General features: G+C 58.7%; 223 protein-coding genes and 3 pseudogenes (2 of these 226 only partly in view). 100 read left to right on the forward strand and 126 right to left on the reverse strand.

Annotated elements, in window-relative coordinates:
* On the reverse strand, positions 1-589 hold the 5' end (the start) of the coding sequence (gene katB, locus PspS49_RS25375) for a catalase KatB (RefSeq protein WP_127929853.1). It extends 953 nt beyond the left edge of the window; the window shows 589 of its 1,542 coding nt (coding positions 1-589); it begins with the start codon at positions 587-589; its stop codon lies off the left edge, out of view.
* A gap of 286 nt (positions 590-875) precedes the next feature.
* Here katB and mscL point away from each other — a divergent pair, with 286 nt between their 5' ends.
* Positions 876-1,289: a large-conductance mechanosensitive channel protein MscL gene (gene mscL / locus PspS49_RS25380; protein ID WP_007909770.1), complete on the forward strand. Its 414-nt coding sequence runs from the start codon at positions 876-878 to the stop codon at positions 1,287-1,289.
* Between the two features lie 45 nt (positions 1,290-1,334).
* Here mscL and PspS49_RS25385 read toward each other — a convergent pair whose 3' ends face one another.
* Positions 1,335-2,111: a ferredoxin--NADP reductase gene (locus PspS49_RS25385; protein ID WP_150751717.1), complete on the reverse strand. Its 777-nt coding sequence runs from the start codon at positions 2,109-2,111 to the stop codon at positions 1,335-1,337.
* A 322-nt stretch (positions 2,112-2,433) separates the two neighbouring features.
* On the opposite strand from PspS49_RS25385, the gene PspS49_RS29730 reads away from it, so the two are divergent.
* Both PspS49_RS29730 and PspS49_RS25400 read left to right on the forward strand, forming a co-directional pair.
* Positions 2,434-3,147 carry an autoinducer binding domain-containing protein gene (locus PspS49_RS29730; RefSeq protein WP_174245088.1) on the forward strand — a complete coding sequence of 238 codons (714 nt, stop codon included), beginning with the start codon at positions 2,434-2,436 and terminating at the stop codon, positions 3,145-3,147.
* A 176-nt stretch (positions 3,148-3,323) separates the two neighbouring features.
* A complete protein-coding gene (locus PspS49_RS25400) occupies positions 3,324-4,448 on the forward strand; it encodes a class I SAM-dependent methyltransferase (RefSeq protein ID WP_150775716.1) in 1,125 nt (374 codons plus the stop codon).
* Between the two features lie 73 nt (positions 4,449-4,521).
* On the opposite strand, the gene PspS49_RS25405 is transcribed toward PspS49_RS25400, so the two are convergent.
* The 3 genes from PspS49_RS25405 to PspS49_RS25415 form a co-directional block, all read right to left on the reverse strand.
* Positions 4,522-4,689, reverse strand: coding sequence for a DUF2474 domain-containing protein (locus PspS49_RS25405; protein ID WP_103303628.1), 168 nt, complete (start codon positions 4,687-4,689; stop codon positions 4,522-4,524).
* 76 nt (positions 4,690-4,765) lie between these two features.
* Complete coding sequence (gene cydB, locus PspS49_RS25410) at positions 4,766-5,773, reverse strand: cytochrome d ubiquinol oxidase subunit II (protein WP_007909749.1); 1,008 nt, start codon at positions 5,771-5,773, stop codon at positions 4,766-4,768.
* A gap of 3 nt (positions 5,774-5,776) precedes the next feature.
* On the reverse strand, positions 5,777-7,225 hold the full coding sequence (locus PspS49_RS25415; RefSeq protein WP_150775714.1) for a cytochrome ubiquinol oxidase subunit I: 1,449 nt from the start codon (positions 7,223-7,225) through the stop codon (positions 5,777-5,779).
* Between the two features lie 460 nt (positions 7,226-7,685).
* Here PspS49_RS25415 and PspS49_RS25420 point away from each other — a divergent pair, with 460 nt between their 5' ends.
* From PspS49_RS25420 to PspS49_RS25430, 3 genes are all read left to right on the forward strand, one after another.
* Positions 7,686-8,924 carry an MFS transporter gene (locus PspS49_RS25420; protein ID WP_150775713.1) on the forward strand — a complete coding sequence of 413 codons (1,239 nt, stop codon included), beginning with the start codon at positions 7,686-7,688 and terminating at the stop codon, positions 8,922-8,924.
* Between the two features lie 84 nt (positions 8,925-9,008).
* Positions 9,009-9,287, forward strand: coding sequence for a type II toxin-antitoxin system RelE/ParE family toxin (locus PspS49_RS25425; protein WP_127929858.1), 279 nt, complete (start codon positions 9,009-9,011; stop codon positions 9,285-9,287).
* Between the two features lie 14 nt (positions 9,288-9,301).
* Positions 9,302-9,589 (forward strand): HigA family addiction module antitoxin, encoded by a 288-nt coding sequence (locus PspS49_RS25430; RefSeq protein ID WP_095048728.1) that lies wholly within the window; start codon positions 9,302-9,304, stop codon positions 9,587-9,589.
* A 12-nt stretch (positions 9,590-9,601) separates the two neighbouring features.
* Here the strand turns inward: PspS49_RS25430 and PspS49_RS25435 are convergent, their stop codons facing one another.
* Positions 9,602-10,147: a DJ-1 family glyoxalase III gene (locus PspS49_RS25435; protein ID WP_034153820.1), complete on the reverse strand. Its 546-nt coding sequence runs from the start codon at positions 10,145-10,147 to the stop codon at positions 9,602-9,604.
* A 66-nt stretch (positions 10,148-10,213) separates the two neighbouring features.
* Entirely contained in the window at positions 10,214-10,663 is a 450-nt protein-coding gene (locus PspS49_RS25440; RefSeq protein ID WP_007909735.1) for a DUF4879 domain-containing protein, read from the reverse strand.
* Between the two features lie 222 nt (positions 10,664-10,885).
* On the opposite strand from PspS49_RS25440, the gene PspS49_RS25445 reads away from it, so the two are divergent.
* Both PspS49_RS25445 and trmA read left to right on the forward strand, forming a co-directional pair.
* A complete protein-coding gene (locus PspS49_RS25445) occupies positions 10,886-12,181 on the forward strand; it encodes an NCS2 family permease (protein ID WP_127929861.1) in 1,296 nt (431 codons plus the stop codon).
* Complete coding sequence (gene trmA / locus PspS49_RS25450; protein ID WP_160041902.1) at positions 12,178-13,257, forward strand: tRNA (uridine(54)-C5)-methyltransferase TrmA; 1,080 nt, start codon at positions 12,178-12,180, stop codon at positions 13,255-13,257. The genes PspS49_RS25445 and trmA overlap by 4 nt, the downstream gene beginning before the upstream one ends.
* A gap of 53 nt (positions 13,258-13,310) precedes the next feature.
* Here trmA and PspS49_RS25455 read toward each other — a convergent pair whose 3' ends face one another.
* Complete coding sequence (locus PspS49_RS25455) at positions 13,311-13,757, reverse strand: DUF2442 domain-containing protein (RefSeq protein WP_016986172.1); 447 nt, start codon at positions 13,755-13,757, stop codon at positions 13,311-13,313.
* Positions 13,754-14,182, reverse strand: a complete 429-nt coding sequence (locus PspS49_RS25460; protein WP_160041904.1) for a DUF4160 domain-containing protein — start codon at positions 14,180-14,182, stop codon at positions 13,754-13,756. The genes PspS49_RS25455 and PspS49_RS25460 overlap by 4 nt, the downstream gene beginning before the upstream one ends.
* Positions 14,183-14,512: 330 nt before the next feature.
* On the opposite strand from PspS49_RS25460, the gene aroQ reads away from it, so the two are divergent.
* Together aroQ and PspS49_RS25470 are read left to right on the forward strand one after the other, a co-directional pair.
* Complete coding sequence (aroQ, locus tag PspS49_RS25465) at positions 14,513-14,953, forward strand: type II 3-dehydroquinate dehydratase (RefSeq protein WP_007909727.1); 441 nt, start codon at positions 14,513-14,515, stop codon at positions 14,951-14,953.
* Between the two features lie 5 nt (positions 14,954-14,958).
* The gene (locus tag PspS49_RS25470; RefSeq protein WP_160041906.1) at positions 14,959-15,813 is read left to right on the forward strand and encodes a shikimate dehydrogenase; all 855 of its coding nucleotides are present in this window, start codon (positions 14,959-14,961) and stop codon (positions 15,811-15,813) included.
* A gap of 107 nt (positions 15,814-15,920) precedes the next feature.
* Here the strand turns inward: PspS49_RS25470 and PspS49_RS25475 are convergent, their stop codons facing one another.
* Together PspS49_RS25475 and quiC are read right to left on the reverse strand one after the other, a co-directional pair.
* The gene (locus tag PspS49_RS25475; protein ID WP_160041908.1) at positions 15,921-16,598 is read right to left on the reverse strand and encodes a TetR family transcriptional regulator; all 678 of its coding nucleotides are present in this window, start codon (positions 16,596-16,598) and stop codon (positions 15,921-15,923) included.
* Between the two features lie 101 nt (positions 16,599-16,699).
* The gene (quiC, locus tag PspS49_RS25480; RefSeq protein ID WP_160041910.1) at positions 16,700-18,601 is read right to left on the reverse strand and encodes a 3-dehydroshikimate dehydratase QuiC; all 1,902 of its coding nucleotides are present in this window, start codon (positions 18,599-18,601) and stop codon (positions 16,700-16,702) included.
* A 357-nt stretch (positions 18,602-18,958) separates the two neighbouring features.
* On the opposite strand from quiC, the gene PspS49_RS25485 reads away from it, so the two are divergent.
* Positions 18,959-20,296 carry an MFS transporter gene (locus tag PspS49_RS25485; protein WP_064118770.1) on the forward strand — a complete coding sequence of 446 codons (1,338 nt, stop codon included), beginning with the start codon at positions 18,959-18,961 and terminating at the stop codon, positions 20,294-20,296.
* 128 nt (positions 20,297-20,424) lie between these two features.
* Here the strand turns inward: PspS49_RS25485 and PspS49_RS25490 are convergent, their stop codons facing one another.
* The 4 genes from PspS49_RS25490 to PspS49_RS25505 form a co-directional block, all read right to left on the reverse strand.
* Complete coding sequence (locus tag PspS49_RS25490; RefSeq protein ID WP_034153813.1) at positions 20,425-21,303, reverse strand: DMT family transporter; 879 nt, start codon at positions 21,301-21,303, stop codon at positions 20,425-20,427.
* Between the two features lie 113 nt (positions 21,304-21,416).
* Positions 21,417-22,232: a sugar phosphate isomerase/epimerase gene (locus PspS49_RS25495; protein ID WP_160041912.1), complete on the reverse strand. Its 816-nt coding sequence runs from the start codon at positions 22,230-22,232 to the stop codon at positions 21,417-21,419.
* Between the two features lie 2 nt (positions 22,233-22,234).
* Entirely contained in the window at positions 22,235-23,296 is a 1,062-nt protein-coding gene (locus tag PspS49_RS25500; protein ID WP_160041914.1) for a Gfo/Idh/MocA family oxidoreductase, read from the reverse strand.
* A 251-nt stretch (positions 23,297-23,547) separates the two neighbouring features.
* Positions 23,548-24,324: an IclR family transcriptional regulator gene (locus PspS49_RS25505; RefSeq protein ID WP_127929868.1), complete on the reverse strand. Its 777-nt coding sequence runs from the start codon at positions 24,322-24,324 to the stop codon at positions 23,548-23,550.
* A gap of 178 nt (positions 24,325-24,502) precedes the next feature.
* Here PspS49_RS25505 and PspS49_RS25510 point away from each other — a divergent pair, with 178 nt between their 5' ends.
* From PspS49_RS25510 to PspS49_RS25525, 4 genes are all read left to right on the forward strand, one after another.
* Entirely contained in the window at positions 24,503-26,242 is a 1,740-nt protein-coding gene (locus PspS49_RS25510; protein ID WP_160041916.1) for an FAD-dependent oxidoreductase, read from the forward strand.
* Positions 26,226-27,059, forward strand: a complete 834-nt coding sequence (locus tag PspS49_RS25515; protein ID WP_150751726.1) for an aldo/keto reductase — start codon at positions 26,226-26,228, stop codon at positions 27,057-27,059. The genes PspS49_RS25510 and PspS49_RS25515 overlap by 17 nt, the downstream gene beginning before the upstream one ends.
* A 192-nt stretch (positions 27,060-27,251) precedes the next feature.
* Positions 27,252-28,139: a neutral zinc metallopeptidase gene (locus PspS49_RS25520; RefSeq protein ID WP_095121652.1), complete on the forward strand. Its 888-nt coding sequence runs from the start codon at positions 27,252-27,254 to the stop codon at positions 28,137-28,139.
* Positions 28,140-29,093, forward strand: a complete 954-nt coding sequence (locus PspS49_RS25525) for an alpha/beta hydrolase (RefSeq protein WP_127929871.1) — start codon at positions 28,140-28,142, stop codon at positions 29,091-29,093.
* Between the two features lie 143 nt (positions 29,094-29,236).
* Here the strand turns inward: PspS49_RS25525 and PspS49_RS25530 are convergent, their stop codons facing one another.
* The 3 genes from PspS49_RS25530 to PspS49_RS25540 form a co-directional block, all read right to left on the reverse strand.
* Positions 29,237-29,830: an HAD family hydrolase gene (locus PspS49_RS25530; RefSeq protein WP_127929872.1), complete on the reverse strand. Its 594-nt coding sequence runs from the start codon at positions 29,828-29,830 to the stop codon at positions 29,237-29,239.
* On the reverse strand, positions 29,827-30,696 hold the full coding sequence (tesB, locus tag PspS49_RS25535; RefSeq protein WP_122592730.1) for an acyl-CoA thioesterase II: 870 nt from the start codon (positions 30,694-30,696) through the stop codon (positions 29,827-29,829). Before tesB ends, PspS49_RS25530 begins: the two co-directional genes overlap by 4 nt.
* A 111-nt stretch (positions 30,697-30,807) precedes the next feature.
* A complete protein-coding gene (locus tag PspS49_RS25540; protein WP_127929873.1) occupies positions 30,808-31,377 on the reverse strand; it encodes a GNAT family N-acetyltransferase in 570 nt (189 codons plus the stop codon).
* Between the two features lie 82 nt (positions 31,378-31,459).
* Between PspS49_RS25540 and PspS49_RS25545 the strand changes: the two genes are divergently transcribed.
* Positions 31,460-32,380, forward strand: coding sequence for a histone deacetylase (locus PspS49_RS25545; RefSeq protein WP_150751729.1), 921 nt, complete (start codon positions 31,460-31,462; stop codon positions 32,378-32,380).
* 279 nt (positions 32,381-32,659) lie between these two features.
* Positions 32,660-33,907 (forward strand): TIGR03862 family flavoprotein, encoded by a 1,248-nt coding sequence (locus PspS49_RS25550; protein ID WP_160041918.1) that lies wholly within the window; start codon positions 32,660-32,662, stop codon positions 33,905-33,907.
* A 298-nt stretch (positions 33,908-34,205) separates the two neighbouring features.
* Here the strand turns inward: PspS49_RS25550 and PspS49_RS25555 are convergent, their stop codons facing one another.
* Together PspS49_RS25555 and yedA are read right to left on the reverse strand one after the other, a co-directional pair.
* Positions 34,206-35,543, reverse strand: a complete 1,338-nt coding sequence (locus tag PspS49_RS25555) for a DEAD/DEAH box helicase (RefSeq protein WP_160041920.1) — start codon at positions 35,541-35,543, stop codon at positions 34,206-34,208.
* A 52-nt stretch (positions 35,544-35,595) separates the two neighbouring features.
* A complete protein-coding gene (yedA, locus tag PspS49_RS25560; protein WP_160041922.1) occupies positions 35,596-36,531 on the reverse strand; it encodes a drug/metabolite exporter YedA in 936 nt (311 codons plus the stop codon).
* A 162-nt stretch (positions 36,532-36,693) separates the two neighbouring features.
* Between yedA and PspS49_RS25565 the strand changes: the two genes are divergently transcribed.
* Entirely contained in the window at positions 36,694-37,146 is a 453-nt protein-coding gene (locus PspS49_RS25565) for an Lrp/AsnC family transcriptional regulator (protein ID WP_127929878.1), read from the forward strand.
* A 139-nt stretch (positions 37,147-37,285) separates the two neighbouring features.
* Here PspS49_RS25565 and PspS49_RS25570 read toward each other — a convergent pair whose 3' ends face one another.
* The 3 genes from PspS49_RS25570 to PspS49_RS25580 all read right to left on the reverse strand — a co-directional run bounded on the left by PspS49_RS25570 (position 37,286) and on the right by PspS49_RS25580 (position 39,282).
* Entirely contained in the window at positions 37,286-37,891 is a 606-nt protein-coding gene (locus tag PspS49_RS25570; protein ID WP_150776461.1) for a 3'-5' exonuclease, read from the reverse strand.
* Positions 37,892-37,908: 17 nt separating this feature from the next.
* Entirely contained in the window at positions 37,909-38,388 is a 480-nt protein-coding gene (locus PspS49_RS25575) for an NYN domain-containing protein (RefSeq protein ID WP_007949802.1), read from the reverse strand.
* Between the two features lie 138 nt (positions 38,389-38,526).
* On the reverse strand, positions 38,527-39,282 hold the full coding sequence (locus PspS49_RS25580) for a DUF2076 domain-containing protein (RefSeq protein ID WP_150751791.1): 756 nt from the start codon (positions 39,280-39,282) through the stop codon (positions 38,527-38,529).
* A 178-nt stretch (positions 39,283-39,460) separates the two neighbouring features.
* Here PspS49_RS25580 and PspS49_RS25585 point away from each other — a divergent pair, with 178 nt between their 5' ends.
* The 3 genes from PspS49_RS25585 to PspS49_RS25595 all read left to right on the forward strand — a co-directional run bounded on the left by PspS49_RS25585 (position 39,461) and on the right by PspS49_RS25595 (position 42,262).
* Positions 39,461-40,135, forward strand: coding sequence for a YciC family protein (locus PspS49_RS25585; protein WP_127929880.1), 675 nt, complete (start codon positions 39,461-39,463; stop codon positions 40,133-40,135).
* Positions 40,136-40,210: 75 nt separating this feature from the next.
* The gene (locus tag PspS49_RS25590) at positions 40,211-41,290 is read left to right on the forward strand and encodes an endonuclease/exonuclease/phosphatase family protein (protein ID WP_127929881.1); all 1,080 of its coding nucleotides are present in this window, start codon (positions 40,211-40,213) and stop codon (positions 41,288-41,290) included.
* A gap of 51 nt (positions 41,291-41,341) precedes the next feature.
* A complete protein-coding gene (locus PspS49_RS25595; RefSeq protein ID WP_160041924.1) occupies positions 41,342-42,262 on the forward strand; it encodes a hypothetical protein in 921 nt (306 codons plus the stop codon).
* A 148-nt stretch (positions 42,263-42,410) separates the two neighbouring features.
* On the opposite strand, the gene PspS49_RS25600 is transcribed toward PspS49_RS25595, so the two are convergent.
* The 4 genes from PspS49_RS25600 to PspS49_RS25615 form a co-directional block, all read right to left on the reverse strand.
* A complete protein-coding gene (locus tag PspS49_RS25600) occupies positions 42,411-43,247 on the reverse strand; it encodes an ABC transporter ATP-binding protein (protein WP_160041926.1) in 837 nt (278 codons plus the stop codon).
* Positions 43,235-44,038 (reverse strand): ABC transporter permease, encoded by an 804-nt coding sequence (locus PspS49_RS25605; protein ID WP_127929884.1) that lies wholly within the window; start codon positions 44,036-44,038, stop codon positions 43,235-43,237. Before PspS49_RS25605 ends, PspS49_RS25600 begins: the two co-directional genes overlap by 13 nt.
* 10 nt (positions 44,039-44,048) lie before the next feature.
* A complete protein-coding gene (locus PspS49_RS25610) occupies positions 44,049-45,035 on the reverse strand; it encodes an ABC transporter substrate-binding protein (RefSeq protein ID WP_160041928.1) in 987 nt (328 codons plus the stop codon).
* A gap of 502 nt (positions 45,036-45,537) precedes the next feature.
* Positions 45,538-47,028, reverse strand: a complete 1,491-nt coding sequence (locus tag PspS49_RS25615) for an aldehyde dehydrogenase (RefSeq protein WP_160041930.1) — start codon at positions 47,026-47,028, stop codon at positions 45,538-45,540.
* 221 nt (positions 47,029-47,249) lie between these two features.
* On the opposite strand from PspS49_RS25615, the gene PspS49_RS25620 reads away from it, so the two are divergent.
* Positions 47,250-48,164: a LysR substrate-binding domain-containing protein gene (locus PspS49_RS25620; protein ID WP_160041932.1), complete on the forward strand. Its 915-nt coding sequence runs from the start codon at positions 47,250-47,252 to the stop codon at positions 48,162-48,164.
* A 76-nt stretch (positions 48,165-48,240) separates the two neighbouring features.
* Here the strand turns inward: PspS49_RS25620 and hrpB are convergent, their stop codons facing one another.
* A complete protein-coding gene (gene hrpB / locus PspS49_RS25625) occupies positions 48,241-50,760 on the reverse strand; it encodes an ATP-dependent helicase HrpB (RefSeq protein ID WP_160041934.1) in 2,520 nt (839 codons plus the stop codon).
* Between the two features lie 364 nt (positions 50,761-51,124).
* Here hrpB and PspS49_RS25630 point away from each other — a divergent pair, with 364 nt between their 5' ends.
* On the forward strand, positions 51,125-51,544 hold the full coding sequence (locus PspS49_RS25630; protein WP_160041936.1) for a polyribonucleotide nucleotidyltransferase: 420 nt from the start codon (positions 51,125-51,127) through the stop codon (positions 51,542-51,544).
* A 12-nt stretch (positions 51,545-51,556) separates the two neighbouring features.
* Entirely contained in the window at positions 51,557-52,465 is a 909-nt protein-coding gene (locus tag PspS49_RS25635) for a cation diffusion facilitator family transporter (protein ID WP_127929889.1), read from the forward strand.
* Here PspS49_RS25635 and PspS49_RS25640 read toward each other — a convergent pair.
* Complete coding sequence (locus PspS49_RS25640; RefSeq protein ID WP_127929890.1) at positions 52,459-53,523, reverse strand: DUF6515 family protein; 1,065 nt, start codon at positions 53,521-53,523, stop codon at positions 52,459-52,461. The genes PspS49_RS25635 and PspS49_RS25640 overlap by 7 nt on opposite strands.
* Positions 53,524-53,974: 451 nt before the next feature.
* On the opposite strand from PspS49_RS25640, the gene PspS49_RS25645 reads away from it, so the two are divergent.
* Complete coding sequence (locus PspS49_RS25645) at positions 53,975-54,454, forward strand: Lrp/AsnC family transcriptional regulator (protein ID WP_008081091.1); 480 nt, start codon at positions 53,975-53,977, stop codon at positions 54,452-54,454.
* An 11-nt stretch (positions 54,455-54,465) separates the two neighbouring features.
* Here the strand turns inward: PspS49_RS25645 and PspS49_RS25650 are convergent.
* Positions 54,466-55,678, reverse strand: a pseudogene (locus PspS49_RS25650) (IS481 family transposase).
* A gap of 346 nt (positions 55,679-56,024) precedes the next feature.
* Here PspS49_RS25650 and PspS49_RS25655 point away from each other — a divergent pair.
* Positions 56,025-56,234: a DUF2788 domain-containing protein gene (locus PspS49_RS25655; RefSeq protein ID WP_127929891.1), complete on the forward strand. Its 210-nt coding sequence runs from the start codon at positions 56,025-56,027 to the stop codon at positions 56,232-56,234.
* Here the strand turns inward: PspS49_RS25655 and PspS49_RS25660 are convergent.
* From PspS49_RS25660 to PspS49_RS25675, 4 genes are all read right to left on the reverse strand, one after another.
* On the reverse strand, positions 56,229-56,864 hold the full coding sequence (locus PspS49_RS25660) for a pseudouridine synthase (RefSeq protein ID WP_160041938.1): 636 nt from the start codon (positions 56,862-56,864) through the stop codon (positions 56,229-56,231). The genes PspS49_RS25655 and PspS49_RS25660 overlap by 6 nt on opposite strands.
* Before the next feature lie 70 nt (positions 56,865-56,934).
* On the reverse strand, positions 56,935-58,434 hold the full coding sequence (gene amn / locus PspS49_RS25665) for an AMP nucleosidase (protein ID WP_016986142.1): 1,500 nt from the start codon (positions 58,432-58,434) through the stop codon (positions 56,935-56,937).
* Positions 58,435-58,531: 97 nt separating this feature from the next.
* Positions 58,532-60,181: an acyl-CoA dehydrogenase family protein gene (locus tag PspS49_RS25670; protein WP_160041940.1), complete on the reverse strand. Its 1,650-nt coding sequence runs from the start codon at positions 60,179-60,181 to the stop codon at positions 58,532-58,534.
* A gap of 97 nt (positions 60,182-60,278) precedes the next feature.
* Positions 60,279-62,633 carry a hybrid sensor histidine kinase/response regulator gene (locus PspS49_RS25675; protein ID WP_160041942.1) on the reverse strand — a complete coding sequence of 785 codons (2,355 nt, stop codon included), beginning with the start codon at positions 62,631-62,633 and terminating at the stop codon, positions 60,279-60,281.
* 303 nt (positions 62,634-62,936) lie between these two features.
* Here PspS49_RS25675 and PspS49_RS25680 point away from each other — a divergent pair, with 303 nt between their 5' ends.
* The 4 genes from PspS49_RS25680 (at position 62,937) to PspS49_RS25695 (ending at position 66,457) form a co-directional block, all read left to right on the forward strand.
* Positions 62,937-63,734 (forward strand): hydroxymethylpyrimidine/phosphomethylpyrimidine kinase, encoded by a 798-nt coding sequence (locus tag PspS49_RS25680; protein ID WP_007909650.1) that lies wholly within the window; start codon positions 62,937-62,939, stop codon positions 63,732-63,734.
* An 18-nt stretch (positions 63,735-63,752) separates the two neighbouring features.
* Positions 63,753-64,376, forward strand: coding sequence for a thiamine phosphate synthase (gene thiE, locus PspS49_RS25685; protein ID WP_150775732.1), 624 nt, complete (start codon positions 63,753-63,755; stop codon positions 64,374-64,376).
* 17 nt (positions 64,377-64,393) lie between these two features.
* Complete coding sequence (hemL, locus tag PspS49_RS25690; RefSeq protein ID WP_127929896.1) at positions 64,394-65,677, forward strand: glutamate-1-semialdehyde 2,1-aminomutase; 1,284 nt, start codon at positions 64,394-64,396, stop codon at positions 65,675-65,677.
* A 225-nt stretch (positions 65,678-65,902) separates the two neighbouring features.
* Positions 65,903-66,457: a tetratricopeptide repeat protein gene (locus PspS49_RS25695; protein ID WP_003228518.1), complete on the forward strand. Its 555-nt coding sequence runs from the start codon at positions 65,903-65,905 to the stop codon at positions 66,455-66,457.
* A gap of 123 nt (positions 66,458-66,580) precedes the next feature.
* Here the strand turns inward: PspS49_RS25695 and PspS49_RS25700 are convergent, their stop codons facing one another.
* Positions 66,581-66,910, reverse strand: a complete 330-nt coding sequence (locus PspS49_RS25700) for a DUF1820 family protein (protein ID WP_077045543.1) — start codon at positions 66,908-66,910, stop codon at positions 66,581-66,583.
* A gap of 133 nt (positions 66,911-67,043) precedes the next feature.
* Here PspS49_RS25700 and miaB point away from each other — a divergent pair, with 133 nt between their 5' ends.
* The 5 genes from miaB (at position 67,044) to lnt (ending at position 72,459) form a co-directional block, all read left to right on the forward strand.
* Positions 67,044-68,372, forward strand: a complete 1,329-nt coding sequence (gene miaB, locus PspS49_RS25705; protein ID WP_095048763.1) for a tRNA (N6-isopentenyl adenosine(37)-C2)-methylthiotransferase MiaB — start codon at positions 67,044-67,046, stop codon at positions 68,370-68,372.
* A 215-nt stretch (positions 68,373-68,587) separates the two neighbouring features.
* Complete coding sequence (locus PspS49_RS25710) at positions 68,588-69,586, forward strand: PhoH family protein (protein ID WP_034153779.1); 999 nt, start codon at positions 68,588-68,590, stop codon at positions 69,584-69,586.
* Positions 69,579-70,073 (forward strand): rRNA maturation RNase YbeY, encoded by a 495-nt coding sequence (ybeY, locus tag PspS49_RS25715; protein ID WP_007909643.1) that lies wholly within the window; start codon positions 69,579-69,581, stop codon positions 70,071-70,073. The genes PspS49_RS25710 and ybeY overlap by 8 nt, the downstream gene beginning before the upstream one ends.
* Positions 70,074-70,078: 5 nt before the next feature.
* Positions 70,079-70,918, forward strand: a complete 840-nt coding sequence (locus tag PspS49_RS25720; RefSeq protein WP_007909641.1) for an HlyC/CorC family transporter — start codon at positions 70,079-70,081, stop codon at positions 70,916-70,918.
* 17 nt (positions 70,919-70,935) lie between these two features.
* Positions 70,936-72,459 (forward strand): apolipoprotein N-acyltransferase, encoded by a 1,524-nt coding sequence (lnt, locus tag PspS49_RS25725; RefSeq protein ID WP_160041944.1) that lies wholly within the window; start codon positions 70,936-70,938, stop codon positions 72,457-72,459.
* 87 nt (positions 72,460-72,546) lie between these two features.
* Here the strand turns inward: lnt and PspS49_RS25730 are convergent, their stop codons facing one another.
* Both PspS49_RS25730 and PspS49_RS25735 read right to left on the reverse strand, forming a co-directional pair.
* The gene (locus tag PspS49_RS25730; protein WP_160041946.1) at positions 72,547-73,308 is read right to left on the reverse strand and encodes a YdcF family protein; all 762 of its coding nucleotides are present in this window, start codon (positions 73,306-73,308) and stop codon (positions 72,547-72,549) included.
* Positions 73,309-73,412: 104 nt separating this feature from the next.
* Positions 73,413-73,736, reverse strand: a complete 324-nt coding sequence (locus tag PspS49_RS25735; protein ID WP_127929899.1) for a hypothetical protein — start codon at positions 73,734-73,736, stop codon at positions 73,413-73,415.
* A gap of 255 nt (positions 73,737-73,991) precedes the next feature.
* Between PspS49_RS25735 and leuS the strand changes: the two genes are divergently transcribed.
* The 5 genes from leuS to PspS49_RS25760 all read left to right on the forward strand — a co-directional run bounded on the left by leuS (position 73,992) and on the right by PspS49_RS25760 (position 80,099).
* Positions 73,992-76,598, forward strand: coding sequence for a leucine--tRNA ligase (gene leuS, locus PspS49_RS25740; protein WP_150751743.1), 2,607 nt, complete (start codon positions 73,992-73,994; stop codon positions 76,596-76,598).
* Between the two features lie 87 nt (positions 76,599-76,685).
* Positions 76,686-77,291: an LPS assembly lipoprotein LptE gene (gene lptE, locus PspS49_RS25745; RefSeq protein ID WP_127929901.1), complete on the forward strand. Its 606-nt coding sequence runs from the start codon at positions 76,686-76,688 to the stop codon at positions 77,289-77,291.
* Between the two features lie 39 nt (positions 77,292-77,330).
* Complete coding sequence (gene holA / locus PspS49_RS25750) at positions 77,331-78,368, forward strand: DNA polymerase III subunit delta (protein WP_127929902.1); 1,038 nt, start codon at positions 77,331-77,333, stop codon at positions 78,366-78,368.
* A gap of 183 nt (positions 78,369-78,551) precedes the next feature.
* A complete protein-coding gene (gene arfA / locus PspS49_RS25755; RefSeq protein ID WP_053124158.1) occupies positions 78,552-78,716 on the forward strand; it encodes an alternative ribosome rescue factor ArfA in 165 nt (54 codons plus the stop codon).
* 60 nt (positions 78,717-78,776) lie between these two features.
* The gene (locus PspS49_RS25760) at positions 78,777-80,099 is read left to right on the forward strand and encodes a lytic murein transglycosylase (RefSeq protein WP_127929903.1); all 1,323 of its coding nucleotides are present in this window, start codon (positions 78,777-78,779) and stop codon (positions 80,097-80,099) included.
* Positions 80,100-80,215: 116 nt separating this feature from the next.
* On the opposite strand, the gene PspS49_RS25765 is transcribed toward PspS49_RS25760, so the two are convergent.
* From PspS49_RS25765 to PspS49_RS25825, 13 genes are all read right to left on the reverse strand, one after another.
* Positions 80,216-81,166, reverse strand: coding sequence for an LD-carboxypeptidase (locus PspS49_RS25765; protein WP_150751744.1), 951 nt, complete (start codon positions 81,164-81,166; stop codon positions 80,216-80,218).
* Positions 81,167-81,337: 171 nt separating this feature from the next.
* Positions 81,338-82,336, reverse strand: a complete 999-nt coding sequence (gene lipA / locus PspS49_RS25770) for a lipoyl synthase (protein WP_161986515.1) — start codon at positions 82,334-82,336, stop codon at positions 81,338-81,340.
* Positions 82,337-82,361: 25 nt separating this feature from the next.
* Entirely contained in the window at positions 82,362-83,009 is a 648-nt protein-coding gene (gene lipB, locus PspS49_RS25775; RefSeq protein WP_127929905.1) for a lipoyl(octanoyl) transferase LipB, read from the reverse strand.
* A complete protein-coding gene (locus PspS49_RS25780) occupies positions 83,009-83,284 on the reverse strand; it encodes a DUF493 domain-containing protein (RefSeq protein WP_008087908.1) in 276 nt (91 codons plus the stop codon). The genes lipB and PspS49_RS25780 overlap by 1 nt, the downstream gene beginning before the upstream one ends.
* Before the next feature lie 85 nt (positions 83,285-83,369).
* Positions 83,370-84,527 (reverse strand): D-alanyl-D-alanine carboxypeptidase family protein, encoded by a 1,158-nt coding sequence (locus PspS49_RS25785; RefSeq protein WP_016986121.1) that lies wholly within the window; start codon positions 84,525-84,527, stop codon positions 83,370-83,372.
* A 185-nt stretch (positions 84,528-84,712) separates the two neighbouring features.
* Positions 84,713-85,723 carry a septal ring lytic transglycosylase RlpA family protein gene (locus PspS49_RS25790; protein WP_127929906.1) on the reverse strand — a complete coding sequence of 337 codons (1,011 nt, stop codon included), beginning with the start codon at positions 85,721-85,723 and terminating at the stop codon, positions 84,713-84,715.
* Entirely contained in the window at positions 85,723-86,733 is a 1,011-nt protein-coding gene (gene mltB / locus PspS49_RS25795; protein WP_093434581.1) for a lytic murein transglycosylase B, read from the reverse strand. Before mltB ends, PspS49_RS25790 begins: the two co-directional genes overlap by 1 nt.
* Before the next feature lie 17 nt (positions 86,734-86,750).
* Positions 86,751-87,854, reverse strand: a complete 1,104-nt coding sequence (rodA, locus tag PspS49_RS25800) for a rod shape-determining protein RodA (protein ID WP_049802149.1) — start codon at positions 87,852-87,854, stop codon at positions 86,751-86,753.
* A gap of 31 nt (positions 87,855-87,885) precedes the next feature.
* Positions 87,886-89,781 carry a penicillin-binding protein 2 gene (gene mrdA / locus PspS49_RS25805; protein WP_127929907.1) on the reverse strand — a complete coding sequence of 632 codons (1,896 nt, stop codon included), beginning with the start codon at positions 89,779-89,781 and terminating at the stop codon, positions 87,886-87,888.
* Between the two features lie 10 nt (positions 89,782-89,791).
* Positions 89,792-90,259 carry a 23S rRNA (pseudouridine(1915)-N(3))-methyltransferase RlmH gene (gene rlmH / locus PspS49_RS25810; protein ID WP_003185785.1) on the reverse strand — a complete coding sequence of 156 codons (468 nt, stop codon included), beginning with the start codon at positions 90,257-90,259 and terminating at the stop codon, positions 89,792-89,794.
* Positions 90,260-90,268: 9 nt separating this feature from the next.
* A complete protein-coding gene (gene rsfS, locus PspS49_RS25815; RefSeq protein ID WP_016986117.1) occupies positions 90,269-90,763 on the reverse strand; it encodes a ribosome silencing factor in 495 nt (164 codons plus the stop codon).
* Positions 90,764-90,835: 72 nt separating this feature from the next.
* Positions 90,836-91,525, reverse strand: a complete 690-nt coding sequence (nadD, locus tag PspS49_RS25820; protein WP_174245089.1) for a nicotinate-nucleotide adenylyltransferase — start codon at positions 91,523-91,525, stop codon at positions 90,836-90,838.
* Position 91,526: 1 nt separating this feature from the next.
* Positions 91,527-92,798: a glutamate-5-semialdehyde dehydrogenase gene (locus PspS49_RS25825; RefSeq protein ID WP_127929909.1), complete on the reverse strand. Its 1,272-nt coding sequence runs from the start codon at positions 92,796-92,798 to the stop codon at positions 91,527-91,529.
* Between the two features lie 177 nt (positions 92,799-92,975).
* On the opposite strand from PspS49_RS25825, the gene PspS49_RS25830 reads away from it, so the two are divergent.
* The 5 genes from PspS49_RS25830 to PspS49_RS25850 all read left to right on the forward strand — a co-directional run bounded on the left by PspS49_RS25830 (position 92,976) and on the right by PspS49_RS25850 (position 103,090).
* Positions 92,976-93,671 carry a DNA-3-methyladenine glycosylase gene (locus PspS49_RS25830; protein ID WP_127929910.1) on the forward strand — a complete coding sequence of 232 codons (696 nt, stop codon included), beginning with the start codon at positions 92,976-92,978 and terminating at the stop codon, positions 93,669-93,671.
* Between the two features lie 127 nt (positions 93,672-93,798).
* Complete coding sequence (locus tag PspS49_RS25835; protein WP_127929911.1) at positions 93,799-95,115, forward strand: bifunctional DedA family/phosphatase PAP2 family protein; 1,317 nt, start codon at positions 93,799-93,801, stop codon at positions 95,113-95,115.
* Between the two features lie 565 nt (positions 95,116-95,680).
* On the forward strand, positions 95,681-97,447 hold the full coding sequence (locus PspS49_RS25840) for a hypothetical protein (protein WP_238786301.1): 1,767 nt from the start codon (positions 95,681-95,683) through the stop codon (positions 97,445-97,447).
* Between the two features lie 88 nt (positions 97,448-97,535).
* Positions 97,536-101,018 (forward strand): calcium-binding protein, encoded by a 3,483-nt coding sequence (locus tag PspS49_RS25845; protein ID WP_238786302.1) that lies wholly within the window; start codon positions 97,536-97,538, stop codon positions 101,016-101,018.
* 38 nt (positions 101,019-101,056) lie between these two features.
* Positions 101,057-103,090: a hypothetical protein gene (locus PspS49_RS25850; RefSeq protein ID WP_238786303.1), complete on the forward strand. Its 2,034-nt coding sequence runs from the start codon at positions 101,057-101,059 to the stop codon at positions 103,088-103,090.
* 56 nt (positions 103,091-103,146) lie between these two features.
* Here the strand turns inward: PspS49_RS25850 and PspS49_RS25855 are convergent, their stop codons facing one another.
* The 5 genes from PspS49_RS25855 to PspS49_RS25875 form a co-directional block, all read right to left on the reverse strand.
* On the reverse strand, positions 103,147-103,722 hold the full coding sequence (locus tag PspS49_RS25855; protein ID WP_127929913.1) for a hypothetical protein: 576 nt from the start codon (positions 103,720-103,722) through the stop codon (positions 103,147-103,149).
* Positions 103,723-103,792: 70 nt separating this feature from the next.
* Positions 103,793-104,023 (reverse strand): hypothetical protein, encoded by a 231-nt coding sequence (locus PspS49_RS25860; RefSeq protein ID WP_127929914.1) that lies wholly within the window; start codon positions 104,021-104,023, stop codon positions 103,793-103,795.
* Positions 104,024-104,137: 114 nt separating this feature from the next.
* The gene (locus PspS49_RS25865) at positions 104,138-104,728 is read right to left on the reverse strand and encodes an LON peptidase substrate-binding domain-containing protein (protein ID WP_127929915.1); all 591 of its coding nucleotides are present in this window, start codon (positions 104,726-104,728) and stop codon (positions 104,138-104,140) included.
* Positions 104,729-104,738: 10 nt separating this feature from the next.
* Complete coding sequence (locus PspS49_RS25870) at positions 104,739-105,455, reverse strand: LrgB family protein (protein ID WP_160041952.1); 717 nt, start codon at positions 105,453-105,455, stop codon at positions 104,739-104,741.
* On the reverse strand, positions 105,455-105,817 hold the full coding sequence (locus PspS49_RS25875; protein WP_134177798.1) for a CidA/LrgA family protein: 363 nt from the start codon (positions 105,815-105,817) through the stop codon (positions 105,455-105,457). The genes PspS49_RS25870 and PspS49_RS25875 overlap by 1 nt, the downstream gene beginning before the upstream one ends.
* 194 nt (positions 105,818-106,011) lie before the next feature.
* Between PspS49_RS25875 and PspS49_RS25880 the strand changes: the two genes are divergently transcribed.
* From PspS49_RS25880 to PspS49_RS25890, 3 genes are all read left to right on the forward strand, one after another.
* Positions 106,012-106,467, forward strand: coding sequence for a MaoC family dehydratase (locus PspS49_RS25880; protein ID WP_007909575.1), 456 nt, complete (start codon positions 106,012-106,014; stop codon positions 106,465-106,467).
* A 102-nt stretch (positions 106,468-106,569) separates the two neighbouring features.
* Positions 106,570-108,297 (forward strand): C13 family peptidase, encoded by a 1,728-nt coding sequence (locus PspS49_RS25885; protein ID WP_160041954.1) that lies wholly within the window; start codon positions 106,570-106,572, stop codon positions 108,295-108,297.
* Between the two features lie 27 nt (positions 108,298-108,324).
* Positions 108,325-108,966 (forward strand): oxidoreductase, encoded by a 642-nt coding sequence (locus tag PspS49_RS25890; protein ID WP_160041956.1) that lies wholly within the window; start codon positions 108,325-108,327, stop codon positions 108,964-108,966.
* 107 nt (positions 108,967-109,073) lie between these two features.
* Here PspS49_RS25890 and PspS49_RS25895 read toward each other — a convergent pair whose 3' ends face one another.
* From PspS49_RS25895 to PspS49_RS25910, 4 genes are all read right to left on the reverse strand, one after another.
* Entirely contained in the window at positions 109,074-109,358 is a 285-nt protein-coding gene (locus PspS49_RS25895) for a YceK/YidQ family lipoprotein (protein ID WP_127929918.1), read from the reverse strand.
* A complete protein-coding gene (ubiX, locus tag PspS49_RS25900; protein WP_095122104.1) occupies positions 109,351-109,983 on the reverse strand; it encodes a flavin prenyltransferase UbiX in 633 nt (210 codons plus the stop codon). The genes PspS49_RS25895 and ubiX overlap by 8 nt, the downstream gene beginning before the upstream one ends.
* Positions 109,980-111,329 carry a UDP-N-acetylmuramate:L-alanyl-gamma-D-glutamyl-meso-diaminopimelate ligase gene (gene mpl, locus PspS49_RS25905; RefSeq protein WP_160041958.1) on the reverse strand — a complete coding sequence of 450 codons (1,350 nt, stop codon included), beginning with the start codon at positions 111,327-111,329 and terminating at the stop codon, positions 109,980-109,982. Before mpl ends, ubiX begins: the two co-directional genes overlap by 4 nt.
* Positions 111,330-111,697: 368 nt before the next feature.
* A complete protein-coding gene (locus PspS49_RS25910) occupies positions 111,698-113,611 on the reverse strand; it encodes a sigma-54-dependent Fis family transcriptional regulator (RefSeq protein ID WP_160041960.1) in 1,914 nt (637 codons plus the stop codon).
* A gap of 301 nt (positions 113,612-113,912) precedes the next feature.
* On the opposite strand from PspS49_RS25910, the gene PspS49_RS25915 reads away from it, so the two are divergent.
* From PspS49_RS25915 to PspS49_RS25970, 12 genes are all read left to right on the forward strand, one after another.
* Entirely contained in the window at positions 113,913-115,433 is a 1,521-nt protein-coding gene (locus PspS49_RS25915) for an aldehyde dehydrogenase family protein (protein WP_150751752.1), read from the forward strand.
* Between the two features lie 178 nt (positions 115,434-115,611).
* Complete coding sequence (gene eat, locus PspS49_RS25920) at positions 115,612-117,063, forward strand: ethanolamine permease (protein WP_160041962.1); 1,452 nt, start codon at positions 115,612-115,614, stop codon at positions 117,061-117,063.
* 52 nt (positions 117,064-117,115) lie between these two features.
* The gene (locus PspS49_RS25925; RefSeq protein WP_127929922.1) at positions 117,116-118,510 is read left to right on the forward strand and encodes an ethanolamine ammonia-lyase subunit EutB; all 1,395 of its coding nucleotides are present in this window, start codon (positions 117,116-117,118) and stop codon (positions 118,508-118,510) included.
* A gap of 5 nt (positions 118,511-118,515) precedes the next feature.
* Entirely contained in the window at positions 118,516-119,340 is an 825-nt protein-coding gene (eutC, locus tag PspS49_RS25930) for an ethanolamine ammonia-lyase subunit EutC (RefSeq protein ID WP_160041964.1), read from the forward strand.
* Positions 119,341-119,455: 115 nt separating this feature from the next.
* On the forward strand, positions 119,456-119,917 hold the full coding sequence (locus PspS49_RS25935; protein WP_003228592.1) for a GNAT family N-acetyltransferase: 462 nt from the start codon (positions 119,456-119,458) through the stop codon (positions 119,915-119,917).
* 229 nt (positions 119,918-120,146) lie between these two features.
* Complete coding sequence (locus tag PspS49_RS25940; protein ID WP_127929924.1) at positions 120,147-120,797, forward strand: DedA family protein; 651 nt, start codon at positions 120,147-120,149, stop codon at positions 120,795-120,797.
* A gap of 4 nt (positions 120,798-120,801) precedes the next feature.
* Entirely contained in the window at positions 120,802-121,614 is an 813-nt protein-coding gene (locus PspS49_RS25945; protein WP_160041966.1) for a M90 family metallopeptidase, read from the forward strand.
* Positions 121,615-121,726: 112 nt separating this feature from the next.
* The gene (gene ppa, locus PspS49_RS25950) at positions 121,727-122,254 is read left to right on the forward strand and encodes an inorganic diphosphatase (RefSeq protein ID WP_003205933.1); all 528 of its coding nucleotides are present in this window, start codon (positions 121,727-121,729) and stop codon (positions 122,252-122,254) included.
* Positions 122,255-122,477: 223 nt separating this feature from the next.
* On the forward strand, positions 122,478-123,224 hold the full coding sequence (locus PspS49_RS25955; RefSeq protein ID WP_127929926.1) for a helix-turn-helix transcriptional regulator: 747 nt from the start codon (positions 122,478-122,480) through the stop codon (positions 123,222-123,224).
* 495 nt (positions 123,225-123,719) lie between these two features.
* Complete coding sequence (locus PspS49_RS25960) at positions 123,720-124,895, forward strand: diguanylate cyclase (RefSeq protein WP_160041968.1); 1,176 nt, start codon at positions 123,720-123,722, stop codon at positions 124,893-124,895.
* A gap of 127 nt (positions 124,896-125,022) precedes the next feature.
* On the forward strand, positions 125,023-125,580 hold the full coding sequence (locus PspS49_RS25965; RefSeq protein ID WP_160041969.1) for a hypothetical protein: 558 nt from the start codon (positions 125,023-125,025) through the stop codon (positions 125,578-125,580).
* A gap of 62 nt (positions 125,581-125,642) precedes the next feature.
* On the forward strand, positions 125,643-126,077 hold the full coding sequence (locus PspS49_RS25970; RefSeq protein WP_150774610.1) for a hypothetical protein: 435 nt from the start codon (positions 125,643-125,645) through the stop codon (positions 126,075-126,077).
* A gap of 24 nt (positions 126,078-126,101) precedes the next feature.
* Here the strand turns inward: PspS49_RS25970 and PspS49_RS25975 are convergent, their stop codons facing one another.
* From PspS49_RS25975 to PspS49_RS26000, 6 genes are read right to left on the reverse strand one after another with little or no spacing between them, the layout of a single operon-like run.
* Positions 126,102-126,914, reverse strand: a complete 813-nt coding sequence (locus PspS49_RS25975; protein WP_160041970.1) for a DUF2135 domain-containing protein — start codon at positions 126,912-126,914, stop codon at positions 126,102-126,104.
* Between the two features lie 3 nt (positions 126,915-126,917).
* A complete protein-coding gene (locus PspS49_RS25980) occupies positions 126,918-128,537 on the reverse strand; it encodes a DUF2300 domain-containing protein (RefSeq protein ID WP_160041971.1) in 1,620 nt (539 codons plus the stop codon).
* 1 nt (position 128,538) lies between these two features.
* Complete coding sequence (locus PspS49_RS25985; protein ID WP_160041972.1) at positions 128,539-133,113, reverse strand: alpha-2-macroglobulin; 4,575 nt, start codon at positions 133,111-133,113, stop codon at positions 128,539-128,541.
* Positions 133,110-133,748, reverse strand: coding sequence for a DUF1175 family protein (locus PspS49_RS25990; protein WP_127929933.1), 639 nt, complete (start codon positions 133,746-133,748; stop codon positions 133,110-133,112). The genes PspS49_RS25985 and PspS49_RS25990 overlap by 4 nt, the downstream gene beginning before the upstream one ends.
* Positions 133,745-135,457 (reverse strand): DUF2138 domain-containing protein, encoded by a 1,713-nt coding sequence (locus PspS49_RS25995; protein ID WP_160041973.1) that lies wholly within the window; start codon positions 135,455-135,457, stop codon positions 133,745-133,747. The genes PspS49_RS25990 and PspS49_RS25995 overlap by 4 nt, the downstream gene beginning before the upstream one ends.
* Positions 135,458-135,497: 40 nt before the next feature.
* Complete coding sequence (locus PspS49_RS26000; RefSeq protein WP_150774605.1) at positions 135,498-136,289, reverse strand: DUF2135 domain-containing protein; 792 nt, start codon at positions 136,287-136,289, stop codon at positions 135,498-135,500.
* 278 nt (positions 136,290-136,567) lie between these two features.
* Between PspS49_RS26000 and PspS49_RS26005 the strand changes: the two genes are divergently transcribed.
* The 5 genes from PspS49_RS26005 (at position 136,568) to PspS49_RS26025 (ending at position 142,965) form a co-directional block, all read left to right on the forward strand.
* On the forward strand, positions 136,568-137,713 hold the full coding sequence (locus PspS49_RS26005) for a Fic family protein (protein WP_160041974.1): 1,146 nt from the start codon (positions 136,568-136,570) through the stop codon (positions 137,711-137,713).
* A gap of 112 nt (positions 137,714-137,825) precedes the next feature.
* On the forward strand, positions 137,826-138,068 hold the full coding sequence (locus PspS49_RS26010; RefSeq protein ID WP_003228627.1) for an exodeoxyribonuclease VII small subunit: 243 nt from the start codon (positions 137,826-137,828) through the stop codon (positions 138,066-138,068).
* Positions 138,065-138,952: a (2E,6E)-farnesyl diphosphate synthase gene (gene ispA, locus PspS49_RS26015; protein ID WP_160041975.1), complete on the forward strand. Its 888-nt coding sequence runs from the start codon at positions 138,065-138,067 to the stop codon at positions 138,950-138,952. Before PspS49_RS26010 ends, ispA begins: the two co-directional genes overlap by 4 nt.
* Before the next feature lie 91 nt (positions 138,953-139,043).
* Positions 139,044-140,942 carry a 1-deoxy-D-xylulose-5-phosphate synthase gene (gene dxs / locus PspS49_RS26020; protein WP_150751763.1) on the forward strand — a complete coding sequence of 633 codons (1,899 nt, stop codon included), beginning with the start codon at positions 139,044-139,046 and terminating at the stop codon, positions 140,940-140,942.
* Between the two features lie 139 nt (positions 140,943-141,081).
* On the forward strand, positions 141,082-142,965 hold the full coding sequence (locus tag PspS49_RS26025; protein WP_160041976.1) for a TonB-dependent receptor: 1,884 nt from the start codon (positions 141,082-141,084) through the stop codon (positions 142,963-142,965).
* 110 nt (positions 142,966-143,075) lie between these two features.
* On the opposite strand, the gene PspS49_RS26030 is transcribed toward PspS49_RS26025, so the two are convergent.
* The 12 genes from PspS49_RS26030 to nrdR all read right to left on the reverse strand — a co-directional run bounded on the left by PspS49_RS26030 (position 143,076) and on the right by nrdR (position 151,800).
* Complete coding sequence (locus PspS49_RS26030; protein WP_160041978.1) at positions 143,076-143,876, reverse strand: cobalamin-binding protein; 801 nt, start codon at positions 143,874-143,876, stop codon at positions 143,076-143,078.
* A complete protein-coding gene (locus tag PspS49_RS26035) occupies positions 143,876-144,295 on the reverse strand; it encodes an MFS transporter (protein ID WP_122661425.1) in 420 nt (139 codons plus the stop codon). The genes PspS49_RS26030 and PspS49_RS26035 overlap by 1 nt, the downstream gene beginning before the upstream one ends.
* On the reverse strand, positions 144,292-144,909 hold the full coding sequence (ribA, locus tag PspS49_RS26040; protein ID WP_016984117.1) for a GTP cyclohydrolase II: 618 nt from the start codon (positions 144,907-144,909) through the stop codon (positions 144,292-144,294). Before ribA ends, PspS49_RS26035 begins: the two co-directional genes overlap by 4 nt.
* 151 nt (positions 144,910-145,060) lie before the next feature.
* Positions 145,061-145,798, reverse strand: a complete 738-nt coding sequence (locus PspS49_RS26045) for a transporter substrate-binding domain-containing protein (protein WP_127929940.1) — start codon at positions 145,796-145,798, stop codon at positions 145,061-145,063.
* 37 nt (positions 145,799-145,835) lie between these two features.
* Positions 145,836-146,339: a phosphatidylglycerophosphatase A gene (locus PspS49_RS26050; RefSeq protein WP_011336134.1), complete on the reverse strand. Its 504-nt coding sequence runs from the start codon at positions 146,337-146,339 to the stop codon at positions 145,836-145,838.
* Complete coding sequence (thiL, locus tag PspS49_RS26055) at positions 146,336-147,301, reverse strand: thiamine-phosphate kinase (RefSeq protein WP_160041980.1); 966 nt, start codon at positions 147,299-147,301, stop codon at positions 146,336-146,338. Before thiL ends, PspS49_RS26050 begins: the two co-directional genes overlap by 4 nt.
* Before the next feature lie 18 nt (positions 147,302-147,319).
* Positions 147,320-147,820, reverse strand: a complete 501-nt coding sequence (nusB, locus tag PspS49_RS26060; protein ID WP_034153728.1) for a transcription antitermination factor NusB — start codon at positions 147,818-147,820, stop codon at positions 147,320-147,322.
* Positions 147,817-148,293, reverse strand: a complete 477-nt coding sequence (ribE, locus tag PspS49_RS26065; RefSeq protein WP_003228649.1) for a 6,7-dimethyl-8-ribityllumazine synthase — start codon at positions 148,291-148,293, stop codon at positions 147,817-147,819. Before ribE ends, nusB begins: the two co-directional genes overlap by 4 nt.
* A 91-nt stretch (positions 148,294-148,384) precedes the next feature.
* Positions 148,385-149,476: a bifunctional 3,4-dihydroxy-2-butanone-4-phosphate synthase/GTP cyclohydrolase II gene (ribBA, locus tag PspS49_RS26070; RefSeq protein WP_127929942.1), complete on the reverse strand. Its 1,092-nt coding sequence runs from the start codon at positions 149,474-149,476 to the stop codon at positions 148,385-148,387.
* A 16-nt stretch (positions 149,477-149,492) separates the two neighbouring features.
* Complete coding sequence (locus PspS49_RS26075) at positions 149,493-150,158, reverse strand: riboflavin synthase (RefSeq protein WP_127929943.1); 666 nt, start codon at positions 150,156-150,158, stop codon at positions 149,493-149,495.
* A gap of 47 nt (positions 150,159-150,205) precedes the next feature.
* Positions 150,206-151,339, reverse strand: coding sequence for a bifunctional diaminohydroxyphosphoribosylaminopyrimidine deaminase/5-amino-6-(5-phosphoribosylamino)uracil reductase RibD (gene ribD / locus PspS49_RS26080; protein WP_160041982.1), 1,134 nt, complete (start codon positions 151,337-151,339; stop codon positions 150,206-150,208).
* Positions 151,336-151,800 carry a transcriptional regulator NrdR gene (gene nrdR, locus PspS49_RS26085; protein WP_007910946.1) on the reverse strand — a complete coding sequence of 155 codons (465 nt, stop codon included), beginning with the start codon at positions 151,798-151,800 and terminating at the stop codon, positions 151,336-151,338. The genes ribD and nrdR overlap by 4 nt, the downstream gene beginning before the upstream one ends.
* 128 nt (positions 151,801-151,928) lie before the next feature.
* On the opposite strand from nrdR, the gene PspS49_RS26090 reads away from it, so the two are divergent.
* The 3 genes from PspS49_RS26090 to trxA all read left to right on the forward strand — a co-directional run bounded on the left by PspS49_RS26090 (position 151,929) and on the right by trxA (position 154,085).
* Entirely contained in the window at positions 151,929-152,393 is a 465-nt protein-coding gene (locus PspS49_RS26090) for a YbaY family lipoprotein (RefSeq protein ID WP_127929945.1), read from the forward strand.
* Positions 152,390-153,043 (forward strand): 50S ribosomal protein L11 methyltransferase, encoded by a 654-nt coding sequence (locus PspS49_RS26095; RefSeq protein ID WP_160041984.1) that lies wholly within the window; start codon positions 152,390-152,392, stop codon positions 153,041-153,043. The genes PspS49_RS26090 and PspS49_RS26095 overlap by 4 nt, the downstream gene beginning before the upstream one ends.
* 169 nt (positions 153,044-153,212) lie before the next feature.
* Complete coding sequence (trxA, locus tag PspS49_RS26100) at positions 153,213-154,085, forward strand: thioredoxin (RefSeq protein WP_160041986.1); 873 nt, start codon at positions 153,213-153,215, stop codon at positions 154,083-154,085.
* Between the two features lie 88 nt (positions 154,086-154,173).
* Here trxA and PspS49_RS26105 read toward each other — a convergent pair whose 3' ends face one another.
* Positions 154,174-154,533 carry a hypothetical protein gene (locus PspS49_RS26105; protein ID WP_160041988.1) on the reverse strand — a complete coding sequence of 120 codons (360 nt, stop codon included), beginning with the start codon at positions 154,531-154,533 and terminating at the stop codon, positions 154,174-154,176.
* 134 nt (positions 154,534-154,667) lie between these two features.
* Between PspS49_RS26105 and PspS49_RS29935 the strand changes: the two genes are divergently transcribed.
* From PspS49_RS29935 to PspS49_RS26150, 8 genes are all read left to right on the forward strand, one after another.
* A complete protein-coding gene (locus PspS49_RS29935; RefSeq protein WP_238786305.1) occupies positions 154,668-155,249 on the forward strand; it encodes a PAAR domain-containing protein in 582 nt (193 codons plus the stop codon).
* Entirely contained in the window at positions 155,246-156,196 is a 951-nt protein-coding gene (locus PspS49_RS26120) for a CHAP domain-containing protein (RefSeq protein WP_150751771.1), read from the forward strand. The genes PspS49_RS29935 and PspS49_RS26120 overlap by 4 nt, the downstream gene beginning before the upstream one ends.
* Positions 156,193-156,759 carry a hypothetical protein gene (locus tag PspS49_RS26125; RefSeq protein ID WP_150751772.1) on the forward strand — a complete coding sequence of 189 codons (567 nt, stop codon included), beginning with the start codon at positions 156,193-156,195 and terminating at the stop codon, positions 156,757-156,759. The genes PspS49_RS26120 and PspS49_RS26125 overlap by 4 nt, the downstream gene beginning before the upstream one ends.
* A gap of 158 nt (positions 156,760-156,917) precedes the next feature.
* Positions 156,918-157,517, forward strand: coding sequence for a DUF2796 domain-containing protein (locus PspS49_RS26130; RefSeq protein ID WP_127929949.1), 600 nt, complete (start codon positions 156,918-156,920; stop codon positions 157,515-157,517).
* Between the two features lie 139 nt (positions 157,518-157,656).
* Positions 157,657-158,367: an ABC transporter ATP-binding protein gene (locus tag PspS49_RS26135; protein ID WP_122599851.1), complete on the forward strand. Its 711-nt coding sequence runs from the start codon at positions 157,657-157,659 to the stop codon at positions 158,365-158,367.
* Between the two features lies 1 nt (position 158,368).
* Positions 158,369-159,634, forward strand: coding sequence for an ABC transporter permease (locus PspS49_RS26140; RefSeq protein ID WP_095122172.1), 1,266 nt, complete (start codon positions 158,369-158,371; stop codon positions 159,632-159,634).
* Between the two features lie 11 nt (positions 159,635-159,645).
* Positions 159,646-160,164 (forward strand): DUF3299 domain-containing protein, encoded by a 519-nt coding sequence (locus tag PspS49_RS26145; RefSeq protein ID WP_160041990.1) that lies wholly within the window; start codon positions 159,646-159,648, stop codon positions 160,162-160,164.
* Positions 160,165-160,385: 221 nt separating this feature from the next.
* A complete protein-coding gene (locus tag PspS49_RS26150) occupies positions 160,386-161,084 on the forward strand; it encodes an OmpW family outer membrane protein (protein WP_007910962.1) in 699 nt (232 codons plus the stop codon).
* Between the two features lie 465 nt (positions 161,085-161,549).
* Here PspS49_RS26150 and PspS49_RS26155 read toward each other — a convergent pair whose 3' ends face one another.
* On the reverse strand, positions 161,550-162,482 hold the full coding sequence (locus PspS49_RS26155; RefSeq protein ID WP_127929952.1) for an NAD-dependent epimerase/dehydratase family protein: 933 nt from the start codon (positions 162,480-162,482) through the stop codon (positions 161,550-161,552).
* Positions 162,475-163,359 carry a sugar nucleotide-binding protein gene (locus PspS49_RS26160; RefSeq protein ID WP_150650668.1) on the reverse strand — a complete coding sequence of 295 codons (885 nt, stop codon included), beginning with the start codon at positions 163,357-163,359 and terminating at the stop codon, positions 162,475-162,477. The genes PspS49_RS26155 and PspS49_RS26160 overlap by 8 nt, the downstream gene beginning before the upstream one ends.
* Positions 163,360-163,637: 278 nt before the next feature.
* Here PspS49_RS26160 and PspS49_RS26165 point away from each other — a divergent pair, with 278 nt between their 5' ends.
* Complete coding sequence (locus PspS49_RS26165) at positions 163,638-167,924, forward strand: DEAD/DEAH box helicase (protein ID WP_160041992.1); 4,287 nt, start codon at positions 163,638-163,640, stop codon at positions 167,922-167,924.
* Positions 167,925-168,039: 115 nt separating this feature from the next.
* On the opposite strand, the gene PspS49_RS26170 is transcribed toward PspS49_RS26165, so the two are convergent.
* A complete protein-coding gene (locus PspS49_RS26170; protein ID WP_160041994.1) occupies positions 168,040-170,133 on the reverse strand; it encodes a mechanosensitive ion channel family protein in 2,094 nt (697 codons plus the stop codon).
* A 348-nt stretch (positions 170,134-170,481) separates the two neighbouring features.
* Here PspS49_RS26170 and PspS49_RS26175 point away from each other — a divergent pair, with 348 nt between their 5' ends.
* From PspS49_RS26175 to PspS49_RS26190, 4 genes are read left to right on the forward strand one after another with little or no spacing between them, the layout of a single operon-like run.
* Complete coding sequence (locus tag PspS49_RS26175) at positions 170,482-171,408, forward strand: DUF72 domain-containing protein (protein ID WP_160041996.1); 927 nt, start codon at positions 170,482-170,484, stop codon at positions 171,406-171,408.
* Positions 171,405-172,202 (forward strand): endonuclease/exonuclease/phosphatase family protein, encoded by a 798-nt coding sequence (locus PspS49_RS26180; protein WP_038362074.1) that lies wholly within the window; start codon positions 171,405-171,407, stop codon positions 172,200-172,202. The genes PspS49_RS26175 and PspS49_RS26180 overlap by 4 nt, the downstream gene beginning before the upstream one ends.
* Complete coding sequence (gene clsB, locus PspS49_RS26185) at positions 172,199-173,473, forward strand: cardiolipin synthase ClsB (RefSeq protein WP_160041998.1); 1,275 nt, start codon at positions 172,199-172,201, stop codon at positions 173,471-173,473. The genes PspS49_RS26180 and clsB overlap by 4 nt, the downstream gene beginning before the upstream one ends.
* The gene (locus tag PspS49_RS26190) at positions 173,470-174,456 is read left to right on the forward strand and encodes a lysylphosphatidylglycerol synthase domain-containing protein (RefSeq protein WP_150650675.1); all 987 of its coding nucleotides are present in this window, start codon (positions 173,470-173,472) and stop codon (positions 174,454-174,456) included. The genes clsB and PspS49_RS26190 overlap by 4 nt, the downstream gene beginning before the upstream one ends.
* Before the next feature lie 115 nt (positions 174,457-174,571).
* On the opposite strand, the gene PspS49_RS26195 is transcribed toward PspS49_RS26190, so the two are convergent.
* From PspS49_RS26195 to PspS49_RS26205, 3 genes are all read right to left on the reverse strand, one after another.
* Positions 174,572-175,330 carry an alpha/beta fold hydrolase gene (locus PspS49_RS26195; protein WP_160042000.1) on the reverse strand — a complete coding sequence of 253 codons (759 nt, stop codon included), beginning with the start codon at positions 175,328-175,330 and terminating at the stop codon, positions 174,572-174,574.
* Positions 175,320-176,429, reverse strand: coding sequence for a DUF3182 family protein (locus PspS49_RS26200; RefSeq protein ID WP_160042002.1), 1,110 nt, complete (start codon positions 176,427-176,429; stop codon positions 175,320-175,322). The genes PspS49_RS26195 and PspS49_RS26200 overlap by 11 nt, the downstream gene beginning before the upstream one ends.
* A 280-nt stretch (positions 176,430-176,709) precedes the next feature.
* Positions 176,710-177,711, reverse strand: coding sequence for a GlxA family transcriptional regulator (locus tag PspS49_RS26205; RefSeq protein ID WP_127929960.1), 1,002 nt, complete (start codon positions 177,709-177,711; stop codon positions 176,710-176,712).
* Positions 177,712-177,812: 101 nt separating this feature from the next.
* Here PspS49_RS26205 and PspS49_RS26210 point away from each other — a divergent pair, with 101 nt between their 5' ends.
* The 8 genes and pseudogenes from PspS49_RS26210 (at position 177,813) to PspS49_RS26240 (ending at position 183,063) form a co-directional block, all read left to right on the forward strand.
* Positions 177,813-178,367 (forward strand): cysteine hydrolase family protein, encoded by a 555-nt coding sequence (locus PspS49_RS26210; RefSeq protein ID WP_160042004.1) that lies wholly within the window; start codon positions 177,813-177,815, stop codon positions 178,365-178,367.
* A gap of 145 nt (positions 178,368-178,512) precedes the next feature.
* A complete protein-coding gene (locus PspS49_RS26215; protein WP_095122196.1) occupies positions 178,513-179,181 on the forward strand; it encodes a YjfI family protein in 669 nt (222 codons plus the stop codon).
* A 17-nt stretch (positions 179,182-179,198) separates the two neighbouring features.
* Positions 179,199-179,897 carry a PspA/IM30 family protein gene (locus PspS49_RS26220; protein ID WP_160042006.1) on the forward strand — a complete coding sequence of 233 codons (699 nt, stop codon included), beginning with the start codon at positions 179,199-179,201 and terminating at the stop codon, positions 179,895-179,897.
* Positions 179,897-180,004 (forward strand): annotated as a pseudogene (locus tag PspS49_RS29940) (metal ABC transporter ATP-binding protein); the annotation flags it as partial. The gene PspS49_RS26220 and the pseudogene PspS49_RS29940, both read left to right, overlap by 1 nt.
* Before the next feature lie 94 nt (positions 180,005-180,098).
* Positions 180,099-180,749, forward strand: a complete 651-nt coding sequence (locus tag PspS49_RS26225; protein WP_127929962.1) for a DUF2491 family protein — start codon at positions 180,099-180,101, stop codon at positions 180,747-180,749.
* 15 nt (positions 180,750-180,764) lie between these two features.
* Complete coding sequence (locus tag PspS49_RS26230) at positions 180,765-181,190, forward strand: DUF350 domain-containing protein (protein ID WP_160042008.1); 426 nt, start codon at positions 180,765-180,767, stop codon at positions 181,188-181,190.
* 17 nt (positions 181,191-181,207) lie between these two features.
* The gene (locus PspS49_RS26235; RefSeq protein WP_127929964.1) at positions 181,208-181,903 is read left to right on the forward strand and encodes a DUF1190 domain-containing protein; all 696 of its coding nucleotides are present in this window, start codon (positions 181,208-181,210) and stop codon (positions 181,901-181,903) included.
* 2 nt (positions 181,904-181,905) lie between these two features.
* Entirely contained in the window at positions 181,906-183,063 is a 1,158-nt protein-coding gene (locus tag PspS49_RS26240) for a glutathionylspermidine synthase family protein (RefSeq protein ID WP_160042010.1), read from the forward strand.
* 75 nt (positions 183,064-183,138) lie between these two features.
* On the opposite strand, the gene PspS49_RS26245 is transcribed toward PspS49_RS26240, so the two are convergent.
* The 3 genes from PspS49_RS26245 to PspS49_RS26255 form a co-directional block, all read right to left on the reverse strand.
* Positions 183,139-184,344: an acyltransferase gene (locus PspS49_RS26245; protein WP_160042012.1), complete on the reverse strand. Its 1,206-nt coding sequence runs from the start codon at positions 184,342-184,344 to the stop codon at positions 183,139-183,141.
* Between the two features lie 508 nt (positions 184,345-184,852).
* Complete coding sequence (locus PspS49_RS26250; RefSeq protein WP_160042014.1) at positions 184,853-185,602, reverse strand: restriction endonuclease; 750 nt, start codon at positions 185,600-185,602, stop codon at positions 184,853-184,855.
* On the reverse strand, positions 185,602-186,408 hold the full coding sequence (locus PspS49_RS26255) for a hypothetical protein (protein WP_160042016.1): 807 nt from the start codon (positions 186,406-186,408) through the stop codon (positions 185,602-185,604). The genes PspS49_RS26250 and PspS49_RS26255 overlap by 1 nt, the downstream gene beginning before the upstream one ends.
* A gap of 442 nt (positions 186,409-186,850) precedes the next feature.
* On the opposite strand from PspS49_RS26255, the gene PspS49_RS26260 reads away from it, so the two are divergent.
* The 3 genes from PspS49_RS26260 to PspS49_RS26270 are packed head-to-tail and all read left to right on the forward strand — an operon-like array spanning position 186,851 to position 189,417.
* Positions 186,851-187,495: a hypothetical protein gene (locus PspS49_RS26260; RefSeq protein WP_160042018.1), complete on the forward strand. Its 645-nt coding sequence runs from the start codon at positions 186,851-186,853 to the stop codon at positions 187,493-187,495.
* Entirely contained in the window at positions 187,488-188,354 is an 867-nt protein-coding gene (locus PspS49_RS26265) for an ImmA/IrrE family metallo-endopeptidase (protein ID WP_160042020.1), read from the forward strand. The genes PspS49_RS26260 and PspS49_RS26265 overlap by 8 nt, the downstream gene beginning before the upstream one ends.
* On the forward strand, positions 188,347-189,417 hold the full coding sequence (locus tag PspS49_RS26270) for a hypothetical protein (protein WP_160042022.1): 1,071 nt from the start codon (positions 188,347-188,349) through the stop codon (positions 189,415-189,417). Before PspS49_RS26265 ends, PspS49_RS26270 begins: the two co-directional genes overlap by 8 nt.
* Here the strand turns inward: PspS49_RS26270 and PspS49_RS26275 are convergent.
* A complete protein-coding gene (locus PspS49_RS26275; protein ID WP_160042024.1) occupies positions 189,376-189,963 on the reverse strand; it encodes a sce7726 family protein in 588 nt (195 codons plus the stop codon). The two genes, PspS49_RS26270 and PspS49_RS26275, sit on opposite strands and share 42 nt — an antisense overlap.
* A gap of 425 nt (positions 189,964-190,388) precedes the next feature.
* On the reverse strand, positions 190,389-191,288 hold the full coding sequence (locus PspS49_RS26280; RefSeq protein WP_160042026.1) for a hypothetical protein: 900 nt from the start codon (positions 191,286-191,288) through the stop codon (positions 190,389-190,391).
* Positions 191,289-191,632: 344 nt separating this feature from the next.
* Between PspS49_RS26280 and PspS49_RS26285 the strand changes: the two genes are divergently transcribed.
* Positions 191,633-192,916, forward strand: coding sequence for a hypothetical protein (locus tag PspS49_RS26285; protein ID WP_202982096.1), 1,284 nt, complete (start codon positions 191,633-191,635; stop codon positions 192,914-192,916).
* 295 nt (positions 192,917-193,211) lie between these two features.
* Here the strand turns inward: PspS49_RS26285 and PspS49_RS29945 are convergent, their stop codons facing one another.
* From PspS49_RS29945 to PspS49_RS26295, 3 genes are read right to left on the reverse strand one after another with little or no spacing between them, the layout of a single operon-like run.
* Entirely contained in the window at positions 193,212-193,547 is a 336-nt protein-coding gene (locus PspS49_RS29945; protein ID WP_238786306.1) for a DUF6527 family protein, read from the reverse strand.
* Entirely contained in the window at positions 193,547-194,917 is a 1,371-nt protein-coding gene (locus PspS49_RS26290; protein WP_238786307.1) for a ThiF family adenylyltransferase, read from the reverse strand. The genes PspS49_RS29945 and PspS49_RS26290 overlap by 1 nt, the downstream gene beginning before the upstream one ends.
* A 20-nt stretch (positions 194,918-194,937) precedes the next feature.
* Positions 194,938-196,023: a multiubiquitin domain-containing protein gene (locus PspS49_RS26295; RefSeq protein ID WP_160042030.1), complete on the reverse strand. Its 1,086-nt coding sequence runs from the start codon at positions 196,021-196,023 to the stop codon at positions 194,938-194,940.
* Between the two features lie 505 nt (positions 196,024-196,528).
* On the opposite strand from PspS49_RS26295, the gene PspS49_RS26300 reads away from it, so the two are divergent.
* From PspS49_RS26300 to PspS49_RS26310, 3 genes are all read left to right on the forward strand, one after another.
* Positions 196,529-196,849 carry a helix-turn-helix transcriptional regulator gene (locus PspS49_RS26300; protein WP_160042032.1) on the forward strand — a complete coding sequence of 107 codons (321 nt, stop codon included), beginning with the start codon at positions 196,529-196,531 and terminating at the stop codon, positions 196,847-196,849.
* A gap of 2 nt (positions 196,850-196,851) precedes the next feature.
* On the forward strand, positions 196,852-197,736 hold the full coding sequence (locus PspS49_RS26305) for an ImmA/IrrE family metallo-endopeptidase (RefSeq protein WP_160042034.1): 885 nt from the start codon (positions 196,852-196,854) through the stop codon (positions 197,734-197,736).
* 176 nt (positions 197,737-197,912) lie between these two features.
* Positions 197,913-198,473 (forward strand): hypothetical protein, encoded by a 561-nt coding sequence (locus PspS49_RS26310; protein WP_160042036.1) that lies wholly within the window; start codon positions 197,913-197,915, stop codon positions 198,471-198,473.
* A gap of 481 nt (positions 198,474-198,954) precedes the next feature.
* Here the strand turns inward: PspS49_RS26310 and PspS49_RS30020 are convergent, their stop codons facing one another.
* Positions 198,955-199,089 carry a hypothetical protein gene (locus PspS49_RS30020; RefSeq protein ID WP_275113736.1) on the reverse strand — a complete coding sequence of 45 codons (135 nt, stop codon included), beginning with the start codon at positions 199,087-199,089 and terminating at the stop codon, positions 198,955-198,957.
* Positions 199,090-199,319: 230 nt separating this feature from the next.
* Between PspS49_RS30020 and PspS49_RS26320 the strand changes: the two genes are divergently transcribed.
* From PspS49_RS26320 to PspS49_RS26330, 3 genes are all read left to right on the forward strand, one after another.
* Positions 199,320-200,207 (forward strand): LysR family transcriptional regulator, encoded by an 888-nt coding sequence (locus PspS49_RS26320; RefSeq protein ID WP_160042038.1) that lies wholly within the window; start codon positions 199,320-199,322, stop codon positions 200,205-200,207.
* Positions 200,208-200,383: 176 nt separating this feature from the next.
* Positions 200,384-201,922 (forward strand): AAA family ATPase, encoded by a 1,539-nt coding sequence (locus PspS49_RS26325; protein ID WP_160042040.1) that lies wholly within the window; start codon positions 200,384-200,386, stop codon positions 201,920-201,922.
* Entirely contained in the window at positions 201,919-202,812 is an 894-nt protein-coding gene (locus tag PspS49_RS26330; RefSeq protein WP_160042042.1) for a hypothetical protein, read from the forward strand. Before PspS49_RS26325 ends, PspS49_RS26330 begins: the two co-directional genes overlap by 4 nt.
* Before the next feature lie 326 nt (positions 202,813-203,138).
* Here the strand turns inward: PspS49_RS26330 and PspS49_RS26335 are convergent.
* From PspS49_RS26335 to PspS49_RS26355, 4 genes and pseudogenes are all read right to left on the reverse strand, one after another.
* Positions 203,139-203,477, reverse strand: a pseudogene (locus PspS49_RS26335) (S24 family peptidase); the annotation flags it as partial.
* A gap of 10 nt (positions 203,478-203,487) precedes the next feature.
* Positions 203,488-204,210: a site-specific integrase gene (locus tag PspS49_RS26340; protein WP_160042046.1), complete on the reverse strand. Its 723-nt coding sequence runs from the start codon at positions 204,208-204,210 to the stop codon at positions 203,488-203,490.
* A gap of 551 nt (positions 204,211-204,761) precedes the next feature.
* A complete protein-coding gene (locus PspS49_RS26350; protein WP_127929967.1) occupies positions 204,762-205,289 on the reverse strand; it encodes a single-stranded DNA-binding protein in 528 nt (175 codons plus the stop codon).
* Positions 205,290-205,298: 9 nt separating this feature from the next.
* Positions 205,299-206,696 carry an MFS transporter gene (locus tag PspS49_RS26355; RefSeq protein WP_150751782.1) on the reverse strand — a complete coding sequence of 466 codons (1,398 nt, stop codon included), beginning with the start codon at positions 206,694-206,696 and terminating at the stop codon, positions 205,299-205,301.
* Between the two features lie 191 nt (positions 206,697-206,887).
* Between PspS49_RS26355 and uvrA the strand changes: the two genes are divergently transcribed.
* The gene (uvrA, locus tag PspS49_RS26360) at positions 206,888-209,722 is read left to right on the forward strand and encodes an excinuclease ABC subunit UvrA (protein WP_150751783.1); all 2,835 of its coding nucleotides are present in this window, start codon (positions 206,888-206,890) and stop codon (positions 209,720-209,722) included.
* Positions 209,723-209,785: 63 nt separating this feature from the next.
* Here uvrA and bfr read toward each other — a convergent pair whose 3' ends face one another.
* From bfr to rplC, 29 genes are all read right to left on the reverse strand, one after another.
* Positions 209,786-210,253, reverse strand: coding sequence for a bacterioferritin (bfr, locus tag PspS49_RS26365; protein WP_053124309.1), 468 nt, complete (start codon positions 210,251-210,253; stop codon positions 209,786-209,788).
* A 149-nt stretch (positions 210,254-210,402) separates the two neighbouring features.
* The gene (locus tag PspS49_RS26370; protein ID WP_160042050.1) at positions 210,403-211,857 is read right to left on the reverse strand and encodes a catalase; all 1,455 of its coding nucleotides are present in this window, start codon (positions 211,855-211,857) and stop codon (positions 210,403-210,405) included.
* Positions 211,858-212,097: 240 nt separating this feature from the next.
* On the reverse strand, positions 212,098-212,484 hold the full coding sequence (rplQ, locus tag PspS49_RS26375) for a 50S ribosomal protein L17 (RefSeq protein ID WP_003176402.1): 387 nt from the start codon (positions 212,482-212,484) through the stop codon (positions 212,098-212,100).
* Positions 212,485-212,526: 42 nt separating this feature from the next.
* A complete protein-coding gene (gene rpoA / locus PspS49_RS26380; protein ID WP_003186012.1) occupies positions 212,527-213,528 on the reverse strand; it encodes a DNA-directed RNA polymerase subunit alpha in 1,002 nt (333 codons plus the stop codon).
* 22 nt (positions 213,529-213,550) lie between these two features.
* Positions 213,551-214,171 carry a 30S ribosomal protein S4 gene (gene rpsD, locus PspS49_RS26385; RefSeq protein ID WP_003176404.1) on the reverse strand — a complete coding sequence of 207 codons (621 nt, stop codon included), beginning with the start codon at positions 214,169-214,171 and terminating at the stop codon, positions 213,551-213,553.
* Between the two features lie 18 nt (positions 214,172-214,189).
* A complete protein-coding gene (gene rpsK, locus PspS49_RS26390) occupies positions 214,190-214,579 on the reverse strand; it encodes a 30S ribosomal protein S11 (RefSeq protein ID WP_002555466.1) in 390 nt (129 codons plus the stop codon).
* A 30-nt stretch (positions 214,580-214,609) separates the two neighbouring features.
* Complete coding sequence (rpsM, locus tag PspS49_RS26395; RefSeq protein ID WP_003186020.1) at positions 214,610-214,966, reverse strand: 30S ribosomal protein S13; 357 nt, start codon at positions 214,964-214,966, stop codon at positions 214,610-214,612.
* Between the two features lie 130 nt (positions 214,967-215,096).
* Positions 215,097-215,213 carry a 50S ribosomal protein L36 gene (gene rpmJ / locus PspS49_RS26400; protein ID WP_002555468.1) on the reverse strand — a complete coding sequence of 39 codons (117 nt, stop codon included), beginning with the start codon at positions 215,211-215,213 and terminating at the stop codon, positions 215,097-215,099.
* A 27-nt stretch (positions 215,214-215,240) separates the two neighbouring features.
* Complete coding sequence (gene secY, locus PspS49_RS26405) at positions 215,241-216,569, reverse strand: preprotein translocase subunit SecY (RefSeq protein WP_003228718.1); 1,329 nt, start codon at positions 216,567-216,569, stop codon at positions 215,241-215,243.
* Positions 216,570-217,007: a 50S ribosomal protein L15 gene (gene rplO / locus PspS49_RS26410; RefSeq protein WP_003228720.1), complete on the reverse strand. Its 438-nt coding sequence runs from the start codon at positions 217,005-217,007 to the stop codon at positions 216,570-216,572.
* Positions 217,008-217,010: 3 nt separating this feature from the next.
* Positions 217,011-217,187 carry a 50S ribosomal protein L30 gene (gene rpmD / locus PspS49_RS26415; RefSeq protein ID WP_003176408.1) on the reverse strand — a complete coding sequence of 59 codons (177 nt, stop codon included), beginning with the start codon at positions 217,185-217,187 and terminating at the stop codon, positions 217,011-217,013.
* A gap of 2 nt (positions 217,188-217,189) precedes the next feature.
* The gene (gene rpsE, locus PspS49_RS26420) at positions 217,190-217,690 is read right to left on the reverse strand and encodes a 30S ribosomal protein S5 (protein WP_003186035.1); all 501 of its coding nucleotides are present in this window, start codon (positions 217,688-217,690) and stop codon (positions 217,190-217,192) included.
* Positions 217,691-217,693: 3 nt separating this feature from the next.
* Positions 217,694-218,044: a 50S ribosomal protein L18 gene (rplR, locus tag PspS49_RS26425; protein ID WP_003186037.1), complete on the reverse strand. Its 351-nt coding sequence runs from the start codon at positions 218,042-218,044 to the stop codon at positions 217,694-217,696.
* 10 nt (positions 218,045-218,054) lie between these two features.
* Positions 218,055-218,588: a 50S ribosomal protein L6 gene (gene rplF, locus PspS49_RS26430; RefSeq protein WP_003176412.1), complete on the reverse strand. Its 534-nt coding sequence runs from the start codon at positions 218,586-218,588 to the stop codon at positions 218,055-218,057.
* Positions 218,589-218,600: 12 nt separating this feature from the next.
* On the reverse strand, positions 218,601-218,993 hold the full coding sequence (gene rpsH, locus PspS49_RS26435) for a 30S ribosomal protein S8 (RefSeq protein ID WP_007918458.1): 393 nt from the start codon (positions 218,991-218,993) through the stop codon (positions 218,601-218,603).
* 209 nt (positions 218,994-219,202) lie between these two features.
* Positions 219,203-219,508 carry a 30S ribosomal protein S14 gene (gene rpsN / locus PspS49_RS26440; protein WP_003228726.1) on the reverse strand — a complete coding sequence of 102 codons (306 nt, stop codon included), beginning with the start codon at positions 219,506-219,508 and terminating at the stop codon, positions 219,203-219,205.
* Between the two features lie 13 nt (positions 219,509-219,521).
* Positions 219,522-220,061, reverse strand: a complete 540-nt coding sequence (gene rplE, locus PspS49_RS26445; RefSeq protein WP_003176415.1) for a 50S ribosomal protein L5 — start codon at positions 220,059-220,061, stop codon at positions 219,522-219,524.
* Between the two features lie 20 nt (positions 220,062-220,081).
* Positions 220,082-220,396, reverse strand: coding sequence for a 50S ribosomal protein L24 (gene rplX, locus PspS49_RS26450; protein ID WP_008081905.1), 315 nt, complete (start codon positions 220,394-220,396; stop codon positions 220,082-220,084).
* An 11-nt stretch (positions 220,397-220,407) separates the two neighbouring features.
* Positions 220,408-220,776: a 50S ribosomal protein L14 gene (rplN, locus tag PspS49_RS26455; RefSeq protein ID WP_002555479.1), complete on the reverse strand. Its 369-nt coding sequence runs from the start codon at positions 220,774-220,776 to the stop codon at positions 220,408-220,410.
* A 23-nt stretch (positions 220,777-220,799) separates the two neighbouring features.
* A complete protein-coding gene (gene rpsQ, locus PspS49_RS26460) occupies positions 220,800-221,066 on the reverse strand; it encodes a 30S ribosomal protein S17 (RefSeq protein ID WP_003194644.1) in 267 nt (88 codons plus the stop codon).
* A gap of 2 nt (positions 221,067-221,068) precedes the next feature.
* The gene (rpmC, locus tag PspS49_RS26465; protein ID WP_002555481.1) at positions 221,069-221,260 is read right to left on the reverse strand and encodes a 50S ribosomal protein L29; all 192 of its coding nucleotides are present in this window, start codon (positions 221,258-221,260) and stop codon (positions 221,069-221,071) included.
* A complete protein-coding gene (gene rplP / locus PspS49_RS26470; RefSeq protein WP_007896757.1) occupies positions 221,260-221,673 on the reverse strand; it encodes a 50S ribosomal protein L16 in 414 nt (137 codons plus the stop codon). The genes rpmC and rplP overlap by 1 nt, the downstream gene beginning before the upstream one ends.
* Positions 221,674-221,685: 12 nt before the next feature.
* Positions 221,686-222,372, reverse strand: a complete 687-nt coding sequence (gene rpsC, locus PspS49_RS26475) for a 30S ribosomal protein S3 (protein WP_003176422.1) — start codon at positions 222,370-222,372, stop codon at positions 221,686-221,688.
* 13 nt (positions 222,373-222,385) lie between these two features.
* The gene (gene rplV / locus PspS49_RS26480; RefSeq protein ID WP_003103908.1) at positions 222,386-222,718 is read right to left on the reverse strand and encodes a 50S ribosomal protein L22; all 333 of its coding nucleotides are present in this window, start codon (positions 222,716-222,718) and stop codon (positions 222,386-222,388) included.
* A gap of 11 nt (positions 222,719-222,729) precedes the next feature.
* Positions 222,730-223,005: a 30S ribosomal protein S19 gene (gene rpsS / locus PspS49_RS26485; RefSeq protein ID WP_011336172.1), complete on the reverse strand. Its 276-nt coding sequence runs from the start codon at positions 223,003-223,005 to the stop codon at positions 222,730-222,732.
* 16 nt (positions 223,006-223,021) lie between these two features.
* Positions 223,022-223,846 (reverse strand): 50S ribosomal protein L2, encoded by an 825-nt coding sequence (gene rplB, locus PspS49_RS26490; RefSeq protein ID WP_003228734.1) that lies wholly within the window; start codon positions 223,844-223,846, stop codon positions 223,022-223,024.
* A gap of 14 nt (positions 223,847-223,860) precedes the next feature.
* Entirely contained in the window at positions 223,861-224,160 is a 300-nt protein-coding gene (rplW, locus tag PspS49_RS26495; RefSeq protein WP_002555488.1) for a 50S ribosomal protein L23, read from the reverse strand.
* Positions 224,157-224,759 (reverse strand): 50S ribosomal protein L4, encoded by a 603-nt coding sequence (gene rplD / locus PspS49_RS26500; protein ID WP_007918468.1) that lies wholly within the window; start codon positions 224,757-224,759, stop codon positions 224,157-224,159. Before rplD ends, rplW begins: the two co-directional genes overlap by 4 nt.
* A gap of 12 nt (positions 224,760-224,771) precedes the next feature.
* On the reverse strand, positions 224,772-225,346 hold the 3' portion of the coding sequence (gene rplC, locus PspS49_RS26505) for a 50S ribosomal protein L3 (protein WP_003228738.1). It continues 61 nt past the right edge of the window; the window shows 575 of its 636 coding nt (coding positions 62-636); its start codon lies beyond the right edge, outside the window; it ends in the stop codon at positions 224,772-224,774.

A 225,346-nucleotide genomic window follows, 5' to 3' on the forward strand; every position in this document is an offset into this window, starting at 1 on the left:
CCTCCGGTACATGTGAGAAGAAGTCGAAACGGCGCGAGTCGTCGTCAAGGTTAGTACGCGGGTCGGGCTTGAACGCGTGAACCATGTCCGGGAACTTGATCGCGTCACGAATGAAAAAGGTCGGGAAATTGTTGCCTACCAGATCCCAGTTGCCGTCAGCCGTGTAGAACTTGGTGGCGAACCCCCGCGGATCACGCAGGGTTTCCGGCGAGTGATTACCGTGCACCACCGCAGAGAAGCGCACAAACACCGGTGTGCTCTGGCCGGCGGCGAATACCTTGGCCTTGCTCAGGTCGCTGAGATCGTTGGTGACAGTGAAGGTGCCATGGGCGCCGGTGCCGCGGGCGTGAACCACTCGCTCAGGAATGCGCTCGCGATCGAAGCGCTGCAGTTTCTGAATCAGTTGTACATCCTGCAGCAGCACCGGGCCGCTGGCGCCGGCGGTCTGCGAGTTCTGATTGTCGCCGACGGCGGCGCCGTTATCGCGGGTCAGGGGCGCGGCGTTAACCGAAAAGGTCAACAGGCTGGCGGTGAGTACACCGAGGGTGCGGCGACGGGGAAAAGCCCCCAGTCCAAGTGCGGAGTTCATATCAGGATCCTCTGGTTATTTTGGGGCGCATCCAGATGCGCCAAGCCAAGGCTAGAGGCCTGAGACGTCGAACATAAATAGAAAGAACGTAACGCCATGATTGAGAAAATTGGCTGTTCGATCAGCGAGTTACCGTATATTCCGCGCGCGATTGATGGCACTTTGCAAACTAATCGCCGATTGATGTGTCGATAAAAACGGGCATTGTAAGAAGGTGTTTCGCGCAGGACGCGTTTTGCTGATTTACACTGCGTACACCAAACTCATCTGTAACAAGGAAATAACTATGGGCGTGCTAAGTGAGTTCAAGGCCTTCGCGGTCAAAGGCAATGTGGTCGACATGGCCGTCGGTATCATCATCGGTGCCGCCTTCGGCAAGATTGTTTCGTCGTTTGTCGGTGACGTGATCATGCCGCCAATCGGCCTGCTGATCGGTGGGGTGGACTTCAGTGATCTGGCCATCACGCTCAAGGCCGCCGAGGGCAATGCTCCTGCGGTCATGCTGGCTTACGGCAAGTTCATCCAGAGCGTTCTGGACTTCGTGATCGTCGCTTTCGCGATCTTCATGGGGGTCAAAGCCATCAACCGTCTGAAACGCGAAGAAGCCGTGGCCCCTACCCTGCCACCGGTTCCGACCAAGGAAGAAGAGTTGCTGGGCGAGATCCGCGACTTGCTCAAGGCCCAGAACACCCGGCCTTGATCCTTTGCACGATAGAAACAACGGCGCCTTCGAGGCGCCGTTTGTTTACCAGTAGTTTTCCACGGCCACTTGGCCTGGCCGGCGGGTGAGGCTGAGGCTCATGTGGCGTTTTTTCAGCAACGCGCGCGTGTCATCGATCATCTGCGGATTGCCGCACAGCATGACCCGCGAGTGCTCCGCCGACAGCTCCACGCCCGCTGCGCGCTCCAATTCTCCGTTTTCGATCAGCGTAGTAATACGGCCGTGCAGTGCGCCGGGGTGCGCCTCACGCGTCACCGTCGCGATGAACTGCAATTTGTGGGCATGTTCGCTGAGGTACTCGCGCTGCTTGAGTCCGGCAATCAGATCGTGATAGGCCAACTCCCGCGCTTCGCGCACGCTGTACACCAGAATGATGCGCTCGAATTTTTCCCAGACTTCGAAGTCCTGCAAAATCGACAGGAATGGCGCCACCCCCGTACCCGTGGACAGCAGCCAGAGATCACGCCCGTCGACAAAGCGATCAAGGGTCAGATAGCCGAATGCCTGGCGCTCCACCAGCAAAGTGTCGCCAACCTGCAACCGGCTCAGCTCACTGGTGAACTCTCCCCCCGGCACCACGATGGAAAAGAACTCGAGAAACTCGTCAAACGGCGACGATACCATCGAATAAGCGCGCCACACGGTACTGCCATCGGCCTTGGTCACACCGAGCCGGGCGAACTGCCCCGCACGGAAACGAAACCCGGCATCCCGGCTGGTGCGCAAGGTAAACAGGCTCGGCGTCAAGGTTTGAACATCGAGCAAGGTCTGCGTGGTGTATTTCTCGGCACTGGCGGTCATGGGGCACTCCATTGATCGGTGACGGCCAGTGTCGCGCAAATCGAACCTGCGAAACACCGACAACTGATAATGGTATTCAACCGTTTCCGGACACCGTCAAAGCATTAAACTGTTAAAAAAGTCAGAATTAGAGCAACAACTTTACATGAAGACTCAAATGTAAAGTTTCTGAGCACTAAGAACTCTTTATAGACAGATCATCAATGTTCAATACCGAAAAAATTCAAAGCACTCCGTAAGAAACATCCTACACTTCGTTGCGTGCCGGATCCTTTGGATCCATTCCGCGCCCCCCCCCGCAACGTCAATGGAGTGTTCAGAAATGGAAACATGGAAGGAATCACAATTGAAACAACTGACGTTTGCCAAGGGAGTAGATGCTGCTTATCCGATTCTGCTGCGATTCGCCGAAAACCTCGGATTCAATTTTTGTGAAATTTCGGTTGTTTCACTCCATCGGGACCTGCCTCTTAAGACCTTGCAAATCAATAACTACCCTAAAGAATGGAACTTACAATATGAAGAAAACCGTTACAGTAAAGTCGACCCACTAATAGCACACTGCAATCACTCGATGACTCCCATTGTCTGGTGCGAATCAGTATTTGCCGACGCCCGGCCGATATGGGAGGGATTACAGCAACATGGACTGCAAAATGGCTGGTCGCAGTCGTTCCATCACGAGCAGAGTGGCTTGTGCAGTATTATCAGCCTTGCCCGAAAACATTACTCGATCAGCCCTCTGGAGCTGTATGAGCATTTCGGTTACATGTTCTATGCCGCCAGTCACTTGAGTGAAATGTTTGCCCGGACACTGCCGCCTCATTCTCTCAAACCCCGCCATCCACACCTTTCCCCAAGGGAACTGGAGGTTTTGCAGTTATCCGCAGGTGGCAAAACGGCCTATGAGATATCGAAGATCCTTAGCCTGAGCGAACGCACGGTGAACTATCACGTGCAGAACGTGATCGAGAAGCTCAACGTCTGCAACAAGATTTCCGCTGTCATCGCCGCCGTCAGAGCGCACATCATCTAGTCGATCAGCCTTGCCTCCTTTACAAAACATGCGGGTAATAACAGCAAAAAAACCGTACCATTTGTGACCCTCTTGAGTGATGACGTGAACATTCTGCGTTGCATTACACTCAGTCGGTTCCGCCGCACACTGTCAGGCTGCGGAACACCCCGTTGATTACCCTGAGTTCCCGCCCGATGCCTTTGCTTGAAACACCCTTCGCCCAACTCGACCTGATCCGCCAGCCCGAGCAGCAGAATGAACCGTTGCAGGCCTTCGATGCGGCCGACGAATACCTGCTCAACCATCTGGCCGCGCAGCAACCGACGGCTGACACGCGGGTATTGGTGCTCAACGACAGCTTCGGTGCGCTGGCGGCCAGCTTGCTGGGCAAGGTCAAGGTCAGCAGCAGCGGCGACTCGTTTCTGGGGTTTCAGGGGCTGGAAAAAAACCTGCTGCGCAATGGCCAGGCGTTCGACGCCATTCGCGCAATACCCGCCAGCGAGCCATTGGTCGGACCGTTCGATCGTGTGCTGATCCGCGTGCCGAAAACCCTCGCGCTACTGGAAGAACAACTGATCCGCTTGCAAGGGCAGCTCGCACCCGGTGCCGAAGTGGTCGCTGCAGCCATGGTCAAACACCTGCCACGCGCTGCCGGTGACTTGCTTGAGCGCTACATCGGCCCGGTACAGGCCTCTCTGGCGGTGAAGAAAGCGCGGCTGTTGATCGCCACACCTGAAGCGAAAGCCCCGGCCGTCTCGCCCTACCCTTCGCGGTATCGCCTCGACGAACCGTCGATCGAGTTGCTCAACCACGCCAACGTGTTCTGCCGCGAAGGCCTGGACATCGGCACGCGCGCCTTCCTCCCGCATCTGCCGAAAAACCTTGGTAGCGCCCGAGTTGCCGATCTGGGCTGTGGCAACGGAGTTCTGGCCATCGCGAGTGCGCTGCAAAACCCCGATGCGCATTACACGCTGATCGACGAATCGTTCATGGCCGTGCAATCGGCTGCCGAAAACTGGCGCGCAGCGCTGGGTGATCGCGAGGTGATCGTGCGGGCCGGCGATGGTCTGGCCGGGCAGGAACCACAATCGCTGGACGTGGTGCTGTGCAATCCGCCATTCCATCAGCAGCAGGTGGTTGGCGACTTCCTCGCCTGGCGTATGTTCCAGCAGGCGCGCGAAGCGTTGGTGGTGGGCGGCGCACTGTACATCGTCGGCAACCGTCACCTGGGTTACCACAGCAAACTGGCTCGGCTGTTTCGCGGCGTTGAGCAAGTGGCTGCCACGCCGAAATTCGTGATTCTCAAAGCCCGCAAGTAAACCGCCAGGCAAAAAAAACCCTCCGCAAGGAGGGTTGCAAAGCCGTACCCGAAGGCGCCGGGACGGGGATGATTCAGTGGGTGGTCAGGCCTGCGGCATTCATGAACATGCGCATCAGGCTGGCGGCGATAAACAGCACACCGACGCTACCGGCCCAGATCAGAGCCAACCAGCCGAGCCGCTGCCAAAGCGGCTTTTTTTCGGCTTCTTCAATGTCGTGCAGGGAATGTTTTCCAGTCATTTTCTTCAAACCTCTTCAAGATTGATGGCGCCATTGCCGACGCCATCGCGAGCAGGCTCGCTCCCACAGGTTTTGCTTAGTGATAGCCGTCTTCATGGGTAACCTTGCCGCGGAACACGTAGTAGCTCCAGAAGGTGTAACCCAGGATGAACGGGATGATGAACAGCGTTCCCACCAGCATGAAGCCCTGACTTTGCGGCGGTGCGGCCGCATCCCAGATCGAGATCGACGGCGGTACGATGTTCGGCCACAGGCTGATGCCCAGACCGCTGTAGCCGAGGAAGATCAGCACCAGGGTCAGCAGGAACGGCATGTAGTTGGCGTTGCGCGCCACGGCGCGGATCAGACCGTACATGGTCACCAGCACCAGAATCGGCACCGGCATGAACCAGAACAGGTTGGGCATGCTGAACCAGCGGGTGGCAATATCCGGATGAGCCAGCGGCGTCCAGATACTGACAATACCGATCACGGCCAGCAGTACGAAAGCCAATGGCCGTGCCAGGTCATGCATCTGTTCCTGGAGCTTGCCTTCGGTTTTCATGATCAACCAGGTGCAGCCGAGCAAGGCATAGGCCACCACCAGCGCGGCGCCGCAGAACATTGTGAACGGTGTCAGCCAGTCCAGTGATCCACCGGCGAACTGCCGATTGACCACCGGCAAGCCATCGATGAACGCGCCCAGCGCCACGCCCTGAAAGAACGTTGCCGCCACCGAGCCGCCGATGAATGCCTTGTCCCACAGGTGACGCTTGTCATCCTTGGCCTTGAAGCGGAACTCGAAGGCCACACCACGAAAGATCAGGCCGATCAGCATGAAGATCAGCGGCAGATACAGCGCCGACAACACCACCGAATAGGCCAGCGGGAACGCGCCAAACAACGCCGCGCCGCCCAGTACCAGCCAGGTTTCGTTGCCGTCCCAGACCGGGGCGACGGTGTTCATCATCACGTCACGGTCGACTTTACCGGGGATGAACGGGAAGAGAATCCCGATCCCCAGGTCGAAGCCGTCCATGACCACGTACATCATGATGCCGAAGATGATGATCACGGCCCAGATCAGCGGAAGATCAATACCCATGAGTCAAATCTCCTTGGTCACGCGAATATCGTCGTCGCCGTGATCGGCATCGGCCGAGTCGTCGGCAGCGGACAACGGACGGGCCGGTGTGCGTTTCTTGCCTGGACCACCGTCCGGCGTTTCCGCGCCTTCGCTGATCTTCGGCCCTTTGCGCACCAGACGCATCATGTAGCCCAAACCGGCACCGAACAGGGCGAAGTACACCACCACAAACATGATCAGGGTGATGCTCATCTGCATGAAGCTGTGGTTTGAAGACGCGTCCGCCGTGCGCATCAGCCCGTAGACCACCCACGGCTGACGGCCGATTTCAGTGGTGAACCAGCCAGCGAGAATCGCGATCAAACCGGACGGCCCCATCCACAACGCCAGATAGAGGAACGGCCGTGAGGTGTAGAGCGTGTCGCGCTTACGCAGCCACAGGCTCCACAATCCGGTGAAGATCATCAGGAAACCAAGGCCGACCATGATCCGGAACGACCAGAACACAATGGTCGAATTCGGCCGGTCTTCCGGCGGAAACTCCTTGAGCGCCGGCACCTGTTTGTCCAGCGAGTGGGTCAGGATCAGGCTGCCGAGGTATGGGATCTCCACGGCGAACTTGGTTTTCTCTTCTTTCATGTCCGGCCAGCCAAACAGGATCAGCGGCGTCGCTTCATCACCATGGTTTTCCCAGTGACCTTCGATCGCGGCGATTTTTGCCGGTTGGTGCTTGAGCGTATTGAGACCATGGAAGTCGCCGATGACCGCTTGGATCGGCGCGACAATCAGCGCCATCCACATTGCCATCGACAGCATCGTGCGGATCGCCGGATTGTCCTTGCCGCGCAGCAAGTGCCAGGCCGCCGAGGAGCCGACGAAGAATGCCGTGGCGACAAACGCAGCCGTTGCCATGTGCATCAAGCGATACGGGAACGATGGGTTGAAGATGATCGCCAGCCAGTCAGTAGGAATTACCTGACCGTTGATGATTTCAAAGCCCTGCGGGGTCTGCATCCAGCTGTTGGAGGCGAGAATCCAGAAGGTCGAAATCAGCGTGCCGATTGCCACCATGACGGTGGAAAAGAAGTGCAGGCCGCGCCCGACCTTGTTCCAGCCAAACAGCATCACCCCAAGGAAACCGGCCTCGAGGAAGAACGCCGTGAGCACTTCATAGGTCAGCAATGGCCCGGTGACGGCGCCGGCGAAGTCCGAGAAGCGGCTCCAGTTGGTGCCGAACTGGTAGGCCATGACCAACCCCGAGACCACGCCCATGCCGAAGTTGACGGCGAAGATCTTCGACCAGAAATGGTAGAGGTCACGGTAGGTGTCGTTATGGGTTTTCAGCCACAGGCCTTCGAGTACCGCGAGGTAACTCGCCAGGCCAATGGTGATGGCCGGGAACAGGATGTGGAACGAGATGGTGAACGCGAACTGAATTCGGGCGAGATCTAGTGCCTCTAAACCGAACATATGGCTTCCTCTGTCAGGTAATACCGGCTGCGGACCCGGAGGCCTGCACCCACTGCCCCCACGGATATGGAGTGCGGCGAATTCTGATTCGTTCTTTTTAAACAACCATCGCAACGCAGGGAGTCTGGCCAACTGGCCACCGGATCAATTCCGTTCGGGGTCTTGATCTGGATCAAGCAACGTTGAAAGAGTAGTCCCATTTTTGCCGATGAACTGCGTGGTCGTTTGCCGCGTGACAAGTTGCCTCACAACCTTTGGCAAAGCCCTGCAACAAATCCCTGGAGCGCTGGGGGCGAGGAAAACAGTACAGATCTCGAGAACAAAGCAAATCCCCGAACAGCAGAATCAATCTGCACCGCAAAAAATCGATGTCTTCCTAACTAAATTTTTTGTCATAGCAACTTCCTGTTACAGACTGGTGATAATCTCGCGATTCCCCTCGAGCCAGACCTGCCTTCAGATGCCCAGTCAAGCGCCCCTGCTGTTACGTCATCACCGCCCGTTTCTCGCTTTCTGGTTCGCGCGGATTTTCACCGCCAGCGGTTTTCAGATGCTCACCGTGGCCATTGGCTGGAACCTCTACCAATTGACCGGCAACGTCCTCGATCTGGGTCTGGTCGGGCTGGTCGAATTCGCCCCGCGCGTGCTGTTCATGCTGCACACCGGGCATGTCGCCGACCGCTACGACCGGCGCAAAGTCGCGGCGATCTGCCAGTCGTTACAGGCGTTGATCGCGCTGGCACTGGCCATCGGCAGCGCCACCGACCACGTGACCCGCGAGATGATCTTCATCCTCGCCTTCCTGCTCGGCGCCGCGCGCTCGTTCGAGATGCCGACCACACAGGCGTTGCTGCCAAGTATTGTGCCCAGCGCGCTATTTCCTCGGGCCGTAGCGGCGGCGCAATCGGCGCAGCAGTCGGCGACCATCGTCGCACCAGCGCTTGGCGGTTTGCTCTACGCGTTCGGAAGCGTCTGGGTGTACGGCCCGACAGTGCTGCTTTATGTGATTGCCTGCACGCTGATGCTCAACCTGCCCGCGCGGCAAACGCCGCTGAACAAAGGCAAAGCCACACTGGATTCGTTACTGGCGGGGATTCGTTTCATTCGCAGCCGCCCGGACATTCTCGGGGCGATTTCGCTGGATTTGTTTGCGGTACTGCTCGGCGGGGCCACGGCGCTGCTGCCGGTATTTGCCAAAGACATTCTGCTGACCGGGCCGTGGGGCCTCGGGTTGCTGCGTTCGGCACCGGCGGTCGGCGCACTGGGGATGTCGCTGTTCCTCGCGCGGTTTGCCGTGGAGCGCAATGTCGGTCGGGTGATGTTCACAGCGGTGGGCATCTTCGGCGTCGCCACCATCGCCTTCGGCCTGTCGACCTCGTTCTGGTTCTCCCTGGCAGTGCTGGTGGTACTCGGCGCGGCGGACATGATCAGCATGGTCATCCGCGCGTCCTTCGTACAACTGGAAACCCCGGACGAAATGCGCGGCCGGGTCAGCGCGGTGAACGGGTTGTTTATCGGTGCTTCGAATCAGCTGGGCGAATTCGAATCCGGCGTCACCGCCCACTGGTTCGGCACGGTGCCGGCGGTGGTGATGGGCGGGATCGGCACGCTGGTGGTGACCGGGACGTGGATCAAGTTGTTCCCGACGCTGGCGAACCGGGACCGGATGCATGTGCCGGTGGAAGAGGTGAAGGTCTGACAACCTCCAAAGCACAAGACAACTGAAAATGTGCGGTACATAGTTACCGCACTGAGTGTAATGTATCGCCTTACACTCGAGCCCATGATCAAATCCTTTCAGCACAAAGGCCTTCGCGGCTTCTATGAAACAGGTTCGACTCGCGGGATTCGTGCCGACCACGCAAAACGGCTGTCGCGCATGCTGCAGTTCATGGATCGCGCTACGATTCCCGCAGACTTGGATCTTCCGGGCTGGCGCCTGCATCCATTGAAAGGTGAGCTGACGGAGTACTGGTCGCTGAGCGTTTCAGGCAACTGGCGAGTGATCTTTCGTTTTGTCGGTTCGGACATCGAATTGGTCGATTATCTGGACTACCACTGACAGGAGGCAGGCTCATGCCCATGCACAACCCGCCACACCCCGGTGAAACACTGCTGATGGATGTCTTGCCCGAGCTTGGCATCAGCGTGACCGAATTGGCCCGACACTTGGGCTTCGCACGCCCGCATCTTTCACGTGTATTACACGGACATGCGCCAATCAGCCCGGATCTGGCTGTACGTCTTGAGCGTGCTGGCATTGGCAAGGCGCGCGTGTGGCTAGGCGTACAAACCGACTATGATCTGTGGCAAGCGGAGCATCGGGAGCAACCGGTTATCGAACTGATCGCTGTCCACGCCTGACACCTCCAGCCACTACAACTCCCCCGCCACTTTCACCCGCAAGGCCTTGCCGCCGAGTTGCTCGACCAGCGTCAAGGCAAACTCCAGCGCAGCGCTGGAGCCTTGTGCGGTGACGCAGTTGCCGTCGACCACCACCGGTTGATCAACAAACGTACAGCCCGAGAGTTGATGACTGGCGCTGGGCAGGCAGGTCATGCGCCGCTGGCGCAGCACGCCGAAGGTTTGCAGGGCGACGGCCGGGGATTCGGCGATGGCGGCGAACAGGCGTCCGGCGCTGGCCTGATCCTTGAGCAACTGTTGCAGAGGTTGGTGCGCGGCCAGATGTTGTGAACCGACAACACCGCCGGGCAGGACGATCAGGTCGAAGGTTTGCGCCAGCACATCGACCAGCATGCCGTCGGCGGTCAGGCGTGTGCCGCGCGCGCATGTGAGCATGCGCCGACCTTCGATGCTCGCCGCCACTACCTCAATACCGGCGCGGCGCAACACATCGATCAGGGTCACGCTTTGCAGATCATCGATGCCCTCGGCGAGGGTAATCAGGGCTCTAAAGGTCATGGGCGTTATCCGCTGGGTGATACGTGAAGCGTAGTCAGCTTCACCCGGATCGCGCTGCAACAGCCGTTACTTGATGTAAAGCTGGGTCGACATTGTATTGCGTGGCGCGTTGATCGAGGTGTTGCTGAAGGTGAAAGTGCCTTCCTGCTTGCCCGCCAGATCGAAGGTATAAAGAGAACCGACGGTTTTGTTGCCGGGAGTGCATTCGGTGAGGTTGCCGTTATCAAAAGCACACACCGGGGCACGTGTGCCGTTCACTTCGAAACCGTCCAGTGCGACCTGAGGCTGGCTCTTGCCGTAGCCGACTTCGAGCACGTAGACCTTGATATTCGGTCCGCTGTGATTGCATTGGGTCTGCGCCTGCCCATCGGCGATGTCTTCAAGGCCGCAGGCCGGCGATTGCACCTTGATGACTTTCACTTGTGTCAACGGCGGTGCCGATGCCGCCCAGGCTGTCGACATCCCGGCCATCAGTACGGCAATCAAACCCAAAACCTTCATCCAGCACTTGCTCATGCGCTTCCCACCCCGAAAAAATCAGCGCGCAGTATGGCGCAGTTGGCTTCAAGGCAAAACTTCGCCGACGATCGACACCAACAACCGCCATATTCCTCACGCTGCTGGTATGATGCGCGGCTTTTTCCGGCCCACCACAATTTTTCAGGCGCTTGCGACGGTCTGTGCTTTGCTGTTGAGGTCGATACATTCACGGCGCCACGCGCGCCACGGGGAGCAGACATGCTGGAAAGGCTGTTTCAACTCAAGGCACACAACACCAACGTGCGCACCGAGATTCTGGCGGGCATCACGACTTTCTTGGCCATGGCCTACATTCTGTTCGTCAACCCGAGCATCCTCGGTGAGACCGGTATGGACAAGGGTGCGGTGTTTGTCGCCACCTGTCTGGCGGCCGCCATCGGTTCGACCGTCATGGGTCTGATCGCCAACTACCCGATCGCCCTCGCCCCAGGCATGGGCCTGAACGCCTTCTTCACCTACACCGTCGTCTTGCACATGGGCCACACCTGGCAAGTGGCGTTGGGTGCGGTGTTCATTTCCGCCGTGCTGTTCTTCCTGCTGTCGATCTTCCGCATCCGTGAATGGATCATCAACAGCATCCCGCTGCCGCTGCGCTCGGCAATTGCCGCTGGTATCGGCCTGTTCCTCGCGCTGATCGCCCTGCACAACGCCGGTATCGTCGTCAGCAACCCGGCAACCATGGTCGGCCTCGGTGACCTGAAAGCGCCGGCACCGATTCTCGCCACCCTGGGTTTTGCCCTGATCGTTGCCCTCGAAGCGCTGAAAGTGCGCGGTGCGGTACTGATCGGCATTCTCGCGGTGACCATCACCTCCATCGTGATGGGCTTCACCCCGTTTGGTGGCGTTACCTCGATGCCACCTTCGCTGGCTCCGACTTTCCTGCAACTGGACATCAAAGGCGCACTGGACATCGGTCTGGTCAGCGTGATCTTCGCCTTCCTGTTCGTCGACCTGTTCGACAACTCCGGCACCCTGATCGGCGTCGCCAAGCGTGCCGGCCTGATGGGCAAGGACGGCCACATGCCGAAAATGGGCCGCGCCCTGATCGCCGACAGCACCGCGGCCATGGCCGGTTCGTTGCTGGGTACGTCGACCACCACCAGTTACATCGAATCCGCTGCCGGCGTGAGTGCGGGCGGCCGTACCGGTCTGACGGCCATCGTCGTGGCGATTCTGTTCCTGCTGGCGCTGTTCTTCTCGCCACTGGCGGCCAGCGTTCCGGCTTTCGCCACGGCACCGGCGTTGCTGTTCGTCGCCGTGTTGATGACTTCCGGCCTGGCAGAAATAGACTGGGACGACATCACCGTCGCCGCGCCAGTTGTCGTGACCGCGCTGGCCATGCCGTTCACTTACTCGATCGCCAACGGCATCGCGTTCGGTTTCATCTCCTGGACCGTGATCAAGCTGCTGTCGGGCCGCGCCCGTGAGCTGAACCCGGCGCTGGTGATTCTGTCGATTCTGTTTGTGATCAAGTTGGGTTGGTTCAACGCATGACTTTCGATTCCCAGGCTTACGCCGAGCAACTTGAAGCCAAGGTCACGCGCTTGCGTGATCTGCTGGCGCCGTTCGATGCCCCCGAGCCAACGGTGTTCGACTCGCCGCTGCAGAACTTCCGTCTGCGTGCCGAGTTCCGCCTGTGGCGCGAGGGCGGCGATCGTCATTACGCGATGTTCGCTCAGGACGACAAACGCACGCCGATCCTCATCGAAGAGTTCCCGATCGCCAGCCTGCGCATCAATCAGTTGATGCCGCAGTTGAAAGCGGCGTGGCAGGCCAGTTCGGCGCTGAGCCACAAGCTGTTTCAGGTGGAATTCCTGACCACGCTGGCCGGCGATGCGATGATCACCCTGTGCTATCACCGTCCGCTGGACGAACACTGGCACGCGGCAGCCACCAAGCTATCGGCGGATCTCGGCGTCAGCATCATCGGTCGCTCGAAGGGCAAACGCGAAGTGCTTGGCCTCGATTACGTGGTCGAGAAACTCGAAGTCGGCGGTCGCACCTTCAGCTATCGCCAGCCGGAAGGCGCGTTCACCCAGCCAAACGGCACCGTGAACCAGAAGATGCTGAACTGGGCGTACGAGGCATTGGGCGATCGCACAGACGATCTGCTGGAGCTGTACTGCGGCAACGGCAACTTCACCCTGCCGCTCGCCACTCGCGTGCGCAAAGTCCTGGCCACCGAAATCAGCAAGACCTCGGTCAACGCTGCATTGAGCAACCTCAGCGAAAACGCTGTGGATAACGTCACTCTGGTGCGTTTGTCTGCCGAAGAACTGACCGAAGCGCTCAACGAAGTGCGCCCGTTCCGCCGCCTGCAAGGCATCGACCTGAAGAGCTACGAGTTCGGCAGCGTCTTCGTCGACCCGCCGCGCGCCGGCATGGACCCGGACACCTGCGAGCTGACCCGCCGCTTCGACAACATCCTGTACATCTCCTGCAACCCGGAAACTTTGGCGGCGAACATCGCCCAGTTGCACGACACGCACCGTATTACCCAGTGCGCGTTGTTTGACCAGTTCCCGTGGACGCATCACATGGAATCGGGTGTGTTGCTGACCCGGCGTTGATTGCGGGGCGCTGATGCGAAAAAGCCGTCGTGATTGACGGCTTTTTTGTGGTTTTACAACGCGGGATCGGCCTTGCGTGGTCGCCCGCCCTTTTTGCCATTCGCTCGAGCAGCTTCGGACTTTGCAGCACTGCTTTGACGACCGTTACGCGATGCAACCACCGACGCAGCCATCTTCATGAGTGACTGGCTCGCTGAAATCATCCCGGCAATGGAAACGTCAAGGTCTTTGCCCTCATGGCAAAGCGCAGTGCCTGCGAATCCGACGGTTAGTCCCTCGTAATCGCCTGCATCAAACCCGTCAAACTCTGGATACTGGTTCACCGGAAGCAACACACCGCTGCCATCCTCAAAACGGATGACCAAAGATGATTTTTCAAAGCACACAGAAACAGCTTGGAAACTGCTGGCCTGTCGTACTTCACCAAGCTTTATGGCTGCATCGAGCATTTCTTCCGTCAGTGGTCGATGTACGGACGGCTTTGCCTTAATGACTTTCATAAATGGATTTCAACTCCTTCCGGTTTGCCAACCAATGTCAGAAGCAACTTGTCTTCTTCTGGTTCGTAGCGCGCCGCAGCGATTCTGTAAGTCGTATCGGTAACCAGTTTCATCACGGGTACCTCGTTTGATTCGCAGTCCCACACTTGATTGCCGAGACAGACGGTTTGCAAACCTGACCACCAGATCCCTCGTGCGCGACGCAGATGAACGGGATGCCCCAACGATCGACACAAACCCTCCAATACAGCCATCGTCGGTCGACGAGACAGCGGCACGACATCCCACGGATCAATGTCGTTGTGCCAAAAGCTGAAATGGAATCGCGCACTCCAGGCGCCCGCATTTACATGAGCGTGCGGTGGGCAATGCTCATTCCGCAACATTACGCGTATCGACAATCCCTTGTAGTTGCACACATTCATGCTAACCCATCCGTTAGGTTAATAAATTTCAGGATCCGATAATCCTTTCAAATCCGACGACCGGTGCCGTAAAACGCAAGCGGCTCCGCTCTTCTCTCAGGCTAGCGCCGGCATGGGCCAGGAGTCGGTAAATCTTCGAGGGAAAACGTAAGCAAAACTGTCGTTACGATTCGAACAACATCAAGTATGAAACAGCCTTGGTGCGATTACCGAACACAAAAATCCTGGGCTCAGGCACTTCAATTGACCATGGTAACCATCTAGTACATTTTATCTCCACAGGCTGAAACCCTCGGCCAAAGCCAAAAACAATAAGTGGAGTTACCCCTCATGCCCCCTATCGTTCTGGTGCTCAACGGCCCGAACCTGAACCTGCTCGGCACTCGCGAGCCGGCCACTTACGGTCACGAAACCCTGGCGGACATCTCGGCCTTGTGCGGTCGCGCTGGCGAAGAATTCGGCCTGGCCGTGGAGTTTCGCCAGACCAACCACGAAGGCGAACTGCTCGACTGGATTCACGCGGCCCGTGGCCGTTGCGCCGGGATCGTGATCAATCCGGCGGCTTGGACGCACACCTCGGTAGCGATTCGCGATGCGCTGGTGGCCAGCGAACTGCCGGTGATTGAAGTGCACCTGTCCAATGTCCACGCCCGCGAACCGTTCCGTCATCACTCGTTCGTCTCGGCGATTGCCACAGCGGTAATGGCCGGTTTTGGAAGTCACGGCTATCGACTGGCACTGGAACATTTCAGCCAACGGTTGAAGGGGTAACGCGCATGTCTCGCTCTAACGTAATACTCGCCGGGCTGATCGGCGCCGGCATTCAGGCCTCGCGCACGCCAGCGCTGCATGAGCACGAAGGTGATGCCCAAGGCCTGCGTTATCTGTACCGACTGATCGATCTCGATCAACTGAACATGGACAGCACTGCCCTGTCCGACCTGCTGCTGGCGGCCGAGCGGATGCACTACACCGGATTGAACATTACTTTCCCGTGCAAGCAGGCAATCATCCCGCTGCTCGATGAGTTGTCGCCGGAAGCCAAAGGCATCGGCGCGGTGAACACGGTAGTGCTGAAGGACGGCAAACGTGTGGGTCACAACACGGACTGCCTTGGTTTCGCCGAAGGTTTTCGCCGAGGTCTGAAAGACGCCGCCCGCGAGCGTGTAGTCCAGATGGGTGCCGGCGGCGCGGGTGCAGCAGTGGCCCACGCCCTGTTGAGCGAAGGCGTACAACAACTGAGTATTTTCGACGTCGACCGTGAGCGCGCCGAAAGCCTGGCGAACAATCTCAATGAGCATTTCGGCGTTGCTCGTGCGATCGCCGGGCATGATCTGCCGAGCTCGCTGAATCAGGCCGACGGTCTGGTGAACACCACGCCGATGGGCATGGCCAAACTGCCGGGCATGCCGGTGCCGGTCGAGCTGCTGCGCAAGGAATTGTGGGTGGCGGAGATCGTGTATTTCCCGCTGGAAACCGAACTGCTGCGCAACGCCCGCGCGCTGGGTTGCCGGACGCTGGATGGCGGCAACATGGCGGTGTTTCAGGCGGTGAAGGCGTTTGAATTGTTCAGCGGCGTGGTGCCGGATGCGCAGCGGATGCTCGCGCATTTTCAAAGCATGAATGGCTAAAAACCTGTGGGAGCGAGCCTGCTCGCGAAGGCGTACCTTCAGTCAACATATTTACTGACTGACACAGCGCTTTCGCGAGCAGGCTCGCTCCCACAAGGGGATATACGTCAGGCTTGCAGGTAGCGCAAAACGGACTCGCAAATCATCTCGCGATGCCGCTGTTTGATGCTTTCATCGGGCAGATCGATCTGGAAAATCTCGCCAAACGTGTGCCGGTTCGACACCCGGTAGAAGCAGAATGAGCTGATCAGCAAATGCACATCCAGCGCATCCAGACCCGCGCGGAACACACCCTCTTCGGCGCCACGACGCAAAATCTCGCCGAGTGAATCAAGAATGGTGTTGTTCATCGCCTTGATCGCATCGGAACGCTTCACGTATTCAGCGTTGTGGATATTTTCGATGCTGACGATGCGCACGAAATCGACGTTGCGGTCGTGGTGATCGAAAGTGAACTCGACCAATCGCCGAATCGCCTCAACCGGCGCCAGCTCGGCCAGATGCAGACGGTTTTCGGTGCTGCGGATATCGCCGTAAAGCTTTTCCAGCACCTCGACGTACAACTGCTCCTTACTGCCGAAGTAGTAATAGATCATGCGTTTGGAGGTGTGGATACGCTCGGCAATCGCATCGACGCGAGCCCCCGACAAACCTTGCTGGACGAACTCGACGATCGCCTCCTGCAGGATGTTCTCGCGGGTCTTTTCCGGGTTGTTCTTGCGACTCTTGCGCGGCTCTACAGTGGAAACTTCAGGAGCTGCGGAAAGTTCTGTATTCATCGTCATTGCGGGCTCACGGCCATCACTGCACAGGCGGCGATTATGGGCCGCGCAGCACAGTGAAGGAAGCCGCGCGGCCTGTGTTTAATCCCGCGTTTACGAATTTCCTACAACTTCGCCTGGCGCACGGCGCCACTGCGTGATTTGGCCATCGCCGCCAGACGCACCGCGACGTTCGCCGCGCCGTAACCGGCATAGCCGTTCTTGCGCTGGATGATCTCGAAGAAGAAGCGCCCTTCGAACGGTTCGGTGTAGACGTGGAACAACTCACCGCCCTGCGCATCACGGTCGTACAGAACGTTGTAATACGCCAGTTCACTGAGAAACTCGTCATCGAAATCGAAGCGCGCAGCAAGGTCGTCGTAATAATTGAGCGGGATGTCCAGCAACGGCACACCGGCCTCTTTGGCGCGACTGACTTCGGCGAAGATGTCGTCACAATCGAAGGCGATGTGATGCACACCGGAGCCACGATAACTCGACAGCGCGTGGGATATCGCGGTGTTGCGGTTCTCGGAAATGTTCAGCGGCAAGCGGATCGAACTGTCGCGGCTACGCAGCGCGCGACTTTTCACCAGACCGTACGGGTCGGGCAGTACCACTTCATCGTCCGCCTCGAAATCCAGCAGGCTCTTGTAGAACAGCACCCAACTGTCGAGGCTGTCGGCCGGCAGCGCCATGGCCATGTGATCGATACGCTTGAGACCACCGCGTGCCGGCGCATCTGCCAGCAGATTGAAATCGGTGCCGTAGACATCAGCCTGTTCATCGACCAGATAGATCAGGCTACCGTCCGGGGCGCGCACTGCCGCCAGCTCCAGTTCATTGGGGCCGACCAGTCCGCGATAGGGCTGACCTTTGTAGGCGACGGCGCGGGCTAGCGCACTGGCGCTGTCCTTGACCCGCACGGCGGTGGCGCACAACGACGGGCCGTGAGCCTCGAAAAAGCTGTGAGCAAACGAATACGGTTCGGAGTTGAGGATCAGATTGATGTCGCCCTGACGCAGCAGGCTCACACTCTTGGAGCGGTGCTGCCCGGCCTTGACGAACCCGAGGCGCTCCAGCCAGTTCGACAGCTTGGCGCCAAGGCTTTCATCCACGGCGAACTCAAGAAACTCGATGCCGTTGTACTCGCTGGCCTTCGGCGTTTCGAAGAGAATTTCGCGGTTGGCCACAGGTTTGGTTTCCTGCTCCAGACGCTGGCGGGTCTTCTCTTCCAGATACAGCAGCGAACGCAAACCGTCGGCGGCATTGGCCCGTGGCGGCGCGGCACGGAAGCCGTCATTGAAGATTTCCAGCGACAGCGGCCCGGTGTAACCGCTTTGAATAATCGGCGCGAGGAACCCCGGCAGATCGAACTCGCCCTGCCCAGGGAAGCAGCGGAAATGCCGGCTCCACTCCAACACATCCATCGCCAGGATCGGCGCATCGGCCATTTGCACGAAGAAAATCTTGTCGCCAGGAATGTCGGCGATGGCGCGAGGATCGCCCTTCAGCGACAACGTATGAAAGCTGTCGAGCAACACGCCCAGGCTCGGGTGATCGGCCTGACGCACGATGTCCCAGACCTGTTGATAAGTGTTGACGTGACGACCCCAGGCCAGCGCTTCGTAACCAATGCGCAAGCCGCGCGCGCCAGCGTGCTCGGCCAACAGGCGCAGATCATCGACTAGAATTTGCTGATCGCCGACGCTGTCGGCGGAGGCATTGCTGCAGACCAGCACCAGATCGGTGCCCAGTTCCTGCATCAGGTCGAACTTGCGCTCGGCCCGCTCCAGATTGCGCGCCAGGCGATCGCGGCGGCAGCCTTCGAAATCGCGGAACGGCTGAAACAGCGTGATGGCGATGCCGAGATCGGCGCACATCTGTTTAATTTCCCGCGGACTGCCGTCGTAGTACAGGAGGTCGTTTTCGAAAATCTCCACCCCGTCGAACCCGGCGGCGGCAATGGCTTCGAGTTTTTCCGGCAGGGTGCCGCTCAAGGAAACGGTGGCAATGGAACGCTGCATGTTTCAACTCCCGGACTGCGCCGCTTTATCTTTACTGTAGGAGCCGCCGAAGGCTGCGATCGTTTGATCTTTATTCGTGAAAACAGAATCAAAAGATCGCAAGCCTGCGGCAGCTCCTACATGGGATGGTTTTTATAGTAGGGAAATTATTGGCTGCATCGATCGCGGCAGCAATTTAAAGTGTACTACCCGGTTAGTTTTGCGTGCGATTATCGAACACAATGGCGGTTTGGCGAATTGACGATTTTTCGTCCACTGCCCAACATCGACTGCACATTGAGTCCGGATCTGAACCACCGGTCGCAGCGTGCAAGTAAAAAGCACACCAAATAACAAATCCAAAAACGGGTGGAACACATGATTCCTTCACAGACTTCCCGCATGGCTCCGGCCATGAGCACTGCCACGGGTGGCATCGGCGACAAGATCCGCGGCGCCATGGCCGTCGGCAAGACCCGTTGGGGCATGCTGGCGCTGGTGTTTTTCGCCACCACCCTGAACTACATCGACCGCGCCGCCCTCGGCGTCATGCAGCCGATCCTCGCCAAGGAAATGAGTTGGACGGCGATGGATTACGCCAACATCAACTTCTGGTTTCAGGTCGGCTACGCGATCGGTTTCGTCCTGCAGGGTCGCCTGATCGACCGGGTCGGCGTCAAACGCGTGTTCTTCTGCGCCGTGCTGCTCTGGAGCCTGGCCACTGGTGCCCACGGTCTGGCGACTTCGGCCGTTGGTTTCATGGTCTGCCGGTTCATCCTCGGTCTGACCGAAGCGGCGAACTACCCGGCCTGCGTGAAAACCACGCGCCTGTGGTTCCCGGCCGGCGAACGTGCAGTGGCCACCGGCATCTTCAACGCCGGCACCAACGTTGGCGCGATGTTCACGCCGATGCTGCTGCCATTGGTCCTGCACGTCTGGGGCTGGCAAGCGGCGTTCCTGTGCATGTCGGCACTCGGCGGGATCTGGCTGTTGTTCTGGGGCTTGAAGTACTTCAACCCGGAAGATCACCCGAGCGTTAAGCAGTCCGAGCTGGACTACATCCAGCAAGAAGTCGAACCGGAACAGGCCCGCGTGCCGTTCTCGAAAATCCTGCGCATGCGTGGCACCTGGGCCTTCGCCCTCGCCTACTCGCTGACTGCGCCGGTGTTCTGGTTCTACCTGTACTGGCTGCCGCCGTTTCTCAATCAGCAATACAATCTGGGCATCAACGTCACCCAGATGGGCATTCCGCTGATCATCATCTACGTCACGGCGGACTTCGGCAGCGTCGGCGGCGGGATTCTGTCTTCGTTCCTGATCGGTCGCGGGATGAACTCGATCAAGGCGCGGCTGCTGTCGATGTTCCTGTTTGCCTGCTGCATCATCGGCGTGGTCATGGCGGCTGGCTCTGCCAATCTGTGGGTGGCGGTGGCGGCGATTTCTCTGGCGATCGGCGCGCACCAAGCCTGGACGGCGAACATCTGGAGCCTGGTGATGGACTACACGCCCAAGCACATGATGAGCACGGTGTTCGGTTTCGGCGGCATGTGCGCGGCGATCGGCGGGATGTTCATGACCCAGATTGTCGGTCACATCCTCACCGTCACCAACAACAACTACACCGTGTTGTTCACCCTGATTCCGGCGATGTATTTCATTGCGCTGACGTGGATGTACTTCATGGCACCGCGCAAGATTCCGACCATCACCGAATAACCTGCCTACACGACGCTAACTGTAGGAGTGAGCCTGCTCGCGATGGCTTAGTGTCAGTCAAAACTTCCATCGACTGACACACCGCCATCGCGAGCAGGCTCACTCCTACAAGGTTTTGCGTAACCTACTCAACGGCGGCTCTGCTGCCACGCTGCCGCCAGTCCGCTGCAACAGATCACTGCGATGCCGATAATCGTCAACAGACTCGGCGTGTGATTGAACAGCAACCAGCCCAACAACCCCGCAAACACAATCTGGCAATAACCGAACGGCGCCAGCAGCGCCGGTGCCGCATGACGAAACGCCTGGGTCAGAAACAAATGCGCGGTCATCCCGCAACTGCCCAGCGCCAGCATCAGCCCGGCGTGGGTCAACGTCGGCACCTGCCAGAAGAACGGCACCAGTGCACTCATCACCAGCGTGTTGCACAGCCCGGCAAAAAAATTGCTGGTGGTCGGGCTATCGACTTCGGCGAGCTTGCGCGTCAGCAATTGATAAAAGCAGAAAAACAGCGCCGAACAGAACGGCAGCAACACCGCCGGTGTGAACAACTCACCGCCGGGATGGACGATGATCAGCACGCCGATAAAACCGCAAATCACTGCAATCCATTGGCCACGTGTTACCCGCTCTTTGAGCAGCGGCACGGACAATGCCGTCACCAAAACCGGCGCAAGAAAGTTGACCGCCGTGGCTTCCGCCAATGGGATGTACAACAGCGCCGTGGTGAAAAACAGGCTGGTGCCGAGCAGGCAAAGTGCCCGAACCAACTGCCACAACGGCTTCTTGGTGCGCAGGACGCGCAACCCGGACTGTGGCAGAAAAATCCCCGCCATGAGCAAGGTGTGCACCAGATAGCGCGCCCAGACCACCATCACGATCGGATAGAAACCGGACAGGTATTTCGACAGCGCGTCGTGACTGGAGAACAGGAAGGTTGCCACGACAATCAGCAAGATCCCCTTGAAGGGTTGGTTGACTCCGGAGAGCGGGGTGCTGACGGTCATTGGATTTCCTTGTGTGCCCCAAAAAACAAAAATCTTCGCAGGCAAGTCTCGCCCCCAGGAACGGCACGTTCCCTGTGGGAGCGGGCTTGCCCGCGAAAGGTGCGCAGCAGCGCTTACAACCGCGCCAACAATTCCCGGGTTCTGTCGATGGCCCTCTGCGCTCGCTCTAATCCGCTCACGCCCTGCTCCAATAGTTTCACCGTGGGAATTTCCAGACTCAGTGGAATATTAGTCGGCAGCGCTTTCAACAACCCGAGCAGATCGCAATCGCCCTCGCCGGGAAACCGCCGCTCGTTGCGCGCCTGACGCAAGATCTCGGCCATGTCTGACGGTCTCGGCCCCGCGACATCACATAATTGTGCATAGCGCAGGCGTGACGCCGGCACGTTTGCCAGATCGTCCAAGCGTGATGACGAACGATCAAAGTGAAAGGCATCGACCAGCACCGCAGCGTTTTCCCGATCAGCATGCTCGACAATGCGCAGCGCTTGCTGAAGATCGCGCGCATCCGTCCAGGGCATGAACTCCAGATGCGGGTGCAACCCGTAAGGCGCCGCCAAATCACACAGCGCCGCAAAGTTCTCGGTCATCCGCTGCTCGTCAGGATCATTACCGGCAACGAGTAACTCTGTGGCACCAAATTCCGCGCCGACCGTCAGAAGTTTCTCGAAGTCGGCGACGACGGTCTGTGGTTTCAATCGCAGGATTTCCACGTCGAGCACACGGATCCCGGTATCACGCAGCCGCTGCAACGTCTGACGCCGCAAATCACCGTCGGCTACCAACGGGAAGTGATATTCCTCAGGCGTCGCCGGTTCCAGGCGCAAGCCGACATGGCTGTAACCGGCGCGTGCGGCCACTTCAACCATTTGCGGCGGCGACAACTCCAGCACGGTAAGGCTGGCCAGGGACAGGATTCGTTCACTCATGTTCAAGCCTCGATCAATGCAGGGGAGCAGGTACGACCGGTGGCGGCGGCCTCGCGTATGGCTTCGATCAGCGACAAAGTGCGCGCCGCGTCGGCCGCACTCACCAGCGGCTCGACTTCACGCCGTGCCACGCGTACGAAATGCTGTAACTGCAAGCGCAAAGCATCGTCACCGCTGTAGGACTCTTCGACCATCAACAACGGTTCATGCCAACCGGCGTCGACCTGATCAGCGGCGTAATGCCAACGCTTGAGTTGCGGAATGCTCAAGGCACCAGCGGTCCCGGCCAGCAGATAACAGGGCTGACCGGCCTGACGCGGATAGACCGGGTTCTCACCGGAACCCAGCTCCCAACTCCACGGCGCAGCCACTGCGTCGGATCCGCTCAGGGTTGCCAATGTGCCACCTTCGAATTGCAGCAACACCGCCGCGCTGTCTTCATTGGCAAAACCGCGCACGGTGTTGTCGGTGATCGCTTGCACCGAGCGCACCTCACCGCACAGATGGCGTAGCAGGTCGAGGTCGTGAATCAGATTGGTCAGCAACATCCCTGCACCCGGTTCGCGGCGCCAGGGGATCTCGAAATAACTGTCCGGCTTGCGCAACTGGAACAGTGCGGTCACCGTGGTCAGCCGCCCGAGCGCCCCGCTCTGCACCAACTCATGAGCGCGCACGATCAGCGGATTGTGGCGTCGGTGGTGGCCGACCAGTACCGGAACGCCGCTGCTTTTGACCGCCGCGACCAGCTCGCGCGCTTCGTCCAGATGCACACCGACCGGTTTTTCCAGCAACACCGGCACACCCGCTGCCAGGCAATCGAGCGCTGTGCTGACATGTTGATTATTCGGATTGGCGACGATGACTGCGTCAGGCCGGATTTGCTCCAGCATCTGACGGTGATCGGCGAAATTCCTGACACCCCATTCAGCCGCGAGCGCTGCGACTTGCGGCCCGGGATCAGCCACTGCGCACAGCGTCGCTTCGCTGAGGGATTGCAGATGCCGGTAATGCTGCTGGCCCATGTTGCCGGCGCCGATCAGGGCGATTCGAAGGGGCGAATTCAAGGTGCGGTCCTCTTGTGATTGTTCTCGGAATAACACTCCGCAAACAATTTAGAACCGAGTTCCAGAATCAAACACCCATCAACCGCAAAACCGTGCGAACACCGCACAATTTTCCTGATCAACCCAAAATCAAATGTGGGAGCGAGCCTGCTCGCGAATGCGGTACGTCAATGAAATAAAAAGTGACTGACACACCGCTTTCGCGAGCAGGCTCGCTCCCACAGGGGGCCTATGTGAATTGTGAATTCGGATCAGATAAACAGTTCTGAGGCCAGGCTTGCTGCTGATAATTCTTCGGTGAATGTCAGCAACAGCGGCGCCAGTTCATGCAACCGCGCCCCCGGCATCCGCGCACTCGGCCCGGCGATACTCAGCACACCGATCACCCGCCCATCCGCAGGGTGTTTCACCACCGCCGCAATCGCCGAAGTGCCGACCGCCGAACTCTCCTCAACGCAGGCATAGCCTTGTTCCCGCGCCAGACGCAGCCGTTCCAGCAGTTCGATATTCGAGCGCGGCGCGTTTGGCCCCACGCCCACTGGAACTTCCGCCGCCTGACGCTCGACCATCGACAACGCCTCGGCATCGCTCATGCACGCCAGCCACGCATGCCCGGACGCGGTGTAGAACAGCGGCGCATCGCGGCCCATGTCCGGGTCGTAACGCAGACCGCTGCGCGCGCCTTGCGCCTTGGCGATCCAGGTCTGGCGCTCGCCGTCGATCACGCCCAGACGCACCAGTTCACCGGTTTCCTGCGCCAGTCGGTCGAGTACCGGCTGGACGATGTCGGCACCGCTGCTCGACAGGTATTGAAAGCCCATCGCCACCAGTTTGGTCGACAAGTGATAACGCAAGGTTTCCGGATTCTGCCGCACGTAGCCCAGACGGATCAGCTCGGCGAGCAGGCGGTGTGTCGCGCTTTTCGGAATATCCAGTTGCTCGGCCAAGGTCTGCATCGGCAGCCCGCGCGAATCACTGGTAAGGCTTTCCAGCACACTGAAAACCCGTTCGATTTGACTGCCGGCCATGGGGATATCCAAAGGAAATTTTGCCGATTCTAGAAGACATCGGCGGCAAAGCGAAATCTGGAACCGTGTGTTCGATAACCGCCCGTTTTGTTTGATCGAGGCTTGTCGATCGAGTTCATCACTGGTTATTTTCTGGAATCAAATTCCAAAAATAATTCACCGCTGGAGCGTTGCTTTCATGTCTGCCGAACTTCCCGATATCGACTGCGACGTATTGGTCGTCGGTTCTGGCGCCGCCGGGTTATCGGCCGCCGTCACCGCCGCGTGGCATGGCTTGAAAGTCATCGTTGTCGAGAAAGACCCGGTGTTCGGTGGCGCCACTGCGTGGTCGGGTGGCTGGGCTTGGGTGCCGTGCAATCCGCTGGCCCGTCGCGCTGGAGTCGTCGAAGACATCGAACAACCGCGCACCTATTTGCGCCATGAACTGGGTGAGCATTTTGATTCGGCGATGATCGACGCCTTCCTTGAAGCAGGGCCGCGCATGGTCGCGTTTTTCGAGCAGCACACCGCGCTGCAATTTGCCGATGGCAATGCCATTGCCGACATTCATGGCGACACGCCGGGGGCCGGCACTGGCGGTAGCTCGGTCATCGCGGCGCCTTACGACGGACGCAAGGTCGGACGTTTGCTCAGGCGCCTTCGTACCACCCTGCGCGAAACGTCCTTCATGGGCATGCCGATCATGGCCGGGGCGGATCTGTCGGCATTCCTCAATCTGACGCGCTCAATGAAAGCCGCATGGCATGTGACCCAACGTTTCACTCGGCACCTGTTTGACCTCGCAGTGCATGGCCGGGCGATGCAACTGGTCAACGGCGTGGCACTGGTGGCACGGCTGGCGAAGTCCGCCGAAGACCTCGGCGTGTTGCTGTGGGAATCGGCGCCTGTGACTGAATTGCTGCGTGATGGCTCGCGCGTCTCGGGGGCTGTGGTCAACATAGGCAAAGGCCCGGTCCGCATTCATGCCCGCAAAGCCGTGGTGCTCGCCGCCGGTGGTTTTGCCAATGACATCGAACGGCGTAAAGCCCTGTTCCCGCGCACACCGACCGGCCAGGAACATTGGGCACTGCCACCACTGGCCGTCAACGGCGATGGCCTGCGCCTGGGCGAAAGCGTCGGCGCACAGGTCAATCCCGATGTGGCTTCGCCCGTGGCGTGGGCGCCGGTATCGCAAGTGCCGCATGCCGACGGCAGCATTGGCCATTTCCCACACATCATCGAGCGCGGCAAACCCGGGATCATCGGCGTGCTGCGTAACGGTCAGCGCTTCGTCAACGAAGCCAACGGGTACTACGACTACGTCAGCGCCATGGTCGCCGCTGCGCCCGAAGGTGAAGAAGTTGCTTCCTGGCTAATTTGCACTCGCGCCTTTCAACGGCGTTATGGCTTGGGCATATCGCGGCCATTTCCGCTGCCCGTGTCAGCATTTATCCGCAGCGGCTATCTGAAAACCGGTAACACCGTTGAAGAATTGGCCCTCGCCTGCGGCATCGACCCGAGCGGCTTGCGCCAGACTGTGGATAACTACAACCGCCATGCCCGTCACGGCGAAGACCCGTTGTTCGGTCGCGGCGCAACTCCCTACAACCGCAAACAGGGTGATCCGGCGAACCTTCCCAACCCCTGCGTTGCCCCAATAGATACCGGCCCGTACTACGCCGTGAAAGTCCAGCCGGGCTGCTTTGGCACGTTTGCCGGCCTCAAGGTCAATCCACATGCGCAAGTGCTTGATGCCAACGAACAGCCCATCGCCGGCCTCTACGCGGCGGGTGGCGACATGGCCAGCATCATGGGCGGCCACTATCCGGCAGGCGGGATCAACCTCGGCCCGGCACTGACTTTCGGTTACATCGCCGCCCGGCATATTGCCGACATCACTGCTTTCGAACAGGAGATCGACCATGCAGCACATCGTTAACGCCCAGGGTTTGAACATGCCAAAACTTGGCCTCGGCACCTGGCCAATGCTCGGCGACGAATGCACCCACGCAGTAGAGCAGGCGCTGGAACTGGGTTATCGCCACATCGACACGGCAGCGGCCTACAACAACGAAGACGCCGTCGGACAAGCGTTGGCGAATACGCCGACACCGCGCGAACAGATTCATGTCACCACCAAGGTCTGGTGGGACCAGTTGCAACCCGACGCGATGCGCCACTCCATGGATCGCAGCCTCACAGCCCTGCGCAGTGATTACGTCGACCTGTTCATGATCCACTGGCCGACCACCGACTGGGATTTGCCAAGCACCCTCGCCACGTTGGCCTCGTTCAAGGAGCAAGGCCTGGCGCGCAACATCGGCGTGGCGAATTTTCCGCTGCCCCTGCTACGCAAAGTCGTCGAGGAATATGGGATTGGTCTGTCAGCGATTCAGGTCGAGTACCACGTCCTGCTCGGGCAAAACGCCCTGCTCGACTACGCTCGTCAACACGACATGGCACTGACGGCCTACACCCCACTGGCACGCAACAAGGTCTCGGACATCCCGCAGATTCAACAGATCGCCAAAAAGCACGGCGTACTGCCGACGCAGGTCGCACTGAAATGGTTGCTCGATCAGCCCAACGTCGCGGCCATTCCCAAGGCCAGCAGCCAGACCAATCAACTGGCCAACCTCGCCTCGCTGAAGGTCGAACTCGACGATGAGGATCGGGCGCTGATCGCCGCGCTATCGAAACGTGAACGTCAGGTCAGTCCGGATTTCGCCCCTGAGTGGGATGCGTTTGATCGCTGATTGATAATCCAGCGATAGAAATCCTGCGCGGGATTGAATTTGCCGCGCGCCAGACCGTCAATAACAGGCCCGACCTCGTCAGCACGAGGCCGGGCCTGTTTGCGTGTGGCCAATAGACGGACGACCGGACTGGCGCCACACTCACACAACAGCAACACTCATCACCACCCGATACACACAGAGGATTCCCACATGCTATGGAAAAAAGGCCGACGCAGTGACAACGTCGTCGATGCCCGTGGTGATGATGCCGGCGGCGGTGGCGGCATGCGTTTCGGCGGTGGCAAGGGCCTGAGCCTGGGCGCGATTCTGCTGATCGTCGGTATTGGCTGGATCACCGGGCAAGACCCGTTGCAGATTCTCGGCCAGCTCGCCGGGCAATCCACCCAACAATCGGCGCCGACCTCGCAAACCCGTCAGGCGCCGCCAGCCAACGATGAGCAAGCCGAATTCGTCCGCTCGATCCTTGGCGATACCGAAGACACCTGGGGCACGATTTTCCAACAGGCTGGCCGGCAATATAAAGACCCGACCCTGGTGCTGTTCAGTAATCGGGTCAATTCCGCCTGCGGTCTCGCGACCTCGGCGACCGGCCCGTTCTATTGCCCGGCGGACCAGAAGGTCTATCTGGACATGGCGTTCTTCCAGGAAATGTCACAACGCTTCAAAGCCGCCGGGGACTTTGCTCAGGCCTACGTAATCGCGCATGAAGTCGGACACCATGTGCAGACGCTTCTTGGCGTTTCGGCGAAAATTCAGACAGCCCGCCAGCAAGGCCGGCAGATGGAAGGCGATGGCGGCTTGCTGGTGCGCCAGGAACTGCAGGCCGACTGCCTCGCTGGTGTCTGGGCCTACAGCGCACAGAAGCGCTTGAACTGGCTGGAACCGGGCGACATCGAAGAAGCCTTGAATGCGGCCAACGCCATCGGTGATGATCGCCTGCAACAACAGGGTCAGGGCCGTGTGGTGCCGGACTCGTTTACTCACGGTACGTCGGCGCAAAGGGTGCGCTGGTTCAAAACCGGATTCGCGCAGGGCCAGGTCGGCCAGTGCGACACCTTCGCGGCGAAAAACCTGTAAATGCATAAATGGCTTTTGGCGTTACTGATTGTTGGCAGCACCGCGCACGCCGCTGGTGTCGATGCGATCAGCCCCGGTCGCTTGCAACTCAAGGCCGGGGAAATGGCGGTAGGCATCGGGCCTGCGCCGGAGAAGATCGAGCGAGTGCTGATCGTCATTCATGGCCGATTACGCAACGCCGAGACCTATCGAAAAAGCGCCGAGAGTGCGGCCGAGCTGGCGGGACAAACCACGCACACCTTGGTGATTGCCCCGCAGTTTCTCAATGAAAGCGACGTTGCCCTGTACTCGTTGCCCGCCACAGTCCTGCGCTGGCAGGGCAACGACTGGATGGGCGGCGGGTTATCCACAGGGCCGAATCCGTTGAGTTCCTATGCGGCGCTCGACGAAATCATCGGACGGATCAGCGATCGCAAACAGTTTCCGGACGTAAAGCAGATCGTAATCTTCGGTCATTCCGGCGGCGGCCAGGTTGTACAGCGCTATGCCCTGCTGGCCAAGGATCAACCGGCGCTGAAGGCCAACGGCATTGGTCTGCGCTATGTGGTGGCCAATCCGTCTTCTTATGCCTACTTCAATGAACAACGGCCGGTGGCGTTCGATCATGCGAAGTGTGCGGGCTTCAATCGCTGGAAGTACGGTCTGTCAGACATGCCGGTGTATGCCGGTGGGCAAACGCCGTTGCAGCTTGAAAGCAGTTACGTCAAACGCGAGGTGATTTATCTGCTTGGGCAGCAGGACGTCGATCCCAAGCATCCAGCATTGGACAAGCGTTGTGAAGCCGAGGCGCAAGGTGCGTATCGCCTGGAGCGGGGGAAGTTGTACTTCGGGTATTTGCTGCGCCGCCATCCGGAAGGGGTGAATCAGCGGTTGGTTGAAGTGCCCGGGGTCGGGCATAACGGCGATGGGATGTTGACCTCGCCGGAGGGGCAAAAGGCGTTGTTCGATCAGTAAGCTATGCAGTGGATGATCTGGCCTCTTCGCGAGCAGGCTCGCTCCCACATTGGATTGATGCATTACACAAAATCCCTGTGTACCGAAGATCTAATGTGGGAGCGATCCTGCTCGCGAAGGCGTCCCTTCTGACAACATAAATTTCAGGCCAGAAGCATCCGCCGCAACTCGACACAATCCTTCGCATGCCAATCGGTCAACTCCGGCCACGGGTTATCCGGCAAATTCACCAACACCGTCCGCGCCCCCGCCGCTCGGCCGCAATCCAGATCAAAGCGGTAATCACCGACCATCACCATCTCGCTGGCCGGCACGTCCCAAGCGTCTGCCAGTTTCAGCAAGCCACCCGGATGCGGCTTCGGCGGCGCTTCATCGCGGCCCAACACATCGTCCACCGCAAAGCAGTCAGCCAAACCAATGGCATCCAGCGTCACATGCGCCAATTCCCGCGCATTGCGAGTGAGGATGCCGAGGCGATAACCGCGCGCATGCAGATCACGCACCAGCTCCACCGCACCGGTCGCCGGGGTCGAACCCAGCGCCAGATCGCGTTCATGCTCCAACAGCCATGCGTGTTTCACTGCCGCCTCATCCGCCGGCAATGCGGCGAGATGAGTGAGGATGTCGTCTTCCGGCGGAATCGCCAGCGCCACGCGAATTGCCGCGAAATCATGCACGGCAACGGTCAGCGTGCCGTCCATGTCGAACACCCAGTGCTTCACCTCTTTCAGGCTCATGCCCAATCCTTGCGATGACGGATCAAGCCTTCCTGCGTCACCGACGCGACCAGTTGCCCGGCACGGTTGTACACGCTGCCACGGGAGAATCCACGGGAATTGCCGGCCCACGGGCTGTCCATCGCGTAGAGCAACCAGTCATCGGCGCGCAGATCGTTGTGGAACCACAGCGCGTGATCGAGGCTGGCGACCTGCATGTCTTTCTGCCAGACCGATTTGCCGTGAGGCAGCATCGAGGTGGTCAGCAGGCCAAAGTCCGAGGCGTAGGCCAGCAGGTATTTGTGCAGCGCCGGGATGTCGGCCAATGCGCCGTCGGCACGGAACCACACATACTTCACCGGATCGGCCGGCTGCGGGTTGTAGGGGTCTTTTTCGGTGACCGGGCGCACCTCAATCGGTTTCGGGCACAGCAGCTTTTCACGCATGTGCTCGGGAATCAGTTGCGCGCGTTGCTGGAACAACTCCAGCTCCGACGGCAGGTTTTCCGGGCCGACCACCTGGGGCATCTGGCTCTGGTGTTCGAACCCTGCCTCGTCGTATTGAAACGATGCGCTGCAGGTGAAGATCGGATGGCCCTTCTGGATCGCCGTGACGCGGCGGGTGCTGAAGCTGCCGCCATCACGCACGCGATCAACCGAATAGACCACCGGCAACTTGGCGTCGCCCGGGCGCAGGAAATAGCCGTGCATCGAGTGCACATGACGCGCCTCTTCAACCGTCTGACTGGCCGCCGACAGCGACTGGCCGAGCACCTGACCACCGAACAACTGGCGGAAACCCAGGTCCTGGCTTCGGCCACGGAACAGGTTTTCTTCGATCGGTTCCAGGGTCAGCAAGTCGACCAGATCTTCCAACACTTGGCTCATTCAGACTCTCCTCACACAAAGCTATATGCCGCGCAGTCTTGGCTGCGGCGGCCGATTCAGATTATGGCGCGGGCCAATGATATGGCGGCCATTGTAAACGTCCGTGTCGGCTTATCCATGCAAGGTTTGCAGCCATTGTTCCCGAGTGATGCGGTACAGCACATGCCGACGCAACGGATGATCGACGGCCAGTTTCGGATGATCGAAATCATCTTCCGGGGCGTGATGCATGCCGATCGCCTGCATGACTTTCTCTGAGGGCAGATTGGATTGCGCGGTGAAGGAAACTATTTCCTTGAGCGCCAACCGATCAAAGCCGCAACGCAGAGCGGTCCACGCCGCTTCGCTGGCATAGCCCAGGCCCCAATGTTCCTTGGCCAGACGCCAGCCGATCTCCACTGCCGGAGTGAACGGTGCATCAAAGCCAACCACGCCGAGCCCGGTGAAACCGATGAATTCACCGCTGTCCTTGCGCTCCAGCGCCCAAAGGCCAAAACCGTGCTCGGCAAAATGCCCACGCACGCGGCCGATCATCGAGGCGCTTTCCAGTCGGCTCAACGCTGCCGGGAAGTAGCGCATCACCTGAGGATCGGCGCACATCGCTGCAAATGCTGGCAAATCCTCGTCCTGCCACTGACGCATCAGCAAGCGTGCGCTTTGCAGTTCCAGTATCGGCTCCATCGTGCCCCTCCGTTTCCATGCCGCAAGTCTACATCGCTGGTAGGATCCTTCACTCATTCCTACGTTCCTACACGAAATCGCCATGCCATTGCCGCTGATCTACCACGAAGACTACAGCCCCGAGTTTCCGGCGGATCACCGCTTCCCGATGGACAAGTTTCGTTTGCTGCGCGATCACCTGGTCGACAGCGGCCTGACCCGCGATGGCGATCTGCTTCGACCCGAGATTTGCCCCAACGACATCCTCGCCCTCGCCCATGACCGTGCGTATATCGAACGCTACATGAGCGGCGAGTTGTCCCGCGAAGACCAGCGGCGTCTAGGCTTGCCATGGAATGAAGCACTGGCCCGGCGCACGGTGCGAGCGGTCGGCGGTTCGATTCTGGCCGCGGAGAAAGCCCTCGAACATGGCCTGGCCTGTCATCTGGCCGGTGGCACTCACCATGCGCATTACGACTATCCGGCAGGATTCTGCATCTTCAATGACCTGGCGATCATCAGCCAATACCTGCTGCAAAGCGGTCGAGTGAATCGCGTGCTGATCTTCGATTGCGATGTGCATCAGGGCGACGGCACCGCACGAATCCTGCATGACACGCCGGAGGCGATTACCGTTTCCCTGCACTGCGAGAAGAATTTTCCCGCACGCAAAGCGCAAAGTGACTGGGACATTCCGCTGCCCAAAGGCATGGGCGATGCCGATTATTTGAAGGTGGTCGATGACACGCTCAACTACCTGCTGCCGCTGTACCAACCGGATCTGGTGCTGTACGACGCCGGTGTCGATGTGCACAAGGACGACGCCCTCGGTTACCTGCAACTGACCGACGAAGGCGTCGCCGCCCGCGATGAAAGCGTTATGCGCCATTGCCTGGGCCGCGACATTCCGGTGATGGGCGTGATCGGCGGCGGCTACAGCAAGGACCGCCACGCCCTCGCCCGCCGCCACGGCATCCTCCATCACAGCGCACAGCGGGTCTGGCAGTCACACGGTTGTCATTGAGCTGTGCTGCGTTACCCACAATCGCTGTGGAACGGCCTGTGGATAACCTGAGTGAAAGGGACTACAGGCCATACCGGTTATGGCCTGCAGCGTGCTGATCATTTTTCAACCAACATTCTGAGCCAACACAAATCCTGTAGGAGTGAGCCTGCTCGCGATAGCGTCAACACCTTCAACATTACCTTGGCTGATACACCGCTATCGCGAGCAGGCTCACTCCTACAAGATATCTGCGCTGTTAGAATGCGCGCCTTATCCCGCCATACCGCAGCGCATGCCATGACCCAGACTTCCGCCTCCTCCCCCGCTCACGTCGCCATCATCGGCGGTGGCCCCGCCGGCCTGATGGCCGCTGAAGTGCTGAGCCAGGCCGGAGTTCGCGTCGATCTCTACGACGGCATGCCCTCGGTGGGGCGAAAATTCCTGCTCGCCGGCGTCGGCGGCATGAACATTACCCACTCCGAAGCCTACCCGGCATTCCTCTCGCGCTACTCCGAACGCGCACCGCAGATCGCACCGTTACTACGCAGCTTCGACGCCGATGCGTTGTGCCAATGGATTCATGATCTGGGCATCGAAACCTTCATCGGCAGCTCCGGCCGCGTGTTTCCCACCGACATGAAAGCCGCGCCACTGTTGCGTGCCTGGCTCAAACGCCTGCGCGACAGTGGCGTAGTTATCCACACCCGCCATCGCTGGCTCGGTTGGGATGAACACGGCGCGCTGCGCATCGACAGCCCGGAAGGTGAAATCACCGTGAAACCCGACGCCACCCTGCTCGCCCTCGGCGGTGGCAGTTGGTCGCGGCTCGGATCCGACGGTGCGTGGATGCTGGCTCTGGAGCAGCACGGTGTAGGACTTGCGCCATTGCAGCCGAGTAATTGCGGCTTCGAAGTGCAGGCCTGGAGCGAGCTGATGGTCAGCAAATTCGCCGGTGCGCCGCTGAAAAATATCGCCATCGGCTTGAACGACGACGTTCCGCGCCTGGGCGAATGCGTGATTACCGCGACCGGGATTGAAGGCAGTCTGATTTATGCGCTGTCGGCGCCGATTAGAGAGGCGATCAATCAGTATGGCGCGGCGGTTGTTCACATCGACCTGCTGCCCGGCCGGCCTGTGGATAAATTGCAGGCGGCATTGAGCAAGCCACGCGGATCGCGCTCGATGGCCAAGCATCTGCACAGTCAGGTCGGCATTGATGGGGTGAAAGCGGCGCTGTTGCGTGAACTGACTGATGCTGCGACGTTTGCTGATCCGGCGCTGTTGGCGCGGGCGATCAAAGCGTTGCCTCTGACATTGGTGAAAACGCGGCCATTGGACGAGGCGATCAGCAGTGCCGGGGGCGTGACGTTCGAGGCGATGGATGAGCGCTTGATGCTCAAGGCGTTGCCGGGGGTGTTCTGCGCGGGTGAGATGCTCGATTGGGAGGCGCCGACGGGCGGCTATTTGCTGACGGGGTGTTTTGCCAGCGGGCGGGCGGCGGGGTTGGGAATTGTGCAGTGGCTCAAGTCCGAGGCGTCTGCCTGAACCCTCACCCCAGCCCTCTCCCAGAGGAGAGGGAGCTGACCGAGGTGTCTGACGTCATCCGTCGACCTGAAACAACGAGTCGATTATGGCTTCGGCCAGCCGACCGAGGTATCTGGCGCCATACATCGACCTGAAACACCGAGTCGATCATGGATTTGGTCAGACGACCTAGGTGTCAGGCGAAAGCTTTGTCGATTATGGATTCACAGCCATAGGATCAGGTCGGCGTACTTCGGGAGCATCCCCCAATCAGTCCCCTCTCCCTCGGGGAGAGGGCTAGGGTGAGGGGCTTTTGACCTTAAGGTTTACGCTTGCGCGGTCCAGTGTTGAACACCGGCACTTTACGCACAGGCTTGATCGAAGGCTCCGGCGCCTGCGTCTCGCCGCTGTCGACCCACTTGCCCAGATTGCGCTTGCCGCCACCACCGGAAGCTTTCGGCTTCTTCGGTTTCTTCGGCTTCTTGATCACCTGACCACTGGCATCGGTATCCGGCACACGGTGCTCCGGTTCGAAATCCGGCTCGTTCTGACGCTTCAAGGTCTGACGCGTCAGCATCTCGATCGCCGACAACATGTTCACTTCATCCGCGCATACCAGCGAGATTGCCTCACCGGTTGCACCCGCACGGCCGGTACGACCAATGCGGTGAATATAGTCTTCAGCCACGATCGGCAGATCGAAGTTGATCACCAGCGGCAGATCTTCGATATCCAGACCTCGCGCAGCAACGTCGGTGGCCACGAGAATCTGCACTTCACTGAGTTTGAAACGGTCCAGCGCGCGCTGACGGGTGGCCTGTGGTTTGTCGCCGTGGATACCGTCGGCATTCACACCGAGGCCCTGAAGTTTTTCCACCAGCGCATCCACACCGTTGCGGGTCTTGGCGAACACCAGCACCTGCTTCCACTTGTTCTTGCGCATCAGGTGCACGAACAGTTCAGCCTTGCGCTTCTTGTCCACCGTGACGATCCACTGCTTGACGGTGTTGGCGGCGACGTTGCGCGGGCTGACTTCGATGCTCAGCGGATCGTTGAGCATTTGCCCGGCCAGCAGGCGGATGTCATCGGAAAAGGTCGCGGAGAACAGCAGGGTCTGGCGCTTTTTCGGCAGCATGCGGTAAATGTTCGCCAGTTCTTCGGAGAAGCCCAGGTCGAGCATACGATCGGCTTCATCCAGCACCAGAGTCTGCAGCTGATCGAGTTTCAGCGCGTTCTGGCGGAACAGGTCGATCAGGCGACCGGGTGTGGCGACCAGCACATCGACGCCGCCGCGCAGCTTCATCATTTGCGGGTTGATGCTGACGCCGCCGTACACCGCATAAGTGCGCAGCGGCAGGTTTTCGGCGTACTGGCGCACAGACTCATGAACCTGCTCGGCCAGCTCGCGGGTCGGCACCAGAATCAGCGCATGCGCCGAGTTGGCAGCGACTTTCGGCCCTTCCATGGCCAACAACTGCAGCAGCGGCAAGGCGAAACCGGCGGTCTTGCCGGTGCCGGTCTGGGCCGCTGCCATCAGGTCACGACCGGCCAGCACGGCCGGAATGGCTTGCGCCTGAACCGGCGTCGGGGTCTGGTAGCCGAGCGTCTCGAGGGAGCGCAGCAAGGGTTCGATCAGGCCAAGGGTGGCGAAAGTCATGGAAGTACCGTAGGAAAAAATGACGCGGGCATGCAATGCCGCGCAGTTTACCCTAATTCGTACGCTGTTCCGCGGGAACGGCTGTCGGCGCTGCGACTGACGGCTGTACCGGGCGGCGCCACTGCGGCAAACCAATCAACACCACGGCGCTGATGATCACCAGCATCGCCAGCGCTTCTTCGATCCCGATGGTCTCGCCGACAAACACAATCCCCAGCAACACCGCCACCGCCGGGTTGACGTAGGCATAACTGGTCGCCGCCGCCGGGCGTACGTGCTTGAGCAGGTACATATAAGAGTTGAAGGCGATGATCGAGCCGAAGAAGATCAGGTACGCCAGCGCCAGCCAACCTTCAACCGGAGGCATCGCTTGCAGATGCTCGCCACTGACAGCGCTGCCGATCAGCAGCACCACGCCGCCAACCAGCATTTCCACCGCGCTGGCCATCGCGCCCTGCGGCAACGGCAGATGTCTGCTCCATACCGAACCGAACGCCCAGGTCGCCGCCGCGAAAATCAGCAGCGCCGCGCCCATCGGACTCGATTGCAGGTTGGAACCCATGTTGAGCATGGCAATGCCGATAATCCCCAACGCCACCCCGGCCCATTCCAGGCGGGTGTTACGCGCCCCCCAGAAATAACCACAGAGCAAAGTAAACAGCGGCACCGTCGCCACCGCCAATGCCGCCACCCCCGAAGCCACGCCAGTATGCTCGGCCACACTCACCGCGCCGTTACCGAAACTGAGCAGCAAAATCCCGATGATCCCCGCCGCTTTCCACTGCGCCCAGGTCGGCGCCGGAGCCCCGCGCCAGCGCAGAAAGGCGTACATCAACGTACCGGCAATCACGAACCGCACACCGCCGAGCATCAGCGGCGGCCAGTACTCGACGCCGATGCGGATCACCAGATAGGTCGACCCCCAAATCACATACAGCGCAAAAAACGCGGCGATCAGCGGCAAGGAAAAACGGCGCACGGCAGACATGGGCAGCTCGACAGTCAGATTCGGGGACTGCTTATTCTAGAAAGGCCAGAGAGCAAAAATAAGTTACAAAACCTGTTTATCAGGGCAGTACACTTTTGAAATCACGGAGATCGACGGGATAAACCGAGATTTCGAAAGTCTGGCATTTTCAGGAGATTTCCCTTGGACAAATACGACCGCATGCTGCTCAGCGCCCTGCTGGAAAACGGTCGAGCGTCCTACGCCGACCTCGCGCGCAAAGTGAACCTCTCCGCCCCCGCCGTCGCCGAGCGCGTGGCCAAGCTTGAAGTCTCCGGGGTAATCACCGGATATGAGGCAAAAATCGACCTGTCGAAAATCGGCCTGCCGATCCAGTGCATGATCGAATTGCGCCTGCACCAGAACGGCAGTCAGAAGGTCTACGACGAACTGGTAAAAATCCCGCAGCTGACCGAATGCTTTCGGGTCACGGGCGATCCGTGCGTGATGATGAAAGCCGCAGTGGGATCAATGACGGAGCTGGAGGAGTTGATCAATCGCGTGGCGAAGTTTGGCTTCAGCAAGACATCCATCGTGCTGTCGAGCGCCATCGAAAAGCGCGTGCCGCTCGGCCAGATCGAAGGCAACGGCAAATAGTTCGGCTCCCCCCGAATGATCGTTCCCACGCTCTGCGTGGTAATGCAGCCCGGGACGCTCCGCGTCCCGTTCAAAGCCGAACGCGGAGCGTCCGTTGAGGCATTCCCACGCAGAGCGTGGGAACGATCGGTCTGTGGGATCAGCGATAGCGTTGGAGGTGTTCGGTGACTTTCGCGGCCGGGACTTTTTGCAGTTTGCACAGCAGGTCGTGCGATAGCTCGCTGACGCCGTGCTTGTGCCGCAACTCATCCGCCAGATGCGCCATCAGATTGGCCGCCATCTCGGCATCGGCCATGGCCCGGTGAGCCTGCCCCGTGTGCGGCAAACGCGCAAACGTGGTCAGCGTACCGAGCTTGTGATTCGGCGCCGCCGGCATCAGCCTCCGCGCCAGCAGCAACGAACAGGCAAAGTTCTGCAACCGCGTGCGCTTGATCCGACCCAGTTCAAAGTCCCAGAACTTCTGGTCGAACGATGCGTTATGCGCTACCAGCGGCGTGCAGCCGACGAACTCGTTGACCTCGTTCATCACCTGCTCGGCCGGCGGCGCGGTGCGCAGCATGGCGTTGCTGATGCCGGTCAGTTGTTCGATGAACGCGGGGACGCGTACGCCGGCGTTCATCAGGCTCTGGTAACGCTCGACGATGCGGCCGTTTTCCAGCATGACCACGGCGATTTCCGTGGCGCGGCAGCTGCTGTTCGGCGACAGGCCGGTGGTTTCAAAGTCGATGACTGCAATGCGTTCCAAACCGGGTTCAACTCCGTTCAATTCTTGAGTAACAACGCGCCTTCGATCGGCACGTAACGGCTGGCGGCGCGGATCAGCGAGTTGGCCGTCAGGCCGGGCACGCCATAGGCGACCGCTTGCACGCCGTGTTTGCTGATGATGCGTTCGAGCAGCATGTCGAAATCGCCGTCACCGGAGGCGAGGACAATTTCGTCGACGTGGTCGGCGGCGTCCATGATGTCGAGGGTGATGCCCACGTCCCAGTCGCCCTTGGCCGAGCCGTCGCTGCGCTGGATGTAGGGTTTGAGCTTCACGGTGAAGCCCAGATTGCGCAGGATCTGCTGGAACTGCTGCTGCTTGCTGTCGCCACGGTCGATCGCGTAGGCGTAGGCCTCGACGATCTGCCCGTCCTTGCTGATGTCTGCCCACAGCGCGGCGTAGTTGAAGTGACAACCATAGGCCTGACGCACGGTGTAGTAGAGGTTCTGCACGTCGGCGAACACTGCGATTTTTTTCACCGGAGTTCCTGTGGGCGCGCAAGCGCTCGAAGCGGGATCAGGCGCCAGGCCCGAAAAAGGCGCTCAGTATGCCAGCCCGAAGGAAGGTTCCGCGAATAATCGGCCCGGAGCCCTCAGGGGCTCCGGACGAATGGTGAATCAGACGAAGGAATCGTCGTCATCAAAGAAGGAAGAATTGTCGTTACCGTAGTCCGTGTCGGTGAATCCGCCCTGGTCGTTGCCAGAGAAGCCGTTATCGGCCACACGCTGATCTTCGCCCCAGCCATTGCTGCTCTGGTCAGCGACCTGCGCCGGCTCTTCCTTGATCACTTCAACGATTTCTTCCGGCTGCTGATTGTGATGGAACAGGCTGCTGATGCCCTGCGCCAGCATCACGCCACCAGCTACACCGGCCGCAGTTTTCAAGGCGCCGCCGAGGAAGCTGCTGCCGGCCGCCGGAACGGCTTGTTGCGCATAACCAGGCGGCGCTGCGCCGAAGTTCTGTTGTGGCGCCGGGGCCGCATAATTCTGCTGCGGTGCCGGTTCGCGCCAGCCGCCAGTCGAGGCTGGGGCACTCTGGGTTGGCGCCGGACGCGGGCTGCCACCAAAAATGCTCGACAGGAAACCACCGCCGCCGCTCGGCGCCGGTGCGGCACTCTGGGCCTTCGCCGACTGCAACTCAGCCTGCAAACGCTGGACTTGCTGAGTCAGTTGTTTGTTCTGCTCGTCGAGGCTTTTGAGCGCGGCCTCTTGCACCAGAATCGCCTGGGTCATGAAATAACCTGCCGCCGGCTGGCGGGTCAGGTGTTCCTTGATCCGCGTCTCGGCCTGGGCGTCGCGCGGGGCTGCCTCCGTTTCGGCCTGCTGCAGCCGGGAAAACAGTCCATCGATCAGGGTTTGCTCTTCGCTGTTCATGGCGACCTCGTAGATTGCCGGGGATAACATTGCCCTCGTCCACGTTGGCCGAGGTGCTCTCCTGTAATGGAGACGGTGACAAAACGTTTCAATGACCTTTACCGAATGTTTACGTTTGTGTCGCGCCGGCGATCATCGGTTAAAGTGAGCCACTGTTTTCCACCTGCGATACCGACTGATGAATGCCCTCGAAGTACTGCGCGACTCTCTGTATTTTTTCAAACGCCATTTGGGCAGCATCGTGCGGTTGTGCCTGCCGCTGGTGATTTTCGAAGCGTTCTTGCAACAAGTGGTCGATCACGCCAGCGGGCCGGAAAACATCTCGGCAATTAGCATCGTCGTCGGTCTGCTGGTGTATCCGCTGTACACCGCAGCGCTGATCCTGTTCCTTGATGCGCGCAGCCGTGGCGAGGCACCGCGCAATCGTGATCTGCTGGCGATGGCCGCCACTCTGTGGCCACGCTTCGCATTACTCACGGCGCTGAACACTTTGTTGATTCTTTTGGGCCTGTCGCTGTATTTCCTGCCGGGCCTGATGTTGATGGTCATGCTCGCGTTCGGCGAATACCTGCTGGTGCTGCGCGGCATGGGCCCCTTGCAGGCAATGAAAGAAAGCCTGCGCCTGACCCGTGGGCACTTCTGGCGAATCCTGCTGTGCATTCTCTGTGTGATGACGCCGCTGTGGTTGCTCAAAGGCGCGACACTGGCGGTGTACCCCGAGCCGCAGAATCCTGTGATCGCCATACTGATCGACAGCGCTCACAGCTTCCTGCAACTGTTCACCAGTGTGGTGTTGTTCCGCCTGTTCATGCTGATCAGCGAATTGCCTGACAAACGTGACAGAGCGGTCTGACAGCACTGCGCTTGGGCTTCGAGACGGCCGTCAGGTATGCTCGGGACCACTTTCTGTAACGCTATAAGCCGAGCCATGACCCGTCTACTGCGCTACACCCTGTTGCTTGTTGTGCTTGCCATCGCCCTGATCGGTGGGCTGCTGTTCAGCCTGACCTGGCGCCCCGACACTCGCGAAACCCTGCCGGTCAGTTGCACGGGGACGCCACCGACACTGGTGCCGGGCCAGGCGCTGAAAGTCATGACCTGGAACGTGCAGTACCTGGCCGGCAAGCGTTACGTGTTCTGGAATGATCTGGCCCAGGGCAACGATGAAGCGCCGACACCGGAAGACATGGCCTTCAGCCTCGACGAAGTGGCGCGAGTGATCCGCGATGAGCAGCCCGATGTGGTGCTGCTGCAGGAGCTCGATGACGGCGCCAAGGCCAGCGATTATCAGGACCAGCTCAAGCTCTTGCAGGAACGGGTCGCCGACCTGTACCCATGCAACGCCAGTGCGTTTGACTGGAAAGCCGAATTCGTCCCTGATCGACACATCTTTGGCAGCGTCGGCCGGCAACTGGCGACGTTGAGCCGCTATCGCATCGAGCACGCCGAGCGCCTGCAATTGCCAGTGGCTGCCGCCAACTTCATCAGCCGCCAGTTCCAGCCGAAAGACGCCATGCTCGCGACCAAACTGCCACTGAGCGATGGCGGGCAACTGACTGTGTTCAATACGCATCTGGAACGCTCCAGCCAAGCAAATGACACCGCGCTGGCACAAGTGAGTGCCGTGGCCAAAGTGCTCGACAAGTACGAAAGCCAGGGCCTGCCGTGGTTGATCGGTGGTGATTTCAATCTGTTGCCGCTCGGCCAGTACCGCCGCCTGCCTGCCGAACAACGCACGCCCTACTCCGCCGACAGCGAGCTGCATCTGCTGTGGGACAAATACCCGATGATCCCGACCAACAACGAAGCCAGCGGCATCGACCGGGCGCAATGGCTGACCCACTACCCCAACGATCCTGGCCTGAACGGCCCGGATCGCACGGTCGACTATCTGTTTTACAGCCCGAAGATCAAGCGGGTGGAAGCGATGGTGCGCCAGGACGATACCTTGCGCATCTCCGATCACTTGCCGGTGATTGCGCGCTTCCTGCTGCCGGCGGCGCTCTAGGCAGGGCCAAGGAATATCGACCCGTTGCCCGAATTGACGATATGGAATCCCATGAAAATCTTATTGGTGTGCAAGGACATTGGTGGTTACGCGCGCAAACTGGCGGACTATCTGATGATCGACAACGACGTGTGTTTTATCGATACGTCATCGATGCAGAACAGTTTTGAGCGGGCGCCGAAGATCCTGCGCCGCCCGCTGAAACGCTGGGCGCAGTTACGCCAGTTCAACAAAGCTATCGCTGCGCATGGACGTTTCGACGTCGCACTCATCATCAACCCGGCCCAGATCGATGCAAACCAGTTGGCCGCCGGACTCAAGGTCTCCGACCACAAGATCGCCTACCTCTACGACAGCTTCAGTCGCTGGCCGATGACCCGCGAAGCGCTTGCCGGTTATGACGAGGTGTTTTCCTTCGACCCGGAAAATGCCGAAAGCTACGGGCTGAAAAAACTCTACAACTTCATTTACGACGACTACATCGCGGACGGAGAGCCCGGTGAGTACTCGGCGTTTGTGGTGATGGCGGGCAAGGATCGGGTGCCGGCACTTGCCGGTCTGGCAGAGGAATTCGATCGCCTCGGGGTGACCGATTACAAGTTTCTGGTTCAGTCCAAACCGGTTCCGGGGGCGCATCCGGGTATCACCTTCTTCGAGCAGAGAATGTCACTGCAATCCGTCGGCGAGCTGGTCAAGCGCTCGCGGATCATTCTCGATATAGCCAAGCCCGGTCAGGCCGGGTTGAGCTTCCGTTTCTTCGAAGCCATGGCCTCACGGAAAAAAGTCATCACCACCAACCAGAGGGTGGTCGATTATGACTTTTACAACCCGGCGAACATTCTGGTGATCGATGAGGCCAATCCGGTGATTCCGGAACGGTTCATTACGGATCCGTATGTCGATGTGCCTGAGCACATCTATCAGAAGTACACCCTGCAGGGGTGGGTCAAAACCGTGTTTGCCCAGCAGTGAAATCACATCGCCGGCTGCCCCACCACGCAACCCTGTGGGAGCGAGCCTGCTCGCGAAAGCGGTGTGTCAGGCACCCTATTTATCGACTGACACTACGCCAGCGCGAGCAGGCTCGCTCCCACAATGGTCAGCTGATATGACCGTTGGATCAATGCACCTCTTCCAGGTCGTCATGCAGCAGCCCGAAGATCTGTCGTTTCATGTCGATGAACGAGCGGTCCATGACCATGTCCAGTGAGCGTGGACGTTCGATCGGTACGTCGAGAATCTGTTTGATCCGCCCCGGTTTGGCGCCCATCACATAGACCCGGTCGCCGAGCAGAATGGCTTCGTCGATGTCATGGGTGACGAACAACACGGTTTTCTTGCTGTTGCCCCAGACGCGCAGCAACAACTGCTGCATCTGCAAACGTGTCTGGCTGTCGAGGGCGCCGAACGGTTCGTCCATCAGCAGAATCTGCGGGTCATTGGCCAGCGCCCGGGCGATCGCCACACGCTGCATCATCCCGCCCGACAACTGCTTGGCGTAGTTGTTGGCGAACCCGGCGAGGCCGACTTCGTTGACGTAATAATCGACGATCTCCTTGCGCCGCGCCGCCGGCATGCCACGACGCTTGAGACCGAACTCGACGTTCTGGCGCACCGTCAGCCACGGGAACAGCGTGTAGCTCTGAAAGACCATGCCGCGATCCGCGCCGGGGCCCTGTACTTGCTGGCCGCCGACGTAGATATCACCGGAGGTCGGCTCAGCCAGTCCGGCGGTCAGATACAACAGACTCGACTTGCCGCAACCCGATGGCCCGACCAGCACGGCGAATTGCTGATCCGGCACCTCGAACGAGACCTCTTCCAGCGCAGTAAACGTCCCGCCGTCAGGCTTCTTGTAACGCAGGCTGACCTTGTCGACCTGCAAGCGTGACGCCGCTTGCGCCGGGGTCGCGACAGGTTCGATGAAACGATGATTGGCAGCAGTCACTGAGCCCATGCGGCAACCCTCAAACGAAGAAAACGGAACAGTTGATCGGTGACCAGACCGAGCAGGCCGATGATCGCGATGGCGAGAAAAATCACATCCACCTGAAAACCGCGCATGGCCTTCAGGCTCAGGTAACCCAAACCGCTGGAAGCGGCGACCAGTTCAGCCACCACCAGATACGTCCAGGCCCAGCCCATCGTTACCCTTAGGGTATCGAGCACGCCCGGTACCGAGGCCGGCGCGATCACATGCAACACCGCATCGCGGCGACTGGAACCCAAGGTGTAGGAGGCGTTGATCAAGTCCTTGGAAATGCCTTTGGATACATCGGCGATCATCACCAGTTGCTGAAAGAACACGCCGAAGATAATCACCGAAACCCGCTGCTCCAGACCGATGCCGATCCACAGGATGAACAGCGGCACGAATGAGGTCACCGGCAGATAGCGAATGAAATTCACCAGCGGCTCAAGGAATGCCTGGACGATGCGGAAACTGCCCATCAGCAACCCCAACGGCACCGCCACCAGCGACGACACAATGAAGCCGACCATCACCACTTCGACACTCGCCCACACATGTGTGCCGAGCGTGCCGTCGCGGCCCAGGCGCACGGCGGCTTCAACCACCGCGCCCGGCGTCGGCAAAAACATCCCCGGCACGACGCCGCCGTAAGACAATCCGGCCCACAGACCGACCAACAACACCCAGGCCAGAGCGCTGGCGCTCCACACCACTTGCACCGGCAAAGCGGTTTTTGGCGTAAGGCTGCGGCTCAGCCACGAATTGCGCTTGAACATGGCAAACCTCCTAGAGCGGGCTGACGAAACGGTTGTCGACCAGTTCGTCGTTGCTGACGTTGTAGGGTTTGCCCTGCAACTCGCTGGCGGTTTCGTTGGCCAGTTTGATCAGCGCTGCGCTGTCACCCGGCTTGCCCGGCGAGCCGAGAAGTTTCTCGCTCATCGCTTGATCGTAGAAACGCACGCCTTGTGCGGCGGCGGCCAGTTCCTTCGGATCGGACAGGTAGCCGCCGACGCCTTTGGCCATGATTTTGTACGCGTCTTCCGGGTGATCCTTGGTGTACTGCACGGCTTTGTACAAGCCGGCGACCAACGCCTTGACGTCTTCCGGCTGTTTTTCGATAACCGTGCAATTGAGCGCGACCACATCGACGATCACCCCGGGGGTGCTGCTGCTGTCGATCAATACTTTGCCCTGCTGCTTGTCGCGAACCATCGACAAGTGCGGCTCCCAAGTCACGGCGGCGGGTACGCGACCGGCGATGAACGCGGTGGCGGCGTCATCAGCGGTCATGTTCTGCACGGTGATGTCGCTCATCTTCATGCCGTTCTTTTTCAGCAGGTAGGAAAGCCAGAACTGCGACGTGGAGCCTTCGTTGACTGCCACGGATTTGCCCTTGAGTTCCTGCAGGCTCTTCACATCCTTGCCGACCAGCACGCCGTCGCCGCCATGGCTGTCATCCAGCGCCGCGACCGCTTTGAAGCAGAACTGCGGGCGATACTTGAGCACTTCATCGATGGTCGACGCCGAGCCGGACAATTGCCCGGAGGCCTGCGCGGCCATGTACATCGACGCCTCTTCGACCACTGGCAGTTCGACGGTCAAACCGTTTTCCTTGAAGTAGCCCAGATCCTGAGCCAGATAGAGCGTGCCGTAGCCGACCCACGTGGTGTGGCCGATAGACAGGGTGCCGGCCTGGGCGCTGGTCGCAACCGTGGCGGCCAGAGCGGTGGTTACCAGAGGATGAGTGAGGCGAATACACAAGGACTTGATCATGGAGCACTCCCGACGCTGTTGATTTAGTTTTGTCATGGGCAGTACGGTCGCCGGCCGTTGTGCAGTTGCTGCCGTTGGACTCTCGCGGACGCTTGGGCGGACAACATTCGGCTGGCGGGCAAGATCGATGGTGGCCCATGTGCGCGGTGAGGAAAATCAGGAAATTGTTGGCTGCAAATGATGAAAAAACTGGGTAGTGCGCACTGCTAAAGGGCGGGGATTGCGGGGGTGCGCGAGGTGGGTGCAGATCGGGGATTTTCGGCGAATGGGAGAATGTCATCGCTGGCAAGCCCGCTCCCACAGGGATCTCGAGCGAACCCCGGATTTTGTGAACACCGCTGAAACCTGTAGGAGTGAGCCTGCTCGCGATGGCGGTGTGTCAGACACAGATGTATTAACTGACAGACAGCTATCGCGAGCAGGCTCACTCCTACAGGGGATCTTCGGTGTGACATAGATCCAGTGTGGGAGCGAGCCTGCTCGCGAAGGGGGCGACTCGGTCTCAGCGCAACTGGAACCAGGTGGTTTTCAGTTGGGTGTATTTGTCGAACGAGTGCAACGACAGATCGCGTCCAAACCCTGACTGTTTACCACCGCCAAAAGGCACCGTCACATCCAGCGCATCCACCGTGTTGACCGACACCGTACCCGCGCGCAGCTGCCGCGCCACGCGGTGTGCGCGGTTGAGGTCATCGGTCCACAACGACGCCGCCAGTCCATACGCACTGTCGTTGGCCAGCCGTATAGCCTCGGCTTCATTATCGAACGGCATCACCGCCAGCACCGGTCCGAATACCTCTTCGCGAAACAGCGGCATGTCGGCGGTTACACCGGTAAAAATCGTCGGCTCAATAAAATTGTCCGACCCGTTAAACCTCCGCTGCTGCCCGCCACAAACCCGCGTCGCACCGGACTGCTCGGCACTGCGAATAAAACGCATGATGCCCGCCGTCTGCTTGTGATCAACAATGGCGCCAGCACTGCTTTGCGGATCCAGCGGATCCCCCGGCAACCAACGCTCAGCCTGCGCTTTCAAGCGCTCGACAAACTCATCGTGAATCGAACGCTCCACCAGCAACCGCGAATTGGCCGAGCAGACTTCGCCCTGATTGAAGAAGATCCCGAACGCGGCTTTTTCCGCTGCCAGATCGAGATCCTGACAATCGGCGAACACCAGATTGGCACTCTTGCCGCCGCACTCCAGCCAGACCTGTTTGAGGTTCGATTGCGCGGAATACTGCATGAAATATTTGCCGACTTGGGTCGAGCCAGTGAACACCAGACAATCGACATCCGCGTGCAAACCCAACGCCTTGCCAGCCTGTTCGCCAAGCCCCGGCAACACGTTCAGCACTCCCGCCGGCAGCCCTGCTTCCAGCGCCAGATCGGCCAGACGCAATGCCGAAAACGGTGACTGCTCGGCCGGTTTGAGGATCACCGAATTACCCGCCGCCAACGCCGGCGCGAGTTTCCACGCGGCCATGTCCAACGGGAAATTCCACGGCACCACAGCGGCCACCACACCCAGAGCTTCACGGGTAATCGTCGCCAACACATTCGGCGCACTGGGTGCGACCTGATCGTAAAGTTTGTCGATGGCTTCTGCGTACCAACGGAATACGCCAGCAGCGCCGGGCACGTCGATGTTGTAGGCATCCATCACCGGTTTGCCCATGTTCAGCGAGTCGAGCAGCGCCAGCTCTTCACGATGGCTCATCAGCAAATCAGCCAGACGCAGCAGCACTTGCTTGCGCTCGGCTGGCGAGCGCTGCGACCAGATGCCAGCTTCGAACACCTGACGCGCATTGCGCACCGCCGCGTCCACATCCTCTTCGCCACACGCAGCGACATTCGCCAGACACTGCCCGGTCGCCGGATTGATCGCGGCAAAAGTCTGCCCCGATATCGCGGCGCAATGCTTGCCGTCGATCACGGCCTGATCGGGAAACTTCAATGCAACGGCGCGGCGCTGCCACTCTGCAAGCTCGAACACGACGGATGCTCCTGAGACGTTATTGTGCCTCGATGGTCGCTCAGGCCCGCACGGGCTAAAAACAGTAAAAATGTCTTCGCAGGCAATAAAAACACTGGGCAATGACTTCCCCCAAACGCTGCGCAGGTGGCTATGGTTGAGGGATAACAACATCGTCGCGCAACGGACGTGGCGGCGCACAAATTGCTTGGAAGTCGAGTCCGCTCGTCCAGAGGTTTGCCGTGGCCGCCTACAATTTGCGTCAGCTGAAATACTTCATCACCACCGTCGAATGCGGCAGCGTTGCCGAGGCTTCGCGCAAGCTGTACATCGCGCAACCGGCGATCTCCACCGCGATCAAGGCGCTGGAAGACAGCTTCGCCGTGCAACTGCTGATCCGTCATCACGCGCAAGGGGTTTCCCTTACGCCAAGCGGTGCGCGTTTTTTGCGCAAGGCGCAGGAACTGTTGCGCATGGCCAAGGAGTTCGAGCAGAACGCCCTCGCCGACAATGATGTGGTCGCGGGGCAGATCGATATCGGTTGTTTCGAAACGGTTGCGCCGTTGTACCTGCCGCAGCTGATTGCCGGGTTCTCGGCGCTGTATCCGGGGGTGAAAATCCGCATCCGCGATGGCGAGCAGCAAGAGCTGGTGCAAGGCCTGACGTCAGGCGCGTTCGACCTGGTGATTCTTTATGAACATGAACTCGACGCGACCATCCAGACCGAACCGTTGATGCCGGCTCAACGGCCCTACGCGCTGTTGCCGGCGGATCATCGTTTTGCCCAGTACAAGCAAGTGTCACTGCGCGACTTGTGTCTGGATCCGATGATCCTGCTCGATGTGCAGCCGAGCCGGACCTACTTCGTCAGCCTGTTTGAAGAGCTCGGGCTGACCCCACGCATCGAGTTCAGCTCACCGTCGATTGAAATGGTGCGCGGGATGGTCGGCCAGGGTTTCGGCTTTTCGATTCTGGTGACCAAACCCCATTCGGAATGCACCTACGACGGCAAGAAAGTCGTGTGCGTGGACATCGTCGAGGACGTCACCGGTTCAGGTTTGGTGGCGGCGTGGCTCAAACGCGGGCAGTTGACCAAACCGGCGCGGTTGTTCGCCGATTATTGCCGCGAACAACTGACCGCGAAGACTCACTTTTAATCATAAATGATCGCTGCCTTCGGCAGGTCCTACGCAAAACCTGTGGGAGCTGCCGAAGACTGCGATCTCTTGCTCTTCAGGTGCCACGCGGTTTGGCCCGTGCGGTCGCCTCGGCCACCAACGGATCATCTGGCCAGTAATGCTTCGGATACCGCCCCTTCAAATCCTTCTTCACCTCGGCATAGGTACTGCGCCAGAAGTTGGCCAGATCCTGCGTCACCTGCACCGGGCGCCGCGCTGGCGATAGCAGATGCAATTTGACCACCTGCCGCCCACCGGCGATTCGCGGCGTATCGGCCAGCCCGAACAGCTCCTGCAAACGCACCGCGAGAATCGGTGGAAACTCGCTGTAGTCCAAGCGAATCGACGACCCCGACGGCACGCTCAGATGATGCGGCGCCAGCTCATCAAGCTTCTGCGGCAACGGCCACGGCAGCAGATTGCGCACGATGCTCGACAGATCGAGATTGGCAAAATGGCTGAGTCGCGAAACCTTGCCCAGATAGGGCATCAACCAATCTTCGAGGGTGTTGAGCAACGTCGCATCACTGACATCCGGCCACTGACTGTTTTCCTGAATGTTCAATTCCAACTGCCGCAACAACGCCACTCGCGCCTGCCACTGACGCAGTTCCGGCGTCCATGGCAGCAGCTCCAGCCCCTTGCGCCGCACCAGATTGACCAACGCCTGACTGCGCGCATTTTCATCGAGACCGGTCAACGGCTCACGGCTGAGAATCAGCTCGCCAACCTTGCGCTGACGCTCGGCGCGCAACACGCCTTCGCGCTCGTCCCAGTCCAGTTGATCGACGTTGCGTACCTGTTCAGCGAGTACGGAATCAAACAGCGCCGGATCGAAATCCGCCGCCAGATAAATCCGCTCTTCACGCTGGCCCTGACGACTGCCGAGATCGGCGATGACGATCCACGGCTCTTTCATCAGGCTGTCGGCTTCGGCGAACAACGCAGCGCGACCATTGGCCAGGCGATATTCGGCGCCACCGGCACGCCGCTGTTGCGCGACGCGATCCGGGTAGGCCAGCGCCAGCAACGCGCCGAGCCAACGCGGATGATCAGGATCGCTGACCGGTTCACTCGCCTTGCCGCGCAGGTAACCGCGATATTGCCGGGCGAGTTGCTTAGCCCGTTGTACGCCGCCCTGCGCACCTCGAGCCGCACGTTCCTCACCCGAGAGCAACACCAGACGACTGTGCAGATCCGCCCCGGCGCCACGCAAGATATCGCGTTCACCAAGCAATGCGGCGACGTCGCAGGCCATGTTGGCCAAACCCAATGCCTGACCGCGCAACAGCAAATGACCGATGCGCGGATGCGCCGGCAACTCAGCCATGGCCTGACCGTTCGTGGTCAGCGCTTCACCTTCCAGCGCGCCGAGACGCTCCAGCAAATCCTGCGCCTGTGCATAAGCCGCCGCTGGCGGAACGTCGAGCCAGACCAGTTCGCCCGGCGTGACACCCCAGCGCCCCAGTTGCAGGGCAAGGCTGGCGAGATCCGCCGAAAGAATTTCCGCACTGCCATAAGCGGCGAGCTGTTCGTGCTGATCCTGCGACCACAAGCGATAGCAAACGCCCGGCTCCAGTCGCCCTGCCCGCCCCGCCCGTTGGGTGGCGCTGGCCTTGGAAATCCGCTGGGTATCAAGGCGCGTCATGCCGCTGCCGGGATCGAAACGCGGCACCCGCGCCAGCCCGGCGTCGATCACCACGCGCACGCCGTTGATGGTCAGACTGGTCTCGGCGATGTTGGTCGCCAGCACCACTTTGCGCTGACCGGCCGGCGCAGGATCGATCGCCGCACGTTGCGCATTGAGGTCGAGTTCACCGTGCAGCGGGCACAGCAACACATCGCTGCGCTCACCGATTGCGTCGACCAGTTGTTGATGCACACGACGGATTTCCGCCTGCCCCGGCAGGAACACCAACAGGCTGCCGGTTTCATCGTGCAGCGCTTCGAGTACGGTTTGCGTGACGCGTTGATCGATGTATTCGCCGGGCTGAAACGGCCGGCCCCAGCGCATCGTCACCGGATACATGCGCCCTTCGCTGCGCAGGATCGGCGCGTCGTCCAGCAACCCGGCCAGACGCTCGCCTTCGAGCGTGGCCGACATCAGCAAAATCTTCAGCGGCTGTTCAGCTCGGAACAGCTCACGACCGTTCAGACTTAAGGCCAGCGCCAGATCGGCGTCGAGGCTGCGTTCGTGGAATTCGTCGAAGATCAGCAGGCCCACGCCTTCCAGCGCCGGATCATCCTGCAAGCGCCGGGTGAGAATGCCTTCGGTGACCACTTCGATGCGCGTATCGGGGCCGACCTTGCTGTCGAGACGAATGCGATAACCGACGGTTTCACCGACCTTCTCGCCCAGCTCACTGGCCAATCGTTCTGCGGCTGCACGCGCGGCGAGACGGCGCGGCTCAAGCATCAGAATGGTCTGCCCGGACAGCCACGCTTCATTGAGCAAAGCCAAGGGCACGCGGGTGGTTTTACCGGCGCCGGGCGGTGCTTCGAGCACGGCTTCGTGGCGCGTCGCCAAGGCTTCACGCAGGGCGGGTAAAACTTCATCGATTGGCAAAGAATTCATGCTGGCTCCTCAGGGCGTGCCCACAGTAAATTGCGAGTCGCGTTAAAGCTGTGAGCGTGCCAGGCAAGGCGCGGGACGCAGGTAAGGGTCGTTTCCTTGCCAAGTCCCGCAACGCAGCATGGCGCGCTCACAGCTTTAGCCCGGAGGGCCGAACCCCGACAGGATTCATCAGCCTTCACGCGGTGTCGATCTGGAGAAAACAACTTCAATCCTCAACATATTTCGGTAGGGGTGAGACGAGGCCGCAATTTACTGTGGGCATGCCCTGCCAGGCCCGAGTATAACGGCGAACTGGCGGGCGTTCGTCAGGGTCTTAACTTCACACGACGACGCTTCGTTCTTAGATCAATCAGGAGATTTTCCCATGCGCTTACCTTTTCGCCTGATCGGCGGTGTACTGGTCGCCACCCTGCTCACGCAAATCACCGCGTGCGGTTCGATTTTCTACCCGGACCGACGCGGTCAGATCGACGGCAAGATTGACCCGGCGATTGCCGTGCTCGACGCCGTGGGCCTGCTGTTCTACGTCATTCCCGGGCTGATCGCGTTTGCCGTCGACTTCGCCACCGGCGCGATCTATTTCGAACCGGGTCACGCCGCGCAGATCGATCCGGCCAAACTCAAACAAGCCATCGGTCCGGACGGTCAGGTCGATAATCACAAGCTGCAGGCTATTCTCGAAAGTGAACTTGGGCGGGACTTTCCTCTGGACGACCCGCGCCTGATTCAACACAAGGGCAGCACTCAGCAACTGGCGATGTTCGGCCTGCAACCCGCCGCTTAAAAAGGAAGTTAAATGACATCCAGCCCCGAACACGCCCGCCTGCTACGGCTGGCGACCCGCGCCTCGGTGGCGGTCGCGTGCACGCTGATCGTCGCCAAAGCCATCGCCTGGTGGCTCAGCGGTTCGGTGAGCATGCTCGCCGGCCTCACCGACTCGGCGCTGGATGGCGTCACCTCGATGCTCAATCTGCTGGCGGTGCATTACGCGCTGCGCCCCGCCGATGACGATCACCGTTATGGCCACGGCAAAGCGGAATCGCTGGCGGGCATGGCGCAGGCGCTGTTCATTGGTGGCAGTGCGGTGTTGATCGCGTTTCAGGCGTTCGAACGGTTGAAGACGCCAGAGCCGCTCGGCGCACCGTGGCTGAGCATCGGTGTGATCGTGTTTTCGCTGCTGCTGACGGCGGCGTTGCTGGTGTTGCAGCATCGGGTGATCAAGCAGACCGGCTCCAACGCGGTGCGCGCGGACTCGCTGCACTATCGCTCGGACATGTTGCTCAACGGCAGCATTCTGATTGCGTTGATCCTTGCCGGTTTTGGTTTTGAACAACTGGATGCCTGGTTCGGCCTGGGAATTGCCGCATACATTCTGTGGAGCGCGATACAAATCGCCCGGGAAAGTTTTTCGGTGTTGATGGATGAAGAACTGCCGACGGATGTCAGTCAGCACATGCTCGAACTGGCGTGCAGTGTGCCGGGCGTGTTGGGCGCGCATGACTTGCGCACGCGAATCTCCGGCAACCACTGGTTTGTGCAGTTGCACCTGGAATTGCCGGGGGAACTGACCCTGTCAGTGGCGCACGGCATCAGCGATCAAGCGGCCGATGCCATTCACAACGCCTACCCGCGAGCCGAAGTGCTGGTGCACGCCGACCCGCAGGAAGTGGTCAAATCTGAACGGGCGCAAACCCGGCTTCAGTAACTGACCTGATAACCGCGACTGCTCAGGCAATTGCCCTGAGCCTGCCGGTACGCCTGAACCACTTCTGGCGCCGGTTGATACGTCGCGGTGCGTGGGTCGAAACCGCTTTGCTGCACCGCGTACTGATAGCACTGGTAACCGTCCTGCTGTACCTGCTCCGGCGACTGGCCATTGGCCGGATACGCTTCGACGTCATAGCCTTGGGATTGCGGCTGCGGCTGTTGCTGCACCGGCGGTTCGACCACGATGTAATCCTGGGTCGCTTCCTGATAGGCATAGTAGGAACCAGCGGCGAGGAACAGCAGCGAACCACCGATCCACACTTCTCGGGCGTAATCCGGCAAATACTGAATGCGGATCCCGCGCGGCGGCTGCACGACGATGTAGCGCGGGCCTTGCGGGCGATACCAGTAGCCGCCCGAATAGAAGTAATCCTGACCACGATACGGCACGCGGTAATCGCGATCCGGGAAGCGGTCGATCACATGTCCCGGCCGGTATTGCGGGCCTGGGCCCCAACCGTTGCCGTGACCGTCCGGACGCCCCGGCCAGCGATTGTCGTTAGGTCGGTTGTTGGTCTGCCAATGCTGATTGTTGTAGCCGTTCTGCGGGCGCTCGTCACGGTAGTAACCCTGACGCGGCTCCTGGGTCTGGCGCACGGTGTCGGGCCGTGGCTGGATCGGCAGGCTGTTGGCCGGCAGTTGCGGCGGCGGTGGCGGTTGGCGCACCGGATTGGGATTGTAGGCCGGGCGATTCTGATCGCGGTTCTGCCACTGGCCATTGTTGTTGCCGTTGTGCTCGAACTGGCGGCTGTTGTCGCCACGAATGATCTCGTTGTTCTGCGGGCGCGGCTGATTCTGTTGCGGCTGATTCTGCGATGGATTGTTCTGCGGACGCGGCTGATTGTTGCCGCCACGGCCCTGATTGTTGCCCTGATGATCCGGACCGTGGCCGCCGCCATCCGGGCCGCGATTCTGTGGCTCATCGGCAAGCGCTTGCACACTGACACTCAAACACAGCAAACCAACACCAGCCAGACGCCAGATGCGCGAATTCATGCTTTTTCTCACTGCGGGGCCTGCAAATGTAAGAGGACTTGTCACTAAGACCGGGAATACACACGCCCGGTTCTGCAACAGGTTATCAGTCGCGCAACTTATTTATTGAGCGCCCGGCATGAAATCGCAGGCAAGAAAAAAGGGAGACCCGTCGGCCTCCCTTCTAGAGAACTTCGTCCTGGCTCGACGCTTTTGACGTCGGCTCACCTCACGCCGTCTTCTGGACAGTGTGCAGCTCGGGGGCCGGCACAACCCCGGTGGGGGTGGCGGCCGCGGCAGGCCGGATAGGGCGGGCCGCGTGGACTGTGTTACCGAGCAGTGATTCTGGTGATAAGAATAGGTCTGAGACCGCGACAGAGGATTGCGAAGATTGCTGAAATAAACACCACTTGCGCAATTTTTAACCCTGGATAGATAATCCGCCGCAATAGTTACAACCAAGGACAGATTGATGAGCAAACTCGACCGTTACGACCTGAGCATTTTGGCGGAATTGCAGCGCGACGCCCGCATCTCCAACCAGGAATTGGCCGAGCGCATCGGTCTGTCGCCCTCCCCTTGCTCGCGTCGGGTCAAGCAACTGGAAGACGATGGCTATATTTCGCGTCAGGTGGCGTTGCTTGATCGCAAGATGCTTGGGCTGAGCCTGACGGCGTATGTGCTGATCGGCATGGATCGGCATACGCCGGAGCGTTTCGAGAATTTCGAGGCGGCGATTCGGACGTTGCCGCAAGTGTTGGAGTGCAGCCTGGTGACGGGGGTGGATGCCGATTACCAGTTGAAGGTGGTGGTGCCGGATATGGATCACTATCAGAAGCTGTTGCTGGGGCATTTGACCCGGATCGAAGGGGTGACCAGCGTTCGGTCGAGTTTTGTGCTGAATCAGGTGCTCAACAGCACTGAACTGCCCTTGACCCACCTGCGCAACTGATCAAAAGCCCCTCACCCCAGCCCTCTCCCTGTATGTACCGGAGACATGGTGGACACATGTTCGGAGACATGGTGGACGGTTTTAGATCTTCTTACCTGCCGTAACGATCTGCAAGTTCAAGTCGATTCGGGCGATGCGATGTCTACTCCAGTAGACATCGTGGATGCCGTCCTCCGTCGTTTCCCTGATAGCCACTGACCTCCCGTGAAACGCCTTTCCGACGGTGTATTCACGGTTGCCCCAGTAGATCTCGCCCTTCACCTGAACCTTCCTGACCACATCCCCATCGTCGTACTCAGGCGCCGCCGGTTGCTCCTGATATTCCCGCGGGCTACTGCTGTAGCGAGTAGCAGGCACCTGCATCTCCAATGCTTGATGCGGGCGCTTCTGGTTGTAAATCTCACGCCAGATATCAAACGCACGTTGTGCATCGTCCAGATCGATGAAGAGCTGGCCTTGCAGGACTTCCCTTTTCAGGCTGCGGTGGAAGCGCTCCAGCTTTCCCTGGGTTTGCGGGTGATAAGGTCGGGAGTGGCCGACCTTGATGCCCTGGCTCATCAGCCAGACCTCCAGCGCGGTGTAAACGCCGGTCTGGTCACCCCATGGCGAACCGTTGTCCATCGTCATGCGCAGAGGCAGACCGTAGCGCCGAAAGGCCCGCATTAGTTGCTCCTGGACGGTTCGGCGCTGCTCATTGGCGCACGCGGCGATGCACAGCGAAAACCGTGAATGATCGTCCAATATCGTCAACGGATGACAACGCCCCTGAGCCAGGCTGATATGTCCCTTGAAGTCCATCTGCCAAAGATCATTGGGCGCTTCATGCTCGAACCGGATAAACGGTTTGATCTCAGCAGTCTTTGGATCAACGCGCGAATGACGCTGTAAAACCGCATGCACGGTACTGACCGAAGGCATCACTTTGCCGTCGTCTTCCAACACGCGCTTGAGCTTGCGAGCGCCCCAAGCGGCGTACTCCTGACTCACGGTCAGAATCTGCTGCTCAACCTCTTCAGCGCAGCGTTTGGGTGACGTCTTTGGTCGTCGAGACTGATCGATCAACCCTTGCGCACCGAGGTTTTCAAACCTGTTGAGCCATTTGTAGGCAGTGCTTGGGCTGATATTGAATCGACGGCAAAGCTGCCGAACATTGGCCCCTTCTTGCCGAGCCAACAGCACGAATTCTGAACGAAGCTGCACAGTGGACACCTCTTCCCAGGACACAGGCCATCTCCTTCGCGATGAGCAATGTGTCTATTAAAATGTGTCCACCATGTCTCCGAACACCTGTCCACCATGTCTCCGGTACATACACTCCCAAAGGGAGAGGGGGCCGACCGTGAGATGCTGAAGAAGTACGCCGACCTGAGCGTTCTGCTGTGAATCCATAATCGACTCGATCTTTCAGGTCGATGTATGACGCCAGACACCTCGGTCAGTCCCCTCTCCCTACGGGAGAGGGCTAGGGTGAGGGCAAAGGCTTCGGTTCAGACCCAGATCAATGCCACCCCACACACCTTGGCGTATACTCGCCGCGCCCTTTTAGCCCCATGCGCGCCGGAGAAACCCAATGGATCCAGCATTATTAGAAGAGTGGATGATGACCGGTCTGGTCAGCACCCTGATCATTTTCATGGGTTTCATCGTCTGGGATCTGGCGAAGAAGTCCAAGGCCGGGCGCTTTGGTTCGTTCATTCTGTTTTTCGTACTGGGCCTGGGCGTGGCCGCGTTCATCATCAAGAGTGTGGTGATCGGCCTGATCGAATCCGGCGCTCTATAAGCGCGCCGGCACTTCCTTCCACTGGCCCTGATCGAGGCCTTCAAGCGTCCAGTCGCCAATCCTGACCCGCACCAGCCGCAACGTCGGCAGACCGACCGCCGCGGTCATGCGCCGCACCTGACGGTTGCGCCCTTCGCGAATCACCAGTTCCAGCCACGAAGTCGGTATGGTCGCGCGAAAGCGCACCGGCGGATTGCGCGGCCACAACTCAGGCTCATCCAGTTGTCGCGCTTCGGCGGGCAAGGTCATGCCGTCATTAAGCTCAACGCCGTCACGCAAACGCTGCAGCTGTTCGGCCGTCGGCACACCTTCAACCTGCACCCAATAGGTCTTCGCCAATTTGTGTTTCGGATCGGCGATGCGCGCCTGCAACTGCCCGTCGTTGGTCAGCAGCAACAAGCCTTCACTGTCACGATCCAGGCGTCCGGCCGGATATATGCCGGGCACATCAATGTAATCCTTGAGCGTCGCCCGCCCTTCGCCGTCGCTGAACTGCGTCAGCACATCGAACGGCTTATTGAACAGGACCAGTTTCGGCTCGGCCGGGGGTGCCTTGGCAACACGGCGCGGGGAAGCAGACTGAGGCTTCGCGCCAGGGCGGCGGGAAGGTGAACGCGGGGGACGGGACATGGCGAAAAGAACATCTAACGGTCAGGGCTGCCAATGCTAGTAGCCTGACCGTTAAATGACCATCAACAAATCAGCGGAACGGCGGCTCGTCGAAGCTGCGCAGTTTGCGCGAGTGCAGCGAGTTGAGTTCGGTGCGCAGCAAGTCCACCGCCTCGATACCGATCTTCAAGTGCTGGCTGACCGCGCGCTCATAGAACGCGTTGGCCGACCCCGGCAGTTTGATTTCACTGTGCAGCGGTTTGTCCGAGACACACAGCAACGTGCCGTACGGCACCCGCAGGCGATAACCCTGCGCGGCAATCGTGCCGCTTTCCATGTCCACCGCGACCGCGCGGGACAGGTTGATCAACGGCCGTTCCTGGGCCCAACGCAATTCCCAGTTACGGTCGTCGTAGGTCAGCACGGTGCCGGTGCGCAGGCGTTTTTTCAGGTCGTCGCCCTTCTCGCCAGTGACATTCGCCGCTGCTTGCTGCAGCGCCATTTGCACTTCGGCCAGGGCCGGGATCGGAATGTTCGGCGGCACCACGCGGTCGAGAATGCCGTCGCGACGCATGTAAGCGTGAGCCAGCACGTAGTCGCCAATGGTCTGCGACTGACGCAAACCGCCGCAGTGACCGATCATCAGCCAGCAATGCGGACGCAACACCGCCAGGTGGTCGGTGATGTTCTTGGCGTTGGACGGACCAACACCGATGTTGACCAGCGTCACGCCGTGGCCATCGCTGGCGATCAGGTGATAGGCCGGCATCTGGTAACGGTGCCAGACCACACCGGCAGCAATCGCCGACGCCTCGCCGTGATCCATGCCTTTCTCGATGATCACGTTACCCGGCAAGACCATGCGCACGAAACGCGGGTCGCGGCGTAATTGTTCCAGACCATGAACGATGAACTGATCGACGTAGCGGTGATAGTTGGTCAGCAGAATCCACGGCTGCACATGACGCCAGTCGCTGCCGGTGTAGTGCACCAGACGGCGCAGCGAGAAATCCACGCGCGCGGCGTCGAACAGCGCCAGCGGCAGCGGATCAGTGTTTTCCCAGTCGTAGAGACCGTCGGCGATGCCATCGGTGGCGGCGGACAGGTCAGTACTTGGAAACACCCGCGCCAGCACAGCAGCGGTGACGCCGGAGCCGGCGAGTTCATCGCCCTGCTCGACCACGTACGGATACGGAATGTTCTGCTGGCTGACACCGACTTCCACGGTCACGGTGAAGTCGTGCATCAACGGCACAAGTTGTTCGAGCAGGTATTTGCGGAACGCCGCCGGGTGGGTAACGGTGACGCTGTAAGTGCCCGGCAGTTGCACCTTGGCGTAAGCGCGAGTGGTCTGCGGGACTTCGCCCTGGCAGTGATAGGTCAGACGCAGTTCGGGATAACGAAACAGAGCACGCTGCGCAGCGTCGGGTTCGACGCGATCCTTGAGGTAACGCTTGAGCGCCGAGTTCAGCGCAGTGGTGGCTCGCTCATGCAGCTCGGCCAGACGATCCACGGCTTGTTCGGCGGTTTGAACGACAATAAACGCTTCGGTCACGATCAGCTTCCTGTGTTCTGACTTGCAGAGCTTCATCTTGCCTGCATCGTGGCGTCACGGGAACAGTGGCGTTGTGGGTGTACCCAAATCTTTAAATCAATGAAGATCCCCTGTGGTGTTGGGGAGATTGAGATCAGAAACCTTGTGGGGTTGCGCGGGCGACGATGGCTTCGACGTCCAGCCCACGCGGCAAGGCGCCGTAAACCCGGCCACCACCGCTCAGGCGGCTGGCAATGAAGGCATCACTGACCGCCGAGTTACCGGCCTCAAGCAACAGTTTGGCCTGCAAACCAAGCGCGATATCTTCAGTCAACTGCCGTGCCCGATACTGAATGTCGCTCGTGTCCTTGAACTGCGCCTGCAATTGCTGAATATGCGCAGCCAGCCGTTTGTCACCATGCCCGTCACCCAACTCGCTGAACAACACATCCAGCACACCCGGCTCTTTCGACAAGGCTCGCAGCACGTCGAGGCACTGCACATTGCCCGAGCCTTCCCACGTCGAATTCACCGGCGCCTCGCGGTACAGACGCGGCAGAATGCTCTCTTCGACATACCCGGCACCGCCCATGCACTCCGCTGCTTCGTTGATCATCGCCGGCGCACGCTTGCAGATCCAGTACTTGCCCACCGCCGTCACCAGCCGCGCAAATTGCGCTTCGTGGCGATCGTCCAGATGATCCAGCGCCTTGCCCATGCGCAGGCTGAGCGCCAGCGCGGCTTCGCTTTCAAGGGCCAGATCGGCCAGCACGTTCTGCATCAATGGCTGCTCGCTGAGCAGTTTGCCGCCGACCTTGCGGTGCGCGCAGTGATGGCTGGCCTGGGTCAGCGCCTGGCGCATCAGCGAACTGGAACCGACCATGCAATCGAATCGGGTCATCGCCACCATCTCGATGATGGTTGGCACGCCGCGCCCTTCCTCACCGACCATCCACGCCAGCGCGCCACGAAACTCCACTTCACTGGAAGCGTTGGACTGGTTGCCGAGTTTGTTTTTCAGACGCTGGATATAGAACTGATTGCGCGTGTCGTCCGGACGATGACGAGGGAGCAGGAAGCAGCTCAAACCCTTGTCGGTTTGCGCCAGCGTCAGGAAGGCATCGCACATCGGCGCCGAGCAGAACCACTTGTGTCCGACCAGTTCATAGGCCTGACCCGGACCACTGGCGCCGACCGGATACGCCTTGGTGGTGTTGGCGCGCACGTCGGTGCCGCCCTGTTTCTCGGTCATGGCCATGCCGATGGTCACGCCGGCCTTGTGCGCCATGCCGACGTTGCGCGGATCGTATTCCGTGGCGAGGACTTTCGGCAGCCATTGCTCTGCCAGATTCGGTTGCAAACGCAGGGCCGGCACGCTGGCGAAGGTCATGGTCAACGGGCAACCGCTGCCGGCCTCGGCCTGGCTGTGCAGATAAGTCATCGAGGCGCGGGCGACATGGGCGCCATCCTGCGGGTGCGCCCATGGCAATGAGGTCAAACCGTGCTCGATCGCCGTGCGCATCAGCTCGTGATAGGCAGGATGAAATTCCACCAGATCGATGCGATGGCCGTAGCGGTCATGGCTGGCGAACACGGGTTTGTTCTGATTGGCAAGGAAACCGGCTTCCATCAACGGCCCGCCGGCGAGCGCGCCGTAAGCATCGATCCGCGACTCGGCCCAACCAGCACCAAAGCGCCGCGACCACTCCTGCAACGGCAGGTCGATGCGGTACAGATTGATGCCGTCCAACGACGGTGGCTGGTTGGTGACTTCGTGAGTTTCGGCGAACTGATGCAGGTTCATGACGGGGCTCCTTTGGGCAACCAAGGAACTCAGTTAAGCACCGCACCGCGACGGGTCAAAGTGTCATACCAGCCGAATTTGCGGCGCTTTTACCCTGTCAGCAGCACAGTACCCGACGCTCCAGAGCCGCCTGCAAATCTTCGAATTTGACCGGTTTGTTCAAGTAATCGACCGGCGCCCCCGTGGCGCAAAGCTCTCGGTCAGCGGTCAACGCCAACATGAACACCGGCAAATTCGTGCAGCCCGGCAAGGCGTGAATCTGGCAGCACAACGATGCGCCATCGTGAGCGGGTAGCTGACAATCGATCAGCACTGCGTCGAAAGTCTCACGTTGCAAGCAATCCAATGCCGCCGCGCCGTTGTCGGCGGTACGCACGCGAAAACCGAGCTTGAGCAACATGCCGCGCATCACCAGTTGATTGACACTGTTATCGTCCACCAGCAGCACCGTGCAATCCTGTGGTGCACGCACGCAATCGTGCGAAGGCGCGCAGATCGGCGCAGTTTCGACCACTGGCAGTTCAAACTCGACGTCCAGTTGGAAGCGACTGCCACGCCCGGGCTCCGAGCGATGTGTGAGCTTGCCACCGAGCAACTCGACCAACTGTCGGCAAATCGCCAGACCAACGCCCAGGCCGCCGTATTCGCGGGTCATCGAACCGTCGAGCTGGAAGAAGCGCTGGTACATCGTCGCTTCGCCCAGATCGGTAAAACCGATACCGGTGTCAATCACCGCAAAGGACAACGCCAAACGATTATCCGTCGACGGTTTACCAGTGACGCGCAATGCCAAACCACCGATGCGAGTGAACTTGATCGCGTTATCCAGCAGACACTCCAGGCATTGCGCGAGTTTGGCGCTGTCGCCGTGCAGGCGATCCGGCAGGGTCGGCAGCACCTCGACTTTGAAGTCCAGCGACTTGCTCGACGCATTGCCCTCGAACTGCACCCGCAACGCCTCGACCACACCACGCAGGCTGAAACTGCCTGGCGCGGCCTTGAGCTTGCCGGCCTGCAATTCGGTGAGGGTGAGAATGCCGTTGACCATGCGCATCATGTCTCGCGCCGAACCGGCAGCGGTCTGCTGGTATTGCTCAAGTTCCGGATCCAGCTCGACGGTCTGCATCAATTCCAGCGAACCGATGACACCATTCATCGGCGTGCGCAGTTCGTGGGTCAGGGTCGCCAAAAACTCATCTTTGAGCTTGTTGCTGTGGGCCAGTTGCTGGTTGAGCACTTCGAGTTTCTGCCCGGCGTCGTACAGCGTCTGCGCCTGTTGCTCGCGCATGGCGTTGATGCGATCGGCCAGCGCCAGCGACAACAGCGCCACTTCGATGGCCGAACCGATCTGGCTGGCGTACATGGTCAGGAACACGTTCGGCAGCAAGCCGAGCACCATCAGCGTGTTGACGATGCCGCCGAGCAGGAACGCCGACCAGGCGATGATGAAATAGCGCGCCACCCGCAAGCCGCGCCACCAGGCCAGAATCCCGGCGGCGAAAATCACTACGGTGAAGGTCAGCGCCAGCGTCGTTGCCAGGCGCAGGGCCAGGGCGTAACTGGTCATCAGCGACAGGCCGATGACCAACGCACCGAATGCAATCAGGCCGATCAACAAGCGGTCGAGCCAGCGGCTGTGGGTTTTGGTCTGCAGAAAGCTGCGGGCGAACTGGCTGCCGAACAGGCCGGCGCAGCCAATGAAGAATGGCGTCGCGGCGTTGGCCCACCACGGGTTGTCCGGCCAGAAGTACTCGACCGCCGCACCGTTCACTGACAGTTGATAGAGACCAAACGAGGCAATGTAGAAGATGTAATAGAGGTAACTGGTGTCGCGCACACTGAGGTAGATGAACAGGTTGTAGACCACCATCCCCAGCAGCACGCCATAAATGATGCCGAGCACATACAGGCGCACCGGTTGGTCTTCGAGGTACGCGGTGCTTGACCACAACGTCACCGGTGCCTGGATCGAGCCCTCGCTGGCCAGTCGCAGGTACACGGTTTGCTGTTGATCCGGTTTGAAGGAAAGGTCGAACAAATAGTTGTTCTGACGGATCTCGCGGCTGGCGAACGGCAAGGCATCACCGGTTTGCCGGACGAGGCGGTAGTCGCCACTGGCGTCCGGCATATAGAGGTCGAGATGATCGAGCGGTGGATACGCCAGCTCCAGCAGCCAGGTGCGCTGGGCGGCGGGATTGCTCGGGCGGTAATGCAGATCGATCTTCAGCCAGAACGCCGAGCGCGAATAACCGGCATTGAGCGTGGCTTTATCGTGAGGTTTGAAATTGCCGGCGGCAGCCTGCGCGCGAACATCGGCAATGCTCGCCTGACCGCTCGGGTCTTCGAACACTTGCAGCGACCGGCCCAGAGGCAGGCTCTGGGTAAATTCGTCGAATTCGACGGCGCTCGCCAGGAGGGGCAAGCAGAACAGCAACATCAGCAAATAGCGCATTGAAGCCCCAGCGTGGCTCGTCCGGTTGTGTCAGGAAGCCCCCCATTCCCTTTGAGTAGACGTAAAACCGGTATTACCTGTTATTGGTTTGGATCCAGACTAGCATAGCCGTTGATGGCCATTGAGCACCATCGAAATATTTCCTACAAAGGCTCTAGAACGGGCGTTTCAGAGCAAAGCAGCGAGCTAGAGCTGTTGAGTCGGTCAGGTTGTGACAGTACGGTCGGATTCTCTTGCCAGGTTATCGGCCATGCATAACGGCACTGAACCCGAAAATCAGCTTTGGTGGTAAGCTCGCGCACCATGAATATCTACAGCTCCCGCCCCGTTGTCCTCTGTCTCTCCGGCCACGACCCAAGTGGTGGCGCCGGCTTGCAGGCAGATATCGAAGCCCTGCTCGCGCAGGGTTGCCATGCGGCTCCGGCCGTCACCGCCCTGACCGTGCAAGACACCGTCAACGTCACTGACTTCCGCGTCCTCGACCGTGAGTGGGTGTTGGCTCAAGCCAATGCCGTACTCAACGACTCCGAAGTCGCCGCGGTCAAACTGGGCATGCTCGGTTCGCTGGAAATGGTCGACACCGTTGTCGAACTGCTCTCGGCGCACCCGCACTTGCCAGTGGTCTGCGACCCGGTGCTGCGCGCCGGTGGCGGCGGTCGCCTGGGCAAGGACGAGGTCGGCTATGCGATGCGCGAGCGTCTGCTGCCGCTGTCGATCATTGCCACCCCTAACCTTCCTGAAGCGCGAATCCTCGCCGAGCTGCCCGAAGGCACTGCGGACGAGTGCGCTGAAAAACTCCTGCCGTTCGTCAAAAACCTGCTGATCACCGGCGGCCATGGCGACGAAACTGAAATCCACAACCGCGTGTACAGCCGCGACGGCCTGCGTGAAACCTTTATCTGCCAGCGTCTGCCGGGCAGCTATCACGGTTCCGGTTGCACACTGGCCAGCGCCCTCGCCGGTCGTCTGGCCCAAGGCGAACACCTGGCCAGCGCTGTACGCAGTGCTCTGGATTACACTTGGCGCACCCTGCGCGACGCTGAACAACTGGGCAAAGGCCAGTTCGTCCCGCGTCGCCTGCCGCTGGATTTCTGCTCGTAACGTCGTGAGGTCTGCCCGATGAAACTACGTGGCCTGTATGCCATTACCGACAGCCAATTGCTGGCGGGCAAGTTTCTGTCTTACGTGGAGGCGGCGCTGGAAGGCGGCGTCACCCTGCTGCAATACCGCGACAAGAGCAGCGACGAGGCCCGCCGTTTGCGCGAGGCCGAAGCGCTGCGCGATTTGTGCGAGCGCTACAAGACGCAGCTGATCATCAACGATGATGCCGAACTGGCCGCGCGGCTTAACGTCGGCGTGCACCTTGGTCAGACCGACGGCCCACTGTCACCGACCCGCGCCCTGCTCGGTTCAAAAGCGATCATCGGTTCGACCTGCCACGCGCAAATCGCACTGGCCGAACAAGCCGCCAAAGAAGGCGCGAGTTACGTCGCCTTCGGCCGCTTCTTCAACTCCAACACCAAACCCGGCGCGCCGACCTGCAGCCTCGAACTGCTCGACGACGCCAAGCGCACGCTGCACCTGCCGATCTGCGCGATTGGCGGCATCAACCTCGACAACGCCGCGCCGCTCGTAACCCACGGGGTCGACCTGCTTGCCGTGGTTCACGGTTTGTTCGGTGCCGAGAGCACCGCCGAAGTGACACGCCGCGCCCGCGCGTTCAACGAATTGTTCAAATCCTGAAGATTGAGAGCCCGATCATGTCTCGTTCCGAAACCCTGTTTGCCAATGCTCAGAAACACATTCCCGGTGGCGTAAACTCGCCAGTCCGTGCATTCAAGAGCGTTGGCGGCACACCGTTGTTCTTCAAGCACGCTGAAGGTGCTTACGTTACCGACGAGGACGACAAGCGTTATGTCGATTACGTTGGTTCGTGGGGCCCGATGATCCTCGGCCACAGCCACCCGGACGTACTGGACGCCGTGCGCAATCAGCTGCAACACGGCTTGTCGTACGGCGCGCCGACCGCGATGGAAACCGAAATGGCCGATCTGGTCTGCTCGCTGGTGCCATCGATGGACATGGTGCGCATGGTCAGCTCCGGCACCGAAGCGACCATGAGCGCGATCCGTCTGGCCCGTGGTTACACCGGCCGCGACAGCATCATCAAGTTCGAAGGCTGCTATCACGGTCACTCCGACAGCCTGCTGGTCAAGGCTGGTTCTGGTGCACTGACCCAAGGCGTTCCAAGCTCGGCCGGTGTGCCGGCGGCATTCGCCAAACACACCCTGACCCTGCCGTTCAACGACATCGACGCGGTGGAAAAGATGCTCGCTGAAGTCGGCGAGGAAGTGGCGTGCATCATCGTTGAGCCGGTCGCCGGCAACATGAACTGCGTACCACCGGCACCGGGCTTCCTCGAAGGCCTGCGTTCGCTGTGCGACAAACATGGCGTGGTGCTGATTTTCGACGAAGTGATGACCGGTTTCCGCGTCGCTCTCGGCGGTGCTCAGGCGTACTACGGGGTCAATCCTGACCTGACCACCTTCGGCAAGATCATCGGTGGCGGCATGCCGGTCGGCTGCTTTGGCGGCAAGCGCGAAATCATGGAGCGCATCGCACCACTGGGCCCGGTGTATCAGGCCGGTACGCTATCGGGTAACCCACTGGCCATGGCCGCTGGTTTGACCACCCTGCGTCTGATCAGCCGTCCAGGCTTCCACGCTGAGCTGACCGACTACACCACGCGTCTGCTCGACGGTCTGCAACAACGCGCCGATGCTGCTGGCATTCCGTTCGTGACCACCCAGGCCGGCGGCATGTTCGGTCTGTACTTCAGCGGTGCCGACGATATCGTCACCTTTGAAGACGTGATGGCCAGCGACGCAGCACTGTTCGGGCGCTTCTTCCATCTGATGCTGGAAGGTGGTGTTTACCTGGCCCCGAGCGCTTTCGAAGCCGGTTTCACCTCGATCGCCCATGGTGAAGCCGAGTTGCAACTGACGCTGGACGCTGCCGAGCGTGCCTTCGCTGCACTGAAATAATTGTCGTACCGCTGACGTTGGCTATCGCCAGCGTCAGCATTCACCTACATCCGCGCTGTTTTTCCGATGCCCCTGCTAAAAATCTCCCCTAAAGTGGGCGATATATTCCCCACGCAGCAGAAAAACGAGTAAAGACTTTGTAAGGTTGGCCCTGCTTATTTCATAATGCGCGCTTATTGGATCCCTCGATGGGTCCGCGTGCCCTTCAGAGGTAAGTCGATTCCCATGAACCGCACCGGCCGCACCCTTGCCTTGGGCTGCCTGTTGCTCCTTCAGCCCCTGCTCGCGCATGCACAAGCAGGCGGCAACTCGTTGTTGATCCCGGCGATGGGTCGTTGCACCCTCAATACTCAGCCGCAAGACGTCACGCAGGCACTGGCCGCCTGCCAGAAAGCGGCGGATGAAGGGGATGCGCAAGCGCAATACGAGTTGGGTGAGTTCTACTACGACGGCAAGAATGCGCCGCGCGACCTCAATCAAGCCCTGAGCTACTTCGAAAAAGCCTCGCTGCAAGGCCACGCTCAGGCGCAATTCAAACTTGGCACCATGTTCTTCCACGGTGAAGGCGTGCAAGCCAACAATATTCAGGCGTACATCGTGCTGAAGATGGCCGCGGTCAACGGCGCTGAAGACGCGCTGGACACGGCCGACGAAGTCTCCGAAAAAATGTCCCGCGAAGACCTCGAAACCGCCACGCAGGTGCTCGGGCAAATTTTCCGTAAATACCTGATGGAACTGCAGAGCGCCGATGGGCGTACGCCTTTCTCGCCTCTCCCCTGATTTTTGCGCCGACCTTTCCGGCCCCTTCGCGAGCAAGCTCGCTCCCACAATAGATCTCCAGTGCTCAGAAGATCCCCTGTGGGAGCGAGCCTGCTCGCGAATGAGGCGACTCGGTTTTAAGGCTTACTTCTCAGGCATCGGCACCGGGAACGGCATTACATTGCCGACCGCGCCACGGGCTTCGCTGATTTTCGGGGTGCCCAGACGCTCCACTTCGTCGATGCGCACAATCGAGTGCATCGGCACAAAGCTGCGCACCACGCCTTCGAACTGCGCCTTGAGCTTTTCTTCGCTCGGATCGACGACCACTTGCGTGCGCTCGCCAAAGACGAACTCTTCCACTTCCAGAAAACCCCACAGATCACTTTGATAGATCTGCTTGGCGTACATTTCGAACACCTGGCCCTGGTTGAGGAAAATCACCTTATAGATTGGAGCTTCGCGTTTGGTCATGGCGGGGGGATAACATCGGGGATAAAAATGAGGGCGCAAACTATAGCATAGCCACCGGACGCGCAGCGGTAGGAACCTGAGGGCTTGTTCCCTATAATGCCGGGTTCTTTGAATCACGTGACGACCCTACTCCATGGCCAAGAAGCTTTACATCGAAACCCACGGTTGCCAGATGAACGAGTACGACAGCTCGCGCATGGTCGATCTGCTGGGCGAACATCAGGCCCTGGAAGTCACCGCGCGTGCGGAAGACGCCGACGTGATTCTGCTCAACACCTGCTCGATCCGCGAGCGCGCGCAAGATCGCGTGTACTCGCAGCTGGGCCGCTGGCGCGAACTGAAACTGGCCAACCCGGAAATGGTGATCGCTGTCGGCGGTTGCGTAGCCAGCCAGGAAGGCGCGGCGATTCGCGATCGCGCGCCGTACGTCGACGTGGTCTTCGGCCCGCAGACCCTGCACCGCCTGCCGGAAATGATCGACGCCGCGCGTATCACCAAACTGCCGCAAGTCGACGTTTCGTTCCCGGAAATCGAAAAATTCGACCACTTGCCCGAGCCGCGTATCGATGGCCCGAGCGCCTATGTGTCGGTGATGGAAGGCTGCAGCAAGTACTGCACGTTCTGCGTGGTGCCTTACACCCGTGGCGAAGAAGTCAGCCGACCGTTCGATGACGTGGTCGCCGAAGTCATTCACCTCGCCGAAAACGGCGTGCGTGAAGTGACGCTGCTGGGGCAGAACGTCAACGGCTATCGCGGTACGACCCATGACGGTCGTCTGGCTGATCTCGCCGAACTGATCCGCGTTGTCGCCGCCATCGACGGCATCGACCGCATTCGCTACACCACGTCGCACCCTCTGGAGTTCTCCGACAGCCTGATTCAGGCCCACGCCGATGTGCCGGAACTGGTCAAGCACCTGCACTTGCCGGTGCAATCGGGTTCCGACCGGATTCTAGCGGCAATGAAGCGCAACCACACGGCGCTGGAGTACAAATCCAAGCTGCGCAAATTGCGCGCTGCCGTGCCGGGCATTTGCATCAGCTCGGACTTCATCGTCGGTTTCCCCGGCGAGACCGAGAAAGACTTCGAACAGACCATGAAGCTGATTGCCGACGTCGGTTTCGACTTCTCTTATTCCTTCGTTTATAGCCAGCGCCCGGGCACCCCGGCTGCCGATCTGGCCGACGAGACCCCGGAAGAGTTGAAGAAGGAGCGCCTGAACGCGCTGCAACATCGCTTGAACCAGCAGGGCTTCGAGATCAGCCGACAAATGGTCGGCTCGATCCAGCGCATTCTGGTGACCGATTATTCGAAGAAAGACCCGGGCGAGTTGCAGGGGCGTACCGAGAATAATCGTATCGTCAACTTCCGCTGCGACAATCCGACCCTGATCGGCCAGTTTGCTGATGTGCACATCGATGCCGCACAACCGCACTCGCTGCGTGGCTCGCTGATCCAATAACACTGCATTTCCCTGTGGGAGCGAGCCTGCTCGCGAAAGCGGTCTGTCAGACACATCAATGTTGAATGTGTCGCCGCCTTCGCGAGCAGGCTCGCTCCCACAGGTACAGCGTCAGAGGCATGAATCGGGCGACCTCATATAAGAGCTTTCGCACCCAAGCCTCTGGCGTTATCCTTGATTTCATCTTAATTGCCCCAGGGCGGCTAAATACGACCTTGAACGCACCCATAGAACCACATCGTTTTATTCTTGAGCCCTTTGAGGCTCGCCGCTTCGCCAATCTGTGCGGGCAATTCGACGAGCATTTACGCTTGATCGAACAGCGCCTGACCATCGAGATCCGCAACCGCGGAAACCAGTTCGAGCTGATCGGCGACCCCAAACTCACCACGTCTGCGGAAAATCTGATTCGCCGCCTGTACCGGGAAACCAAAGGTTCAGAGCTGTCGCCAGATACGGTTCACCTGTTCCTGCAGGAATCGTCCGTCGTCGAGCTGGACAATCACGCCCCCGCCGAAGCCTCCGTTGCCCTGCGCACCAAGAAAGGCATGATTCGCCCTCGTGGCTTGAATCAGTTGCGCTACGTGAAGGAAATTCTCGGCAACGACATCAACTTCGGCATTGGCCCGGCCGGTACCGGCAAGACCTATCTGGCTGTCGCTTGCGCTGTCGATGCACTGGAGCGCGAGCAGATCCGTCGCATCCTGCTGGTACGCCCGGCGGTTGAGGCTGGCGAGAAACTCGGCTTCCTGCCCGGCGACCTGTCGCAGAAAATTGACCCATACCTGCGCCCGCTCTACGACGCGCTCTACGAAATGCTCGGCTTCGAATACGTCGCCAAGCTGATCGAACGTCAGGTGATCGAAGTTGCGCCGCTGGCCTACATGCGCGGTCGGACGCTGAACAACAGCTTCATCATCCTCGACGAAAGCCAGAACACCACCGTCGAACAGATGAAGATGTTCCTCACCCGAATTGGCTTCGGCTCTACAGCGGTCATTACCGGTGACATCACCCAGGTCGACCTGCCGAAAGGCACCAAGTCGGGTCTGCACCATGTGATCGAAGTGCTCAAAGACGTGCCGGGCATCAGCTTCACGCACTTCCAGCCCAAAGACGTCGTGCGCCATCCTTTGGTACAGCGGATCGTCGAAGCCTACGAGCGCTTCGAAAACCGTGACGAAGCGCCCAAGGACACCTCGCGAAATGCTTGAGCTAGACCTGCAAATCGCGACTGAAGCGAGCGCGCCGAGTGAAGCCGACTTCCGCCTGTGGTGCGAACTGGCCCTGCGCCAGCGCACCGCCGACTCGGAAATGACCATTCGTCTGGTCGACGAGGAAGAGGGCCGCGAGCTCAACCACACCTGGCGCCACAAGGATTACGCAACCAACGTCCTGTCCTTCCCGGCTGAAGTGCCTGACGAGTTTCTCGACATCCCGTTGCTTGGCGATCTGGTGATCTGCGTGGCCGTGGTCGAACGAGAAGCCGCTGAACAAGGCAAGGAACTAAAGGCCCACTGGGCACATCTGGTCATTCACGGCTGCTTGCATCTGCTCGGTTACGACCATATAGATGACGAAGAAGCCGAAGAAATGGAAGCACTGGAACGCGAGTTGCTTGCTGAACTGGGCTATCCCGATCCGTACGCGGACGACGAACCCGAAACATCCCCTATCGTTACAACAAAGGATTCAGAGTAATCGCTATGAGCGAAGATCGATCGAGCAACGGGCAGAAGTCATGGCTGGGTAAACTGACCCAGGCTTTTGCCCACGAGCCGAAGAACCGTCAGGAGCTCCTCGAGCTGCTGCGTGATGCACATCAGAACAAACTGCTGGACAGCGAAGCGCTGGCCATCGTCGAAGGCGCCATTCAGGTGGCTGACCTGCAAGTTCGCGACATCATGGTGCCGCGTTCGCAGATGATCAGCATCAAGGCGACCCAGACACCGCGTGAATTCCTCCCCGCCGTGGTCGACTCGGCCCACTCGCGCTATCCGGTGATCGGCGAAAGCCATGACGACGTGATGGGCGTGCTGCTGGCCAAGGATCTGTTGCCGCTGATCCTCAAGGAGAACGGCGACAGCTTCAACATCAAGGATCTGCTGCGCCCGGCCACGTTCGTGCCGGAGTCCAAGCGTCTGAACGTATTGCTCCGTGAATTTCGCGCCAACCACAACCACATGGCCATCGTCATCGACGAATACGGCGGTGTGGCCGGTCTGGTAACGATTGAAGACGTACTGGAGCAGATCGTCGGCGACATCGAAGACGAGCACGACGTCGAGGAAGACAGCTACATCAAGCCGCTGCCCAGTGGCGACTTCCTGATCAAGGCCCTGACGCCGATCGAGAACTTCAACGAGTTTTTCGACAGCGAGTTCTCCGACGACGAGTTCGACACCGTCGGCGGTCTGGTGATGAGCGCGTTCGGGCACTTGCCAAAACGCAACGAAATCACTGAAATCGGCGCCTATCGTTTCCGCATTCTGAACGCCGACAGCCGTCGGATTCATTTGCTGCGACTGACCCCTATCGCCCGGTAAGAAATCTAAGGACTGAAATGCGCTGGACAACCCGCCCCGGCTGGCCCGGTAACCTGCTGGCCGTGGCGGCCGGTGCTATCACCACCCTCGCTCTGGCACCTTTCAACATCTGGCCGCTGGCTTTGCTCGCGGTCGGCTTGTTCTATGCGGGCCTGCGCGAGCTGAGCCCGCGTCAGGCGCTGGGCCGTGGCTGGTGTTTTGGTTTCGGCCTGTTCGGCGCCGGCACCAGCTGGATTTACTACAGCATTCACCACTTCGGCGGCGCTTCGGTGCTGCTGGCCGGTTTCCTGATGCTGCTGTTTACCGCAGCGATTGCCTGGTTCTTCGCCCTGCCCGCCTGGATTTGGGCGCGCTGGTTGCGCCGTAACGAAGCGCCCGTGGCGGATGCTTTGGCGTTTGCTGCGTTGTGGGTCGGACAGGAAGCCTTTCGTGGCTGGTTCCTGACCGGTTTCCCTTGGTTGTACTCCGGTTACAGTCAGCTGGATGGGCCATTGGCCGGGCTCGCACCGGTGGGGGGCATGTGGCTGGTGTCGTTCGTGCTGGCATTAACCGCCGCGCTGATCTACAACGCGCGGCGCCTGCTGCAAAGCGGCCGCAAGGCCTTTGTCGTTGCCGGCCTGGTGTTGTTGGCTGGGCCATGGGTGGCCGGCATTGCGCTCAAGGGCCACGCCTGGACCAGCCCGTCCGGCGCACCATTGAGCGTCGCAGCTATTCAGGGCAACGTCGCACAGAGCATGAAATGGGATCCGGCCGAGCTCAACGCGCAGTTGGCGCTTTACCGCGATCTGAGTTTCCGCTCGAAACCGGTCGATCTGCTGATCTGGCCGGAAACCGCCGTGCCGGTACTCAAGGAGTCCGCCGAAGGTTACCTGAGCATGATGGGCACCTTCGCCGCCGAACGTAAATCGGCGCTGATAACGGGTGTGCCGATCCGCCAGACGGTGCACGGCGAAAGACGCTTCTTCAATGGCATCACCGTAGTAGGCGAAGGCGATGGCACTTACCTGAAGCAAAAACTGGTGCCATTCGGCGAATACGTGCCGCTGCAGGATGTGCTGCGCGGGCTGATCGCCTTCTTCGATCTACCGATGTCGGACTTTGCCCGCGGCCCCGCCGATCAGGCACTGCTGCAAGCCAAGGGTTATCAGATTGCGCCGTTCATCTGCTACGAAGTGGTCTATCCGGAATTTGCCGCCAGCCTGTCGGCGCGCAGTGATCTGCTGCTGACAATCAGCAATGACACGTGGTTCGGCACCTCGATTGGCCCGCTGCAACATTTGCAGATGGCGCAGATGCGGGCACTTGAAGCGGGACGCTGGATGATCCGCGCAACCAACAACGGCGTGACCGGGCTGATCAACCCGTTCGGGCAGATCACCGAGCAGATTCCGCAGTTTGAACAGGGCATTCTGTACGGCGAAGTGGTGCCGATGCACAACCTGACGCCGTATCTGCAATGGCGCTCGTGGCCGTTGATCATCGTGTGCGTGCTGCTGTTTGGCTGGGCACTGATGGCGAGCCGGATGTCGAAAACCCTCTAAAGCAAAAGATCGCAGCCTGCGGCAGCTCCTACAGGGAAAACGCAAATCCCAATGTAGGAACTGCCGCAGGCTGCGATCTTTTGATCTTCAGCGGTAGAACAACGAATACCCCACCTGCCCCACCGCTTCATTGAGCAACTGCCCGCTCTGCCAGATCGATTTGAACTCCGGCAGCCAGCCACCAAAGGGTCTTGCGTTATCAGTGCCCAAAAAGCCCACCGGCGCCGGCACCACTTCAAATCCTGCCTGTTCAAAACTCCAGACTGATCGCGGCATGTGCCAAGCCTGCGTCACCACAACCACGCGCTTGATCCCCTGCGGCAATAAAATGTCAGCGCTGAACTTGGCGTTTTCCCACGTCGTACGACTCTCACCTTCCTGCCAACGCACCATCACGCCAAAATCGTCGCGCAATGAATCCGCCATCAGTTTCGCCTCGGTCGGCGGTGTACCGTAATGCAAGCCACCCGTGGTCAGAATCGGCAGGCCGGACGCTTTAGCCAGCCGCGCCGCGTAACGCTGACGTTCAAGACCCACGCCGGTCGGCTGATCCTCGCCCCAGGCCAGATCGCCGCGCTCGCGTCCGGAACCCAGCACCACGATCGCATCGGCCCGTTGCGCCAGCGTCGCCCATTCTTCACGGGCCAACGGTGACTCACGCTCCAGCGCTTTTGCGCCCCACTGCACGACCACTGGCAAGCTCATCAGCCACAATCCGCCAAAGCCAAGCGCAAAGCACACACCAGCCAGGCGCGGCCGAGAGCGGCGCAGCCACCACGCAGCCAGCAATAGCAGCAAGAGAATGCCGGGCGGCAATAAAAGTTGTTTGATCAAATAACGAAAAGGCATCGAGCATCTCCAGAGATGCCCGAAGCCTAAGAGTGTTAATAAAGCGTTACAACCAATAGGTGGGATCCTGTTGAAAAAGATCCGGTTCTTGACCTGCCATGCGCTTACTTGGCCTGCAAAGAGCGAACCTTGACGGTGTCTCTGCCGGGTGCCTTGTCCTTGAGCCAGATGACCTTGGCCGAATGTGCTGCATCGAGCTGCTTCACTGCCTGTGACAAGCATCCGTGCGATTCACGTTCACTGCGATCCAGATAGGCCTTGACCAGTTTGAACTCAGCGGGGCTCAAGCCACGCAATTCCAGTTCCAGGGGGCGCTCGTCGCGCAGCCGGTCAGCGGTTTTTACAGCGTCCAGGGCCATACCCAGACGGTCGATCAACCTTTCGTACAACTCGGGTTTAGTCACTTTTTTCTGCCGTTGCTCCACCATCCCTCACCTCATTGAAGATAAGACTCACTCCCCAGTTAGAGCTTAGCTTCGCTGCACAAACCGGCTGCACGCCGCGACCAACGGCCCTCGCCACGGATTGCCCGGGGAAAACAGCTGTAATCAGGGTTTCCCTAGGCCAAGCGCGGTCATGTATGCTACGGCGCTTCCTGTAATTCCACTTCCAGCTCGTCCGGGCCAACCCCGGAACCTGCGTTGAAGAGGATTAGGCCACCCCTATCCAGTACAAAAGTAGCCATGCACGAACAATATCAGCCCCGTGAAATCGAAGCCGCCGCCCAGTCGTTCTGGGACGAGCAAAAGTCCTTTGAAGTCAGTGAACAGCCAGGCAAGGAAACCTACTACTGCCTGTCGATGTTCCCTTACCCCAGCGGCAAGCTACACATGGGGCACGTGCGCAACTACACCATCGGCGACGTGATCTCCCGCTACCAGCGCATGCTCGGCAAGAACGTTCTGCAACCGATGGGTTGGGACGCTTTCGGCATGCCGGCGGAAAACGCCGCGATGAAGAACAATGTCGCCCCTGCCAAGTGGACCTACGAAAACATCGCCTACATGAAAACCCAGCTGCGCAGCCTGGGTCTGGCGGTCGACTGGTCGCGCGAAGTCACCACCTGCAAGCCGGATTACTACCGCTGGGAACAATGGCTGTTCACTCGCCTGTTCGAAAAAGGCGTGATCTACCGTAAAAACGGCACCGTGAACTGGGACCCGATCGACCAGACCGTTCTCGCTAACGAGCAGGTGATCGACGGTCGCGGCTGGCGTTCCGGCGCGCTGATCGAAAAGCGCGAAATCCCGATGTACTACTTCAAGATCACCGCCTACGCGGATGAGTTGCTGGAGAGCCTCGACGAGCTGACGGGCTGGCCTGAACAGGTCAAGACCATGCAGCGCAACTGGATCGGCAAATCCCGCGGCATGGAAGTACAGTTCCCGTACAACGTCGACTCGATCGGCGAAGCCGGCACGCTCAAAGTCTTCACTACCCGTCCGGACACCCTGATGGGCGCGACCTATGTCGCCGTGGCTGCCGAGCACCCACTGGCCACACTGGCGGCAAAAAACAACACCGAGCTGCAAGCGTTCATCGCTGAATGCAAGGGCGGCAGCGTTGCCGAAGCCGACGTCGCCACTCAAGAGAAAAAAGGCCTGCCAACCGGCCTGTTCGTCGAGCACCCGCTGACCGGTGAGAAACTCCCGGTGTGGGTCGCCAACTACGTACTGATGCATTACGGCGACGGCGCTGTAATGGCAGTACCGGCGCACGACGAGCGCGATTTCGAATTCGCTCACAAGTACAACCTGCCGGTGAAATCGGTCGTGCGTACCAGCTCTGGCGACAGCAACCCGGCCCCGTGGCAAGACGCCTACGGCGAGCATGGCACGCTGATCAACTCCGGTGAGTTCGACGGTCTCGACTTCGCTGGCGCGTTCGACGCCATGGAAGTCGCCCTGATCAAGAAAGAACTGGGCGCCTCGCGTACTCAGTTCCGCCTGCGCGACTGGGGCATCAGCCGCCAGCGCTACTGGGGCTGCCCGATCCCGATCATCCACTGCGATGCGTGCGGTGACGTGCCCGTACCGGAAGATCAACTGCCTGTCGTCCTGCCGGAAGACGTGGTGCCGGACGGCGCCGGTTCGCCGCTGGCACGCATGCCTGAGTTCTACGAGTGCAGCTGCCCGAAATGCGGCCAGCCTGCCAAGCGTGAAACCGACACCATGGACACCTTCGTCGAGTCGTCGTGGTACTACGCCCGTTACGCCTCGCCGCACTTTGAAGGTGGCCTGGTAGAAAAATCCGCAGCCGACCACTGGTTGCCGGTGGATCAGTACATCGGCGGTATCGAACACGCGATTCTGCACCTGCTCTACGCGCGCTTCTTCCACAAACTGATGCGTGACGAAGGTCTGGTCAGCTCCAACGAGCCGTTCAAGAACCTGCTGACCCAAGGCATGGTGATCGCTGAAACCTACTATCGTCGCGAAGCCAACGGTGCCTACACCTGGTTCAACCCGGCGGACGTGGAACTCGAGCGCGACAGCAAAGCCAAGGTCATCAGCGCCAAGCTGAAATCCGACGGCCTGCCGGTGGAAATCGGTGGCACCGAGAAGATGGCCAAGTCGAAGAACAACGGCGTCGACCCTCAGTCGATGATCGATCAGTTCGGCGCTGACACCTGCCGCCTGTTCATGATGTTCGCCTCACCACCTGACATGAGCGCTGAGTGGTCCGACTCCGGCGTTGAAGGCTCGCACCGCTTCCTCAAGCGCGTCTGGCGTCTGGCGCAGGCCCACGTCACTCAGGGCCTGCCGGGCAAACTGGACATCGCCGGCCTGAACGACGAGCAGAAAGCCGTTCGCCGTTCGATCCACGTGGCCATCAAGCAAGCCAGCCACGACGTCGGCCAGAACCACAAATTCAACACCGCCATCGCTCAGGTGATGACGCTGATGAACGTGCTGGAAAAAGCCGCACAAGCTACCGAGCAGGATCGCGCGCTGATTCACGAAGGTCTGGAAGCCGTGACGCTGTTGCTGGCGCCAATCACGCCGCACATCAGCCACGAACTGTGGAACAAGCTGGGTCACGCTGACGCCGTCATCGACGCTGGCTGGCCGGCTGTCGACGAAAGCGCTCTGGTGCAGGACAGCCTGACCCTGGTGATCCAGGTCAACGGCAAGCTGCGCGGCCAGATCGACATGCCTGCCAGTGCGACGCGTGAAGAAGTGGAAGCGGCAGCCCGCGCCAACGAAAACGTATTGCGTTTCGTCGATGGTCTGACTATTCGTAAAGTGATCGTAGTGCCCGGGAAACTGGTCAATATCGTCGCCAGCTAATTGGATCGGGCGTCAGGTTCGCCTGACGCCAAGTAAAACCTTTCGGGCCGTACAGTCGGCCCACGTGGTTTCAAGGGGAGCAACACAATGATCAAACGCAATCTGCTGGTGATGGGCCTCGCCGTTCTGTTGAGCGCCTGCGGTTTCCAGCTGCGCGGTACCGGCACCAACGAACTGTCGATCAAGGAACTCGACCTGAGCGCCCGTAACGCCTATGGCGAGACGGTCACGCAACTGCGTCAGGTACTGGAGTCGAGCGGCGTCAAGGTTTACAGCGGTGCTCCGTACAAGCTGTACCTGGCTGACCAGCAGGAGAGCCAGCGCATCCTCAGCTACGCCGGTGCCGGTCGTACGGGCGAGTATCAGGTCAACACTGTTCTGAAATATGAGATCAGTGGCGAAAAGAACCTGCAGCTGCTCAGCGACAAACTTGAAGTTCAGAAAGTGTTTATCCACGACGGTAACAACCTCGTGGGCTCCGATCAGGAAGCCAACGACGCCCGTCGCGAAACCACTCGCGAACTGGTTCAGCGCATGATGCTGCGTCTGCAGCAACTGACGCCGGGCCAGCTGCAACAACTGCAGCAAGCCGCCAATGACCGCGCCAAGGCAGAAGCCGATGCGCTGCAAGCGGCGCAAAAGGCTGAAGCGGAAACCCCGCGTCAGTCGCCGCTCGAAATACCGCAGCAGTAAGACGTTCGGGGCGCTCAGGCGCCCCGTTCGACATTTATTATGAAGCTCGCTCCCGCCCAACTCGGCAAACACCTGCAAGGCGCTCTCGGCCCGGTCTACATCATCAGTGGCGATGACCCGCTGCTGTGCCAGGAAGCCGCCGACGCCATCCGCAGTGCTGCGCGCCAGCAAGGTTTTGACGAACGCCAGGTCTTTGCCGCCGACGCCAATTTCGATTGGGGCACGCTGTTGCAGGCCGGCGCCAGCATGTCGTTGTTCTCGGAAAAACGCCTGCTGGAACTGCGCCTGCCTTCGGGTAAGCCCGGTGACAAAGGTGCCGCGGCACTTATCGAATACTGCTCGCGCCCCGCTGAAGACACAGTGCTTCTGGTCAGCCTGCCCAAGCTCGATGGCAGTGCGCAGAAAACCAAGTGGGGCAAGGCGCTGGTTGAAGGCCAGCAAACCCAGTTCATCCAGATCTGGCCGGTGGACGCCAATCAATTGCCGAGCTGGATTCGTCAGCGCCTGTCGCAGGCCGGTTTGTCGGCCAGCCAGGACGCGGTCGAGTTGATTGCTGCACGCGTCGAGGGCAATTTGCTCGCCGCCGCGCAGGAAATCGAAAAGCTCAAGTTGATGGCCGAAGGTGGCCAGATCACCGTCGAAACCGTGCAGGCCGCTGTGGCAGACAGTGCGCGGTTCGACGTGTTCGGCCTCACCGATGCCGTGCTCAATGGCGAGCCGGCCCACGCCTTGCGCATGCTTGAAGGGCTGCGCGGCGAAGGTGTCGAACCGCCGGTGATTCTCTGGGCGCTGGCGCGGGAGTTGCGCCTGCTGGCTAATATTTCGTTGCAATACAGCCAGGGCACGCCGCTGGACAAGTGTTTCAGCCAGGCGAAACCACCGGTCTGGGACAAGCGCAAACCGTTGATGAGTAAAGCCCTGCAGCGCTACTCGGCGCAACGCTGGGGGCAGCTGTTGCTCGAAGCGCAGCGTATCGATGCGCAAATCAAAGGTCAGGCGGCCGGTTCGCCGTGGATGAGCCTGAGCCGCTTGGCATTGTTGATGTCCGGCCAGCGTCTGACACTCCCCGCCGAATAACCTGTTCTACCGCATAACGGCCATTCGCGAGCAGGCTCACTCCCACATTGAAATGCATTCCAAATGTGGGAGCGAGCCTGCTCGCGAAAGCGTCAGAACATTCCTACACAACAGGCACTGGACAGACGCCCGACATCGGCAGATTATTTCCCGCGCAAAACCCACTCACTCGAGAGAACCCTAATGAGCAAAAAGCCAGCAAAGCATGGCCCCAACAAGGCCAAATCCATCGTCGCCCAGCCCCTGTTCCGCAGTCGTCAGGAACGACCAACCAAGGGTAAAGGCAGCTACCGCCGCGAAGCCTTCCAGTCTGACAGCTGGGAGGCTTCTTACTTTCTGGCCGCTTAAAGCGCAGTACCCCCCGGTCATGTTAAGGTCTGCACCTGATTCGTTTTCCTGGAACTGTGCATGCCCCTAAGTCTTTCCCGTCGTTGGCCTGTTCGCCAACTGATCGCTGCCTCCAGCTTCATTCTGCTTGTCGCCTGCGCGGAAAAACCGACCGCCGCCGATGCACAACCCCTTCAAGCCGCGCCTGTCGCCACGGCCCCAGCGATCATCCCGCCGGTAGTGCCGTCCGCCGACCCTCTCGATCTGCAACCGACTCAAACCTTCGCTGAATGGCAGGCCGGTTTCCGCAAGGATGCCCTGGCCGCCGGGATTCGCGCCGATCTGTTCGATCGCGCATTCACCAATGTCAGCTTCGACGCCAGCGTGATTCGCGCTGACCGCAGTCAACCGGAGTTCTCCCGGCCGGTATGGGAATACCTCGATGGCGCCCTCTCGCCGCTGCGGGTACGCAAAGGTCAGGCACTGATCAGCCAGTACGCCGATATTCTGCAAAGCATCGAGCAGCGTTATGGCGTTGACCGTCAGGCGCTGGTGTCGGTGTGGGGCATGGAAAGTAATTTCGGTCAGTTTCAGGGCAGCAAGTCGGTGATCAACTCGCTGGCCACCCTCGCCTACGAAGGCCGTCGCCCGGGCTTTGCCCATGCACAGCTGATCGCCGCGCTGCAGATCCTGCAACAAGGTGATATCACGCCGGACAAGATGCTCGGCTCGTGGGCCGGCGCCATGGGGCAGACCCAGTTCATTCCGACCACCTACAACACCCATGCTGTGGACTTTGACGGCGATGGCCGCCGCGATATCTGGGGCAGCCCTGCTGACGCACTGGCCTCGACCGCGCACTACCTGCAAAGCTCAGGCTGGCAGCGTGGCCAGCCGTGGGGTTTTGAAGTACAGCTGCCGAGCAGCTTCAACTACACCCTGGCTGATGGCGCGATTCGCAAGAGCGTCGCCGAATGGCGTCAATTAGGTGTGATCCTGCCAAATGGCGCTCAGGTGCCTGCCGGTTCGGAACAATTGTCAGCCGCCCTGCTGCTGCCGGCTGGTTATCGTGGGCCGGCGTTTCTGATCCTCGATAATTTCCGCGCGATCCTCAAGTACAACAACTCGTCGTCGTATGCATTGGCGGTGAGCCTGCTGTCCGAGCGTTTCAACGGCGGCGGCCTGATCAACGGCACTTGGCCGAAAGACGATCTGCCACTGAGCCGTACCGAGCGTATGGAATTGCAGACCCTGTTGAGCGCGCGCAATTACGATGCCGGCACCGCGGACGGGATTATCGGCGCCAATACGCGTAAAGCGATTCGCAGTGCCCAGCAGTCATTTGGCTGGCCGGCGGACGGGTATCCGACGCACAAATTGCTGGAAAGCCTGCGTAGTCAATAGAACGAATACCGTATGGCTGATATCGCTTTCGCGAGCAGGCTCGCTCCCACATTGAAATGCACGCCAAATGTGGGAGCGAGCCTGCTCGCGAAGACTAACTATCAGGCGACTAACCTTTAAGCCTTGATCACCACATCCTGCTCCAGCATCAATTCCTGCTTCCCCGCATCCAGCCGCACCAGCGCGCCCATCGGCAGCGTCAGGTTCGGATCGCAATGGCCGCTGCGCCAGCCAGACAAAACCGGAATTCGTAAAGGCTCGAAGGTCTGTTTGAGCAAGCGGTTCAGCGCTTCGACATCCACGCCTGCAATATCCCCGACCAACACCCCGCGCAACTTGGCCAACTTGCCGGCCAGGCGCATCTGGGTGAGCAGCCGGTCAATGCGATACAGCGGCTCGTTGATGTCTTCGATCAGCAGAATCACCCCTTCAACATCAATTTCATAAGGCGTGCCCAAGGTTGCAGCAATCATCGCCAGATTGCCGCCAAGCAAGCGCCCATGCGCGACACCAGGCTCTACTGTGATCAACGGATAAGCCACCGGATGGCTCAGCACACTCCCCGCCTTCAATTGCCCGCGCAGCATGGCGAAGAACGAAGTCACCGTCGGCGGCTCCTTGTCGCCCAGCAGGTCGGCGTTGAGTAGCGGCCCGTGGAAGGTCACGAATCCGGCATAACGGCTGATGGCCAGGTGCAGCGCGGTGATATCGCTGTAGCCGACGAATGGCTTGGCGTTGCGACTGAGCAGGTCGTAGTCGATCCGGTCCAGCAGGCGCGGCGTACCATAGCCGCCGCGCAGGCAAATGATCGCGTCGACCTCGGGGTCAGCGAACGCCGCGTGCAGGTCACGCAGGCGTACATCGTCACTGCCGGCCAGATAGCCATCCTTTTCATAGACACCCGGAAACACCTTCAGCCCATAGCCACGGGCGCGCATCCATTGCACCGCTTTATCGGTGTCCAGGGTTCCTGGACCAGCAGGCGCAATGACGCCGATCAGCCCTTCTGAGGGCAGTGCGGGCACGGCTCTGTGCGGACAAAGTGTGTGGGTCGGTCGAACGGTCATCCTTGGATCTCCCTGTGAGTCATGCACACACAGTAGTCAGGAACGGCGGCAAACAGAAGAGGGTCGGCCACGCCGCAGGTTGCAGGAAAAATCAGCATCGAATGTAAGACGGGCAAAAAAATGCCCGCCGGGCGTTAAAACCTCGGCGGGCATTTTTTATTCAGCGCCGGATCAGGAACCCAGCAGCTCAGCCTTGACCAGCTTGGCTTGCTCGTCGGCGTGGTACGAAGAACGCACCAGCGGGCCCGACGCGACGTTCTTGAAGCCCATCTTGTAACCTTCTTCGGCGAACCAGGCGAAGGTGTCCGGGTGCACGAAACGCTGCACCGGCAAGTGGCTGCGCGACGGCTGCAGATACTGGCCAAGGGTCAGCATGTCGATGTCATGCTCGCGCATGCGCTTCATGACTTCGATGACTTCCTCGTCGGTCTCGCCCAGACCCAGCATCAGGCCGGACTTGGTCGGAATGTGCGGCATCATCTGCTTGAAGCGTTGCAGCAGAGTCAGCGACCACTGGTAATCCGAACCCGGACGCGCAGCCTTGTAAAGACGCGGCACGGTTTCCAGGTTGTGGTTGAACACATCCGGCGGCTCGGCGGCGGTGATTTCCAGCGCGACGTCCATACGTCCACGGTAATCCGGAACCAGAGTCTCGAGCTGCACGTTCGGCGACAGTTTGCGGATTTCGCGGATGCAGTCGGCAAAGTGCTGGGCACCGCCGTCACGCAGGTCGTCGCGGTCAACCGAGGTGATCACCACGTACTTGAGCTTGAGGTCGGCGATGGCGATGGCCAGGCTTTCCGGCTCATTGACGTCCAGTGGCTTCGGACGGCCGTGGCCAACGTCGCAGAACGGGCAGCGACGGGTGCAGATGTCACCCATGATCATGAAGGTCGCGGTGCCACCGGAGAAGCACTCGCCGAGGTTCGGGCAGGACGCTTCTTCGCAGACGCTGTGCAGTTTGTGTTTGCGCAGCAGGCTCTTGATCCGGTCGACTTCCGGCGAAACCGGGATACGTACACGAATCCAGTCAGGTTTCTTCGGCAGCTCGGTGGTCGGAATGATCTTTACCGGGATGCGTGCAACCTTCTCGGCACCGCGCAGCTTGACGCCGGCTTCTACCTTGGGACGCGGGGCCGGGCGCTCGGTCACGTCGAGCGTCGGGATCATGGTTTGCACTGCATCAGTAGTCATATCAGTCGATTCCGCCCGTCAGGGTCGTCTGCTCAGCATAGTCGAGGTGTTTGACGAGCTGCGCGCGCAGCCGGGCACTTACCTCGGCAAATTCAATCGATCCTGCGTGATCGCTCAGCTGGGTCATCGCCAGCCCGGCATAGCCGCAGGGATTAATCCGTCGAAACGGTTCCAGGTTCATATCCACGTTCAGGGCCAGGCCATGAAAGGAACAACCGTGGCGAATCCGCAAACCCAGAGAAGCGATTTTCGCTCCGTCGACGTAGACGCCGGGAGCATCTGGCTTGGCCGCTGCGGTTACCCCGTAGCTGGCCAGCAGTTCGATCAGGCACTGTTCCATGCGACTGACCAGATCTCGTACGCCGAAACCCAGTTTGCGCACATCCAGCAGCAGGTAAGCCACCAACTGGCCGGGACCATGATAAGTCACCTGCCCGCCGCGATCGACCTGCACCACCGGGATATCGCCCGGCAGCAGCAAGTGTTCGGCCTTGCCGGCCTGGCCCTGAGTGAACACCGGCGGGTGCTCGACGAGCCAGATTTCGTCAGCGGCATCGCTGCCGCGTTCGTTGGTAAAACGTTGCATGGCATGCCAGACCGGCTCGTAGGCCATCTGGCCGAGCTCGCGAAAGCCCAGCGTGCCCGGCATCACAACACCATGTGCACGAAGCCGGTCGCCCGCAGTTCGCTGTTGATGTTGTACAGCTGATCCTGATCGGTCGCGACGATGTGCAACTGAATCGTGGTGTATTTGCCGTTGCTGCTCGAACGCTCGTCGACACGCTCATCATTGATCTTCGCGAATTTCTTCACGATTTCGATGATCTTGTCTTTGTGGCCAACCCCCGTGTCGCTGATCACCTTAACCGGATAATCAACCTGGGGAAATTCGATCTTTGGCGCCTTTACTTCGGTATCGGTCATGGCGTAACGGCCTCTAGAGCGCAAGCCGTGGTAACGCACATGGCCCCGCTCCGGATCGGGGCGGGGCCATGCAGGTCAACACAAATCAGTTGAACAAGCCGTAGAAGAATAGACGGATGCTATCCCACATGCGGCGGAAGATACCACCCTCCTCGACGCCATCCAGAGCGATCAGGTCGGCGCTGTGCACCACCTTGTCTTCCAGTTTGACTTCGACTTTACCGATCACGTCGCCCTTGGCGATTGGCGCGGTCAGTTGCGGGTTCATGGTCATGCTCGCAGCGAGCTTCTTCAGCTGGCCTTTTGGCAGGGTCATGGTCAGGTCTTCAGCCAGGCCGGCCTTGACTTGATTGGTGGTGCCTTTCCACACCGGGGCCTGAGCCAGTTCGGTGCCCTTCTGGTAGAAGGTCTGGGTTTCGAAGAAGCGGAAACCGTAGGTCAGCAGCTTCTGGGTTTCAGCGGCGCGAGCCACTTCGCTGTTGGTGCCAAACACGACGGCGATCAGGCGCTGGCCATCACGTACAGCCGAGGACACCATGCAGTAGCCGGCTTCGTCGGTGTGACCGGTTTTCAGACCGTCAACGGTCTTGTCGCGCCACAGCAGCAGGTTGCGGTTAGGCTGCTTGATGCCGTTCCAGAAGAACTCTTTCTGCGAGTAGATCGCGTAGTGAGCCGGGTCTTCGTGGATGATCGCACGGGCCAGGATCGCCATGTCGTGGGCCGACGAGTAGTGCTCAGGATTTGGCAGACCGGTCGGGTTCATGAAGTGGGTATTGGTCATGCCCAGATCGGTGACAGTCTTGTTCATCAGATCGGCGAACGCATCTTCGCTGCCGGCGATGTGCTCGGACAGCGCCACGCTGGCGTCGTTGCCGGACTGGATGATGATGCCGTGCAGCAGGTCGCTGACAGTCACCTGCGAGCCGACTTTGATGAACATCCGCGAACCGCCGGTGCGCCAGGCGTTTTCGCTGACGGTCACCGGATCGTTTTCACCGATCTGGCCACGACGGATTTCCAGCGTAGCAATGTACGCGGTCATCAGTTTGGTCAGGCTGGCCGGCGGCAGACGCTGGTCACCGTTGTTCTCTACCAGCACGTTGCCGCTGGCGGCATCCATGAGTACGTAGGCTTTGGCGGCCAGTTGTGGTGGCGACGGCATCATCTCGGCCGCGAAGGCGGCTGGCGAGAGGAGCAGCGGGACTAGCAGACACAGGCGTTTGGCAAAGGTGGTGATGTTCATCCGTCTCTCGAAATCGCTAATGGAAACTGTCCTTGCGGACAAAATTTAATCAGATGACTTTCTAACGAGCCATCGCGTGTTCAGTTGCTCACTCCAGTCACCCTTGCCGGGCTTTTGTTCTTCGACGAGCCAACAACCTGATTCACCCCCCAATCGCTGGCGAATCGTCAATCAAGTTCTACGTATTACTCGGTGACCACACTTGGCGAACCAAGGTTGGCCAGGCGCACGCTGTTCTGCACCTGGGCAATTTCACCCGGCGAACCGATCGGCCCCAGACGTACCCGATGCAGGGTCTGCTGATTGCGCACGATCGAACTGATGAACACCGGAGCGCTCACCATCCCGCTGAGCTTCGACCTCAGCAGTTCTGCAGCGTCCGGGTTGGCGAACGCGCCCACCTGCAGATACTGGCCAGACGCTGTTGCAGAAGCGTTTTTTTTTGCGCTCATCGGCACCGGGACGGTGTCAGAGGCATGTTGCTGCGGCGGTGGCGTCCATTGCTCGACAGTGCCGGCCGAGGCCGTGATCACCGGTGCGCTATTCTGCGCGACTTGCGGCTCGTTGAGCATCAAAGGCGCCGGACGGCCCTTGGCGGCCCACCATTGCTGAGGATCGATGCCTTCAACCTTGACCCGCGCAGTGCCGGTTTCGGCGTAACCGAGTTTTTTCGCCGCCGCGTAGGACAAGTCGATGATGCGGTCGGAATAGAACGGCCCACGGTCGTTGACCCGTAGGATCACCGTGCGGTTGTTGTCCAGGTTGGTCACCCGAACGTAACTTGGCAATGGCAGAGTCTTGTGGGCAGCACTCATGCCGTACAGGTCATAGACCTCGCCGTTGGCGGTGTTCTGACCGTGAAACTTGGTGCCGTACCAGGACGCCGTACCGGACGCGACGTAAGTCTTGGATTCCTGCAACGGGAAGTAAGTCTTGCCCAGCACGGTGTACGGGTTGGCCTTGTACGGGCCAGTGTGCAGGGTCGGGGTGGCATCGGGGATGCGCGACACGTCGACGTCCCACCACGGCGCGCCATCTTTGTGCGCACGGTTGATGTCCAGGCCCGGCTGCGCCCGCACGGCGGTATTCGTGGTTTTCTGGGTCGGCGAACGGCTGGTCGAACAACTGGCGACCAGCACTGCCAACGCAGCGAATGCCACCAGCTTCAGGGGTTTACTGTTAGGCAATGCCTGCATTACTTGACGCCCCGTGCTTGTACCAGCTGTTCAGACAGTTGATGTACGGCCATGGCGTACATCACGCTGCGGTTATAACGCGTGATCGCGTAGAAATTCTTCAGGCCCATCCAGTATTCGGGGCCATTGTCGCCTTCGAGGCGAAATGCAGTCACCGGCATATCATCGCGCAGCGCATCATGACTTGACCAGCCCAGCGCCCGCAACTCTCCGACCGTCTTCGTCGGCTCGATGCCGGTGGTCAGGCCTTCGTCGACCTGCTCGCCCCGCACATCGGCGCGGCTGACCACCGGCTCGCCGGCCACCCAGCCATGTCGTTTGAAGTAACTGGCGACGCTGCCAATCGCATCATCCGGGTTGTTCCAGATATTGATGTGGCCGTCACCGTCGAAATCCACCGCATACGCGCGAAAGCTGCTCGGCATGAACTGCGGCAGGCCCATGGCCCCGGCGTACGAGCCTTTGAGGGTCAATGGATCGACTTGTTCTTCACGGGCCAGCAGCAGGAACTCACGCAGCTCCTTGCGGAAAAATTCGGCACGGGGAGGATAGTCGAAACCGAGCGTCGACAAGGCATCGATCACCCGGTAATTGCCGGTATTACGTCCGAAAAAGGTTTCAACACCGATGATCGACACGATGACTTGTGCCGGTACGCCGTATTCCTGCTCGGCACGGGCCAGTGTGGCCTCGTGCTGACGCCAGAAATCCACACCACGGGCGATACGCGCGTCGGTGATGAACATCGGGCGGTATTCTTTCCACTGCTTGACGCGCTCGGCAGGTCTGGAAATGGCGTCGAGAATCGCCTGTTTGCGCTGAGCCTCGCGGAACACCGCCATCAATTGCTCACCGGCGAAACCGTAGTCGCGGGTCATTTCACCGACGAATTCGGCCACCTGCGGCGAGCCTTCGTATTCGCCGGCCAGCGCTTCCTGCACGCTGCCCAGCAGGCCCATCAGGCCAACCAGCGGCGCGCATCGAGTCGCCCAGCCACGCATTACTTGCATTGAACTCTTCACCTTATTCAAACCTGTGCGATCCACTTGCGATGGGTATGGATCGACATCAAAACCCCAAACGCTGACAGCAGCGTCACCAGCGAAGTTCCTCCGTAGCTAATGAACGGCAACGGCACCCCTACAACCGGCAACAGGCCACTGACCATACCGATGTTGACGAAAACGTAAACAAAAAACGTCATGGTCAACGCACCGGCGAGCAATTTGCCGAACAGCGTTTGTGCCTGGGCGGTGATCACCAGCCCCCGGCCAATCAGCAACAGATAGATCAGCAGCAGCGCGCAGATGCCCACCAGGCCGAACTCTTCACCGAGTACGGCAATGATGAAGTCGGTGTGGCTTTCCGGCAGGAAGTCCAGGTGCGACTGGGTGCCAAGCAGCCAGCCCTTGCCGAACACGCCGCCGGAACCGATCGCGGCTTTCGACTGAATGATGTTCCAGCCGGTGCCCAGAGGATCGCTTTCCGGGTCGAGGAAGGTCAGGATTCGCTGCTTCTGGTAGTCGTGCATGATGAAGAACCACATGGCCACCGACACTGGAATCGCCGCCGCCAGCACGCTGAGAATCCAGCGCCAGCGCAGCCCGCCCATGAACAGCACAAACGCGCCGCCCGCCAGAATCAGCAGCGAAGTACCGAGGTCAGGCTGGCGCACGATCAGCGCGAACGGCACGCCGATCAGCATCAGGCTGATGCCGACATGCTTGAGTTGTGGCGGTAACGTGCGCTTGGACAGGTACCAGGCGATGGTCGCCGGCATCAGGATCTTCATGAACTCCGAGGGCTGGAAGCGGATCACCCCGGGGATGTTGATCCAGCGCGTCGCGCCCATCGCGTTGTGGCCCATGATGTCCACCACCAACAGCAGCACCACGCCAATCACATAACCAAGCGGCACCCAGCGCGCCATGAAACGCGGCTCGAACTGGGCGATGATGATCATCGACACCAGACCGATACCGAACGAAGTGGCCTGTTTAGCCAACAGATCCCAGCTCTTGCCGCTCGCCGAATACAGCACGAACAAACTGCCGGCGGCGAGAATCAGCAGCAGGATCAGTAACGGGCCATCGATATGCAGTCTTTGCAGCAACGTCGCGCGGCGACGCATCACATCCTCACTGGAGAGCATGCGATCAAAGTTATTCATCACGGGCCGTAGCCTCCGCACTGATTGGGCTGGCGTATTCGGCCTTCAAACGTCCGTCCTGATCGAGCAGCCAGGCGTCCATGACCTGACGCACCACCGGCGCCGCAACGCCGGAGCCGGACTCACCGTTCTCGACCATCACCGATACGACGATTTTCGGGTCATCGGCCGGGGCGAAACCGACGAACAAGGCATGGTCGCGGTGGCGTTCCTGAACCTTGGAGCGGTCGTACTTCTCACCCTGCTTGATCGCCACGACCTGCGCCGTACCCGATTTGCCGGCGATGCGATATTGCGCACCGATCGCCGCTTTGCGCGCGGTACCGCGCGCGCCGTGCATAACCTGCTGCATGCCGTGGTTGACCTTGGTCCAGTCCGACGGATCACGCAGGACAATGTCCGGCATCGGGTTTTCGTCTACCGGCTTCACCCCTTCGAGGGATTTAGCCAGGTGCGGACGATTCCAGATGCCTTTGTTGGCCACCAGCGCGGTGGCCTGAGCCAACTGCAGCGGGGTTGATTGCATGTAGCCCTGGCCGATCCCGAGAATCAGGGTTTCGCCCGGGAACCACGCCTGTTTACGCGTCGCCCGCTTCCATTCGCGGGACGGCATCAGGCCGGGGGATTCTTCGAACATGTCCAGCGAGACCTTCTGGCCTATGCCGAACTTGTTCATATAAGCCGACAACCGATCAATGCCGAGCTTGTGCGCCAGGTCATAGAAGTAGGTGTCGTTGGAACGCATGATCGCGGTATCGAGATCGACGAAGCCGTCGCCCGTGCGGTTCCAGTTACGGTATTTGTGATCGTAGTTGGGCAGCATGTAGTAGCCGGGGTCGAACACTCGGCTCGAAGCCGTCACCACACCGGAATCGAGACCGGCAATCGCCACCGCTGGCTTGATCGTCGAGCCCGGCGGGTACAGACCGCGCAGCACGCGGTTGAACAATGGCCGGTCGATCGAATCGCGCAACTCGGCGTAGGCTTTGAAGCTGATGCCGGTGACGAACAGGTTCGGGTCAAAACTCGGCTGGCTGACCATTGCCAGAACTTCGCCGGTCTTCGGATCGAGCGCCACGACCGCGCCGCGACGTCCGCCCAATGCCGCCTCGGCCGCTTCCTGCAATTTGATGTCCAGACTGAGGACGATGTCCTTGCCGGGAATCGGATCGGTGCGCTTGAGCACACGCAAAACGCGACCACGGGCGTTGGTCTCGACTTCTTCGTAACCGACCTGACCGTGCAATTCCGGCTCGTAGAAACGCTCGATGCCGGTTTTACCGATGTGATGGGTGCCACTGTAGTTGACCGGATCGAGGGTCTTCAGCTCTTTCTCGTTGATCCGCCCCATGTAGCCGACCGAGTGCGCAAAATGCGCGCCCTGCGGGTAGTGACGAACCAGTTGCGCAACCACCTCCACGCCGGGCAGGCGGAACTGGTTCACGGCGATCCGGGCAATCTGCTCTTCGCTCAGCTCGAACAGGATCGGCACCGGTTCAAACGGCCGGCGCCCCTGACGCATGCGCTTCTCGAAGATCACCCGATCCTCGGGCGTCAGCTCCAGCACTTCGACAATCACGTCGAGCACTTGCTGCCAGTCGCCGGAGCGCTCGCGGGTCATGCTCAGGCTGAAGCTTGGGCGGTTGTCCGCCACCACCACGCCGTTGCGGTCGAAAATCAACCCACGGGTCGGTGGAATCGGCTGCACATGGACGCGGTTGTTTTCCGAGAGCGTCGAGTGGTACTCGTACTGGATCACCTGCAAGTAATACAGCCGCGCGATCAACACGCCGATCAACAGCATGATCGCAATGGCCCCGAACACGACGCGGCTACGCACCAGGCGTGCGTCCTTTTCGTGGTCCTTGATGCGGATCGGCTGAGACATGAGGGCTGGATTACTTGTGGTAAGGGTGACCGGACAGCACGGTCCAGGCACGATACAACTGTTCGCCGATCAGGATCCGCACCAGCGGGTGCGGTAACGTCAGCGGCGACAACGACCAGCGCTGATCGGCACGGGCACAGACTTCCGGCGCCAGCCCTTCCGGGCCACCGACCATGAAATTGACCGTGCGCGAATCCAGCCGCCAACGGTCGAGTTCGACCGCAAGCTGCTCGGTGCTCCAGGGCTTGCCGTGGACTTCCAGCGTGACGATCCGCTCGTTCGGCCCGACCTTGGCCAGCATGGCTTCGCCTTCCTGGCGGATGAAACGGGCCACGTCGGCATTCTTGCCACGGGTATTGAGCGGTATTTCCACCAGTTCCAGCGCCAGCTCGGACGGAAGACGCTTGGCATATTCATGCCAGCCTTCTTCCACCCACTTGGGCATGCGTGAACCGACGGCGATCAGGCGCAGTCGCACAGCAATCCCTTACAGCTGGTCTTTGTTGAGCTTGGTGAAATGCTCGTGGGTGTTTTCCGGGCTGTGGTGTTTGGCGTCGGCCGCACGGCTCTGCTCGGCACCGGCCCACAGGCGCTCCAGGTCGTAGAACTGACGTGCCGAGGCAGTCATCATGTGCACGATCACCAGGTCCAGGTCGAGCAGCACCCAGTCGCTGTCGCCCTTGCCTTCTTCGCCCAGCGGCTTGGCGCCCTGCTTTTTGACTTCTTCGCGAACCTTGTCGAGCATCGCGTTGATCTGGCGGTTGGACGTACCGGTGGCGATGATCATGTAGTCAGTGATGCTCTGCTTGTCGCGAACATCGATGATCTGGATGTCTTGCGCCTTGACGTCTTCCAGAGCGGCTACGGCCAGTTTGACCAGCTCGTCGCCCTTCAGCGGCTCGTTGGTGTTGACCGGTTCAGGCAGCGGGGCGCTCTTGAATGTGCCTTTGCGCTTTACTTTGGTTTGGTCTTTGTCAGTCATATAAAACTCGTTTTGCTCATATATTCGGCGGCTTGGCGATACGTGTATTCGTATCAGTGAAGCACGCCTTGCTCAGTTCGACGCACGGTAAAGTCCGTGCGCATCGATGTAGGCCAGGACCGCGTCGGGCACCAGGAAACGTACCGACTTACCGCTGGCCAGCAGTTGACGGATCTGGGTGGCGGAAACCGCGAGCGGTGTCTGCCAGACGAATGCAATCTGTCCGCTCGGCCCTTTCAGGGCCAGCGGGTCGCTCACCGAACGCGCTGCCAGCAGGTTGCGCAAGGCATCCGGCGGTTCGCTGTCGGCGTCCGGGCGCTGTAGCACCAGGATGTGGCAATGCTGGAGCAACTCTTCCCAGCGATGCCAACTGGGCAGGCCGCAAAATGCGTCCCAGCCCAAAAGCAGAAAAACCTGGGTCTCGGCGGGCATTTCGGCACGCATCGACTCCAGGGTATCAATGGTCCAGGACGGCTTGTCCCGCTGCAATTCGCGGGCGTCCACCACCAGCGACGGCAATCCGGCCACCGCACACTCGACCATCGCCAAGCGATCCTGCGCCGACACCTGCGGCGTACCGCGATGTGGCGGCCGCGCATTCGGCATCAGGCGCAACTCGTCGAGCGCCAGCGCTTCGGCAACTTCCAGCCCACCACGCAAATGGCCGATGTGCACCGGGTCGAACGTGCCGCCCAATACGCCGATGCGTCGGGGGCGGGACTCGCTGCCGGTCTGCGGCGCTGTCAGGTCGAGGTCGGTCAAGTCAGACCGTCGCCTGGCCGCGCAACTGGCCATCACCGACCACGATGTACTTCTCGCAGGTCAGTCCTTCGAGACCCACCGGGCCGCGGGCGTGCAGCTTATCAGTAGAAATGCCGATCTCGGCACCCAATCCGTATTCAAATCCATCGGCGAAGCAGGTCGGGGTGTTGATCATCACCGACGCCGAGTCGACTTCCGCCACAAAGCGCCGGGTATCGGCGAGATTTTCGCTGACAATCGAGTCGGTGTGATGGGAGCCGTAATGGTTGATGTGTTCAATCGCCTGATCCAGACCCTCGACCACACGGATCGACAGGATCGGCGCCAGGTACTCGGTGCTCCAGTCGTCTTCGCTGGCCGCAACGGCGTCAATAATCGCCAGGGTGCGCTCGCAGCCGCGCAATTCGACGCCTTTTTCGCGGAACTGGGCGGCCATCGACGGCAGGAAATCCTTGGCAACCGTCTGATCAACCAGCAGCGTCTCCATCGCACCGCAGATGCCATAACGATAAGTCTTGGCATTGAAGGCGATGCGCTGGGCTTTCGGCAGATCGGCGTTTGCACTGACGTAAACGTGGCAGATGCCGTCGAGATGCTTGATCACCGGCACCCGGGCATCACGGCTGATGCGTTCGATCAGGCCACGGCCACCACGCGGCACGATCACGTCGACGTACTCGGGCATGGTGATCATCGCGCCGACGGCGGCACGGTCAGTGGTTTCGACCACTTGCACCACAGCAGCGGGCAGTTCGGCTTCGGCCAGACCACGCTGAATGCACGCGGCAATCGCCCGGTTGGAATGAATCGCTTCGGAGCCACCGCGCAGGATGGTCGCGTTGCCAGACTTGAGGCACAGGCTGGCGGCATCGATGGTCACGTTCGGACGGGATTCGTAGATGATCCCGATCACACCCAGCGGCACGCGCATCTTGCCGACCTGAATCCCCGACGGACGGAAGCTCATGTCGCGGATCGCACCGACCGGATCCGGCAGCGCGGCGACCTGACGCAAACCGACGATCATGCCGTCGATGCGCGCCGGGGTCAGTTCCAGACGTTCCAGCAAAGCGGGTTCCAGACCGTTGGCGCGACCGGCGGCCAGATCCTGTTCATTGGCTGCGGCAAGCTCGGCGCGCGCGGCGTCGAGGGCATTGGCAGCAGCCTGCAAGGCGCGGTTTTTCTGCGCGGTGCTGGCACGGCCGATGACCCGGGAGGCTTCGCGGGCGGCGCGACCCAATCGGGTCATGTAGTCAAGAACGGACTCAGTCATGGTCTGCTGGGGTCTTGGCAAAGAGGAAAGCGGCAGATTATAGCTGTCGCGTCCCGGGACTAACAGCGGTGACGGGCGGATGGTCGAAATGAACGCGGATTCGCCGGCGTTCAGGCCCAATTAAGCCGTGCGTTGTTATCATCACGACCTCCTGAGCCTGGATAAACGTTACCTGCCATGTCCAACCTGACCGTTCGCAACCGCGCCGAACGCCTGCCGCTGGGGCTCCCGGACGCCTTTTTCGACCGAGATGCACAAGTGCTGGCGCAGGACCTGCTCGGCAAAGTCATTCGCCACCGGGTCGGCGACCTGTGGCTAAGCGCGCGAATCATCGAAACCGAAGCCTATTACTGCGCCGAAAAAGGCAGCCACGCTTCGTTGGGCTACACAGAAAAGCGTAAGGCTTTGTTTCTGGATGGCGGCCACATCTATATGTATTACGCCCGTGGCGGTGACTCATTGAATTTCAGCGCGCAAGGGCCGGGCAATGCGGTATTGATCAAATCCGCTTATCCGTGGGTCGATGAAGTCAGCGGGCCGGCGAGTCTGGCGCAAATGCTGTTGAATAACCCCGATGCTCAGGGACGTGCGCGTCCTTCGCAAAAACTCTGCGCCGGGCAAACCCTGCTGTGCAAAGCGCTGGAGCTGAAAGTGCCAGTGTGGGACGCCAAGCGTTTCGATCATGACGTCCTTTTGGTAGAGGACACCGGACCGGCACCTTCGCGCATCATTCAAACCACACGCCTGGGCATTCCCCATGGCCGCGATGAGCATCTGATGTATCGCTTTGTCGACGCTGCCTACGCGCAATGGTGCACGCGGAACCCGCTGCGCCGCGGTCAGGTCGAAGGCCGGGATTATTTTCTGCTGTAAACACAAACTCATGTAGGAGCTGCCGAAGGCTGCGATCTTTTGACTTTGTTTTAAGGATCAAGATCAAAAGATCGCCGCCTGCGGCAGCTCCTGCATAGGGATCATCAATGGTTTGGAGTTTTTCTGTATGGGCCCATGGCTCGATAGCGTGACCGGGTGGCTGGCGGCCAACCCACAATGGCTGGCTGCGGCGGTATTCATTGTTGCCTTTGTGGAATGCCTGGCGATTGCCGGTCTGATCGTGCCCGGCACCGTGCTGCTGTTTGCCGTCGCCGTTCTGGCCGGCAGCGGCGCACTGTCGCTGAGCGAAACCCTGCTGCTGGGTTTTCTCGGCGGGATTCTCGGCGACGCTGTTTCGTATCTGCTCGGCCGCCATTTCCACCAAAACATTCGGCGCCTGCCGGGGTTACGCCATCATCCGGAATGGATGGCCGGCGCCGAGTCGTATTTCCAGCGCTACGGCATTGCCAGCCTGTTGGTCGGCCGCTTCATCGGGCCGCTGCGGCCGATGCTGCCAATGGTCGCCGGCATGTGCGACATGCCCTTCCCGCGTTTCGCCGCTGTCAGCCTGCTGGCCGCCGCCGGCTGGAGTCTGGCCTATCTGCTGCCAGGCTGGGCCACCGGCGCGGCCTTCCGCCTGCCCTTGCCTGAAGGGTTCTGGCTGCAAGCCGGCATTGTCGCCGGGAGCATCGCCGCAATGGTTGGTCTCAGCGTGAACAGCAGCTTGCGCCGTCACCGTCGCGCGACGATCTGGATCAGCAGCATGAGCCTGTTGATTCTGACGGGCCTGTTCGTCGGCTATCCGTATCTGACAGCACTCGATCAGGGCGTGATGACACTGGTGCAGGAGCATCGCCAGCCAATGCTGGATGAAATTGCAGTCACGCTGACGCTGATCGGCGAGTTCCGCAACATGCTCATGTTCAGCGCTTTGCTCGTCGTCCTGCTGCTGATCTGCCGGCAATGGCGTCACGCGCTTTTTACCGCAGGCACGTTGCTGGTTACCGCACTGGCCAACACCGCAACCAAATACTTCTTCGCCCGCGTGCGCCCGGAAGTCCTGACCGACCCGCTGACCACCTACAGCATGCCCAGTGGCCATGCCTCGGGCGCGTTCGCGCTGTTTCTCAGCCTCGCTGTGCTGGCCGGTCGCGGGCAACCGCCGCGCATGCGTCTGACCTGGCTGCTGATCGGTTGCATGCCCGCACTGGCCATCGCCCTGTCGCGGGTTTATCTCGGTGCGCACTGGCCAACTGACGTGCTCGCCGGCGCCATGCTGGCCAGTTGCGTGTGTGCGGCGAGCCTGTGGCTGAGCCAGCGTTCGACATCGCTCAATGCCATGCCCTTCAAAGTCTGGTGGCTGATCCTGCCGGCGATGCTGGCAATGTTCGGTTTCTTCGTACTGCGGCATCTTCCGCATACGTTGTTGCGTTACGCTTATTGATTGAAACTTCACAAGGGTTATTTTCTTGCGCGGCTCTTTTCGGAAACTTCCGACGAGAGCAGCGCTCTTGCCCTATTCAAACTTACTTGTCATGGGAAAGTTTTCAGGCAACCAACTATCAACTTTCGTACATATAAACCCGGCATAAACCGAGTTACATAATTGCCCGCACAACACCGAGATAAAGCATTCCACCCCGCGGAAAAACCATTAGATTGACTCAGCCAATTCAATAACTTTCGATCATCAAAACACTTCAACCAACGCAACGTTAACTACGGCGCGTGTTTTGGTTATCTATTGATTCGAGTCATTCATGAGTCCGAAGATACCGCGCAAACCAACATCGACCCTTCGACAACCCGACCCGCAGACACCTGCTCCATTCCCAGGGGGCCCTGCGGCCTGGCGGCTGCCCGGTTTTGCCGACTCCGTCGGCCCGCCGCGCAGCATCGAGGCACCGGGCGCGACTGACCCGGTCCTTCCTCCCGCCATTACGATCAGCGCCCTGCCCTCGCAACCCCCTGGGACATCCCGTCACGACGGGACGGGAAATCGATACTGGTTGAAACAAGACTTTCTGCACGGCATGCAGCCGGCGGACGAAGACGGCTTTCGCTGGATTGTCGGCCGCCGTTTTGTCGACGTCGAATACGAGGGCCGTCTCGAAACGACCCATGTCGGCACCGACGATTACGGTGTCTGGCGGAGCAAACTGCTGACCGAGCGTCATCCCTCTGGCCCCAGGCTTTATAAAAACCAGGACCGTGCGACCTGGCGTCTGAGCGAACAGGTCAGCGAGATCCCGCCAGTCAGTGCTGAGCGGCTGACACCCGAAGCAGCTTCGCAGAAGCGCCCCGGGATGCCTGGCGTCAGGCCGATTGCTCCGAAGCAGCCTCGAACGACCGATACACCCAGCGAGATCGATCAGGCTCGCTACAGGCCTACCTATCGTTCACCGGATGCTCAAGGCTATTACGAGTTCACGCCCTTCCTGAGCACGAATCCAGGCGACATCCAGTTTGCCTTCAGGAACAAATACGGCAACCCGGTCCGGGTCGATGCGCCTGCGGCAGGGTTTGGCGCAGAACCCGCCCACCTGAAACACTGGACCGATCACGAAATTTGGCAGGTGTACAGCCTCGTGGGCCAGGACATCTTGAGGTTTCGTGCCGAAGCGGGGTCCAGCGGCAGACCACCACAATGGGCCGAAGCCCGAGAGACCGGCAACCCGCACAGTGACTTGCTGAGCGACGCCCTGCGCTGGCTGCAGCCGACCATGACTCGCCAGCAAAGCGAAACTTTCCTGCAAGCCTACAATCTGCTGCCGAGCCAGTTGACGCGCTTGCGCCAGGAACTCAAAAACACCTTGGCAATCCCCGAGTGGGCCGAGGCGCACAAGCGCTTGACCGAGGACACCGGCAATCCTCAGCGCCTCGAACAATTGAGCCGCGATGCCGTCAGCCAACTCAATCTCAAACGCGATGCCCGACACGATTGGTACGACCCCGAAAGCAGCCTGACCCCTGAAGTGCGCGAAGCGCTCCTGACGAAGCTCGGTTACCTGCGCAACAAGAATAACTGTCTGTACCGCACCGACATTCCGGCCCTGTTTCGCGGCGATGAGCGCACACCGTTCGAACTGGCCAATGACGGCGCCATGCTGCCGCGCTACCACCACGAACCGGGGGCGACTACGCACAAGCCGATCAGTGCCACGTTCAGCCTCAATGAGGGGCAGACGTATGCCAGCAAACCTGATCCCGAATATCTGCGTTACAACAGCCAGACCAACAAGTACCCGGGACGCAGGGCCGATGAGTCGTCTTCGGACAGTGATGCCAGTGATACGGAAAGTACGGCGTCGTCCGACTGGTCCAATCCGGACAGCCCGATTGCCTGGGATCACGACCGGCATTACCGCAGCACCCGCGAAAAACAAAAAGAGATGTTTGTGTATGTCCTCGACACCCGCCACCTGGAAGTGGTCCCGCATGAAGAGAACATGCTGTTCAACTCCGCAGCCCGCGATACCCGCCCTACCTGGTTCCCCTCCGACGACTTCGAAGGGCTGATTTCGGTTACCCGCAGCGGATTGGCGGCAGAACGCATCTGGCTGCTGAACTCATCCCAGACCAAAGGCGCCAAGGTCGACGACATCAGAACTCAGGCCGGCGACCGCGCCGAGCGCATCGAGGCGGCCACCCATGCCGGACATGCCAACGCCTTCGAATATGACCGCTTGATCGACAGCGTCGAAGCGGCGGGTCAACCGATCATCAGACTCTCGGGCAACCGCAACGAATTCGCCTACGACATCGCCTGGCCGTAAGTGCCGGCAGTCATCTGCGCAACGTGCCTTACAGAAACGCACCGGCTCGGATGCCGGTTCATAGCGCAACTCATTAAAGGACTAATACGTGTCAACACTCATAGTACCCAGCATCGCAGCCCTTGAGGCCCGGGCACTGGGAATGGAGCAGATCGAAGCCTCGGCCAATCCCCATGGACGCCAGCCGCGTCCTGTCGTGCGCAAAAGCATCGCCACCCAGACGGATCCGGATGCCCCCTTCATGCGCACACTGGAATCCCTCGACAAACATTTTGGCCCCTTACGCATTGGCGAAGTCACGACCACTCGCGTCGAACTGCAGGCCTTCGGCGCGACAGTGCATGGTCAGCCCATCAGCCCGGCGAATGCCGGCATGCAAAAGGTCGATCAGGCTTTTCTGGACGCTCTCAACTTCGATGCGAACAAGGCCCACGCACGACTGAAGGCCATCGATACCGCCGACATCGATGGCCCCGGGCTGTTGTTCTTTGAAATTTCCAGCCAGCGCTCGTTCAATGCCGGAAAACTCTTCGTCGGCACCGCCGGCCTTGAGCCGGGCAGTGTGATGGAACGCCTCAATCGTTTGTGTCACGCCGCGCAGAAACTGGACATCCAGAAAGTCGACTCATTTGAAAACTCGCCAGGTTGGGTCAACAGAGGCAAAAGCTATCTGATGAGCGGCGCCGGTGTCGGCATGCAGGCGTTCGGTATCTACAGCGGCTACCGGGCCATGCTCGATGCCATCAAGAACGGAGAGACCCGGGAAGCCTGGATTCAGGGTGGCTCGATTGCCGCCGAGCTGGGCTCGTTGATCCTGGAACAGGGTTTCAGCAAAGGCGGCCAGGCCATGCTCACCCAGAGTGGCAATGTCTTCCGGTACTTTCCGCGGACTTCTTTTGGCAAATACCTCAGCCGCGGCGCCGGGATGTTTGCCAGCATTATCACCTTGCCGTTCGACATCAATGATGCAGTGACATCATTCAATGCCGCAGCAGTCACCAGCGGCAAAGAAGCCCAGGACCACTACGTCAGCGGTGGGCTGAGTGTCGCCGGCGCGGCCATCAGTCTGGCGCTGGGCATGGCGGCTGTGGCCGGTTTCGGCAGCGTTGCCGGCCCTCTTGGCCTGGCCGCCGCCGGGCTGCTGATCGCCACCTCGTTGATTTACCAGGCCGCGCGCGTGGTCGATGACATCGACGACTACATCGAACTGACGTTTCACGAGCGTCTGCGCTCCGGCTGGTTCGCCTTCACCCGTCAGGAACTGGACAAGGACGTCATGGACCGTTTCAAGTTGTCCAAGGGCTATCGCGACCATAAGGGCCAACTGGAGATGTCCGCCCGCCAGATGCTCGACGGCGCGTACAAACACTCCCTCGAACACGTCGTCAACGGTGCGTTTCGGGTAGAACTCAAACCCGTGGAAATCTGGCGCTACCGATGGGATGAAAGCGCGGATGAACAGCCGTTCAAAGTCGATAGTTATGCGGCGGTCGTGGAAGGCGACGACGTCATCGATGCCGGCAAGGGTCTGCCGGCAGACCTCGAGGGCAAGGTCTCCGGCAGTGCCGGCGATGGCAAAGGTGTGTTCTGGCGCCTCGGTGATGGCAATGACCGGGTGATCGGGCTGGAGAACCAGCCCAATATTTTCACCTATCGAGCGGATCACAAAGCGCTGACGGGCGGCGCCAAAAGCGACGCGTTCTATCAAGAGGTCACCGAGGCGGAACTCGACCGGACAAGCAAACCGGCGCATCTGAGCGTGCTGGATGGCGGCGCAGGTTCCGACACTCTGGCGCTCGAGGGCAACCGCCCGCGCAACGACACGCGCAATATCGGCCATGACATCAACCTGCAAAGCGGCAAGGTCAGCCTGCGCGGCCTTGATCCCTATGTCGATGCCCTCCACGTCACCCAACTGACATCGATTGAAAACGTGTCGACGTTGCGCAAAGGCACCAGCCGCGTGACCGGCAGCGATGAAGCCAACCGCATCGCTGCGAATGGTTACGACCAGGTCAACGCTGGCGGCGGTGACGACACCATCGCCATCGGCGGCATCGACTGCCGGGTCGATGGCGGCAGCGGGATGGATCGCTATTACATTGCCGATACCTGCGCACGCACGACGATTGTCGAAGATGGCGAACACGCCAGCCTGATCGAGTTTGGCTGGCCGCAGGACATCATCCAGCACTGGGAAATCAACGACACCGCACTGCGGGTCCGCTCCCTGCGCGGCAAGGATGGCAGCGACCCCGAGCACGTCCTCACCGTCGAAAATGTCTACCAATGGGTCGATGGCCAGCGCCAGCTGAAAAACGACAAACTGGTGTTCAAGACTCAAGACGAATACGAACTGCTGGCGCTGCTGCCAGTGAAACCGGGCGAGGCCCTGATCGAGCGTGTCGATGTGGCAGTGAGCGTTGCCGGCAAACCGGCCCCCGCTGCTGAAATCGTCAATGGCGGTGCAGTGGAGATCAATGACCTGGGGCGCAAACGGCATTATCTGTCGCGTATGGCGGGCAACGTCGAGTTCTTCGCCAGGCAACAGGTTGCGCAGACCTCGCGTACGATCCATCTGGATTTCAAAAGCACTGAAATCAGCGACGTGGTCGTTAGCTACAACGTCGAAGTGCGCAAGGGTGTGTCCGGCAACACGCATCTCACCTACAAGAACATCGATCTGGTGCTGCACTTGCCAGAGAAGATCGTGACATTCAAAGGGGTGATTCAGACTATCCCCGCAGCCACCGGTTACAGCGGCCGAAACAGCCTGAAAGTGACGACACCACTGCTCGCACAGGACGTCGTGTTGATCCTGCAGGATGAAGTGTCGTATCGCCTGCAAGTGCCGGATCTGGATTACGAAGACGATGTCCGCAATCCCGGCACCCGCAGCCAAAGCACGCGCAGTTGCCTGAAGCGGCGGAAAGGGAATTATCTGTTCACCCGCCCCGTGCCCGGCGAAAAGCTCTCGCTGCCAGCACAGCCCAGCAAAGTGGTGATTCCGCCAGGCCCACATACCGGCATCTACGTGCTCGATGGGCAAAGCTCGAGTTACGACGTGTACCTTGCCAGCAACTCGATCGTGCGCCTCTCGACGCCGGGTGCCGCCGCCAACACCGCTGATGCTTCTATCTGGAACATTTTCACCAGTGCCCTGAAGGAAACGGTCAAGCGCGACGATATTCAACTGAACGCCAACCGCTTGCGCATCGGTAGCGCGATGGTTGAGTTGCCGACTATCAACGCTGAATCACCCGTGGAGTCAGTCAGCGTCGTGACGTCTGCGGGAAACATCTATGAAGTGTCGCTGCTGTTCGAAGTCTTCCAGTTGTACGTCATCGACGCCCGCCGTTTTGCCAGTGTCGAAGCACTGCTGGCAGACATCGAAGCGCATCGACAGCGTAACGAACTGGCCGCCAACGTTCATGTCACCCACCTCAGCGCCAAGGGCACAACCGGCAAGGTGGTTTACCGCTCGGCGAAAAAGTACTGGAGCGTCGACAGCGATCCGCAGAGCCAGGTCAGGGCTGAGGACTTGCTGATCAGTTCAAACCAGAAAACCTGATCACGTCTACCCAACATTGAATGCGCGCCGATGTGGCTATGACTGCTGCGCCGGCGCTCGTTCCACTCAGCCAACGGACAGGCTGCGTCATGTTTCAAGGAGTTCATCGCATGCGCCAAAAACCGGGACCTCGCCCCAAGTCACCGACCACCAGTCCTCCGCAACCTGCAACACGGCATCCGGCTGACAGCCCGATACTCGCCAGACCGGAAAGCGTTCCGGGCCAATCATCCGTGGACTTGCCTTCTGCCTCCAAGCGGCTGCGCCTGGATGAGCCGGACACTTCGCGCCAGCAGGCTGCGTCCATCGCAGTCAGTGTTCTGCCGACGACATCTGCACAAAGCCGCTCTTTTTCGATGACGTCGCTGGAGGATTTCGCCCATCCGTATTTCGGCGATTTGCCAGCGTCAAATGCATCCGGGGTCAGGCACTACCTCGGCCGGGATTGGGTCGATGTTCAGCTTCCCGACATCGAAGGCCGACAACACGTTTGTGTTCGCTATGATGCCGAAGTCAAGGCGTATCGAGTGATCTCGTTCCGGCGTACGGCCCCTGGCCCACCGATTTATCGCACCACGCAAGACAATCTCTGGAGTCTGGATCGACACCTGACGTTCCTTAACGCCGATGATCATGCGATCTCCGCGACGCCGAATGCGGATGGCTACTACCCGTTTCACGCTGCTGGATCGAACAGCGACACGGCTGTTCTCGGCTATGCCTTCAGGGATAGCGAGCAGCGCTGGATCGCAATCGATCCGGCGCGGGCAAAGGCTGATGCGCCGCTTGCGCAGTGGTCGGATCAGGACATCCGGCAACTGTATATCGTCGAAGACTCGCAGGTTTCCGCTTTTCGCACAGCCGCGCAACAGTCTGGAAAAGCACCGGAATGGGCGCAGCGGGCACAGAACGTCGAGGATCACACCTTTGTCGCCGACTCGTTGAAATGGTCGCATCCACAACTGGATTCCGCTCAGCGCGCGCAGTTGCTGCGCAGCTATAACCTGAGCAAGGCCCAGTTGAGCCGTTTGCGCAAGGAATCCAGTGACGGCCAGATGCCGGAATGGGCGCAGCAACACAAGCGCCTGACGCTCGACGCCGGCAACGAACAGCGCTTCAAACTGATCGCCGAAGAACTCGAAAACTACCTTCACGACCTGCGCACCCAAGGCCTGGACTTCAATCATCAATGGCCAGCGACGCGATACAGCGATGTGTTTTTAGCTGACTACGCCGCCCATCTCGGCTATCTGCGCACGCGCCACAACATGCTCTTCCGCACCGATATTCCAGCGCTGTTCAGGGGCGAAACCCGTTTGCCGTTCGAACTGGCCAGGGATGGCCGGATGATGTACCGCAAAGGCAATCCCACGGGGACCACGAACAAGCGCGCCTTGAGTGCAACGTTCGGGTTGCACGACGCCACTGCCTACGCAGCGACCAGGGGCGGCTTCTATCACGAGCTGCATTACAACACCCAGGCCAATCGCTTTCCGGGCGTGAATCCGCAGAGTTCCAAAGGGCGTACCGGCGAGTCCTCGGATTCCGCAGACAGTTCCGTGTCGGACGGCAAACGAACCGGAGACGAGGCCGACTCGGACAACTCGTTCGTGTTCGATGATACGACGGGCTATGCGTCCACCCGCCGCCAGCAAACCACCACTTTTGTCTACGCCATCGATACTCGCGGGCTGGAAGTGGTACCGGGCGCGGAAAACAAGGCATTCAACCCCGGCCAGGGCAAATTTCTCTTCGACGCCCTGGAGGGGCACATTTCCACACCGACACGCGGCATCAGCGCCGAACGGCTCTGGCTGGTGCGCTCTGACCTGAGTAAAGCGGCGCGGGTCAAGGACGTGCTGGAACAGGCGGGTGATCGTGCCGCAACAATCGAACAGGCCACCTGGGCGGGCACCGACAGCCGAGCGGCCGGCTACTTTGGCGCTAATGCCTACGATCGCCTGATCGATGAAATCGCCGGCTCGGGCGGTGTGATTCTGGACTTGCCAAAAGGCGACAAGACCTTTGCCGACGACGTCGTCTGGCCGGTCGCCGAGCATGATCGGGCCTGAGATAAAGCGCCATTCATCCAATAATGAATGGCGCGTTTTTAAACGGTAACTTGCAGCTATCCGACCACCTTGATCACGAAGATCGCCGGGATGCTATTGAACGCGTTGTGCCCCGTCGGGTTGGGGTCTACGTCCAGAAATGTGCTCATGCCACTGCTCACGCTGCGGTATAACGGCTTGCTTGAGGATTTTTTGTCATCTGTTTCGCGGTTCAATTCAAGATAAGCCGGACCTGCTTCGAAGTGGCCAAGCGAAGCTTTCGGCACGCCAGACGTACTGAATGAAAAGTCCTGCAGCGGAGCGCTGGTACTGGCCAACAGATTATGCGTCTTGTCTTCGATGAATAACCGCGCACCGTCGAACACGCCCGGATGCACGAGGCTGATTGCGTAACGCTCGCCCTGCGGGACGAACTTCAGCAGCAGCGGTTTATCGTCATCGTGGTTCGCCAGCGTGATGAAACTTGCGACGCGCGAATCAGCCAGTCCGACCTCGGCTTCCAGTTGCTCACCTCTGGTAATCCGCAGGTCGCGAAGCACCTGTTGCAGGCGTTGTTGATTAAGCACCAGCGGCCGGCCATTGAGATAAAGATGCGCGGTGAATGCTTTGCTGTTTACTGTTGCTATAGACATGGGGCGCCACCTGTAAACGTCCCGCCCTCGGTAACACCAACGGCAGGCAAATGCTGAAAAAAGGAAAGAATCAAACGGCGGCTTCAGCCATTACGGCTTTGGCTGTCGCGGCCATGCGCGGAATATCGCCGACCGGGACTTTTTCGGATTTTCGCTTACGTCGGGCAATCACCATGCGATCCGCATAATTCGAGGCGGCTTCAATAACATTGTTAACGTTATGATCAGTTCCGGCATGTTTCATAATGTACTTGCCGGCAATATCGTCCCAAAACGCCCATTCATCTTCATATACAGTCATGACTTCGTCCTTGTTTTTATAAAAGTCGCCCGCGTCCTGCGGGCAACTTGAAATTAAGGCAAAGCCATAAGCGAGACAATACTGGCAAATACGAACAGTTGATTCGAAGTGCAACTACGCAAACAACTCGCCCTGCAACTCATCGAGCAGGGCCTGAATCGCATCCAGACGTTGCTGAGGATCGTCGAGTTGCAACAGATCGATCTTGTCTTCTTCGGCGAACGGCAACAGATAGGCCAATTGATTGGCCAGCGATTGCTGACCGAGCGCATCGGTGCCCATGTTCAGCGCTTCGACCATCGGGTGCTCGGCCAAGGCCTTGAGCAGCGCCACCAGATCGGCGTCCTCATCCTGCAGCGGTTGCTCGGGATCGTCATCCAGCCACTCGACATCGGCGAGAAGCAACTGATCGCGCTGCACCTCGGTGCGCAATACATTGAATCGGCGTCCGCCCTGCACGCGGATCCCCAACAAACCGTTGTCCTGCTGCTGGAAATCAGTGATCCGCGCTTCACAGCCGACCAAGGCAAAACCTTCTGGCGCGACGCCGACTTCACTGCCCTCGAGGATGCACACCACGCCGAATCCACCGCCCTGCTTCATGCAACGGCCGATCATATCCAGATAGCGTGCCTCGAAAATCTGCAAGTCGAGGTTGCAGCCGGGAAACAGCACTGTATTGAGCGGAAAAAGCGGCAAACTCATAGACATTTCCTTACACCACCATCGACACCGCCAACGGCAGGAACACCGCCGTGGCCACGCCCATCAGACTCATCGCCAGCGCCGCAAAGGCGCCGCACTCATCGCTTTCCTGCAACGCCACCGAGGTGCCGACCGCGTGCGCGGTCATGCCCAGCGCCATGCCACGCGCCTCGGGGCTATGCACACCGAGACGGGTCAACAGCGCCGGACCGAAGATCGCGCCAATCACCCCGGTGATCAACACGAACACCGCCGCCAGCGCCGCAACGCCGCCGATCTGTTCGGCCACCAACATGGCAATCGGCGAGGTCACCGACTTCGGCGCCATGGTCATCAGGATCATGTGCTCGGCACCGAACCACCAGCCCAGTGCCACGCCCATGCCCGTGGCCACGACACCGCCTATCACCAGCGTAGTAAAAATCGGCCAGAACAATTGCCGAATACGCCGCAGGTTGAGATACAGCGGCACGGCCAGCGCCACCGTCGCCGGGCCCAGCAGAATGCTGAGGATCTCGGTGCTCTTGCGGTACTCGGCGTAAGTCAGGCTGCAACCGACCAGCACGCCAATCACCAACAGCATGGAGACCAGCACCGGTTGCAGAAAGATCCAGCGGGTTTTCTCGAACGCCGCCAGCACCAATTGATAGGCGCCGAGGGTGATGCCGATGCCGAACAGCGGGTGATGAATGACCGAAGCCCAGGCGCCCTGCCAGTCGAAAAGCATCAGGATTCCTCCGACGCAGGCGCGTGACGTTTGACCAGACGCTGCATCAGCACGCCGGCGAAGGCCATCGACAGAATCAACGACAGCACCAACGCACCGACAATCGCCCAGAAGTCCGCGGCAATGTCGCTCGCATAAACCATCACGCCCACCGCCGGCGGCACCAACAACAACGGCAGATAACGCAGCAGGCTACCGGCCGCGAGATTCAGCGGTTCGCCGACTTCACCGCGAATGATCAGAAAGACCAGCAACAGCAGCAGACCGATGATCGGCCCCGGCAGTACCGGCAACAGCAAATGATTGAGCGCCGTACCGAGCAATTGGAACAGCACCAGCAGGGTCAGGCCACGTAGCAACATCCGACATCTCCGTCTTACTTTCCACTGTGCAAGTCGCCCGCATTATAAGCACGCCTGCGCTATGGACCGGCATTCGCCAAAAGCATGGTCGGTTGACCGGAGCAAATCGCCATGATGATCTACAGTGGTTCGCAGGGAGGTCAAATCCCCCCACCTGAAAAACTATAAAACCGATGAACCCAAGGAGAGTCTCAATGCCCTATGTTCCCGTTGCAGAGCTCAAAGATTATGTCGGCAAGGAACTCGGACGTTCCGAATGGCTCACCATCGATCAGGAACGCATCAACCTGTTCGCCGAAGCCACCGGGGATTATCAGTTCATTCACGTCGACCCGGTCAAAGCCGCACAAACACCTTTCGGCAGCACCATTGCCCACGGTTTCCTGTCGTTGTCGCTGATCCCGAAATTGATGGAAGACATCCTGATCCTGCCGCAAGGCGTGAAGATGGTGGTCAATTATGGTCTGGACAGCGTGCGTTTCATTCAGCCAGTGAAGGTCAATTCCAAGGTTCGTCTGAAGGTCGATCTGGGTGAAGTCACCGAGAAAAAACCCGGACAGTGGCTGCTCAAAGCCACCGCGACACTGGAGATAGAAGGCTCGGACAAACCGGCCTATATCGCCGAGCCACTGTCGCTCTGCTTCGTCTGATCGTTCCGGATGCGAAGCAGCGCACGCTGTTTCGCGTCACGTCTCTATATATGCGACGCATAGCTGCGGCATACTCGGTCGCCTAATTGCCCGGATCCCGCTATGCGCTCACTTGCTCGTCTTGCACCCCTTGCCTTGACCCTGATGCTCACCGCGTGCGGCGACGGCGAATCGCTGTTGCCGCCGGATGCGCGCCTGCCCGATGGCGGACGCTATCGCGGTGAACTGGTCGATGGCTTGCTGCAAGGTCAGGGCCGCGTCGACTACCCCAACGGCAGTTGGTATGCCGGGCAGTTCGACAAGGGCCAGTGGCATGGGCAGGGCGAATGGCATGGCAGCAACGGCGAGGTCTATCGCGGACAGTTTCAGCAAGGCCTGTTCGACGGTCAGGGCAGCCTGACCACCAACGCCAGCAGCTACACCGGCGGCTTCAAACAGGGACGCCGCGAAGGCGAAGGCACCCTGAAAGAAAACGCCATGACCTACCGTGGCGAATTCAAGGCCGACCAATATTCCGGGCTCGGTCGTCTGGAAATGGACGACGGCAGTTCCTATCAAGGCCAGTTCGCCCACGGCAAACCCAACGGTGAGGGCCAGCGTGGCGACGCCAGCGGCAACTCGTTCACCGGGCATTTCGTCAACGGGCAGCTGGAAGGCAACGGCACCTTCAACAGCGCTGACGGCGATATCTACGTCGGCGGTTTCAAGAACAACCAACTGCATGGCAAGGGCCGCTACGAAAACGCTGACGGCGATGTCTGGCTCGGTCAGTTCAAGGAAGGCGCGCTGACCGGCAAGGGCGAGTTGATCGGTGCCGACGGCAGCCATTACGTCGGCGCGTTCAGCGACTGGCGCTTCAGCGGTCAGGGTCGTTTGAACCTGCCTGATGGCAGCTTCTACATCGGCGGCTTTGACAACGACAGTTACGCCGGACGCGGCACCCTGGTGCTGACCGATGGCAGCGTGATGAGCGGCACCTGGATCAACGGCCAGCGCGTGCGCGACGCCGACGGCAAGTTGCTGCCCGATATCCTCGAACTCGGTTTGCTCGCTCAGGGCCGTCTGCTTGATGACGCCTTGGCCGCCATTCCCGCTTCAACTCCGGCGGTCGAGCTGTACACCCTGACCCTCGGTGGCGACGGCAAGCAAAGCGTATTCCTGCGCGAATCCGATTACGTCGCCAACATGCTCAACACGCGCTTCGGCGCCTATGGCCAGGTCCGTCTGGTCAACCACCGTGACCACCTCGGCGACCGGCCGATGGCCACCCGCGAGAACCTGCGCCGCGCTGCGCAAACGCTGGCCGAACGCAGCGGCCCGGAAGACTTGCTGTTCATCTACCTGACCAGTCACGGCACCGCCGAGCATGAACTGGTGCTCGACCAACCGCGCATGGAACTGGCCGACCTGCCCGCCGACGAACTCGCCGCCGTACTCGCGCCGCTGAAAAACCGCGACAAGATCATCGTGATTTCGTCGTGCTACTCCGGCGGTTTCATCCCGGCGCTGAAAGACGAACGCACGCTGATCATGACCGCCTCGCGTGCGGATCGGGTGTCCTTCGGCTGCTCGGAAGAAGCCAACTTCACTTACTTCGGCGACGCGCTGTTCGCCCAGGCGCTGAACCAGACCGATGATCTGGAGCAAGCCTTCAAACTGGCCAAGGCCACCGTCGCCGAGCGTGAACTGGCCGATAACTTCGAGGCCTCGGAGCCGCAGATCTGGGCGCCGAAAACCGTGCTGTCGCACTGGCAACTGCTGCGTAAACAGCAAGCCAGAAAAGCATTGCAAAGTGCTGCGTTGAACGACGGAGCGACAAAGAGCAACTAAGCTGAACAGTATCAAGGGAGAGACACTATGTACTTGACGCCTCAGCACGTATTGCTTGCCGGAGCCACCGGTTTGACCGGTGAACATCTACTCGACCGTTTGCTCAACGAGCCAACGATTTCTCGCGTGCTCGCCCCTTCGCGTCGGCCATTGGCGGAACATCCACATCTGGAAAACCCGGTGGGTGATCCGCAGGTGTTTCTGCCGCAGCTCAGTGGCCGCGTCGATATCGCCTATTGCTGCCTCGGCACCACGATCAAGCAGGCCGGATCGGAAGCGGCGTTTCGCGCGGTGGATCTGGAAATGGTCGTGGCGTTTGCCAAACGTGCGCGGGAGATGGGCGCGCGGCATCTGATCGTCATCAGTGCGATCGGCGCCGACCCGAAGTCGTCGGTTTTCTACAATCGGGTCAAAGGCGAAATGGAGCAGGCACTGCGCGCGCAGGACTGGCCGCAACTGACCATTTGCCGGCCATCGCTGTTGTTGGGTGAGCGGACTGAACCGCGTCTGGCCGAGCAATTGGCCGGGCCGTTGTCGAAGCTGATTCCGGGTAAATACCGTGGCATTGAGGCCTGCCAATTGGCGCGGGCGATGTGGCGGTTGGCGCTGGAAGAGCAGGATGGCGTGCGGGTGATCGAGTCGGATGATTTACGCAAGCTCGGCAAATAATCTATAGCGCCCGGAAGAAAGCTTTCGCGAGCAGGCTTGCTCCCACATTTGCACCGCGTCCCCCTGTGGGAGCGAGCCTGCTCGCGAATGGAGTGCGCAGCGCTCCCCTACAATCCGCCAGTCGCCTGAAAACTCACACCTATCACCGTGAGCAATGACAGCGGCAACAGCAGCGTATCGAGCAAGGCACTCGCCGGCAGATCCACCCCCGGATAGCTCGGCGCCTCAGCCCCGAACCGATCCATCGCGCAACAGCCGCCATTCATCGCGTACAAGTCCAGCCGCGTCCCGGAATACACCACGGGCGCCCCCGGTTTCGCCGCATCCAGCGTGCGCGCCGTCGCGCACCCGGTCAGCAACAACACCAGCCCGATCGCCAGCAGCTTATTCATCGCTGCTCAGATGATGCTCACCCCAACGCGGCAGCATGTCCTGGGGAATGCCGAGCAGATTGAGAATCCGCGCCACCACGAAATCGATCAGGTCGTCGATAGTCTGCGGCTGGTGATAGAACCCCGGCGAGGCCGGCAGAATCGTCACGCCCATGTTCGACAACTTGAGCATGTGCTCCAGATGAATACTCGAATATGGCGCTTCGCGCGGCACCAGAATCAATTGGCGACGCTCCTTCAAAGTGACGTCGGCGGCGCGCTCGATCAGGTTGTTGCAGGCGCCGGTGGCAATCGCCGACAACGTCCCGGTGGAACATGGCACCACAACCATCGCCGCCGGTGCGCCGGAGCCCGAAGCTACCGGCGACATCCAGTCTTCCTTGCCGTACACGCGGATCTGCCCGGCGGCAGCCCCGGTGTATTCGGTCAGGAAGGCCTGCATCATCTGCGGCTTCGGTGGCAGCGTGACATCCGTCTCGGTGGCCATGACCAATTGCGCAGCCTTGGAGATCAGGAAGTGCACTTCGCGATCTTCCCGCACCAGGCAATCGAGCAGGCGCAAACCGTACTGGGCGCCGGAGGCACCGGTCATGGCCAGCGTGATGCGTTCGGGGCCATTGTTCATACCAGCGCCTCGGCGAGTTTGCCGTGCAGGCCGCCGAAGCCGCCGTTGCTCATGATCACCACGTGAGTGCCAGGCTGGGCCTGGCTCTTCACGCGCTCGATGATGCCTTCCAGCGAATCGCTGACAATCGACGGCACTTTGCACAGCGCGGCGGTGCCAGCCAGGTCCCAACCGAGGTTGGCCGGGGCGTACCAGATCACCTGATCGGCATCGACCACACTGTCCGGCAAGCCGTCACGGTGGGCGCCGAGCTTCATCGAGTTGGAGCGCGGTTCGATGATCGCGATCAGCGGTGCGTCGCCGATGCGTTTGCGCAAACCGTCGAGGGTGGTGGCAATCGCCGTCGGGTGGTGGGCGAAGTCGTCGTAAATGGTAATGCCGCGGACTTCGGCGACTTTCTCCATACGGCGTTTGACGTTCTTGAACGCGCTCAGGCCGGCGATGCCCATCGACGGCACCACGCCGACATGACGTGCAGCGGCCAGCGCGGCCAAGGCGTTGGCGACGTTGTGCTGACCGGTCAGCTCCCACTCGACGGTGCCTTGCGACACGCCTTCGAACATCACTTCGAACGCTGAGCCGTCCTCGCTCAACAGTTTGACCTGCCACTGACCGCCGGCACCGGTGGTTTGCACCGGTGTCCAGCAGCCCATTTCGATCACACGCTGCAAGGCTGGCTCGGTGGTTGGATGAATGACCAGGCCTTCACTCGGGATGGTGCGCACCAAGTGATGGAATTGCCGCTCGATCGCCGGCAAATCCGGGAAGATGTCTGCGTGATCGAACTCAAGGTTATTGAGGATCGCGGTGCGCGGACGGTAGTGCACGAATTTCGAGCGCTTGTCGAAGAATGCGCTGTCGTATTCGTCAGCCTCGATCACGAAGAACGGCGTACCGCCCAAGCGTGCCGACACCGAGAAATTCTGCGGCACGCCGCCGATCAGGAAGCCCGGGCTCATGCCGGCATGTTCCAGTACCCAGGCGAGCATGCTGCTGGTAGTGGTTTTACCGTGCGTGCCGGCCACCGCCAGCACCCAGCGACCTTGCAGCACGTGGTCAGCCAGCCACTGCGGGCCGGAGACGTATGGCAGGCCTTTGTTCAGCACATATTCCACCGCCGGGTTGCCGCGGGACATGGCGTTGCCGATCACCACCAGATCCGGTGCCGGATCGAGCTGCGCCGGGTCATAGCCCTGCGTCAGCTGAATGCCTTGGGCTTCAAGCTGCGTGCTCATCGGCGGATAGACGTTGGCGTCGGAACCGGTCACGTGATGGCCCAGCTCTTTGGCCAACACCGCCATCGAGCCCATGAAAGTCCCGCAGATACCCAGAATATGAATGTGCATAGTCGACCTCGTAAAACATGGCCGCAGGTTAGCGTAGGGAGGGGGAAATCGCACTCTTTAGGTGAGGGGCGGGGTGGGTGGGCCGTAACATCTCGACTCGACTGCAGACTGCCGCCCTCACCCCAGCCCTCTCCCAGAGGGAGAGGGAGCCGATCTGCGTCGTTTTCAAATCCTGAGTTCGGCTCGATAACTCAGGTCGGCGTAGATCAGTAGAGCAACTCGGTCAGTCCCCTCTCCGGCGGCAGAGGGAGCCGATCTCGGTCGCTTTGAAATCCTGAGCTCGGCTCGATATTTCAGGTCGGCGTAAATTGGCAGAACACCGCGGTCAGTCCCCTCTCCCTCTGGGAGAGGGCTAGGGTGAGGGCCTTCTAACTGACTCGCCGCTCAATCCCATGCTTACGCAGCTTTCTATAAAGGGTATTGCGACTGACCCCAAGCTGCTCAGCCGTTTGAGTCATATGCCACCGCGTCTGCTCCAAAGTTTTAAGCAGTGCAATCCGCTCGGCATCTGCCAGTGGATGTTCGCCAGACTCGGCTGGCGGAAGGACTGGACGCCCCTGCCGAATCATCACCGGCAGATCCTCCACCCCGATCCGCCCTTCATCACACAACGCCGCCAGCGTGCGCAGCACATTGCGCAACTGCCGCACATTTCCCGGCCAATTGAAGGCCAGCAACGCCTGACGCGCCGGCTCGTCGATCAGGATCGTTTCACCGCCCGCCTCCTCGGCCAGCAGGAAATCCAGCAACTGCGATTTATCGCTACGCTCACGCAACGCCGGCAACGCTACTTCCAACCCATTGAGCCGGTAGTACAAATCCTCGCGGAAGCTTCCATCGGCGACTCGCTCCAGCAGATTGCGGTGCGTCGCACTGATAATCCGCACGTTGACCGACTCCGGCTCGCCGCCAATCGGCACCACTTGCCGATCCTCCAGCACACGCAACAAACGCGTTTGCAGCGCCAGCGGCATGTCGCCGATTTCATCGAGAAACAGCGTGCCGCCATCAGCCTGCTGCAACTTGCCGCGCATGCCGTCCTTGCGTGCGCCGGTGAAACTGCCGCCGCGATAGCCGAACAGTTCGCTCTCGATCAGGCTTTCCGGGATGGCCGCGCAGTTAAGGGCGACGAAGGCTTTGTTTGAGCGCTGGCTGGCGTGATGCACGGCCTTGGCAAAAGCCTCTTTGCCCGAGCCGGTTTCGCCATTGATCAGCAGTGGCACATCACGTTCGAAGACGCGCAGGGCTTTGCGGAAATCGGCCTGCAGCGCCTCGTCACCGAGACAGATGCCCGACAAGCGCGGCGCTTCAGCTACTACCGGCGTCGATACCATCGGTACAGCTTTGCGCGACTCACCGCGCAACACAGCAAACAGATGTCGCCCGTCACGGGTACGCAGCGGCCAACTGGCGCTGGCATTGGCGCTCGCGCGGCCAAGCAACTCATCCAGCGAACAATCGAAGAACGCCTCGACCGGTTTACCGAGCAAGCCGCCACGAATATGCCCGAGCAGGTTTAGCGCACTCTGGTTGACCGCACTGATCCGGCCTTCGCCGTCAAACGCCAGCAAGCCCTCGCTGAACAGCCCGACGGACTCGGCTTGCAGATGAAAACGCAGCAACCATTGGTTATCGAAACAGCGCAGGAAGTAGCAGCTCTCGATCATCTTCGCCGACAGATTGACCAGCGCCATGGTGTGGAACTGACTCTGCCGCGACACGTCGTGGCGCGCCGACGACACGTCGAGCACCGCCAGCAGTTCGCCATGCGGGTCGAACACCGGGCTCGCCGAACAGGTCAGGCCGGTGTGGCGACCGCGAAAGTGCTCATCCTGGTGAATGGTCAGCGCCTGACGTTCGACCAGGCAAGTGCCGATGCCGTTGGTGCCTTCGCAGGCTTCGCTCCAGTCCGCACCGAGCCAGAGGCCGGCGCGCTCGAAAATCTTGCGTTCGGCGGGCGCGGTGACGCAGTTTAGGATCACCCCGCGCGCGTCGGTCAGCAGCACCGCGTGGCCGGCGCCGGAGAGTTGTTGGTGCAGGCTGCTCATTTCATTGCCGGCGATCTGTAGAACCTGCTGCAGACGTTCGCGGCTTTCCAGTACCCGGCCGTGTTCGAGCACGGTCGGCGCCATGCTCAGCGCGGGGTCGAGGTGATAGTCCTCCAGACAGCGCAGCCACGAACGGGCAATCGACGGATCGGCACCGGGCCCGTGCAGGTGCGGTTTGCCCTGCGTAGCAGTGAGAACCTGTTGGGCATGGCGACTCAAATGGTTGTCGTGCATTTCTTATTGTTCTCCCCGAGGCTCGATGGCCCAATGCTGAGGTGACGCCCAGCATCCCCCAGCCACCGACGCATTGCAATGCTGGCAAGACTGTCCGGTCACGGGCTGTACCGAAAGCGGTACAAACTGTCATCCCCTCTGTACCGAAACCGTCACAGGCAAAATCCACTCGTCCGACAAAAACCCGCCAAGCCCTTGATTTACCTGCCCTGCACGGCAGTGGCCCGACCTTTGCTCTACGCTTATAGCAAGCGCACTTGCGCGTTTCTCTAATAAGTACAAAGCCAAGGAGAACATCATCATGCGTTACGCTCACCCCGGTACTGAAGGCGCCAAAGTCTCGTTCAAGAGCAAGTACGGTAACTACATCGGCGGCGAGTTCGTCGCGCCTGTCAAAGGTCAGTACTTCACCAACACCTCGCCAGTGAATGGCCAGCCGATTGCCGAATTCCCCCGCTCCACTGCCGAAGACATCGACAAGGCACTGGACGCCGCCCATGCCGCTGCCGACGCGTGGGGCGCGACCTCCGTGCAGGCGCGTTCGCTGATCCTGCTGAAAATCGCCGACCGCATCGAACAGAACCTCGAACTGCTGGCGATCACCGAAACCTGGGACAACGGCAAAGCCATCCGCGAAACCCTCAACGCCGACATCCCGCTGGCCGCCGACCATTTCCGCTACTTCGCTGGCTGCCTGCGCGCCCAGGAAGGCAGCGCTGCCGAAATCGACGGCAACACTGTGGCGTACCACATTCATGAACCACTGGGCGTGGTCGGCCAGATCATCCCGTGGAACTTCCCGATCCTGATGGCCGCGTGGAAACTCGCTCCGGCGCTGGCTGCCGGCAACTGCGTGGTACTCAAACCCGCCGAGCAAACCCCGCTGGGCATTACCGTGTTGCTGGAACTGATCGGCGACCTGCTGCCACCCGGCGTGCTGAACATTGTTCAGGGCTATGGCAAAGAAGCCGGCGAAGCGCTGGCGACCAGCAAACGCATCGCCAAAATCGCCTTCACCGGCTCGACCCCGGTCGGCTCGCACATCATGAAATGTGCTGCCGAGAACATCATTCCTTCCACCGTGGAACTGGGCGGCAAATCGCCGAACATCTTCTTCGAAGACATCATGCAGGCCGAGCCGACGTTCATTGAGAAAGCCGCTGAAGGCCTGGTGCTGGCGTTCTTCAACCAGGGCGAAGTCTGCACCTGCCCTTCCCGCGCATTGGTGCAGGAATCGATCTACGACGAGTTCATGGCCGTCGTGATGAAGAAAGTCCTGCAAATCAAACGTGGCGATCCGCTGGACACCGACACCATGGTCGGCGCGCAGGCGTCCGAGCAGCAATTCGACAAGATTCTTTCGTACCTGGAAATTGCCAAGGGCGAAGGCGCCGAGTTGCTGACTGGCGGCAAGGTGGAAAAACTCGAGGGCAATCTGTCGACCGGCTATTACATCCAGCCGACCCTGCTCAAGGGCACCAACAAGATGCGCGTGTTCCAGGAAGAAATCTTCGGCCCGGTGGTGAGCATCACCACCTTCAAGGACGAAGCCGAAGCACTGGCCATTGCCAACGACACCGAGTTCGGCCTCGGCGCCGGCCTGTGGACCCGCGACATCAACCGCGCCTACCGCATGGGCCGCGCGATCAAGGCCGGTCGCGTCTGGACCAACTGCTATCACCTGTACCCGGCGCATGCCGCGTTTGGCGGGTACAAGAAGTCTGGCGTTGGGCGTGAGACGCACAAGATGATGCTCGATCATTATCAGCAGACGAAAAACCTGCTGGTGAGCTACGACATCAATCCGTTGGGCTTCTTCTAAACCTGCAGCACTGATCGTTCCCACGCTCTGCGTGGGAATGCCGCCCGGGACGCTCCGCGTCCCGCCAAAGCCGAACGCAGAGCGTCCGTTGAGGCATCCCCACGCAGAGCGTGGGGACGATCATGCTACCCACCGGCAAAAAAGCCGGGCCAATACAACAATAAGAAAGGTAAACCCTATGCCTAGCGAATCCCCGGCTGGCGCTTCGGCGACCGGCGCCTCCGTCGACTTTGAAAAAGTCGGATCGGATTACTTTCAACAACGCGAACTGAAAAAAGGTGCCGCCGGCTGGGTACTGCTGGTGGGTCTGGGCGTTGCCTACGTGATTTCCGGTGACTATGCCGGCTGGAACTTCGGCCTCGCTCAGGGTGGCTGGGGCGGCATGTTCCTGGCGACGCTGCTGATGGCCACCATGTACCTGTGCATGTGCTTTTCTCTGGCCGAGTTGTCGTCGATGATCCCCACCGCTGGCGGTGGCTACGGTTTTGCCCGCAGTGCATTCGGGCCGTGGGGCGGGTTTCTCACCGGCACCGCGATCCTCATCGAATACGCCATTGCCCCTGCGGCTATCGCGGTGTTTATCGGTGCCTACTGCGAATCGCTGTTCGGCATCGGCGGCTGGATGATCTATCTGGCCTTCTACATCATTTTCATTGCCATCCACATTTTCGGGGTCGGCGAAGCGCTCAAGCTGATGTTTGTCATCACCGCCATCGCCGCGCTGGCGCTGGGGGTGTTTCTGGTGGCCATGGTGCCGCACTTCGACGTCGCCAACCTGCTCGACATTCCGGTCACCGCCGCAGCGGGCGCCAGTCCGTTTCTGCCATTTGGCTATGTCGGCGTCTGGGCGGCGATACCCTATGCGATCTGGTTCTTCCTTGCTGTTGAAGGCGTGCCGCTGGCCGCCGAGGAAACCAAGAACCCCAAACGTGACCTGCCGCGCGGCTTGATCGGCGCCATGTTGGTGCTGCTCATGTTTGCCCTGCTGATTCTGATCGTCGGCCCCGGCGGTGCGGGCGCCAACTCGCTGCTGACCTCCGGTAACCCGTTGGTCGAAGCCTTGAGCAAAGCCTACGGCGGCTCGACCTGGATGGGCAGTTTCGTCAACCTCGTCGGGCTGGCCGGACTGATCGCGAGTTTCTTCTCGATCATCTACGCGTACTCGCGGCAGATTTTCGCGCTGTCCCGGGCCGGCTACCTGCCACGCAAACTGTCCGAAACCAATAAAAGCAAGGCACCGGTCCTGGCGCTGGTGATTCCCGGCATCATCGGTTTCGGCCTGTCGCTGACCGGCCAGGGCGATCTGCTGATTCTGGTGGCGGTATTCGGCGCAACCATCTCCTACGTGCTGATGATGGCCGCGCACATCACCTTGCGGATTCGTCGCCCCAAAATGGACCGGCCGTACCGCACACCGGGCGGCATCTTCACCTCCGGCGTGGCCTTGGTGCTGGCGTGCATCGCCGTGGTCGCAGGCTTCCTGGTCGATCCACGGGTGGTCATCGGTGCCGCCGTCATCTATGGAGTGTTAATTGCTTACTTTGCGTTCTACAGTCGACATCACTTGGTAGCAGGCACGCCGGAAGAAGAGTTCGCGGCGATCCAGAAGGCTGAGCAAGCCTTGCACTGAGTGCCGACAATCCCGGCGCAGGCTCGGTCTGCGCCGTCACGGAGAATTGTGTATGGCCAGTTTCGCTCACACGGTCGGCGCCCAGACCTATCGCTTCGACAGCCTCAAGGACGTCATGGCCAAAGCCAGCCCGGCACGCTCCGGGGACTTTCTCGCCGGCGTCGCCGCCCTCAACGACGGCGAGCGGGTGGCCGCGCAAATGGCGTTGGCCGACATTCCGCTCACGCATTTCCTGCAGGAAGCGCTGATTCCTTACGAGTCCGATGAAGTCACCCGGCTGATCATCGACACCCACGACAAACAGGCCTTCGCCGTGGTCAGCCATCTCACCGTGGGTGGCTTCCGCGACTGGCTGCTCAGTGATGCCGCCGACGAAACCAGCCTGCGCAACCTCGCCCCCGGCCTGACCCCGGAAATGGTCGCCGCCGTATCGAAGATCATGCGCGTGCAGGATCTGGTGCTGGTGGCGCAAAAGATCCGTGTCGTGACGAAGTTTCGCGGCACCCTTGGCCTGCGCGGACGTTTGTCGACGCGCCTGCAACCCAATCACCCGACCGACGAACCGTCCGGCATTGCCGCGAGCATCCTCGACGGCCTGCTCTACGGTAATGGCGATGCGATGATCGGCATCAACCCGGCCACCGACAGCATCGCCTCGATCTGCGCGATGCTGGAGATGCTCGACGCGATCATCCAGCGCTACGACATCCCGACCCAGGCCTGCGTACTGACCCACGTCACCACCTCCATCGAGGCGATCAACCGTGGCGTGCCGCTGGACCTGGTATTCCAGTCCATCGCGGGTACCGAAGCGGCCAACGCCAGTTTCGGCATCAACCTGAATGTCTTGCAGGAAGGCTACGACGCCGGTCTGAGCCTGAACCGCGGCCCCCTCGGGCAGAACCTGATGTATTTCGAAACCGGTCAGGGCAGCGCGCTGTCGGCCAATGCCCACCATGGCGTCGATCAACAGACTTGCGAGACACGGGCCTACGCCGTGGCGCGACATTTCAAGCCGTTTCTGGTGAACACGGTCGTAGGATTTATCGGCCCGGAATACCTCTACAACGGCAAACAGATCATCCGCGCCGGCCTCGAAGACCATTTCTGCGGCAAGTTGCTCGGCGTACCCATGGGTTGTGACATCTGCTACACCAACCACGCCGAAGCCGATCAGGACGACATGGACACCCTGCTGACCTTGCTGGGTGTGGCCGGGATCAACTTCATCATGGGCATCCCCGGCTCCGACGACATCATGCTCAATTACCAGACCACTTCGTTCCATGACGCGCTTTACGCGCGCCAGACCCTGGGCCTGAAACCGGCGCCGGAGTTCGAGCAATGGCTGGCGAACATGGGCATCTTCACCCAAGCGGACGGCAAGGTTCGCTTTGGCAACAACTTGCCGCCGGCCTTCCGCCAGGCGCTGGCGCAACTGGGATGAGTCACATGGAAAAACCGCCCATCGACCCGCAAAACCCGTGGCTGGAACTGCGCCGTCTGACGCCTGCGCGGATCGCCCTCGGCCGCACCGGCACCAGTTTGCCGACCAACGCACAACTGGATTTCCAGTTTGCCCACGCGCAAGCGCGGGATGCCGTGCATTTACCGTTCGATCACGCCGGGCTCAGCGCGCAACTGACTGAGCGCGGCCGTGAAAGCCTGCTGCTGCACAGTGCCGCCGTAGATCGAAACAGCTATCTGCAACGTCCGGATCTGGGGCGCAAGCTCAGCGATGAATCGGCGCAGGCCTTGCGCGAGTACGTAGCGACGCAATCCGGCGGTGTCGATCTGGCAATTGTCGTTGCCGATGGCCTGTCGGCATTGGCGGTGCATCGGCATACGCTGCCGTTTCTCAACCGTCTGGAGGAGCAGATCAGTGACGACGGCTGGTCTGTTGCGCCGGTGATTCTGGTGGAACAGGGCCGCGTCGCGGTCGGTGATGAAATCGGCCAATTGCTCGGCGCAAAAATGCTGGTGATGCTGATCGGCGAGCGCCCTGGGCTGAGCTCACCAGACAGCCTCGGTTTATATTTCACCTACAATCCAAAGGTCGGACTGACCGATGCCTATCGCAATTGCATCTCCAATGTGCGGCTCGAAGGCTTGAGCTACGGCATGGCGGCGCATCGCTTGCTCTATCTGATGCGCGAAGCCTGTCGGCGGCAGTTGTCAGGGGTCAACCTGAAGGACGAAGCACAGGTTCAGACGCTGGAATCGGACGCCGGTGTAGACATGAAAGGTAATTTCCTACTCGATCCGCCCACAACCTGAACCGTTTCCGCATTGCGTTTCTGCGCCGGTTTCAGGCAGGATCGATGCACGGCCGCACGGGTTTCCCATCGCCGTCAGAGCAGTTGAAGACAGCCACTTGAAGACGAGACCTATCATGCGGATTATTCAAGCGACCCTCGAACATCTGGACTTACTGACTCCGTTGTTCGTCAAATATCGCGAGTTCTACGGTTCCCTGCCTTACCCGGATTCATCCCGCGCCTTCCTTGAAAAGCGCCTGCGCCGCAAGGAATCGGTGATCTACCTGGCCTTGGCCGATGATGACGACAAGAAACTGATGGGCTTCTGTCAGCTCTATCCAAGCTTCTCCTCGCTGTCACTCAAGCGCGTGTGGATCCTCAACGACATCTATGTTGCCGAAGACGCACGTCGCCAACTGGTCGCCGACAACCTGATCCGCACCGCAAAAAAAATGGCCAAGGAAACCCAGGCCGTGCGCATGCGTGTTTCCACCAGCAGCAACAACGAAGTGGCGCAGAAAACCTACGAATCCATCGGGTTCAAGGAAGACACCGAGTTCAAGAACTACGTGTTGCCGATCAGCGACGAACTCTGATTGCGCGGTTTGCCTGTGATGAGGGAGCAAGCTCCCTCGCCACAATGATTATCTGTCTGACAAATCCTCACATCCCGACATCCCCCGCTACAAAACCAACGCGCTTTTCATCCTTCAGACCGTATAATCCCGAGCTTTCCGGCTTGTAAGAAAAACTACACCCCGCTGTAGGCTTACACGAAGTCATCCGCACAGGCCTGCCGAGTCGGGCCGTCAAACAGGTGCCCCCATGGATTTCAACCCGCTCGACCTTATCCTGCATCTCGATGTGTACCTCGATTTGCTGGTGAACAACTATGGGCCATGGATCTACGCCATCCTGTTTCTGGTGATCTTCTGTGAAACCGGACTGGTGGTGATGCCGTTCCTGCCGGGTGATTCGCTGCTATTCATTGCCGGTGCCGTTGCGGCCGGTGGCGGGATGGATCCGGTGCTGTTGGGCGGTCTGCTGATGCTCGCGGCCATACTCGGCGACAGCACCAACTACGTGATCGGACGAACGGCTGGGGAACGACTGTTCAGCAACCCGAACTCGAAAATCTTCCGCCGCGATTACCTGCAAAAAACCCACGACTTCTATGACAAGCATGGTGGCAAGACTGTCACCCTGGCGCGCTTCCTGCCGATCATCCGCACCTTTGCGCCATTCGTCGCCGGTGTGGCGAAGATGCCGTATCCGCGTTTCTTTGGTTTCAGCGTGCTGGGCACCATCCTCTGGGTCGGCGGCCTGGTGACATTGGGCTACTTCTTCGGCAACGTACCGTTCATCAAGAAAAACCTGTCGTTGCTGGTGGTGGCGATCATTCTGCTGTCGCTGGTGCCGATGATCCTTGGTGTGGTTCGCAGCCGTTTCGGCGGCACCAAAGCCCAATCGCACTAAGCCGATGTGGTCGCTGAGCGCCTGGCGCCGCCGGCGCATTCTGGCGAAGTACCCGATTGCCGACGAGATGTGGCAACGGGTGCGCCATCAATTGAGTTTTCTTGATGGCATCAGCGCTGCCGAAGACCAATGGCTGCGTGAAGCCTGCGTGCTGTTCCTCGACGACAAACACCTGAGCGCCCTGCCTGGCGTCGAACTGCATCAGGAACAACGCCTGCTGCTCGCCGCCCAAGCGCAATTACCGCTGCTCAACCTCGGTGATCTGAACTGGTATCAGGGTTTCCACGAAATCGTCCTCTACCCGGACGATTTCCTCAGTCCGCAACGTTATCGCGACGCCAGCGGCGTCGAGCACGAATGGGACGGCGAACACAGCGGCGAAGCCTGGCAGCAGGGACCGATCATTCTCGCCTGGCCCGGCGTCATGGCCAGTGGCGGCTGGGAAGGCTACAACCTGGTGATTCACGAACTGGCGCACAAACTCGACATGCTCAACGGCGACGCCAATGGCCTGCCACCGCTGCACGCCGATATGCGCGTCAGCGACTGGGCCGAAGTGATGCAACACGCCTACGACGATCTCAATCGCCAGCTCGACCGCAATCCCGACGCCGAAACTGCTATCGATCCCTACGCCGCCGAGAACCCGGCGGAATTCTTTGCGGTCACCAGCGAATACTTCTTCAGCGCCCCGGATTTGCTGCATGAGGCCTATCCACAGGTCTATGCGCAGTTGCAGCTTTTCTACCGCCAGGATCCGTTGGGCAGGTTGCGGCAACTTCAGGCCACAGACCCGGTCTATCAGCCACACGACTAAGCGCTGCACGACTTTCGGTACATGGCGTCCACGGCAGAATATGCCTATAATCGCCGCCACTTTTTGGTCAATCCGGCCAAGTGTTTTTGGTCAACTACGGGGGCAACGCCCAATGAGCTACAGCAAGATTCCGGCTGGCAAAGACCTGCCGAACGACATCTACGTCGCGATCGAGATCCCGGCCAACCACGCGCCGATCAAATACGAAATCGACAAAGACAGCGATTGCCTGTTCGTTGACCGTTTCATGGCCACCCCAATGTTCTACCCGGCCAACTACGGTTACATCCCGAACACCCTGGCTGACGACGGTGATCCCCTCGACGTGCTGGTTGTGACCCCTTACCCGGTTGCGCCAGGTTCGGTGATCCGCGCACGTCCAGTCGGCATCCTGAACATGACCGACGACGGCGGCGGCGATGCCAAAGTCATCGCAGTGCCACACGACAAGCTGTCCCAGCTGTACGTCGATGTGAAGGAATACACTGACCTGCCGCCACTGCTGATCCAGCAGATCGAGCACTTCTTCGCGAACTACAAAGATCTCGAAAAAGGCAAATGGGTCAAGATCGAAGGCTGGGCCGGTGCTGACGCCGCCCGCGAAGCGATCACCAAGTCGGTTGCCGCCTACAAAGGCTAAGCACCTGCACGACGCGTGATGCTTGAAGAAAACCCCGGTTGATCCGGGGTTTTTTGTGCTCGGAAAAAGCCGCCTTAAACAGCTTGTTTATGGCGGACTACAGAAAAGTTTTAGCCTGTGTAATTTCCCACAAGAGCGTCTTACATCCCGTCGCAAAATTCAGCCCGTTTTTGAACGTTCAGTTTATTCAAACCGCTCTGGCACGGCCGTAGACTCCGTGTTTATGAGAAAGAACACTAGCGGTCCAAGATTCAAGGCACTCCTGGAAGCAGCGAACATCTCCACAACGGGTTTCGCAAAGTTCTGGGGCACGGAAGCCCAAAATGTCCACAACTGGTACACCCGGGGCGTCCCGGCGTATCGCATGGAAGAAGTCTCACGTCTGCTGTCTGTCAACAGCGAATGGCTGAAAACCGGTGAAGGCATTAAAGAGCTGCCAAGCCTGACTCCGCCTGCCAGCAACGGCGACAGCTTTGACGCCCACGATCCTCAGGGCGCCTACCGATTCATCCATCCCAACGACATCGAACTGGCCTTCTTCAAAGAAACGCCACTGACCAACGGCTCCGACAAAACCCACGTCATCCAAGACCCGGAGCTCTCCATCCGCCTGCTGCGTGCACAGGTTGATCAACTGGAGATCCGCCCCGCCGACGCCATCTGCGCGCACATGATCGGCAACAGCATGGCCGAACGCATCGAAGACGGCTCCGTCGTTGCCATCGACCGCGGCCTGACCCAAGTGGTGGACGGCGAAATCTACGCCATCGAACACGACGGCATGCTGCGCATCAAATACCTGCACCGCATGCCCGGCAACGGTCTGCGCCTGCGCAGCCACAACAGCGCCGAATACCCGGACGAAGTGTTCCGCGCGGCGCAGATCGAAGAGCAACGGATTCATATATTGGGCTGGGTGTTCTGGTGGTCGACGGTGAGCAAACGGCGGCCGGTGGTGCCGTTTCTTTGATCCGACGCAGCTATGCCTGCTTGCACAGAACCCTGTGGGAGCGAGCCTGCTCGCGAAGAGGCCCGGACAATCGGTACAAATCCCGGATTTCTGGCGAAGAAGTCGCTCTAAACCGCACTTCAGACTGGGAATCCCAAGCAAAACTCAGTATCCTGCGCCCCACATTTGCGCATCGATCCGCCCCGCGGCTCAGACAGCGCCCGACGCGGCAGACCAACGTCTGACCAAGTCCCGCAGCCGGACGCAGATCCGGATGTAAGTTTTGAAGGCTGGCAAGGCTTACCAAAAATAGGCCAAGCCAGTCCCCGAGAAGCCGGCCACAAGCCGGCTTTTTAATGCCTGCAAAAAAAACGTTTACCTTGGCGAGCTTGACTCAACACTTGCCAACCTCAACCCCTCAGTGCTAAATCCCGCCCAACACCCACCCCCTCTGTTTTTACCCGCATCCCCGACCCCGGCCGGATTCCGGTATTGAGCCTCACGGGAATCCATGGAATGGTCCTGCATATCCCGACCCTGCTGGTCGTTTCGGTCTTCGTCTTCTTTTTGATGGGGCTTTTGACGCTGCACGCCTGGTATCGCGAAACCCGCGAGCCGCCACTGGCGTACCTCGGAAGCATGATGCTGCTGGGCGCCTTGGGCGTGGTATTGGTCAGTTGGCGTGATCGAGGCGTCGACTTCGTTCCCATTGTGTTCGGCAATGTTGTTCTATTGCTCAGTGCAGCGATGAACTGGACGGCCATGCGCACGCTGGTCGGGCGCAAGCCTTCTGTGTCCGGCATTCTGGCGGGGGCGTTCGCCTGGCTGACCTTGTGCCTGATTCCCGCCTTCTACGAGTCGATGCCAAATCGGGTTTTAATCTACTCCTTGCTGGCATTCGGTTACGGCGTGCTGACAACGCTGGAGCTCTGGCGCAGCCGCCACACTCTGGACGTCGCGTTTATGCCGGCGCTGGTGCTGACCATTCTGCACACTGTGTTCTACGCCGTTCGCAGTGCGACCGATGAAGGGCTGCCGGTGACAAAGGCGCTGCTGGGCACTGGCGAGGGTGTGCCGTTTTTCTCGTTCATGCTGTTCGAGTCGATGCTATATGTCATCGGCATTGCCTACATCACCCTGGCGATGGTCAAGGAACGTGCAGAGCTCAAGCTCAAAGCGGCGGCGTTCAGCGATCCGCTGACGGGCATTGGCAATCGTCGCGCGTTCATGATGAACGCCGGCCAGTTGCTTACTGAAAGCCAGCAACACGCAGAACCGGCGGCGTTGCTGCTTTGCGACCTGGATAACTTCAAGCGTCTGAATGATACCTATGGCCATCCCGTTGGGGATCAGGCGTTGATCGCGTTCGGCCGGATCGTGGTCGAGAGCCTGCGCAAGGAAGATGTTTGCGGGCGGATTGGCGGTGAGGAGTTTGCCTGCCTGCTCAACGATTGCGATGAGCAGACTGCACTGGAAATTGCCGAACGGATCCGCCGTTCGTTCTCGCAATTGTCGATTCTTGAGCCGGGGCTGCTCAGCGTCAGCATCGGCGTGGTGACCACCCGCGAATCCGGCTACGACTTGTCACGTCTGCTCTCGGAGGCCGATCAGGCGCTGTACGGCGCCAAAGACAAGGGGCGTAATCGTGTACAGACGTTGCGTTCGCTGTACCTGAGCCTTACCGATAATTAGTGCCCAACAAACGGCCATTCCAATAAGCCATTAGCACATCCGCCCTAATTGCCCCTGCCGGCGCCCGCCACTAAATTTCCATTCTGTTTTTGTGCATTACAAAAGCGCCAAGGAATGGAGCAGCACCATGTCATCGCTTTTCAAACTGAGTAAATCCGTCGCTTTACTGACTGCACTCTTGACTGCCACTTCAGTGTCAGCAGAAGAGCCGAACCCCGTTGGCGACTGGTGGATCATTTACGGTAACGGCGTCCCGCACAAGAACATCATGTATGTCGCCGACAGCACATCCGTGGTGCCGTCGACGCGTACCAAGGGTGCGCAAATGCTGGCGGTGACGCTGGTGTATGAAGAGCCGGGCAAGCCAATGATCGATGCCTACAACCTGGAAGTTCAGTGCAAGACCAACAAGGTGCGGTTTGTTAATGGCCAGTCGGTGGATCGAATTGCCTACATGCTGCGGCACCTGAAAGTGAACGAGCAATGGCAACAGCCGAAGGAGTTCTGGGTGCAGCGCGCTTTGGCTTTCGTTTGCACTCCAGAGAAAAAAGACATGATTGCAGTGGGCAAGATGGAGCACTTGCAGATGATTCAGGGCATGCAGCAGATGTTTTTCAAACTTGCACCGATTCAAGAGAAAGGCCAGATGATGGACAACCTCGACTCGATACTGGGCAACAAGTAACAGCCTGATTTCTGGGCGCTGCAGCGCGCTATTTCGTCTCGCACATGACACCGGGAGTCATGATGAATCAATGGACTAAAACGTTTTCGGTGCTGCTGATAACAGCCACAGTATCAATGGTGAATGGCTGCCACCTGATTGCACAGTCGCGCTGGGAAGGACGGGATGTTCAGGAAGCACTCGATCTGTTCGGCAAACCCGATTCAATGAAAAAACAGACCGGTACCAACGGCGAAAATCTGGCCGTCCTGACCTGGTTCAAATCCTCCAGCTGGACCACCACCGAAGCGGCCGGCACTTCCATGAATCACACCGGCAACGGCATGGTGTACACCGAGTACTACGAGACGGTCGGGCATAGCTCTGACTGCAAACTGGAAGCGACCGTCAATAAAGCCAAAAAGATCGTACTGTTCAGGATCGAGGACGGAAAAATCATTCATGGCAAATGCATCAACGTTCCGTTCGTACCCGGTTACATTCCGCCTGGACTCTAGTGCTGTCCCTGAGCAAGTAACTGCTCAGGGATAACTGAACGACTTCACCAACGTCAGCTCACCCACCGCGCGCATCGGGATCAGAAACGTCTCCATTTTCTCGCTCGGCGTGCCTTCTTCAGTAATCACCGTCACCTGCGCCGTGGTCAGCGCCTGCACCGCCTCATCGCCGCCATCCTCATCCCCGCGATAGCCACCGCCGTAATAATTCACATACACCAGATACTGGCCCTTGATCGGCGCCGGCATGGCGAAGATTTCCGGGCCATAACCGGTGGTGACGTCGACGTCGAGCGCGGCGCCGTTGGCGGCGCTGCGGTTGCCGTACCAGATGTGCGCGCCGTCGGGGGTGACGAGGTGCAGGTCGAGGTCGGTGCCGTCACTGTCCCACGCCAACAGTACGCGCAGCTTGGCCGGGGTGGCGCCGCCGCTGGTGTTGAGGAACTGTGTGCGGTGGCGTTGCTGGCCATCGGGACTGCGCACTTCCACGCTGTTGCTGCCGTTGGGGAAGGAAAACGGGCGGTCAAAGCGGCCGCTGTCGTCGATTTTCAGCGGCATGCTGACGCCGTTGACGATCAAGCGACCGGGTTCGTTGCCCTTCTGCGTAGCTTTGATTTCGCCGCTGATGCGGGCGGTATTGGCCTGGCCAATCGGGGTGTTGACCGAGGAGGCCGGGTAGTTGACGGTCTGACGGAAGCTTTCGCCCTCGCCTTCCGGGGCGCCGCTGCGCCAGCCGCCGACCGGGGTGTCGAGTTTGACGCTGTCGGCGGCCATCGCTGGCGATAGCGCGGTCAAGGTGCAGAGCAACAGCAAGACCTGTGGATAAAGGAGTGTCATGGTCTATTCCAGCAAAAGATGACGGGCGAGCCCTTCGATGTAGGTTTCATCCTGGCCGTTGGGGTGAGCTTCAAAGGCCAGGTGCAGATATTCGTGGGTGAGGTCTAGGCGATCCTGCAAAGTCAGTACGCCGCGTACGTAGATGCGTTGGCGTTCGCGATCAACAAAGGGGCGACCGAAAGCGAGTTTGCACACGGCGAAGGTGCTGACTTCGTTGTAGCCGGTTTCGCTTTCCAGCTTTGGGCGCCAGCCGCGTCGCTGTTTCTGCAGCCAGTCTTGTGCGGCGGGCAGCGCTTCGCAGGAAGCGACCGGGTTGTCCCAGCGGCTGAGGCTGGCGCGCGGATAGGCGTGCAGCAGAATCGCGTCGTAACGTTGACCGGCCTTGGCTTGCTCGACGGCTTGTTGCCAGGCGAGTTTGTCCGGGCCGGGTTGATCGGAGTGATAGGTGACGGTGCTGCCGGCCAGCACGAGGTCTGCCGTCCATGCGGCGATGTTGCGGGATTCGGCCGAGGCTGGACGCGGGGCGACACGCTGGCGATTGCTGCTGTCATCGATGCTCAGGCAGTCGCCGTTGCGCGTGGCGTTTTGCAGCAGATAGGTGCGGATTGCCACGGCCAGTGCTTTGGCCGCTTCGGTGGGTTCGGGTTTGGCTTCACGCTCAAGGACGCGGGCTACATATTCTTCGCGATCAAGCCTTGCGACGAGTTTGTCGTTGAGCAGAAACAGTTCGCCGTCGCTGTGGATATCCAGCGCGTTGCCGTTGGCGAATTCGACGCCGTAATCGCCCTGCAACGGGCCGGAAGAGACCACCCGCTCGCCAGTCAAAACCCGCGCAACCGGATAGCGCGCGAACAATCCGACTTCAACACAACGCCCCGCCTCTGCTGGCCATGCCGCTGGCAACACCGTCGCCAGTGCCTGACCGTAATGCCGCAAGACCATCTGGCTGGTGCCGCGCCCGCCTGCCCAGACCGGCGAGCCATCAGCCGTCCAACCGGCGAAACCACCCTGCCGCGACTGCGGATCCTGATCGCCGAGCCAGCTCCAGGTTTTCACCCGCAAGCGCCCGCCCAGTTCACCAACGACATTGCCGTCCGCCGCGTTCAGCACCACGTCGAGTAGCACTCGACGCGCCTTATCCTGCGCCGGCAACGAGGCCATAACCTTCAGCAGTTCAACCACGGAAACCCGTTGAGCCGGCTGCACCGAAGGCAGATCCAGCAACCACGACGGCGCCTGCCGCGTCTGCCAATAGGTACGCCAATCCGCCGCCGAAATCCCCAACCGCACCGGCTCAAAATACAAACCGCAGGATTTCACCAGCGCCTGATCACGCTCGATTTTGCCACCCGCCGCGCAGCAATAAACCTCTTCCTTCGACTGTCCGCGACATTCATACGCCGGCTCCCGCGCGCCGGTATCCACCAGCCATGCGTAGACAAACAACTTCCACAGACTGCCCAGCGGCGTATCCAGCGATGACGGCAACGGTTCACGCTTGATCAGTTGCGTCTGACTCAACGACAACAATTCGCCCTTGTAAGCCACGCGCAACGGCTCATCCTGCGCCGTCGCCAGCGCAGGGATCACACACATCAGCAGCCACAGCAGCGGCCGGGTCATGTCAGTTGACCGTGACCTGACCGAGGGCGGCTTTCGCTTCCTGGGCCTGATGCTGCGGTGCGTAGACCTGCTTGAAGCGCACCGGCGGCAAGTTGAACTGGCCCTTCTGCGAGAATCGCACCAGATGGCGCAGCCGCAACTCGCCGCTCAGCGCATCGACCGGCACCGCGTAGGCCAACTGGCCCGGTTCGAAACGCGCCTTCTCCAGCGCAGTCGGCTCGGTGCCGTCCTTGCCCTGCAACTTGATGCCCCACGTCGTGCGCTCGACATCAGCGCCCGGTGGCAGCGGCACTTCGAGCATGCCGTAGCGCAGTGGTTTCGGCGCTTTGCTGGTGAGGATCACTTCGTCCAGATACAGGCTGTCGCTGGACAGCGGCTTGGTGCCCACCGGCTCCAGCTTGAAGGTGAAGGCTTCATCGCTTGGTACCAGTCGCGACAGGCGACGGGTGATGGTCACGGCCATTGGATCGACTGGCGGTTGCTGGGTCTGGAAGCTCAACGCCGCGCGCAATGGACGCTCTTGCGTGCCGGACACTGTCAGCACGCTCGGCACCGGAGTGGCGCCTTGCCAGGTCCAGTACATCTCACCGGTTGCACCGTAGTTTTTCTTCCAGCCCTCACCCGGCGTCAAGGCGATGGTCGGCGAAGCCTGGGCGATGCTGCGTTGCAACCAGGTCAGCGCCAGCGCACGTTCGAGGGTCGATTGCTGCGGCAACAGTCGTTGCAACAGCGCTTGCGCACGTGCCTGATCGAACGGTTGCAACGACAGGTTCAGCGCTTCGGCAAACGGCTGCGAGCTGACCGAAAGACGCTGTTGTGCAGCGCCCACCTGACGATTGAACGCGTCCGGCAAGGCGACTTTCGACTGCGTGGCCAAAGAGGCGGTCAACACCCGTGCCGCTGCCAGACCGAGCGCCGAATCCGGATCGCTCATCACCAGACTGTCTTCACCATCGTCGAGCATGGTCTCAGCATTGCCTTCACCGGCCTTGGCCAGATCGTCGATCAAGCCGCTAAGCAGCGTGTTCACCGGCAAATGCATCTGCTTGGCGAACGACAGAATCAGCGCGCGTTGCAGCAAAGGCGTGTTCGGCGCTTGCTTGGCGTAAACTTCCAGCACCCGCTGCCAATGCTCCGGCGGCAAGGTCAGCTCCAGCACCTGGCTGGCGTTCCAGTCGGCGTAATAGGCGTAGGCAGTGAGGAACGCATCCGGCTCACCGTCGTAACCCCACCACGTGAAGCTCGCCGATGGCCCGGCCATTTGCACCAGACGCAGACGGCTGTTCTGCATGATCAGGCGCAAGCGATCACGAATCTGCGGATTCGATGCCAGCGACGGATAAGCGATGCTCAGCGGCAGCAAACGACTGGCAGTCTGCTCGACGCCACCGTACGGATAACTCAGCAGATCATCGAGAGCCGAACGGAACAGCGCTTGCGGACTGTCATCCAGACGCAGGCGAATATCCGTGGCATCCGCCGGCAGGCTCAACGGCGTGTCACCACTGGCGACATCGAGGCCTTGCGTCTGCGTCACCTGCCAGCCGTCACCGGTCGCACTGAGGCGCACGGCGAGGGAGTCGGCGGTTTTGCCGTCCTGCACCAGTTCAGCCGTCCAATCACCGGAAGCCAAGGCGAATGCTGGCAGCGGCAGGTAATTGATGCCGTTGTTGAGGGTCACCGGGACACGTTGTTCAGCGCCAGCGTAGTGCGTCACGAGTTCAGCCTTGACCGGTTTCTCGGCCTGACTGAACGCGAACACACCGAGTTGCGGCTGATCGCCCTTGCGGAATTTGCTCGGGCCGCTCCACTTCAGGTACAGCGGTTTTTCCGAACGCACGAACTGTTTCTTTTGTCCGACCTGACCGTCATCGGCGATGGCGCGGGCGGTAATGCGCCAACGGGTCAGCGAGTCCGGCATTTTGAAAGTGAAACGGGTTTTGCCGTCGGCGCCGGTCAACAACTCCGGTTGCCAAGCGGCCGTGTCGACGTCTTCACGACGCGGCCGCTCCAGCACTTTCACCCCGCGCTCGCTGCGGTTGGCTTTGCCCGGCGCGCCCGGGCTGCCCGGCAACGCGACGTCGTAACTGATGAACGACAGACTGGCGCTGGTGCGCACATTGTTGCGGCGCGGGTGATAGAAGAACTGGTCGATGGTCGGTGCGACTTCCGGTTGCAGCGCGTAGACCATTTCGTCGACGACGCTGACGGTCAGATGCGCCGGAACGGCTTTGCCGGCGAACTGCGTGGTCAGGTCAACCGTGACCGTGTCGCCCGGCAGATACACCGCTTTGTCGGTGCTGATCGCCACGTCGATTTGCGGCGCGACCACTTTGATCCCGGCGTTCTGGAAGCTGTACTGACCACCCTTGGTGTAGAGCACGGAGAAGGTCAGGTTCGGCGCAAAGTTGTCCCTCACCGGGATACGCGCGCGGTATTGGGTGTCGCTGAGCTTTTCCAGTTTCAGCCAGTCGCCGCCCTTGGCCAGCAGCGCAGTAGCTTCGACCTTGTCGCGCTCCAGAGAAAGCAGAGCATCGCTGACCGGTTCCGGGAACGTGATCAGCGCCAGCGCTTCATCGCCAGCCTTGTACTCAGGTTTATCGAGGACGATTTCCACGGTGCCCGGCACTGCTTTGACGCCATCGCCGGTGACCGAATGCCCGGTGGCACCGAGCACGCGACCGTGCTGATCCTTGAGTGTCAGGTTGTAAGTGCCCGGACGTTCGAAGGCAATGCTGAAGCCTTTGTCAGTCGCCGCAAGTTTGCCTTCACCGGTGCTCTGGTCTTCCAGACGCACCCAGCTGTAGCTGCTCGGGGTGACCGCTTTGCTCTGCTCGCTGCCGCCCTCGTTGGCGTAGCTGAACGCAACCTTGTCGCCAACCGCGCTGAAGCGTTGCGGTGCGCTCAAGCGAAAGCTCGCGGCGCCACGGTCGATGAGGATTTCCTTGGTGGTCTTGACCCGATACGCCGCGCCATCGCTGGCAAACACGGTGAGCATGTAGCGGCTCGGTTTGTCGGCGGCAGGCAGGTCGAGGGTCGCGTTGCCCTTGCTGTCGGTGGTCAGTTCGGTGCTGGTCAGCTCCACCGGGAATTGCCCGAGGTATTGCAGCTCGTTGTCGACCATCGACAGTTGCTGGGCGCGCAGGCTCAGGGTCAGTTTGGCGTTGGCCACCGGTTTGCCGTCCGGGTAGAGCAGCACCAGACTGCCCTTCACCGGTTCGCCGGTGCGGTAATCCTGCTTGGCCAGATTCAGCGAAATCTCGAAGTGCGGCTTGATGTACTCCGCCACACGGAACGCGCTGCTGTAAGCCTGATCCTTGTAGTTGAAGCGAATCTCGTAACCACCGGCAACGGCGTTGTCCGGCAACTGGAAACGGCCCTGAGTGCCCGCCTTCGAATCAAGCTTAAGGTCAAGGTGTTGTAGCTCGGTACCGGTCGCATCGAGCACGCTGACCGAGACATCCGCTGCCCCCGGCAATACCGAATCCCGCGCATTCTTGAACTCGCGACCGACGATCTTCAGCGACACCCAATCACCCGGGCGGTACAGCGGCCGGTCGGTGAAGGCATAGAGTTTGGTGTCGTAGATTTCGCTGTCGTAGTAGAAGTTTTCCGAGACGAAGACGCCGCCCTCTTCATCCTCGCCGATCACGAACGAACGCTCAGGGCTGACGTGTTTCAGGCGCAGCAAACCATCAGTGTCGGTCGCGCCGCTGCTCATCACACCGAGGCCATCCGTCCACAGCACATTGACCTTCGGCACCGAGCTGCCTTCGTGTTTGCGTGCGGCCCAGACCAGCAATTCATCGCCAGCAATCTTGCTCACCGCGACGGTGTTGGAGACGAACACCATGGTGGTCGCGCGGTATTTACCGATCAGCGCTTCGACCAGATACAGACCCGGTTTCAAATTGCCCAACGGGATGTAAACGTTGCCCGGCGCGACGCTGACGAAATCGCTCGAAGAGCCCGCGAGATTGACCCCGGCTGGCGGCTGAATCGGCTTGGCTTGCCACAATGGATAACGGAACTGGCTGACCACCGGCAGACCCGGAATCAGCGCAAATTGCGGCTGTGCATCGTACGGTGTCGGCGCGGCAATGGCGTTGCCCATCTTCAGTTCCGGCACCTCTTCGGTGACCTGTTTGCGCGACTCATAAGAGAACGCGCGCTGCATCACCCGACGGGATTTTCGGTACCAGTTGTCCCACAAGTACGCGAGGGTGTTGGACAAGCCTTCGCCCTTGAACTGGCCATCGCTGACCACGCGGTGCAGGTTCTTCTGACGCTTGAGGAAATCCAGCGGCTTGTCGATGCGATACACACGAATGTCGGCGCCACCGTACGGTTCCATGCGGAAACGGCGATAGTCTCGGCCCGGCGCTTCGAGGCGCACCATCGCCTGCTCGTCCGCTGCGAAACTACTGTCGGCAAGGAGGAAAAAGCTCTCACCGGACACCGGCGTATAGCCGCTCGGCTCCACCGAATCTTCGGCGTTAACGGTCGCCAATGGCAGCAACAGCGCCAGCAGCAAAGGAATTCGCGAGCAGATACGCAACATGCGGGCACCGGTCATTGGGAGAGAAAGTTCAGTCGATAGACGCCGATGAAGTTGGGGTTGGCTGCGTCGGGTATCCATCGGGTGTCCTTCCATGTCATGAGTTGCTGCAGGCTTGCCGAACGCATGCCGTTGTCAGTCGGGGTGGTGGTGCCGGTGTGATAGGCGATGTAGCGGCCCATCCAGATCATCAGGTGCTGGTCGTCGCCCTGATCGAAAAACATCAGGTCACCGGGCCGCGCCTGCGACACGTCGCGACTGACCAGATGGCTGTTGAACTGAATCAGTTTGATCGCGTTGACGTACGGCCCGACCTTGCCGCCGCCCTGCTGCCATTGCTGGGCGAGTTTGCGTTGCTCATCGCTGAGCGACAGCTCCGGCGGCAGATAACGATTGGACAGGCCATTGCTGCGCAGCCATTTGTCGTCATGGACTTTCAGCGCTTCGTTGGCGGCGAAACGCACCAGCCCGGCACAGTCCTGCTGATACCAACGCGGACTCGGGCCTTGGCTGAGTTGCTCTTGGGCGATGCGCACAAACCAGGCGCGAAACACCTGGGATTGCGCCGGGTCCAGCGCTGGCGTTTCAACGGCTCGGGCACCCGCACTCAATAGCAGCGCAAGCAGGCCGAGGCTGCGGATCAGTGTCGTCACAGCGCTTTCCACTCCAGCGGCAGCCACTGCCAGTGGCCGTCAGGCTCGCTGCCTTCAGGTAAAGTCAGGGCATATTTGCCGTAGCCGCCGAAGGTGCGCAGTTTCGGAATCAGGTAGGTTTGCGCGGCGTTGTAGAACACCGGCTCCATGTCCTGCGGCAGGCTGTCGAGGGTTTCCTGCTGCATCAGTTGCGCCATCGAATCCGGGCCGAAATAGATCGGCATCAGCACATCTTTCGGCAGCACGTCGGCCATTGGCGGGAAGCGCTTATCGAGGGTGCCGAGGGCCTTGTCGACCAGTTTGTCGTCGAGGGAAAACAGCAGCGTCGAGCCGTGACGGGCAAGACTGACTTTCATGAATGCCTTGCCGGAAATCGCGTTCGGGTTTTCCGCAGTCTTCGCCGCGTAGGGGCCGAAATTGGAACTGACCTGACGCTGCCAGACGTGGTTCTGGCCTTCCTGCTTCTCGACCACCGGGAACACGTTTTCTTCGACGTTGGCCTCGTACGCACCAACCATCGAACCGAATAGCTTGCCGAGATCGCCATCAAGTTTGCTGCTGTCCTCGTCTTTCAGACTGGCCACCAACAGCGGCGTGTACAAACGCGAATCGGCGTACCAGCACAGGCCTGCCGCGCCGGCCACGTGTTCGGTGAGGGTCTGCGCCACGGTCTCTTCGGCACCAAGTTTTACCAACAGCGGTTTTTGCGGTTCGGCCGCGACCGGCAGGGTTACGCAGGCACTGGCCCCCAGCGGCATGGCTTGCCAGACCGGTTTGAAATCGAAGTCGGGCTGGTTTTCCAGCTCGTCCATGGCGAGGTAGCTGTGCCAGCCCTTGTCGTCCATGTCGAAGCGCAGCCCGGCGAAGTTCGGGATGAAGCGCTGATAACCCATGGCCAGAACACTGGAATTGACCGACAGACGCTGCTTGGTTTCCGCGGTTTTCGCTGGCAGACCGAACGCTTCGGGGAAGAGTTTTTCGCCATTGAGCAGCGCTGCCAGCGCTTGTGGCGAGACGTGCCCCGATTCTTCAGAGACGCCACTTTCCGGGTCGTAGTACTTGGCCGGGTTCGACAGCACCACCAGTTTGTCGCCGTGGGAGGCAAACAGCAGCGCTTTGCTGGCGTTATAGGTCAGTTGGTACAACGGCACGCTATCGCCGCCGACTTTGAGTTCGCCCATCTGACTGAGTTGCGTGTCATCCATCGCGACTTTCGCCAGCGGCTCGAGCAGCTTCGCCAGCCCGCCGCGATCCATCACCAGCAGGAAATCCTTCAAGCGACCATCCGCGCCACGCCACAGCGCGACATCGGCCGGTTGATCGAAAAGCTGCTCGATCAGGCTGTCCTGCAACTTCAGATCATGCTCGTAGATGATCCGGCGCAGACTGCCGATCAAGCCGAGGCGATCAGCATGAGTCTCGTAATAGAAGACGAAATCCTCGGTGAGCGTGGCCTTGAGGAACGGCACTGTCAGCAAGTCCTTGGGCAACTGGCTCAGCGAACGGGTTTCCAGCAACGCATCCGGACGGCTGAGGCCAAGCTTGTCACTGGCCAATTCCGCCGGCGGTGCCTTGGGCTTGAGCAGCAGCCAGCCAAAACCACCCGCCACGCCGGCCACCAGGCACAACCCGGCCAGAAGCAAAGGCCAGCGCCGCGAAGGTTTGGCCGCTGGCGTGTCGGCAGCCGGAGTAACAGTGTTATCGCTCATCTTTTCAAAGCCCGATTTCATCCGTGCAGCGGGATGCTTATTAATAGTTGAAAGTCTTGACCAGCAGCAGATCACCGATCGCCCGCAGGGGTACGATGAACGTTTCGCGTTTTTCGTCGACGGTGTTTTCGTTGAGCACCAGCGTGATTTGCGAGGTGATCACCTCGTTCTGGTTGCTGGTCTCCTCGAAGTTATAGCCGCCGTTGCCGAAGTTGCCCCAATAGTTGACGTAAACCAGATAGGTGCCGTGCAACGGCGCGGTCATGGTGAACATTTCCGGGCCCGGGCCATCAACGCCATCCGGGTCAAGACCGCCGCCATTGCTCAGCGCTGGCCGAGCCCAGAACGCATGCTGACCGTCGGGCGTGACAATGTGCAGATCGAGCTCGGCTTTCGGATCGTCCCATCCCAAGACAAGACGAATACGCGCCGGCGTGCGCAAATTGTTTGCTTCATAAAATTGCACGCGCTTGAGCGACTGGCCTTCGGCGCTGATCACTTCGACGCTGTTGGAGCCAGCGCCGAACGCGTACGGCCGGGCGAAACGGCCTTGGTCGTCGGTGTACAGATTCAGTGGATTGCCATTCACGGCGAGACTGTGCGGCGGGCGCATATGGCCGATGGCCTTGAGCTGGCCCTGGATCATCGTGCGATTGCGCTGGATGCCGCGATCGATCGGCGGCGTCGGATAGGCGACTTGCGGGTTTTCGCTGCGGTCGAGCAAGCCGTGATAGCGCCAACCGCCCACTGGCTCCGACAGCTCGGCCGTCGGCGCCGCCAGCAGCGCGGGCGCGCAGGCCAGGCCGATCAGCAGCCAAAGAAATGAACGCATGTAATGCCTCCTGCCATGCCTGAACGAAACCTTGCACCCGATCCTCGGTACTTCACAGCGGTGAAAACTGCGTTTCGTCTGAAAGACCCGTGAATATGGGGTCGTAGAAGGCGCGAAGATTAGCGATTCGGCGGTTTTTTAACAATCGGATACATGTGCTTTTACTGTAGGAATCACGCCGATCCGGTGGACGGTGAGCCGAATAGCCGTCATATTCGGCTCACAAAATGAGCCGAATAGCTTTTCTATTCGGCTCACGGACTCAAGGCAGGCAACGAATGGCAACTCACTGGATCTGGCAGCAGCCCGATTGGCCCGACTTCAACTGGCAGGCAGAACGCCTGACACCGTTGTTGCGTGAGTGTGTGCAGGCGCAAGGTCAGTTGATGGGTATGGCCGGTTCGGTAGGTGACTCTTTGGGGGCTCAGACCGAACTGGACGCCCTTTTGCAGAATATCGTGACGTCTTCGGCCATCGAAGGTGAGCAACTGAATGTCGGCTCCGTGCGGTCATCCTTGGCGCGACGTTTGGGCCTGGAGTTGATCGACGGCGATAAAGTCAGCCAACGCAGTGAAGGTCTGGCGCAACTCATGCTTGATGCCACCCGTCGATTTGCCGAACCGTTGACGCTGGAGCGCTTGCTGGAATGGCACCAATGGCTGTTTCCCGATCAAGAGGCTGACCTTACTGCGCGCTCAATGCATGTGGGTGCGCTACGCGGTGACGAGCCAATGCAGGTGGTTTCGGGTCGCATTGATCGTCCAACGGTTCATTTCGAAGCCCCACCACGCCAAGGTCTTGAACAGCAGCTCGACCAGTTTCTCCAATGGTTCGAGGCCAGCCAGCATCAGACAGCACTGGACCCGATGCTTCGCGCGGGCATCGCCCACTTCTGGTTCATCACCCTGCATCCGTTCGACGATGGTAACGGCCGTCTGACCCGCACCATCACTGATCTGGCGCTGGCACAGGGCGAAGCGCAAGCCATCCGTTTCTACGCCATATCGGCGAGCATTCTGGATGATCGTTCCGGCTACTACCGGATTCTGGAATCGAGCCAGAAAGCCGCGCTGGATATCACCGAGTGGCTCTCTTGGTTCCTGCAAACCTTGCTACGCAGTCTGCAACAAGCCATCACCCGGATTGAAAGCGTGCTGGGCAAGACGCGTTTCTGGCAGGCACACCGCGAGTCCGAACTTTCGGCTGAGCAGGTCAAAGTGCTCAATCGCCTGCTCGATGGCGGCGAGCGGGGCTTTGAGCACGGCATCAGCGCCGGGCAATATCAAGCGGTGGCGAAAGTGTCGAAGGCCACGGCGACCCGACATCTTGTGGAGTTGCTGGAGAAAGGTTGCCTGCAACGCTTGCCGGGAGGTGGCCGTAGCACGCGCTACCAGATCAATTATCCGGACAGAGCAGCACGTTAAACCCAACCGCCACAGAGTTATTTTTGCCCTTGAGAGCCGGCCCGCTCATTTGCCCATAACCCCCCTATCTGCTAGTGTCGCGCCGGTTTAACGTCAACCGGAAATCGCCGCCATGGCCCGCAAAAAAGCTGCACTGGATTTCGAACAGTCCCTCGCCGACCTGCAAACACTGGTCGAGCGTCTGGAGAACGGTGAATTGTCGCTGGAAGACTCGCTGACCGCTTTCGAGCAGGGCATCGGTCTGACCCGTGACTGCCAGGCAGCGCTGGCGCAGGCCGAGCAGAAAGTGCAAGTGCTGCTGGAGCGCGATGGCGAACTCGCCGAGGAACCCTTCGACGCGGAACAGCCAGAATGATTGCGGCGTATACGGCGAGCAGCCAGACCCGGGTCAACGCAGCGCTGGAAACCCTGTTCAATGCGCCGTTGCCGGAGCTGGCGCGGCTTTACGATGCCATGCGCTACAGCGTGATGAACGGCGGCAAACGCGTGCGCCCGCTGCTGGCCTACGCCGCGTGCGAAGCCCTCGGTGGCAAGGCTGAGCAAGCCAACGGCGCGGCTTGCGCGGTCGAGTTGATCCACGCTTATTCGCTGGTTCACGATGATTTGCCGGCGATGGACGACGACGATCTGCGTCGCGGCCAGCCGACCACCCACAAGAAATTCGACGAAGCCTGCGCGATTCTCGCCGGTGACGGCTTGCAGAGCCTGGCTTTCAGTGCCCTGCTCGACCCGCGCCTGAGCGATTGCAGCAGTGACATCCGCCTGCAAATGGTCACCGCGCTGGCTAATGCCGCAGGCCCGGCAGGCATGGTCGGCGGTCAAGCCATCGACCTCGGTTCGGTTGGCCTCAAACTCGATCAGAAAGCCCTCGAACAGATGCACCGGCACAAGACCGGCGCACTGATCGAAGTCAGCGTCAAACTCGGTGCTCTGGCCAGCGGCCGTGCCGAGCCGGATGAACTCCGTGCCCTGCAGACTTATGCACAGGCCATCGGCCTGGCCTTTCAGGTGCAGGACGACATCCTCGACGTCGAAAGCGATACCGAAACCCTCGGTAAACGCCAGGGCGCCGACATTGCCCGCGACAAACCGACCTACCCGGCGCTGCTCGGTCTCGACGCTGCCAAGGCTTACGCGCTGGAACTGCGCGATCAGGCCCTGCACGCCCTGCGACCGTTTGACGCGGCGGCCGAGCCCTTGCGCGAGCTGGCCCGGTATATCGTCGAGCGGCGCAACTGACGGCGTATCCGCCAAAAAAGACCAACGCGTGGGCAGGGGGCGATGCATCAGGTAAACTGCGGCATCTTTTATACCTATAACGATTCGCCTGATGCCCACGACGTTTCATGAGATTCCCCGCAAGCGCCCGACCACGCCCCTGCTCGACCGCGCGAACACGCCGGACGGCCTGCGCCGGTTAGGCGAAGCCGAGCTGGAAACCCTGGCCGATGAGTTGCGCCTGGAATTGCTCTACACGGTCGGCCAGACCGGTGGGCATTTCGGTGCCGGCCTGGGCGTGATCGAGCTGACCATCGCGTTGCATTACGTCTTCGACACGCCGGACGACCGTCTGCTGTGGGACGTCGGGCATCAGGCGTATCCGCACAAGATCCTCACCGGTCGCCGCGAGCGCATGGGCACCCTGCGCCAGAAAGACGGCATCGCCGCTTTCCCGCGTCGCTCCGAGAGCGAGTACGACACCTTTGGCGTCGGCCACTCCAGCACCTCGATCAGCGCTGCGCTGGGCATGGCGATTGCCGCCCGCCTGCAGGACAGTGATCGCAAGGCGATTGCCGTAATCGGCGACGGCGCATTGACCGCCGGCATGGCTTTCGAAGCGCTGAACCACGCGCCGGAAGTGAACGCCAACATGCTGGTGATTCTCAACGACAACGACATGTCGATCTCGCGCAATGTCGGCGGTCTGTCGAACTATCTGGCGAAGATCCTTTCCAGCCGCACTTACGCGAGCATGCGCGAGGGCAGCAAGAAAGTCCTGTCGCGCCTGCCCGGCGCCTGGGAAATCGCCCGCCGCACCGAAGAATACGCCAAAGGCATGCTGGTCCCCGGCACGCTGTTCGAAGAGCTGGGCTGGAACTACATCGGCCCGATCGATGGCCACGACCTGCCAACGCTGATCGCCACGCTGCGCAACATGCGTGATTTGAAAGGCCCGCAGTTCCTGCACATCGTCACCAAGAAAGGCAAAGGCTTCGCCCCGGCGGAAGTCGACCCGATTGGTTACCACGCCATTACCAAACTCGAACCACTGGACGCTCCGGCCGCCGCGCCGAAGCAGGCCAGCGGGCCGAAGTATTCGGCAGTGTTTGGCGAGTGGCTGTGCGACATGGCAGCCGCTGATCCACGTCTGGTCGGGATTACCCCGGCGATGAAGGAAGGCTCGGATCTGGTGGCGTTCAGCGAACGTTTTCCGTTGCGCTACTTCGACGTGGCGATTGCCGAGCAACACGCGGTAACGTTCGCTGCCGGCATGGCCTGTGAAGGCGCAAAACCGGTGGTGGCGATCTACTCGACGTTCCTCCAGCGTGGTTACGACCAACTGGTGCATGACGTCGCGGTGCAGAACCTCGACGTGCTGTTCGCCATCGACCGTGCAGGTTTAGTTGGCGAAGACGGACCGACCCACGCTGGCAGCTTCGATCTGTCGTACCTGCGCTGCATCCCGGGCATGGTCATCATGACCCCGAGCGATGAAAACGAACTGCGCAAGATGCTCACCACCGGCCACCTCTACAACGGCCCGGCGGCGGTGCGTTACCCGCGTGGCAATGGTCCGAATGCGACCATTGAGAAAGACCTCGAGCCGATCGAAATCGGCAAGGGCATCGTCCGTCGTCAGGGCAGCAAAGTCGCCTTGCTCGTGTTCGGTGTGCAACTGTCCGAAGCGCTGAAAGTCGCTGAAAAACTCGATGCCACCGTGGTCGACATGCGTTTCGTCAAACCGCTCGACGAAGAGCTGGTGCGCGAGATTGCCGACAGCCACGAATTGCTGGTGACCATCGAAGAGAACGCGATCATGGGCGGCGCCGGTGGCGCGGTCAGCGAGTTCCTCGCGCGCGAGAACATTCTCAAGTCGATGCTGCATCTGGGCTTGCCGGATATCTACGTTGAGCACGCCAAGCCTGCGCAAATGCTGGCCGAGTGCGGGCTGGATGAGGCCGGGATCGAAGCGTCGATTCGTGAGCGTCTGGCCTTACTCGACAAATAAACGCAATACCCTTGTGGGAGCGAGCCTGCTCGCGAATGCGGACTGTCAGTCAAATCAGGGCTGACTGATACACCGCATTCGCGAGCAGGCTCGCTCCCACATTTGATTTGTGCACATCTGAAATTCCCGATGGATTTCCATGAAACTCTCGCGCCTCGCCCTGCCCTTTCTTCTGCTGCCATCCACCAACGCTTTCGCCGATACCTTCGAGCGTGATCAGGCACTGAAACTGCCGGACACGCTGATCTCAGCCAACCGCCAGGTCGAAGCCCGAAACGACAGCAGCGCCGCCAACACGGTATTCACCCGCGAAGAAATCGACCGCCTGCAACCGAGCGACGTGCCTGATCTGCTGCGGCGCGTACCCGGCGTGCAAGTGGCGCAGGCCGGCGGGCGCGGCAGCCTGCCGGGGATCTACATTCGCGGCACGCAGTCGGCGCAGAGTCTGGTGCTGGTCGATGGCCAGCGCATCGGCAGTTCAACGTCCGGCGACAGCAACCTGCAGCATCTGAATATCGAACAGATCGAGCGCGTGGAAGTACTGCGCGGTTCGCGTTCGGTGATTTACGGCAGCGATGCGATTGGCGGGGTGATTCAGATTTTCACCCGACGCGGCACTGAGCAGGGTTTGCAGCCCCGGATGCACGTCGGTTTCGGCAGCAACCAGACTTGGCAGCGCAGCCTCGGCTTGTCCGGCGGCGATGAGAAAACCCGTTTCAACCTCGGCGCCAGCCTGGATGAGACTGCCGGGATTGATCGCACCCATGAGTCGTATCCAAGCGATGGCGATCACGACGCCTACCGCAATAAATCCGTCAGCCTGAGCCTCAGCCATGCACTGACCGATGACATCGAAATCGGCACCAATCTGCTCGATAACCGTGGCAAGGGCGAGTTTGACAACCCGTTCGGCCGCTTCGACATGACCACATTCGAATCGCTCCAGCAGCAGCCCTACAGCGATTTCAACGTCAGCAGTGTCAGCAGTTACGTCGATGCGCGGATCAACGAAACCTGGAAAACCCGCGTCGAGTTCGGCCACACCGAGAATCGCGAGAAAACCCTCGACAAGCTCAGCGACGAACGCACGGTGTTCAACACCTACCGCGATTCGGTGAACTGGCAGAACGACCTGACACTGGACGCACGCAACAGCCTGATCCTCGGCGGCGACTGGTACGAAGACCGGGTCAACAGCAGCACCGCATTCGACGAAGACAGTCGCTGGAACCGCGCCGCGTTTATCCAGCATCGTTATCAAGCCGACAGCTTCTCCACGGAGCTGGGCCTGCGCCATGACGACAATCAACAATTCGGCAGCCAGAACACCTGGAGCGGCACGTTCACCCTGCCACTGAACCCGGACAACGATTTGTTGCTGAGTTACAGCGAAGGTTTCCGCGCGCCGACCTTCAACGACCTGTACTACCCGGACTTCAGCAACCCGGATCTGAAACCGGAAACCTCGAAAAGCTACGAGCTGCAATGGCGCAGTCAGTTGACCGACAGCAGCCGTCTCGAGGCGTCGATTTACCGTACTGACCTGGAAGACGCGATCATCTTCGGCAGCAACTCACGTCCAGAGAACGTGGCTTCGGCACGAATCAATGGATTTGAAGCGGCACTGAAGCAGGAACTGTTCGACTGGCAGAGCAACCTTGGCGTTTCGATCATCGATCCGCGTGATCGTGATACCGGGCACACCTTGGCCCGACGTGCGCGGCGCACGTTGAGCTGGGATCTGGATCGACAGTTTGATCAAGTCAGCCTCGGCGCCAGTTGGCAGGCGGTCAGCAGCAGTTATGACGATAAGGACAATACGCAGGCGCTGGGCGGCTATGCGCTGTTCGGCTTACGCAGCGGCTGGGCGTTGAACCGCGAGATCAAGCTGGATCTGAAGGTCGATAACGTTTTCGACAAGGGCTACAGCCGGGCGAACTACAGCTATGACGGCAGCCAGTATGGCTATCGCGAAGAAGGTCGAGTGTGGATGTTTGGTGTCACCTGGACTCCCCAGCTTTGATTTGAATCTTCGGTGATTTCACAGGCCCCTTCGCGAGCAGGCTCGCTCCCACATTTGGAATGCAATCCCCCTGTGGGAGCGAGCCTGCTCGCGAAGAAGTCACCACGGTTTCAGTGGTCCGGCGCGATCAATTGGCAGAGTTTGGCGGTGGCGCTGATCATCTGGCCGCTTGGGCGCTCAAGGCCTTTGTCGGTGACCAGCAGTAATTTCCCCTGCGTCACCGCGGCGACCTGCGGCCACGCCTTCCACGCATTCAGCTGCGCCCGATCACTCGCCAGAATCACCTCAGGATCGCGCTGCAACACTGCCTCAATACTCACCTGCGGCGCCGGCAGACTCAGATCGCCGAACACATTGCCCGCCCCGCACACTTGCAGCGCATCGCTGATGATCTGCCCGCCACCGACGGTGTACAGCGGCTTGTCCCACACCTGATAAAACACCCGCAACGGCACGTCCCGGCGATAGCGCTGGCGCAGCTCTGCGAGTTGTTTGCGCAACTCCGAAGCCCGTTTCACCCCACGTTGAGGTCGCCCCAATTGCGCGGCAATGGCTTCTATCTGGGTAATGAGTTGCTCAAAGGAATGCGGTTCGGCGACGAAGGTCGGGATGCCCAAGCGCTTGAGCTGATCACGCTGCGCAGGGCCGACACTGCCGGGCCACAGCAACAATAAATCAGGCTGGAGGCTCAGCAATTGTTCCATGTCGAGTTGGCCATAGCGGCCGACAGAGGGGACGTTGGCAATTTCAGCAGGACGCTCCCCGGCATCCAGCACGCCGACCAGCAGGTCAGCCGAATCCAGTTCAACGACAATTTCAGACAGCGACGGCGCGAGGCTGACCACCCGCAGGTTCGCCAGCACAGGGCCACTGACGGCCAGCAGCAGAAGCGCAAGCCACAGACGACGCATCAGCCGAGTTGACGCGGGATACGGTAGAGATAAAACAGCACCGCCGTGGACAACGCCAGCAGCATCAACGGTACGGCTTCAAGACCGACAAACACCGCCAGCGCGCCGATCCACGCCGGCAAGGCTGCCGCGAGAAAAGCCGCACGACGACGGGCTGCGAGGGCAATCCACGCTGCAGGTTCATCCGGGGTATCGAGGGCTTTTTGCGTGGCGATCAGCGCATGTTTATAGCGACCGAAAAACTTCAGGCTGACAAACATCGACGCGACGCCGGCAATGAAAAACGGCATCGCCAGTACTGGCAGAATCCCTTCGCCCTGACCAAACAGCGCGTTGAGCACGAACAACGGCACTAGCGCCAGCGCGAGGTATTTCCACCAATCGACCGACAATCGGCGCCGCACCTGACCGCGAGTCACGCGCGATCAACCTCGCCCTGATGCTCATTGCCCATCATGTGGTCGAGCTTGCTGGCCTTGGTCGCCAGGTAGAGCTTGTTGTGCGGGTTGTGCCCGGTGTGCAACGGCACGCGCTCGGCGACGGTGATGCCCATGTCGGTCAAGGCTTTGACCTTGCGCGGGTTGTTGGTCATCAGACGCAGGGATTTCACGCCCAGATGTTCAAGCATCGGCAGGCACATTGCGTAGTCGCGCTGGTCAGCGGCAAAGCCCAGACGCTCGTTGGCTTCAACGGTGTCGGCACCGCCGTCCTGCAATTCGTAGGCACGGATCTTGTTCAGCAGACCAATACCGCGACCTTCCTGACGCAGGTAAAGCAATACGCCACGGCCTTCACGGGCGATGGCTTTGAGCGCGCCTTCCAGTTGCGAGCCGCAGTCGCAGCGCTGGCTGAACAAGGCGTCGCCAGTCAGGCATTCGGAGTGCAAACGGCCGAGAACCGGGGCACCGTCGGCAATTTCACCCAGGCTCAGCACGACGTGCTCGCGGCCGGTGGCTTCATCGAGAAAACCGTGCATGGTGAATTGCGCAAAAGGCGTTGGCAGCTTGGAAGCGGCGACAAAGACGACAGGCACCGGTGTGCTCCTGATCTAAAGAGTCTGAAAATTCGCAGGCCGGCATTGTAACAGCAGGTTCCTACAGACGCTTAGGCTGAATTATCGGGCATAACGATCAAAAAGTTTGATAACTACTGAGTTGCCTCTGTCCCCTGTGGGAGTTGTATGCTCAATTCGGGTTGAACGGATACGGCTGCTTCCACTTCTCGAAGATTGGCTTCAACTCGCCGCTCTTCACCAACTGCTCCATGCGCTGGTCATATAGCGCCATCAGCGCTCGCGCCTGCGGAGTGTCGGCAAAGCCGAGAAACAACGGCAGCTCGATCAGATGTGAATAGCGATACAGCGCCGGATCTGCTGCGGTTTTGAGCACGGCCTCGATCTCGGTCAACGCATCGATGTAGTAATCCGCCCGCCCCTGCTTGAGCATCGATAAAATGCCGGTGCGCCGTTGGATCTGGTTGTAACGCTTGATATTCGGCAGGTAGTTTTCGTAGCGATAACCGCGCACCCAGGCCAGACGATATTTGCCCAGCGTCGCCTGGGTCGGCGATGGATTGCTCGCCAGACCCAACGCGTAGATGTGGTCGGAATCGAAATTCCAGTGTGGATACAACACCTGCTCGGCTTCGTCGCGATAGGAACCGACCAGCGCGTCGACTTCCTTCAACTGCACCAGCCCGACCGAACGGGTGTATGGCACGCTGCGGATATCCAGCTTTACTCCGGCCGGTTCGAACACTTTGCGCAACACGTCCCAGCCAAGGCCATGGCCGTCGGCAGCGGTGTAGTCTTCCCAGTCTTCGCTGGCCAGATGGATGACCGCCGGCGTCGGCGCAGCTTCCTGCGCACCGGCCACGGTACTCAGCAAAGCCAAAACCACTAACGCCAACCAGCGTCGAGCCATCCCTAGTCCCCTCACTTGACCCTGATATCCCGTGGAATCAGGCGAAAACCCACACCAGACCCTGCATGGCCAGCCAGGCAAATACACCGGCCAGCACGTCGTCGAGCATGATGCCGACGCCGCCATGCACATGTCGGTCGATCCAGCGAATCGGCCACGGCTTGAGAATGTCGAAGAAACGGAATACGAGGAAACCCGCAAGCAACCAGTACCAGCCTTCCGGCACCAGCCACAGGGTGATCCACATCCCGACCATTTCGTCCCAGACGATGCCTTCGTGGTCGTGTACCCGTAGATCGTCGGCGACTTTGCCGCACAGCCAGAAGCCGAACAGCATGGTGATCCCGAGCATCAGCCAGTAACCCCAGTCGGGCAACATTTGCCACAACGGAATAAAGGGTAGCGCAACCAGCGAGCCCCACGTGCCCGGCGCCTTGGGCAAGGTGCCGGAACCGAAGCCGAACGCAAGAAAATGCCAGGGATTGCGCCAGACCGACGGCGGAACGAATTCGGCCGGAACCTGTTTCGGGTGATCTGTCACGGTGTCTCCTGAAAATGTTGATAGCCCCGGATTTGCGGGGTGATGTCGTGCCCTTCGCGATCCAGCAGAATCACGCCCTGACCTTCTGACACACGACCGATCACATGGATCGGCCAGCCATTGGCCAGCAGCGCCGGCAACTCGACGGACGGCAGGGTGAACGCCAGCACGTAATCATCGCCACCGCTTAGCGCTGCACGCTCGGCGCCACGCTGACCGAGAAACGCCACTAATGCATCCGACAGCGGTACGCGCTCGCGTTCAATCTCAAGCCGCACCTTCGACGCCAGTGCGATGTGGCCACAGTCGGCGAGCAGGCCATCGGAGATATCCAGCGCCGAGGTGGCTTTGCCGCGCAGGGCCTGACCGAGGGCGAGTTGCGGTTGCGGCGACCAGTAATGATCGAGCAGCGGTTGGGCGATGTGTGCTTCAGCCTCACGCTGACCGAGCACCAAAGGCAAGGCGCCGGCCGCATTGCCCAGCTCCCCGCCGACACATAACAAGTCACCCGGTTGTGCACCGCTGCGGGTCAGTGCCTGCTCCGCCGGCACTCGACCAAACACAGTTACCGTAAGACTCAACGGCCCGCGCGTGGTATCGCCGCCGACCAGCGCAACGCCGCAGCTCTGCGCCATGCGGTTCAAACCGCGGGCATAGGCTTGCAGCCAATCGGCGGTCACCGTCGGTACAGTCAGGGCAAGGGTAAAGGCAACGGGCGTGGCGCCCATGGCGGCCAGATCGCTGACCGCGACGGCCAGCGAGCGCTGACCGAGCAGAAACGGATCGCAGGGGTCGGCGAAATGCACACCGGCCACCAGCGTATCGGTGGAGATCGCCAACTGTTCCCCGGGGGGAATAGCGAGCAAGGCGCAATCGTCGCCGATCCCCAGAGCAACGCCTTCGCCGCCCTGCGCACAGGGCGCGGCGGCGAAGAAATTGCGGATCAGCTCGAATTCGCCCATTGAGGTTTCAAGCGCGTTTCAGCGCTTGAACGCCTTCACTTCAGCTTCACGCAGGCGCGGGGCCAGCTTGTCGAGCACGCCGTTGACGAACTTGTGACCGTCGGTGGAACCGTAGACTTTCGCCAGTTCGATCCCTTCGTTGATCACAACACGGTACGGCACGTCGACGCGCTTGAGCAGTTCCCAGGTCGACAGGCGCAGTACGCACAGTTCAACCGGGTCCAGCTCTTCGATGGTCAGGTCCAAGCACGGCGCCAACGCAGTGTCGATCTCGGTCAGACTGGCCGGAACACCATGCAGGATGTCGTGGAAGTAGCTGGCATCGGCGAAGGTGAAATCGTTGTCGACGCGAAACTGCGCTTCGATTTCGTTTAGCGAAGTACTGGCCATGTGGCGCTGGTACAACGCTTGAGTCGCCAGCTGACGGGCAGCGCGGCGCTTTTCACTTTTCGAAGGCTTGCCGGCGTCCGTTGGACGCGGTTCGCGCGGGTTGAAACGATCGCTTTCGTCGCTAATCACTTGGCCTCCAACTGTGCCAGCAGGCTGACCATTTCCAGAGCGGACAGGGCAGCTTCGGCACCTTTGTTACCGGCCTTGGTGCCGGAACGTTCGATGGCTTGCTCGATGGAATCAACGGTCAGGACGCCGAAAGCGACCGGAACGCCGAATTCCATGGACACCTGGGCCAGACCCTTGGTGCACTCGCCTGCGACGTATTCGAAGTGCGGAGTACCGCCACGAATGACCGCGCCGAGGGCGATGATGGCTGCGAATTCACCTTTCTGGGCGACTTTCTGCGCAACCAGCGGGATTTCGAAGGCGCCAGGTGCGCGGATGATGGTGATGTCGCTTTCGCTCACGCCGTGGCGAACCAGGGCATCAACTGCACCGCTGACCAGGCTTTCAACCACGAAGCTGTTGAAACGGCCCACTACCAAAGCGTAGCGGCCTTTAGGGGCGATGAAGGTACCTTCGATGGTCTTCAGGGTCATTCGTCAGTTCTCTTAAAGAGCCGGGACGCGTCTGCTACGCGTCCCTCAGTGATTTATTTGCCGCGAATCGGAGTCCGGAAACAACCGGTCATTATTCGGAGGGCACGTATTCTACAACTTCCAGATCGAAACCGGATATCGCATTAAATTTCATTGGCGCAGACATCAAGCGCATTTTGCGTACGCCGAGGTCACGCAGGATCTGCGAACCGGCACCGACGATGCTGTAGGTGGTCGGTTTTTTCGGCGTGGCCTGATCACCGGTTTCGCGGATGTGCGCGAGCAGCACGTCGCCATCGAGCGGATGACCGAGCAACAGCACCACACCGCTGCCTGCCTCGGCAACCGCAGCCATGGCGGCGCGCAGGCTCCAGCGGCCCGGTTGCTTGACCATCAGCAGGTCGCGCAGCGGGTCCATGTTGTGCACACGAACTAGTGTCGGTTCTTCAGCGCAAACAGTGCCCAGGGTCAGCGCCATGTGCACGTCGCCTTCCACGGAATCACGATAGGTCACCAGGTTGAATTGGCCCAGTTCGCTGTCCAGTGGCTGCTCGGCAATCCGCTGAACGGTACGTTCGTGGATCATCCGGTAGTGAATCAGGTCGGCAATGGTGCCGATCTTGATGTTGTGCTCAGCGGCGAAAGCTTCCAGTTCAGCGCGACGGGACATGGTGCCGTCGTCGTTCATCACTTCGCAGATCACCCCGCTCGGCTCGAAACCGGCCATGCGCGCGAGGTCGCAAGCCGCTTCAGTGTGGCCGGCGCGAGCAAGGGTGCCGCCGGCCTGTGCCATCAGCGGGAAAATGTGGCCCGGGCTGACGATATCTTCCGCCTTGGCGTCCTTGGCCGCAGCCGCTTGCACGGTGCGCGCACGGTCAGCGGCGGAGATGCCGGTGGTCACGCCTTCGGCGGCTTCGATCGACACGGTGAACTTGGTGCCGAAACCGGAACCGTTGCGCGGCGCCATCAACGGCAGCTTCAACAGTTCGCAGCGCTCGCGGCTCATCGGCATGCAGATCAGGCCACGGGCGTGCTTGGCCATGAAGTTGATGTGTTCGGCCTGGCAGCATTCGGCGGCCATGATCAGGTCGCCTTCGTTCTCGCGATCTTCGTCATCCATGAGGATGACCATCTTGCCTTGGCGGATGTCTTCAACCAGTTCTTCGATGCTATTGAGCGCCACAAGGCACCCCCTTCAGTCAGGATTTGAGATAGCCGTTGGCGGCCAGAAAGCTTTCGGTGATCGTGCCGCCGGATGCCGACTCTGCGGCCTTGTCGCCCAAAAGCAGACGCTCCAGATAACGCGCCAGCAAGTCGACTTCCAGATTCACCCGACGACCTGGCTTGTACGACGCCATGATGGTTTCGCTCAGGGTGTGCGGGATGATCGTCAGCATGAACTCGGCGCCATCGACTGCGTTCACGGTGAGGCTGGTGCCGTCGACGGTGATCGAGCCTTTGTGGGCGATGTACTTGGCCAATTCTTTCGGCGCGCGGATGCGAAATTCCACGGCGCGGGCGTTGTCGCTGCGCGAGACGATTTCACCGACACCGTCGACGTGGCCGCTGACCAGATGCCCGCCGAGACGAGTGGTCGGGGTCAGAGCTTTTTCCAGATTGACCGGGCTGCCGCTTTTCAGGTCATTCATAGCGGTGCAGTCGAGGGTTTCGCGGCTGACGTCGGCAGCAAAGCCGTCGCCCGGCAGCTCAACGGCGGTCAGGCAAACGCCGTTGACCGCGATGCTGTCGCCGAGTTTGACGTCGCTCAGGTCGAGCTTGCCGGTGGCGACGTGGACCCGCACATCACCGCCCTTTGGGGTCAGTGCGCGGATACTGCCGATGGATTCGATGATGCCGGTAAACATGGGGTTCTCCTTGAGAACTAAGCCAGCGTAATAACGATGGCCGGGAATTATACGCTCGCCGCTTGAGCAGGGATGGCAGTGACTCGCCAGTCATCGCCTACCGCGCGAATTTCAGTGATTTTCAGCTCTGGCGCATCCTTCATATAAGCCAGCGGCCAGTCCAGCAACGGACGCGCCGTGGAGCCGAGGAACTTGCCGGCGATGAAGATCACGAACTCGTCGACCAGACCCAGCTGAGCAAAAGCGCCGGCCAGGCGTGGGCCAGCTTCGACGAGCACTTCGTTGGTACCACGGTTGGCCAGTTCGATCAGCAATTGATGCAGATCGACCTGACCGTCATCACCCGGCACGATCAGGCATTCAGGGCCGTGAGCGTATTGCTCTTCGATCGCGACGCAGGTGGCCACCAACGCTGGGCCTGCCTTGAAGAACGGCGCATCCAGCGGCACCCGCAGGCGTCCGTCGATCAGCACGCGCAGCGGCGGGCGACTCATGGCCAGCGCGGTTTGCTCGCTGTCCAGACCGAGTTCGTCAGCGCGAACAGTCAAGCGCGCACCGTCGGCCAGCACGGTGTCGGCGCCGGTCAGCACCACGGCGGCCTGAGCGCGCAAACGCTGAACGGCCGAACGCGCAGCCGGACCGGTGATCCATTGGCTTTCGCCGCTTTCCATCGCCGTGCGCCCGTCGAGACTCATGGCCAACTTGACCCGCACGAACGGCAAGCCGTGTTCCATGCGCTTCAGAAAACCTTGATTGAGCTTGCGCGCCTCGGCTTCGAGTACACCACTTTCAGTGGCGATACCGGCATCGGCCAGACGCTGCAAACCACGACCGGCAACTTGCGGATTGGGATCACGCATCGCCGCAACGACTCGGCCAACACCGGCATTCACCAGCGCATCGGCGCACGGCGGTGTGCGGCCATGGTGGCTGCACGGCTCGAGGGTCACATAAGCGGTAGCGCCACGGGCCAGTTCACCAGCGGCGCGCAACGCGTGGACTTCGGCGTGCGGTTCACCGGCGCGTTCATGCCAGCCTTCGCCGACAATCTGCCCGTCGCGCACCACCACGCAGCCGACCCGAGGATTGGGGTGCGTGGTGTAGTGACCTTTACGCGCCAGTTCCAGCGCACGCGCCATGAAGTGAGCGTCGAGGATGGCCTGCTCGGCGACGGTGGTCATTCTTTCACCGGTTCGCGGGCGAGTCGGTCGATTTCTTCGCGGAATTCGTTGAGATCCTGGAAGCGCTTGTACACCGAAGCGAAACGGATGTAGGCGACTTCATCAAGCTTTTGCAGCTCGGCCATGACCAGTTCGCCGACCACAAGGGATTTGACCTCGCGTTCGCCGGTGGCGCGCAGCTTGTGCTTGATGTGAACCAGAGAGGATTCGAGGCGCTCGACGCTCACCGGACGTTTCTCCAGGGCGCGTTGCATGCCGGCGCGGAGTTTTTCTTCGTCGAACGGTTGGCGGCTGCCGTCAGTTTTGATCAGGCGCGGCAACACCAGTTCGGCCGTCTCGAACGTCGTGAAACGCTCGCCGCAGGCCAGGCATTCACGCCGGCGGCGCACCTGTTCGCCCTCGGCGACCAGACGCGAGTCGATGACCTTGGTGTCGTTGGCACCGCAGAAGGGACAGTGCATGGTGGCTGGCAACAAAAAAAGGGAGGGCCATGGTAGCGCATCCCGGTGGCAAGACAAGCCATAGGCTTTGCGGTATACAGAACGGCATGATCGTTTGATCCATGGATTTCATTTTGCTGGAGCATCCAATGCCGTTACGTCCGCTCGTTTTGCTCAGTCTTTTCAGCCTGCTGGTGGCCTGTGGCAGCGATGCACCCAAGCCCCAGCCGCCAACGCCGGGCCCTGCGCCGCAACAGGCGCAGAAAAAAGCCAAGGAAGCCGCTGACCTCGGCCCGCTGCCGGCCTATCAACGCGAACTGAGCGGCACCCTGCAAGGCGTGCCGGCCGGTGCCGAAGTCGAACTGGCGTTGCTGGTGATCGATGAAAAGGATCGCCCGCAACAATTGCTCGCCAGTTCCAGCCTGATCGGCAACAACCAGGTTCTGCCGTTCCGCCTGCGCTTCAACCCGGACGCCTTCCCGGCCGGCGCGCGGGTCGAGCTGCGCGGTCGCGCCAGCCAGTCCGGTCAGTTGATCCTGCATCTGCCGTCGCAAACTATCGGCCAGCCGACCACTCAGGCGTTGGGCCAACTGCAATTTGTCAAAGCACCATGAATGCACCGCTCGACCTGCAACAGGCGTTAGGTGAATTGCTCGGCGACGCCAGACTCAAGGTCTGTGCGTTGCCGGACACTGATTTACAGCTATGGCTGATCGATGGCGACAACATGGATCGCGAGTTCAGCCAGGAAGAAATTCAGCGAATTCTGCATGAGCCACCGTATTGGGGTTTCTGCTGGGCCAGTGGTCTGGCGGTGGCGCGGTATCTGGCCGAGTTCCCGGAGTGGGTGCGTGGCAAGCGCGTGCTGGATTTCGGTGCCGGTTCCGGGATTGCCGGGATCGCGGCAGTGAAGGCCGGAGCGCAGGAAGTCGTGGCGTGCGATCTCGATCCGCTGGCGATTTCCGCGTGCCGGGCGAATGCCACGCTGAATGGCGTAGAGATGAAGTACTCGACGGACTTCTTTGCCGAAGCCGATCGGTTTGATCTGATCCTGGTGGCGGATGTGTTGTATGACCGGGCGAATCTGCCGTTGCTCGATGCATTCTTGAGTCGTGGCCGTGAAGCGCTGGTGGCGGATTCGCGGGTTCGGGATTTTCGTCATCCGTTGTATGAGCGGATTGAAATGCTTGAGGCGATGACGTTGCCGGATCTGGCGGAGCCGGAAGAGTTCAGACATGTCAGCCTGTACCATGCGCGGCGCTAGCTAAAAGCTTCGCGAGCAGGCTCGCTCCCACATTGGATCTATGTCGTTCACAAATCCCCTGCTCGCGAAGGCGTCCGCCCATGCAACACACCTCTCAAAAGCTGACCGCTTCCGGCCACACCCCGCCAAGCCGTATAGTTGCCCCATCCACGCTTCTACGAGATCCCCCATGAGTCAGCAAACGCCGTACATCTTCGACGCCACGACGGCCGATTTCGACCAGTCGGTGATCGAGGCCTCTTTCAACAAACCGGTGCTGGTGGATTTCTGGGCCGAATGGTGTGCGCCGTGCAAGGCGCTGATGCCGATGCTGCAAGGGATTGCCGAGAGCTATCAGGGCGAGTTGCTGCTGGCCAAGGTCAACTGCGACATCGAGCAGGACATCGTCGCCCGCTTCGGCATTCGCAGCCTGCCGACCGTAGTGCTGTTCAAGGACGGTCAACCGGTCGACGGTTTTGCCGGTGCGCAACCGGAATCCGCCGTACGCGCCCTGCTTGAGCCACATGTGCAGATGCCACCGCCGGCCGCAGCCGATCCGTTCGAGCAGGCTCAGGCACTGTTCGATGACGGTCGATACGCCGATGCCGAAGCGGCGCTGGTGGTGATGCTCAATGAAGACAATACCAACGCCAAGGCGTTGATCCTCTACGCGCGCTGCCTGACTGAACGCGGCGAACTGGACGAAGCGCAAACCGTGCTGGATGCAGTCAAGAGCGACGAACACAAAGCCGCACTGGCCGGAGCCAAGGCGCAGATCAAGTTCCTCGGCCTGGCGCGTGACCTGCCGGATGCCGCCGACCTGAAAGCGCGTTTGGCGAAAGATCCGCAGGACGATGAAGCGGTGTATCAACTGGCGATTCAGCAACTGGCGCGCCAGCAATACGAGGCGGCGCTGGAGGCGCTGCTCAAGCTGTTCATCCGCAACCGCAGTTATGGCGAAGGTCTGCCGCACAAGACCTTGCTGCAGGTGTTCGAGCTGCTGGGCAACGATCATCCGCTGGTGACGGTGTACCGCCGCAAGATGTTTGCTGCGCTTTATTAAGATCAAAAGATCGCAGCCTGCGGCAGCTCCTACATTGGGATCGTGTACACCCTTGTAGGAGCTGCCGCAGGCTGCGATCTTTTGCAACTCACTCGATCCAGCTGTAGAGCGGCGTATCCCCGCCGCTCACCACTTTCACCTCCGAACTGTGGCGCAGGCGCACCAGCAAGCGTTTGCCCGCTGCCGCGCTGCCGGTCAGCCCTTCCAGCTGATCAAGCAGGTCCGGACCGCTGAGTTGCCCGGCCTTGCGCAACAGATCCTTAGCCACCTGCCACAACGCATCGTCCTGATTCAGCGGTTTCGCTGCCGGAGCTGACGCGAGCGCTTCAGATTGCGCAAGCGGCGCCTGCCCATTCAGCGCCGAACCGAGCTTCGCCCAGTCGCCGTCATCCAGTTCCACCGTCAAGTCCACCGGCACATCGCCGACGGTTCCGCGTATCCGCAACATTGAGTTCGCTCCCGCACATTTCTGACCTGCATGCTCCCACGGGACTTGTGCAACGCCAAGTAAAGGCGCCAAACGCATCTGGTAATTCTTGGATAATCGACTACATTGATCTCTTTTTCGCGGGAAGGATCCCAATGTCTTCAGGACGAAAACTGGCCTCAAAGGGAGGCCCGACCTCGACAGGTGGTGTGGTACTTGAGGGAAATGAAAACCTCAATATCGAAGGAAAAATAATCGCCTCCATCGGACAACTCGCCAGTTGTCCGATTTGCGGTCCCGGCAAAGGTCCGATCGTGGCGGTGGGCGAAAGAACGCTGATATTGCCTGCTGGCCCCGCCGCTTTGGTAGATGATTATGTCGCCTGCGGCTGCCCGCCCATGTCCAACAAACTGCTGCCTCAACAACACAGTGGTTTTGCCGGAATAGGCCGCCCCACCCCTATCGACATGGGGCCACCGATTGTTGCGCTGACTTCGTATCGTTACCTGCAGGTAATCATCGAACGCTTGGACGACGTCGAAAAGCCTGGACTGTCCTACAAACTCAAAGACAAAAAAAAGGTGGCTGTCTTGCAAGACAGCACCTGCAGCGCCACGGGTGAAGGCTGCGAACACAAAGTAGAAAACCACGCGGATTACGACACTCTGTTTGTCGGTGAAGATTCCGAGTGGTCGTTTTATGCCTACGAAGAACCGTTGCAACAGGATCTGTCATGAAATCGGAAATCAAACTGATCTTTAAAGACTTTCTGATGCAGCCACCAAAAGGCATCAAGTTTCAGATGCTGGTGGATGGATCGATCATCGACGACAACATTATTCAGAACGATGACAAACCCCGCATTTACTCGCTCATCTCTGACAAGGGGCAAACCGGCATCACCCTCTCGGGTTCAAAGACATTGCCCTCGGTAAAAACCCGCGATAGCCACGAAGTTACTGTTCAGATCGTCGGCTCATCGGGAGCGACGAAGGCGATGCACACAGCCACGCTGACCGAAGGCAAATCACTGTCGATCGTCGCAGTTTCACCGTGGGTCAAGGTTCCCTTGTCCACCAGCGGTGCCGTTTCCAATGACACCTTTTACGAGGTGGAGTACGGGGTCAAACGCAAAAACGAGACCCGCACCGTGAAAGTGGTCATCCAGGATATGCCGCGCCGAATATTGATGGAGGCGCTTTCACACCGAGGTTCGACCGTATGGGCCGGTAACAAAGTTAAACACTCTTTACCGCATCCAACACTTAAGAAAAGCGTGGAATTCCGGGCGGAATCAAACAAGTGCAATGTGTTCGTCTATGACGTATTGACCGCAATCGGTGTCAATGTGGCGATGATCGAACATGGCTCTTCAAAGTATGTTCCGGGTTACTCCAAAGTGAGTCCGCCGACCGCAGGAGAATGGGCAGACGAAACCCGCTTGCTTAATAGCTGGAACGCCGAGAAATCACCGCTTCCCGGAGACGTCGGTGCGTATGCTGTCAATTACACTGATGCCAGCGGCCACGTAGGTTTTGTTCTGACCCAGGGTGTCTGCATTTCTGCAGGCTGGGACAAAATAGAAGTCAACGATGTTGGTTTTCGAATCGCATCGGGCAATGCCGCTCGCGGTGACCACGACTTCTCCATCTTCCGACGCTACAAATACAGCAAACCACAATGAAACGTCTTTTCTGGATAATCCTGACTGCTTCACTTTTACTGATTGTGGCATGGCGTTTTTTGTCGCCCGCCAACCTTTCAGCCTGTACCTACAAAGACATAGCGCCGGGTCCGCTGACCGCTGTGGTCAGCAATTACTTTGAGGGCAATAGCCGCATCGACTGGCGGGATATGGACGACCGTTTCGACATACTTTCTACTCCAGAAGGCCAAAAAATCGCTGGCCAACCAGAGCCGTACACCTGCGAAGCACTGCAGATACTACAAAGCCCGGCGTTCAGTCAGAGTGAAAAAATCTTCACCACTGCGTTGATGTTCCAGTTGCCGATAGGCCAATACATGGCCTTCATGGATCGTACCCATCAACTCTATGCAGAGGGCAAAATAGATCAGGAGGTCATGAAAGTGGTGATACGCCCACGCGGAACAGCCATCAAATACTGGTGGCTGCCAGCATGGCGCCAGCGCTTCACTCGCGATGCCCCGAGCGTACTTGAGGCAAATCTGATCAATTATGTGCTATCGGGCCATTACTGGTTCGACTATCCCGGCGCAGGCTTCTGACTCTAAAAGCGTGACTTCCAATCTAAGCACCGCCCCGGAATCTACCTTGGGCGGTGCTCAGTCATGTCTTGCGCAAAGCGGAGCACACGGGCAAACTCTGCGCACTTTCGTTATAAGATTACATAACAAACTCTTCACTTTACTTCCCGGAGACCGCCATGCGTCGTCTGCTGCTCGCTTTGCCGTTTGCCCTGTTGCCGCTGGCTATCGCCCATGCTGCCGATGAGCATGACCACGATCACGACCATGAACACGGCAGCCTCGGCGCGCATGAGCATGGCGTTGGTCGACTGAACGCGGCGCTGGATGGTCAGACCCTGGAGTTGGAGCTGGAAAGCCCGGCGATGAACCTCGTCGGTTTCGAACACGTCGCCACCAGCGATGCCGACAAGGCCAAAGTCGCTGCCGCCCGCGCACAATTGGAAAAACCGCTGACCCTGTTCAGCCTGCCGTCTGATGCCGGGTGCAAAGTAGTCAGTCAGGAACTGGAGAGCCCGCTGTTCGGTGACAAGCCGGATGCTGACGACCATGACGACGATGAAGCGGACAAGGACGGTCACGAGCATCACCACGACCACAGCGAAATCCATGCGCACTATCAGTTCAACTGCGCCACACCGGGCGCGCTGAAGACCCTGGATCTGGCGAACGTCTTCAAGACCTTCCCGGCGACGCAGAAAATTCAGGTACAACTGATCAGCGCCAGCGGCCAGCAAGGTACCGAAGTGACGGCCAAGGCTGCCGCGCTGAAATTCTGATCACTCCGTAAATCCCCTGTGGGAGCGAGCCTGCTCGCGAAAGCGGTGCATCAGTCGATATCGATGTCGACTGTCAGATTGCATTCGCGAGCAGGCTCGCTCCCACAAGGGTTCAGTGTCCAACCATGAAACTGGTGCCATGACCCAAGCACTCATCGAACTGTCCGACCTGGGCTTCAACTGGCCCGGTCACCCGCCGTTGCTGGACATCCCGGCGTTTCGTCTGGAAGCCGGCGAAACCCTGTTCCTCAAAGGCCCCAGCGGCAGCGGCAAGACCACCCTGCTCGGTCTGCTCGGCGGCGTGCAGAAACCCGGTCGCGGCAGCATTCGCCTGCTCGGCCAGGAGCTGACCGAACTCTCCGCCGGCGCTCGCGACACCTTCCGCGTCGATCACACCGGCTACATTTTCCAGCAGTTCAACTTGCTGCCGTTTCTCTCGGTCCGCGAGAACGTTGAGCTGCCGTGTCACTTCTCAAAAATGCGCGCACAACGGGCGAAACAGCGCCACGGCAGTGTCGATCAAGCCGCTGCCACCCTGCTCGCCCACTTGGGTTTGAAGGATGAAAGCATCCTCAGCCGTCGTGCTGATTCACTGTCGATCGGCCAACAGCAACGGGTTGCCGCCGCACGCGCATTGATCGGCCAGCCTGAGCTGGTGATCGCCGACGAACCAACCTCGGCACTGGATTACGACGCCCGGGAAAACTTCATTCGCCTGCTGTTCGCCGAATGCCGCGAGGCCGGCTCCAGTCTGCTGTTTGTCAGCCACGACCAGAGCCTGGCGCCGCTGTTCGACCGTCATCTGTCCCTGGCCGAACTCAATCGCGCCGCCACGTCTGCCGAGGTCTGAGATGTATCTGTTTCGTCTGGCCATGGCCAGCCTGGCCAACCGCCGTTTTACCGCCCTGCTCACTGCATTCGCCATCGCCCTGTCGGTGTGCCTGCTGCTCGCCGTCGAGCGGGTGCGCACCGAAGCCAAAGCCAGTTTCGCCAGCACCATCAGCGGCACCGACCTGATCGTCGGCGCGCGCTCCGGCTCGGTGAACCTGCTGCTGTACTCGGTGTTTCGTATTGGCAACGCCACCAACAACATCCGCTGGGACAGCTTCGAACACTTCGCCAGCAACCCGAAAGTGAAGTGGGCAATCCCGATGTCCCTCGGCGACTCCCATCGTGGCTACCGGGTGATGGGCACCACTGAAGCCTATTTCGAGCATTACCAGTACGGTCGCCAGCAACACCTGGCACTGGCCGACGGCCGCGCGTTTGCAACGGATCCGTTCGAAGTGGTGCTCGGTGCGGAAGTAGCCGATGCGCTGCATTACAAGCTCGGTGACAAACTGGTGCTGGCCCACGGCGTGGCGGCGATCAGTCTGGTCAAGCACGACGACAAACCGTTCACCGTGGTCGGCATTCTCAAGCGCACCGGCACCCCGGTCGATCGCACGCTGCACATCAGCCTCGGCGGCATGGAGGCGATTCACATCGACTGGCACAACGGTGTGCCTGCACGGGGCAACGGCCGGATCAGCGCCGATCAGGCGCGCAACATGGACCTGACGCCGCAAGCGATCACTGCATTCATGCTCGGTCTAAACAGCAAGATTTCCACGTTTGCGCTGCAACGCGAGATCAATGAATTCCGTGGCGAACCGATGCTGGCGATCCTGCCGGGCGTAGCGTTGCAAGAATTGTGGAGCCTGATGAGCACCGCCGAAAAAGCGCTGTTTGTGGTCTCGCTGTTTGTGGTGCTGACCGGGTTGATCGGCATGCTCACGGCGATTCTCACCAGCCTCAACGAACGGCGCCGCGAAATGGCGATTCTGCGTTCGGTCGGTGCGCGACCGTGGCACATCGCGAGTCTGCTGGTGCTGGAAGCGTTTGCTCTGGCGCTGACCGGGGTGATCGCCGGCGTTGCGTTGTTGTACATCGGCATCGCCGCTGCGCAGGGTTACGTGCAGGCCAATTACGGTTTGTATCTGCCGCTGGCATGGCCGAGCGAGTATGAATGGACGCTGCTCGGTGGCATTCTGGCGGCCGCGCTGCTGATGGGCAGCGTGCCGGCCTGGCGCGCTTATCGCCAATCCTTGGCCGATGGCCTGTCGATCCGTTTATGAGGATGTTCACCATGCCCCGCGCTGCACTCGCGCTGCTGTTGCTGATCGCCCTGCCCGTGTGGGCAGCGGCGCCGAAAGACCTGACGTGGTCGGAGATGATCCCGCCGGACGCCGCACCGGAAGTGCCGAACATGACGCCGCTGCACGACCTGTCGAAGATGGGCGATGCGTTGTCTGCCGAGGCGGCGCCAGCGGCGAAGCAGGACATGCCGAATGCGCCGGTGGTGCAGAGTCTCGACGGGCAGAACATTCGTTTGCCGGGCTACATCGTGCCGCTGGAAGTCAACGAAGAAGGACGCACCACGGACTTCTTGCTGGTGCCGTATTTCGGCGCGTGCATCCATGTGCCGCCACCGCCGTCGAACCAGATCGTGCATGTCAAAAGCGAGTTGGGCGTGAAGCTTGATGAGCTGTATCAGCCGTACTGGGTCGAAGGGCCGTTGCAGGTCAAGGCGTCGAGCAGCGAACTGGCGGATGCCGGGTATCAGATGGATGCCGACAAGATTTATGTGTATGAGCTGCCGGAGTGAATCCGGCGGTTTTGTGTTGATTGATCTATCGTCTTCGCGAGCAGGCTCGCTCCCACAGGAGATCACATTCCAGGGTGGGAGCGGGCCTGCTCGCGAAGAGGCCTTCAAGGTTCCACAGAAATCTGCTCCTTCACTGTTTCATTGAGCTGAGTCAAAAGACCGTATCAGTTGGCTTCGTACCATAGGACATCAGAAACTTTTAACGTCCTTTTGGAGCCCCCATGAACAAGTCCTTGCTCAGCGCCTCGCTGTTTGCCCTTGCGCTCGCAGCCCCGCTCGCCCACGCCCACGAAGCTGGTGACATCCTCATCCGCGCCGGTGCGATCACCGTCAACCCGAAGGCCGACAGCTCCAGCGTCAAAGTCGATCAGGGTCCGTTGAGCGGCACCAATCTGGGCGGCAAGGCGACCATGAGCAGCGACACCCAACTGGGTCTCAACTTCGCCTACATGCTCACCGATCACGTCGGCCTCGAACTGCTCGCGGCCACGCCGTTCGAGCATGACGTCAAGCTCAAGGGCACTGCCCTGCCAGCGGCCAATGGCAAGCTCGGCACCCTGAAACACCTGCCGCCAACCCTCAGCGTTGTGTACTACCCGCTGGACTCGAAGTCGCCGTTCCAGCCCTATGTCGGCGGTGGCATCAACTACACCTGGATCTACGACGAGCACGTTGGCAGCGAAGCCAGCGCCAACGGTTTTAGCAACTTCAAGGCGAAAAACTCCTGGGGTCTGGCCTGGCAGGTCGGTGCTGACTACATGCTGACCGACAACATCATGCTCAACGCCCAAGTGCGTTACATCGACATCGACACCCGCGCCACCGTCGAGAACAACGCGGTTGCACCGGGCACTCGCGCACGGGTCAACGTCGATGTGGATCCGTTCATCTACATGGTTGGCTTGGGCTATAAGTTCTAAGTCGAGTTATCGAACGTTCACGTGGTGGTGAATGAGGCTTGGTGGCGAGCAGGCATAGACCTGACGGCGACCGTACGCAGTTGATCGGGGGATAACATCCCCTTGCCACAGGGATAGCGACATATTCCGGCCGTGAAAAAGGCGCCTGTCAAAGGGCGCCTTTTTCATGTCCGCTGGAAACCTGTGGCGTGAACTGGATTCCCCCCTCACCCCAGCCCTCTCCCTCAGGGAGAGGGGGAATGGGAGCCGATTTGGGTGCCTTTCAAATCCGAGTTCGACTCGATATTTCACGTCGATGTATCTCGTCCAAACACCTCAGTCAGTCCCCTATCCCCCGGGAGAGGGAGCCGATTTGGGTGACTTTCAAAACCTGAGTTCGACTCGGTATTTCACGTCGGTGTAACTCGAAAGAACACCTCGGTCAGTCCCCTCTCCCTCTGGGAGAGGGCTAGGGTGAGGGGATTTTCAGGAGCGACCGAGCAACCGCGCCAAACCCACGCTCATCGCCGTCTGCTGCGGCAGCTTGAAGCGCTCCAGCAAGCGAGCGTTGTTCGCCCGCGAATGCCGGATGTCGCCGGAACGCGCCGGGCCGTAGCTGACGGGCGGCAGCTCACCGACCACTGCTTGCAGGGCTTCAAGCATCTGCTTGAGGCTCATTGCCTGATTCCAGCCGACGTTCACTGCACCGACCTCCACCTCAGGCTTTTCGATCGCCTGCACCAGCAGATCGACCAGATCTTCGACATAAAGGAAATCGCGCGTCTGTTCACCATCGCCGAACACGGTAATCGGCAGACCTTTCTGCGCGCGTTCGCTGAAGATGCTGATCACCCCGGAATACGGCGAGGACGGATCCTGACGCGGGCCAAAAATGTTGAAGAAGCGGAAAATCACCGGTTCCAGCGCATGTTGGCGACGATAGAAATCGAAATAATGCTCGCCCGCCAACTTGTCCGAGGCGTAAGGCGTCAGTGGCGCTTTGGGCGTGTCCTCATCAATCGACTCGCCCTCGCCGTTGTTGCCGTACACCGCCGCACTGGAGGCATACACCACGCGCTTGACCCCGGCCAGACGCATGGCTTCGCAGACGTTCAGCGTGCCAATGAAGTTGCTTTGATGCGTCTTCACCGGATCATCCACCGACGCCTGCACCGACGCCACAGCCGCCAGGTGAGCGACCGCGCTGCAGCCGTGCATGGCTTTGGCCACCAGCGCCGCATCGGCGACGTCGCCAACAATCAGTTCAACCTTCGGATTGTCCAGCGGCAGGTTGCTGCGTTTGCCAGTCGACAAGTCGTCGAGGATGCGCACCGAATGCCCGGCAGCGAGCAACGCATCGGTCAGGTGCGAGCCAATGAAACCGGCTCCGCCAGTGATTAATACAGTCCCTTTAGCCATGACGGTAGAACCTATCCAGTAAGCCCGGGAGTGCCGCACGCCAGGCGCGCGGTTTGATCCCGAAAGTGTGCAGAATTTTCTTGCAGGCCAGCACCGCGTGTTGCGGTTCCTCGGCAGCGTCCGGCCGCGCGGCGTGGGCCTGGGCGGTCGGCGCTTCGATGGCCAGGGCGTGCAGGCTGCGCGCTTCGGTCAGAATCGCCTGACCCAGCGCCAGCGGTGTGGTCGCTTCGTGGCCCGCGTAGTGATAAGTGCCCCACAGCGGCGCGGCGCAATCAAGTTGTTTGAGCACTGAAATGATCACTCGCGCGGCATCATCGACTGGCGTCGGGTTGCCACGACGGTCATCGGCCAGGAGCAATTCTTCCGGTTGCTCGGCCCGTGCGAGGAAACGTCCGAGGGTGCCGTCCGGGCTGTCATCGAGCAGCCAGCCGAAACGCAGCAGCACATGTTGCGGGCAAGTGGCGCGAACGCTTTGTTCGATCCGCCACAACGCCTGACCGCGCAGCCCCAGCGGCACTGGTTCGTCTTTTTCGCTGTACGCCGTGGCGCGCGAACCATCGAACACTCGATAACTGGAGGGCTGCACAAGGACGATGTTGTGGTGCTGGCACAGTTCGGCCAGACGCTCAACCGCGCGTTCCTGCCCGGCCATGCGGCTTTCGCTGACGGTTTCGGCCTGGAACCAGTCGAAATAGTAGGCGAGGTTGATCAACGCGTCGGGACGGGTGTCGTCGAGCAGTTGGGTCAGGCTCGCGGCATCCCAGCCGTTTTCGGGCGGGCGGGGGGCGAGGAAACCGATGTCTTCCTCCGCACCGAGGCGAATCAGCGCCTGCCCAAGGGCATTTCCGCCGCCCAGTAACATAAGGCGCATTCGCATAGAGTCAGCAGGCCCAGTCTGATTGGAACGATGGCTTTAGCGACGGATCTCGTGGAACCGTCGTCGATAATTACCGGAATCGTTGCATTTTGCGGGTTTAGTGCGCAACCGTCATCCGTAAAGTGTACATCCCGGATATTTGTAGCGCTTCGACTGGCGCCATCGCGAGCAGGCTCACTCCTACAATTGAAATGCATTCCCCTGTAGGAGTGAGCCTGCTCGCGATGAGGCCCGAACGGTACTTGCATCTTCCCCCCTGCGCCCGCATAACTTGAGCCATGAATCTGCCCATCCCCACGGACGCGGCCCTGGCAGGCTTTCACCCCGCCGTCAGCGCCTGGTTCCGCAAGACTTTCCCGACGGTCACCGCCGCCCAGGCCCGCGCATGGCCGTTGATCCGCCAGCGCCGTTCGACGCTGATCGCTGCGCCCACCGGCTCGGGCAAAACCCTCACAGCCTTTCTCGCCGTACTCGATGATCTGGTTCACCGTGGCCTGGAAAACCCCGAAGGTTTGCCCGACGAAACCCTGGTGGTCTACGTCTCGCCATTGAAAGCGCTGTCCAACGACATCCGCATCAACCTGCAAAACCCGCTCGCTGGGATCACCGAACAACTGCGGCAGATGAACCTGCCGGAAGTACACATCACCACCGCCGTGCGCACCGGTGACACGCCGCAGAAAGAACGCGCGGCCATGCGCAAATCGGCACCGCACATTCTGGTGACCACACCGGAATCGCTTTACGTTCTGCTCGGCTCGGAATCGGGCCGCAAAATGCTCGGCACCACGCGCACAGTGATCATCGACGAAATCCACGCGATGGCCGCCGGCAAGCGCGGCAGTCATCTGGCCCTGAGCCTGGAGCGCCTGCAAGCGCTTTGCGCCGAACCGCTGACCCGCATCGGCCTGTCCGCCACACAGAAACCGGTGGAAGCCGTGGCGCAATTTCTCGTCGGCCATGAGCGCCCCTGCGAAATCATCGACATTGGCCACGCCCGGCCACGGGACCTGGGCATCGAAGTACCGCCCGTGCCGTTGTCGGCAGTCATGGCCAACGATGTCTGGGAGCTGGTCTACGACCGCCTCGCCGAACTCGCCCGCGAGCACCGCACCACGCTGATTTTCGTCAACACCCGGCGTCTCGCCGAGCGGCTTAGCCGGCACCTCAGCGAACGCCTCGGCAAGCACGCCGTGGCGGCGCACCACGGCAGTCTGGCCAAGGCGTTTCGCCTCGACGCCGAACAACGGCTCAAGCGCGGCGAACTGCAAGTGCTGATTGCCACCGCCTCACTGGAACTGGGCATTGATATCGGCGAAGTCGATCTGGTCTGTCAGATCGCGTCGCCGCGCTCCATCGCCGGGTTTCTGCAACGGGTCGGCCGCTCCGGCCACCAGGTCGGTGGCACACCGAAAGGCCGTTTGTTCGCCACCACCCGTGACGACCTGATCGAATGTGCCGCCCTGCTCGACTGCGTACGCCGAGGCGAACTCGATACCCTGCACATCCCGGTCGCGCCGCTGGATGTTTTGGCGCAGCAGATCATTGCCGAAGTCAGTTGCCAGGAATGGCCGGAGGACGCCTTGCTGGCGATGTTCCGCCAAGCCTCGCCCTACCGTGACCTTGACGAAAGACACTATCAGGCCCTGCTGAGCATGCTCGCCGAAGGCTACAACGGTCGCCAAGGCATTCGCAGCGCCTACCTGCACCGCGACGCCGTCAGCCGCACCTTGCGTGGCCGGCGTGGCGCAAAACTCGCTGCCGTGACCAGCGGCGGCACCATCCCCGACAACGCTGATTACAGCGTGATGCTCGAGCCGCAAGGCCTGAACATCGGCAGCGTCAACGAAGACTTCGCCGTGGAAAGCATTGCTGGCGACGTGTTCCAGCTCGGCAATACGTCCTATCGGATTCTGCGCGTGGAAACCGGCAAGGTGCGCGTCGAGGATGCCCACGGCCAGCCGCCGACCATTCCGTTCTGGCTCGGCGAAGCGCCGGGGCGCAGCGATGAATTGTCATCGGCTGTCGCCCGCCTGCAAGCGCAGCTCGACGCGTTGCTCGGCGCCAGCCCCGGCGATCTGCAACCGGCGCTCGACTGGCTGACGCACACCCTCGGCCTCAACCGCGCCAGCGCCGAGCAACTGGTCGAATACCTCGCCTGCGCCCGTCAGACCCTCGGCGCCCTGCCGTCGCAGGACACGCTGTTGATGGAGCGTTTTTTCGACGAGTCCGGCGGCACGCAATTGATCATCCACTCGCCGTTCGGCAGCCGTATCAACCGCGCCTGGGGCCTGGCCCTGCGCAAGCGATTCTGCCGCACCTTCAATTTCGAATTGCAGGCTGCCGCCAGCGAAGACGCGATCGTGCTGTCGCTGTCCACCAGCCACAGCTTTGAACTCGATGACGTCTGGCGTTACCTGCACAGCAACAGCGCCGAGCACATCCTTATTCAAGCGGTGCTCGATGCGCCGCTGTTCGGCGTGCGCTGGCGCTGGAATGCCGGGGTGGCATTGGCGCTGCCGCGTTTTACCGGTGGGCGCAAAGTCGCTCCGCAGTTGCAGCGGATGAAAAGCGAAGACCTGATTGCCAGCGTGTTTCCCGACCAGATCGCCTGCCTGGAAAACCTCGCCGGCGAACGGGAAATTCCCGAGCATCCACTGATCGAGCAAACCCTCGACGATTGCCTGCATGAAGCGATGGACAGCGAGGGCTGGCTGAATCTGCTGCGGCGCATGGAGCGTGGCGAGGTGCGTTTGATCAGTCGCGATCTGCCGGCGCCTTCGCCGCTCGCGGCAGAAATTCTCAGTGCGCGGCCGTACACCTTTCTCGACGATGCACCGCTGGAAGAACGTCGCACCCAAGCGGTGATCAACCGGCGCTGGAGCGATCCGCAATCGACCGATGATCTCGGTGCGCTGGACGCGGACGCTATTAACGCCGTGCGCGAAGAAGCCTGGCCGACGCCGAGCACAGTGGATGAAATACACGAGGCGTTGATGAGCCTGGCGTGCATCAGCGATGAGGAGGTGCAAGCGAACGAAGGATGGCGTGCATGGCTGGAAAATCTGGCCAGCAGTGGTCGCGCCTGCCGTTTGCAAATCGATCCTGAGCATTGGTTATGGCTGGCCCGCGAACGCCTGACCTGTCTGCAAGCGCTTTATCCACAGGCCAAATTGCAAGACGAACTGGAGGCGTTACCGGGGTTCGATGAAGCCTGGACGTTCGACGAGGCCTTGGTCGAAGTGCTCCGCGCGCGACTCGGTGCGTTCGGCCCACTGCCATTGCCCGCCATCGCCGAACCGCTCGAATTGCCGGCCGCGCAAGTCCATCAGACCCTCGCACAACTGGAGCGCGAAGGTTATGTGCTGCGTGGTCAATTCACGCCGAAACTCAATGTCGAAGAATGGTGCGAACGCCACCTGCTCGCGCGCATTCATCGCTACACGGTCAAGCGCCTGCGCCGGGAAATCGAACCGGTGGCGTTGCAGGATTTCATGCGGTTTCTGTTCGACTGGCAGCATCTCTCGCCTTCTACTCGCGGTCAGGGTAGAGCCGTGTTGCCGGCGATTATCGGTCAGTTCGAAGGCTACGCGGCGGCGGCTTCGGCGTGGGACAGCGATATCCTCCCGGCGCGATTAAAAGACTATTCGCCAAGTTGGCTGGATGAGCTGTGCCGCAACGGCAAACTGGTGTGGACGCGCCTCAGTGCCCGGCAAAAAATCAGCGGTACGGCGTTGCGCAGCACGCCTATCGTGCTGCTGCCGCGCAGTCAGGTCGGCCTGTGGAGTGCGCTGGCCGAACAGACGCCGGTGAGCGAACTTTCGCCGAAAACCCAGAAGGTTTTTGAAGCCTTGAGCCAGCACGGCGCGCTATTTTTCGATGAGCTGATTCATGAAGCGCACCTGCTGCGCACCGAGCTGGAAATCGCCTTGCAGGAACTGGTCGGCGCCGGCCTGGTGAACGCCGACAGCTTCGCCGGCCTGCGCGCGCTGATCACCCCGGCGAGCAAGCGCCAGCAGCGCAGCAGTCGTCGCGGGCGCGGGGCGTTTATCGGTGGGATGGATGATGCCGGGCGCTGGGCCTTGCTGCGGCGCGGGGCGGCTGTGGATAACAGCGAAATCCTTGAACATGTCGCGATGACATTGTTGCGGCGCTATGGCGTGGTGTTCTGGCGTTTGCTGGAACGCGAGGCGGACTGGTTGCCGAGTTGGCGCGAATTGCTGCGCACGTTTCATCGGCTGGAGGCGCGCGGCGAGATTCGCGGTGGGCGGTTTGTCAGTGGTTTGGCGGGGGAACAGTTTGCCTTGCCCGAGGCGATTCCGTTGTTACGCGAAGTTCGGCGGCGACCGCATGACGGTAGTTTGATTGCGGTGTGCGGGGTGGATCCGTTGAACCTGGCCGGGACGCTGCTGCCGGGGGTGAAAGTGCCGGCACTGGTGAGTAATCGGTTAGTGTATCGCGATGGATTGCCGGCGGCGGCGGAGATTGCCGGCAAGCAGCAGTTTTGGCTGGAGCTGGATCAGATTGATATGGAGCATGTGCGCGGCAAATTGATCCGGCATTGAGGGTGTTTGGGCTGACGTCTTCGCGAGCAGGCTCGCTCCCACAGTTTGATCGCGTTCCCCCTGTGGGAGCGAGCCTGCTCGCGAAAGGGCCGGCACAGCCTCACAAAATCCTGCATTAAGTCCGCGATTCCTGTGGCACCTCGCTTGCCACGACCTCACCCTCCTGCTGCCGTTTCGGCAACAAAACCTGCTGTGGATAAGTCTGCGCGAAATGCACGGTCGCGGTGTTATCCACAAGCTTCTTCAACCGCTGGTTGAACGCCCGACTCACCGCATACTGCCCCCCCGACACAGTGCGGAATTGCGCCGTCAGCACCACGCCATTCAAATCCATCTTGTCCACGCCAAACACGTCCAGCGGCCCTTGCAGGTTGTACTTGAGGAACGGGTCTTCGCGGATCGAATCACCGGTCTCGCGGATCAGCTCGATGGCTTTATCCACGTCCGTGTCATAAGTGAACTGCACCGAGAAAAACGCAAAGGCAAACTGCCGCGATTGGTTGGTCACAGCCTTGATCTGGCCGAACGGCACCGAGTGCACAAAGCCCTTGCCGTCGCGCAGACGCAAGGTACGAATGGTCAAACCCTCGACCGTGCCGGCGTGCCCGGAATCGAGCACCACCCAATCACCAATCGACAGGGTGTCCTCGATGATGATGAACAGCCCGGTGATCACGTCCTGCACCAGTTGCTGCGAACCGAAACCGATGGCCAGACCGACCACCCCGGCACCGGCCAGCAGTGGCGCAACGTTGATCCCCAGGTTAGCCATGGTAGTGATCGCGCAAATCACCACAAGGATGATTTTGATCGCGTTGCGCAGCAGCGGCAGAATGGTTTTTACCCGCGTACTTGGCTGGCGTGCGCCGCGCTTGCTGACCGGTGGTTTCAGCGCTTCCTGAATTGCCGTGTCGAGTACCACCCACAGTAACCACGTCACCAGGAAGATCAGACCGATGCTGCTCAGCGCGTTGCTGATGGCCCGACCGACCGTGCTGCTCTGGGCAAAATCGAGCAGCGACACGCCCCAGATCCGCCCGAGGATATCGATGAACGCGATGGCGATGACAATCCGCAGCAAGGCGTGCAACAGGCTGAGAAAACGCTCCTTGTAGGCACTGCTGCGCTGGATCGCTTCGGCTTTTCGTGACTTGAACAGATGCTGCAGGATCGTGCTGAGGAACACCGTGCCGATCAGCAGCACCGTGGTAAACAGCGCGCAGCGCAAGGCTTTCTGATTGTCCTCGCCGATGCCGATCAGATTGACCGCAGAGACCAGCACCATCAGCACGATCGGCCAATACCACAGCCCGGAAAAAATCCGCAGCGACTCCTGCAACGAGGGCTGTTTCAGCCGCTGGCTCAGCGAGCGATTGCGGATCAGGTGTGCCACCGGGCGACGCAGGCGAATCACCAGCAAACCGAAAATGATCGAGGCGACCAACCCGGTAAACACCGCGATGCTGCTGGTGATATTGCCACCCAATTGACGGGCGATCTGCGGGCTGGTCAGCGCATCGCTGAGAGCAGCGAGGAAGCCGATCAGGAACAGCGGGCGCGGGCAATAATCACGAATGATCCGCGCCGCCGGACGTTTATGGCCGACGTTGAACATCACCACCACGCACAACAACATCGAGGTGGAAAAGATTCCGCTGCTGGTGGCGTAGGCCAGACACAGCGCAAGCGCGCGCCCTACCGAGGCTTGCAGAAAATGGCTGACATACAACGTCAGCGGCAGGCAGATCAGCGCCGGCACGGTGTACGGCAGCAAGTAACCAATAAGATCCTGACTGCGCTGACGGGTGCGCAACCAGCGGCCCTCGCGCAGGCGCTTGGCCAACAGACTGCCCAGTACGGTCAATAACGCGAAACTGCCAAGCCAGACGCCCGACAGCGTGAGGAAATCCCCGGCGACGCTCCAGCCCGAGCGGTTCGACGGTTGATTGACCAGTTTGTCGACTTCATCGGCGGCGCGATCGGCGCGCAGGCGCCAGGCGTCGACCAGGTGTTCGTTGAGATCGAGTTTGTCCTGGACGTCGTCGATGCTTGAACTGATCGCACCGAGCAGACCACCCTGCACAATCGGTTCAGGTTTGGCCGCTTCTTCGGTGGCGGCCGGGATGCCCGGTAATGCGGCGGCGTCGATTTCACTGGCGCCGAGAAACAACAGTGCTCCCAGCAGAATAGCGATCCTGAACTTGACCAAAACTCCGATCTCCCTTGGCTGAACCTGTAAGGAACTGATCGGTAATTGCACAGCAAGTTCAAGAGCGCCCTCACCCCAGCCCTCTCCCGGAGGGAGAGGGAGCTGACCGAGTTGCCTGCGAGAAGTACACCGACTTGCAAATCCGGAGTCGAACTCAAACCCTGAAAACCATGAAGATCTGCTCCCTTCCCCCTCGCCCCCTCTGGGGGAGAGGGTTGGGGTGAGGGGGAGCGCTTTTGATCTTCACCTTAAAGACGTGACCGTCCGTAATACCGTCGAAACTTTCCCGCACCGCCCACAGTCATCAAAAGATACCGGCAACACGAGGACTTTCAACGGGAGGGCGGCATGGCGACGATTCACATCGGTATTTCCGGCTGGCGCTACGCACCGTGGCGCGGGGACTTCTACCCCAAGGGACTGGCGCAAAAACGCGAATTGCAGTTCGCGTCGCGGGCGGTCAACAGCATCGAAATCAATGGGTCGTTCTACGCCCTGCAACGGCCCGAACGTTACGCCCAGTGGTATGCCGAAACACCCGACGACTTCGTCTTCAGCGTCAAGGCGCCGCGCTTCATCACCCATATCCGTCGCTTGCGCGAGATCGAAAAACCGCTGGCCAATTTCTTCGCCTCCGGGGTGCTGGAACTCAAGGAAAAACTTGGCCCGATCCTTTGGCAATTCCCGCCAAACTTCAAATTCGAACCCGAGCGCTTCGAACATTTCCTCGCGCTACTGCCCCACGACACCGAAGCCGCCGCCACCCTCGCCCATCAACACGATTCGCACCTGCACGGCCACGCCAGCATGAAAGCCTGGCGCAAAAAGCCGCTGCGCCATGCCGTGGAAATCCGCAACGAGAGCTTCATCGACCCCGAGTTCGTGCGCTTGTTGAAACGCCACAACACCGCGCTGGTGATCGCCGACACCGCGGACAAATGGCCGTACCGCGAAGACCTCACCAGCGACTTTGTCTATTTGCGCCTGCACGGCGCCGAAGCGCTTTACGCCAGCGGCTACACCGCCCCGGCCCTCAAGCGCTGGGCCGAGCGCATCGACGCCTGGCACCACGGCGAGCAACCCAAAGATGCGCATTTGATTGCGCCACGCCTGAAGCCGCGCGCGCGCAAATCCCGCGAAGTGTTCTGCTACTTCGACAACGACATCAAAGTCCGCGCGCCCTATGACGCCCGCGATCTGCTGCATCGCTTCGAACTGGATAAAGACCTCGCCACCCGCCCCGGCGAAACGGCTGGCGAAGGAGTGTTGGCATGAGCATTCCAGAACCGGTCGGCTTCACCGATGAAGGCTCGGTGGTCGCGCCTTCAGTGCGCACCTTCACTGTGCTGACGGTCAACACCCACAAGGGTTTTACCGCGCTCAACCGGCGCTTCATCCTGCCGGAGTTGCGCGAAGCGGTGCGCAGCGTGGCCGCCGACGTGGTGTTCCTGCAGGAAGTCCATGGCACCCACGAGCATCATCCCAAGCGCTACAGCAATTGGCCGACAATGCCGCAGTACGAGTTCCTCGCCGACAGCCTCTGGCCGCAGTTCGCCTACGGACGCAACGCGGTGTACCCGGAGGGTGACCACGGCAACGCGTTGCTGTCGAAATTCCAGATCATCCGTCACGACAACCTCGACGTGTCGATCAACGGCCACGAGAACCGCGGCCTGCTGCATTGCGTGCTGCGCCTGCCCGGTGACGGCACCGAGGTGCATGCGATCTGCGTGCATCTGGGCCTGCGCGAAAGTCATCGCAACGCCCAACTGGATTTGCTCATGCAACGCCTCGCGGAGCTGCCAGATGACGCACCGGTGATCGTCGCGGGCGATTTCAACGACTGGCGCCAGCGCGCCGATGCGCAGCTCAAACCTTGCGGCCTGCGCGAAGTGTTCGCCGAGCACCAGGGCAAACCGGCGCGCAGTTTTCCCGCGCGCCTGCCAGCACTTCGGCTTGATCGTATTTACGTGCGCAACCTCAAGGCCAGCCAGCCGAAAGTCCTGGCGAACCGGCCATGGTCGCACCTTTCCGACCACGTTCCTTTATCGGTAGAGATCGAACTATGAGCAGCGCGCCGCTGGAGAAATCCGCCGTGGAACCGATAGCCATCAACCCGCCGATCCGCGAGCCCGGCCACGTTGATGTCGAGTACAGCTGGCAGGGCAACAATCGGGTCGAGTTGCTGGAAAACGGTGAGGAATATTTCCCGCGGGTGTTCGAAGCGATGCGCGCGGCGAAGAGTGAAATCCTCCTCGAGACCTTTATCGTTTTCGAAGATAAGGTCGGTGCCGAATTACAGGAGATTCTGATCGACGCTGCCCGGCGCGGTGTGCGCACCACGGTCAGTCTCGACGGTTTCGGTTGCGGTGAGTTGACCACCGGTTATCTGACCGCGCTGAGCGAAGCCGGCGTACACCTGCAAATCTTTGACCCGGCGCCGAAACGTCTGGGCATCCGCACCAATTGGTTCCGTCGTTTGCACCGCAAGATCGTGGTGGTCGACGGGTTGATCGCGTTCATTGGCGGGATCAACTTTTCCGGCGATCACCTGGCCGATTTCGGCCCCGAAGCCAAGCAGGACTACTCGGTGCAAGTGCAGGGGCCAGCGGTCGCCGACATTCACCACTTCGCCCTGCTGCAAAGTGGTCGTCCCGGTCGTGCACGCTTCTGGTGGCAACGCCGGCGCCAGCGTCGCGCCGAGATGGCCTTCACTGATCACGATGGTCAGGTGCGCCTGGTGTTCCGCGATAACGACCAGCACCACTCCGACATCGAAGACGTGTATTTACAGGTACTGCGCCGCGCCAAACGCCGCGTGGTGATCGCCAACGCCTACTTCTTCCCCGGTTACCGCTTGCTAAGGGAAATCCGCAATGCAGCGCGGCGCGGGGTCGAAGTGCGGCTGATTCTGCAAGGCCAGCCGGACATGCTGGTGGCCAAACTCGCCGCGCGCATGACCTACGATTATTTACTCAAGGCCGGCGTACAGATTCACGAATATTGTCAGCGCCCGCTGCACGGCAAAGTCGCGCTGGTTGACGACGAATGGAGCACCGTCGGCTCAAGCAATCTCGACCCGCTGAGCCTGTCGCTCAACCTCGAAGCCAACGTGCTGATCCGCGACCGCGCGTTCAATCAGCATCTGTTCGAACGCCTCGAAGACCTCAGTCAAAACCATTGCAAAGCCATGAATGCCAGCAAGTCGCCGCGTGGCCGCATCTGGCACATGACCGTGGGTTTTCTGGTGTTCCACTTTCTGCGGCATTTCCCGGCGATGGCCGGTTGGCTGCCAGCGCACAAACCAAGGCTCAAGCCGTTTCGAGGTGACCGCTCATGAGCCATTCCGAGGTGCATTCCGCCCAGCATTCGGCGCCAGCAACGCACTCGAAATGGAGCCGCTGGAAGCGTCCGTTGACGCTGCTGTTTTTCCTCGCGCTGATCGTGTTGCTGACGATGTTCGCCACGCGCATCGAATGGGCCGAAGTGCTGCAGACCCTTGCCGACTTCAAGGTGCGCACACTGATCATCGCCGCCAGCCTGACGCTGCTGAGTTTTCTCGTGTACGCCAGTTTCGACCTGATCGGCCGCACTTACATTCGTCAGGACCTGACCTGGAAACAGATTCTGCCGGTAGGGATCATCAGCTATGCGTTCAACTTGAACCTGAGCGCGTGGGTGGGTGGCATCGCCATGCGCTATCGGCTGTATTCGCGTCTTGGCGTGAGCAAAAGCAACATCGCCAAGATCCTCGGTTTGAGCCTGGCGACCAATTGGTTTGGCTACATGACCATTGCCGGGGTGGTGTTCAGCAGTGGATTGGTGACAATGCCGCCGGGCTGGAAAATCAGCAGCAGTGCTCTACAAGGCATCGGCGTGCTGTTGCTGCTGATCAGCGTCGGCTATCTGGCTGCGTGTCAGTTTTCCAAACGCCGCGAGTGGTCGATTCGTGGCGTGGAAATCAATCTGCCGTCGTTGCGCATGGCAGTCCTGCAATTGCTGCTGGGGGCGTTGAACTGGTCACTGATGGCGGCGGTGATTTTCACCTTGCTGCCGAGCAAACTGGATTATCCGTTGGTGCTGGGCGTGCTGTTGATCAGTGCGATTGCCGGGGTCATCACCCACATTCCGGCAGGTCTTGGCGTGCTGGAAGCGGTGTTTGTGGCGTTGCTGCAACACGAAGCTTCGCGCGGCAGTCTGGTGGCGGGACTGTTGGCGTATCGGGCGATTTATTTTCTGCTGCCGTTGTTGATCACAGTCGTGATGTATCTGGTGGTTGAGGCCAAGGCCAAGGCGCTGCGAATAGAGAAGAAACCGTCCTGAGAGGGTTGCTGAGGCTGATGCCCTCTTCGCGAGCAAGCTCGCTCCCACAGGTTGAATGCATTCCAAATGTGGGAGCGAGCCTGCTCGCGAAGGCGTCCGAAAGAACACTGAAAGATCAAGCCGACTGAATGATGCTCAACCGCTCACCCACGACCATCTCGGTAATCCAGTCCACCAGAATCGAGGTGTACGCCTGCTGCGACACCGGCTCGCTCAACGCATGATCGGCACCGTCGATAATCCGATGGGTCAGTGAATGGGTCTGCTGACACGCCGCGCGGTAACTCATGATCGCCGCGTGTGGCACGTAATCGTCGGTTTCAGACTCCACCAGCAACACATCGCCGGCGAATTGCGAACAGGCATGCAGCGCCCGATTGGTGTCCGCGCGCACCAGCGTGCTGCGGTAATCACGCAAATCGGCCTTGTCCAGCTCACGCTTGGGTGTGTGCCATTGCTCGTCGCGGTACAGTGCCGGCACGCGCAACGCCAGCCAGCGTACCGGGCGCAGCGAGGTGAGGATCGCCGCCAGGTAACCGCCATAACTGGTGCCGACCACGGCGATCGCCGAGGTGTCGAGCGCCGGATGCGCGAGCAAGCGGTCATAGGCCGCGAGCAAATCACGCAGGTTATCTTCACGCGTAACGCGGGTCAGCGGGATCCCGGTGCCGCCGGTGTGTCCGCGCAAGTCGAAGGTCAGGCACACGCAACCGAGACCGGCGATGCCTTTGGCGCGCTCAAGGTCGCGCTCCTGACTACCGCCCCAACCATGGACAAACAACACCCCCGGCACTTTCGATTTGGGACTGAGAAAGGTCCCGCTCATCTGTTCATCATCAATGTCGATTTGAATGCTTTCGCTTCTAGCCGTCATAGGATTTGACCGTTACGTATTTGAGGAGAAATTCACTGTTTTCAGCCGGTCCGCGATAGACCTCGATGGCGTCCGCCGGCAGCGGCTGATCGATGTAGGTTTCCACCGAAGACACGCGGATCGCGCTCATCCCCGGATCATTGACGAAACTTTGTAGCGCTGCCACTTCGGCGCTGCTGGCACCGCCCATGCGCCAAGATTGCTCGAGCACGCCGCTGCGGGCTTTGCCGTTGCTGTCCAGGCCTTGGGCGATGTCATAGTTGCGCCGCGAAGCGTAGAAGCGCGGGTAGGCTTCATCGGCGGCGCTGTCGAAAATCTGCGCCTGTTCGATGGCCAGCCGTACATCATCCGCTAGATCCAGCGCTAGCAAATCGTCATAGCCGCCCTGCACCACCAGCAGGTTCGAGCCGCCGTACACGTCTTCGCCGTGGGCATCCTTGGTCAAGTATTGATCGCCACAGTAGCTCAGCACCTTGTCGCCGATGAATGACTGGCCGACGCTGTGGGTGACGACATCGCTCAAGTCCTGTTCCAGCACCACGCCCTCGCTGAACTGCTTTGCAATGTCGGGGCGGGCAAGGATTTCGTCGAAGGCGTCGAGGCTCTTGATCACTTCCTGGCCGCGACCGGCGCAGGCATGAACCGGCTTCAAGCGGATCGGGCCGCTGTACAGCAAATGCTCGGCAGCAGGCCGCGCATCTTCCAGCGCAAACACGCTGAGGCCATCGAGTACTACGTTACGCACGCGCTCCGAAAACAATGGCGACCAGCCTTGCGGCGCATGAGCCAGATGACTGCGCAAACCGTGGCTGATGGCTTTGGTGCAGATGAAATCGTGCTCGACAAAGCCACCCCACAAATCGTCAGGGCCTGTGATACCGAGTTGATGAGCGCTGGCAGCACCGACGATGGTTTGCGTCGGTAGCAGATACAGGTCACGGCCGCGGTGTTTGTCCGGGTCGTAGCTGCCGCCGAATTTGCATCCGAGAATCTGCGCCAGCCATCGCGCCAGAGACTTGTTGGTCTGTACTTCATGTTGCGGTGCGTCGGCGCGCACCGAGTGGGCGACGACGATTTTCCTGCGGGGTGTCGGGGTCATGCGTCCCCCTTCCATCGGTTCGATGACTGTAGCGGTGAGAGGTGCAGAGATCAGGCCAACGGCCACTCTACGAAAATCCTAGTCCAATCAGAAACTTGCCAGAGTCGTGCTGGCACCACGCCTGTTTCAATCTGCACGACGGCCCGTAAAATCCCGGCAATTTGCACGATCTATGGCCCTGTGGAATTCAATGTGGGAGCGAGCCTGCTCGCGAAGGCGTAGTGTCAGCGGACAGCAATTTCGCAGATCCACCGCTTTCGCGAGCAGGCTCACTCCTACATTAGATGTTCGTTGCTTTCGGGATCGGGGACACCCCAAACCGTGCCCGATAATCACTCGGCGCCAGCCCGGTGATCTTCTTGAATATCGCACGAAACGCGCCCGGATCCTGATAGCCCACCGTCCAGGCAATGTGATCGATCGTGCCATTGCTGAATTCCAGCATCTCGCGCGCCTTGCCGACCCGCAGATGCTGGCAGTACTCGGTCGGTTTCAACCCGCTCGCCGCGCGAAAACGCCGCAGAAAGGTGCGCTCCTCCAACCCCGCCCGCTCAGCCATTGCCGCCAGCGAAACATCCGTCGCACCGGTGCTTTGCAGCCAGTGCTGCACCTTGAGAATCGCCGCATCGCCATGCCCGAGAATCGGCGCGAAGTTACTGCCGCACTCACTGGCGCTGTCACTGTGCTCGATCACCAGAAATCGCGCGGTGCCGGTGGCAATGCTCGGCCCGAGCAACCTGTCGACCAGACGTAATCCCAGTTCCGACCACGCCATCAATCCGGCCGTGGTGATCAAGTCGCCGTCGTCGACAATCGGGGTATCAGCCTTGAGCTTGATCTTCGGGTAACGCTCGGCGAAGGCCTTGGCCGAGGTCCAGTGGGTGGTGGCGCTGCGGCCGTCGAGCAGACCGCTTTCGGCCAACATCAGCGAGCCTACGCAAACCCCGCCCAGCGTCGCACCGCGGGCATGTTGATCCCGTAACCATTGCATCAGGCTGGCCGGCGCCTGCGCCGCCGAGAACCCGCCGATCGATGGCGGAATCAGCACGGCCAGCAAAGCGCTGTCGTCACCCGCATGACTGGCGTAAGTGCGCGTTGGCGGCTGATCACCTTCGACCTGCCAGTGACTGACCCGCAGCACCGGCAACTGCGCGGCCTGATGTTCGGCAGCAATCCGGTTGGCCACCGCGAACAGATCAGTCAAACCATGCACCGCTGCCATCTGCGCGCCGGGATAGATCAGCACGCCCAGTTCAGCGATGGCAGCCCTTTCTGCGCCCATTGTCAGTTTTCCCCTGTCTATTGTCGGTGCGGCCAATCCTCGAATCGCTGGTCAGCACCAATACTGAAGCCACTTCCAGCCAACACATCGAGGACACACCCATGGTCAAGCAAGCGCTCATCGTAGTCGATATCCAGAACGACTACTTCCCCCAAGGCAAGTGGCCGCTGGCCGGTGCTGATGCCGCCGCCGACAATGCCGCCCGGCTGATCGCCGCGTTCCGCGAGAACAGTGATTCGGTAATACACATTCGCCACGAATTCACCTCAGCGGACGCGCCGTTTTTCACCCCGGGTTCGGAAGGCGCCAAGCTGCATCCGAAAGTGCTCAACCGCGCCGATGAACCGGTAGTGCTCAAGCACTTCGTCAACTCGTTCCGCGAAACCGAACTGCAAGCGATTCTCGACGAACAAGGCATCAAGGAACTGGTGGTGGTCGGCAGCATGAGCCACATGTGCGTTGACGGCATTACCCGGGCTGCGGCGGATCTCGGTTATGGCATGACGGTGATTCACGATGCCTGCGCCAGCCGTGACCTGGAATTCAACGGGCTTACTGTGCCGGCCGCCCACGTCCATGCTGCGTTCATGTCGGCGCTAGGGTTCGCCTACGCCAGCGTGGTCTCCACTGACGAATTCCTCGCCGCCCAGCGCTAAGCAACATTCTGCAAAAACACCAGGCCCGCCTTGCCGCGGGCCTTTTTTCGCCTGTCATAAAAATCTCACGCGTGAGCCATTGATGGCACTTTGAATTGGTTGTAGTGTGGCTCACGCGTGAGATATCCATAACCGAGCCATTGCCATGAAAAGCCGTTCCCCCACCGCGAAATCAGAGAGTCCCAAGGGGGAGCGCGCGAAACCGTCGGCGAAAAAACCGTCGAGCTTCTATATGAAGCAGATGCGCGCAGGCCTGGCAGCTGCCGGTTATGTGAAACACGAAACTTGGGTGCTTCCCGAAAACCGAAGCTTGCTCAAGCAAATGGAGCAACAGCTACGCCAACCGATTCTGGCTGGCTCTTTCATGTCGGAGAATTACATGAGCGCAGGCAACAACTGGACCATCGATAGCCTCTTCAACGCCCTCAAGGCTCTGGACGAGGTGGCTTCGCAAGAGATCACGCTGTCGCTGATCCAGAGCTCCGAACCCAGCATCAAGCTGGAAATGAACGAATTCGGCGGTCTGCCGATTCACATCGCCCTGGCCGGCCAGCAGATCATCGTCGACACCGTGCTGGTGGACATCGATTCGATCTCGGACGTAGCGGCCTTCAACGACGCCGTGTTGCGCAGCCGGGAAATGTTCCCGCTGTCGTCGATCGGTATCGAGTCGATGCCCAACGGGCAGACCGTTTACAACATGTTTGGCGCCCTCAGCGCCGACTCGAGCCTGACCAACGTCGTCACCGAGGTGAAAACCCTGGTCGACAACGTGCAGCGCGCGAGCGAAGCCTTCGAACACTTCTTCAAGTAATCAACAGGGAATATCCAATGACTCAGTCCATCTGGAGCAAGTTGTTCACCGCACTGCGCGGCGGTGCCAATGAAGTCGGCGAAGCGATCGCTGACCAACAGGCCCTGCGCATCCTCGACCAGGAAATCCGTGATGCCGACGGCGCGCTGTCGAACGCACGTCGCGAACTGGTCACCATCATGGCCAAACACAAACTGGCGGCAGACCGCGTGAGCGAGTACGACGCCAAGATCAAGGATCTGGAAGCCAAAGCCATCTCGGCGCTGAACGCCGGCCGTGAAGACCTGGCGCTGGAAGTGGCCGAAGCGATTTCGACCCTGACCAACGAACTGGATGTTGAGAAAAAGCAGAGCGACGAGTTCGGCACTTACGCCGAAAACATGCGCAAAGACATCAGCAAGGCCGAATCGCGGATCAAGAGCCTGCGCCAGCAAGTGGACATGGCCAAGGCCCGTGAAAGCGTGCAGAAAGCCCAGGTCAGCGCTTCCATCGCCAGCGGCGGTGCCAATGGCAAACTGGAAACTGCCGTCGGTACCTTGAACCGCCTGCAAGCCAAGCAGCAGCAACGTGCTGCCGAGCTGAGCGCGGCGGACGAACTGGCTGACGCGTCGACCGGCAACGACCTGGAACGCAAACTGCGCGACGCCGGCATCACGCCGAACGAAGGCAGCGCCAACGCGATTCTTGAGCGTCTGAAGCAAAAGTCTTCCCAGTAATCACTGCGGAAAAACAACCTGTGGGAGCGAGCTTGCTCGCGAAAGCGTCGTACCAGTCGACATCGATGTTGACTGACACGCCCTCTTCGCGAGCAAGCTCGCTCCCACATGGTTTACGGCGTGTCGTTCGCCGCTCAGCCCGGTACACTAGCCACGCTTTTTCGCCGACGAACACTTCCACCCGCTTCAAGGAACGTACCCATGGGATGGTTTAAAGACTTGCTGGGCACCAGCAACTGGCAGACCGCTGCGCCAACGCCGACCGTTGTCAGCGGTCCACTCGGCATGGCGCAAGGCAAAGCCGTCAGGTTCGATACGACGCTGGCGCTGTTGCTCGACGGTTCGACCACGGTGCGCGTGCCCTTCGATCAGGCGATCTGGAGTCACGGCTGGGTCGACCTCGGCCAGTCCAATAAACTGCACCGCTATTACATGAACGACGAGGATTTCTGGCTGCAGATCCACGTCACCGGTGACGATCAGATCGAATCGGTCACCCTGTTCAACTACCTCAGTTACGTGACCGTCAACAGTGACGCCGAACTGCAGCGCCTGGCCGGCCCCAACAGCCAGATCGGCTTGCCCGCCTACAACCACGACGGTGTCGAATACAACCGTGAGTGGGGCACCGAACAAGGCCAGACCGAACTGGTACCGATGACCGAACAAGTGGTCAATCCGGACGAGAGCTACACCATCGAACATCACTCCATGCTTTATGCGCGCGAGACCGGCCTGACCGATCGCCGCGAATTGCTGCTGTTCTCCGTCGAGCAGGACGAAGAAGGCACCGTCAGCCTGAGCACCTCGCTCGGCATCTCGCTGTACACGACAGATCTGAGCACCATTTAAAAAAGGAAGTTTTTCATGCTGGAAGTGCTGGCCGTTTCCCTGAACAAAACCGCACTGGTCGGTTTCGTCGTCTACCTCATCGGCGCCGTACTGTTGTTCATGCTGTTCCAATTCGTCTACACGCGCATCACGCCGCACAAGGAGTTCGAGCTGATTCGCTCCGGCAACGTTGCCGCCGCGATCGCTTTGTCCGGCGCGATCATCGGCTTCGCGATTCCGACCAGTAACGTGATTGCATTTTCGGTGAATGTTCTCGATTTCGTGCTCTGGGCGGTGATTGCCGCCGTCGTGCAACTGCTGGCGTTTCTGGCCACGGGTGTGGTGCTCAAAGGCACTTCGCAACGCATCGCCAACGGTGAAATCGCTTCGGGTATCTATGTCGCTGCGGTCGCGATCAGCGTCGGCATGCTCAATGCGGCGTGCATGACACCGTCCAACTGATCGGCAGGAAGCCTTCGATGAAACGCAGCAAATACGTTCAGTTGTCCCTCGCGGCCTCGGTGGCCATGGCCATTTCCGGCCAGGTGACAGCCGCGGATCAACCGCGCAATTTCCAGAGCCTGGAACAGTGTGTCGGCGCCGAAGTGGCTGCCGACGTCTGCTCCAGCGCCTACGTCGCCGCCCTGACCGAACACCGGCGCATCGCCCCGGTGTACAACGACAAGGCCAAGTGCGATGCGGACTTTGCCGCCGATTGGTGTCAGAAGAATTCCGACGGCCGCTTCGTGCCGAAACTCGGCGGCTTCAAAGTGCCGAAAGACGGTGAGCCGGCGCAGAATCTCGACGCCATCGCCGGCGCGCAAATGCCTGCGGGTGATGCGGCGGCTGTGCAGAGTGTGCAAAACACTTCGCACACCTCCAGTGGCGGTGGCAACGGTTGGCTGACCGGCTGGCTGATTGGCAATGCGATGAGCAACAACGCCGAACGCACGGTTTACCGCGATCGCGAAACGCGCCAGCCCTACAACACCTCGACGCAGTACCGCAGAGCCGACACCACGACGCGTAGCCAAGCGGATTACGAGAGCAGTAAAAGCAAACCGGTCAACGTGGCTTCTTCGACCTCACGCGGCGGCTTCGGCAGCCAGTCCAGTGCGCGTAGCGGCTGGGGTGGTTGGGGCAGCAGTTCTGGTTCTGGTCGTTCGAGCAGCTGACGATGAAGAAGATCCTCTGCGCCGAACGCCCCGACTGGAAACAGACCGCCGAGAGCCTCGGCTTCATGTTTCACACCATCGACGATCAGCCGTACTGGGACGAAAGCGCGTACTACCAGTTCACGCTTGCGCAAATCGAAAACGATCTCGAAGACCCGACCACCGAACTGCACGAGATGTGCATGGATCTGGTCGACCGGGTGGTCAACAGCGAAGAGTTGCTGGATCGCCTGAGCATCCCGGCGGCGTACTACGACATGATCCGCACGTCCTGGCGGGAAGGTCATCCGCATCTGTATGGGCGCATGGACTTTTCCTACAGCGGCAACGGCCCGGCGAAGCTGCTGGAGCTCAACTACGACACGCCAACCAGTCTTTACGAAGCGGCGGCTTTCCAGTGGGGCTGGCTGGAGCAATGCATCGAGCGCGGCACGCTGCCGCGCCATGCCGACCAGTTCAACAGCATCGATACCAAGCTGCATCAGGCCTTCGCCGAGCTGCAACTGAAGCGGCCGTTCTACTTCGCCTCAATGAAAGATTCGGTCGAAGACAAGGGCACCACGGATTACCTGCGCTTGATTGCCGAGAAGGTCGGTATCGAATCGCGGCATATCGATATTGAAGACATCGGCTTGACCGCTGAAGGTCGCTTTGTTGATCTGGAGGATCGCTGGATCCCCCACCTGTTCAAGCTGCATGCCTGGGAGTTTATCTTCCACGAACCGTTCGGCGCGGCGATTGCCGAGTGCGACACGCAGTTTTTCGAACCAGCATGGAAAGCCATCCTGTCGAACAAAGGCGCGCTGCCGTTGCTGTGGGAACTGCACAAGGGTCATCCGAATCTGCTCGCGGCGCATCTCGATCCGGATCCAGCCAGTGCTGTGCCCAAGGGCTGGGTACGCAAACCGTACTTTTCCCGGGAAGGTGCCAACATCGAGCTGCAAACGGCGGAAGGTCTGATTGTCAAAGAGGACGGGCCCTACACCGATGCGCCATTCATCCTGCAGGAATTTGCGCCGCTGCCAAAGTTCGATCACAGCTACACGCTCATCGGTTCCTGGGTGATTGGCGATCAGGCGGCGGGGATTGGCGTGCGTGAGGACAACAGTCTGATCACCAAGGATTCAAGCCGGTTTCTGCCGCATTTGATCCTCGATTGATCGCTTCGGCACGGCAGAGGCCGGGCATAAAAAAACCGTAGCGTTGGCGCGCTACGGTTTTTTTATGGCTGTGTCTTACGACAGCTCTGTCGTGCGCGAGCGATCCGTAAGCGGAGCATCCGCATTGGCGGTCTCGGTGGCGGCAATGCCGGCCATCCTGCGACGGGAGATTTCCGCGCCGCGACGACGCAATGGTGTTTCGACGAACCGATAATTCAGTTCGCTACACACCAGCATGATCAACAACGACGTGAGCAAGAGTTCAACCGTGTAGTCCGCCCCCAGCGTCCCGCCATTGCTGCCGGCCATGCGCGTCCAGATTTCGGTACTCAGGTGGTAAGCGAATACATGCACGACGTACAAGGCGTATGAGCGCGAGCCCAGCCAGTCGAACAACCCGCGCAACAGCGCAGGACAATAGATGTAGCCTTTGTCGTAACTGGCCAGCCAGACCATGATCACTGCGGTTATCGCGATCAGGCCGACAGCAATCGGCATTACGAGCAATTGCGCCGCGATGGCCCCCAACATGTACAGAAGCCCCAGGGTCAGCGCCAGGCGCTTGAACAGACTGGCGCCGAGCGCGACCGGCTCAAGTTCCTTGTACAGCGGCGTGCGTGTGAACAGGCAGAGCAGAATCCCCCACATCATCGCATCGAGCCGGAACGAAAAAAGCATCGGTGCCGGCGCTGCGCCAAAGGCATTGCGATCAAAGCCGAACTGCGCGGCGATCAGCGCGATCAAGACAATCACTCGCCAACGTGTCGAGGTCACCAGCAACAGGAACAACGGGAAGATGAAGTAAAACTGCTCCTCCAGCGCCAGGCTCCAATACACCGAATTAGGCCCCAGAATCGCGCCGTACTGATTGGCCAGATTGCCCGAGAATGTCGCAACAGCGGTGAAGCTGCGCAAATTGTCGAACCAGGACTGGAAGGCGTTCGACTGGTTGAAGAAAATCGAGAACACCAGTGGGATCAATACCCACAGCCATGCCGTCGGCAAAAGGCGATACGCACGGCGGATCCAGAAGGAAGTCGCGGCCATGCCAAACCGGTTCTGCTGGCGGTTTTTATCGAAATAATCGAGATAAGCCTTACTGACCACGTATCCGGAAATGCAGAAGAACAGATCCACCCCGGTCCAGGGTGAATACACCGTGAACAGTTTGCTCAGGAACACTCCCTGAAACGGCAGCAATTGAGGAAGATGGGCCATGATCGTCATGAGGATGGCCGCCCCGCGCAAATACTCGATTTCCTTGTTTTTGCTACTGCTCATTGGACTCTCTTGTTGTTGTGTATGAACAGTCTGCAAAGCTGTTCTGGCGAAGACGGACAGGTTCAACAGTCGACGGCACGGATCATGGAACGGCTGGCAACGGCCTTCAAGACTCTGAGCGTAACTTTATCGAGATATCGACGAAGACTGGTTGGTCAGTTGGCGGTCATCGCCTTGAAGTGCGCACCCAGAAACGACAAAACCCCCGCAATGCGGGGGTTTTGGTCAAATCAGATCAGCATCAGAACGGTTCTGCTTACCAAAAAAACGTCAACAGAAAAATTCTCTTTTTAGATCAATGCAATATAAATCTAACACGTGCCAGCTTCGCAATATAAATCTAACACGTGCCAGCTTCAAAAAAATTGTAAACATAACCAGGATCTAAGGGTGTGTTGTTTAGATTTTCCTGACTCATCACGACACTCCGCTAGTTACCTACATTGCCGGTACTCCGCGCACTACACGAACAAGTCTTGCAGGAGGACCTACACTGCCGATCAGAAGATTAGTCGACCGGATAGATCATTTGATGAACAACCTCAAGAAATGTAGTGTACATCTCATCAAATAACGGAGAAACTTCAGAGGCGCTTTCCAAAATTCGCTCATGCTCATCTATAATTTTGTTTAAGCTATTGAGCGAAAAACAGTTCTCCACATCCGAGATAGTCAAAATCAAATTATGCGAATAATCAATATGCTTGTCGAGGCACCACTCAACATTCACCCCTTTTTCTCCTAGCGCTAAATAAACACTAGAGCTTAAGGCACTACCTAGAATATCACTACCACAGCCGCACTGACATAACAATGGACGGTATTCCTGACCGAAAGTTTTAGCCCTGACAACTCTTATTTCTCGAAACAAACTTTGATGTACAGAAAAAGACACATCCATCATGTTTTCGAAAATAGATAAGCCATCAAAAATCACATACTCAACCCCATCCGCCTCTAAACTTTCAGAAAGAGACACGCTTCCACACGTTGAATAGAACCCAATAAATTTCTGAGCTCCGTGCTGTATCAATCTGTCGAGGATTGAACACTCATCTCCAGCATAAACCGGGCGCTGAGATCTGGAAAAATGCTTACAACTAACTAGATACGTGACATTATCTAATTGAGCAATCAAATCTTTTCCTTGATCCGGCCCCACTGAAGGAGGCTCTAGCACTGTGTAGCCTTGACTACCTAAATAGTAGCTCGCGAAATATTCCCATTGATGCGAACTAAGCTGATCGAAGATATTCATCAAAACTCCTCAACCGCAAGAAAGAAGCCAGCATTGATAGACCGCATGCGCTGTAAAATTCTTGAAACAAAAAGTCGTTTATGACTGTGGTATTCGCTCAAATCAATATTTGGATTTTCACGCAAGTAGTCCTTAAGCTGACCATTCCAGATATTGAACTGATCAGGATGCAATACCTGATTAACTTCCACCCAGCCACATGGAGTATTATCCTCGCAAACTTTAAATATGCAGCGCTTTAAACCGTATATAAAGTACAGCTTATCTTTCGAGAGATGAACAAAAGCTGCCGACCACCCTATTGCAAGAGGGCCTTCCAATATATCTTTACCGCATCCACACATACAAAAAAGCGGCTTATATTCCGCCTTATTTTCTTTATTCAAATAGTAATTCCAACTCCACTTCCAACCATCCTCTCTACCACCAAAAAACTTATCGATAAAATGAGAGCTAAAATATGGAAGAAGCACTGACACCTGCACACCACCAATTAATTCCACATGACTACTCAAAGTTTTGAGGCGCGCCTGTAGGCTAGTCGTAAACTCCCCGGAATAAAAACCAATAAACCCATCTGCATTGGCACGCCGCATACGCGAAATTAGATCCTTTTCGATGCTAGTGCCGATAGGACCACCATTAATGTTGTGCCGTAAACTTACTAAAAATCTCTTTCCTTCAATGCTGAACACATCAAAATCAGATATCCAATCACGATCCCATCCAGCCTGCTGAAGAAACTCCAGACCAAATTCACGCCACTTTTCTTCAGACCAACACTTTATGTCTTGTAGATAATTCATCCCTGTATCCTTTGTTATAACCTATCATTCTGTCTGCTAGCAGAGGTACCATCCGAAATGAGAGCAACTGATCAAGTTTCCTTATATACCGCTCTACCACCATGCGCGTCGACTGAAGCCATGAGTGACAAGGGCTAGGATGAATACAATCACCAACCTAATTGCCCTTACGGTACTAAGCTGGGCTATCAAAGCCGTCCGCATTGGCCTCAGTTTAAGACAAAGAGGTGTCTACGAAACCAGGGGGCGACTCACACGGACTGACAAAACCACCCTATAACGAATTTTGTAAGGCAGCGGACACGGCCATTTGGCGTCAAAATGAGTGCCATTGAAGGCCCACCCGAACGGTGTCATCATCTGGCCATTAATCGGACAGGGATTTCCACGATGACGCCTTTTGCATCAGCCGACTTTCAAGCCATCAGCGGTATGCGCTTCAATGGCTAAGCCAACTCTTCTCTGCCGCCATACCGGGCAGCAGATACCCTATCAAATTAACCAGGGGCCGGTTCCCACCTATGTGCTCCAGTTACAGGAGCAGTGGGAGGCCGAGAAAACCAAGGTCGTGCGGCAGCTCCTGGCTGACGTCCCTGCAGCTGCTGCCGACCGGGATTTACTCTTTCAGCAGCTACCGATCTATGGCCTGTCGGATATCGGATGGCGGTGGCTCGACAAAGCCATGGTTTTAAACACTGACGAGTACCACTGGTTTTTCCTCAGTGCCCAAGGACGCATCCAAGCGACGTGTGTGATCTACCATCCGAAGGAAAGCCGGATGGATGGTGAACGAATTTTCTATGTCGATTACGTAGCATCAGCGTACTGGAATCGAGATCGTCCGAATTATGTGAAGCAGTTTGGGAGTGTCAGCCGGATCCTGATAGCCCACGCTGCGCGCTTTGCAATGAATACCCTAGGCTACCGACCGGGGTTCTGTCTGCATTCGCTTCCGACAGCCGAAGGCTACTACCGATTCCTCGGTTTGGTTGAGTACGAAGCGGACGCCGACAAGGAAAACCTCCGCTACTTTGAGGCTCCCGCTCACGTTGCTGGGAAATTAGCTGGGGAGGCGCATCATGTCTGATGTCCCAAATGGCATCCCAGAAGATTTCGAGGTCTACCCATCCTCGCGGGCCGCTGCGGAGGACTTCACCGCAGCACTCGCAAGTCTGAGGCAAGCGTTGAAGCCAGCCGATGCTAAAACGCATGCACGACCTGGTGAAGTGTATGAAGACTTCATCATCCGGCTTGCGCTCAACGCGACCAGCAGTAATGCCGTGCTCTATCGAAAGAATGACTCCGCTGAAGAAACCAAGATCCAAGCTTGGTTGTCGCTGATCAGCGAGAAATCTAAGATCGCCGTATTGAGCCGAGTCATCCCTCGGTTCCAAGGTTTGAGCTTAGAGCAGCTTCGTGAAATCGCGCTTATCAGTATGGAACCTGACCGCATCACCACTCTTATCGATCACTTAGCCAGCACTTATGGGGTTCTCTTGGTGGTGGAGCCTGGTTTCAAGTCTATGAAGATGGACGGTTGTACGTTCAAACTCTCGGGAGGTACACCGGTTGTGGGAATAGCGATTCGATACAATCGCTATGACAACTTCTGGTTCACGCTTATGCATGAGTTGGCCCATGTTCATAAGCACTATGACTACCTAGATAGCCCTATCCTGGATGACCTGGAAGAGGATGCCGACTCTGATCGGGAGGTCGAGGCAAACATCATTGCTAAAGACAGCCTGATCTCCAGGCAGCATTGGCGGATGGCTTGGAATGTTAGAGCTGAAAAAAGACAGTTACTGGATCTCTGTGGTAAAGCAGAAATTCATCCGGCTATTATGGCGGGTATGATTCGCCATCAGTCCAGAAACTATAAACTTTACCCTGAGCTACATCACAGCATGGACGTTAAACGTGCTTTCGGGTTCGCCAATGATTAAGTATGTTCCATTTCTGAAGTTCAAGCAGAACGAAATTCAAGGCGTAGGAGTGCTCGATGATGCGATTCGTAATCAGATCGCACCAATGTACGACATTCCTCGCTCTCAGAAAGTAATGACTGAGGCGGAGATTCTTGAACGCCTTAGAATTGCGGATAAGACTCTCAAGGCCACGCAGAAGGAAACGATAGCCTACAAGTTTTTTGTCGACAATTTTGATGTCGATGACAGCATCGATTTGGGCGGTGTTCCCCAATATCGCACTATCCTGAATAAGCTTTCGCATTACCCAATCATGCCTGTTCTCGCTTTTGATCGCCATGCTGATCATAACGTTGCAGCCCTCGATTTCATTAAGGCACGGCCAGGTTCTGAGGCTGGGATTCGGCTGCAGATGGTGGACATTGATAGCTATAACCTTACGAAAAGTAACCTGCAGGCCCTGTGGGTTGACTTGTCCGCTGCCAAACCTCAGTCAGTGATTTTGCTAATTGATTTGCGCATCATCGATGACCCTATTCACGCCAAGAAAAAAGTAGAAAAGTTCCTGGCTGGGTTCCAAAAAGATTTTCAGGTGACTGCTGCTGTCGTGAGTGGTTCAGTCGTTCCGGCCTCAATTGCGGGATTGGTCAAAACCAACGCTGAAGCTCATATTGATCGTGAGGAGTACAAACTCTGGCGAGCTCTTAATTCAACCCCTGAATTCGACAAGGTTTTGTTTGGAGATTATGGAATAATTAGTCCGGAATATTCTGATCTGGATATCGAACCAGAGCTGATAAGCGGCATGGCGGCCCCTAAGGTGTTTTATACCTACCACGAAAAATTCTTCATTGTTCGGGGAAGGCGGTTCAAAACTCACAAATACAGCCAATACTTTGATATCTCGGATAACATTGTTAGGCAGGCGTTCTTCAGGCTTCCAGGGGACTCGTATGGGGAGCAATACATACATGACCGTAGCTTCAAGGCTGCGGTACGAGCGCCCAAGACGGGCAACCCTGGTACGTGGATCAAATGCTCAACGGCTGCTCACATCACATTCGTTGTCAATAATATTTGAACGCCTTTCCACGAGGGCGCTTTGGATGCCTGCCAAGGCGTCGTCGCGGCTCAGCTGAAAACTGATCTGCTCTGCAATCGTATCTCGGTTGAACGACTTTTTGAAAATGACCCTTGGATGTGCAGTTGCCAGGGCTGTAAGTTCTGCCTTCCAAAGCATAAGAAGTGCATCTTTCTTAGAGAACATGGGGTTGCTACCCGCTTTGCGTAGATAGCGTAAGGTTGTTCGGTCTTTTCCAGGTGCGGCGAGAATCACCCCCCAGTAGGTTGGAATTCTCTCCATCGCAAATCTAATATGATTTTCAGTAGTTACTAAGGTCAACTTAGGGAACGACCGAGAGTAAAATTCCGATTGCAATAAAACGCGTCGAACGTTGTCAGTTTCGCCTTTTATCTCGTAGCAATGCATTTGGCGGTAGCACGCAACCACATCAGCAATAGCATTACCATTATCTATGGTGAGCTCTTCGAGCACCCGAGCAGGTCTTGGCGACCGCTTCATCAGATGGTCAACTAAAGCGCTTCGAATTTCTTTATCTCTGAGCACTCTGAGCTCCAGGCGGATGCAAACGCAAGATTTTAGCCTATGAGCCCCTCGGTTGGGAGTGTGATCAGGCTCGGTATTGCCCATTCCGACTGGCGACACCATGCGGATTGCAGGACGCTCTAGCAGTGTCGCCTGGATAAAGGACTTATCCAAATGAGTGAATCTCTAGGTCGTGCACGGTGGCCCGGGGTCACGTGGTTACTCATTATGCGGGTTGGTGAGATGCCATGGTTTGGGCGTGCCCCTACCGGGGGCGGCTGTCGTAAACCAAGCCCACACGCAAGCGTTGGTCTTGGCGGTTGAAGGCTTACATCCGCACGTCACGCGCTCCGCTTATAGGCACTCGCGCAACAGGCCAAGCAAGCCCGACACGCGTCTGCCTACCCTCCACAGAGACCTGAATGAAGATCAGGGTTAGGGTCGCATCACCCACGCGTTTTCTTGCGATCTCGATACATTGCCAACCCTAAAAGCTCCTCGGAAAACTGTTTATGCACCCTCTCACGAATCGAGTCCTTACGGGTTTGCATTGCACTCGAAAGATGCTCGACCGTAAATTCATACTCCCCATAGCCTTGCGAGAGTTTTTGCATGGCATCCGAGATGGCAACAATCGAGCATGCCAACTGCCGACAACCTTCAGGGGATGCTGCATTCCACGCAAAACGCGGCGAATAGCGGAGCATGGTATGGCATGACACCAGCTTTTCTATCACAGGCCGTAACGTCAATCTATCCTGCGAAAGCTCCAGTATCGGCTCTGGCGAGTACCAAAGCCATTCGTCCACAGTTTCACCCACTAGAGGATTGATGAGCGCCTGAAAAGACTCGTGAGGGCGCTTGAAAAGGATTTCAGAGGCGGTGTCTGAATCTGTGAAAATCCGCATCCCTTTGCCCATCGTCTCGTAGGTAGCAGCCCGTGTCACAGCATCGCCAACAATGAAGGCACCAATAGAATGATCGATTTTGTTAGGCTCGTGGACATCTCCAAATGCAAGACCCCCGCGACATAATAAACCCGCCTCAATTGCTTCGTGCATCAAGAAGCGTCCCGCATCCGTTACCGCGCATATATCTTCTGACCAAAGAAATGCACAATCAGATAGTTGCGCCAGCTTCACCGCCTTAAACCGTCGGCCTGTTCGCATCAATGCCTTTCGAAAGGCCAACAAAATCTGCGCAGCGAGCAGTTGATGTGGAAATTTTCCTCCAGGCTTAATTTTCCATGGCATGTATTCTGACTCGGTCAGCTTGAGCCTCCCTCGAGTAAGGGCGCTGAATCCGAGCATATCTACAAACAGCACCGCTCCCTGAAAACTACGCATACATTCTTTCCTGCATTCTTGTGTTTTTGATAATTTGAGCGACCGATCTGGCGCAACATCACGCTCCAAGGCGGGCCTCAAATACTCTGGTTGGTCAAAACCCCAATGCTAGCCACTCCTCGAGCTAGACGTCTTCTGAAGTAGCCTAGGATTAACGTCAACCAATAGTTTTTTTGGATGTCATCTCCTATTTCCCTCCGCCGAATACAGGAACACGATGGACTCTTATTTGAATGCGACGCTGGGCACGTTCTTCACCCCACGTATGGAAATCAGACTATTCGACAAAGCAGAGAAATTTGCTGGGGACACTGCCACGAACGGCAGCGTGCTCACGTATTTTCATGAACACGTCCACTACTTCCAAACGCTATTCACTGGCTATGGACACATCCAGTGGAGCAGCTATCGACAAGCCACGGGATTCACATCACAGGATGTGGGAAAAGCTGCGCCAAGCCATGGGTGCACCAAGAATCCCCTTGTCTAACTGCAACACCCGACCGGACATCCACCAGTACGCCCAGTTTCTTGGACAGGTCTTTGCAGAGCAGAATAAGCTCAGCCAAGCTCGTTTCGTTAGCATCCCTGGCATCAAGACTTTAGATGCTCTCAAGCTGGTACTCATCAAAGAGCCATGGCAAATCAATCCTGTAATTGAATCAGCGAACGGCCAGCGAGAGCTCTGCACGAAGGATATTTTGGAAGGTCACGCGTTTTTTCTAGAACGTTCCTTCGCGGAAAATCTGCTCTCATTTCCTGAAGCCGCCGCTTGGGTCAGAGAAGGGATATCTGACGTCTACACTGCTGCTTACGACTGGTTCATTACGGAGTGCGGGCAGAACACCAGGAGTCTTTTCCCAGTCATCTGCGATCTATCACTGCAGATCAGCTGGAAAACCGTGAGTCCAACCACAGCTCATGAATGGCAAGCATCTAACCCTTCGTGGCGATTTTATCTGCTTACCAAGGCACTAGCTGCTGCGCCGGAAATCGCCGCCGAAATGAACAGCGATTGGAGTAAAAGCTACCTAGCAATCTGTGATCGGCTGCTGCACGCATGTAATTTCATAGGTCTCAGCCAAATTCTGGCAGAACGGCTTCAAGCGCTCTTGGATCTCGAGCAGTCTCCTGGATTATCCCCAATGCAGCACATCATGAAGAGGGCAATGGAGCAGAGGGTTCAGCAGCCCTGGATATCGGTGAACCCGATACAAAACACTGCAGAGCTCGAGATGCTATTTAATGAGTTCCGCATACCCGCAGTATTGGTCGAAGGGCGGTACCAAGCTCAATCAACCCTTGACGACGCTGTCGTTACCGAATTGATAGGCGAGCTCCACTCCCAAGCGTTCATGGATCAATTGCTCGGCAACCCATCTTCATTCGCACGCAACACTAACAGCCTTGAATGTGGATTCGCGAAGTATGGGGTACACAATGGCTGTCCTCACCAGGTTAGTGGCGAATGCATCGGACGCTTTGATCCGAAAGAAGGGCTACCTATGCCCATGCTCATCGATGAACATGGAAATATCGATGGGTGTACTTTTGGTGCGTTCTTCAAACTCTCTGGCATGAACGTAGAGGATCTGGTCGTTGATTACGATGCAAAATTCTTGAAATGATTTCCTCCATCTCCAATGGCAGATAACCATCATCTGCACGCCCCTCGGTGACACATGAAATCAACATCTGCTTGTGAACATTGAGTATCTGCAAGGACTTTTGCCACCAGGTCACCGTCCGGCCAAGTCACATTTCGGCGCCAGAGGTCAATGACACGCATAGGGGGCAGGATAAAACCGCAAAAGACAGACAGCAGCGCGGGTCAGAACAGGACGGAGCAGGGTGCACCGTCCCATAGCCCTCCTCTCCGGATATGCGAAACACTGACCCAAGTGCCAGTGATCCGCATCGCCTTCACACCCAGATGACCCTGCCCTCTCGCAGCCAAAAATGCGACTTACAGCCATTTTTTAGCCACACTGATGGGTGCAGCGTTGGCCGTCCTAAGAAATCGGTACTGCATGTCCACCTTGGCGTCACATCTTGCGGCAGTGATAGCTCTATCGTCCGACCACAACCGCATGGACATCTGAACCCAACGCACCAATCCTCCGAGCCATCCTGAACTAGAGTTAGGGTGCGAAAAGGCAACCGGCTAGGCAGGACATCGCCCTGAACCACCTGTAATTTCCTAGCGGGCAGCAGGCCGTCGACCCAGCGATACAGAGTTCTTTTTACGGCTTTGAGCATCACACACCACCTGCCAAGTCAGCGATCCCGAGCAGCGGCTCAGCGGCGCCAAGCGCAAGCCCTGGATCTGAGGTCTTCGGAAAGTCATTTTCAGCGGTGAACTCCTGCTCCGCTTCTCTGAACTTAATCAAGGTTCGCGCGTAGTTGTAGTTTGGCTCTTCACGCATTGGAAATGCTCTGGCCAAAAACTCCATCACGCATGAAGATGCCGCGAGCATGTTCAGGGAAATCACAGCGGGAGCTTCCTCATGGAACCCTCGAATGTACCCATGCTGAAGCTGCTGCTGATAGGCGTCAGGATTCGCAGCCAGAAGACTCTCGGCGCGAAGCGATTCACCGGTGTAGACCTCACGATCAGAGAGAGATGATCCACCAGGCTGCACGTAATCTATGCGGCCATAAACTCCTGCGATCATCACTCCCAACTCATCTTTCATCGTAGGAATGAGCACGCCAACATCAAGGAGCGGGATGAGAAAACGGCTAGCGATTCGATCAGCGATCATCCTGGCGTATCGCGTGTCCACACAGCAGAAGAGAATGTCCGCATCAGCGGCCGCTAATACTGCCTCACGAGTCACAATCGATTTTGCAATCGGGCGGGCCACTCCTTTACCCCGCACACGTTCGATGGAGCTCGCGAACATCTCCACCTTGAATACCGAGGAGGCCGCATCCTCCAGGGTGCTGTTGAGTATCCGGTTGAGATTGCGCTCCTCAACGCGATCATGGTCAATCAAGATGATCTCGCCAAAGCCCAAACGGGTAACTTGCTCGGCCACAACTGAGCCCGTGCCAGAGACCCCGATGACGGCCACACTCAGCTTCGCCAACGCCTGAGTCATTTCAGAAGTGAATGCCATCGGCGCTCCAGATCTATCGTCCAGGACTGCATGGCCTTCGACTCCGTCGAAATACAACCGTATGTCGTCACCGATTACTGAGACCAGCCGTACATTGGTAGGGCGTTGCGAATCATCGTACGTACGAGCCACCACCCTGCCGTCTGGGATCATGACACCTGAGCCATGGATGACCTCCACTCCAGCGTACAGCGATCGCATGGTGATTTGATCGCTTTCATCATCCAGTTCTGAAAAGCCCAAGAAGCCGCCTGGGTGAGAATGGACGAGCATGATTGAAGATTGAGTTTCCTCACTCTGCGCTATAGCAAGTTCAAGGTACTCGCCAGGCCAATTCAGAAAACCCTTCTCCCTGACGCACGCTCCATGGGGTACCGGGATCACAGATTTAGCGAGCAACTTGGTGCGTTCACCTTCGTGTCGCGTGCAGATGAGGATGGCCGCTGCTTCCAAACCGTCCCCCGGGAACAGATGTTCCCGGAGTACGGAGTGCAGGGCTTCGGTCATTACGAGCGTCGCCCCAGTTTTCATTGACCAACCTCCTTGTGAAGGCAGCCTTCGACCAGAGCCAGTTGAGAAATGATGTTATCGGCATGCGGATTCCACGGGACAGTTGTCCGGTGACGTGACCACCCCTGGAAGCCCAAACCATCGATCTGAGCCGTCAGTTGCACGTTGGGAGGGAGCACACCTGTGGCCAGCGACACATGGGGGTACAAGTAGAAGCTGTCCAACGGCTCGACCGGGTAACCTGCCAGGACTTGAATTGCCAGCTGGACATATTGGTGGTTGTAGCCCGTCGGCAGTTCATAGTCGTGGATCACCAAATAACGCAGACCATCTGTGCCGATGCAGGTTTCCCAGCGCAAGCCAAGCTGGTCAAGGTACACCGTGTCAGCTGGCAGCAAGTTGAAAACACGACGGGCCGCTGTTGCGACTTCACCGTTCCCAACATCCTTAGGAGTGAACCGCAGCTTCTCAATGCCCGGAGTGCTGAGGTCAACAATCGCGTCCATGCTAGTCAGTTCGGAATGATGCCCTGCAGCCGTGAGGGTAATCTTCCAATGCTGGGAGACATCCAGCCCAGCGCGCAAAGCAGCTTCACGAACACTGATCTGTGGCTTGTCGAACTCCAAGGTACGACCTTGGATCTTGAGCTTCCAGATTGCCTTACGGATGACAAAGCGCTCAATGCCCTCCTCACCCAGGTTGATAACGTCAGCGTCTGCGATTTCACGATCAGCTTCTTCTTCCAGCTGCTGCACTAAGCGCATGTTCTCAGCAATCTGTGCCAGCTTCCGCACTGTGTGGCCATTGATGATCTTGCACGGCCATTCGTAACGCTGACCATCGACCGCGAAGAAGTAAGAGCGATCGGATTCGACCACGATGAAGCGGCGCGACGTTGCAGCCAAATCCACAAGCTCGTCCGGGCGAACATCTTCGAAAGCCCCGGATGGAAGTGCCTGAAGAATCGTAGGCATCTGATCGGGGAGAAACCCTCCTGCACGGGCAATCTGTGTACCGATCGGCGTCTCGTCGTTGAGGGGAACTGGTTTGAATTCGAGATCCAAACCAGCGATGAAAATATGATTCTGAGTAAATTCGTTCATACGTATCTCCACACGCCTTTTCTCAGGCGTGAACAGGTGCCCTGACGGGCGTCATGAGTGCGTCAGAGCATCGAGTAGCCTTGACTACCCGACGGCGCATGAAGATACTGAATTTGTGCTTGCATTCTTCATGCACTCGCTGGGGCGCAATTGCAGTTGCGTTTCCCAGCACCTCAGACTCGGTTACCGGTTAGGTTCTTTCTTCGCTAGTCCATTCGTTCCCTCCTTGATTCCCCCTTCCGTCGTAGCGTCTCCGCTCATCCGGGCGTTAAGCCTATTCTCATTGTCATACGGTCAAGCTGACCGATTACACGCTTCGGCTTGCCTAAACATAGAGCTCAATCCAACAATATTGCTAAGCTCTACATCCCTTCCCACCGAACGCTGGCATATCAGGCCACCGAACGACGACCTCACTGTGCGCCTGATCGAGCCACCCTGTCAACAGGGTTTTTTTCGTTCGGTACAGTGGTACACTCACCGAACGACTTAGGAGGTGATTACGGTGGCATCAAGCCTTGGAATGAAAATCGGCGCCAGGAGGCGAGAGCTCGGCATATCATTGGAGCGACTTGCGGAGCTAACGGACTCCAGTAAAAGCTACCTGTGGGAGCTCGAGAACCGAGACAAACCTAATCCGTCAATGGACAAGGTGAACAAGATTGCACTCGCGTTGAATCTCGCGCCTGAAACACTGCTCGGAAGCGCAACAGAAACTTCCCAAGATGTGGAAACCGACAGCGCTTTCTTTAGGAAATATCAAGCGCTTGACGAAGGTGACAAGAAGCGCCTTCGAAAAATCGTGGACGATTGGTGGGAAGACTGACGATGCAAAAGAACCCGAAGAATGAAGCAAACAAAATCACGAAGGTTCTACGTACTGCTGGATTCGACCAGTTCCCGATCAAGGTTAGGGAGGTTGCACTCGAGTACTCGAAAGCTGTGTGCCCTGAAGCACCTATTTCGGCTATCAAGCCGGTACCTATCCCTAGCTTTGAAGGCATGCTCAAAAAAAATCCCAAGGGGGACAAATGGATCATTGGCGTCAACGAAGATGTGGCGTCATCGGGGCGGATTAACTTCACGATCGCTCATGAGTTCGCTCACTACATTCTTCATCGCGATTTGCAGCAGGATTTCCAATGCGCCCCCAAGGACATGCACACCTGGGATGCACTTGGGAAGAAAATTGAAGCAGAGGCAGACGTATTCGCCTCCTATCTCCTCATGCCCGCTGACGACTTCCGTAGCCAAGTGTCCGGTCATGAGCTTTCCATAGATTTGCTCAGACATTGTGCGGATCGATATGACGTATCTCTCACCGCTGCAGCCCTCAAGTGGCGGGAGATTGCTCCTGGGCGAGTAGTCGTACTTGCCGCCAAGGATGGGTTCCTTGATTGGTCATCTTCGAATGATCGGGCATTCAAAAGCGAAGCCTACTTAGCTACCTCGAAGCATCTCATCGAAGTGCCAGCGGCATCGGTGCTCAAACGCTCAATTCGATCAGCATCGGGAGATAAGGCGCGAATTGATGCGCGAGCTTGGTTCCCGAAAGAGCCCGAAGGGATGGAAATCATAGAACACGCATTTGTGATAGAGGGGGATGGGTACAACTACACCTTGGGAATCTTGACTCTACCCGTGCGGGATCGCGAGGCGGATGACGAAGAAGATTTACTGGCCCCTCTGAGCGGAGAACCTACATTTCGCTGATACTGGCATGCCATTTCCTAGACACAGAGCATGGCCGTGCTAACCTGAAAAATCGATTACCTGAATCGAGCGGTCGGTTCGCAAAGGCGAAGCCTCAGGTTGCTTCACTTCCTCCTCGCACGCATTTCGACGATAGTCAGCGGGCAGCCGACACCCTGACGCTTTGGAGAAGTGCTATGCGCGTTCCAATTCATCCAGACGATCTAAACCCGAAGTACGGCTTCAAACGCATCGCTAAAAAACTGCAGCGAGAGTGGCCTGGATTCAGCCCTATCCAACTTTCCTTCGCTCGTGAGATTCTTTCCAAAGGATTGGGCTACCGTGATTACTACGATGTAGTGCAGTCATCAAAAAAATGGCAACCCCAAGCTGTCCCCTCCTTCAAAGAAGAGGTGAACGTTGCCCTCATGTCGGCGATTTCAGCTGCGATTCGGGTAGATAACACGTTCGTGACGCCCCACTCAAATCTCCTGGCTCTCGTGCGGTCTCTACCTCTGCATACGTTAGTAGCTCTGAGAGGTGATCAATCGGACAAAGCTGGTGATTATCCACTTCTCGAAACATCAAATCCTTACTTCAATATTTCATTGAGCGTTGCTTTCGTTGCTACCAACATTGGTTTTTGCAGCCATACTTTCCATGGCGAACCTGATGAAAATCATTGGAGCTGCGGCATTTGCCCAAACTACATCGTGCCGCCTAGTGGGCCCCACATGGATAGACCCACTTCCCCCTGATTGCCGGATTCGCTGCGTGCCCTTCCCTGCTCGCCGGTCTGCAGCACTTCAATGTCAGAAAGTGGCACAAAGGCCTATACGACGATCAGCCGAAAAGTTTTAAGCAAACAGTAGAGTCGTTGGGCTTAGTTTGGCAGGGTACCTATCACCGAGGGATAGTCGATGCTAGGAATGTCGCGTCCATCATTAAGGAGATGCTCGGCTGATTCTTTGAGCCGGGCCTTGCCCGAAGGAGCGATGTTAACCTGCCAAAGAGACGCTGCCTAACAACGTAGCTGACATCCCCTGCATCGTTACTACCTCTCCCGGTCAGATTGCCAGAGACGGAAAGGGCAAAAGAAACGGGGAGTACACCAGCGCTCTCCTCCAGCACATTGGCGCGCCAGACTGCACCATCGAGGCCATGTTCAAGCGGGTACGCAACACGCTCAGCGTGGCAACCGGCGGAAAGCAGATTTCTTGGGAACACACCTCGCTAGCATCAGATTTTTACTTCAATCGCAGCGTCGGATCCCGCATTGACGAATACAGCACTACCGCCCTTAAGGATGCATTGTTTGAATACGATGCCTATAGGCCATCGCATGACGTTACCCACCATGCCGATCTTTTTCATTGAACGTTCCTCGGGCAGCCGGTTGTCGTTGTTAGAAATCTTCCCTATGCGGCCTCCGATTACTCACTTGCACGCCAATCAATGGGGAGTGGCAAACGTGCATCCATGGGTCGATTCTAATTCCGCTGCCTTGCGAAGTTGATTAGTAAAATGTCAACATTCCTTCGAATTATTAGAAACCTGAGGCGGACGACCCGCACAGATTCCCCGACTGAATTCGAGTGCCTGCGGTGCTTCCAGATCTGGTTTCCCTGGCTCTTTTCCTGAGGACTGTCGATAGCGGCAGCCTTTCCAAGGCCGCCGAGCAGTCCCATATCGCCCTTTCCGCAGCCAGCAGACGAATTGCTCTGCTCGAAAGCGATCTAGACGTGAAACTGTTGGATCGCGGTCAGCGAGGGGTCACCCCTACCCCGGCAGGACTTGCGCTTGCAGCACATGCCCGTCGGCTGCTGAGCGAAGCGGAACGCCTCAAAACCAACCTCTCTGACTACGCGCGGGGTGTGAAAGGGATCGTGCGCCTTTACGCCAATACCTCCGCACTGACTCAGTACCTACCAAGTGAGATCGCCACTTTCTCTTCGTCCTTCCCCAACATCAGGGTTGAAGTGACCGAGCGACTGAGCAGCGACATCATCCAAGCGATATCGGAAGGGCTGGCCGACATCGGGGTCGTGTTCACCACTGAAATCCAACGCAGCGGGCTGAGATTCCTACCCTACAAGGTCGACTACCTAGTTGCCGTCATGCCGCAACATGCTGCCCTGGGTCTGCGTCGGTTGAGCCTCTCCGACCTGATTGACTCAGACCTTGTGGTTTTGGAGAGCAACACTGCGATGCTCAAGCTTCTGGAGGAGGCGGCAGAGGCCGAGGGCAAGAAGCTTCGATTACGCGTGCAGGTGAAGAGCTTCGAAGCGATCTGCAAGATGATCGAGGCAGGTCTGGGCATCGGCATCCTCCCCAAGATCGCCGCCGAAGCCTTCGCTCAGGAGCTGAACCTTCGGCTTGTGCCGCTCGGCGATGCCTGGGCCATCCGGCGGATGTACGTCTGCTGCCGGGATGAGGAGCTACCGGTTTCAGTGCAGAAGATGCTAGACCATTTGCTGGCCGATATCGGTTAATGCCTTGGTATGAGGTCGACCAGCCAGGTGCTTTCGACTAACAGGTGTATGCACCTGTATCTGACCGTCATCCCAGGAATCCTTCGCCAGTAGAAACAGAGCAAGGCTTTGGTAACGAACGAGTAGATTACGAGAGCCGTCCTCAATAGATTTCGATAAAACATGAGCCCATGGAAATGATAAGTAAGATCGAAGTAGATGACCACGTGATCAGCCTAAATCTTGCCACTGAAGGCACACCTAATATTTTTGACGTCGACTCAATATCGCTAATTATCGGCAACAATGGCTCGGGCAAAACATCTATCTTCAGGAAAATAATCAGAAAGTTTCTACCCTCAGCAAATAGAGACCATTACTCCAGCGAGATCCACCTCGACAACGGAAAAAGCTTGTCGTTTGCAGAAATGCGCAGCAAGTGGGGAGTAATTTATTACGCCCCAGTACAGTCAGGCCGCCGCCCTCATGCAACTAGAAATTTCGTAGACATATCACCAAAATGGGGCGAATCACTCTCAGCATTTGACTTACGCCATCACACAGATATTCTCGCAGAATTCGATATCTCCCCCAAAGTATATGCTGTAAGCAGAATCAATGTGAGGGATGTATGCAAATCCCTCGTGGACGTTCTGATGGTGCAAAATTACCCTAATGAAGAGAATATCCCTTTTGCACTTATGGATATGTTTCCCGACTTATTTAACCTTCTCGACGAAAGTCGCTCAGTTAAATTGGTCGCTGCATTAGAGTCCGTCAGCCCAATCGAGTCAATGGAAGCCGAGGAGCAACGCCAGCTAGAAAAAGAAAAATTGAAAAAGAAGGTTATTGAAGATTCCGCAAGCTTGCTTTACCGCCGACTTAAGTCGCAGGCGACAAGCGAACACAATCTATTTGCCCTACTTGCAGTAATCAACCATCTGCTCAAAGACATCCGGAGAAATAAAAAGGTCATACGTTTTATAATTTTTGATGCCATTGAATTACGTGACCAGTGGTTCCTGGGTGCTCAAACCCCAAGGACAGCAGAGTGTTTGAGCGACATAGAATCCCTTGAATTCTTCATGAAACAACGCTCTGCCGATACCAAACTTGGCAGTCAGTCGTATTCGGAAATCGCCCTAGAGCCTTATGAAGACTCATCCATTCTGAAACCGTCAAATCTTGAGCGTTTCTTCGATGTCGGCTTTCAAAATATGAGCTCCGGGCAATTTGCTGTCATCGCACAACTTGCACTCATTTCAGAGACAATTTCATCATATTCAAAAAAAGGGTTGAAGAAAATTCTACTCTTAATTGATGAAGGGGATGCCTTCTTGCATTTAGAATGGCAGCGCAAGTACATAGAGCAACTAAATCGAATGTTATCAAACTTAAAATACCGAGAAGGAATTTCATCTCTCCAATTGATCATTGCCACCCACTCACCACTACTCGCAACGGATATTCCTAAGCAATTCGTTTGCCGAATGGAATCTCTTGGTGAGACTGATGCACCCAGCGCATTTGCAGCCCCATTACACACATTGCTTACTCAGTCATTCGGAGCCAAGACCATTGGAGAGTTTGCGTCTGAAAAAATCAAGTCGGCAGTCGAATCGATAAAATCAGGTCACGCGAGCGAAATTGACAAATTCGTAATTGAAAGCATTGATAACCCCATCATAAAGGCTGAAGTAGACCATATTGCAAGTCGCCACCGAGGTGAAAATTGATAGCTGCCATACGAGACAACTGGAAAGCAGCAGAAAAAGACCACGAGAAATACCTCAATAAAATCATCCAAGACTTTATTGACGCCCAACATAAAGAGTGCGGCCCAAGAAAACCGGCGTTTTACTTTGTATGCAACACGAGAGAACTCATAACTTCTTCCAAGCTTTCAGACCTTCTAAAAAGCATGGAAATCCTGGAATCCTACTCTAAAGAACTCGGTGATCGAAAAGCACTTCTCATAAAAGATCTTGAGCAAATATTTAATTACGACAAGTTTATCAGCAAATATGGACAATGGAATGCCTACGCGCTATGCAAGAAATCCAAGACAAGAATCTGCCCATATTGCAACCATGCTTATGCGTTCACCATAAAAACCAAGGGAGGATCATTCCGGCCTACGCTAGATCATTTTTTCTATAAAGATGAATACCCGCATCTTGCATTAACCTTATACAATCTCGTTCCGAGCTGCTCAAGCTGCAACTCCAGCTTGAAAGGGAAGAAAGACTTCTTCAAAAACCCTCATCTGAATCCGCTATTTGACGACGAACAAATTAAATTCCAACTCGTCAGTTCCGGAAACCCTGCTGGCCTTTCTGATGCAATAACTGGTGATGACAATGGTGTAAAAATCGTCGCGCGCGCCCCGGATGAGTGTGAAAAATCCCAGAACTCTCTTAAGACATTCATAGTAAATGAGCGCTATGAGATCCTGTTAATGGAAGCCGTTGATTTCTTTATTGCAAAAAGAAATCTCGAAGAAGCCAAAATAAACACCCAGCTCGGACTTTCATTTAATGAATCTAAACTATTGAGATTTGATCGAGCCAACCACAACAAATATCTGCTAGGGAAGATGTTTGCCGATATCCATGATTCATTTTGAGATATCGCTATACGAGAGTCCCCGCTCACTGCCCATGCAGGATGCAGGATGCAGGATGCAGGATGCAGGATTGCACCTTACATGGGCAGCTGTCAAAACGTAGTCAGTCAGGCGTGACAAGTACCACTTCCCTCAAATTTCATGCCGTACGGATACATTGGCAATTGTTCCTCCCTAAATCCTGAATCCACCTACAAGACGCTGAAGCCGGATAGCCTCTTCATCCAGCGCTACGCAAGATGCCAACGATGACTTCGCATTCTCGATGTTCTTGCCGTTCAGATCGCTGATCTGATTGATGTCTTGGTTCAGCGTGTCTACCCTGCATTCTCAGACATAAGGATGATGTTGGGCCCACGCTTACATAGGCGCTTGCAGACTGGCTCGCAGTTCACAGCTGCAATCACGATATGGCCATGCTCAGCAGTGATTGAGCGATCCACCACAGCCAGATCGCCATCGAAGATGCCAGCACCTTCCATACTGCGGCCTTCGATTCGCACCAGGTAGATATGCGGCGCACGAATGCCCAAGATCTCATCAAGGGAGATGTGTTGTTCAAGATGGTCAGCTGCCGGCGATGGAAAGCCTGCTGGCACCTTGAACGAATAGAAGGGAAGCTGAACTCCCCCTTCGACCAGAGGGCCGAGGATGGTGGCGCTCATGAGATATGCCTTAACGAAACTGTATATGCTGCTCGATCTCGGCCTCCTCCTTTCCTTGACGACGCAACTCTTTGTGCACCAAATCAGTGAAGGTATAACGCAGAGAATGGGGTGTGAGATGACTCGGAAGTTTGTCGGGGAAGCGCGTTCTAAGATCCTTGAATAGTTGGCGAAGTCTATCCGACGACAGCGGGTCACCTTCGTCACTCAGAAAAACAAAACCACTGTCGTTACTGCGGCCATGCGCGATGAACCATTGCCGCTCATTCATAATATAGTCGTCAAGCATCATGGCGAGACGCGGAGAGTCAAGCGTTAGTACTCTCCCCAATCGTTTAACTCTTGGCGGTCTACGACGATGATCAACGGGACTCATACCTCGCCGCCTTATATCAATCGAAGTAATCGCACCGAACTTAATATCTTGAATACGCAAACTTAATAATTCACCTGTCCGCCCCCCTAAGAACACCAACAAACAAACCATCAAGAAATTGCGAAGTCTGCTACGGCTGTCTCTTCCAAATAGCACTATCCCTTCAGGGTCAAGTGCGTCCTGAAGAAACTGCGCTTGGTCTAATGTCAGGTGTTTATGGTAAGAGCGATTACCCTCAGGTGACTGCATCGAGTCGAGCAACATCCTGAGTAACTTATCCTTCATATCGCTTAGCCGTTTCCGCTGCACCTCAGAAGTGCCCGGATCGGCAATCAATTCGTCAATATACCAACCCATGTGTTTGCTTGCGGTACTGATACGCTTATTGGCAGTGTCAGGGCTAACCGCAAACTTTACGACAACTGGCAAAGTTGAGGGCCGACGAAGTCGGCTCGACCAGGCTGGTTATCTCAGATTCAGTAAATTGCCGCCCAGACTGTAGACGCTCGTAAAGATCGATTCTTCGGGCTCTCGCCCAGTCATGAACAATTAATATCTCTTGCATGTTGCGCGACTGCGTGGCGAAGGCGCGTTGGCGGCGTGACAACATCCAGTCACAGGCCTCAGGTACTGGCAAGTCTTGATCGTCCAAGAGCATGGGCAACCGATCACCAGTGGGAAAGATCACTTGTTCTACGCGCATGACCTGCCTCCGAACCCTTTACATTCGGTTTAGCGCGTTTCCTTTGCTTGTCAAAAAACCGTTTATCTGGTTTTTAAAGCCGTGCTTTACAGTCACAAAGAGAAAGCCCTCAGGTTTCTTTACAAACCTAAGGGCTTCCTATTTTAAATCTTAGTAAAAACAGCTAGTTATACAAAATGCTTTACATAACTAGGTTTTATCCGCACTAGAACGGGATATCGTCATCAAAGCTGTCGAAATCCGGAGCCGGTTGCGGTGCGGCCTGCTGTGGAGCCGGAGCCGAACGCTGCTGTGGAGCCGACTGCTGCGGGCGCGGAGCCTGCTGACGTGGAGCAGATGGCGCCGACTGCTGGTAGTTGTTGCCACCGCCCTGCTGGTCGCCCTGTTGTGGACGGCCGCCGAGCAGTTGCATGGTGCCTTGCATGTCGACCACGATTTCAGTGGTGTAACGCTTGATACCGTCTTTTTCCCACTCGCGGGTCTGCAGCTTGCCTTCGATGTAAACCTGCGAACCCTTGCGCAGGTATTCGCCGGCGATTTCGGCAACCTTGCCGAACATCGAAACACGGTGCCACTCGGTCTTCTCGACCTTCTGACCGGTTTGCTTGTCGGTCCACTGTTCGCTGGTGGCCAGACTCAGGTTGGTCACGGCGTTACCGTTAGGCAGGTAGCGAACTTCGGGATCCTGGCCGCAAGTGCCGACCAATATGACTTTGTTAACCCCACGGGCCATAACGTTCTCCTAGGCTTCGCAAGCAGCCCCGGCCGGGTTGTTCACCAGGCGTTCGAGGGTGTCGCGATCCACTAATTCTTTGTCCAGTTTGATGTAAACAGCTGCTTCGTCAGCAACTATCACTGCATCGGTTACCCCTACGAGGGCCTTGAGGCGCTCGACCAGACCCGCTTCGCGGATCGCCTCGGGCGACAACGGCAAGCGCAGGCTCGTCACGTAGGGAGGTTCACGCATGGTAACAGCAAAGGCCAGCCAGATGGCAGCCAGACCCGCGCATCCAAGGAACACAACCGACAGACCGCCATGCTGAAACAGCCAGCCGCCGAGTATCCCGCCGAGTGCCGAACCGAGGAACTGGCTGGTGGAATACACGCCCATGGCCGTGCCCTTCCCGCCCGCCGGTGAAACCTTGCTGATCAGCGACGGCAATGAAGCCTCCAGCAGATTGAACGCGGTGAAGAACACCACCGTACCGATCACCAGAGCCCGCAGGCTGTCGCCGAACTGCCAGAAGAATAGCTCAGTCAGCATCAGCGTCAGGACGGCGCCAAGCAAAACTCGTTTCATTTTGCGTTTCTTCTCGCCATAGATGATGAACGGGATCATGGCGAAGAACGAAATCAGCAGCGCGGTGAGATAGACCCACCAGTGCTGTTCCTTGGGCAAACCGGCTTTTTCCACCAGCGCCAGAGGCAGCGCGACGAAGCTCGACATCAACATGGCATGTAACACAAAGATGCCCAGATCGAGCCGCAGCAAGTCAGGATGCTTGAGTGTCGGCATCAACGCCTGACGCGCCACGCCGGACTCACGGTGCGTCAGCGGACCCGTGGACCTGGGCACCATGAACATCACGATCACGATCCCCACCAATGCCATGCCACCGGTGGCCAGGAACAACCCGGACAAACCGAACGCGCGCGTCAGCAAAGGCCCCACAACCATGGCCACGGCGAACGACAGGCCAATTGTCATGCCGATCATCGCCATGGCCTTGGTGCGGTGTTGCTCGCGGGTGAGGTCGGAAAGCAATGCCATCACCGCCGCAGAAATGGCGCCGGCACCTTGCAGGATCCGCCCGGCAATCACGCCCCAGATCGAATCGGCTTGCGAGGCCAGCACGCTGCCAAGGGCGAAGACGATCAGTCCGAGGTAAATCACCGGGCGACGGCCGATGCGGTCGGAAATGATCCCGAACGGAATCTGGAAAATCGCTTGGGTCAAGCCGTAAGCGCCGATTGCCAAGCCGATCAGGGCCGGGGTCGCGCCTGCCAGATCCATGCCGTAGGTCGCCAGTACCGGCAACACCATAAACATGCCCAGCATACGGAAGGCGAACACCAGGGCCAGACCGCTCGCCGCGCGGGTCTCGCTGCCACTCATGCGTTCGCTGTGGGGATCGTGCATGGAAAAACCTCGTGTGAACCGGCGGCGATTCTACCAGTCCCATCGGAAGACGGGGTAGATCGCGACGCTTTGACGCGTATAGATGAAACTCTCTTCATCCAGGGCAAAAAACCCTTCGTTTGATAGTGTGCATCCATCCAGTATTTGCCCGTATACTCCTACGTTTTCGACGCCCGCCGAGCGAGGCCACTTTGGACAAGATCCTGATACGTGGGGCCCGTACCCACAACCTGAAGAACATCGACCTGACCCTGCCACGGGACAAACTGATCGTCATCACCGGCCTGTCCGGATCCGGCAAGTCGTCCCTGGCCTTCGATACGCTGTATGCCGAAGGTCAGCGCCGCTATGTCGAATCGCTGTCGGCCTATGCCCGCCAGTTTCTGTCAATGATGGAAAAGCCCGATGTCGACACCATCGAAGGCCTGTCGCCGGCAATTTCCATCGAACAGAAGTCGACCTCGCACAACCCGCGCTCTACGGTCGGCACCATCACCGAAATCTACGACTACCTGCGTTTGCTCTATGCACGCGTCGGTACGCCGCGCTGCCCGGATCACGATATTCCGCTGGAAGCGCAGACCGTCAGCCAGATGGTCGATCTGGTCCTGGCGCAACCGGAAGGCAGCAAACTGATGTTGCTGGCGCCGGTGATTCGCGAGCGTAAAGGCGAACACCTTTCGGTCTTCGAAGAGCTGCGCGCCCAGGGTTTCGTCCGTGCACGGGTCAATGGCCGCATCTGCGAGCTCGATGAACTGCCGAAACTGGATAAACAAAAGAAGCACTCGATCGATGTGATCGTCGACCGCTTCAAGGTTCGCGCCGACCTGCAGCAACGCCTGGCCGAGTCCTTCGAGACCGCGCTGAAACTGGCCGACGGCATCGCCCTGGTCGCGCCAATGGACGACGAGCCGGGCGAAGAGATGATCTTCTCCGCGCGCTTCGCCTGCCCGATCTGCGGCCACGCCATCAGCGAACTTGAGCCGAAGCTGTTTTCCTTCAACAATCCGGCCGGCGCCTGCCCGACTTGCGATGGTCTGGGGGTCAAGCAGTTCTTCGACATCAAGCGCCTGGTCAACGGCGAGCTGACGCTGGCCGAAGGCGCGATTCGCGGCTGGGACCGGCGCAACGTCTATTACTTCCAGATGCTCGGCTCATTGGCCTCGCACTATGGCTTCAGCCTCGAAGTGCCATTCAACGAGTTGCCGGCCGATCAGCAGAAATCCATTCTGCACGGCAGTGGCTCGCAGAACGTTGACTTCAAATACCTCAACGACCGTGGCGATATCGTTAAACGCTCGCACCCGTTCGAAGGCATCGTGCCAAACCTGGAGCGTCGCTACCGCGAGACCGAGTCGGCGAGCGTGCGCGAAGAGCTGGCCAAGTTCCTCAGCACCCAATCGTGCCCGGATTGCCGTGGCACTCGCCTGCGCCGTGAAGCGCGGCACGTCTGGGTTGGCGAGAAAACGCTGCCGGCAGTGACCAACCTGCCGATTGGCGATGCTTGCGTGTACTTCGGCGAGCTGAAGATGACCGGCCGCCGTGGCGAGATCGCTGACAAGATCCTCAAGGAGATTCGCGAGCGCCTGCAGTTCCTCGTCAATGTCGGACTCGATTATCTGTCGCTGGATCGCAGTGCTGACACCCTGTCCGGCGGTGAGGCGCAGCGGATTCGCCTGGCCAGCCAGATCGGTGCCGGACTTGTTGGCGTTCTGTACATCCTCGACGAGCCGTCCATCGGCTTGCACCAGCGAGATAACGATCGACTGCTCGGCACACTCAAGCACCTGCGCGATATCGGCAACACGGTGATTGTGGTCGAACACGACGAAGACGCGATTCGCCTGGCTGACTATGTCGTCGACATCGGCCCGGGCGCCGGTGTGCATGGCGGGCAAATCGTTGCCGAGGGTACGCCGGCTGAAGTCATGGCGCACCCGGACTCGCTGACCGGCAAATACCTGTCGGGCCGGGTGAAGATCGAAGTGCCAGCCAAACGCACCCCGCGCAACAAGAAACTCAACCTGTCGCTCAAAGGGGCGCGCGGCAATAACCTGCGCAATGTCGATCTGGACATCCCGATTGGTCTGCTGACTTGCGTCACCGGTGTGTCCGGCTCGGGCAAGTCGACGCTGATCAACAACACCCTGTTCCCGCTGAGCGCCACCGCCCTCAATGGCGCGACCACGCTGGAAGCCGCGGCGCACGACAGCATCAAAGGCCTGGAACATCTCGACAAAGTCGTCGACATCGACCAGAGCCCGATCGGTCGTACGCCGCGTTCCAACCCGGCCACTTACACCGGGCTGTTCACGCCGATCCGTGAACTCTTCGCCGGTGTGCCCGAGTCACGCTCCCGTGGTTACGGTCCGGGACGTTTCTCCTTCAACGTCAAGGGCGGTCGCTGCGAAGCTTGTCAGGGCGATGGCCTGATCAAGGTTGAGATGCACTTCCTGCCGGACATCTACGTGCCGTGCGACGTGTGCAAGAGCAAGCGCTACAACCGCGAAACCCTTGAGATCAAATACAAGGGCAAGAGCATCCACGAAACCCTCGAGATGACCATCGAGGAGGCGCGGGAGTTCTTCGATGCGGTGCCGGCGCTGGCGCGCAAGCTGCAAACGTTGATGGATGTCGGCCTGTCGTACATCAAGCTTGGCCAGTCGGCGACCACGCTGTCTGGTGGCGAGGCACAGCGGGTCAAGCTGTCTCGCGAGCTGTCCAAGCGTGACACCGGCAAGACCCTGTATATCCTCGATGAGCCAACCACTGGTTTGCACTTCGCGGATATCCAGCAATTGCTCGACGTGCTGCATCGCCTGCGCGACCACGGCAACACTGTCGTGGTGATCGAACACAACCTCGACGTGATCAAGACGGCCGACTGGCTGGTCGATCTCGGGCCTGAGGGCGGTTCAAAAGGTGGGCAGATCATTGCCACTGGCACCCCTGAGGACGTGGCCGAGATGAAGCAATCTCACACTGGCCATTACCTCAAGCCATTGCTGATCCGCGATCGGGCTTAAACGCCAGGCATGAAAAAGCCCCTGTCACTTCAACAGTGACAGGGGCTTTTTTAACTGCAGCAATCAGGACGTATGCGATTGCAGGTAGTTCTCGAGACCGATCAGCTTGATCAGGCCCAACTGCTTTTCCAGCCAGTAGGTGTGATCTTCTTCGGTGTCGTTCAACTGCACACGCAGGATCTCGCGGCTGACATAGTCTTTATGCTGTTCGCACAGCTCGATGCCTTTGCACAGGGCGGCGCGAACTTTGTATTCGAGGCGTAGATCCGCCTCGAGCATCTCCGGCACAGTGCTACCGACATCCAGATCATCCGGACGCATGCGCGGCGTGCCTTCGAGCATCAGAATCCGACGCATCAACGCGTCAGCGTGACCCGCTTCTTCTTCCATCTCGTGGTTGATTCGCTCGTAGAGCTTGGTGAACCCCCAGTCCTCATACATCCGCGAATGAACGAAATATTGATCACGCGCGGCCAGCTCGCCGGTCAGCAACGTGTTGAGGTAATCGATTACGTCTGGGTGGCCTTGCATCGCCCTACATCTCCCTACTTGAAAGTCTGTAGTTTGAACCAACCTGACTGGAAGGTCACCCGTTACGCGCAATAAAAGCGAAGATATTCTTGGAAAAGCAGCCTAAATAACGCAAAAACCGCCCAAATGAGGGCGGTTCTGCTTCTCGTTTAGACTTCGTTAAGCTGTACGTTGAGCAGCTTTGCGATTGCTTCTCCATACGCCTGGTCGGCTTTGTAGAAATGCTGCAACTGGCGGTCGACTACATCAGTCGAAACTCCGCTCATCGCACCAGCGATGTTGCTGACCAGCAACGCTTTCTGATCGTCGCTCATCAGGCGAAACAGCACACCGGCGTGGCTGTAATAATCGGTGTCTTCGCGATGATCGTAACGATCAGCCGCACCACTCAGAGCCAGCGCCGGCTCGGCGTAATGTGGAGCTTGTTTCGGCGATTCGACGTAGCTGTTCGGTTCGTAGTTAGGCGCTGCACCACCATTGCTGCCGAACGCCATCGAGCCATCACGCTGGTAAGTGTTCACCGGGCTACGTGGCGCGTTCACCGGCAACTGCTGGTGATTGGTGCCCACACGGTAGCGGTGTGCATCGGCATAGGCGAATACGCGTCCTTGCAGCATGCGGTCTGGCGAGAGACCAACGCCTGGGACCATGTTGCTTGGGCCGAACGCGGCTTGCTCAACTTCAGCGAAATAGTTCTGCGGGTTGCGGTTCAATTCCAGTTCGCCCACTTCGATCAGCGGGAACTCCTTCTGCGACCAGGTCTTGGTCACGTCGAAAGGGTTCTCGTAATGCGCTGCGGCCTGGGCCTCAGTCATGATCTGGATGCATACGCGCCATTTCGGGAAGTCACCGCGTTCAATGGCTTCAAACAAGTCACGTTGAGCGTAATCCGGATCAGTGCCGGCCAGACGTGCTGCATCTGCGGGTGCGAGATTCTTGATGCCCTGTCTGGTTTTGTAGTGCCACTTCACCCAATGGCGCTCGCCTTGAGCGTTGATCAGGCTGTAAGTGTGGCTGCCGAAGCCGTGCATGTGACGGTAGCCATCAGGAATGCCACGATCGGAGAACAGAATGGTGACCTGGTGCAGCGCTTCAGGCGAATGCGACCAGAAGTCCCACATCATCTGCGCGCTTTTCAGGTTGCTTTGCGGCAAGCGCTTTTGGGTGTGGATGAAATCAGGGAATTTCAGTGGGTCACGGATGAAGAACACTGGCGTGTTGTTGCCAACGATGTCCCAGTTGCCTTCCTCGGTGTAGAACTTCAGCGCGAAACCGCGCGGATCACGTTCGGTGTCGGCCGATCCACGCTCGCCACCCACGGTAGAGAAGCGCAGGAAGGTAGGGGTTTGCTTGCCGACGGACTCAAACAGCTTGGCGCTGGTGTATTCGCTGATGTCATGGGTCACGGTGAACGTGCCATAAGCACCCGAGCCTTTCGCATGTACGCGGCGTTCAGGGATATTTTCACGGTTGAAGTGGGCAAGCTTCTCGAGCAAATGAAAATCGTCGAGCAGCAGCGGGCCACGCGGGCCGGCGGAGCGAGAATTCTGATTATCAGCGACAGGTGCGCCACTGGCGGTCGTAAGCGTTTTGATCTGGCTCATGCGGTCTTCTTCCTCTGTCAGTCTTGAAACTGCCGGCTAATCGGCTTGCTGGGAAGTATTGATCATCCATGTGACAGCTACAAATTCATTAACTTGCAGACATCGATAGATAATTACTAATTATGTTTCCCGGGACATAGTGACAACAGAGACATGTCAAAAGCTTGTATGAACAGCGCATTTTCTTGCGCGCACAAAAAACCGGGCACTAGGCCCGGTTCTTTGTTTCAGACTGACGTCTTACTCGGCGGATACAGCTTCGCCAGCAGTAGCACGATCAACCAACTCGACGTACGCCATAGGCGCGTTGTCGCCAGCGCGGAAACCGCACTTGAGGATGCGCAGGTAGCCACCCTCACGGGTAGCGTAACGCTTGCCCAGGTCGTTGAAGAGCTTACCAACGATAGCTTTCGAACGAGTACGGTCGAAAGCCAGACGGCGGTTAGCCAGGCTGTCTGTCTTGGCCAGAGTGATCAGCGGCTCAGCAACGCGACGCAGTTCTTTGGCTTTTGGCAGAGTAGTTTTGATCAGCTCGTGCTCGAACAGCGACACCGCCATGTTTTGGAACATGGCCTTGCGGTGCGAGCTGGTGCGGCTCAGGTGACGACCACTTTTACGATGACGCATGGTTCATTCCTTACCAAACACTACGTTCGGTGATTACGACGATCAGGCAGTCGCCTTGTCGTCCTTCTTAAGACTTGCAGGCGGCCAGTTGTCGAGGCGCATGCCGAGGGACAGACCGCGGGAGGCCAGAACGTCCTTGATTTCAGTCAAGGATTTCTTGCCCAGGTTCGGAGTCTTCAACAGCTCTACTTCGGTACGCTGAATCAGGTCGCCGATGTAGTAGATGTTTTCCGCCTTAAGGCAGTTAGCCGAACGTACAGTCAGTTCCAGATCGTCAACCGGGCGAAGCAGGATCGGATCGATCTCGTCTTCCTGCTCGACAACCACTGGCTCACTGTCACCTTTGAGGTCGACGAACGCAGCCAACTGCTGTTGCAGGATGGTTGCAGCGCGGCGGATAGCCTCTTCAGGATCCAGAGTACCGTTGGTTTCCAGATCAATAACCAGCTTGTCCAGGTTGGTACGCTGCTCGACACGGGCGTTTTCCACCACGTATGCGATACGGCGAACCGGGCTGAACGAAGAGTCAAGCTGCAAGCGACCGATGCTGCGGCTTTCGTCTTCATCGCTCTGACGCGAGTCGGCTGGTTCATAACCACGACCACGAGCTACGGTGAGCTTCATGTTCAGGGCGCCGTTAGACGCCAGGTTAGCGATTACGTGATCGGGATTAACGATCTCGACATCATGATCCAGCTGAATATCGGCAGCGGTAACCACCCCCGAACCCTTCTTCGACAAGGTCAGCGTAACTTCGTCACGACCGTGCAGCTTGATGGCCAGACCTTTAAGGTTCAACAGGATTTCAATTACGTCTTCCTGTACACCTTCGATGGCGCTGTACTCGTGGAGCACACCGTCAATCTCGGCCTCGACTACTGCGCAGCCGGGCATTGAGGACAACAGGATGCGTCGCAGCGCGTTGCCCAGGGTGTGGCCAAAACCACGCTCGAGAGGCTCGAGAGTGATCTTGGCGCGGGTTGGACTGACAACCTGCACATCAATGTGGCGGGGTGTCAGGAACTCATTTACCGAAATCTGCATGGATGCACCTATTTTCTAGCCCTTACTTGGAGTAGAGCTCGACAATCAGGCTTTCGTTGATGTCGGCGGACAGATCACTGCGAGCAGGAACGTTCTTGAAAACGCCCGACTTCTTCTCAGTGTCTACTTCTACCCATTCTACGCGGCCACGTTGGGCACACAGATCGAGAGCTTGGACAATGCGAAGTTGGTTTTTTGCTTTCTCGCGAACTGCAACCACGTCACCAGCACGAACCTGATACGACGGAACGTTTACGGTCTGACCGTTAACGCTGATCGACTTGTGCGATACCAGCTGACGGGATTCGGCACGAGTCGAACCAAAGCCCATACGGTATACAACGTTGTCCAGACGGCATTCGAGCAGTTGCAGCAGGTTTTCACCGGTTGCACCTTTCTTGCCAGCAGCTTCTTTGTAGTAGCCGCTGAACTGACGCTCGAGAACGCCGTAGATACGACGGACCTTCTGCTTTTCACGCAGTTGGGTGCCGTAATCGGACTGGCGACCGCGGCGTTGGCCGTGGATACCAGGTGCTGCTTCAATGTTGCACTTCGATTCGATCGCGCGCACGCCGCTCTTCAGGAAGAGATCGGTGCCTTCGCGACGAGCGAGTTTGCATTTTGGACCAATGTAACGAGCCATTCTTTACAATCTCCTGGATTACACGCGGCGCTTCTTCGGCGGACGGCACCCGTTGTGCGGGATTGGCGTCACGTCGGTGATGCTGGCGATCTTGTAGCCACAGCCGTTCAAAGCGCGGACTGCGGATTCACGACCTGGACCTGGACCCTTGACGTTAACGTCGAGGTTTTTCAGGCCGTATTCCAGCGCAGCTTGACCAGCACGTTCAGCAGCTACTTGAGCAGCAAACGGGGTGGACTTGCGGGAACCGCGGAAACCCGAACCACCGGAGGTAGCCCAGGAAAGAGCGTTACCTTGACGGTCGGTAATGGTCACGATTGTGTTGTTAAAAGATGCATGGATGTGGGCGATGCCATCAACCACTGTCTTTTTAACTTTTTTACGAGGACGAGCAGCAGGTTTTGCCATGATTAAATTCCTGTCGATTCGCTGGGGCGATTACTTGCGGATCGGCTTACGCGGACCTTTACGGGTACGCGCGTTGGTCTTGGTACGCTGACCGCGTACTGGAAGACCGCGACGATGACGCAGACCGCGATAGCAACCGAGGTCCATCAAGCGCTTGATTTTCATGTTGATTTCGCGACGCAGATCACCTTCAGTGGTGAACTTCGCCACTTCGCCACGCAGCTGTTCAATTTGCTCGTCGCTCAGATCTTTGATCTTTGCTGCTGGGTTTACCCCAGTCACTGCACAGATCTTCTGTGCAGTAGTGCGACCAACACCATAGATGTAGGTCAGCGAGATAACAGTATGCTTGTTATCTGGAATGTTAACGCCTGCAATACGGGCCATTCAGTGGGACTCCAATTGACAGCTACCTACGCCCCGGAAGCCAAGAAATAGGGCGCGAGATAATATCGCTGTAATAACAAATAATCAACCCGGTAGCGCACTAGCTACCGGGCTTGAAGCACAATCACACTCAGCCTTGGCGCTGTTTGTGACGCGGTTCCGCGCTGCAAATTACTCGAACAACACCTTCGCGGCGAATAATCTTGCAGTTACGGCACAGCTTTTTCACCGATGCACGAACTTTCATCACCAACTCCTCGAACCTTATGGGTACTCAGCGCAACATGCCGCTGCCGTAACCCTTCAGGTTGGCTTTCTTCATCAGGGATTCGTACTGGTGCGAAACGAGGTGCGATTGTACTTGGGACATGAAGTCCATCACAACCACGACCACGATCAGCAACGAGGTCCCGCCAAGGTAGAACGGAACGTTTGCTGCAACCACCAGGAACTGGGGCAACAGGCACACGGCCGTCATGTAAAGAGCACCGAACATGGTCAAGCGGGTCAGAACGCCATCAATATAGCGTGCAGACTGCTCACCTGGACGGATGCCCGGAATAAAGGCACCGGACTTCTTCAGGTTTTCCGCTACGTCTTTCGGATTGAACATCAACGCCGTATAGAAGAAGCAGAAGAAAATAATCCCTGCACTAAACAGCAGAATATTCAACGGCTGACCAGGAGCGATCGACTGCGAGATGTCCTGCAACCAGCCCATACCTTCAGACTGACCGAACCAGGCACCCAACGAAGCCGGGAACAGCAAAATGCTGCTCGCGAAAATAGCCGGAATAACACCGGCCATGTTCACCTTAAGCGGCAAGTGGCTTGTCTGCGCAGCAAAAACCTTGCGGCCCTGCTGACGCTTGGCGTAGTGAACAGCGATACGACGCTGACCACGCTCAATGAACACCACGAAACCGATAATCGCTACTGCCAGCAAACCGATGGCAACCAAGGCGAAGATGTTGATATCACCCTGACGCGCAGACTCGAAAGACTGCCCGATTGCTCTCGGAAGACCGGCGACGATACCCGAAAAAATCAACATCGAGATACCGTTGCCTACACCACGCTCAGTAATCTGCTCACCCAGCCACATCATGAACATCGCACCAGCCACAAACGTGGATACTGCGACGAAATGGAAGCCAAAGTCACCAGTGAACGCAACGCCCTGCCCCGCCAGACCAATGGACATGCCAATAGCCTGAACGAGAGCGAGGACGACGGTGCCGTAGCGGGTGTACTGGCTGATCTTGCGACGGCCAGCTTCACCTTCCTTCTTCAACTGCTCCAGCTGCGGGCTGACGGCGGTCATCAGTTGCATGATGATCGATGCCGAAATGTACGGCATGATCCCCAGTGCAAAGATGCTCATCCGTTCCAGCGCGCCGCCGGAGAACATGTTGAACAAGCTAAGAATGGTCCCCTCATTCTGTCGAAACAGGTCTGCGAGTCGGTCCGGGTTGATACCTGGAACCGGGATGTGTGCGCCTATTCGGTAGACGATAATCGCCAGGAACAGAAAACGCAGACGAGCCCAGAGTTCAGACATACCGCCTTTGCCGAGCGCAGAGAGAGCACCTTGCTTAGCCATTTATTCCTCGAACTTGCCGCCAGCTGCTTCGATAGCCGCACGCGCACCTTTGGTGGCGCCGATTCCCTTGCCGATAGTGACAGCGCGAGTCACTTCACCGGACAGCATGATTTTCACACGCTGTACGTTGACGTTGATCACGTTGGCATCTTTCAGGGACTGCACGGTGACGATGTCGCCTTCCACTTTAGCCAGCTCGGACAGACGCACTTCTGCGCGATCCATGGCCTTCAGGGAAACGAAACCGAACTTCGGCAGGCGACGATGCAGCGGCTGTTGACCGCCTTCAAAGCCTGGAGCAATGGTGCCACCGGAGCGGGAGGTCTGACCTTTGTGACCACGGCCACCAGTCTTACCCAAACCGCTACCGATACCACGGCCCGGACGATGCTTTTCGCGACGGGAACCCGGCGCTGGACTCAGATCATTGAGTTTCATCGATTAACCCTCGACACGCAGCATGTAGTAAGCCTTGTTGATCATCCCGCGATTCTCGGGAGTATCCTGGACTTCTACAGTGTGACCGATGCGACGCAGACCCAGACCCTTAACGCACAATTTGTGGTTAGGGATGCGGCCGGTCATGCTTTTGATCAGCGTTACTTTAACGGTAGCCATGATCAGAAGATCTCCTTGACGCTTTTGCCACGCTTGGCGGCAATGGATTCAGGAGACTGCATAGCTTTCAAACCTTTGAAAGTGGCGTGAACCACGTTTACCGGGTTAGTCGAGCCGTAGCACTTGGCCAGAACGTTCTGAACGCCAGCAACTTCGAGGACAGCACGCATAGCGCCGCCAGCGATGATACCGGTACCCTCAGAAGCAGGCTGCATGTACACCTTCGAAGCGCCGTGAGCGGACTTCATTGCGTACTGCAGAGTGGTGCCGTTCAGATCAACTTGGATCATGTTGCGGCGAGCAGCTTCCATTGCCTTCTGGATCGCAGCAGGCACTTCACGCGACTTGCCACGGCCGAAGCCAACACGCCCTTTACCATCACCAACCACGGTCAACGCGGTGAAAGTGAAGATACGGCCGCCTTTAACGGTTTTGGCTACGCGGTTAACTTGAACCAGCTTCTCAATGTAGCCTTCGTCGCGCTTTTGGTCGTTATTTGACATAACTTAGAACTCCAGCCCAGCTTCACGAGCAGCATCAGCCAGCGCTTTCACGCGACCGTGGTACTTGAAGCCAGAGCGGTCGAAAGCCACTTGCGAGACGCCAGCGGCCTTAGCACGCGTAGCGACCAGCTGGCCAACCTTTGTGGCCGCGTCGATGTTGCCAGTGGCACCATCACGCAGTTCTTTATCCAAAGTCGAGGCGCTTGCCAGGACCTTGTTGCCGTCGGCCGAGATGACCTGGGCGTAGATGTGCTGCGACGAGCGGAACACGCAGAGACGCACGACTTCGAGTTCGTGCATTTTCAGGCGTGCTTTGCGAGCGCGACGCAGTCGAGTAACTTTTTTGTCGGTCATTTGCTATGCCCTACTTCTTCTTGGCTTCTTTACGACGGACGACTTCGTCCGCGTAGCGCACACCTTTGCCTTTGTACGGCTCTGGTGGACGGAAGTCGCGGATCTCAGCGGCCACTTGACCTACCAGCTGCTTGTCGATGCCCTTGATCAGGATATCGGTCTGGCTAGGAGTCTCAGCGGTGATGCCTTCCGGCAGTTCGTAATCCACTGGGTGCGAGAAGCCAAGGGCCAGGTTCAGAACCGTGCCTTTTGCTTGCGCTTTGTAACCAACACCGACCAGCTGGAGCTTGCGCTCGAAGCCTTGGCTTACGCCTTGGACCATGTTGTTTACCAACGCACGCGTGGTACCGGCCATTGCGCGAGTTTGTTGATCGCCATTGCGAGCAGCGAAACGCAGCTCACCAGCTTCTTCAACGATCTCAACGGACGAATGGATGTTCAGTTCAAGAGTACCCTTGGCACCCTTCACCGAAAGCTGTTGGCCTGCGAATTTTACTTCGACACCGGCTGGCAGCTTAACGGGGTTCTTAGCGACGCGAGACATGCTTATCCCCCCTTAGAACACAGTGCAAAGAACTTCGCCGCCGACACCGGCAGCGCGCGCAGCACGATCCGTCATCACACCTTTGTTGGTGGAGACGATAGACACGCCAAGACCGCCACGAACTTTCGGCAGATCTTCAACGGACTTGTACTGACGCAGGCCTGGACGACTAACGCGCTTCACTTCTTCGATAACCGGACGGCCTTCGAAGTACTTCAGCTCGATGGACAACGACGGCTTAGCGTCGGTGGTGATCTGAAAATCCGCGATGTAACCTTCGTCCTTCAGGACTTTTGCTACAGCCACCTTCAACGTGGAAGACGGCATGCTTACGACAGACTTTTCAGCCATCTGGGCATTACGGATTCGAGTTAGCATGTCCGCTAACGGGTCCTGCATACTCATGGGCTAGACGCTCCTAATACAGAAAAATTAGCCTTGCGGCTACTACTTGTCGCCGAGAACTTCCGGGCATGAAAAACACGGGCTCAGGCGAGCCGGTCATTCTAGACACACCCCAGAAATGAATCAAGCCCCAAAAGGGGCTTGATTCAGATTCAAGGCCACCGATGGTCAGGTTCTTGCGAACCCGAACATCGAGACTTTGACAGCAATTACCAGCTGGCTTTAACCAGACCTGGTACGTCACCACGCATTGCAGCTTCACGCAACTTGTTACGGCCAAGGCCGAACTTGCGGTAAACGCCGTGCGGACGACCAGTCAGGCGGCAACGGTTACGCATGCGCGAAGCGCTCGCGTCACGTGGTTGCTTCTGCAGAGCTACGGTAGCTTCCCAACGCGCTTCTGGACTTGCGTTCAGATCGACGATGATAGCTTTCAGCGCTGCACGCTTGGTGGCGTACTTGGCAACAGTGAGCTGACGCTTCAGCTCACGGTTTTTCATGCTCTTCTTGGCCATTTTCCTACTCCAATCAGTTGCGGAACGGGAATTTGAAAGCACGCAGCAGAGCGCGGCCTTCATCATCGTTCTTGGCAGTGGTGGTCAGGGTAATGTCCAGACCGCGGAGAGCATCGATCTTGTCGTAGTCGATTTCCGGGAAAATGATCTGCTCTTTCACGCCCATGCTGTAGTTGCCACGACCATCGAAGGACTTGGCATTCAGGCCGCGGAAGTCGCGAACCCGAGGCAGGGAGATCGACAGCAGACGATCCAGGAACTCATACATACGCTCACGGCGCAGAGTCACCTTGACGCCAATCGGCCATCCTTCACGGACTTTAAAGCCAGCGATGGATTTACGAGCGTAGGTCACAACGACTTTTTGGCCGGTGATCTTTTCCAGGTCAGCAACAGCATGCTCGATGACTTTTTTGTCACCAACAGCTTCGCCCAGACCCATGTTCAGGGTGATTTTTGTAACGCGTGGAACTTCCATCACGTTCGAAAGCTTAAGTTCTTCCTTAAGCTTCGGTGCGATTTCCTTCCAGTAAATCTCTTTTAGTCGTGCCATGGTCTTCTACCTAGCAGTGTTCAAGCATCAACCGCTTTTTGGGTCGACTTGAAGACACGAATTTTCTTGCCGTCTTCTACTTTGAAACCAACGCGGTCAGCCTTGTTGGTTTCGCCGTTGAAAATGGCGACGTTAGAAGCGTCCAGTGGAGCTTCTTTTTCGACGATACCGCCTTGCACGCCCGACATCGGGTTAGGCTTGGTATGACGCTTGACCAGGTTCAGACCGCTGATAACCAGACGGTTATTAGCAAGAACCTTGAGCACCTTACCGCGCTTACCTTTGTCTTTGCCGGCGATCACGATGATCTCGTCGTCACGACGAATCTTTTGCATGTCGGATCTCCTTACAGCACTTCTGGGGCGAGCGAGACGATCTTCATGAACTTCTCAGTACGAAGTTCACGGGTCACTGGCCCAAAGATACGGGTGCCGATCGGCTCTTGCTTGTTGTTCAGAAGAACAGCAGCGTTGCCATCAAAGCGGATAATGGAGCCATCAGCACGACGTACGCCGTGACGAGTGCGGACTACAACAGCAGTCATCACTTGGCCTTTTTTCACTTTACCGCGAGGAATTGCTTCCTTCACGGTAACTTTGATGATGTCACCGATACCAGCGTAACGACGATGGGAGCCACCCAGCACCTTGATGCACATAACACGGCGAGCGCCGCTGTTATCGGCCACATCGAGCATGGATTGAGTCTGAATCATATAATTTCTCCGACCCCTAGTCCTTAGACTTCCACAGCGCGTTCGAGAACATCAACCAGCGCCCAAGACTTGGTCTTGGCCATAGGACGAGTTTCACGAATAGTGACTTTGTCGCCGATGTGGCACTGGTTGGTTTCGTCGTGCGCGTGCAGCTTAGTCGAACGCTTAACGTATTTACCGTAGATCGGGTGCTTTACGCGACGCTCGATCAGTACGGTGATGGTTTTGTCCATCTTGTCGCTGACAACACGGCCAGTCAGCGTACGGACAGTTTTTTCGGCTTCAGCCATGATCACTTACCTGCCTGCTGGTTGAGCACAGTCTTCACGCGAGCGATGTCACGTTTAACTTGCGAGAGCAGATGAGACTGCCCCAACTGGCCAGTTGCTTTCTGCATACGCAGATTGAACTGGTCGCGCAGCAAGCCGAGCAGTTGCTCGTTCAGCTGCTGTGCGGATTTTTCACGAAGTTCATTCGCTTTCATCACATCACCGTCCGTTTAACAAAGGCGGTGGCGAGCGGCAGCTTTGCAGCAGCCAGGGCAAAAGCCTCACGCGCCAGCTCTTCAGAAACACCCTCGATTTCATACAGGACTTTGCCTGGCTGAATCTGGGCAACCCAGTACTCCACACTACCCTTACCTTTACCCATACGAACTTCGAGGGGCTTTTTGGAAATAGGCTTGTCCGGGAATACACGGATCCAGATCTTGCCGCCACGTTTAACGTGACGGGTCAGAGCACGACGCGCTGACTCGATCTGACGAGCGGTGAGACGACCACGAGCTACAGACTTCAGCGCGAACTCGCCGAAGCTGACTTTGCTACCGCGCTGAGCCAGACCACGGTTGTGGCCTGTCATCTGCTTGCGGAACTTCGTACGCTTAGGTTGCAACATTTGGCGTACCCCTTACTTAGCAGCTTTTTTACGAGGCGCTGGTGCTTGTGGTTTCAGCTCTTCTTGGCGACCACCAATTACTTCGCCTTTGAAGATCCAAACCTTTACACCGATCACACCGTAAGTGGTGTGAGCTTCGTAGTTGGCATAGTCGATGTCGGCACGCAGGGTGTGCAATGGCACACGACCTTCGCGATACCATTCAGTACGTGCGATTTCAGCACCGCCGAGACGACCGCTCACTTGGATTTTGATGCCCTTGGCACCAATGCGCATGGCGTTCTGAACTGCGCGCTTCATAGCGCGACGGAACATTACACGACGCTCCAGCTGCTGAGCTACGCTCTGCGCAACCAGCATACCGTCGAGCTCCGGCTTGCGGATCTCTTCGATATTGATGTGCACAGGCACACCCATTTGCTTGGTCAGGTCCTGACGCAGTTTCTCAACATCTTCACCTTTCTTCCCGATAACGATACCTGGACGAGCGGTGTGGATGGTGATACGTGCAGTTTGGGCCGGACGATGGATATCGATACGGCTTACGGACGCGCTTTTTAGTTTGTCTTGGAGATACTCACGCACTTTCAGATCTGCGAACAAGTAGTCCGCATAAGTCCGACCGTCTGCGTACCAGACGGAGGTGTGCTCCTTGACGATTCCCAGGCGAATGCCAATGGGATGTACTTTCTGACCCATCTCTTCGACTCCGTTACTTGTCAGCAACCTTGACAGTGATATGGCAAGACCGCTTGACGATGCGATCAGCACGGCCTTTGGCACGTGGCATGATGCGCTTCAGCGAACGCCCTTCGTTGACGAAAACGGTGCTGACCTTCAGGTCATCAACATCTGCGCCTTCGTTATGCTCGGCGTTGGCTACGGCCGACTCCAGCACTTTCTTCATGATCTCGGCGGCTTTCTTACTGCTGAAAGCCAACAAGTTGAGCGCTTCGCCCACCTTCTTCCCGCGGATCTGGTCGGCGACCAAGCGGGCTTTCTGGGCGGAGATTCGAGCGCCCGACAACTTAGCGGCTACTTCCATTTCCTAACCCCTTAACGCTTGGCTTTCTTGTCAGCCACGTGCCCGCGATAGTTGCGGGTACCGGCGAACTCGCCCAGTTTGTGGCCGACCATGTCTTCGTTAACGAGAACTGGGACGTGCTGACGACCGTTGTGTACTGCGATGGTCAGACCGACCATTTGTGGCAGGATCATCGAACGACGCGACCAAGTCTTAATTGGTTTGCGATCGTTCTTTTCCGCCGCCACTTCGATCTTCTTCAGTAGGTGAAGATCAATAAAAGGACCTTTTTTCAGAGAACGTGGCACTGTCGTATCCCTCTATTTACTTGCGACGACGGACGATCATTTTGTCGGTACGCTTATTACCACGAGTCTTCGCGCCCTTAGTCGGGAAGCCCCATGGCGATACCGGATGACGACCACCAGAGGTACGACCTTCACCACCACCATGTGGGTGGTCAACCGGGTTCATGGCAACACCACGAACGGTTGGGCGAACGCCACGCCAGCGCTTGGCACCAGCTTTACCCAGCGAACGCAGGCTGTGCTCGGAGTTCGAGACTTCGCCCAGGGTCGCACGGCATTCAGCCAGGACTTTACGCATTTCACCGGAACGCAGACGCAGGGTCACGTAGACACCTTCACGAGCGATCAGCTGAGCCGAAGCACCAGCGGAACGAGCGATCTGTGCACCTTTACCTGGCTTCAGTTCGATGCCGTGTACGGTAGAACCGACTGGAATGTTGCGCAGTTGCAGAGCGTTGCCTGGCTTGATTGGAGCCAGAGCGCCTGCGATCAGCTGGTCGCCAGCACTCACGCCTTTAGGGGCGATGATGTAGCGGCGCTCGCCGTCTGCGTAGCAGAGCAGTGCGATGTGAGCAGTACGGTTTGGATCGTATTCGATACGCTCGACAGTGGCGACGATGCCATCTTTGTCGTTGCGACGGAAATCGACCATACGATAATGCTGCTTATGACCACCACCGATGTGACGAGTGGTAATACGGCCATTGTTGTTACGACCACCAGTCTTCGATTTTTTCTCGAGCAGCGGTGCGTGAGGAGCGCCTTTATGCAGCTCCTGGTTGACCACCTTGACCACAAAACGGCGGCCAGGGGAAGTCGGTTTGCATTTAACGATTGCCATGATGCACCCCTTCCTTACTCAGCACTGCTGCTGAAATCGAGATCTTGGCCTGGCTGAAGGGAGATAACTGCCTTCTTCCAGTCATTACGCTTGCCCAGACCGCGAGCAGTGCGCTTGCTCTTACCCAGAACATTCAGGGTAGTGACGCGCTCTACTTTCACGCTGAACAGGCTTTCGACGGCCTTCTTGATTTCCAGCTTGGTTGCGTCAGTAGCAACCTTGAAAACGAACTGGCCTTTCTTGTCTGCCAGAACCGTAGCCTTCTCGGAAACGTGCGGGCCAAGCAGAACTTTAAATACGCGTTCCTGGTTCATCCCAGCAGCTCCTCGAATTTCTTCACGGCCGACACGGTGATCAACACCTTGTCGTATGCGATCAGACTAACTGGATCGGAACCTTGAACGTCACGTACATCTACGTGCGGCAGGTTACGAGCAGCCAGGTACAGGTTCTGATCAACAGCGTCCGACACGATGAGAACATCGGTCAGGCTCATGTTGTTCAGCTTGCCCAGCAGATCTTTGGTTTTCGGAGTTTCAACAGCGAAATCCTGAACCACGACCAGACGATCAGTACGCACCAGCTCAGCAAGGATGGAACGCATTGCTGCGCGGTACATCTTTTTGTTCAGCTTCTGGGAGTGATCCTGAGGACGAGCTGCGAAAGTGGTACCGCCGCCACGCCAGATTGGGCTACGGATAGTACCGGCACGAGCACGGCCAGTACCTTTCTGACGCCATGGGCGCTTACCGCCACCACGAACGTCGGAACGGGTCTTCTGCTGCTTGGTACCTTGACGGCCGCCAGCCATGTAGGCCACGACTGCTTGGTGAACCAGCGTCTCGTTGAATTCGCCGCCAAATGTCAGTTCGGAAACTTCGATCGCTTGAGCGTCATTTACATTTAATTGCATGTCAGCTTCCCCTTAACCGCGAGCCTTGGCTGCTGGACGTACAACCAGGTTGCCGCCAGTAGCGCCAGGAACAGCACCCTTGACCAACAACAGATTGCGTTCAGCGTCCACGCGCACTACTTCCAGGGACTGCACGGTCACGCGCTCAGCGCCCATATGACCGGACATTTTTTTGCCCTTAAATACACGACCAGGAGTCTGGCACTGGCCGATAGAGCCTGGGACGCGGTGGGATACGGAGTTACCGTGGGTGTTATCTTGCCCGCGGAAATTCCAACGCTTGATCGTACCCTGGAAGCCTTTACCCTTGGACTGACCGGTTACATCAACCAGTTGACCAGCGGCGAAGATTTCAGCGTTGATCAGATCGCCAGCCTGGTACTCGCCTTCTTCAAGACGGAATTCCATGGTGGTGCGACCAGCGGCAACATTCGCTTTAGCGAAGTGGCCAGCCTGAGCTGCTGTTACACGCGAAGCACGACGCTCGCCGACAGTGACTTGCACTGCACGATAGCCATCGGTCTCTTCAGTTTTGAACTGGGTGACGCGATTCGGCTCGATCTCAATGACCGTGACCGGAATGGAGA

Origin of the sequence: Pseudomonas sp. S49 (assembly GCF_009866785.1) — a bacterium.
Classification (GTDB): domain Bacteria; phylum Pseudomonadota; class Gammaproteobacteria; order Pseudomonadales; family Pseudomonadaceae; genus Aquipseudomonas.

What these genes read in the sequence shown, in the direction of transcription:
- mscL (WP_007909770.1), top strand. Translation starts at nt 876, where the DNA reads ATGGGCGTGCTAAGTGAGTTCAAGGCCTTCGCGGTCAAAGGCAATGTG.
- PspS49_RS25385 (WP_150751717.1), bottom strand. Translation starts at nt 2,111, where the DNA reads ATGACCGCCAGTGCCGAGAAATACACCACGCAGACCTTGCTCGATGTT.
- PspS49_RS29730 (WP_174245088.1), top strand. Translation starts at nt 2,434, where the DNA reads ATGGAAACATGGAAGGAATCACAATTGAAACAACTGACGTTTGCCAAG.
- PspS49_RS25400 (WP_150775716.1), top strand. Translation starts at nt 3,324, where the DNA reads ATGCCTTTGCTTGAAACACCCTTCGCCCAACTCGACCTGATCCGCCAG.
- PspS49_RS25405 (WP_103303628.1), bottom strand. Translation starts at nt 4,689, where the DNA reads ATGACTGGAAAACATTCCCTGCACGACATTGAAGAAGCCGAAAAAAAG.
- cydB (WP_007909749.1), bottom strand. Translation starts at nt 5,773, where the DNA reads ATGGGTATTGATCTTCCGCTGATCTGGGCCGTGATCATCATCTTCGGC.
- PspS49_RS25415 (WP_150775714.1), bottom strand. Translation starts at nt 7,225, where the DNA reads ATGTTCGGTTTAGAGGCACTAGATCTCGCCCGAATTCAGTTCGCGTTC.
- PspS49_RS25420 (WP_150775713.1), top strand. Translation starts at nt 7,686, where the DNA reads ATGCCCAGTCAAGCGCCCCTGCTGTTACGTCATCACCGCCCGTTTCTC.
- PspS49_RS25425 (WP_127929858.1), top strand. Translation starts at nt 9,009, where the DNA reads ATGATCAAATCCTTTCAGCACAAAGGCCTTCGCGGCTTCTATGAAACA.
- PspS49_RS25430 (WP_095048728.1), top strand. Translation starts at nt 9,302, where the DNA reads ATGCCCATGCACAACCCGCCACACCCCGGTGAAACACTGCTGATGGAT.
- PspS49_RS25435 (WP_034153820.1), bottom strand. Translation starts at nt 10,147, where the DNA reads ATGACCTTTAGAGCCCTGATTACCCTCGCCGAGGGCATCGATGATCTG.
- PspS49_RS25440 (WP_007909735.1), bottom strand. Translation starts at nt 10,663, where the DNA reads ATGAGCAAGTGCTGGATGAAGGTTTTGGGTTTGATTGCCGTACTGATG.
- PspS49_RS25445 (WP_127929861.1), top strand. Translation starts at nt 10,886, where the DNA reads ATGCTGGAAAGGCTGTTTCAACTCAAGGCACACAACACCAACGTGCGC.
- trmA (WP_160041902.1), top strand. Translation starts at nt 12,178, where the DNA reads ATGACTTTCGATTCCCAGGCTTACGCCGAGCAACTTGAAGCCAAGGTC.
- PspS49_RS25455 (WP_016986172.1), bottom strand. Translation starts at nt 13,757, where the DNA reads ATGAAAGTCATTAAGGCAAAGCCGTCCGTACATCGACCACTGACGGAA.
- PspS49_RS25460 (WP_160041904.1), bottom strand. Translation starts at nt 14,182, where the DNA reads ATGAATGTGTGCAACTACAAGGGATTGTCGATACGCGTAATGTTGCGG.
- aroQ (WP_007909727.1), top strand. Translation starts at nt 14,513, where the DNA reads ATGCCCCCTATCGTTCTGGTGCTCAACGGCCCGAACCTGAACCTGCTC.
- PspS49_RS25470 (WP_160041906.1), top strand. Translation starts at nt 14,959, where the DNA reads ATGTCTCGCTCTAACGTAATACTCGCCGGGCTGATCGGCGCCGGCATT.
- PspS49_RS25475 (WP_160041908.1), bottom strand. Translation starts at nt 16,598, where the DNA reads ATGACGATGAATACAGAACTTTCCGCAGCTCCTGAAGTTTCCACTGTA.
- quiC (WP_160041910.1), bottom strand. Translation starts at nt 18,601, where the DNA reads ATGCAGCGTTCCATTGCCACCGTTTCCTTGAGCGGCACCCTGCCGGAA.
- PspS49_RS25485 (WP_064118770.1), top strand. Translation starts at nt 18,959, where the DNA reads ATGATTCCTTCACAGACTTCCCGCATGGCTCCGGCCATGAGCACTGCC.
- PspS49_RS25490 (WP_034153813.1), bottom strand. Translation starts at nt 21,303, where the DNA reads ATGACCGTCAGCACCCCGCTCTCCGGAGTCAACCAACCCTTCAAGGGG.
- PspS49_RS25495 (WP_160041912.1), bottom strand. Translation starts at nt 22,232, where the DNA reads ATGAGTGAACGAATCCTGTCCCTGGCCAGCCTTACCGTGCTGGAGTTG.
- PspS49_RS25505 (WP_127929868.1), bottom strand. Translation starts at nt 24,324, where the DNA reads ATGGCCGGCAGTCAAATCGAACGGGTTTTCAGTGTGCTGGAAAGCCTT.
- PspS49_RS25510 (WP_160041916.1), top strand. Translation starts at nt 24,503, where the DNA reads ATGTCTGCCGAACTTCCCGATATCGACTGCGACGTATTGGTCGTCGGT.
- PspS49_RS25515 (WP_150751726.1), top strand. Translation starts at nt 26,226, where the DNA reads ATGCAGCACATCGTTAACGCCCAGGGTTTGAACATGCCAAAACTTGGC.
- PspS49_RS25520 (WP_095121652.1), top strand. Translation starts at nt 27,252, where the DNA reads ATGCTATGGAAAAAAGGCCGACGCAGTGACAACGTCGTCGATGCCCGT.
- PspS49_RS25525 (WP_127929871.1), top strand. Translation starts at nt 28,140, where the DNA reads ATGCATAAATGGCTTTTGGCGTTACTGATTGTTGGCAGCACCGCGCAC.
- PspS49_RS25530 (WP_127929872.1), bottom strand. Translation starts at nt 29,830, where the DNA reads ATGAGCCTGAAAGAGGTGAAGCACTGGGTGTTCGACATGGACGGCACG.
- tesB (WP_122592730.1), bottom strand. Translation starts at nt 30,696, where the DNA reads ATGAGCCAAGTGTTGGAAGATCTGGTCGACTTGCTGACCCTGGAACCG.
- PspS49_RS25540 (WP_127929873.1), bottom strand. Translation starts at nt 31,377, where the DNA reads ATGGAGCCGATACTGGAACTGCAAAGCGCACGCTTGCTGATGCGTCAG.
- PspS49_RS25545 (WP_150751729.1), top strand. Translation starts at nt 31,460, where the DNA reads ATGCCATTGCCGCTGATCTACCACGAAGACTACAGCCCCGAGTTTCCG.
- PspS49_RS25550 (WP_160041918.1), top strand. Translation starts at nt 32,660, where the DNA reads ATGACCCAGACTTCCGCCTCCTCCCCCGCTCACGTCGCCATCATCGGC.
- PspS49_RS25555 (WP_160041920.1), bottom strand. Translation starts at nt 35,543, where the DNA reads ATGACTTTCGCCACCCTTGGCCTGATCGAACCCTTGCTGCGCTCCCTC.
- yedA (WP_160041922.1), bottom strand. Translation starts at nt 36,531, where the DNA reads ATGTCTGCCGTGCGCCGTTTTTCCTTGCCGCTGATCGCCGCGTTTTTT.
- PspS49_RS25580 (WP_150751791.1), bottom strand. Translation starts at nt 39,282, where the DNA reads ATGAACAGCGAAGAGCAAACCCTGATCGATGGACTGTTTTCCCGGCTG.
- PspS49_RS25585 (WP_127929880.1), top strand. Translation starts at nt 39,461, where the DNA reads ATGAATGCCCTCGAAGTACTGCGCGACTCTCTGTATTTTTTCAAACGC.
- PspS49_RS25590 (WP_127929881.1), top strand. Translation starts at nt 40,211, where the DNA reads ATGACCCGTCTACTGCGCTACACCCTGTTGCTTGTTGTGCTTGCCATC.
- PspS49_RS25595 (WP_160041924.1), top strand. Translation starts at nt 41,342, where the DNA reads ATGAAAATCTTATTGGTGTGCAAGGACATTGGTGGTTACGCGCGCAAA.
- PspS49_RS25600 (WP_160041926.1), bottom strand. Translation starts at nt 43,247, where the DNA reads ATGGGCTCAGTGACTGCTGCCAATCATCGTTTCATCGAACCTGTCGCG.
- PspS49_RS25605 (WP_127929884.1), bottom strand. Translation starts at nt 44,038, where the DNA reads ATGTTCAAGCGCAATTCGTGGCTGAGCCGCAGCCTTACGCCAAAAACC.
- PspS49_RS25610 (WP_160041928.1), bottom strand. Translation starts at nt 45,035, where the DNA reads ATGATCAAGTCCTTGTGTATTCGCCTCACTCATCCTCTGGTAACCACC.
- hrpB (WP_160041934.1), bottom strand. Translation starts at nt 50,760, where the DNA reads ATGAATTCTTTGCCAATCGATGAAGTTTTACCCGCCCTGCGTGAAGCC.
- PspS49_RS25630 (WP_160041936.1), top strand. Translation starts at nt 51,125, where the DNA reads ATGCGCTTACCTTTTCGCCTGATCGGCGGTGTACTGGTCGCCACCCTG.
- PspS49_RS25635 (WP_127929889.1), top strand. Translation starts at nt 51,557, where the DNA reads ATGACATCCAGCCCCGAACACGCCCGCCTGCTACGGCTGGCGACCCGC.
- PspS49_RS25640 (WP_127929890.1), bottom strand. Translation starts at nt 53,523, where the DNA reads ATGAATTCGCGCATCTGGCGTCTGGCTGGTGTTGGTTTGCTGTGTTTG.
- PspS49_RS25645 (WP_008081091.1), top strand. Translation starts at nt 53,975, where the DNA reads ATGAGCAAACTCGACCGTTACGACCTGAGCATTTTGGCGGAATTGCAG.
- PspS49_RS25655 (WP_127929891.1), top strand. Translation starts at nt 56,025, where the DNA reads ATGGATCCAGCATTATTAGAAGAGTGGATGATGACCGGTCTGGTCAGC.
- PspS49_RS25660 (WP_160041938.1), bottom strand. Translation starts at nt 56,864, where the DNA reads ATGTCCCGTCCCCCGCGTTCACCTTCCCGCCGCCCTGGCGCGAAGCCT.
- amn (WP_016986142.1), bottom strand. Translation starts at nt 58,434, where the DNA reads ATGAAGCTCTGCAAGTCAGAACACAGGAAGCTGATCGTGACCGAAGCG.
- PspS49_RS25670 (WP_160041940.1), bottom strand. Translation starts at nt 60,181, where the DNA reads ATGAACCTGCATCAGTTCGCCGAAACTCACGAAGTCACCAACCAGCCA.
- PspS49_RS25675 (WP_160041942.1), bottom strand. Translation starts at nt 62,633, where the DNA reads ATGCGCTATTTGCTGATGTTGCTGTTCTGCTTGCCCCTCCTGGCGAGC.
- PspS49_RS25680 (WP_007909650.1), top strand. Translation starts at nt 62,937, where the DNA reads ATGAATATCTACAGCTCCCGCCCCGTTGTCCTCTGTCTCTCCGGCCAC.
- thiE (WP_150775732.1), top strand. Translation starts at nt 63,753, where the DNA reads ATGAAACTACGTGGCCTGTATGCCATTACCGACAGCCAATTGCTGGCG.
- hemL (WP_127929896.1), top strand. Translation starts at nt 64,394, where the DNA reads ATGTCTCGTTCCGAAACCCTGTTTGCCAATGCTCAGAAACACATTCCC.
- PspS49_RS25695 (WP_003228518.1), top strand. Translation starts at nt 65,903, where the DNA reads ATGAACCGCACCGGCCGCACCCTTGCCTTGGGCTGCCTGTTGCTCCTT.
- PspS49_RS25700 (WP_077045543.1), bottom strand. Translation starts at nt 66,910, where the DNA reads ATGACCAAACGCGAAGCTCCAATCTATAAGGTGATTTTCCTCAACCAG.
- miaB (WP_095048763.1), top strand. Translation starts at nt 67,044, where the DNA reads ATGGCCAAGAAGCTTTACATCGAAACCCACGGTTGCCAGATGAACGAG.
- ybeY (WP_007909643.1), top strand. Translation starts at nt 69,579, where the DNA reads ATGCTTGAGCTAGACCTGCAAATCGCGACTGAAGCGAGCGCGCCGAGT.
- PspS49_RS25720 (WP_007909641.1), top strand. Translation starts at nt 70,079, where the DNA reads ATGAGCGAAGATCGATCGAGCAACGGGCAGAAGTCATGGCTGGGTAAA.
- lnt (WP_160041944.1), top strand. Translation starts at nt 70,936, where the DNA reads ATGCGCTGGACAACCCGCCCCGGCTGGCCCGGTAACCTGCTGGCCGTG.
- PspS49_RS25730 (WP_160041946.1), bottom strand. Translation starts at nt 73,308, where the DNA reads ATGCCTTTTCGTTATTTGATCAAACAACTTTTATTGCCGCCCGGCATT.
- PspS49_RS25735 (WP_127929899.1), bottom strand. Translation starts at nt 73,736, where the DNA reads ATGGTGGAGCAACGGCAGAAAAAAGTGACTAAACCCGAGTTGTACGAA.
- leuS (WP_150751743.1), top strand. Translation starts at nt 73,992, where the DNA reads ATGCACGAACAATATCAGCCCCGTGAAATCGAAGCCGCCGCCCAGTCG.
- lptE (WP_127929901.1), top strand. Translation starts at nt 76,686, where the DNA reads ATGATCAAACGCAATCTGCTGGTGATGGGCCTCGCCGTTCTGTTGAGC.
- holA (WP_127929902.1), top strand. Translation starts at nt 77,331, where the DNA reads ATGAAGCTCGCTCCCGCCCAACTCGGCAAACACCTGCAAGGCGCTCTC.
- arfA (WP_053124158.1), top strand. Translation starts at nt 78,552, where the DNA reads ATGAGCAAAAAGCCAGCAAAGCATGGCCCCAACAAGGCCAAATCCATC.
- PspS49_RS25760 (WP_127929903.1), top strand. Translation starts at nt 78,777, where the DNA reads ATGCCCCTAAGTCTTTCCCGTCGTTGGCCTGTTCGCCAACTGATCGCT.
- PspS49_RS25765 (WP_150751744.1), bottom strand. Translation starts at nt 81,166, where the DNA reads ATGACCGTTCGACCGACCCACACACTTTGTCCGCACAGAGCCGTGCCC.
- lipA (WP_161986515.1), bottom strand. Translation starts at nt 82,336, where the DNA reads ATGATCCCGACGCTCGACGTGACCGAGCGCCCGGCCCCGCGTCCCAAG.
- lipB (WP_127929905.1), bottom strand. Translation starts at nt 83,009, where the DNA reads ATGCCGGGCACGCTGGGCTTTCGCGAGCTCGGCCAGATGGCCTACGAG.
- PspS49_RS25780 (WP_008087908.1), bottom strand. Translation starts at nt 83,284, where the DNA reads ATGACCGATACCGAAGTAAAGGCGCCAAAGATCGAATTTCCCCAGGTT.
- PspS49_RS25785 (WP_016986121.1), bottom strand. Translation starts at nt 84,527, where the DNA reads ATGAACATCACCACCTTTGCCAAACGCCTGTGTCTGCTAGTCCCGCTG.
- PspS49_RS25790 (WP_127929906.1), bottom strand. Translation starts at nt 85,723, where the DNA reads ATGCAGGCATTGCCTAACAGTAAACCCCTGAAGCTGGTGGCATTCGCT.
- mltB (WP_093434581.1), bottom strand. Translation starts at nt 86,733, where the DNA reads ATGCAAGTAATGCGTGGCTGGGCGACTCGATGCGCGCCGCTGGTTGGC.
- rodA (WP_049802149.1), bottom strand. Translation starts at nt 87,854, where the DNA reads ATGCGTCGCCGCGCGACGTTGCTGCAAAGACTGCATATCGATGGCCCG.
- mrdA (WP_127929907.1), bottom strand. Translation starts at nt 89,781, where the DNA reads ATGTCTCAGCCGATCCGCATCAAGGACCACGAAAAGGACGCACGCCTG.
- rsfS (WP_016986117.1), bottom strand. Translation starts at nt 90,763, where the DNA reads ATGACTGACAAAGACCAAACCAAAGTAAAGCGCAAAGGCACATTCAAG.
- PspS49_RS25825 (WP_127929909.1), bottom strand. Translation starts at nt 92,798, where the DNA reads ATGACTGAGTCCGTTCTTGACTACATGACCCGATTGGGTCGCGCCGCC.
- PspS49_RS25830 (WP_127929910.1), top strand. Translation starts at nt 92,976, where the DNA reads ATGTCCAACCTGACCGTTCGCAACCGCGCCGAACGCCTGCCGCTGGGG.
- PspS49_RS25835 (WP_127929911.1), top strand. Translation starts at nt 93,799, where the DNA reads ATGGGCCCATGGCTCGATAGCGTGACCGGGTGGCTGGCGGCCAACCCA.
- PspS49_RS25850 (WP_238786303.1), top strand. Translation starts at nt 101,057, where the DNA reads ATGACTGCTGCGCCGGCGCTCGTTCCACTCAGCCAACGGACAGGCTGC.
- PspS49_RS25855 (WP_127929913.1), bottom strand. Translation starts at nt 103,722, where the DNA reads ATGTCTATAGCAACAGTAAACAGCAAAGCATTCACCGCGCATCTTTAT.
- PspS49_RS25860 (WP_127929914.1), bottom strand. Translation starts at nt 104,023, where the DNA reads ATGACTGTATATGAAGATGAATGGGCGTTTTGGGACGATATTGCCGGC.
- PspS49_RS25865 (WP_127929915.1), bottom strand. Translation starts at nt 104,728, where the DNA reads ATGAGTTTGCCGCTTTTTCCGCTCAATACAGTGCTGTTTCCCGGCTGC.
- PspS49_RS25870 (WP_160041952.1), bottom strand. Translation starts at nt 105,455, where the DNA reads ATGCTTTTCGACTGGCAGGGCGCCTGGGCTTCGGTCATTCATCACCCG.
- PspS49_RS25875 (WP_134177798.1), bottom strand. Translation starts at nt 105,817, where the DNA reads ATGTTGCTACGTGGCCTGACCCTGCTGGTGCTGTTCCAATTGCTCGGT.
- PspS49_RS25880 (WP_007909575.1), top strand. Translation starts at nt 106,012, where the DNA reads ATGCCCTATGTTCCCGTTGCAGAGCTCAAAGATTATGTCGGCAAGGAA.
- PspS49_RS25885 (WP_160041954.1), top strand. Translation starts at nt 106,570, where the DNA reads ATGCGCTCACTTGCTCGTCTTGCACCCCTTGCCTTGACCCTGATGCTC.
- PspS49_RS25890 (WP_160041956.1), top strand. Translation starts at nt 108,325, where the DNA reads ATGTACTTGACGCCTCAGCACGTATTGCTTGCCGGAGCCACCGGTTTG.
- PspS49_RS25895 (WP_127929918.1), bottom strand. Translation starts at nt 109,358, where the DNA reads ATGAATAAGCTGCTGGCGATCGGGCTGGTGTTGTTGCTGACCGGGTGC.
- ubiX (WP_095122104.1), bottom strand. Translation starts at nt 109,983, where the DNA reads ATGAACAATGGCCCCGAACGCATCACGCTGGCCATGACCGGTGCCTCC.
- mpl (WP_160041958.1), bottom strand. Translation starts at nt 111,329, where the DNA reads ATGCACATTCATATTCTGGGTATCTGCGGGACTTTCATGGGCTCGATG.
- PspS49_RS25910 (WP_160041960.1), bottom strand. Translation starts at nt 113,611, where the DNA reads ATGCACGACAACCATTTGAGTCGCCATGCCCAACAGGTTCTCACTGCT.
- PspS49_RS25915 (WP_150751752.1), top strand. Translation starts at nt 113,913, where the DNA reads ATGCGTTACGCTCACCCCGGTACTGAAGGCGCCAAAGTCTCGTTCAAG.
- eat (WP_160041962.1), top strand. Translation starts at nt 115,612, where the DNA reads ATGCCTAGCGAATCCCCGGCTGGCGCTTCGGCGACCGGCGCCTCCGTC.
- PspS49_RS25925 (WP_127929922.1), top strand. Translation starts at nt 117,116, where the DNA reads ATGGCCAGTTTCGCTCACACGGTCGGCGCCCAGACCTATCGCTTCGAC.
- eutC (WP_160041964.1), top strand. Translation starts at nt 118,516, where the DNA reads ATGGAAAAACCGCCCATCGACCCGCAAAACCCGTGGCTGGAACTGCGC.
- PspS49_RS25935 (WP_003228592.1), top strand. Translation starts at nt 119,456, where the DNA reads ATGCGGATTATTCAAGCGACCCTCGAACATCTGGACTTACTGACTCCG.
- PspS49_RS25940 (WP_127929924.1), top strand. Translation starts at nt 120,147, where the DNA reads ATGGATTTCAACCCGCTCGACCTTATCCTGCATCTCGATGTGTACCTC.
- PspS49_RS25945 (WP_160041966.1), top strand. Translation starts at nt 120,802, where the DNA reads ATGTGGTCGCTGAGCGCCTGGCGCCGCCGGCGCATTCTGGCGAAGTAC.
- ppa (WP_003205933.1), top strand. Translation starts at nt 121,727, where the DNA reads ATGAGCTACAGCAAGATTCCGGCTGGCAAAGACCTGCCGAACGACATC.
- PspS49_RS25955 (WP_127929926.1), top strand. Translation starts at nt 122,478, where the DNA reads ATGAGAAAGAACACTAGCGGTCCAAGATTCAAGGCACTCCTGGAAGCA.
- PspS49_RS25960 (WP_160041968.1), top strand. Translation starts at nt 123,720, where the DNA reads ATGGTCCTGCATATCCCGACCCTGCTGGTCGTTTCGGTCTTCGTCTTC.
- PspS49_RS25965 (WP_160041969.1), top strand. Translation starts at nt 125,023, where the DNA reads ATGTCATCGCTTTTCAAACTGAGTAAATCCGTCGCTTTACTGACTGCA.
- PspS49_RS25970 (WP_150774610.1), top strand. Translation starts at nt 125,643, where the DNA reads ATGAATCAATGGACTAAAACGTTTTCGGTGCTGCTGATAACAGCCACA.
- PspS49_RS25975 (WP_160041970.1), bottom strand. Translation starts at nt 126,914, where the DNA reads ATGACACTCCTTTATCCACAGGTCTTGCTGTTGCTCTGCACCTTGACC.
- PspS49_RS25980 (WP_160041971.1), bottom strand. Translation starts at nt 128,537, where the DNA reads ATGACCCGGCCGCTGCTGTGGCTGCTGATGTGTGTGATCCCTGCGCTG.
- PspS49_RS25985 (WP_160041972.1), bottom strand. Translation starts at nt 133,113, where the DNA reads ATGACCGGTGCCCGCATGTTGCGTATCTGCTCGCGAATTCCTTTGCTG.
- PspS49_RS25995 (WP_160041973.1), bottom strand. Translation starts at nt 135,457, where the DNA reads ATGAGCGATAACACTGTTACTCCGGCTGCCGACACGCCAGCGGCCAAA.
- PspS49_RS26000 (WP_150774605.1), bottom strand. Translation starts at nt 136,289, where the DNA reads ATGCGTTCATTTCTTTGGCTGCTGATCGGCCTGGCCTGCGCGCCCGCG.
- PspS49_RS26005 (WP_160041974.1), top strand. Translation starts at nt 136,568, where the DNA reads ATGGCAACTCACTGGATCTGGCAGCAGCCCGATTGGCCCGACTTCAAC.
- PspS49_RS26010 (WP_003228627.1), top strand. Translation starts at nt 137,826, where the DNA reads ATGGCCCGCAAAAAAGCTGCACTGGATTTCGAACAGTCCCTCGCCGAC.
- ispA (WP_160041975.1), top strand. Translation starts at nt 138,065, where the DNA reads ATGATTGCGGCGTATACGGCGAGCAGCCAGACCCGGGTCAACGCAGCG.
- dxs (WP_150751763.1), top strand. Translation starts at nt 139,044, where the DNA reads ATGCCCACGACGTTTCATGAGATTCCCCGCAAGCGCCCGACCACGCCC.
- PspS49_RS26025 (WP_160041976.1), top strand. Translation starts at nt 141,082, where the DNA reads ATGAAACTCTCGCGCCTCGCCCTGCCCTTTCTTCTGCTGCCATCCACC.
- PspS49_RS26030 (WP_160041978.1), bottom strand. Translation starts at nt 143,876, where the DNA reads ATGCGTCGTCTGTGGCTTGCGCTTCTGCTGCTGGCCGTCAGTGGCCCT.
- PspS49_RS26045 (WP_127929940.1), bottom strand. Translation starts at nt 145,798, where the DNA reads ATGGCTCGACGCTGGTTGGCGTTAGTGGTTTTGGCTTTGCTGAGTACC.
- thiL (WP_160041980.1), bottom strand. Translation starts at nt 147,301, where the DNA reads ATGGGCGAATTCGAGCTGATCCGCAATTTCTTCGCCGCCGCGCCCTGT.
- ribE (WP_003228649.1), bottom strand. Translation starts at nt 148,293, where the DNA reads ATGACCCTGAAGACCATCGAAGGTACCTTCATCGCCCCTAAAGGCCGC.
- PspS49_RS26075 (WP_127929943.1), bottom strand. Translation starts at nt 150,158, where the DNA reads ATGTTTACCGGCATCATCGAATCCATCGGCAGTATCCGCGCACTGACC.
- ribD (WP_160041982.1), bottom strand. Translation starts at nt 151,339, where the DNA reads ATGACCACCGTCGCCGAGCAGGCCATCCTCGACGCTCACTTCATGGCG.
- nrdR (WP_007910946.1), bottom strand. Translation starts at nt 151,800, where the DNA reads ATGCACTGTCCCTTCTGCGGTGCCAACGACACCAAGGTCATCGACTCG.
- PspS49_RS26090 (WP_127929945.1), top strand. Translation starts at nt 151,929, where the DNA reads ATGCCGTTACGTCCGCTCGTTTTGCTCAGTCTTTTCAGCCTGCTGGTG.
- PspS49_RS26095 (WP_160041984.1), top strand. Translation starts at nt 152,390, where the DNA reads ATGAATGCACCGCTCGACCTGCAACAGGCGTTAGGTGAATTGCTCGGC.
- trxA (WP_160041986.1), top strand. Translation starts at nt 153,213, where the DNA reads ATGAGTCAGCAAACGCCGTACATCTTCGACGCCACGACGGCCGATTTC.
- PspS49_RS26105 (WP_160041988.1), bottom strand. Translation starts at nt 154,533, where the DNA reads ATGTTGCGGATACGCGGAACCGTCGGCGATGTGCCGGTGGACTTGACG.
- PspS49_RS29935 (WP_238786305.1), top strand. Translation starts at nt 154,668, where the DNA reads ATGTCTTCAGGACGAAAACTGGCCTCAAAGGGAGGCCCGACCTCGACA.
- PspS49_RS26120 (WP_150751771.1), top strand. Translation starts at nt 155,246, where the DNA reads ATGAAATCGGAAATCAAACTGATCTTTAAAGACTTTCTGATGCAGCCA.
- PspS49_RS26125 (WP_150751772.1), top strand. Translation starts at nt 156,193, where the DNA reads ATGAAACGTCTTTTCTGGATAATCCTGACTGCTTCACTTTTACTGATT.
- PspS49_RS26130 (WP_127929949.1), top strand. Translation starts at nt 156,918, where the DNA reads ATGCGTCGTCTGCTGCTCGCTTTGCCGTTTGCCCTGTTGCCGCTGGCT.
- PspS49_RS26135 (WP_122599851.1), top strand. Translation starts at nt 157,657, where the DNA reads ATGACCCAAGCACTCATCGAACTGTCCGACCTGGGCTTCAACTGGCCC.
- PspS49_RS26140 (WP_095122172.1), top strand. Translation starts at nt 158,369, where the DNA reads ATGTATCTGTTTCGTCTGGCCATGGCCAGCCTGGCCAACCGCCGTTTT.
- PspS49_RS26145 (WP_160041990.1), top strand. Translation starts at nt 159,646, where the DNA reads ATGCCCCGCGCTGCACTCGCGCTGCTGTTGCTGATCGCCCTGCCCGTG.
- PspS49_RS26150 (WP_007910962.1), top strand. Translation starts at nt 160,386, where the DNA reads ATGAACAAGTCCTTGCTCAGCGCCTCGCTGTTTGCCCTTGCGCTCGCA.
- PspS49_RS26155 (WP_127929952.1), bottom strand. Translation starts at nt 162,482, where the DNA reads ATGGCTAAAGGGACTGTATTAATCACTGGCGGAGCCGGTTTCATTGGC.
- PspS49_RS26160 (WP_150650668.1), bottom strand. Translation starts at nt 163,359, where the DNA reads ATGCGAATGCGCCTTATGTTACTGGGCGGCGGAAATGCCCTTGGGCAG.
- PspS49_RS26165 (WP_160041992.1), top strand. Translation starts at nt 163,638, where the DNA reads ATGAATCTGCCCATCCCCACGGACGCGGCCCTGGCAGGCTTTCACCCC.
- PspS49_RS26175 (WP_160041996.1), top strand. Translation starts at nt 170,482, where the DNA reads ATGGCGACGATTCACATCGGTATTTCCGGCTGGCGCTACGCACCGTGG.
- PspS49_RS26180 (WP_038362074.1), top strand. Translation starts at nt 171,405, where the DNA reads ATGAGCATTCCAGAACCGGTCGGCTTCACCGATGAAGGCTCGGTGGTC.
- clsB (WP_160041998.1), top strand. Translation starts at nt 172,199, where the DNA reads ATGAGCAGCGCGCCGCTGGAGAAATCCGCCGTGGAACCGATAGCCATC.
- PspS49_RS26190 (WP_150650675.1), top strand. Translation starts at nt 173,470, where the DNA reads ATGAGCCATTCCGAGGTGCATTCCGCCCAGCATTCGGCGCCAGCAACG.
- PspS49_RS26195 (WP_160042000.1), bottom strand. Translation starts at nt 175,330, where the DNA reads ATGACGGCTAGAAGCGAAAGCATTCAAATCGACATTGATGATGAACAG.
- PspS49_RS26200 (WP_160042002.1), bottom strand. Translation starts at nt 176,429, where the DNA reads ATGACCCCGACACCCCGCAGGAAAATCGTCGTCGCCCACTCGGTGCGC.
- PspS49_RS26205 (WP_127929960.1), bottom strand. Translation starts at nt 177,711, where the DNA reads ATGGGCGCAGAAAGGGCTGCCATCGCTGAACTGGGCGTGCTGATCTAT.
- PspS49_RS26210 (WP_160042004.1), top strand. Translation starts at nt 177,813, where the DNA reads ATGGTCAAGCAAGCGCTCATCGTAGTCGATATCCAGAACGACTACTTC.
- PspS49_RS26215 (WP_095122196.1), top strand. Translation starts at nt 178,513, where the DNA reads ATGAAAAGCCGTTCCCCCACCGCGAAATCAGAGAGTCCCAAGGGGGAG.
- PspS49_RS26220 (WP_160042006.1), top strand. Translation starts at nt 179,199, where the DNA reads ATGACTCAGTCCATCTGGAGCAAGTTGTTCACCGCACTGCGCGGCGGT.
- PspS49_RS26225 (WP_127929962.1), top strand. Translation starts at nt 180,099, where the DNA reads ATGGGATGGTTTAAAGACTTGCTGGGCACCAGCAACTGGCAGACCGCT.
- PspS49_RS26230 (WP_160042008.1), top strand. Translation starts at nt 180,765, where the DNA reads ATGCTGGAAGTGCTGGCCGTTTCCCTGAACAAAACCGCACTGGTCGGT.
- PspS49_RS26235 (WP_127929964.1), top strand. Translation starts at nt 181,208, where the DNA reads ATGAAACGCAGCAAATACGTTCAGTTGTCCCTCGCGGCCTCGGTGGCC.
- PspS49_RS26240 (WP_160042010.1), top strand. Translation starts at nt 181,906, where the DNA reads ATGAAGAAGATCCTCTGCGCCGAACGCCCCGACTGGAAACAGACCGCC.
- PspS49_RS26245 (WP_160042012.1), bottom strand. Translation starts at nt 184,344, where the DNA reads ATGAGCAGTAGCAAAAACAAGGAAATCGAGTATTTGCGCGGGGCGGCC.
- PspS49_RS26250 (WP_160042014.1), bottom strand. Translation starts at nt 185,602, where the DNA reads ATGAATATCTTCGATCAGCTTAGTTCGCATCAATGGGAATATTTCGCG.
- PspS49_RS26255 (WP_160042016.1), bottom strand. Translation starts at nt 186,408, where the DNA reads ATGAATTATCTACAAGACATAAAGTGTTGGTCTGAAGAAAAGTGGCGT.
- PspS49_RS26260 (WP_160042018.1), top strand. Translation starts at nt 186,851, where the DNA reads ATGGCTAAGCCAACTCTTCTCTGCCGCCATACCGGGCAGCAGATACCC.
- PspS49_RS26265 (WP_160042020.1), top strand. Translation starts at nt 187,488, where the DNA reads ATGTCTGATGTCCCAAATGGCATCCCAGAAGATTTCGAGGTCTACCCA.
- PspS49_RS26270 (WP_160042022.1), top strand. Translation starts at nt 188,347, where the DNA reads ATGATTAAGTATGTTCCATTTCTGAAGTTCAAGCAGAACGAAATTCAA.
- PspS49_RS26280 (WP_160042026.1), bottom strand. Translation starts at nt 191,288, where the DNA reads ATGCGTAGTTTTCAGGGAGCGGTGCTGTTTGTAGATATGCTCGGATTC.
- PspS49_RS26285 (WP_202982096.1), top strand. Translation starts at nt 191,633, where the DNA reads ATGAACACGTCCACTACTTCCAAACGCTATTCACTGGCTATGGACACA.
- PspS49_RS29945 (WP_238786306.1), bottom strand. Translation starts at nt 193,547, where the DNA reads ATGCTCAAAGCCGTAAAAAGAACTCTGTATCGCTGGGTCGACGGCCTG.
- PspS49_RS26290 (WP_238786307.1), bottom strand. Translation starts at nt 194,917, where the DNA reads ATGACCGAAGCCCTGCACTCCGTACTCCGGGAACATCTGTTCCCGGGG.
- PspS49_RS26295 (WP_160042030.1), bottom strand. Translation starts at nt 196,023, where the DNA reads ATGAACGAATTTACTCAGAATCATATTTTCATCGCTGGTTTGGATCTC.
- PspS49_RS26305 (WP_160042034.1), top strand. Translation starts at nt 196,852, where the DNA reads ATGCAAAAGAACCCGAAGAATGAAGCAAACAAAATCACGAAGGTTCTA.
- PspS49_RS26310 (WP_160042036.1), top strand. Translation starts at nt 197,913, where the DNA reads ATGCGCGTTCCAATTCATCCAGACGATCTAAACCCGAAGTACGGCTTC.
- PspS49_RS30020 (WP_275113736.1), bottom strand. Translation starts at nt 199,089, where the DNA reads ATGAAAAAGATCGGCATGGTGGGTAACGTCATGCGATGGCCTATAGGC.
- PspS49_RS26325 (WP_160042040.1), top strand. Translation starts at nt 200,384, where the DNA reads ATGATAAGTAAGATCGAAGTAGATGACCACGTGATCAGCCTAAATCTT.
- PspS49_RS26340 (WP_160042046.1), bottom strand. Translation starts at nt 204,210, where the DNA reads ATGGGTTGGTATATTGACGAATTGATTGCCGATCCGGGCACTTCTGAG.
- PspS49_RS26350 (WP_127929967.1), bottom strand. Translation starts at nt 205,289, where the DNA reads ATGGCCCGTGGGGTTAACAAAGTCATATTGGTCGGCACTTGCGGCCAG.
- PspS49_RS26355 (WP_150751782.1), bottom strand. Translation starts at nt 206,696, where the DNA reads ATGCACGATCCCCACAGCGAACGCATGAGTGGCAGCGAGACCCGCGCG.
- bfr (WP_053124309.1), bottom strand. Translation starts at nt 210,253, where the DNA reads ATGCAAGGCCACCCAGACGTAATCGATTACCTCAACACGTTGCTGACC.
- PspS49_RS26370 (WP_160042050.1), bottom strand. Translation starts at nt 211,857, where the DNA reads ATGAGCCAGATCAAAACGCTTACGACCGCCAGTGGCGCACCTGTCGCT.
- rplQ (WP_003176402.1), bottom strand. Translation starts at nt 212,484, where the DNA reads ATGCGTCATCGTAAAAGTGGTCGTCACCTGAGCCGCACCAGCTCGCAC.
- rpoA (WP_003186012.1), bottom strand. Translation starts at nt 213,528, where the DNA reads ATGCAGATTTCGGTAAATGAGTTCCTGACACCCCGCCACATTGATGTG.
- rpsD (WP_003176404.1), bottom strand. Translation starts at nt 214,171, where the DNA reads ATGGCTCGTTACATTGGTCCAAAATGCAAACTCGCTCGTCGCGAAGGC.
- rpsK (WP_002555466.1), bottom strand. Translation starts at nt 214,579, where the DNA reads ATGGCAAAACCTGCTGCTCGTCCTCGTAAAAAAGTTAAAAAGACAGTG.
- rpsM (WP_003186020.1), bottom strand. Translation starts at nt 214,966, where the DNA reads ATGGCCCGTATTGCAGGCGTTAACATTCCAGATAACAAGCATACTGTT.
- rpmJ (WP_002555468.1), bottom strand. Translation starts at nt 215,213, where the DNA reads ATGAAAGTTCGTGCATCGGTGAAAAAGCTGTGCCGTAACTGCAAGATT.
- secY (WP_003228718.1), bottom strand. Translation starts at nt 216,569, where the DNA reads ATGGCTAAGCAAGGTGCTCTCTCTGCGCTCGGCAAAGGCGGTATGTCT.
- rplO (WP_003228720.1), bottom strand. Translation starts at nt 217,007, where the DNA reads ATGAAACTCAATGATCTGAGTCCAGCGCCGGGTTCCCGTCGCGAAAAG.
- rpmD (WP_003176408.1), bottom strand. Translation starts at nt 217,187, where the DNA reads ATGGCTACCGTTAAAGTAACGCTGATCAAAAGCATGACCGGCCGCATC.
- rpsE (WP_003186035.1), bottom strand. Translation starts at nt 217,690, where the DNA reads ATGTCAAATAACGACCAAAAGCGCGACGAAGGCTACATTGAGAAGCTG.
- rplR (WP_003186037.1), bottom strand. Translation starts at nt 218,044, where the DNA reads ATGACCGACAAAAAAGTTACTCGACTGCGTCGCGCTCGCAAAGCACGC.
- rplF (WP_003176412.1), bottom strand. Translation starts at nt 218,588, where the DNA reads ATGTCTCGCGTCGCTAAGAACCCCGTTAAGCTGCCAGCCGGTGTCGAA.
- rpsH (WP_007918458.1), bottom strand. Translation starts at nt 218,993, where the DNA reads ATGAGTATGCAGGACCCGTTAGCGGACATGCTAACTCGAATCCGTAAT.
- rpsN (WP_003228726.1), bottom strand. Translation starts at nt 219,508, where the DNA reads ATGGCCAAGAAGAGCATGAAAAACCGTGAGCTGAAGCGTCAGCTCACT.
- rplE (WP_003176415.1), bottom strand. Translation starts at nt 220,061, where the DNA reads ATGGCACGACTAAAAGAGATTTACTGGAAGGAAATCGCACCGAAGCTT.
- rplX (WP_008081905.1), bottom strand. Translation starts at nt 220,396, where the DNA reads ATGCAAAAGATTCGTCGTGACGACGAGATCATCGTGATCGCCGGCAAA.
- rplN (WP_002555479.1), bottom strand. Translation starts at nt 220,776, where the DNA reads ATGATTCAGACTCAATCCATGCTCGATGTGGCCGATAACAGCGGCGCT.
- rpsQ (WP_003194644.1), bottom strand. Translation starts at nt 221,066, where the DNA reads ATGGCTGAAGCCGAAAAAACTGTCCGTACGCTGACTGGCCGTGTTGTC.
- rpmC (WP_002555481.1), bottom strand. Translation starts at nt 221,260, where the DNA reads ATGAAAGCGAATGAACTTCGTGAAAAATCCGCACAGCAGCTGAACGAG.
- rplP (WP_007896757.1), bottom strand. Translation starts at nt 221,673, where the DNA reads ATGTTGCAACCTAAGCGTACGAAGTTCCGCAAGCAGATGACAGGCCAC.
- rpsC (WP_003176422.1), bottom strand. Translation starts at nt 222,372, where the DNA reads ATGGGTCAGAAAGTACATCCCATTGGCATTCGCCTGGGAATCGTCAAG.
- rplV (WP_003103908.1), bottom strand. Translation starts at nt 222,718, where the DNA reads ATGGAAGTAGCCGCTAAGTTGTCGGGCGCTCGAATCTCCGCCCAGAAA.
- rplB (WP_003228734.1), bottom strand. Translation starts at nt 223,846, where the DNA reads ATGGCAATCGTTAAATGCAAACCGACTTCCCCTGGCCGCCGTTTTGTG.
- rplW (WP_002555488.1), bottom strand. Translation starts at nt 224,160, where the DNA reads ATGAACCAGGAACGCGTATTTAAAGTTCTGCTTGGCCCGCACGTTTCC.
- rplD (WP_007918468.1), bottom strand. Translation starts at nt 224,759, where the DNA reads ATGCAATTAAATGTAAATGACGCTCAAGCGATCGAAGTTTCCGAACTG.